Genomic DNA, 222,713 nt, shown 5'->3' on the forward strand with positions numbered 1-222,713 from the left:
TGTCGGCGTACCCGGACCACTACGCCCAGTGGGAGAAGCAGGCCGCTGACCTGGTCGCCGAGCACTGGAACAGCTGACCTCAGACGTTGTGGGCCGGCACCCCGAACCCGGGGTGCCGGCCCACACGTGTCTCCACCCGAGGTCAGCGTCGGGTTCGGCGGTGTCGGTGCACGTCGAGCAGGGCGGCGAGCAGGGCGAGGGAGATGACGCCGATGGCGAGCAGAAGCGAGTCCCGGAACGCCACCGACCAGTCTCCGTGGCTGTCGGTCAGGGAGGAGAAGAACACCGCGCCGACCGCGGCGATACCGGCCGCTGCGCCGATCCGCTGCCCGGTCTGGAGCATCCCGGCGGCGCTGCCGGCTTCCCGTACCGGCACCTCGGCGAGGGTCAGCGTCTGGTTCGGTGTGATCACCAGTCCGCTGCCGATCCCCGCGACCAGCAACGGCAGCGCCGTCACCAGGGGCGCCGGGACGTCCGGCAGGAACCGCAGGGCGAGCACCACCGCACCCAGCCCGAGGACGACGGTGAGCAGGCCGACCGTGACCAGCGGGCGTCCGTACCGGTTGACGACCCGGCCGCCGAACGCGGACGCCGCGGCCGACCCCAACGCGAACGGCGTGATCGCCAGACCGGCCAGCAACGCCGAGTAGCCGAGCCCGTTCTGCAGGAAGAGCGTGAAGATGAAGAACAACGCCGTGAAACCGCCGAAGTAGACAAGCGCGATCACCGACCCGAGGGTGTACGAGCGCAGCCGGAACAACTCCAGGTCGAACAGGGGTTCACCGCGTCGGGCGTACCAGCGTTCCCAGAACCCGAACGCGCCCAGGGTGGCGAGCCCGGCGACCACCAGCAGCCACCGGCTCAGGCCCTGCCACTGTTCCCGCTGCACCAGCGGCAGCAGCACCAGCACCACCCCGACGCCGAGCAGCAGAACGCCCACCGGGTCGAGCCGGCGTGCTCCGGTGCCCTCCCGGCGGACGGGTGCCGGCAGCAGCCGCCAGCCCAGCACCACCGCGGCGATCCCCACCGGCACGTTCACGAAGAACACCCACCGCCAGCCGTGCTCCTCACCGCCGACGGCGATGAGCAGTCCGCCCAGCAGCGGGCCGATCGCGGTGGAGATGCCGATCGTCGCGCCGAGCAGGCCGAACGGCCGGCCCCGCTCGGGACCGTGGAACAACTCCTGGATCAGCCCGGTCACCTGCGGGTTGACCAGACCGGCGGCGGCGCCCTGCAACAATCGGGCGGCGATCAGCCAGGTCGGCGAGGGGGCGAGCCCGGCCAGCGCGCTGGTCAGCGTGAACAGCGCGATGCCGACGACGAACGCGTTGCGTCGGCCCCGGGCGTCCCCGAGCCGTCCCGCCGGCACCAGGACCAGCCCGAACGTCAGCGCGTACCCGGAGAGGACCCACTGGAGGTCGCTGGGGCTCGCGCCGAGCGTCCGGTCGATCGACGGGACGGCGACGTTGACGATGCTCACGTCGAGCAGGGTCATGAACGCCGCGACCAACCCGACCGCGAGCGCCTGCCACCGGCGGCGTTCCTCACCGCGCTGCGGCGTGGTCGGCCGGTTCACACCGGACCCCGACGAGGGATGATCACGCACCCTCGACCGCTACCCGGCACGGTCCCGCGCAAACAGCGCTCGGACGGGTCACGCCATCTGCCGCGCGCACCAGCGGGGCCCGAAGTCGAGCCCGGCCATCGGCGAGTCCTCCCGGTGCAGCAGGTTCTTCTCCGACAGCATCCGCAACGGTACGACGATCTCCTCCTCGGTCAGCCCGGACTCCTCGGCGATGACCGCCGGGTACGGCACCTGTCCCCGCGCCTCCAGGGCGTAGACCGCCTGGTAGACCCGTTCCTCCTGCTCCGAGAGCGGGACCTGCTGCATGACGTCCTCCTTCGACCGCCGCCCCCGCACGGGGCGGTGTGCCCAGCGCCGGTTACCCGCCTCGCCGGCGACGATGCCCACCCGTCCGGGCGGTTCCTGCGCCGGCTCCGGGCCGGCCGTGCCCTAGGCTCCCTGGCGTGACCGTCTGGGACTGTGCTGTCATCGGAGCCGGCCCGGCCGGACTTTCCGCCGCGTACGCCGCCGCCCGCGCCGGCCTGCGGACCCTCGTCGTCGAGCGGGCTGCCCATCCGCGCTACAAGACCTGCGGTGGTGGCCTGATCGGCACCTCGCTCGCCACGGTCACCGACCGGATCGACGTGCCCGCCGACGACCGGGTCGACCGGGTCACCTTCACCCGCGACGGTCGGCGCGAGTTCACCCGCCGGCACACCGCGCCGCTGGTCACGATGGTCCGTCGGGAGGAGTTCGACCTGCGGCTGCGCCGGGCCGCGACCGACGCCGGCGCCGAGGTACGGGAACGCGCGCCGGTGCGCGCCGTGGAGCAGGACCCGGACGTGGTCCGTCTGCGGCTGGCCGACGGCGACACGGTCACCGTCCGGTACGCGGTCGGTGCGGACGGGTCCTCCGGCGTCACCGCCCGACACGTCGGCGTCGGGTACCGGCAGGTCGACCTGGGGTTGGAACTGGAGCTGCCGGTGTCGCCCGTGGAGCAGGAACGCTGGCGAGGCCGGGTCCTGCTCGACTGGGGGCCGATCCCCGGCTCGTACGCCTGGGTGTTCCCGAAGGGCGACCGCCTCACCGTCGGTGTCATCGCCGCGCGGGGCGAGGGGGAGCGGACCCGCGCCTACCTGCGGTCGTTCGTCGAGCGGCTCGGCCTGACCGGGGTGGAACCGGCCCACGACTCGGGCCACCTGACCCGCTGCCGCGCCGACGACGCCCCGCTGCGGCGGGGCCGGGTGCTGGTCGCCGGGGACGCCGCCGGTCTGCTGGAACCATGGAGCCGCGAGGGCATCAGCTACGCGCTGCGCTCCGGCGCGCTGGCCGGCGCGGCGGTGGCCGCCGGGGACCTCGACGGGTACGTCCGCGCGGTGCACGCCGACCTGGTGCCGTCGATGCGCGCCGGCCACCGGCTGCTGGACGTCTTCGCCCGCCGCCCGGAGGTGTTCCACGCGCTGCTGGCCACCCCGCCGGGCTGGGGGATGTTCGTCCGCTTCTGCCAGGGGCGGGCCAGCTTCGACGAGACCCTGTCCCGGGCACCGGTGCGGGCCGCGCTGGCCCTGCTGGACCGCCTCCCCGCCGCCCGGACCCCGATCCGAGCGGGCTGACCACCGCGCGGCGAGGGTAGGATCCGAGCCGACGGCCGATCGGCGAGCAGGCGCGGTGAGCAGCAGTGACGATGACCCTCACGTACTGTCCGGACACGACCGCCGCAGACTGGCTCGTCCGGTCCGGCACACCGGCCACCCAGTTGATGACCTTCGGCCCGGCGAGCTTCGAGGCGTTCGGCAGGCTCCGTTTCATCCCTGATCCCGTCGTGCCCGGTCAGGCCGAGACGGACGCCGATATTCCCGCCGGGCATCCGTTGGACCTCACCCAGGCACGTCGGGCGCTGCGCCTGCTCGCGCGGTTCACCTCCACCCCGCAGGACTGCTACTTCTGCGTGTGGGAGGGGTATTCGGACATCCCGCTGCCACCGGACGTGCGGCACGGCCCACTCGTCGAGATCCCACACCGCCGGTACGCGCTGCTCCGCGGCGCGCTGCACGACATCGACGCCTGGGAAGCCGACCTCGGTGGCGGTCAGCCGATCGCTCCGCCGGCCTTCGTCTGGCCGGCCGACCGCCGCTGGTGTTTCGCCAGCGACGTCGACCCGCACTGGGCCGGGATCGGTGCCGAACAGGCCGCGATCGACGCGCTCATCGGCGACCCGCGGCTCGACGTCGTCCCGGCCCGCCCGGCAGAAGAACAACCTGTGTACCGCTGAGGAGTGGAGTCCGACTCGCGATCCAGCCGGTGTTTGTAGCAGGGCTGTCGCGTCCTGGAGAAGGACGGCTATTTCTCGGACGCGAGTGGTGATCAGTGACGTGTCGATGCGGGTTCCGCAGGCGACGAGCTGAGTCCTGTCGATCAGGTCCGGCAAGGCGAGGTAGATCCAGAGGCGGTTACCGATCAGCCTCGGTTCAGGCTTCCTCCGCCGTCTCCTGAAGATGAAGGCGTTTGGCGGAGATCCACGCCTCCACGTCGTCCTTCAACCAGACGTTGCCCATCTTCAGCGTGGCAACAGGAGCGGGGAAATCTCTACGGGAGACCAGGATGTAGGTCCGCTGCCGCGAGATGCCCAGGCGTTCCTAAATCTCTGCCGCCCCCATCAACTGCAAGTCCGCGCGGAACCGGCCGCGAATCGCGCGCCGGGAGGTGGCACACGCCCGCTGTTTCCGGACGTCGGCGCCGGGTAGGGGCAGAGCAGGACCCGCCCGGTGAGCGCGAGGAGACACGGCAGTGAGCGAGAACCAGTACACCCAGCAGGACCCGACCCAGCAGTACGCGCAGGGCCAGCCCGAGCAGCAGCAGTCCCCGCCGGGCACGACGCGGCAGATGCGACCGAAGCCCGACCACGGGGAGGAGTCGTACCGGGGGAGTGGCCGGCTGGAGGGCAAGCGGGCCCTGATCACCGGTGGTGACTCGGGTATCGGGCGGGCGGTGGCCATCGCCTTCGCCCGGGAGGGCGCCGACGTGCTCATCTCCTACCTCGGCGAGGAGGAGGACGCGGACGCCCGGGACACGGTCCGGCTGGTCGAGGAGGCCGGACGGCGCGGTGTCGCCGTCCGGGGCGACATCACCGACGAGGCGGCCTGCCAGTCGCTGGTCGACAAGGCGCTGTCCGACCTCGGTGGCCTCGACATCCTGGTCAACAACGCCGCCTACCAGATGGCGCAGGACAAGGGCATCGCCGGCATCAGCAGCGAGCAGTTCGACCGGGTGCTCAAGACGAACCTGTACGCGATGTTCTGGCTCTGCAAGGCCGCCGTGCCGCACCTGCCGGAGGGCGGGGCGATCATCAACACGTCGTCGATCCAGGCGTACCAGCCGTCGCCGCAGTTGCTGGACTACGCGACGACCAAGGCGGGGATCGCGAACTTCACCAAGGCGCTCGCCGAGGACCTCGCCGACCAGGGGATTCGGGTGAACGCGGTGGCCCCCGGCCCGATCTGGACCCCGCTGATCCCGGCCACCATGCCGGAGAAGAAGGTCGAGTCCTTCGGCGAGGACACCCCGATGGGTCGGGCCGGGCAGCCGGCGGAGCTGGCCCCGGCGTTCGTCTTCTTCGCCTCGCAGGAGTCGAGCTTCATCACCGGCGAGGTGCTCGGTGTCACCGGTGGCAAGCCCATCAGCTGACGGTACGTCGCCGGGTGGCCGGGCGGGTTCAGCGCGGCCACCCGGCGAGGCGTTCCCGTAGTCGGCGGACCTGTTCGGCGTCCAGCCCGTACCGGGCGAACCGTCGCTCGGGCAGCCGGTCCAGGTACCGGCCGGCGGCGGCCACGTCCTCCGGGTCCAGCGCCGGGTCGAGTTGCCGGGCCAACTCCAGCAGTTCCGTCACCGGGTAGTGGTCCAGCGCGGCGGCGACGTCGATGTAGTCGCGTACCTCCCGGCGGTTGACCAGCGCCGCCGTCTTGCTGGCCACCAGGTCACGGACGTCCATCACCGGCCCCAGGTCCATGACCACGGGGCTGCGGTACCGGTCGAGGCGGGCCAGGGTCAGCCGGAGCTGCCGCCCGTCCCGGGTGACCACGAAGTCCTTCAGGTCCTGGTCGAACCCGGCGAACAGGTCGGCCAACTCGCTGTCCGGGTCGGCGTCGGCCACCCCGAAGCCGGCCCGCTCCAGCGCGGTACGCACCTCCACCGCCGCCGCGGCCGCCGCGCCTTCGACGTCGGCGAAGAGGTCGACGTCCTCGGTGGGGCGGGTCACCAGGCCGTGTGCCGCCCAGGCGACGCCGCCGCCGAGCACGAACCGGTGCGGACCGGCCGCGGAGAGGGCCACCCGGGCGACCTCGCGGTAGAACTCGTTGAGGTGGGTGGTGCTCACGCGGTACGCAGACAGCGGTGCCGGCTCTCCCACGCCTGCCGGACGCCCCGGGGGAGGTTGAGCCGGCGCCAGACCCGCCGCAGCGTCCGGCCGTCGATGAGCTGCCGCAGGTCCTCGCAGCGGGTGGTCTCGCGCAGGACGTTCTCGTACATCCAGAGCAGGTCGTCCGGGTCGCCGAGGTCGAAGGTGCGCTCGGTGTTCCACATCAACCGGAGCGGCAGCTCGACCAGGCCGTGACTCGGGCCGGTCAGCTCGGCGAGGGTGCGCGCGACCACGGCCGGACGCCCCGGGCGGGCCAGGAACGCCACGCCGGCCGAGGTGGGGGAGAGGCCCTGCATGCAGTCAGGGTAACCCCCGTTCCGGGCGAGACGTGCCAACCGCTGGCGGATCGGGCCGGTTACCTATCTTCCTAGGATGCCCTAGCGGTAGTGCGGTCGCCCACCCGAGGCAGACCAACGCGCACCGGCTCGCACCCGCCACCGCGGTGGCCTAGGGTCAGCAGAGAGACGCGGCGAGGGGAGGTGGCGGTCGGTGGGACTGCGGACCTTCCTCGCGGGCTGGCCGGTGTACCGGCAGCTCACCGGCACCGACCCACTCGGTCGGGGCGCTGCCGCGCAGTCCGCCCGTTCGCGGGCGCTCACGCCCCGCACCGAGACGGCCGACCGGGTGGCCCGGTCGGTGTGTCCGTACTGCGCGGTGGGGTGCGGTCAGCGGGTGTTCGTCACCGACGGGCAGGTGACCCAGATCGAGGGGGACCCGGACAGCCCGATCTCGCGGGGGCGGTTGTGCCCGAAGGGGTCGGCCAGCAAGTCCCTGGTGACCAGTCCGCTGCGGCAGACCAAGGTGCGGTACCGGCGTCCGTACGCCACCGAGTGGGAGGACCTGGAGCTCGACACCGCGTTGGACATGATCGCCGACCGGATCCTCGCCGCGCGCGAGGAGACCTGGGAGGACGCGGACGCCGAGGGGCGTCCGCTGAACCGGACGCTGGGCATCTCCAGCCTGGGCGGGGCGACGCTGGACAACGAGGAGAACTACCTCATCAAGAAGTTGTTCACCGCGATGGGGGCGCTCCAGATCGAGAACCAGGCGCGTATTTGACACTCCGCCACCGTCCCCGGTCTGGGGGCCAGCTTCGGTCGCGGTGGCGCGACGGACTTCCAGCAGGACGTCGCCAACGCTGACGTCATCGTCATCCAGGGCTCGAACATGGCCGAGGCCCACCCGGTGGGGTTCCAGTGGGTGATGGAGGCGAAGCGGCGCGGCGCCAGGGTGTTCCACGTCGATCCCCGGTTCACCCGGACGAGTGCGCTCGCGGACACGTACCTGCCGATTCGGGCGGGGACGGACATCGCGCTGCTCGGTGGGGTGGTCCGGTACATCCTGGAGAACGAGCTGGACTTCCGGGAGTACGTGTTGGCGTACACCAACGCGGCGACGATCGTGAGCGAGGACTTCGTCGACGCGGAGGACGGTGACGGGTTCTTCTCCGGGTTCGATGCGGAGACCGGCGCGTACGTGCAGGACAGTTGGCAGTACGCGGGGCACGAGCGTGACTCGGGCGCCGGGCACACCGCGCGGGAGCGGGACACCGCGGCGGGGTTGCAGCACGAGTCGCACGGCGCGCCGGTGCACGGTCAGGTGCGGCGGGACGAGACGTTGCGGCATCCGCGCTGCGTGTACCAGATCCTGAAGCGGCACTTCGCGCGGTACACCCCGGAGATGGTGGAGCGGGTCTGCGGGATTCCGCAGGAGAAGTTCCTGGAGCTGGCGCGGGCGTGGACGGAGAACTCGGGTCGGGAGCGGACCGGGTGTCTGATCTATTCGGTGGGGTGGACGCAGCACAGCGTGGGGGTGCAGTACATCCGGACCGGGGCGATCATCCAGTTGTTGTTGGGGAACGTGGGTCGTCCGGGTGGTGGGGTGCTGGCGTTGCGGGGGCACGCGAGCATCCAGGGGTCGACGGACATTCCGACGTTGTTCAATCTGTTGCCGGGTTATCTGCCGATGCCGCGGCATGACGCGCATGTGACGTTCGACGACTGGGTGGGGAGTATCGCGCATCCGGGGCAGAAGGGGTTCTGGGGCAACGCGCGGGCGTACGCGGCGAGTTTGTTGAAGGCGTACTGGGGGGACGCGGCGACGCCGGAGAACGACTTCTGTTACGGGTACCTGCCGCGTCTGACTGGTGATCATGGGACGTACCAGCAGGTGTTGAACATGATCGACGGGAAGGTGAGGGGTTACTTCCTGTTGGGTCAGAATCCGGCGGTGGGTTCGGCGCACGGTCGGGCGCAGCGGTTGGGGATGGCGAACCTGGACTGGTTGGTGGTCCGGGATCTTTTCCTGATCGAGAGTGCGACGTTCTGGCGGAATTCTCCGGAGGTGGAGACCGGGGAGATCGTGCCGGAGGAGTGCCGGACGGAGGTGTTCTTCCTGCCGGCGGCGTCGCATGTGGAGAAGGAGGGCACGTTCACCCAGACGCAGCGGTTGTTGCAGTGGCGGGAGAAGGCGGTGGACCCGCCGGGTGACTGTCGGTCGGAGTTGTGGTTCTTCTACCACCTGGGGCGGAAGCTGCGGGAGAAGCTGGCCGGTTCGACGTTGCGCCGGGATCGGGCGTTGTTGGATCTGACCTGGGACTATCCGACGCACGGGCCGGACGCGGAGCCGAGTGCGGAGGCGGTGCTGCGGGAGATCAACGGGTTCGAGGTGTCCTCGGGTCGGTTGTTGTCGTCGTTCGCGGAGGCGGCTGACGACGGGTCGACGGCGATCGGGTGCTGGATCTACAGCGGGGTGTTCGCGGACGGGGTGAACCAGGCGGCGCGGCGTCGGTCGCGGCTTGAGCAGGACTGGGTGGCGGCGGAGTGGGGTTGGGCGTGGCCGGCGAATCGGCGGACGTTGTACAACCGGGCTTCGGCGGATCCGGAGGGTCGGCCGTGGAGTGAGCGGAAGCGGTACGTGTGGTGGGATGCGGGGGCGGGGGAGTGGACGGGGTACGACGTGCCGGATTTCGAGCGGACGAAGCCGCCGTCGTACCGGCCGCCGGCGGGGGCGAGTGGGCCGGCGGGGATCGCGGGTGACGACGCGTTCGTGATGCAGGGGGACGGTAAGGGCTGGTTGTTCGCGCCGAGTGGAGTGGTGGACGGGCCGTTGCCGACGCATTTCGAGCCGGCGGAGTCGCCGGTGCGTAACGCGTTGTACGGGCCGCAGGCGAATCCGGCGCGGAAGGTGTACGGGCACTGGGTGAATTCGGTGAATCCGTCGCCGCCGCTGGGGCAGGCCGAGGTGTTTCCGTACGTGTTCACGGTGAGCCGGTTGACGGAGCATCACACGGCGGGTGGGATGAGCCGGACGGTGGGGCCGTTGGCGGAGTTGCAGCCGGAGATGTTCGTGGAGGTGTCGCCGGCGTTGGCGGCCGAGCGGGGGTTGGCGCATCTGGGGTGGGCGCACCTGGTGTCGGGGCGGGCGGTGGTCGAGGCGCGGGTGTTGGTGACGGACCGGTTGACGCCGTTGCGGGTGGAGGGCCGGGTGGTGCATCAGGTGTGGTTGCCGTACCACTTCGGGTCGGAGGGTCTGGTGACGGGTGATTCGGCGAACGATCTGTTCGGGATCACGTTGGATCCGAATGTGTTGATCCAGGAGAGCAAGGTCGGTACGTGTGACGTGCGGGCGGGGCGGCGGCCGAGGGGTGCGGCGTTGCGGGGCCTGGTGGCGGAGTACCGGCGGCGGGCGGGGTTGCCGGTGGAGGCGGCGGGCGCGGACGGGGAGTCGTGATGGTGGACGGGAACAGCCTGTTCGGGCCGGTGGATCCGGCGCCGGATGCGGGTTGGACGGATGCCCCGCCGCGGATGGGTTTCTTCACCGACACGAGCGTGTGTATCGGGTGCAAGGCGTGTGAGGTGGCCTGCAAGGAGTGGAACGGGGTGCCGGGGTCGGGTCTGGACCTGTTGGGCATGTCGTACGACAACACGGGGGCGTTGACGGCGAATTCGTGGCGGCATGTGGCGTTCGTGGAGCAGCCGGGGCGGGGGGCGTCGTCGGTGGGGCACGGGTCGGGGGGCGGGCCGCAGTTCCTGGGGATGCCGGGTTCGCAGCCGCCGGGGCGGGCCGGTGGTGGGGTTCGGTCGGATTTCCGTTGGTTGATGATGTCGGACGTGTGTAAGCACTGCACGCATGCGGCGTGTCTGGACGTGTGTCCGACGGGGTCGTTGTTCCGGACGGAGTTCGGGACGGTGGTGGTGCAGGAGGACATTTGCAACGGGTGTGGGTACTGCGTTCCGGCGTGTCCGTACGGGGTGATCGACCAGCGTCAGGGTGATGGTCGGGCGTGGAAGTGCACGTTGTGTTACGACCGGATCGGTGCGGGGTCGACGCCGGCGTGTGCGCAGGCGTGTCCGACGGAGTCGATCCAGTACGGGCCGTTGGAGGAGTTGCGGGAGCGGGCGGCGGCGCGGGTGGACGTGTTGCACGGGCGGGGGGTGCCCGAGGCGCGGTTGTACGGTCACGATCCGGATGACGGGGTGGGTGGGGACGGTGCGTTCTTCCTGTTGCTGGATGAGCCGGAGGTGTACGGGTTGCCACCGGATCCGGTGGTGACGACGCGGGATCTGCCCCGGATGTGGCGGCGGGCGGGGGTGGCGGCGTTGGCGATGGCGGCGGCGGTGGTGGCGGCGTTCGCGGGTGGTCGGTCGTGAGCGGGGGCGAACAGCCGGTCGGGGCCCTGTTCCGGCGGTTTCGGGAACGGCTGGCCGCTGCGCAGCAGGCCGACGGGGGGCGGTCGACGGTTGACCAGGACGTCGTCGGGAGGCGGTTGCCGGCTGCGGAGGTGGTTGACCGGAGGCCGAGGACGGGGCGTCGGGGGCGGCGGGGTGGTGAGGAGCTGGCGGTACCGCCGGTGGAGTTCACCTCGTACTACGGCCGGCCGATCGTCAAGGCGCCGGTGTGGCGGTGGGACATTCCGGCGTATCTGTTCACCGGGGGCTTGGCGGCGGGTTCGTCGTTGCTGGCGGTGGGGGGCCAGGTGACGGGTCGGCCGGTGTTGCGGCGGGCGGGCCGGCTGGCCGCGTTGGGCGCGGTGGGGGCGAGCACCGTGTTCCTGGTCCACGACCTGGGACGGCCGGCGCGGTTCCATCACATGCTGCGGGTGGCGAAGGTGACCTCGCCGATGTCGGTGGGGACGTGGATCCTGACGGTGTTCGGGCCGGCGGCGGGGGTGGCGGCGGTCGCGGAGGCTGCGCCCTGGCTGCCGGATCGGGGTGTGCCGGGGTTGGCGCGTCGGGTGTTGCCGCCGGTGGGGCGCGGTGCCGGGTGGGTGGCGGCGGTGACGGCGCCGGCGTTGGCGACGTACACGGGGGTGTTGTTGGCGGATACGGCGGTGCCGTCGTGGCACGAGGCGTGGCCGGAGTTGCCGGTGGTGTTCGCGGGGAGCGCGTTGGCCAGTGGCGCGGGCGTCGGGTTGCTGGCCGCGCCGGTGCGGCAGGCGGGACCGGCCCGGCGGCTGGCGGTGGCGGGGGCGGCGGTGGAGTTGGCCGCCGTGCACCGGGTGGAGACGCGCCTGGGGTTGCTGGGGGAGCCGTACCGGGTGGGGTTGGCGGGCCGGTTGTTGCGGGCGAGCCGGGTGTTGACGGCGGCCGGGGCGGTGGGCGCGCTGGTGGGTCGGCGGAGTCGGGTGGTGTCGGCGGTGTCGGGGGCGGCGTTGCTGGCGGGGTCGGTGGCGACGCGGTTCGGGATTTTCCATGGTGGGGTGGCGTCGGCGCGGGATCCGAAGTACACGGTGGTGCCGCAGCGGGAGCGGTTGGCTCGGCGGGCGGGGGGCCGGTAGGCGACCTTGGCCGCGTGGGCGGCGGGGTGTTGTGGTTTAGTGCCGGGTGGAGGCGTTCAGGTGGCTGGTGCCCCTCCCGGTCTTCAAAACCGGTGTGGCCCGGGATCCGGGTCAGGCGGGTTCGATTCCCGTCCGTCTCCGCCAGCTTTCACGGGGCGGGTGGTGGGTGTGGGGGCGGTTGATCCGCGGCGTCGGGTGCCGCGTACGGATGTGGTGCTGGCGGATCCTCGGGTGGCTGCGGCGGTCGACGTGTGGGGCCGGGAGCGGGTCAAGGCGGCGGTGGTCGGGGCGCAGCGGCGGGCGCGGGCCGGGGAGATCGGCCCGGAGGAGGTGCCGGCGGCGGCGGTGGCGTCGTTGCCGGCGGGGTTGCCGCAGCGGGTGGTGAACGCGACCGGGGTGGTGTTGCACACGAACCTGGGCCGGGCGGCGTTGGGTGCTGCGGCGGTCGGGGCGGTGGTGGCTGCGGCGGGGCACACGGACGTGGAGTTGGATCTGCGGTCGGGGCGGCGGGCGCGGCGGGGCCGGGACGCGTTGGAGGCGTTGGCGGCGGCGGTGCCGGCGGCCGGTGGGGTGCATGTGGTGAACAACGGTGCGGCGGCGCTGGTCCTGGCGGCGACGGCGTTGGCGGCGGGCCGGGAGATCGTGGTCAGTCGGGGTGAGCTGGTGGAGATCGGTGACGGGTTCCGGTTGCCGGATCTGCTGGTGAGTACGGGGGCGCGGCTGCGGGAGGTGGGCACCACCAACCGGACGTCGGTGGCGGACTACGCGGCGGCGGTGGGCCCGGAGACGGGTTTCGTGTTGAAGGTGCATCCGTCGAATTTCGTGGTGTCGGGGTTCACGGCGTCGGTGCCGGTGTCGGAGTTGGTGCCGTTGGGGGCGCCGGTGGTGGTGGACATCGGGTCGGGGTTGCTGGCGCCGGATCCGGTGTTGCCGGCGGAGCCGGACGCGGCGGGCGCGCTGCGGGCGGGGGCGGCGTTGGTGACGGCGAGTGGGGACAAGCTGCTCGGTGGTCCGCAGGCGGGGTTGTTGCTGGGTTCGGCCGAGGTGGTGGAGCGGCTGCGGCGGCATCCGTTGGCGCGGGCGTTGCGGGTGGACAAGTTGACGTTGGCGGCGTTGGCGGCGACGCTGCGGGATCCGGTGACGCCGACGTGGCAGGCGTTGCGGGCGGATCCGGCGGGGTTGCGGGCGCGGGCGGGCCGGTTGCGGGATCGGCTGGTGGCCGAGGGGTGCCCGGCCGAGGTGGCGGAGTGCGTGTCGGTGGTCGGCGGGGGAGGGGCGCCGGGGGTGGAGTTGCCGTCGTGGGCGGTGGCGCTGCCGGAGCGGTTCGCGGAGCCGTTGCGGTTGGGTGATCCGCCGGTGCTGGGTCGGGTGGTGCGGGGCCGGTTGCTGTTGGACCTGCGGTGTGTGCCGGAGTCGGCGGACGAGGCGTTGTGGGCTGCGGTGGCGCGGGTGGCCGGCTGACATGTGGGTGGTGGCGACCGCCGGGCACGTCGATCACGGCAAGTCGACGCTGGTGCGGGTGTTGACGGGGATGGAACCGGACCGGTGGGCCGAGGAGCGGCGCCGGGGCATGACCATCGACCTGGGGTTCGCGTGGACGTCGTTGCCGTCGGGGGCGACGGTGGCGTTCGTGGACGTGCCGGGGCACGAGCGGTTCGTGCCGAACATGCTGGCGGGGGTGGGGCCGGTGCCGGCGGCGCTGCTGGTGGTGGCGGCGGACGAGGGGTGGATGCCGCAGTCGGCGGAGCACCTGGCCGTGTTGGACGCCCTCGGGGTGTCGTTCGGGCTGGTGGCGGTGACCCGGGCGGATCTGGCGGATCCGGGGCCGGCGGCGGCGCGGGCCCGGGCGGAGGTGGCCGGTACGTCGTTGGGGGCGGTGGAGGTGGTGCCGGTCAGCGCGGTGACCGGGGCGGGCCTGCCGGAGTTGCGGGCGGCGTTGGACCGGTTGGGGGCGCGGTTGCCGGCGCCGGTGGTCGACGGGCCGGTGCGGTTGTGGGTGGATCGGTGTTTCACGGTGCGGGGTGCCGGCACGGTGGTGACGGGCACGTTGCGGGCGGGGCGGCTGCGGGTCGGTGACGAGGTGGCGGTGGCCGCCGACGGCACCCGGGTGCGGGTGCGGGGTCTGCACAGTCTGGGGACGGCCCGGGATGAGGTGTCGGCGGTGTCGCGGGTGGCGGTGAACCTGCGGGGGGTGGTGCGGGAACGGGTGGCCCGGGGCGACGTTCTGGTGACGCCGGAGGCGTTCGGCTGTACCGGGCTGGTGGACGTGCGGGTCTCCGGTGCGTCGGTGGCGGACCTGCCGGCGTCGGTGATGCTGCACGTCGGGTCGGCGGCGGTGCCGGTGCGGGTGCGGCCGTTGGGGCCGGACACGGCGCGGTTGCGGTTGGCGCGGCCGTTGCCGCTGCTGGTGGGGGACCGGGCGGTGCTGCGGGATCCGGGTCGGCGGCTGGTGGCCGGTGGGGTGACGTTGCTGGACGTGGCGCCGCCGCCGTTGGCGCGTCGGGGTGCGGCGGCGGTGCGGGCGGCGGTGTTGGCGGGTCTGGACGGTCGGGCCGACCCGGTGGGGGAGGTGCGGCGTCGGGGGCTGGTGCGGGGGTCGGATCTGGCGCGGATGGGGGTGCCGGTGACGGTCGCGCCGGTGGTGGGTGACTGGCTGGTCGACGACGAGCACTGGGCCGGGTTGGGTGTGCGGCTGGTGGCGGAGGTGTCCCGGTACGCGGTGGAGCATCCGTTGGAGTCGGGGGTGCCGGTGGAGGTGCTGCGGCAGCGGTTGGGGTTGCCGGAGCGGTCGTTGGTGGAGGCGTTGGTGCGGGTGCCGTTGCGGGTGTACGCGGGCCGGGTCGTGGCGGGGTCGGTGTCGGTGTTGCCGGAGCCGGTGGCGCGGGCGGTGGACCGGCTGGGGGTGGAGTTGCGGTCGCGGCCGTTCCGGGCGCCGGAGGCGGACCGACTCGTGGAGTTGGGGTTGGGGGCGCGGGAGGTCGGCGCGGCGGTGCGGGCGGGGGCGCTGCTGCGGTTGGCGGGCACGGTGGTGTTGCTGCCGGGGGCGGTGGAGCAGGCGGCGCGGGTGCTGGCCGGGTTGCCGCAGCCGTTCACGTTGAGCGCGGCCCGGCAGGCGTTGGACACGACCCGTCGGGTGGCGGTGCCGTTGCTGGAGTTGCTGGACAGTCGGGGGGTGACCCGCCGGTTGCCGGGGGATGTGCGGACGGTGGTGTCGCGTTGACCTGGGTGGATTCCCGGGGTGGGGTGGTCGGGCCGGTGGTTACGGTGGGCGTATGGACCCTTCGGCGGTCTGGCGGGACCGGTTGCACCGGTGGCGGATCGAGGCGTATCAGGTTCCTGATCTGCGGTTCGCGATCGTCGCGACGAACGGGCCGACGGAGTCGGCGCCGGTGTGGCTGTTCGGGATGCCGGCGTTGGCGCGCTGGTTGATGACCCATTCGATCGAGTTGGGTGATCTGGAGCGGGACTGACCGGTGGGGACGCCCGGACGGGTGACCCGCTCTGATATTTCCTTTTCGTGGTTTTCGTGTGGTTACTGTCGGTGGGGTGAAGGACCGAGGACTACGGACGTTCGTGACCGTGTTGACCGGCCTGGTGGTGCTCTACTTCGGCAGCGCGGGACGGGATCCGGGCGAGGACGGGCGGGTGTCCAACGGGGTGATCGCGCTGGCGTTGGTGGCCGCCCTGCTGGTGTGGAATTTGACCAAGCCGGGTGGTTCCGCGGCGAAGTAGGCCGGGCCGTGCCGGAGGGCGACGATCGCGACCCCCCTGGCACGGCGCTTTTCCCGCCACCACTCCGTCGGACCGGACGGCTGTCACCGGCGGCCGGTGGCGGCCCGGGTCACCTCGGCGGGGGACTCCTCACCCAGGGCCACCCGCACCAGCGCGGAGGTGAGCCGACCGACGTCGGCCGGGCCGACCAGCGCCGCCAGGTCCTGCGCGGAGCCGGGCAGGCCCAGCCGGTCCGCGCCCGCCAGGGCCCGCCGGTCGGCGAAGGGCCGTACGTCGGTCCACACCGTCTGCACCTCACGCAGGAAGATGTCCGCGCCGGTGGGGCCGATCCCCGGGAACGCGGTGAGCAGCCGCCGTAACGCGCCGGGGTTCCCGTCGGCGGCGGCGTGCAGCCGCCGCAGGTCCCCCCGCCAGCGGTCCAGGCACAGCCGCGCCCCGGTGCCGAGCATCGTCGCGGTCCGTTCGTCGTAGCGGCGGTAGTGGCCGCGTCCCAACGCGTCGACCCGTTCCTGCCAGGTGGCGGCCTCCATCCGCTGCGGGGTCCGCCAGCCGGCGGTGAACAGTTCCCGGGCGGCGGCGACGGCCACCTGCGCCCGGATCCGGGTGGAGAGCAGGGTGGCCAGCACCAGCAGCTGGTAGAGGGCGGCGGGTCGGTCGGCCAGCCGGATTCCGGCCTGTTCGGCGTAGGTGCGGGGTTGGCGGCGCAGCAGGGCCCGCGCCACCGCGCGTTCGTCGCTCACCGGCGGGGTGTACCCGGGGTACGGCGGATCAGCCCCGCCCGACGGGGCTGATCCGGGGACCGGGCACGGGTCCCCGCCGCAGGTGTCCGACCCGACCCGCCCCGGGCTGACCGCCGGCCGGGACGGGTCGGGACGCCGCATGGGCCCGCCGGGCCCGGGTAACCGGTGCGGGCGGCGTCGTGCCGCGCACCACGCGACCGGAAGGAGACCCCTGTGTCGAACCCACAGCAGCCGGAGTTGCGGCGCAACGCCCGCAACGACGCGGTGCAGGACGCCAAGGGACCTGGTGTGAGCGGGCATCCGCGTGGTGGTTCCCGCACCGGCGACCGGGGCCGGCCGGTGCCGCGTGGGCAGACCTCACCGTACGGGCCGGCCGGTGAGCAGGTCGCCGACGACGACAGCGACGGCCGGGGCTAACACCGGCGGGGCGGCCGCAGCCGGTACCAGGTGGCGGCGGCCGCCACCCCGTACGCCAGGTGCGGCACGACGTCGGCGACCCAGTCGGCGCGGCTCCACCGGCGCGGGTCGGTCACCCGCAGGGCGGTCATCGTCCCGTCGGACATCGCCATCACGCTCGCGCCGAGCAGTCCCACGGCCACCGGCGGGGCCAGTGGACGACGGTGGGCCGCCACGGCGAAGAGCGCGCCGACGCCGACGCCGAGGCCGTAGCCGAGCAGCGGTCCCAGCCCGGCGCGCCGGTTGGCGGCCGGTTGGCCGCCGCCCAGGTCGACGTGGGCGGCCCCGGCCAGCCGACCGGCGGTCTCGTCCGGGGTGCTGCTGGCCGGGCGGCCCCGCAGCACCATGTCCAGGTAGCTGACCATGTTGAGGGCGGCGCTGCCGACCGCTCCGGCGATCATTCCGTCGGCCGCCACCCGCCTCACCGTGGATCACCCGGTTCCCGTTCGGCTTTCGGGCCGAAGGTCCGCTCGCCGCGTACCACGCCCCGCTGTCCCCGATCCTCCTGGAGGATCCGGTTGGCGGTGTCGTTGGCCTCGTCGTCGGCGGCCCGCCCGGAGTCCTCGACGAGTTTGCGGAGTCGGGCCCGTTCCTTGTCGTACGCGTTGCTGCCCGGTCGTGGTCCCGGCATGCCCCCGCCTCCCTGTGCGTCGTCCTGGCCGTTGGCGTACGCCGTGTACCCGCCGCGCCCCCGGCCATGCCGTCCGGGTGGGCGGGCGACGTCAGTGCGGGGCGCGGACCACGACCACCGGGCAGTCGCTGTGGTGCAGCACCGACTGGCTCACCGACCCGAGCAGCAGACCGGTCAGCTCACCCCGGCCCCGTGCCCCCACCACCAGCAGTTGCGCCTGCCGGGATGCCTCCGTCAACGCCGGGCCGGTCCGGGCGTGGACCACCTGCGGGGTCACCGGCACCTGCGGGTGGCGGTCGGCCAGTCCGGCCAGGGAGTCGGCGAGCACCCGCTCCTCCTCGCCCCGCAGGGCTCCCTCGTCGTGCACCAGGGGTTGCATGTCGCCTGGCCGGGCGGCGACCGGATGCCGGTAGGCGTGCACGGCCAGCAGGCCGGTGCCCCGCCATGCCGCCTGCTCGGCGGCGACCTGCACGGCGAGCCGGGACAGGTCGGAGCCGTCCACGCCGACGGCCACCGGGCCGGTCGTCCGGTCGGCGCCCCGCACTACCAGGACGGGGCAGTCGGCGTACGCGGCGACCTGGATCGCCACGGATCCGACCAGCAGCGACGTGAACCCGCCCAGGCCCCGGTCGCCGACGACGACCATGGTGGCGGTGAGGGACTCACCGAGCAGCACCGCGGCGGCGGCGCCGTCGATGATCTCCCCGGTGGTGGGCAGGTCCGCCACGGTCGCCCGGGCCTCGTCGACGGCCTCGCTGACGATCCGGTGGGCCTGCTGCCGTAGTCCGCTGCCGGGTGGTCCGCCCGCCGGCGGGCCGCCGCTGACCCGCAGCAGCGGCCAGATGAACGCGTGCACCACGCGCAGCGGCTGGCGTCGCCGGTCGGCCTCGACGGCGGCCAGGCGTGCCGCGCGCAGTCCCTGCGGCGACCCGTCCACCCCGACCACCACCGCCGCGCCGTCCGCCGAGTTCACCGCCGTGTCCCCTTCCCGCGCGCCGTACGGCCCCGGCACGCCGTCGGGCGCGGCGGGGTCGACCACCTCGGTCAGTATCGCGGCCGGGCCCGGTGCGCCGTGGCGATACCGGTCAGGACGCCGGTCGGTACGCTGTCGGCCACCACTGTGGAGGGGGACGAGACGATGGCCGAGCCGACCGCACCGAGCACCGCCCGGATGATCGACTTCTGGCTCGGTGGGAGCGACCACTTCCCGGTCGACGTGGCCGCCGCGCACGCCTTCGAGCAGGCGTACGGGCCGTGCGCGCCGGTGTTCCGGTCCCTGCGGGCGTTCCTCGGCCGGGCGGTGCGGCACATCGCCGACGCCGGCGTGGACTCCTTCCTGGTGTTCGGGGCGGGCGTGCCGACCTGCGGCAACGTCCACGAGATCGTGCCGGAGGCGACGGTCCTCTACACCGACGTGGATCCGGTCGCCGTCGAGATCGGCCAGCGTATGCTCGCCGGCCACGACCGGGTGGGCTACGGCTTCGCCGACGCCACCGACACCGGCAGCATCGACCCGGCGTTGCGGCAGCGGTACCTGCCCGGCTGGGGTGACCGGCCGGTGGGGGTGGTGTTCCTCGGGCTGGCCGCGTTCCTCGACGACGACACCCTGGCCCGCACCCTCGACGACCTGTACGAGGCGGTGGCGCCGGGCAGCCGGCTCGCCGTCGACTTCGACACCGAGGAACTCGCCGACCACCCGGAGGCCCTGGCGATGATGGGTCCGGCGTTCCGGATGCGGCCGCCGGAGTCGTTCGCCGGGCTGCTGGGGCGGTGGCAGCCGACCGCCGACGGGATCGTGCCGGTGGCCCGGTGGCGGCCGGACGGCGACCCCGTGGCGGTGCCCGACGCGTTCTACGGGGCGGTGGCGGTCAAGCCTGCCGGGTGACCGCGGGCGAAGGGCCTGGGACGTCCTCCGTATGCTTGCTTGCCGTACGGCAACAGTTTCTCGGAGGAACCCATGCCGCAGACGCCCACACCGGTGTCGCGCGCGTTACGACAGGCCCCACCCGACCGGCTGGTGGAGGTCGCCGACCGGCTCGTCCGGTCGGCGACCGGCGCCCTGCGGACGGACGTCTTCATCGCCGACTACCGGATCACCGGCCTGTGGCCGGTGCTCGATCCGACGCTGTCCGGCGTCGGCCCGCTGCACGGCAAGGGCGGTGCTCCTCGCTGCTTCCGCAGCCAGCAGCCGGTCATCGACGACGCCGGGGAGGGACGCTGCCAGCTGTGGCTGCCGCTGACCGTGTGGGGGGAGCGGCTCGGGGTGCTGCTGGTGGAGCTGGCCGCGCCTCCCGGCCCGGACCTGCTCGCCTGGACCGGTGAGGTCGCCGGGGAACTGGCGGTGGCGTTGCGCGCCGCCGACCGGGAGACCGACCGGTACCGTCGGGTGCGGCGGCGGGAGCGGCTGACCCTGGCTGCCGAGATGCAGTGGGACCTGCTGCCCGGACGCAGCCTCGACCATCCCGCGTTCCTGCTGGCCGGGCAGCTCGAACCGGCGTACTCCGTCGGCGGGGACCACTTCGACTGGGCGTTGGACACCGACCGGCTGACCGTGACGGTGCTCAACGGCACGGGCAGTGGCCTGCCCGCCGCCCTGCTGACCTCGGTGACCGTCAACGCGATGCGGAACGCCCGCCGCTCCGGCGGGAGCCTCGTCGAGCAGGCCGAACTGGCGTCCGACACGATCTTCTACCAGCACCGGGGCAGCCGGCACGTGGCCACCCTGCTGCTGGAGGTGGACGTGCCCACCGGGCGGGTACGGGCCGTCGACGCCGGTTCGCCGCACCTGCTGCGGGCCCGCGCCGGAGTGGTGCAGCGGATCCCGCTGGAGCAGCAGCTGCCCCTGGGCATGTTCCCCGATACCCGCTACGACGTGCAGGAGTTCGACCTGGAGCCGGGGGACCGGCTGTTCGCGGTCAGCGACGGGGTCTACGCGGCGGACCCGGACGGCGCGGAGCCGTACGGGCGTCGGGCGATGACGCGCGCGATGCGGTCGACACGGCTGCAACCGGCGGCCGAGGCGGTTGGTACGGTGATGCGCGAACTGCACGCCTACCACGCTGACGCCGATCTGCGCGATGATGCGGTGGTCGTGTGCCTCGACTGGCGGGGAGATTCGCGCCGGGACGGGCGGGAGCAGTAGCCGAACGTGTGGGGGCGACCCGCACGGGACAATCGCAGGGGACATCGGGTGGAGCGACCTCCGAATCTGGCCGCGGCGGTCGAGGCTGCGGCCGGGGCTCTCGTCGGTGTGCTGGAGTCGGCCGCCTCCCGGCACAGCGTGTCGGTGCCGCCGACCCAGCTCCGGGTGCTGTCGATCATCACGGAGCGGCCGGGCACCAACGTCAACCGGTTGGCCGAGCTGCTGGACGTCGTGCCGTCGTCGGCGAGTCGGCTCTGTGACCGGCTGGAGGCGACCGGGCTGGTGCGTCGGGTGGCCGACCCCCGGGACCGCCGTGAGGTCCACCTGGTGCCGACCCCGGCGGCGGAGGACCTGCTGCGGGAGATCAAGGAACGGCGGCACCGGGCGGTGCAGGCGGTCCTGGACCGGATGCCGGGCCGGGCACAGCACGAGCTGCTGCTGGCCCTGCTGGCGTTCGGGCAGGCGGCGGCGCTCGGCGAGCCTGTTCCCGCGCAACGCGACCCGGCGGCCCGGACGGCCTGAGCGGGCCCGCCCCACCCGGTCATCCTAGGACGGGTTAGAGGAGGTGCCCCCGGACACCCACCCCTCAGGTGGACCGCACCGCACACCCGGCTCCAACGACCGGCACCACGGGCGGGAGACGGGGGCCGGATATAGTGGCACCGCGAATCAGCGGCCCATGATCACCACGGGCCCGGGTTCACGTCAGCGCCCCCGAGACGGGGCAGAGGGTGCCGGCGACCGCCGGCCCGGCAGCGGGCACGTCCCTCCGCAGCGTCCCGACCACCGGCCGGGCGTCGGACCGTGTCGCGGAGGGAGGTTCGGTGTCGCGTCGGCAGGATCGGGCGGGGCAGGACCAGGCCTCCGGGGACACCGTCGACCGGTCGACGGACGTCGGCTCGCGGGTGTGGACCCTGCCGAACCTGATCAGCTTCATCCGGCTGCTCGGGGTGCCGCTCTTCCTCTACCTGTTCCTCGCCGTCGAAGCCGACGTCGCCGCGATCGTGGTGCTGGCCATCGGCGGCACCACCGACTGGGTCGACGGATGGGTGGCCCGCCGGTTGCGTCAGGTGAGCCGGCTGGGTGAGCTGCTGGACCCGTTCGCCGACCGGCTCTACATCCTCGCCACCCTGCTCGCGTTCACCGCGCGGGAGGTGGTGCCGTGGCAGTTCACCGCCGCGCTGCTCGGTCGGGAGCTGCTGCTGCTCGGCGCCCTCGCGGTGCTGCGCCGCCACGGCTACGGCCCACCGCCGGTGCACTACGTCGGGAAGACGGCCACGTTCGTGCTGCTGGCCGCCTTCCCGATCCTGCTGCTGGCCGCGACCACCCCGGGCGCGGCGACGGCCGCCACGGCGATCGGTTGGGGACTGGCCTGGTGGGGGCTGGTGCTCTACTGGGTGGCCGGGGTGTTCTACGTGGTGCAGGCCGGTCAGCTGGTGCGGCGCAGTCGCGGAGCCGACGCATGACCGACACCCCACGCGACGGGGGCGAGCGCCACCCTCGCGACAGCGCCGGCCGTGGTGACCGGGTCTTCGCGCCGGACTTCCTCACCGAGCTGTTCCGCAACCCCCTCGACCACGGTTACGCCGACGCGGCGGCCCGACGGCGGGTGGACCCGCCGTCGCCGGCCCGGGTCCGCTCGGGGCGGGCGGTCAGCGCGGTGGTGCTGGTGGCGTTGGGGTTCCTGTTCGCGGTGGCCTACCGGCAGACCGTGGCGGAGGAACCCGACCGCAGTCAGGCCCGCTCGGGGCTGGTGAGCCAGATCCGGGAGCGGCAGGAGGAGACCGACCGGTTGACGCTGCGCGCCGAGCAGCTGCGCGAGGAGGTCACCCGGCAGCGGGACGCGGCGTTGACCCGCAGCGCCGCCGCCCGGCTGCGGGACCTGGAGGCGACGACCGGGCTGGGCCGGGTCCGGGGGGACGGCGTGGTGGTGCAGCTCGCCGACGCCCCCGGCAACCAGGACGCGGTCACCGGCGCCGGTGGTCCCGGCCCGGGCCGGGTGCTGTACCGGGACCTGCAACTGGTGGCGAACGCGTTGTGGGCGGCGGGCGCGGAGGCGATCGCGGTCAACGACCAGCGGCTGACCTCGACGTCGACGATCCGTTCGGCCGGTGAGGCGATCCTGGTGGACTTCCGGCCGGTGACGGGTCCGTACCGGGTGTCGGCCATCGGGCCGGACGACATGCGCCGCCGGTTCGAGGCGAGCACCGCCGCGGCGCTGCTGCGGCGGGTCGCCGACGAGACCGGGTTGTCGTTCGGGTCGCGGGAGGCCGAGGACCTGACGTTGCCGGAGGCGGCCACCGACTCGCAGTTGCGCTTCGCCAGCCCGCCGGAGTCGCCGTCGCCGTCCCCGTCGTCGCCGGCGGCGGGTTCTTCCAGTGTTCCCCGGCCGTCCGGGTCGGGAACGTCGTCTCCCAGCCCCTCCGGAGGTGGCCGATGATCGCGGTGTTGGCGTTGATCGCCGGGGTGGTGCTCGGGGTGTATCTGGACCCCACCGTTCCCGCCGGCCTGCAGCCGTATCTGCCGATCGCGGTGGTCGCGGCGTTGGACGCGGTCTTCGGCGGGGTGCGCGCGAAGCTGGACCGGATCTTCGACGACAAGCAGTTCGTCGTGTCGTTCATCTCCAACGTGCTGGTCGCCGGGTTGATCGTGTACCTGGGTGACCAGTTGGGTGTGGGCGGTCAGCTCTCCACCGGGGTGGTGGTCGTGCTGGGCGTGCGGATCTTCGGAAACGTGGCGGCGATCCGCCGGCACCTGTTCCGGGCGTAGGTTGGTGGGCGATGAGCGACGAGCAGAGCGACACCGGCACCGGGTGGCCCGAGCCGACCGGGCCGTCCCGGCCCACCGGTCCGGCGGCGGAGCCGGATCCGCGTCCCGACGCCCCCGACCCGGACGAGACCGCGCCGCTGCGGGGCGAACCGCGCCGTGCGGAGTCCGGCCCCGACGACGGCCGCCCGGACGGTGAGGCGACCGTAGACCTGACCCGGCCGGCCGCCGCCGGTGACGACGGGCCGCCGGACGACGCGCCGCCGGCCGCGCCGGCGAAGAAGCGGATGAGTTCCGCGTCGGTGATGATCGCGGTGCTGTTGGCGCTGCTGGGTTTCACCCTGGTGGTGCAGTTGAAGACCACGTCGACCGATCCGACCCTGTCGGCGGCCCGCCAGGAGGACCTGGTGCGGATCCTCTCCGACCTGGACGCCCGGGAGAACCGGCTGCGGCAGGACATCGCCGAGCTGGAGGAGAGCCAGCGGCAGCTGGCCTCGGGCGCGCAGGGGCGGGAGGCGGCGCTGGAGGAGGCCGCGCGGCGCGCCGACGAGCTGGGGATCCTGGCGGGGACGTTGCCGGCGACCGGGCCGGGGCTGACGGTCCGGATCAGCGGTGGCGGCAAGTCGATCCCGGCGAGTCGGATCCTCGACGCGGTGCAGGAGCTGCGGGGCGCGGGCGCGGAGGCGATGCAGATCTCCGGTGGGGTCGGATCGCCGGTCCGGATCATCGCGTCGACGTATTTCCTCGACGGTGAGGGCGGTGGCCTGGTCGTCGACGGCCGGCGGATGACCGGGCCGTATTCGATCACGGTGATCGGTGATCCGGCGACGATGCGAACCGCCTTGAACATTCCCGGCGGGGTGGCCGCATCGATCAGGGGTGACGGCGGTAACGTGAGCTTTGAGGATCGTGAGGTTGCCGAGGTTTCGGCGCTGCACGAACCGATCACGTTGGAACACGCCCGTCCGGTCTCCTGACCGGTGGGTGGCGCCGGGTTAACCCCGGCGCGCCGATTGGTCAGCACGAGGACGAAGGACGCGTCTGGTGATTCCTGAGGACCTGCGATACACCGCCGAGCACGAGTGGGTGGCGGGTGACGGCAGCGGCCCGGTGCGGGTCGGCATCACCCACTATGCCCAGGACGCGTTGGGTGACATCGTGTACGTCCAGTTGCCGGACGAGGGTGCGGTGGTGGCGGCCGGTGATCCGCTGGGCGAGATCGAGTCGACGAAGAGCGTGTCGGAGATCTACGCGCCGGTGAGCGGGACGGTGACGGCGCGCAACGAGGCGCTTGGCGACACCCCCGAGGTGATCAACACCGACCCGTACGGTGCGGGTTGGTTGTTGGAGATCCGGCCGGACGATCCGGGTGCGGTGGCGGGTCTGCTGGCCCCGGCCGCGTACCAGGATCTCATCGGGGGCTGAGTCCTCTGATCCGGATCGTGCGGTGTTCCCGCGCGTCCGGTTGCCCTGCATTTCGGCGCTGGCTAGGCTCGCCCAGTCGACCGAGAAACCAAATAGTTGAGCGTCGTGGAGAATTGCCTTCCCGGGCCCGGGGAGCCAGCCGCCGGGTGTTCCTGAGCCCGGCGGCCAACACCGGTCTCCACCCGACGCCGACCGAACAGATCCGTGAGGTGGTCCCATGACGCGCCCAGACGACGAGTTCCCCCCACTCGACGTCACGTCGACGCTCAATCTCGGTTCGCTCGACGAAGTTCTCGAGGGTCCGGACACCGACGTGGTGCCGAGCCGGATGTCCGGTTCACTGCCGCCGGGTATGGCGTTGCTGGTGGTCCGTCGCGGTCCGAACGCCGGCGCCCGGTTCCTGCTGGACCACGACGTGACGACCAGTGGCCGGCACCCGGACAGTGACATCTTCCTCGACGACGTGACGGTGTCCCGGCGGCACGCCGAGTTCCACCGCGACAGCGGCACGTTCACCGTGCGGGACGTGGGAAGCCTGAACGGCACGTACGTCAACCGGGAGCGGGTGGAGGCGGCGACGCTGAGCAACGGTGACGAGGTGCAGATCGGTAAGTTCCGGGTCGTGTTCATCGCCGGTCCGCGCCCGGAGGAGGAGGCCGGCCGGGGGTGAACGAGCCTGCGGCCTCCATGCCGCCCGGGGCGGCCCGGTCCCAACCGCTGATGAGCATCGGCGAGGTACTGGCCCAGTTGCGGGTGGAGTTTCCCGACACCACGATTTCGAAGCTGCGGTTCCTCGAGGCCGAGGGCCTGGTGGAGCCGCAGCGCACACCGGCGGGTTACCGGAAGTACAGCTGGGACGACGTGGCCCGGCTGCGGTTCGTGCTGACGGCGCAGCGGGATCAGTACCTGCCTCTGCGGGTGATCCGTGAGCAGTTGGCCGAGTGGGACTCCTCGCCGGATGGCGCGGGCCGGCCGCGACCGACGTTGGTCGCGGTGGGCCCGGACGGTGAGGTGCCCCATCGCGCGCCGGCGGAGCCGGAGCAGGTCGAGTCCGCGTCGGTGCGGTTGAGCCGCACCGACCTGGTGGCCCGCAGCGGGATCGAGGAATCCACCCTGGGCGAGCTGGAACGGCTCGGTGTGGTGGTGTCGAGTCCGCCCGGCTGGTACGACGGGGATGCTCTGATCATCGCGCGGGCGGTGGCGGGGCTGGCGGCGTACGGGCTGGAGCCCCGGCATCTGCGGGCCTTCCGGACGGCGGCGGACCGGGAGGCGGGGCTGTTCGCGCAGTTGCTGTTGCCGTTGGCGCGGCAGAGCGATCCGGCGGCGCGGGCCCGGGCGGCGGAGACCGCCCGGGAGTTGGTGGCGTTGTCGCAGCAGTTGCACGCGGCGTTGGTCCGGGTGGGGCTGCGGTCGACGTTGGGTCGCTGAGGGACGGCGGCAGAGATCTGCTCCAGGGAGCGTGCCGTAGGCTTCCTGGGGTAATCCCTTCCCGGTGCGGGTGCGGCGGGCGTGGTGCGCGCGGGACGCTCGTCTCGGGGTCCGTGTACCGTGCAGGGAAGGGTGCGGTGCGGCGTAGGTGACAACGACACGGAGGCGGCGGTGCGCGAGCTGAGCGTGGTCGGAGTTCGGGTGGAGCTGCCCACCAATCAGCCGATCGTCCTGCTCAGAGAGGTCGAGGGCGACCGCTACCTGCCGATCTGGATCGGCGCGGTCGAGGCGACGGCGATCGCCTACGAGCAGCAGGGCGTGAAGACGGCCCGGCCGTTGACGCACGACCTGCTGCGCGACGTGCTGGCGGCGTTGAAGGCGCCGTTGCGGGCGGTGGAGATCACCGAACTGAAGGAGAACGTCTTCTACGCCGATCTGCTGATCGGTGACGGGGTGCGGGTGTCGGCGCGGCCGAGCGACTCGATCGCGTTGGCGTTGCGGGTCGGCGCGCCGATTCGTTGTGCCGATCAGGTCCTCAGCGAGGCGGGGATCGTGATTCCCGACGAGCAGGAGGACGAGGTGGAGAAGTTCCGGGAGTTCCTGGAGCAGGTCCGTCCGGAGGACTTCGCCGGCTGAGCCGGACGGAACCGGGGGTGTTCCCGCCGGATGTCTGTGGAGTTGCCCGTCGTCACGTTCTGTGATATTCGGGTGATCGTTCGGCGTGTCGCGACGTGCGTGCCCGGTAACGTCTGAGCCCCGCTATATGGTTGCCGTGTCGAGGGGTGCACGTCCCGGAAACGACGTGTCACCGCACGGGCGGGGAGGTTGTCGGGATGCACGGGCCGCGAGATTCAGATCCGGGTACGGCGTCGCAGGGCCTCGGTGAGGTGTCGCCGCCGCTGGCGACGGAGGGTGACGACTCGGTGGGTTACCGGGGCGTGACCGCGTGCGCGGCGGTGGGCATCAGCTACCGGCAGTTGGACTACTGGGCCCGCACGATGCTGGTGGTGCCGAGCGTGCGGGACGCGTCGGGTTCGGGGACGCAGCGGCTCTACTCCTTCCGCGACCTGGTGGTGTTGAAGGTCGTGAAGCGGTTGCTGGACGCCGGGGTGTCCCTGCAGAACATTCGGAAGGCGATCGAGGCGTTGCGGTCGCGTGGGGTCGGTGACCTGGCGGGCATCACGTTGATCTCCGACGGGACGACGGTGTACGAGTGCCGTTCCCCGGAGGAGGTGGTCGACCTGTTGCAGGGCGGCCAGGGCGTGTTCGGCATCGCGATCGGTGGCGCCTTCAAGGAGATCCAGGGTTCGTTGTCGCACCTGCCGGCGGAGCCGGCGGTGCCCGGGCCGGCGGAGCCGACGGAACCGGCGGCGGGTGACGAACTGGCGGCGCGGCGGGCCCGGCGTCGAGCGGGTTGACGGGTCCGCAGGGCCCGGACCTCCCGGGACGGGAGAAGAGGGAACCCGACAGGGCGGGCGCGGGTCGTCCGGGCGGACACGCTATGGTCCGTCACACGGTCAGCCGGTGGGGTCCGAACGGGTCATACCAGCTGGCCGCCTGTTGGCCCGCGTTGTCCTTCGCGCGGATCCCCTCCCTTCTGGAAGGATTGACCGTGACGGTTACCGAGCAGTCCGTTCCCTCACACTACGACCGCATCGGCGGCGCGGCGGCCGTCAAGGCCGCCGTCGAGGTGTTCTACGACCGGGTCCTCGCCGACCCGGAGCTGGCCGGCTACTTCGCCGACATCGACATGGTGGGGCAGCGCCGGCACCTGGCGTTGATGCTGACCGTCGTCCTGGGTGGCCCGAACGAGTACGCCGGGCGGGGACTGGCCGAGGCGCACCAGCCGCTGGGCATCCCCCAGGCGCACTACGAGCTGGTCGGCGCGCACCTGCTGGCCACGCTGACGCAGTTGGGTGTGCCGGAGGACGTGCAGGACCACGTGCGGGCGGTGCTGGCTCAGGTGCAGGACCAGGTGGTGGCCAGCGGATCCCGTCCGGGCGTCTGAGCGTGGACGTCGCACGGCTCAAGCAGAGCTGGAACCTGGTCGCCGCGCACGGCGACCAGGTTCCGCTCTACTTCTACTCTGCACTGTTCCTGTCCCATCCCGAGACCCGGCAGATGTTCCCCACGAACATGGCCGGTCAGCGGGACCGGCTGGTGACCGCGCTGGGCCACATCGTGTCCAACGTGGACCAGGTGGACCGGTTGACCGGGTTCCTGCGGGAGCTCGGCGCGGACCACCGGAAGTTCGCGGTCCGTCCGGAGCACTATCCGGCGGTGGGTGAGGCGTTGCTGACCACCCTGCGGCACTTCCTCGGTGACCAGTGGACCGAGGAGCTGGCCCGGGACTGGGCGGGCGCGTACCAGCTGGTGTCCCAGGTGATGATCGAGGCGGCGCAGGAGGCGGAGCAGGTCAATCCGCCGTGGTGGGTGGCGGAGATCGTCGGGCACGAACGGCGCGCCTTCGACGTGGCGGTGCTGACGTTGCGTCCGCAGTATCTTCTGCCGTTCACGCCGGGCCAGTCGATCGGGGTGTCCCATCCGGCGGTGCGGGCCTGGCGGTACTACTCCCCGGCGAACGCGCCCCGCCCGGACGGCACCATCGAGTTGCACGTGCGGGCCGCCCCGGGCGGGGCGGTGAGTTCCCGACTGGTGTACGGGTGCGCGGTCGGGGACCAGATCCACCTGGCGGCGCCGGTGGGGGACCGGTTGACGCTCTGGGCGGCGGGTGGAGCTGACCTGCTGCTGCTGGCTTCCGGCACCGGCTGGGCGCCGGTCAAGGCCCTGGTGGAGCAGGTGGCGGCGGAGGGCTCCTCGCGGCGGGTGGACCTGTACCTGGGCGCACGGTCGCGGATGGAGTTCTACGACACCGACACCGTCGACAAGCTCACGGCGGCGTACCCGTGGTTGACGGTGACGCCGGTGGTGGGCGTGGACCCGCGCCGGCCGGGAGAGCTGGTCTACCCGGTGGACCGGGCGATGGCCGACGGTGACTGGCGGTCCCGGCACGTGTACGTGTGTGGTTCGGACGAGATGGTGGGCCGTACGGTGCAGACGCTGTCGCGGGCCGGCTACCACGCCGGTCAGGTGCACCACGAGGGACTGGGCCGGTACTGGTACGGCCCGGCATGGCGCACGGCGGTGGAGTCGTCGCCCCAGGACGATTCCGGAGGTGCCCGGTGAACGCGACCCCGATCGGCAGCTACGAGGGTGTGCCGGTGCCCGCGAGCGGACAGCAGGTGCGGTTGACCGCGGACCGGGTTCGGCGGTGGGAGTTCGGGACGGCGTCGTTCACCCGCCGCGGCTACGACCACCAGGACGTGGACCGGTTCCGGGTGCAGGTCGCCGACGAGTTGGACCTGTTGAGCGCGCAGCTCGCGCACCTGCGCGCGGAGAACGAGCGACTCAACGACCGGGTGGAGCTGCACCGGCACGGGGTGATCCCGAGCGCCGGGCCGTCGGCGCCGGCGGCCAAGGAGGTGAACCTGCTCTCGGCGGCGCAGCGCGAGGCGGAGCAGATCATCGCCCAGGCGCACGACTACGCCCGGCGGGTCGCCGAGTACGCGCGGATGCAGTACGAGAGCTACGTGCAGGCCGCCGCGGAGGAGGCCCGGCAGGAGGCGGAGCGGGCGGTGCAGGACTACCGCCGTACGGCCGGGCCGGAGTTCGACGACTCGGTGGCCACCCGGGAGGCCCTGCGGATCTACGGCGAGATGATGATCTCGCACATGCAGGCGGCGGCCCGGCAGCTCGACGACGGCAGCAGCCAGTTGGCCCGGACGATGGACCGGCTGGTGGGCGCGGCCGGGGCCGGGCCGGGGGTGACCGCCCCGGGAGGCGCGGCCGCGTTGCCGCGGCAGCAGCCGCCTCCGCCGCACCGGTGAGGCGCGGGGGCCGACCCGGACGCGGGTCGGCCCCGGCCGGTGCTCGGGTCGCCGCAGGCGGGCCGGCTGAGGCAGCATGGACGGGTGACGCAGCAGGTCGACGCGGTGGCGGAGCTGGTGGCCGCCGGTGGTGTGGTGGTGCTCAGCGGCGCGGGGCTGTCCACCGAGTCGGGGATCCCCGACTACCGGGGCCCCAGCGGGGTGGCGCGCCGGCACACCCCGATGACGTACCAGACGTTCACCGGCGACGCCGTCGCGCGGCGGCGCTACTGGGCGCGTAGCCACCTGGGGTGGCGGCTGATCGCCCGGGCCGCCCCGAACGACGGGCACCGGGCGGTGGCCCGGTTGCAGCAGGCGGGCCTGGTGGACGCGGTGATCACCCAGAACGTCGACGGCCTGCACACCGCGGCGGGCAGCGCCCGGGTGGTGGAGCTGCACGGCCGCCTCGACGAGGTGGTCTGCCTGGACTGCGGGAACCTCACCTCGCGGGAGGAACTGGACCGGCGGCTCCGCGAGGCGAACCCGGGCTTCGACGTGACGGTCACGGCGGTCAACCCGGACGGTGACGTGGACCTTCCCGACGCGGCAGAGTCCGCGTTCCGGGTGGTGGACTGCGCGTTCTGCCGTACCGGGATGCTCAAACCGGACGTGGTGTTCTTCGGCGAGACGGTGCCGGCGGCCCGGGTGGCCCGCTGCTTCGACCTGGTGGAACGGGCCCGGCTGCTGCTGGTGCTCGGGTCGTCGTTGACGGTGATGTCGGGCCGCCGGTTCGTGTTGCGGGCGGCGAAACGGGACGTTCCGGTGGTGATCGTCAACCAGGGGCCCACCCGGGGCGACGGGTACGCGGCGCTGACGGTCGACGCGCCGCTGGGCCGGTTCCTGCCCGCCCTGACCGGCCGGCTGGTCGCCGCGCCGCTGGACGTGGTGTCCTGATCCGTCGCGCGATGTCCGGTCCTCGCCTGGTGTCCTGATCACCGCGTGGGGTACGCCACCGCCGGGGAACGCCGACGCTGGTAGCGTGGACCATGCCGGTACCACCCACGGGGGAGAGACCGCACGGGCGACGTCCCGCGGCGGCGCCGAAGGGGCAACCCCTCCCCGGAACCTCTCAGGCAAAAGGACCTCGTGGGCAGGCACTGTGGAGCGCTGTGCGGGCGCGACAGAGGGGGAGGCCGATCCGTCGACCTGGCCCCCGGGGAGCACAGCCCATGACCGTAGAGCAGTTCGCCGCCCGTCACATCGGCCCCGACCCGGCCAGTGAGCGCCGGATGTTGGAGACGGTGGGGTACGGCTCCGTCGAGGAGTTGATGGACGCGGCGATCCCCGAGGTGATCCGCTGGCACGGCACCCTGGACCTGCCGGCCCCGGCCAGCGAGCGGGAGGCCATCGCCGAGCTGCGGGCCCTCGCCGCGCGGAACACCGTCGCGGTGTCGATGATCGGGCTGGGCTACCACGGCACGCACACCCCGGCGGTGATCCGCCGTAACGTGCTGGAGAACCCGGCCTGGTACACCGCCTACACCCCGTACCAGCCGGAGATCAGTCAGGGCCGGCTGGAGGCGCTGCTGAACTTCCAGACCATGGTGACCGACCTGACCGGCCTGGCCACCGCGAACGCCTCGATGCTCGACGAGGGCACCGCCGCGGCGGAGGCGATGACCCTCGCCCGCCGTGCCACGAAGACGAAGAGCAACGTGTACGTGGTCGACGCGGACACCCTGCCGCAGACCGTCGCGGTGATCGCCGGCCGGGCCGAGCCGCTCGGCATCGAGGTGCGCGTGGTCGACGTCGACGCCGAGGAGCTGCCGGCGGAGTTCTTCGGCCTGCACCTGCAGTACCCGGGGGCGTCCGGGACGGTACGCGACCACGCCCGGCTGGTGGCGGCGGCGCACGCCGCCGGTGCCCTCGTCACGGTCGCGGCGGACCTGCTGGCGTTGACGGTGCTGCGCGCGCCGGGGCAGATCGGCGCGGACATCGCCGCGGGCACCACCCAGCGGTTCGGGGTGCCGATGGGCTTCGGTGGCCCGCACGCCGGCTACCTGGCGGTCCGCTCCGGGCTGGAGCGGATGCTGCCGGGCCGCCTGGTCGGGGTGTCGAAGGACGCCGCCGGGAACCGGGCGTACCGGCTGGCGTTGCAGACCCGCGAGCAGCACATCCGCCGGGAGAAGGCGACCAGCAACATCTGCACCGCGCAGGTGCTGCTGGCGGTGATGGCCGGCATGTACGCCGTCTACCACGGTCCGGACGGGTTGCGGGAGATCGCGACGCGGACCCACGGCATGGCGGCGCGGCTGGCGGCCGGGTTGCGCGCCGGTGGGGTGGACGTCGCGGACGTGCCGTTCTTCGACACGGTGTGCGCGCGCGTGCCGGGCCGGGCGGTGGAGGTGGTCGACGCGGCCGCCGCGCGGGGCGTGAACCTGCGTCTGGTCGACGCCGACCGGGTGGGGATCGCCTGCGACGAGACGACCACCGTCGCGCACCTGGAGTCGGTGTGGGCGGCGTTCGGGGTGGCGCCGTTCACCGGTGCGGTGGACGCGGCGCTGCCGGCCGCGTTGGCGCGTACCGGCGACATCCTCACCCACCCGGTGTTCCACCGCCACCACTCGGAGACGGCGATGCTGCGCTACCTGCGCCGGCTGGCGGACTTCGACTACGCCCTGGACCGGGGCATGATCCCGCTGGGGTCGTGCACGATGAAGCTGAACGCGACCACCGAGATGGAGCCGGTGAGCTGGCCGGAGTTCGCCCACCTGCACCCGTTCGCGCCGCAGTCGCAGACCGCCGGGTACCGCGACCTGGTCGCCCAGCTGGAGGGGTGGCTGGCGGAGGTGACCGGCTACGACGCGGTCAGCGTGCAGCCCAACGCCGGCTCGCAGGGGGAACTGGCGGGGCTGCTGGCGATCCGCTCCTACCACCGCAGCCGGGGCGAGGGGCACCGGGACGTGTGTCTGATCCCGTCGTCGGCGCACGGCACGAACGCGGCGAGCGCGGTGATGGCCGGGATGCGCGTGGTGGTGGTCGGCTGCGACGCCGACGGCAACGTCGACCTGGTCGACCTCGACGCGAAGATCGACAAGCACCGGGACGCCCTCGCGGCGATCATGGTGACGTACCCGTCGACGCACGGGGTGTACGAGACGGGCATCGCGCAGCTCTGCGCGAAGGTCCACGACGCCGGCGGTCAGGTGTACGTCGACGGGGCGAACCTCAACGCCCTGGTCGGCTACGCCAAGCCGGGCCGGTTCGGGGCGGACGTGTCGCACCTGAACCTGCACAAGACGTTCTGCATTCCGCACGGCGGCGGCGGCCCGGGCGTCGGGCCGGTGGCGGTGCGGGCGCACCTGGCGCCGTTCCTGCCCGGTGACCCGGTCGGTGGGCACGACGCCGACCGGCCGGCGGTGTCGGCGGCCCGGTACGGGTCGGCGGGCATCCTGCCGATCCCGTGGGCCTACCTGCGGATGATGGGCGCCGAGGGGCTGACCCGGGCGACCGGGGTGGCGGTCCTGGCCGCGAACTACGTGGCGGTGCGGCTGCGCGGCCACTACCCGGTGCTGTACGCCGGCAACAAGGGCCTGGTGGCGCACGAGTGCATCCTGGACCTGCGGCCGTTGACGAAGACGACCGGGGTGAGCGTGGACGACGTGGCCAAGCGGCTCATCGACTACGGCTTCCACGCGCCGACGATGTCGTTCCCGGTGGCCGGGACGCTGATGGTGGAGCCCACCGAGAGCGAGGACCTGGCCGAGCTGGACCGGTTCTGCGACGCGATGATCGCCATCCGGGCGGAGATCGACCGGGTCGGGTCGGGGGAGTGGCCGGCGGGGGACAACCCGCTGTCGAACGCCCCGCACACCGCGGCGATGGTGTCGGCCGACGAGTGGCCGCACCCGTACCCGCGGTCGGTGGGCGCGTACCCGGCCGGGGTGGACCGGTTGGGCCGGTACTGGCCGCCGGTGCGGCGCATCGACGGCGCGTACGGCGACCGGAACCTGGTGTGCTCGTGTCCCGCGCCGGAGGCGTTCGCCGAGTGAGGCCACGCCCGGGGCGGTGGTGATGCCGCCGCCCCGGGCGGTGTGGCGCGTGTTCCGGGGACTAGCCTGGACCAGCGCGGACGCCGCCGGGCGGCGGACGCGGGGGTGTCGCCGTCAGGCGGCGAGCGCGTGGCGGGCGGGTCCGCGGTGCGGGGCGATCGTCCGGCCGTCGGGGAGCAGTTCGCCGGTGTCCTCGAAGACGATCACCCCGTTGCAGAGCAGGCTCCAGCCCTGCTCGGGGAAACAGGCGAGGATCCGGGCGGCTTCCCGGTCGGTCGCCTCAGCGGAGGGGCAGGTGGGTTGGTGCTGGCACATCGGGTTCTCCGCACTGTGGGGGCACTGTGTCATGGTTCACATGACCAGTGACGCACAGTACCAAGCGAAGGCGCGCGACATCGAGCAGCTATACGCAGAGTTGCCCGGAAATCCGCTGAACGGATGATCCCCCATGGACCGGACGGCGTGGAAACGCTCCCACGGCGGGTGGGCAACCCACCCGCCGCCCCACCCACCTGCCGCCACGCCCTCGTCGAACACGCCCGCCTCGAATGGCGCCCCACCGACGGCGGCGACCCCGCCACCATCGTCGAGGACTTCCTCACCGCCCACGGCCTACCCGGCACCGACCTGACCCGCCCCACCCGCCACGACCCCACCGGCATCTGCGGCGCCTCCCTCTACGTCTCCGCCACCGCCGGAGCCCTCATGACCGGCGCCCCACCCGGCCCACCCACCCCCGCACCCGCCCTGCCCGACATCGCCGTCGTCATCCACACCCACACCCACCGCCCAACCCCACCACCACCACCGCCACCCCGACCCTGGTGGCTCGGCCCCTGGCAACCCAGCTGGACCCCCGACCAACACGCCACCGCCGTCGACACCGTCCGCGCCGCCATCGCCCGCGGCGACGTCTACCAGGTCAACCTCGTCGGCCACGCCGCCGCCGACTACACCGGCGACCCCCTACCCGCCCTGGCCCGCCTCGGCGCCCTCCCCGGCGCCCGCTACGGCGGCACCCTCCACGGCGACGGCTGGGCCATCGGCTGCGCCTCCCCGGAAACCCTCGTCGAAGTCACCGCCGGCCGCGTCCTCACCCGCCCCATCAAAGGCACCCGCCCCGCCACCCCCCAGGGCCACCGCGACCTGCTCGCCTCCACCAAGGAACGCGCCGAACACATCATGATCGTCGACCTGGAACGCAACGACCTCGCCCGCGTCGCCCGCACCGGCAGCGTCCGCGTCGACGACCTCTTCGCCATCCGCCGCTGGTGCGACCTGTGGCAAGCCGAATCCACCGTCTCCGCCACCATCGCCGACGGCCTCGGCCTCGCCGACCTGCTCCGCGCCGTCTGCCCCGGCGGATCCGTCACCGGCGCCCCGAAACTCGCCGCCCTCACCCAGATCACCGCCACCGAACCCGTCGGCCGAGGCGCCAGCATGGGCGCACTCGGCTGGATCGGCCCCGACCACATCGACCTCGGCCTGACCATCCGCACCGCCGCCGCCGACCCCCACCGACTACACCTGTGGGCCGGGGGCGGAATCACCTGGGACAGCGACCCCCACGCCGAAGTCGCCGAAGCCGCCGCCAAAGCCGCCCCACTGCGCGCCGCCCTCGCCAACCCCTGACCCCCGGGCCCCACCCACTCAGGTCGACGCGAAACCGTCCAACGCGGCCGTCACCGTCTCCGCCATCCCCGGGCCCGACCCCCCGTGCCCCGCCGCGTCCACCAACACCAACCGCGCCTCCGGCCACACCTGCGCCAACCGCCACGGACCGTCCGCCGGGGTACTCACATCCAACCGGCCGTGCACCAACACCCCCGGAACACCCGCCAACCGGCCCGCGTCCCGCACTACCTCGTCCTCGGCGAGAAAACAACCATGCCGCCAGTAGTGCGTCACCAACCGCGCGAACACCATCCGGAACACCGGATCGGCGTACCGGGGATCCGGCCGGTGACCCGGCACCGTGCCCACATGCGTGTCCTCCCACGCACACCAGTCCCGCGCCGCCCGCTCCCGCACCACCGGATCCGGATCCGCCAACAACCGCGCGTACGCGTCCGCCAGACAACCCGCCCGATCCGCCACCGGCACCCCGTCCCGGAACCGCGCCCACTCCGCCGGAAACACCCGCCCCATGTCCCGACAGATCCAGTCGACGTCCCGACGCGTCCCCAACGTCACACTGAACACCACCACCTCCGACACCCGCTCCGGATGCCGCTGCGCGTACACCAACCCCAACACGCTGCCCCACGACGCCCCGAACACCAGCCACCGCGACACCCCCAGGTGCACCCGCAGCCGCTCCATGTCCGCCACCAGGTGATCCGTCGTGTTCGTCGACAGATCCACCGACACGTCACCCGCACTCGGCGTGCTCCGCCCACACCCCCGCTGATCGAGGAACACGATCCGGTACCGCTCCGGATCCAGGTACCGCGCCCACCCCGGCGTACACCCCGAACCCGGCCCCCCGTGCACCACCACCACCGGCTTCCCGCCCGGGTTCCCACCGACCTGCCAGAACACCCGATGCCCGTCACCGACATCGAGCATCCCCTCCGCATGAGCCCGCATCGGGGGATACACCATGAGCCGCCCTCCAACCGTCCGGCCGCGATCCGAACCGGCCATGCTGATCCATCCGGCCGCCACCCGCGACCGAATCACCCCACCCCCAACCGCCCGGACAGCACACCCCCCGCACCCGGACGCTAACCTTCCGCCATGAGCATGCGCCCCATCCGCATCATCGGCGACCCCGTCCTGCGAACCCCCTGCGAACCCGTCACCAGCTTCGACGCCGAGCTACGCGCCCTGGTCACCGACCTGATGGACACCCTCCTCGGCGCGCCCGGCCGCGCCGGCGTCGCCGCCCCCCAGATCGGCGTCAGCGCCCAGGTGTTCGTCTACGACGCCGACGGCCACCGCGGACACCTGATCAACCCCACCCTCGACCTGTCCACCGAACTCCAGGACGACGACGAAGGCTGCCTCTCCATCCCCGGCCTGTACTTCCCGACCCCCCGCGCCCTCCACGCCACCGCCCACGGCTTCGACCAACACGGCCAGCCACTCACCATCACCGGCAGCGGCTTCCTCGCCCGCGCCCTCCAACACGAAACCGACCACCTCGCCGGCACCCTCTACGTCGACACCCTCCGCGGCGACACCCGCCGCCGGGCACTACGCGAGATCCGCGCCGGCCGCTACGACTCCCCCCGCCGCCGCTGACCCCCACGCGGTCAACGTGAACTCCCCGTACCCGGCCACCGGCGTGAACCCCAACCGTTCGTAGAGCCGCAACGCGGACACGTTGTCCGCCCGTACGTTCAGCGCCACGTGGTCGGCACCACCCCGCAGGCGCACACACAACCCGGCCACCACCGCCGACGCGAGACCCCGACCCCGGAACCCCGGCCGGGTGGCGACGTTCCCCACCGCCGCCACCCGGTACACCGGCGACCACACGTGCACACCCGCCACCGCCACCAGCTCACCGGCCACCCGCGCCCCCACGTACTGGCCCGTCTCCAGCATCCGCGGATCGAACCAGTTGTCCGGATACGCCTCCGCGTACAGCTCCAGCAGGTCCGGCAGATCCGCCCCGGTCAGCACCGCACCGGCCACCGGCGTCCGGGCCAGCCGCCCGACGTCGGTCAACGCGAGCCGGCGATGCGCCACCGCGCCATCCACCCGGTACCGGCCCGCCAGGGCGTCCACCAGACCGGGGGAGAGGTGCGCGTACACCCGCTCCGGCAGCGACGGCGCCACCTCCGCCAGCAGCGCGCCCAGCGCCGCCACCCGCTCCGGCCGGCCGAACGCCAGCAGCGTCGGCGGACTCGTCGCCCCGTACAGCAGCACCACCTGGTCACCACGACGAATCCACGTCGTGTACGGCCAGAAGAAATCGTCCAGATCACCCAACTCGTAGACGTGCAACAACGGATCCCGCCCCAGCAGACCCGCCAACACCGCCCGGTCGCGCTCCACCCACATCCGCCGATGCTCACACACCACCGACGTCGACCGCCGCCCCCACCTGCCACTCCTCACCGAATGATGGTGGAGAGGCCACCCCCTCCACTGGATCGACCCACTACTCGGTGGTACCACGTAGCGGTACTCAGTGATACCGTATAGCGGTACTCGGCGGCACGAAGTACCGGGAGGAAGTGGAGCAGAGGTGGACGACCTGACGGAGATGCTGAAAGGCACACTCGAGGGCTGCGTGCTCGAAATCATCGGCACCGAGGAAACCTACGGGTACGCCATCACCCGCCGACTCAACGAACTCGGCTTCGCCGACGTCATCGAAGGGACGGTGTACACCATCCTGCTACGACTGGAGCGGAACAGACTCGTCGAGGTGACGAAACGCCCCTCCGAGATGGGCCCGCCGCGCAAGTTCTACACCCTCAACAACGCCGGACGCGAGGAACTCGCAAGGTTCTGGGCGAAATGGCAGTACGTCTCATCACGCATCGACAAGCTCAAGGAGAGCGGGAGATGAGCTTCTGGGAAACCGTCACAGGCAGCGATCTCACCAGAGACTGGAAGGCGTTCGAAACCCGGGCATCAGCACTGCCGGCCGACCACCAAGCGGCGTGGGAGCAGATCAAGAGCAACCTCCACCCCTACGCGGGCTTCACGGGCCGCAACCTGACACCGATCGCCGACAGCGCCCTGGAACTGCTCGAACAAGCCGCAGCCGACGGGCAGAGCGTCCACGAGGTACTCGGCGACGACATCCCCGGCTTCTGCACCGCACTGGCCGGTGGAGAAGGCGCCCGAACCTATCGCGACCGGTGGCGCGAACAGCTGAACAGGAACGTCGCACGAAAACTGGGCCGGCTGGGAGACTGACATGGGCATCCAGAACCTCATCGAGGGCAAAAAGCAGTGGCGGGCGCACATGGCCCGAGTCAAGGCGCTACCGCCCGACTACCAGATCGTCTACACAGAAATGCAGAAATACCTGTTCAAAGTCGGACCGGTCGACCTGGCCGACGGGAACCTGCTCCCCGGAATCATCGACTTCTTCGAGGAAGGCGTCACAGCCGGCAAGCAGGTCCTGGAACTCATCGGCGACGACGTCGCCGCCTTCTGCGACGACCTGGTCAAGGACCCGCGCACCCACGCCAACACACACCAGGAATCCAGAAGCACACAGGAAAACTAACCCCTGCCGTCATCAGACCAGCGGGCGCAACCCCACCCTCCCCACGCCCAACCGAAGGCTCACCCCGCCAACCACTGGTCGTAACCCAACCTCGCCACCAACGCCAACACCACCACCAGCAACACCACCCGCACGAACCCCGCACCACGCCGCAACGCCATCCGCGCACCCACCGCCGCCCCCACGACGTTGCACACCGCCATCGCCAACCCCAACCACCACCACACATGCCCGGCCAACCCGAACACCACCAACGCACCCAGATTCGTCCCCGCGTTCACGATCTTCGCCATCGCCGAACCGTGCACGAAGTCCGCCCCCACCAACAACGTGAACGCCACCACCAGAAACGTCCCCGTACCCGGACCGATCAACCCGTCGTACAACGCGATCCCACCACCGGCCACCACCACCGCCACGACCACCCGCCACGGAGTCCGCCGCTCCGGCAACGCCACCACCCCCAACCGGGGCCGCACCGCCACGAACACCGCCACCGCCACCAACACCACCAACACCACCGGCCGGTACGCCCCCGCCGGCACCGCCCCCGCCAACGCCGCACCCACCCCGGCACACACCACCGCCAGACCCGCCGACGGACCCGCCACCGACCAATCGATCTTCGTGTGCCGCGCATACGTCAACGCCGCCGTCGACGTCCCCGCGATCGCCGCCAACTTGTTCGTCCCCAACGCCGTCGCCACCGGCACCCCCGGCGCCGCCACCAACAACGCCGGCAACAACAACAACCCACCCCCACCCACCACGGCATCCACCCAACCCGCCAGGGCAGCCACCGTGAGCAGGGTCGTCAACGACAGAGCATCCACGGGCCGCCATTCTTCCCAGCCCACCCACCCCCACGAGACCACCTGTGGGCAGCCTCACCGGCCACGACGCCGCCGCAACCACACCCCCATCACACCAATCACCACGAACACCAGCACCGAACACACCAGCACTCTCACCACCCGACAACCCTCCCTCCACCACGTATCGTGCATAACGTGCGCCTGGCCACCTTCAACCTGCTCCACGGCCGGTCACCCGCCGACGGACTCGTCGACCCCGACCGCCTCACCGCCGCCGTCACCGCCCTCGACGCCGACATCCTCGCCCTCCAGGAAGTCGACCGCGACCAGACCCGCAGCGGCAACCTCGACCTCACCGCCATCGCCGCCCGCGCCCTCCACGCCCCCGAACACCGCTTCGCCGCCGCCGTCGTCGGCACCCCCGGCGAACAGTTCCGCCCCCTCAACCACGACGACGACGGCCACGGAGAACCCTGCTACGGCGTCGGCCTCATCAGCCGCTACCCCGTCCGCACCTGGCAGGTCACCCGCCTACGCCCCGCACCCGTACGATCCCCGGTCTACGTACCCGGCCCCGGCGGCGGACTACTCCTGCTCCACGACGAACCACGCGTCCTCCTCGCCGCCGTCCTCGACACCCCACACGGCCCCCTCACCGCCGCCGCCACCCACCTCTCCTTCGTCCCCGGCTGGAACGCCCACCAACTCCGCCAGGTCGTCCGCGCACTCCGCACCCTCCCCGCACCACGCGTCCTCCTCGGCGACCTGAACCTCCCCACCACCGCCACCCGACTCGTCTCCGGCTGGCAACCCCTCGGCCGCCTGCCCACCTACCCCGCCACCCAACCCCGCGTCCAACTCGACCACATCCTCGTCGACCGACACGACGCCCACCGACTCCCACCCGTCACCGCCGTCACCACCCCCACCTCCACCATCTCCGACCACCGCCCCCTCGTCGTCGACCTCGGCTGACCCCTCACCCCGCCGACACCAGACCCACCAACACCCGATGCGTACGGTTCGACCGCACCGCCGCCCGCTGCTGACCCGCCGTCACCTCGATGTACGTCTGCGACGACGCCAACGACGCATGACCCAGCAACCGCATGATCTCCGCCGCGCTCGCCCCGTCCTCGGCCAACCGCGTCGCGAACGTGTGCCGCAACGCGTGCAACCGCGCACCCGCCGGCACCCGATCCGTGATCCCCGCCCGCCGATAGCACGAGTCCACCAGGTACTGCAGACCACCCCGCCGCAACGGCTCACCCCGCCGGTCCACCAGCAACGCCGAGTCCGGCCGCACCGAACGCGCCCCGAACCGCCGCACCCGACTCTCCAGATACGCCACCAGCACCCCGTCCAGCTCCGGCTCGACCGGCACCACCCGCGGACGACCACCCTTGCCCGCCACGTCCACCCGACGCTCACCCGCACGCCCCGCCACCGACCCGACCCGCAGGGCCAGCAGCTCCGACAACCGCAGGCCCGTGCACAGCGCCAACGCCACCACCGCCAGGTCCCGCTCCGGCCACGGGTCGTGCTGCCGGCCGGTGGCCCGGGCGACCGCGTCGAGCAGTTGCTCGGGGGTGTCGTCGCCGCGCAGCGGCTTGGGCTGGGGGAGCGGGGCACGGGGGCGGTCGACCGCCGGCATCGGGTTGCCCGCCACCACGCCCTCGGCCACCAGGAACGTGAAGAAGTTGTTCCAGGTGGACCAGGCGCGGTGTACCGACGCCGCCGCCCGGGGAGCGGCGAACGCGGCGAAGGCCGCCCGCAGCGAACGGGGGGAGAGGGCGGTGACCGGCAGCGCGTCCAGGGCCAGGGGAGGGGTCGCCTGTCCGGCGGCCAGGCGGGCGACGCCCAGCAGATCCCGCCGGTACGCCTGGAGCGTGTGCGGGGAGGGCTTCCGCGTGGCCCGGGCGGTCAGGAACTCCTCCACGAGCACCAGAACCGAACTGTCCACTTTGTCATGCATAAGGGTAATTATGCATGATTTTCGGATCCGTGGCTATGGCCGGGGGAGCGCGGCCCACCGGCCGGTGAGAGGATCCGGGCATGCCGGAAGCCTTGACCGCAGACGACCTCGTCGCCCTGGCGCTGGAGGTGTCCGAGGAGGGTGTGCGAGCCGGGGAGTTGCCGGTCGGCGCGGTCGTCGTGATGGGCGAGGAGATCATCGGCCGGGCGTACACCCAGGAGCCGGCGCAGGGCCGGCGGCTGGTCCACGCCGATCTGCTGGCCATGGAGCAGGCCGACCGGCGACTCGGCTGGACGGCCCGCGCTCGTCCGCTGGTTCTCGCGGTCACGCTGGAGCCGTGTCTCATGTGCCTCGGCGCCGCGATGGCGCTCGGGGTGTCCCAGGTCTACTACGGCGTGGAGGCGCCCGACGACGGTGCCGCCGGCGTTCCCGCCGTGTGGCAGCCGGCCCGGTCGACCATGTCGTTCTCCCGGCCGCCCGCGGTGGCCGGCGGTTACCGCCGGCAGGAGTGCATCGAGCAGTTCCGGCGTTACGCCGCGACTGCTTCGACCGCGTCTCTGCGTCAGTACGCCGAGAGCATGGCAGCCCTCGGGTGAATCGCGTCGGTCGAGCCCCGCTCGCCCTCGGCGGCACTGATTCGATAATGTACATTATGTAAAGTTGAGTGGTGCGGGGCCTCCTCCGCCGCGTTCCGAGGTGGGCGTCAGAGTCCGCCGGCGACGCGCAGGACCGTACCGGTGGTGTAGGAGGCTTCCGGGCCGAGCAGCCAGGCGATGGCGGCGGCGACCTCGTCGGGTTCACCGGCGCGGCCGAGCGGGATCCGGTCCGCCGCCCGGTCGGGTCGGTCGGGTATGCCGGACAGGGTGTGGATCTCGGTGCGGACGATGCCGGGCGCGACGGCGTTGACCCGGATTCCTCGTGGGGCGAGTTCCTTGGCCAGGCCGACGGTGAGGGTGTCGGTGGCGGCCTTGCTGGCCGCGTAGTGGATGTACTCCCCCGGGCTGCCGAGAGTCGCGGCGACCGAGGAGACGTTGACGATGGCGGCTCCGGCGGTCATCCGGCGGGCGGCCTGTTGGGCGCAGAGGAGGTAGCCGACGACGTTGACGTCGACGACGCGGCGGATGTCGTCGACGGTGAGGTCGACGAAGGGGCCGATCGGGCTGGTGATGCCGGCGTTGTTGACCAGGCCGGTGACCGGGCCGAGGGTGTCGGCGGCGGTGTCGAAGAGGTGGGTTACCTGGTCGGGGTCGCGGGTGTCGGCGGGTACGGCGATGCCGTGGCGGCCGGCGGCGTGCACGTCGGCCAGGACGGCGGTGGCGGCGTCGTGGTCGCGGCGGTAGCAGAGGGCGATGTCGTGGCCGGCTCGGGCGAGGCGGCGGGCGGTGGCGGCGCCGATGCCGCGTCCGCCTCCGGTGATGACGGTGACCGGTGTCGTCACGGTGTCCCTCTCCCCCGTTGTGTGGTGTCGGGGCGAGGTTACCGTGGCGCGGGGCCGTCGGTTGTGGTCGGTCGTGGGGTGTCGGGTGGGTGGTGCCCCGGCGGGGTGGGTGTCGGTGGCGGCTGGTATCAAAGGCAGGAATTTCCGACAGTTGTCCGAAAAGAGGGTGGTTGGTGATGGGGGCCGCGGGTCAGGGGTTGTCCACTGACGAGGTGCAGGGCATCCGGGAGGCGTTGGCGGCGGGTCGTAAGCCGAAGGTGGTGTTCACGGCTGCGGCGGGTCAGATCGCCGGGCAGGTGGGTCAGGTGGTGGAGCTGACGGATCCGGCGGTGTCGGACGAGTTCGTGGTGGTGCGGTTCGGGCGGGACGAGTTGCCCTTCGCCCCTGCCGACGTGGCGGTGGCGCCGCGTGGTGCGGGGCGGCGGGTGGTGGAGCCGAAGCCGGAGGCGGAGGTCGTGGCGGAGCCGGTGGTGGCGGAGCCGGAGTTCGTGTTGGAGCGTGCGCCGGTGCCGGAGCAGTCGCGTGGGGACGAGTCGCGGGAGGAGTCGAAGGTGGATGTGGTGGAGACGAAGCCGGCGAAGCGGGCGGTGAAGGTGGCGAAGCCGAAGGCGCCGGCGGGGTTGACGGTGACGTTGCAGTATGCCGAGGGTGAGTGGACGGTGGCGGCGCAGCAGGGCAGCAAGTCGTTGGCGAAGCCGTATGTGGTGAAGCCGGCGGAGGCGTTGCGGATGGTGGCGTTGGTGGATGTGCCGGGTGTGCAGGAGGCGGTGGAGCAGATTCTGTCGGCGGAGCGGGCTGAGGCGGAGCAGCAGGCGGAGAAGCTGCGGGCGGAGTTGGCGGAGATCGAGGCGCGGTTGGCGGAGTTGCGCGAGGCGGGTTGATCGGTGTGGGCGGGGGCGCCGGTGGGTGTCGCTGTCCGTCGGGGGTGTGTGGCGTGGGGTTGCCCGGGGGGTGGCTCCGCGCCACGTTTCGTTTCCGGGGTGGTGCTGACGTCGGGGTGTTCGGTGCTGGAGTTTCTGTTATGCCAATTGACACAAGCGTTGTCTGGCTTCTACGGTTCCGGCATGGACGAGGTGAGGCGCCCGGGTCGGCCCCGTAAGACGCCCGGTCAGTTGGCTCGTTGGTCTCCTCCGGAGGGCTGGTCGCGGCTGGTCGCCTGGGTTTCGCCGGAGGAGAAGAAGGCGCTGAAGCACGTCGCCGTCGAGGCCGATGTGGCCGTGGCCGATCTGGTCCGCGCGTTGGCCAGTGGTCTGGCTGCGGGGCTCGTCACCGCCGAGGAACTGATCGGACAGGTCAGGAAGGGAACGCAGGTCATGGAGAAGATTCCCACGCTGTTCGAACGCGACGACCACTTCCGGGTCGTCGACCGTCCACGGTCCGAGTGCGCGTGGGTGTTCGACGGTGAGGGGACTCCGACGGAGAAGCTCGACGGCACGAACGTGCGGCTCACCCTCCGTTCCGGGCGTCTGGTGCGGGTGGAGAAGCGTCGTAATCCCAGCAGGCTGCAGAAGCAGCAGGGCATCGTGGACGGGTGGTATGTCGACGCCGACGAGCACGGCGCGGAGGACCGGTGGATCGTGGCGGCGGCTCGTAACACCGACGTGTCGGACTGGCCGGACGGTGAGCATCCGTGTGAGGCGTTGGGGCCTCGGGTTCAGGGCAATCCGCTGGGCCTGGAGGAGCACATGTGTGTGCCGTTCAACCTGCGTGTGCCTGTTCTGTCGGATGCGCCGCGCAGCTATGCGGGGCTGCGGGAGTATCTGGTGGAGTTGGAGAGCCGGTTTGCTCCCGGGCATCTGGCGGAGGGCATCGTGTTCCATCACCCGGACGGCCGTCGCGCCAAGATCAAGCGTAGGGACTTTCCGTGCGCTGCCGGTCGGGCGGCGGCCAGCTGAGGGTTTCACCGCTTCTTGTCGGCTGTGCCGGCTGCGGTGTCCCTGCGTTGTGGGGGTTCCACCGTCGTTCGACGGACGAAACGCGTAGCGCCGCCCTACGGGGCGGCGCTACGCGTTTGTGGCGACTTGCCGGTGAGTACGCCTGTGGAGGCGTAGCGGGCGGGGGTCAGTGGGTGGGGATGTGGGCGACGCCGATGCGTTTGCGGAAGACCCAGTAGGTCCAGCCCTGGTAGGCGAGGACGACGGGGGTGAAGATGGCGGCCACCCAGGTCATGATCCCGAGGGTGTAGGGGGTGCTGGCGGCGTTGGTGGCGGTGAGGGTGCCGGCGGGGTCCGTGGTGGAGGGCAGGACGTTCGGGAAGAGGGCGGTGAAGAGGGTGGCGACGGCGAGGGCGATGGCGGTTGCGGTGCCGGTGAAGGCCCAGCCTTCGCGGCGGGCGTGGGCGGCGGTGAGGCCGGCGAGCAGGGCGGCGGTGGCGGCGGTGGCGAGGATGACGGCGGTGGTGTTGCCGCGGATGGTGAGGGTCCAGGTCAGGAAGGCCACGGTGAGGACGGCGGCGACGGCGCCGAGGCGGGTGGCGAGGGTGCGGGCGCGGTGGCGGATGTCGCCGGTGGTCTTGAGGGCGGTGAAGACGGCGCCGTGGGTGAGGAAGAGAGCGGTGGTGGTGAGGCCGCCGAGGAGGGCGTAGGGGTTGAGGAGGTCGACCAGGCCGCCGGTGTATTCGTGGTCGGCGTCGAGGGGGACGCCGCGGAGGATGTTGGCGAAGGCGACGCCCCAGAGGAGGGCGGGGATGAGGCTGCCGAGGGTGATGGCGGTGTCCCAGCGGCGTTTCCAGGTGGCTTCGGGGCGCTTGTGGCGGTATTCGAAGGCGACGCCGCGGACGATGAGGGCGATGAGGATGAGCAGGAGGGGTAGGTAGAAGCCGGAGAAGAGGGTGGCGTACCACTCGGGGAAGGCGGCGAACATGGCGCCGCCGGCGGTGATGAGCCAGACCTCGTTGCCGTCCCAGACGGGTCCGATGGTGTTGATCATGACGCGGCGTTCGCGGTCGTTGCGGGCGAGGACGGGTAGGAGCGCACCGACGCCGAAGTCGAAGCCTTCGAGGATGAAGTAGCCGGTGAAGAGGACGGCGATGAGGACGAACCAGACGGTGGTGAGGTCCACGGTGGGGCTCCGGGGTCAGTAGGCGAAGGCGAGGGGGCGGTCGGCGTCGTCGGTGTCGTCGTCGGGTGGGGGGTTTTCGGTGACGTCGGGGAGTCCGTTGCGGGCGTAGCGGATGAGGAGGCGGACCTCGATGACGGCGAGGGTGGCGTAGACGATGGTGAAGGCGGTGAAGCTGGTGAGGACTTCGGTGAGGCTGACGCTGCGGGAGACGCCGTCGCGGGTGAGCATTTCGCCGAAGACGATCCAGGGTTGGCGGCCCATCTCGGTGAAGATCCAGCCGAAGCTGTTGGCGGCGAGTGGGAGCAGGGGCATGACGAGGCCGGCGCGCAGGAGCCATTTGCCGGTGGGGGTGCGGCCCTTGCGGTGGGCCCAGAGGACCCAGAGGGCGATGGCGGCGGCGGCGAGTCCGAAGCCGATCATCATGCGGAAGCTCCAGTAGGTGACCGGGATGATCGGGGTGTAGCTGCCGGGGCCGTACTGGGCGGTGTACTGGGCCTGGAGGTCGTTGATGCCCTGGACGGTGCCGTTGGGGTCACCGGTGCCGAGGAAGCTGAGCAGGTAGGGGATCTTCAGGGCGAAAATTTCGCGGCTGCCGTCGAGGCTGCCGACGGTGAGGACGCTGAACGCGGCGGGGCTTTCGGTGGTGTAGAGGCCTTCGGCGGCGGCCATCTTCATCGGCTGCACGTCGGTCATGATCTTGCCTTGGATGTCGCCGGTGATGAGGACGCCGGCGGTGGCGGCGAGGGTGACGAGCGCGCCGAAGCGGGCGGCGAAGCGGTAGGTGGGGGTGTCGGCGTGGTCGCGGTGGCGGATGAGGTGCCAGAGGGCGACGGCGACGATGAGGCTGCCGGCGACGAGGAAGCAGCCGGCGATGGTGTGGGGGAAGGTGATGAGGGCGACCTTGTTGGTGAGGACGGCGAGGAAGTCGGTGAGTTCGGCGCGTCCGGTGTCGGGGTTGATGCGGTAGCCGACGGGGTTCTGCATCCAGGAGTTGGCGGCGAGGATGAAGTAGGCGCTGAAGGTGGAGCCGATGGCGGCGGCCCAGATGGTGGCGAGGTGGATGCGTTTGGGGAGGCGGTCCCAGCCGAAGATCCAGAGTCCGAGGAAGGTGGATTCGAGGAAGAAGGCGACGAGGGCTTCGATGGCGAGGGGGGCGCCGAAGATGTCGCCGACGAAGCGGGAGTAGTCGCTCCAGTTCATGCCGAACTGGAATTCCTGGACGATGCCGGTGACGATGCCCATGGCGAAGTTGATGAGGAAGAGCTTGCCGTAGAACTTGGTGAGTTTGAGGTAGCGCTGGTCGCCGGTGCGGTGCCACATGGTCTGGAGGATGGCGACGAGGACGGAGAGTCCGATGGTGAGTGGTACGAAGAGAAAGTGGTAGACGGTGGTGACACCGAACTGCCAGCGGGCGACGTCCAACGCGTCCACCAGGAACCCCCCAGGTCGTACTACGAGACGTAGTAGATACTACCGCGCGTCGTAGACGGGATGGCAGGGCCGCCCGGCCCGAACCGTCCCGGGACCAATGACCCTGCTCACCCCGGCCGCTGGTCCCCCACCGTCGCCGCCCGGTCCCCCGCCGCTGGCGGGCACGTGCGACCATCGACCGCTGATGGAGACAGTCCACTCCCCCTGGCGGCCGCCGTGGCTGTGGCGTGCCGCGCAACTGCTCGCGTACCTCGTGGTCGGGGCGTTGGCCCGGCTGCGGGTCAGCGGTGACGTGCCCGACCGGCTACGCGCGGGGCCACTGGTCCTGGCCGCCAACCACATCAGCCCGTTCGACCCGATCGTGCTCGCCGCCGCCTGCCGGACCCGGGGCGTGGCGCCCCGGATCATGGCCACCGGGGGGTTGTTCCGGGCGCCCGTGGTGGGCGCGGCGATGCGCCACGCCGGGCACATCCGCGTCGACCGGGGCACCGCCGGGGTGGGGCGGGCGTTGCACGACGCCGCCGACGCGGTCGCCACCGGATCGGTGATCCTGGTCTACCCGGAGGGCCGCATCGGCCTGGACCCCGGCATGTGGCCGGAACGCGGCAAGACCGGCACCGCCCGACTGGCGTTCGCCAGCGGCGCGCCGGTGGTGCCGGTCGCCCAGTGGGGCTCGCACGAGGTGCTGCCCTACCGGGCGCCGAAGGGCATGGTGGGCGCGGTGTGGCGGTCGCTGTGGCGGCGGCCGGTGATCCGGGTGCACTTCGGCGCTCCGGTCGACCTGGCCGACGTGGATCCGGCGGCGTCCGGGGCGGCCCGGCGGGCCACCGACCGGATCATCGACGCGGTCACCGACGCGCTGGTGCCGTTGCGTCCGGACGAGCCCGACCGGCCCCGGCACGTGGATCCCGGTCGGCCGTCGGACACCAGCCGGCTGCACCGGCGGCCGGCGCGTCCCTGAACCGGGGACTACGGCGCCGGCAGCGGGGTTTGACCTGCCCCGCTCCGCTACGATCATGACCTGGGCAGCCGCCCGCCGCCCAGGTCGTGTCCCGCCCCGCCGGACGGTGAGCGGTTCCGGCTGCCGGTGGAGTACCCGGTGGCGGATCCGGTCCGCGCCGAACCGTGGAGGCACGCATGCGCGCACCGACCCGCTTTCCCCTGCTGGCGCCGGCGACGCTGGTGCCGCTGCTGGCCGTGGTGACGCTGGCCGTGGTCTGGGGTCGCGTCCTGCCGCCGGTGGTGGAGGTCGTCGTCGTGGTGCTGCTGGCGGGCGCGGTCCTGGCCGCGGTGCACCACGCCGAGGTGGTCGCGCACCGCGTCGGGGAGCCGTTCGGGTCGCTGATCCTCGCCGTCGCGGTGACCGTGATCGAGGTCGGCCTGATCATCACCCTGATGGTCTCCGGTGGCCCGGACACCGCCACGTTGGCCCGGGACACCGTCTTCGCCGCCGTGATGATCACCTGTAACGGGATCGTCGGGTTGTCGTTGCTGCTGGCGACGGTGCGTCGCCGGGTGGTGGTGTTCAACCCGGAGGGCACCGGCGCGGCCCTGGCGACGGTGCTCACCCTGGCGACCCTGAGTCTGGTCCTGCCGACGTTCACCATCGGCAGTCCCGGTTCGGCGTTCACCGGCCCGCAGTTGGCGTTCGCGGCGGTGTCGTCGCTGTTCCTGTACGCGACGTTCGTGTTCGTGCAGAACGTGCGGCACCGCGACTACTTCCTGCCGCCGCCGCGCGAGGTCCTCGCCTCGTCGCCCCCACGCCGCCCGGATGCCGCCGTGGGCGACGAGGAGCACGCCCCGGTGCCGCCGATGACCACCGCGCTGGGCAGCTTCGCGCTGCTGATCGTGGCGCTGGTCGCGGTGGTGGGACTGGCGAAGGTCGAGTCGCCGACCATCGAGGCGGTGGTGGCCGACGCGGGACTGCCCCGGCCGGTCGTCGGGGTGGTCATCGCGCTGCTCGTGCTGCTGCCGGAGACCCTCGCCGCGGCCCGGAACGCCCGCCGGGACCGTACCCAGATCAGCCTGAACCTGGCCCTCGGGTCGGCGATGGCCAGCATCGGGTTGACCATCCCGGCGATCGCGATCGCCTCGCTCTGGCTCGACGGGCCGCTGGTGCTCGGTCTCGGGGCCACCCAGATCGTGCTGCTCGGTCTGACCGCCGCGGTGGGGATCCTCACCGTGATGCCCGGCCGGGCGACGCTGCTGCAGGCCTGGGTGCACCTGTCGTTGTGCGCGAGCTACCTGTTCCTCGCCGCGAACCCGTGACCGTCGCCCCCGGCGGGGACGTCAGGTCGGGTGGACGACCTTCAGCAGTTCGGTGACGGCGGTGGTGATCGGGGCCGCCGGCGCGGCCAGGACGGCCGGGCACCCGGACAGTGTCGGCCCGCCGGCCGCGCGGCGGCACGCAGTGTCCGATGTCCGGCACCGACCGCAGTGGCCGCCGGCCGGTCACCTGCCGGCCACCGGCGGGGAGCATACTGCCGGCGTGTCCCACCCCTACCTCGACGCGGCCGCCCCGCTGGCCTTCGCCCACCGGGGCGGTGCCGCGCAGGGCGACGAGAACACCGTCGCGGCGTTCGCCCGGGCCGTCGCGCTCGGCTACCGGTACGTCGAGACCGACGTGCACGCCACCAGCGACGGCGTGCCGGTGGTCTTCCACGACGCGACCCTGGACCGGGTCACCGGTGAACCGGGGCGGATCGCCGCGCTGCGCTGGGCGGACCTGGCCACCGTCCGGGTCGGTGGGGCCGCCGTGGTGCCCCGCCTCGACGAGGTCCTCGCCGCCTGGCCGGAGATCCGGTTCAACGTCGACGTGAAGGCCGACGGCGGGGTGCGGCCGACCGTGGCGACGGTGGAGCGTGTCGGCGCCGGCGAGCGGGTGCTGCTCGCCTCGTTCAGTGACGCCCGGCTGGCCCGGCTGCGGGTCCTCGCCGGCCCGAAGGTCGCCACCTCGCTGGGCATGCGTGGGGTGGCCCGGCTGCGGTGGGCGTCGCTGACCGGGCAGCGGCTGCGGCTGCCGCCGTCGGTGGTCGCCGCGCAGGTGCCGGTCCGGTTCGGGCGGGTGCCGGTGGTCGACCGGCGGCTGGTGCGGTACGCCCACCGACTCGGTCTGCACGTGCATGTCTGGACGATCGACGAACCTGACGAGATGCACGAGTTACTGGACCTGGGTGTGGATGGCATCATGACCGATCACGTCGGCGTGCTGCGCGACGTCTACCGCAGCCGCGGCCACTGGGCCGCCTGAACCATCCGAGGACCTGATGGCCGAGACCCTCGCCGCCCCGGCGGAGCGCACCCCACCGTCGAGCACCCGCCGGGAACGCACCGGTTGGTACTTCTACGACTGGGCGATGTCGGCGTTCTCCACCACCGTCATCACCGTGTTCCTGGGGCCGTTCCTGACCAGCGTCACGGAGGTCGCCGCCGGCTGTGAGCTGGGCGCGGACACCTGCTCCGGGTACGTGTACCCGCTGGGCGTGAAGGTGGCCGCCGGGTCGTACTTCCCGTACCTGGTGTCGCTGTCGGTGTTCCTGACGGTGTTCGTGCTGCCGGTCACCGGGGCGGTCGCCGACCGGTCCCGGCACAAGAAGCGGCTGCTGGCCGGGTTCGCGTTCCTCGGCGCGGGGGCGACCACCGCGATGCTCTTCGTCACCGGGGACCGCTACCTGCTGGGTGGGGCGCTGTTCGTGGTCGCGAACATCGCGTTCGGCGCCGGTGTGGTGGTGTACAACTCGTTCCTGCCGCAGCTGGGCGGCCCGGACGACCGGGACGCGATCTCCAGCCGGGGCTGGGCGCTGGGCTACCTCGGTGGTGGGTTGCTGCTGGCGGTGAACCTGGTGGTGGTGAACTCGTTCGGTGACGGCACCGCCCAGCGCACCCTGGACCTGGCCCGCTGGTCGATTGTGTCGGCGGGGTTGTGGTGGGCGCTGTTCACCCTGGTGCCGCTGCGGTGGCTGCGGGAACACCCGTCGGTGGAGGCGCCCGTCGCCGGCGGGAACGTGCTGGTCGACGGGTTCCGGCAGTTGGGGCGGACCCTGCGGGAGGTCAAGGCGTACCCGCTGACGTTGTTCTTCCTGCTGGCGTTCCTGGTCTACAACGACGGCATCCAGACGGTGATCGCCCTGGCCAGCCAGTACGGCACCGAGGAGCTGCGGCTGGGTCAGACCACCCTGATCGTGACGATCCTGCTGGTGCAGTTCCTCGCCTTCGGCGGGGCGTTGCTGCTCGGCGCGCTGGCCCGCCGGATCGGCGCGTGGAAGACGGTGCTGCTGTCGCTGGTGCTGTGGACGGCGGTGATCCTGGCGGCGTTCCGGCTGCCGGCCGAGGCGCCGGTGCCGTTCATGATCCTCGGCGCCGGCATCGGTCTGGTCCTGGGCGGCAGTCAGGCGTTGAGCCGGTCGCTGTTCAGCCAGCTGATCCCCGCCGGCCGGGAGGGCGAGTACTACGGCTTCTACGAGATCAGCGACAAGGGCACCAGTTGGCTGGGACCGCTCGCCTTCGGGCTGGTGTTCCAGCTGACCAACTCGTACCGGGTCGGGCTGGTCTCCCTGTTGATCTTCTTCGTGGTCGGGTTCCTGCTCCTGGCGGCGGTGCCGGTGCGTCGGGCCATCATCGCCGCCGGGAACACCCCGCCGCGCGTCCTCTGACCAGCCCTATCGGTTCCGGTCGATGGGCTAGGCTGCCCGACCGTGACCGACGTCGACTCCGCCGCCCCCACCTGCCTGGCCCGACCCCTGCCGGGTGAGCCGGACACCCCCGTCTGCGCCGCCACGCGCGGGGCCGACGGGCGTCCGCTGCACGCCGCGGCGCTGAAGTTCTTCTGGGGGCCGATGGACTGCGGCAAGTCCACGATGGCCCTCCAGATGAACTACAACCACGCCCGGCAGGGCCGTCGGGGGCTGGTCACCACCCGCATCGACCGGTCCCTGGGCCCACGGGTCACCACCCGCATCGGCCTGGCCCACGACGCCATCGAGGTCACCGACGACCTGGACCTGCGGGCGCTGGTGCGCGACCGTTGGGCCGACGGGGAACGCATCGACTACCTCATCTGCGACGAGGCGTCCTTCTACAGCGTCGCCCACGTCGAGCAGATGGCCGAACTGGTCGACCACGACGACGTCGACGTGTTCGCGTTCGGGCTGGCCACCGACTTCCGGTCGTGTTTCTTCCCCGCCGCGCAGCGGCTGTTCGAACTGGCCGACTCCGTCGCCCGCATCCAGGTCGAGGTGCTCTGCTGGTGCGGCCGGGAGGGCCTGCTCAACGCCCGCGTCGTCGGCGGCCGGGTGGTCCGCGAGGGCGAACAGGTCGTCATCGGCGACACCGTCCCCGACGCGCAGGTGCGCTACCAGGTGCTCTGCCGCCGCCACCACCGCACCGGCGACCTCGGCCCCCGCGACTGACCCCGACGAGGTGGTCCCGTGACCAGACCGTGATCAAGGGATCCGACCGCCGCGCCAACCTTTCCCCGCGCCCGACCGCTCTCAACCGGCACGCGGGACGGCACCGGGCCGACCCGCCACGGCGACCCGGGGGACACGACACATGCGGCTGGCGCTTCGACGGGCCCGTGGAGCGAAGGGCCTGCTCCTGGCGGCGGTGGGCGCCACCCTCGTGGCGACGGTCGCCCTCACCGGCCTGGCCGGCTACCACCGCGACGTCGTCAGCTCCGGGGTACGCGGGGTCCTCGCCGCCGCCACCGCCGAGGAACGCTCCATCCTGGTTCGCGGCGCGGCCGGCCGCACCCCCGACGTCCTCACCCAACACGACACCGCGCTGCGCGCCGGCGCCGCCGACGTCCTCGACGGCTGGCCGGGCACCGTCGAGGCGGCCGGCTACGCCGCCGGCCGGCAACTGCGCGGTGACGTCGGCGCGGCCGTCCCCGACGACGACGGCACCGTCTATGCCAGCGTGCTGTTCCTCGACGACCTCGCCGCACACGCCGACCTGACCACCGGCGCCTGGCCGGCCGCCGGCGCCAACCCCGTGCAGACCACCCTCGCCGAACCGGTCGCCGCAACCCTCGGCGTCACCGTCGGTGACCGCGTCCCGGTCACCGACGGGTTCACCGGCCGGGTCACCGACCTCACCGTCGTCGGCCTCTGGCGGCCCCGCGCCGCAAACGACCCGTACTGGCGCCTCGCCCCGGAAACCCTCACCGGCGTGCAACCCGGCACGGCCACGTACGGGCCGCTGACCGTGGACCGCGCCGACTTCCTGCGGCACTTCCTCACCAACGCCTCCGCCGGCTGGCTGATCACCCCCGACGTCGGCGCGGCCACCGGCACCGCCGACCTCGACCGCCTCGCCGACGCCGCCGACGCCGCGACCGGCGGACTCGCCGCCAGCGCCGGACTCGGCGACTCCGCCACGACCACCACCGCCCTCGACGACCTGGTCGAACGGATCCAACGTGCCGCCCTGGTCGGCCGGTCCGCCCTGGTCACCCCGATGCTGCTGGTGGCCGTTCTCGGCGGGTACACGCTGCTGCTGGTGGCCGCCCTGCTCACCGAGCAACGCCGCGCCGAGACCGCGCTGCTGCGTGCCCGGGGCGCGGCCCGCTGGCAGATCGCCGGCCTGGCCGGCCGGGAAGCGGCACTGGTCGTCGCCCCGGCCGTCCTGCTGGCCCCACCGCTGGCCACCGAACTGCTACGGCACGCCGGCCGGATACCGGCGCTCGCCGAGGCGTCCCTGCGTCTGCAACCACGACTGGACACCCTCACCTGGACCGTCGCGCTGCTCGTCGCCGCCGGCTGCGCCCTCGCCATGCTCGGCCCCAACCTGCGTCGGGGCGACAGCTACGTCGCCGACCTGGCCGCCCGGTCCCGGCCCGGCCGCCGGGGCGCGGTGCAACGCGCCGGCGTCGACGTCGTCCTCGTCGTGGTCGCCCTGCTCGGCTGGTACCAGCTGCGGTCGTACTCGTCGCCGCTGTCCGGCGTCGGCGGTGACCTGGCCATCGACCCGCTGCTCGCCGCCGCGCCCACCATCGCGGTGCTCGCCGGCGCGGTCCTGGCCCTGCGGATCCTGCCGCCCCTGACCCGCCTCGCCGAACGGTACGTCGACCGCACCCGCGCGACCGCGGCGATGCTCGGCATGTGGCAGGCCGGCCGTCGCGCCCACGCCGGCCCGGTGCTGCTGGTCGCCCTCGCCGTCGCGGTCAGCGCCCTCGCCTGGTCCCTGGCCGGCACCACCGGGCGGTCCCTCACCGACCAGGCCGACCACCGCGTCGGCGCCGACCTGCGGCTGACCGAGACCGGCGCCGCACCCGACGACCGGGCCGCGCAACTCGCCCGGCTGCCCGGCGTGACCGCCGCGCTGCCCGCCTGGCGGTCCACCCTCAGCCTCGGCGCGACCGGGCAGGCGGCGTCGCTGGTCGCCGCCGACGCCGACACCGCGGCCCACGTCGTACGACTGCGGCCCGACCTGGCCGGCGGCTCCCCCGCCGACGTGTTCGCGCAGGTCACCCGCGCCCGCGTCGACGCGCCCCACACCGTCCTGCCGGCCGGGGCCCGACACCTGACCGGCCAGTTCGCGGGGTCGGTCGACACCGCCGACGTCACCGGTGTGGTCCGCGCGTTCGCGGTGTTCGCCGAACCCGCCGGCACGCACCGCCGGGTGCCGCTGGGCGACAGCCGGGACGGACGGCCGGTCGACTTCACCGTCGATCTGCGCGGCGAACCGGCCCGGCTGGCCGGGTTCACCGTCGAGACCACCGGCCCCGCCTCCCTGGTCGTCGACTGGCGGCTACGCGACCTGCGCGCCGACGGCCGACCCGTCGACCTGGCCGGCGACGGGCCGTGGCACACCGTCGACCGCGGCGGCGCGACCCGCGACGGCACCACCGCCACCGCGACCGGCGGCACCCTCACCGCCCGGTGGGTACGTGACGACGACACCCGCCGGGGCCGCGGCAACTCCCCCGTGCACCTGGCCGTCACCCGGCCGGCCGCCGGCCCGGTGCCGCTGCTGGTCACCCCGCCGGCCCTGGCCGCGCTGCGGTTGGCCGTCGGTGACGACACCCGGCTGTTCCTCGGCGCCGCCGACGTCGACGTGCGGGTCGTCGGCACCGTCGAGGCGTTCCCCGGCGACACCGCCGCCGCCACCGTCTTCGCGGACCTGCCGTCGCTGCGCGACCGGATCTTCCACGACCGGGGCCTCACCCGTGACGTGCAGGAATGGTGGCTGTCGGTGCCCGCCGACCGGCACGACGAGACGGCCACCGCCGCCGCCGCGCTGACCGGCGTGGACGTGCTCGACCGGAAGGCGGTGACCCGGGACCTGGCCGGCGACCCGTTCGGCGTCGGCGCGCGCGGCGCCCTGTTCGCCGCGGCTCTCGGCGCGGCGCTGCTCGCCGCGGTCGGCATCGCCGTCGACGTCAGCGCCACCGCCCGCCGCCGCGCCACCGAACTCGCCGTGCTGCGTACCCTCGGCGCTACCCACCGCACCGTCACCCGGTCCCTGGTGACCGAACAGGCGTTCCTCGCCGGCACCGGCGTGCTGGCCGGCCTGGCCGTCGGCGTCGCGGTGGCCGCCACCATGGCGCCCCTGATCATCCTGACCCCGTCGGCGGACCGGCCGACACCCCCACCCACCCTGCTCATCGACTGGCCGCCTCTGCTGGCCACCGCCGCCTGCGTGCTGCTCGTCGCCGTCGCCGCCACCACCGTCGCGGCGTCCCGGCAACGCGGGCGTTCCGAAGCCGGCCACCTGCGCGGCGGGGAGGACCGGTGACCACCACCGTGACCGAACGACCCACCCGGCACACCACCGGCCGGCGGCGACGCACCGGCGGCCCCGGCGCCCGGCTGCGGACCTTCGCCGGCCCCGCCGTCCTGCTCGCGCTGCTCGGCCTGGTCGCCGCGGCGCTGGTCACCGGCGCGCCGAGGCTGACCAACGACCTCGCCGACCGGAGCCTGCACGCCGACCTGGCCCCCCTGCCGCACCAGGTGCGCGACCTGACCGTCGAGGTGTCCGGCGGCGCCGACGGGGCTGCCCCGGCCGGGGCAGCCGGCGCTCTGGACCGGTTCCACGCCGCCCTGCCGCCACCCCTGCCCGACCTGGTCGACCAGCGGTGGCAGGCGGGCACGGTCGCCGCCGACGGCGTGCGGGCCTCCGGTGACGTCGGTCCGCTCGGCGAGGGCGGCCTCGTCCAACTCGGCCTGCGCACCCAGACCGGCCTGCCGGAGGCGACCCGGCTGACCGCCGGGACCTGGCCGCGCAGCAGCCCCGGCCAGCCCGTACAGGTCGCCGTGTCGCAGGCCGTCGCCGACACCCTCGCCCTGCGTCCCGGGGTCCGCCTCGGACTCGCCGCCCCCGGCCAGGCTCCCGCCGCGCTGCTCGTGACCGGGGTGTTCCAGCCGGCCCGCCCCGCCGACCCGCTGTGGGCGCCCATGCCGCAGGCGGTGGAACCGCTGCTGCCGGTCAACGACGGCGATCCGTTCGTGGCCGTCGCGGTCACCGACCCCGCCGGCCTGGCCGCCGCCGGCCGGGCCGGGCTGCCCGTCACCCACTCCTGGCGGTACCGGTTCGACCACCACCGCGTCGACTCCTCGACGATCGAACCGGTCGCCGCCGCGGTCGGTGCGGCCCGACGCACCCAGTGGCTGCCCGGCGCGCGGGTGCAGACCTCCCTGGACACCCAACTCGTGCGTTTCGGCGAGCAGCTCACCTCGGTGCGTAACCTGCTGGCCGTCGTGCAGGCCGGACTGCTCGCCAGCCTGCTCGGGCTGATCCTGCTCGCCGCCCGGGTGGCCGTGCAGGCCCGCCGCGACGAGCTGACCCTGCTGCGGTCCCGGGGCGCGTCGCTGACCGCCATCGGCCGGCACACCCTCGCCGAGGCGGCCCTGCTGCAACCGGCCGCGGTGGCCGCCGGGGCGCTGCTCGCACTGCTGACCCCCGGACGCGACGGCGGCACCTGGTGGGTGCTGCCGCTCATCGCCGCCGTCACCACCGCCGCGGTGCCGGCGTTCGCCATCGGCGGGCAGCGGCACGTCGCCGTGGTCGCCGGGCGGCCGGACCTGACCCGGGCCCGCCCGTCGGCGCGCCGACTCACCGTCGAGGTCACCGTCCTGCTGGTGGCCGTGCTCGGGCTGGTGCTGCTGCGTCGCCGGGGCCTGGACCCCGGCGGCGTCGACGGGTACCTCGCGGCGGTGCCGGTGCTGCTGGCCGTCGCGGTGGCCCTGCTCACCCTGCGGGCCCTGCCCTGGCCGCTGCGGCTGCTCGACCGGGCCGCCGCCCGCGCCCGAGGCGCGCTGCTGTTCCTCGGCGTGGCCCGCGCCGGTCGGGGCGCACCGGTGACCACCGCGCCCCTCGCGGTGCTGGTCGTCGCGGTCGCCACCGGCGTGTTCGGCGCGGTCGTCACCGACACCGTCGCCCGGGCCCGCGACGCCGCCGCCGATGTGAGCGTGCCTGCCGACGCCTGGCTCACCGGCTACGCGTTCACCCCCGACACCACCGACCGGCTCGCCGACCTGCCCGGGGTACGGGCGGTCGCCCCGGTGCGGATCGACTCGAACCGGCCGCTGCGTTCCGGCACCGACCCGCAGGCCCGTACGCTCGGCACCGCCCGGATCATGGTGGTCGACGCGCCCGCGTTCGCCCGGGTCGCCGCCGCCAGCGGCGTCGACGTGGACGTGCCGGAAGCGCTGCGCGCCGCCGTGCGGGGCGACGGCCCGGTGCCGGCGGTGGTGTCCCCGAGCGTCGCCGAGACCGTCACCGGCACCGCCTCCGCCGACGTGCAGAGCCGCCTGTACCCGTTCCGGGTGGCCGGGGTCGTGGACGTCTTCCCCGGCGTCGACCTGGGCACCGACCGGTTCGTGGTGCTGCCGTGGCAGGCGTTGACGGAGTACGCGCACACCCCGGTCATCCCCAACCGGTTCCTGCTCGCCACCGGCGACCACGACCCGGCGGTGGTGCGTTCGACCGCCGACGACGGGCAACGGCGGTGGCAGTCGGCGGTGCTGGGCAGCGACGTCGACGCCCCCGAGGTGCCGGCGGAGCTGCTGACCCGGCGCGCGTACCGGGACGGCCTGGACCGCACCGGCGCCAACGACGTGCTCACCCTGGCGTTCACCGTCGGCGCGGTCGGCGGCAGCGCCCTGGCCGTCCTCGCGGTCGGGTTCGCGGTGCTCGCCGACTCGCGGGCCCGCGCCCGGATGCTGGCCCGGCTGCGCGCCCTCGGCTTCTCCGAGGGGCAGGGGCGGCGGCTGCTGCTGTACGAGCTCGTGCCGCTGGTGGGGGTCGCCGCGCTGGTCGGCGCGGCCGTCGGGGTGGCCCTGCCGGGACTGCTCGGCCCGACGCTCGGGCTGTCCGCCTTCACCCCCGGCGTCACCGCCGGCTGGCACCTGGACCCGTTCGTCGTCGGCGCGGTGCTCGGGCTGGTCGCGGTGGGCCTGGCCGTCGGGCTGGGCGTGGAGATTCTGGTGAACCGACGGAGGCGTACCGCCGACGCGCTCCGGCTGGGAGAGGAGAACCCGTGACCGCCGTCCACACCGTCCCGGACCTGGTGTCGTTGCAGCAGCGGGCCGCCGACCGGGCCGCCGCCCGCGCCGGCGGGACCGACCGGCTGCGCGGCCACATCGTCTGCGACGGCCTGGTCCGCATCTTCAAGACCGACGGGGTGGAGGTCGTCGCGTTGCAGGGCCTCGACCTGGTCGTCGACCAGGGCGAGCTGCTCGCCATCGTCGGCGCGTCCGGCTCCGGCAAGTCGACCGTGCTGAACATCCTCTCCGGGCTGGACGTGCCCACCGCCGGGATCGCCCGGGTCGCCGGGTACGACCTGCTGACCATGTCGGCGCGCAACCGGCTGGCCTACCGCCGGCGGACCGTCGGGTTCGTGTGGCAGCAGACCGCCCGGAACCTGCTGCCGTACCTGAGCGCGGTGGAGAACGTCGCGTTGCCGATGCGGCTGGCCGGCCGACGCGGCCGGGCCGCCCGACACCGGGCGGCGGAACTGCTGGACATGGTCGGGGTGGGCCACTGCGCCGACCGGCGGCCGGCCGGGATGAGCGGCGGTGAGCAGCAGCGCTGCGCGGTCGCCGTGGCGGTCGCCAACGACCCGGAGGTGCTCTTCGCCGACGAACCGACCGGCGAACTCGACGAGAACACCGCCGCGGAGGTGTTCGGGGCGCTGCGCACGATCAACGCCGAGCTGGGCGTCACCGTCGTGGTGGTCACCCACGACCATGCCGTCGCCACCCAGGTCCGCCGCACCGTGGCGATCCGTGACGGCCGCACCGCCAGCGAGGTACGCCGCTCCGCGCGGCGGGGCGCCGACGGCGTCGAGGAACTGGTCACCGAGGAGTACGCGGTGCTCGACCGCACCGGCCGGATGCAGCTGCCCGCCGCGTTCGTCGACGCCCTCGACCTGCGCGACCGGGTCCGGCTCACCCTGGAACCCGACCACGTGCAGGTGCACCCGGGCAGCGGACAGAAGGAGCAGCCGTGAGCGGGGACCTGGTCACCGTCGAAGGCGTCGGACGGGAGTTCCCCGCCGCCGGGCAGGTGGTGCACGCCCTGCGGGACGTGTCGTTCACCGCCGGCCGGGGCGAGCTGGTGGCCGTCCGGGGCCGCTCGGGCGCCGGCAAGACGACCCTGCTGAACCTGGTGGGCGGCCTGGACCGGCCCACCACCGGGCGGATCCGGGTGGCCGGGCGGGACGTGAGCGCCGCGAACCACCGGGAACTGCTGGCGTTGCGCCGCGACACCATCGGGTTCGTGTTCCAGTCGTTCGGGCTGATCCCGATCCTGTCGGCGGCGGAGAACGTGGGCCTGCCGCTGCGGCTGGCGAAGGTGCCCGCCGCCGAACGGGAACAGCGGGTGGCGGTGCTGCTGGAACTGGTCGGCCTCGGCGGACACGCCCGGCAACGCCCGTACGAGCTGTCCGGCGGCCAGCAGCAGCGGGTGGCCCTGGCGCGGGCCCTGGCCAACGACCCGGCGCTGCTCGTCGCCGACGAGCCCACCGGGCAGCTGGACTCGGAGACCGGGCAGGCGGTGATGGGGCTGCTGCGGGCGCTGGTGCGGGCCCGGGGCATGACCGCGTTGGTGGCCACGCACGACCCGGCGCTGGTGGAGGTCGCCGACCGGGTGGTGACGTTACGCGACGGCCGGCGGGTCGACGACCTGGTGCCGGCCTGACCCGGCGGGGTGTCCTCGGCCCCACCGGGTCAGAACGGGTCGCCGCAGATCCGCCAGCCGTCGTCCTCCCGCACCACCCGCAGGTCCCGCTGCTCGGTGCGCCCGCCGTCGCGGATCAACCGCACCGTCACCGTGCCGGTGGGCTGCCCGTCACGGGTGCTCACCGACACGTCGGTGACCTGGTGTCCGGTCACCACCGGCGGGGTGCGCACCCAGGCCGCGAACCCGACCGGGCTCCACCGGGTCCGGGCGTTCGCGCAGAGCCGCCGGTAGGCCCCTTCGGCGTTCCCGGCGGCCATCTCGGTGAGGAACGCCTCGGCGGTCTGGCGGACCGGGGCGTCGGCCTGCCGTACCGCCTGGACGTTCCACGCCCCCAACCCGGCAACCCCGACGCAGCACATGCCCAGCGCCGCACCGGCCACCACCAGCCCGACCCGCACCGGCCGGTGGGGCCGGTGCGGACGGGACCACGACGCCGACGACATGATGACCAACGGTAGAGAATCCGACACCCACCGCGCAGGAACTCGCGTCTGTCGCGGCACGCGGGGATCGTCTACCGTCGACGCGGACCCCTGTCCCCCCTTGCCAGGAGTGACGCATGGCCCGTTTCGTGCAGCCGGTGCCGGCCCCCGCCGACCCGTACACCGGTGACCCGCTGCTGCGGTCGTGGCTGGAACGGCAGCTCGGTCCGGCCGGGCACGCCGCCGCCGAGGGCCGCCTGACGGACCTGGCCGCCGACGTGACCGGGCCGCTGCGCGCCGCGCATGCCGACGCCGAGGCCCACCCGCCCACCCTGGTCCGCTACGACCCGTGGGGCGCCCGGATCGACCGGGTCGACACCTCCGCCGGCTGGCAGGCGCAGCGGGCCGCCGCCGCCCGGCACGCCGTGGTCGCCCTGCCCTACCTGGCCTCGGCGCGCGGCGAGTGGGGCGCGGCGGCCCGCGTCGTGCAGCACGCCCTGCTGCATCTGTACGGGGCCGAGTCGGCCACGTTCTCCTGCCCGGTGGCGATGGCCGACGGCGCGGCGGCGCTGCTGTCCCGCCCCGAGGTCGACCGGGCCGTGCGGGACGCGTGGCTGCCCCGGCTCACCGCCACCGACCCGGACGTGGCGGTCACCAGCGGCCAGTGGATGACCGAGGCACAGGGCGGGTCGGACCTGTCCCGCTCCGACACGGTGGCCCGGCCCGCCGGGGACGGGTCGTGGCGGCTGACCGGCGAGAAGTGGTTCTGCTCGGCGGTGGACTCGGCGATGGCGGTGGCCCTGGCCCGGCCCGAGGGCGCCGGTGCGGGCAGCCGGGTCCTCGCCCCGTTCCTGGTGCCCCGCTACGCCGCCGACTCACCCCTCGCCGACGGCGGCGACCCGACCGGATGCGCGCCGGGGGTGCGGGTCCACCGGCTCAAGGACAAACTCGGCACCCGGGCGCTGCCCACCGCCGAGGTGGGCCTGCGGGACGCGTACGCGCTACCGCTGGGTGACCCGGCGCAGCCCGGCCTGGTCCGGGCGATGACCCTGGTGGTGGTCACCCGGCTGCACAACGCCGCCGCCGCCGTGTCGGGGATGCGGCGGGGCCTGGCGTACGCGCGGGCCTACGCCGAGGCCCGGCAGGTCGCCGGGGGTCGGCTGGTCGACTCGCCGCTGCACAAGGCCACCCTCGGCACCCTCGGGGTGGACACGGCTGGCGCGTTCGTCCTGGCCGGGCACGCGTTCGCGCTGTTCGGGCGGGTGGAGGTCGGCTCGGACCCGGACGCCGCCGCCGAGCTGCGGGTCGTCGCGCCGCTGGCGAAGCTGGCCACCGGGCGGCTCGCAGTCGCCTGCGCCAGCGAGTACGTGGAGGCGTTCGGCGGGGCCGGCTACGTGGAGGACACCGGCGTGCCCCGGCTGCTGCGCGACGCGCAGGTCCTGCCGATCTGGGAGGGCACCACCAACGTGCTCGCCCTCGACGTGCTGCGCGCGGTGACCCGGGAGGACGCCGCCCGGCCGCTGCTGCGTCGCCTCGCCGCCGCCGCCGACACCGCCCGCAGCCTGTCGCCCGCCCTGGCGCACACCCTGACGGCGGTCACCGAGGAACTGCGGGACACCTTCGTCACGGTCACCGCCGACCCGGGCGGGGTGGAGGCGGTCGCCGGGGCCCGCGCGGTGGCGTTGCGGGCCGCGTACGCCCTGACGGCGGCGCTGCTGGTCGAGCACGCCGCCTGGGGCGACGAGGCCGCCGACGTGGCGGCCCGACTGTGGGCCCGGCGCTGGCTGCGGCACGAGGAGATCGCCCTGGACGCCCACCAGCACCTGGATCTGCTCTGCTGACCGTCGGCGGGCGCCCGCCGAGCCGCGCCGGTCAGCCGGGGGACCGCCGGGACCGGGCCGCCCAGATCACGTACGCCGGGTCCCGGTCGAGGTTGTGCCGGTCGCGGTCGTAGCGGCGGGTGGTGCGTGGGTCGGCGTGACCCATCGCGTCCTGCACGTCCTCCAGGGGGACGCCCTCGGCGCGGGCGGTGGTGGCGAACGAGTGCCGCAACGAGTGCGGCGACAGCCTCGCCCAGGCGGCGATGCCGGCGTCCCGGGCCAGCCGCCGTACGAGGCGGAACACCGCGTGTCGGTCGAGGCGGCCACCGGTGGTGGTCACCAGCAGCGGTCCGGTCAGCTCGTGCACCGACACGCCCTGCGCGTCCGCCCGTGCCGCCAGGTACGCGTCCAGCGCGTACGCGGTGCCCGGGGTCAGCGCCCGCCGCCGGGACCGGCCGCCCTTGCCGACGAACCGCACACTGCGGTGCCCCCGTTCCACGCCGAGGTCGTCGAGGTTCAGCGACACCAGTTCCCCGACCCGTAGCCCGAGGTCGGCCAGGAGCGTCACCACGGCCCGGTTACGGACGGCGGTCGGGCCGGTGCCGGCCTCGGCGGCGGCGAGCAGCGCGTCGACCTCCCGGGGAGTGAGGCCGACGGTGGCCGAGTGGTCCCGGTCGACCTGGGGACGGTCGGCGCCGGCGACCGGGTTGGCGTCGACGGCGCGCAGCTTGACCAGGAAGTCGTACCAACTGGACAGCGCGGAGAGCTTCCGGGCGACCGTGGCCGGGGTCAGCGGACGGCCGGTCCGCGCGGCGAGCGTCGACTCCAGGTCCCGGCCGTAGGCGTTGACGTGCAGGAAGGTGGCTCGCAGCGGGTCGAGGTCGTGGCCGGCGCACCAGGTGAGCCAGCCGGCGACGTCGCGCCGGTAGGCGTCCCGGGTGTGCCCGGACAACCGTCGGTTGGCGAGCCACGCCTCGGTGAAGTCGACCGGGCCGCCGGGCAGGGCGGGCGTCGGCGTGGTACCCGAGCGCACCGGAAGGTCGGAGGGCGGCATGGGGAAAGGTTCTCAGGTCCGGACGGGAAGCGCGACGAGGCGCGCCCGGCCCTCTGGTGCCCTGACCCCCGCGTCCCGCGGGCACGGCACCCGCGGGACGCGTACCGGCACTGTGGTCAGGAGTTGATCTCCTTACGGCCGTTGCCGTTGGTCAGGATGGCGACCCGACGCGGCTTGGCCCGCTCGGCCACCGGGATCCGCAGGGTCAGGACCCCGTTGTCGTAGCCGGCCTCCAGCTTGTCGGTGTCGAGGGTGTCGCCGAGGAAGAGCCGCCGGGTGAAGGTGCCCATCGGTCGCTCGGCGGCCACGAGTTCCACCCGGTCGCCGACGGGGCGACGACGCTCGGCCCTGACGGTGAGCACGTTGCGTTCCACCGTGCAGTCGATGCTGTCGGGGTCGACGCCGGGCAGGTCGAACGCGGCGTAGAAGTAGTCGCCGTCGCGGTAGGCGTCCAGGTGCATCACCGCCGGACGGGCGGCGGTGCCGAAGACCTGGTCGGCGAGGCGGTCGATCTCCCGGAACGGGTCGGTGCGCATGAGCATGGTGTGCCTCCTCGGTTCTCCTGGGCCGAAGGTTTCGAGTTGAGCCGGGTCGACTCAACTTCCTCCTCCTTGATAGCGCGCCCTCCCCGGAGTCGTCAAGTCGACCCGGCCACCACGCCGTCCGCCGTGGACACCCGCCGAGGCGTTGACCCTCCCCCTCGGTCAGACCCCAGGCTGGTCCGTGCCGGTCACCCGGACCGGCCCGAGGAGGACGGTGACGTGGAGCTGCTGACCATCGGGGCGTTCGCCCGGGCGGCACGGCTGACGCAGAAGGCGTTACGCCTCTACGACGAACTGGGCCTGCTGCCACCGGCGGCGGTGCACGCCGAATCCGGCTACCGGCTCTACCACCCGGCGCAACTCGACCGGGCCCGGCTGATCGCCCGGCTGCGGCGCATCGGCATGCCGCTGGCCGACATCCGCACCGTGTGCGGACTGGACGGCAGCGCGGCGGCCGAGGCCGTCACCGCGTACTGGCGGCAGGTCACCGCCGACACCACGGCCCGTGCCCGACTGGCCGCCCTCCTCGTCCAGGACCTCTCCGGAAGGGCCACCACCATGTCCGACCCAACTCCCGCCATCACGCTCCGCCGCGCCGCCGGCTGCGACACCGGCGCCGTACGGGACAGCAACGAGGACGCCGCCTACGCCGGTGACCGGCTGCTCGCCGTCGCCGACGGCATGCGCGGACCCGGTGGCGCCGCGGCCAGCGCCGCCGCCATCGACGCCCTGAAACCGCTGGAACTGACCGACGCGCCCGCCGCCGACCTGCTGACCATGCTGGCCGGAGCGGTCGCCGACGCGCACCGCGTCGTGCGGGACGCGCGAACCGCCGACCACCAGCCGGTCACCACCCTGACCGCGCTGCTGCGCCACGGATCCCGGCTGGCCCTGGTGCACGTCGGCGACACCCGGGCGTACCTGCTGCGCGGCGGCGACCTGTTCCGCCTCACCCAGGACCACACCTGGGTGCAGACCCAGGTCGAACAGGGCCGAATCGACCCGGACACGGCCGCCACGCACCCTCGGCGGGCGCTGCTGGTGCGCGCCCTCGGCGCCGGCGACGACGTCGAGGCGGACCTGGCGCTGCGGACCGCCCTACCCGGCGACCGCTACCTGCTCTGCTCCGACGGCCTGTCCGCCGTGGTGGACCAGGCGGCGCTGCGCACGACGCTGGCCGGCCCGGACACCCCGGAGCGGACCGTGCGGCGGCTGGTCGACCTCGCCCACCGCCACGGCGCGCCGGACAACATCGCCTGCGTCGTCGCCGACGTCGTCGCGGTCTGAACCGTCCGCGCTCAGGTCAGCGGGAAGTCGGCCAGTTCGCGGACCGCCGTGTCCAGCCCCGCGTCGGCGCCCTGCGCGACCAGCTCCTGGAAGGCGGGGTCGCCGGCTGCCGCGTTGCGCCGGATCCCGTCCGCCGAGGCGGCGACCCGGTCCCGGACCACCGCCAGGAACCCCTCCAGCGGGCCGTCCCAGCCGTACGCGTCGAGGAAGAGCCGCAGCCGGGCCGGCGGTCCGCGAACGCGGTGAACCCCTCCGCCGCCGCCACGTGCCGGGCGTGCAGCGGCACCCAGGCGAACGCGGTGAACGCCACGTCCCACCCGACCGGCACGGGCGCCGCGAAGTCCCAGTCGAAGAATCCGACCAGCCGTCCACCCGACCATGCCGCGTTGTACGGCGCGGCGTCGTTGTGCCCGACGATCAGCCCCGGCCGCCACCGGGCACCCTCCCGCCAGACGGCGTCCGGTGGCGGCACGAAACCGGCGACCGCCGTGTGGAAGTCCCGCAGCCAACCGGCGACCTGACGCAGCGCGTCGGCCCCGTGCACCCAGGACGGCCACGGCCGGCGGTCACCGACCACCTCGCCGGGCAGGTACGTCAGCACCTCCCGCCCCTGCTCGTCGACGCCGCGCGCCCGGGGAGCCCCGGCGAATCCGACCGCCTCCAGATGCTGGAGCAGGGCGTGCACCGCCGGCGTCCACGGCCCGGCGGTACGCCGCACCGTGTCCCCGATCCGCACCGCCCCGCCGGTGTTCCCACCGGACAGACGCTCCTCCATGGTCAGAGCTCCCTCCTGCGGACGCACCGCCGTACGGCTTCGCCGGCAGCTCGGGACACACGGACGCCCCACCGGGACCGGGCGGTCGGTGCCAGCCCCGTAGCGTGGGACGTATGCTCTCCCGCGTCAACGGTCTGTCCCGTCACTTCACTCCGGACAGTCTGCGCGAGCACCTCCTCGCCCGCTCCGTCCGGGCCGGCAACGGCTGCCTCATCGTCCACGGCTACGGCACCCGACGCGGCGTCCACCAGAAGGTCGCCGGCCGGGCGTGGGCGCACATCGCCGCGTACGCCGTGTTCGTCGGCGACTACGACCCGGACCTGGAGGTCGACCACACCTGCGGCGTCGCCGACTGCATCGAGCCGGCCCACCTGCGGCAGGTCACGCACGCGGAGAACTGCCGCGACCGGATCCGCCCACCGCGCTGCCGCAACGGGCACGAACGGGAGGTCGACCCGGGCACCGGCACGTACCGGCGGGTGTGCCGGGCCTGCAACCGGGAGGCCCAACGCCGCTGGAGGCAACGGCAGTCGGTCGAGGTCGCCCAGGCCCGCGTCGCGCACGGACGCGGGTAGCGGCTGGGCGGACGAAGCCGGCGCGGGCCGTCGGTTCCTACCCGCGGTCGTACACGGTCACGGCGATGCCTCGCGCGCACAGGGTCCGCAGGATGATCGGCTCCATCCGCGCCCAGGTGCCACCGGCAAGCCCGCAGCCGATCCGAGGCATGTGCACCGACGCCCCCAACGAGTGCACGTGGTCGGCGAGCGACGCGAGACAACGCTCGACCGCGTCGTAGCGGATCGGCGGGCCGGCGCTGCCCGTCCTCATTCCCCGCTGGCCGATCATGTTCGCCACCCAGATGTCCGGCGCGACCCGCACCAGGCGGGTGGCGCCGAGCGCGAAGTCGTTGCCCGCGCGGCCACGATGCCACTGCCGGTAGTCCCGCTCCGGCTCCGGCCAACGGCGGGAGACCGCCACCACGAAGCCCTTGCCCCAGCCGCCGAGGTCGTTGCAGACGTGGGCGATCACCTTCCGCCCCTTGGCCTGAGGGCTCGTCGCGTCGCCCTTGATGATCGTCAGCGGGTTCACGTCCGCCAGCATGCCCCTCAGGTACGACGACCTGAGCCCACGTCCACCCCGCTGAGCTGCCCGCACCGGGGCCTCAGCTCGGTTCGGTTACACCAGCGTAAGTGCTTACGCACCTTAACTGACATTATGGTGCGCTGATGATATGCACCGTTTGTCCAAGTGGTTTACTGGATTACCGTTACTGGTAATACGGCAATTGACGCCGGGGCCTGTGGCGTGGAACCGAGGAGGTTCGGTGCCACGCTCGCGCGCTGCACGGTGTGGTGAGGGCTTCGCCTGTTTCACGACCGCGATCCGGCGTGATGCGAGGATCTGGGGGTGACGCTAGAAGCGCAGCGGCAGAACATCCTCTCGGGCCGGATGTACAACGACCTCACCGATGAGCTCGTACGGGCCCGGCAGCAGGCCGTGCTGCTGACCACCGAGTACAACGAGAGCTTCGGGCAGCCGCAGGAGCACCGCGAAGCGATCCTGCGTCGCCTGCTGCACTCGGTCGGTAGCGGATGTCATTTCGAGCCGACCTTCCGCTGCGAGTTCGGCTTCAACATCAGTGTCGGCGACCACTTCTACGCCAACTTCGACTGCGTGATGCTGGACGGGGGTGGCATCACCATCGGTGACCACGTCCTGTTCGGCCCGCGCGTGGGCATCTACACCTCGAACCACGCCGTCGACGCCGCCGAACGCGCGGCCGGAGCGTGCTACGCCAAGCCGGTCACGATCGGCGATCACGTCTGGATCGGTGGTGACGTCACCATCAACCCGGGCGTGACCATCGGTGCGAACACGATCATCGGCTCGGGCAGCGTGGTCACACGCGCGATTCCGGCGAACGTGGTCGCCGTCGGGTCGCCGGCTCGGGTGGTGCGCGAGATCACCGACGCCGACAAGACGGGCTACCAGCCCTAGCGTCGCCGGATACGTCTTCCTCGGGTCGGACGACTGACTCGAGGGGCGGAGTCACCGACCGGGCCCGGCCATACTCGCCGGTGGCCGAAACCGGTTGCCACCCGGAACCCGGAACCGATCAGGTGGTCGGTGACCACCAAAGTGGAACGAGCCGGCCAGCGTGAACATCCCCGAGCTGCGGCCGGTCTACCGGTCGGCCTTTCTGAGCGGTCCTCAAGTCAGGACGGGGCCAGCGGCCACTGCCACAAACAGGAGCGTCGGTGAGGCGGCGGCGGTGCCGAGCACGATCGTCGAGTTGATCCGGCTTTCTGCCAGGAGTTCCCGGAGCAGGGTCAGGCCAACCAGCAGGGTGACGAGAAGCGCCAGTGCACCGTAGAACCCGAAGATCAGCATGTCTTCCCGCGGTGAGTTGCCGTAATTCACCCTCATTCCAGATTGCCGGTCGAGGAGGACGAAGTAGGCGATGATCACCAGGACGTGCCAGCCGAGCATGACCAGGTACGCGAGAACGCGGGTCGCGGCCGACCGGCTCCTGGGCATCGTCACCCGGTCCCGGTCACTGGTGTCACCCTCGCCGACGTTCCGCACGTAGCCCCCTCGAGAGACGCGGACGAGTCGCGAGCCTTCTGTCTCCCAAGAAGCAGAGCACGGGGAAAGCTCATGGTCGACCGGATCGAGGACGGGTGGAACAGAAGCGCTGTCTGTTCCCCGAGCGCAGACGAAACGGCAGCCGACATGGCGGAATCCGGAGACACCACAATCAGCGCTCGCCCCACGCCGACCGAGCGGACTTCCCGCCACACGCGGGTCAGTCGGGGCGACGCTCGCCGCCCGCGTCGTTCAGGCCGTCGACGAGCATCTCCGCCTCGTCTGCCGAGATGGTCATCATGGTGCTGAGCAGCTCCACCGCCTGCTCGCGCTGCCCAGCTTCCACGAGTGCCGCGATCCGGAGCCAGGCGAACGCGTCGGCCATCGCGTCGTTCTTGCCGCCGGGCGCCGACGGCCACCCGTCCGGCGGAGCAGTGGTGTCCTGAGCCGGCTGGTCCCTCGCCGCGACATTCGGAGATTCCGCGTCGAGTGACGCCGTATCCGCAGCAGACGCATCGAAAGTCAGCGCGTCGGAAGTGGCTTCAGCAGGGGCGGCCTGAGGGGCGGAAGCACGGGAGGCGGCTTCATGATTGCGGGCGTTGGCGATCTGGGTGGCCCTGTCCCGCAGGCGGGTGTCCGCGTCTGGGGAAGCAGCGGCGGCGGCCCGCGCCTCCATCTCGCGTACCTGGGTGCCCAGCAGGTCCTGGCGGTCGCTGCGGCGGCGGCGCAGGATCACCGTGATCACCGCGAGGAGCGAGGCCGCGGCGAAGAAACCCACCACCAGCTCCAGCAGACTCGCGTCGGTGCCACCGGGACTCATGAAATCAGGCGGCCTCGTTCTCGGCGGCCGCGCGTTTGCCGAGGCCGGCGTTCAGGGCAAGTCGCGCGGCGGCGTACCGCTCGATCGCGTCGGAGCGCTCGGCGACCACGACAGCCGTGGCCGCGCGGCGCAGCAGGCGCTGGTCGGGGGCATGAGCGGCGGAGGCGGCCCGGAGGTGGACGCGTCCGACGTGGTGCGCGGTCCAGACGAGGCACACGGCAGCCGACCACGCCACTGCCGCGATCGTTCCGGTCTCCCACCACATGCGGGGCATCGTAGTGCTGCATCGCGCCGGAGAGTCACCTGCCTGGCCGTGGTCCGGCCCACTCCTCGTCCAGGACCCGCCCGTCGGTGGCCTCGACGGCGGTCGCGTACACCTCCAGCACCCGACCGGCCGCAGTCAGGCATTGCGTGCCGCCCCACTCGCCAGCGCCGACACAGCCGGGTCATAGCGGACGCAGGGGTGATCCATGTCGGGCTCCCGCCCGGGTGGGGGCGGCTTTGATTCAGGTCGTGTGGCGGATGATCGAGCCTGCGATCCGCCCGGTGAGTCCCGGCGAGAAGAACGGGTGGTGGCCCATTCCAGGCACCATCTCCAGCTGCGCCGCTGGGATCTGCGCCGCAAGGGCTTCACCGTGGGCTCGCGGGAACAGCGGGTCATCGCTGCCGTGCAGCACCAGGGTCGCGGCGGTGATGCGGGACAAGGAGGCCCGCCGGTTGGCCCGCCATCGCCCGCGCCCATGCCGGGCCAGGATCGTTCCCCATGGGAGAGGAGGCCATAGCCGTCAGCGTGCGGACACGGACCGCCTGATGCACGGCGAGCCACTGCCCGATCGCCGCGCCCAGCGACGTGCCGACGATGTGCGCGGCCGTGACACCGTGACCGTCCAGAACAGCGGCCGTGTCGGCTGCCATGTCGGCGAGCGTGTACGGATGCGTTGTGAAATCGACGGAGTCGGAACGGCCGGTGTCACGGTGGTCGAACCGGATCACCTGCCGGCCGCTGTTCACGAGTGCTTCCACGAGCTCATCGGGCCAGCCGATGGCCTGCGTAGCGGTGCCCATGACCAACAGAACGGTGGGGTCATCGGGGTGTCCGAAACGCTCGGTCCACAGCCGAACATGCCCGGAACGAACGAACTTCTCCTCGCCAGTAAGCATGCCGGGCACCGTAGCGGTCACCAGGGAGACAGAAAGCCACTACCCGTTGTAGCCAAAAGAGGTGCTCGTGAGATAATGGAGAAGTGGGCGGAAGCGCGTTGAGTCTTCTGCGCACCGTGGCGGCACCAGTCCCTCCTCCTCCCGTGGCACCCGGTGACCGCTACACCCCCGGCCGGGCCGGGTAGCCGATCTCAGTGAGATCCTCGGCAAGATCGGCCACCACGACATCAGCATTCAAGCGGCGGACCAGGTCGTCGGTCAGCGGGCGCAGAGCGAGAACGTCACCGACTGCCTCCAGGTCGACGGCCGTCTCGTAGTAGTCCTCGGCGAAGCGCTGGTACGCCACCGGGCTGCTGTCGACGAGGACCCGGAACAGCCCGTTCGCGCCGTCCGGGTCCGCACCGGCCGGAAAGGTGAGCTCTCCGGCGTGCCACCGGTCATCGCCCTGCTGCCGCCACAGGCACACCGTCGCCTCCAACGTGCCGGCGTAGCTGAACGCCGGCTCGGCGACACAGCCCGAGAAGACCTCAGGCACCCTGTCGACCAGTCCGGGCCACAGCTCGTCACCGTTGTTGGCGGGACTCATCGGCGACTCGTGGTCGAAGCCCCGGATGAACGCGCCAGCCGACGAGAACACGATCGACCATGCGTCACCCGATCCGTTCCGCATCGACGCCATCTGCTCACCCGGCGCCCACCGCGAATCGAACGAGTAGTACCGCGACTCCCACTCCGGACTCATGATCGCGTCCAGCATCGCCAACGCCCGACACCGCTCGCGCAGCACCGCGGCGTCCGGCAGGGCACTCGCTACGTCGTGAACCGTCACCGGGACATCCAACCTCGGCCCACGTTCCGCGCTGCCCCACCCCCCGGCAACCTCGCCAGGGGGCGTCTCAGGCACGCAACAGCAGACAGTCTGGTCACCCGAGCCTGCCCGGTGGCCTACCGGGCCTCGATCTCCAGACGTGGCCAGTCGGCGAGATCGCGGAGCAGTTGCCGGTCGTGGGTGGCGACCACCACGGCGGCGCTCGTCGCGCGGATCGTGTCGGTCAGCTCGTCGACCAGAGCCGACGAGAGATGGTTGGTGGGCTCGTCGAGCAGGAGCAGCCCAGGCCGGCCGGCCAGCGCCAACGCCAGGTCGAGACGCCGTTGCTGCCCCTGGGACAGCCGCCCGACCGGCGTGCGCGACGCCTCGGAGTCCAGCAGCCCGAGCGACCCGAGCGGCACGGCGTCGCCGTCACGCAGCGACCCGCTCGCCACGAGCCGCCCCACGTGCCGCGCATACACCTCGCGGGCGGTGGTGAGGTCGTGCCCCTGCTCGCTCGTCTCCTGACCGATCAGGGCGACCCGTGCCTCCCCCGCCGTCCAGACCTGCCCGGCCGTCGGCGGGAGCAGGCCGGCAAGGACCGCGAGCAGCGTCGACTTGCCGGCACCGTTGACGCCGGTGACCAGCAGCCGGTCACCGCCGTCGAGGGCGAGGTCGACCGGGCCGGCCAGCCGGCCGGAGACGGCGACACCGTACGCCCGTACCTGCGGCGCTCCCGGCCGGACGCGCAGGTCGGGCCAGCGCAGCGTCGGCGGCGGCTCCGGCACGTCGATCCGGTGCGCTGCCAGGGCCTCCTGCTGACGGTGCAGCGCCTGCACGACACCCGGCGCACGGGACTGGCGCTGGTGCTTGCCGGTCCCCTTGTCCGGCCGCCAACCGGTGGAGAGCCGGTCCCGGGCCCGGGACACCGCGTCCTGGAGCCGCCGCTGTTCGGTCTGCTGCTCCTCGTACTCCTGCTGCCAGCGCTCACGCTCGCGGCGCCGGGCGTCCTGCCAGGCGTCGTAGCCTCCGGCGTACAGGCGTGCTCTGCCGTCACGGGTCGGGTCGAGGTCCAGGAACCGGTCGGTGACGTCACGCAGCAACGCCCGGTCGTGACTGACGACGGCGAGACCACCGTCGTGCTCACGTAACCGTCGGGTCAGGAAGTCCAGCCCGCTGGCGTCGAGGTGGTTGGTCGGCTCGTCGAGCAGCAGCACGTCGTGCCGCGCGCCGAGCAGGCACGCCAGCCGCACCCGGTAGCGCTGCCCGACCGACAGCGTCGACAACGGCCGCTCCCGGTCCGGGCAGGCGTCGAGGGCCTCCAGGGCGACGTCGACCCGACGTTCGGCGTCCCACGCGTCGAGGCGGGTGGCGACGTCGAGCGCGGCGGCGTAGCGGTCGTCGGCAGCGGGGTCACCGGCGGCCACGGCGTCGACCGCCTCGTCGAGCGCGGCGAGGGCCGCGAGGGACGCGGCCAGAGCCTCGGAGGTCAGAGCGCCGACGGTCTGACCGTCGCCGACGGTCAGCTCCTGGCGGGCCAGTCCGAGCGTGCCGGCCCGGTGCACGGTGCCCTCGTCGGGCGGGACGAGGCCGGCGAGGACGTGCAGAAGCGTGGTCTTGCCCCGGCCGTTCTCGCCGACGACGGCGACCCGTGACCGGGCGGAGACGGTGACCGAGACGTCGTTCAGGACACGTCGGGATCCGCGGACGACAGTGACGCCGACGGCGCGCAGGTGGGCGCTGCCACCCGCGTCGAGGGACAGGGTTTCGGGATTCGGGGTGAGGTTCAACGGTGCTCCGCAGCTCGCAGGGGAGCCGGGCAGCGTCAGGTGGCCGCCCGGCGGGAACCGGGACGGCGAGCGCGTTCGACCGAGAGGGTGCGCCGCCGTCAGCGGGCGGAGCGGACCTTCTGCGACCAGATACCTCGTGCCACGACGGTGACGTTAGCAGCGCCGACGCGTCACGGCATCGTCGTTTCCCGTCCGGCCCGAGCCACCACCAGCGGGCCTGCGCTACTACCGGCCGGCGGGTTCCGGCGGAGGTGCCAGCAGCGCCTCGATCCGTTCGGCGGCCCGGGTGGCGGTGGTCGTCGAATCCACGGTGGCGCCGAAACGTCGGCTGCGTTCGGTGTAACGGGCGTCGGTGAGCACCTCGGTGAGCAGCTCGGCGGCCGTCTCGGGAGCCCACCGGGTGGACGGGAGGAAGCGGGCCACCCCGCAGCGCTGCAACCGGGCCCCGGTGTCCGGCTGGTCGAAGCTGTGCGCCAGCACCACCTGCGGCACCCCGGCGGCGAGACAGCGGCCGAGCGTGCCGATGCCGCCGTGGTGGATGACCGCCGCGACCCGGGGCACCAGGTCACGGTAGGGCAGCCGGGGAAACCAGCTCACCCCGGCGGGCAGCGGGTCGGGCAGCGCGTCGAGGTGCGGGCTGACCAGGATGACCGGCCTGCCGACGCGCCGGCAGGCGTACAGCGCGGCGGCGTAGAACGGTTCCCAGAGCATCTGCCCGGAGCTGGCGGCGACCAGCACCGGCGGTCCGCTCGGATCGGCCAGGATCCGCTCCACCTCCGGCGGCAGGTCGCCCGACTCGGCGGCGTCGTTGAGCAGGAAGCCGACCGGCTCGACGGCCTCGACCGTCGGCGGGCCGGCCTTGTCGAACCAGCGCGGCCAGAGCCCGAGCTGCCGGTCCGCGCCGCTCATCCAGGCCGCCCAGTGGTCGACCGGAGGCAACCCGAAGTCCGCGCGGACCGCGTCGATGCCGGCGGCCAGCGTGGACCGGTGCAGGTGCACCTGCACCGGCAGCAGCAACTGCTGCGCCGGCGTCATCGCCACCCACACGCTCGGTGCGCCGAGCAGCTCGGCGGCGATCAGCGTGGCCAGCCCCGAGGTGTGCCGTCCGACCAGCACCGTCGCGCCGGCCCGGTGGCGGGCCACCGCGGCCTCGACCTCGCGGCGGAGCTGCCCGAAGAGATCGTTGCGCTGGTAGTGGCCGAGCAGGTCCGGCAGGCGCGCCGAGCCGACCCGGGCGTCGAGCATGTCCCGGGCGTCGGCCAGGTAGCGGACGTACTCGTCCTCGGTGTCGATCGGTACCAGCTCGATGTTGGCCGCCCGGACGGTCGGCGCGTACCTGGCGTGGGTGGCGATCGTGACGTCGTGGCCGCGCTCGGCCAGCGCCGCGCCGAGGCGCACGAACGACAGCACGTCGCCGTTCGTGCCATGGGTGCTGAGCAGCATTGTCGCCATGGCGCCGGGCTATGCCTCCTCGGCGGCGAGCAGCGCCGCGACCTCGTCGTCGGAGAGCGCCTCCACCTGCGCGATCAGCAGGTCGATGTCGGCGCCGGACCCGGGACGGACGTCGTCGATCGCGTGCGCGGCCTGGGCGACGGTGAAGCCCGTGGTGAACAGCAGGTCCACCGGCAGCTCGACGCCGTAGCCGGCGCGTACCCGGGCCATGAACTGGACCACCTGCAACGACTGGCCGCCGAGGGCGAAGAAGCTGTCCCAGACCGAGACCGGTGCCACGCCCAGCACCTCGGCCCAGAGCCGGGCAACGGCCAGCTCGGTGGGCGTCCGCGCGTCGGTCGGCCCGGCGGTCGGTCCGGCATCGGGGGGCGGGGGGAGGATCGCCCGGTGCAGTGCCGCGCCGGTGGCCAGCTCACGGGCGATCCGGTCCAGCCGGTCGGCGTGCCCCGCCGCATCCACCGCCCGGTCCGGTGCGGCCGGCTCGGCCGGCACGTTCGTCGGGGGTGGGCCGGCCGGCACCGGCTGCTCCGGGGTGTACCGGACCGCCGCGGCGTCGGCCGCACCCATCCGGTGTACGCCCGTGGCCGGATCGGGTGGGCCGGCCACCCGGGTCACGAAATCCCGGGCCGGCTGGTTGCGCGCGGTCCGGCGGACCGGGACCTCGACCGTGTCGAGCCCCCGCTCCAGGGCCGCCGCACCGATCGCGGCGAACACCTGGTGCTCCACGCCACGGCCCAGCACCCGACAGCTCAGCAGCAGGTCGTCGACCCGCAGGGCGGTGCCGTCGACGGCCAGCGACACCAGGCCGACCAGGCCGTACGCGCCGAACCGGTCGGAGACGTCGACCGCCCAGCGCAGCTCGTCGGCGGTGGCGAAGTCGGCGGCGGTGCGCCGTACCGTGCTGGTGTTGAACTGGTTGGTGCGCTGCGTGAGCTGGGCGAGCCGGTCGGCCTGCCCGGACGTCGCCGGGGTCAGGCGCACCTCCAACCGCAGCCCGGCGACGAACTCGGCCAGCCCGGCGGAGCTGGCCCGCAGCTCGCGACGGCGGCTCTCCCGCTGGTACAGCTCGGTACGCCGCCGGTCCTCGCCGGTGACCACCGGTCGGTCCAGCGCCCAGACGTGGCGCAGGTAGGACAGTGCCGGGGCGGCCCCGGCCGGCAGGTTGAGCACCAGCACCTCGGGACAGGCCGCGCGCAGCTCGGCGCACTCGGCCGGGCTGTCGTCGAGGAAGAGGAAGCTGTCCAGCCCGAGGTCGAGTTCGGCGGCCAGCTCGCGCAGCGTCTCGTGCTTGGGCCGCCAGTCCGCCCGCAGGGCGGTGAGCTGGCTCAGCTCCAGCCCCAGCTCGGGACGGCGACGGAAGACCTCGCGTACCTCGGCCTCGCTGTTCTTGCTGCTCAGGCAGAGCAGGGCGCCGGCCTCCTGCTGCCGCACCAGCAGCCGGTGCAGCTCCTGGCGGTGCGGGCCGATCCGGAGGCCGTCCACCCCGTCCTCGCCGACCACGCCGTCCCAGAGGGTGTTGTCGGCGTCGACCACTATCACCTTCGGGCGAGGCGTGCGCAGCGCGTGCAACCGGCGGACGACGGCGGTGCCGAGCACCGCGAAGCCGGCCGGGGTGTACGGCACCCGAGCCAGCTCGTCGGCGTAGTCGTCGGCGTGGTGCGGCAGGTCGTACGCCTCGACGGTGTCGGCTGTGGTCAGCACGCCCACACCGGGGATCCGGCGCAGCTCTGCGGCGATCCGCTCCTCGACGGCGGTGAGGAACCCGCCGTCGGCCGGGTCGGCCAGCAGCGCGGGGCTGGCCGGGCAGAGCACCACCAGCAACGGCGCGCTCCGCTGGCCCGCGGTGTCGGCGACCGCCTCGACCAGCTCGTCGGCGGCGCGTCGGATTGCTGCCCGTCCGTCGGCGCCGAGTGTCGCCCGGGGGTGCCCGGAGTGCGTCGGGTCGGGGCGCGGCGGGGTGTCGGTGGCCGGGGGCGGTGCCGGTGCGGCCGGCTGGTCGCGGGCCCAGTCCTGCGGCCGGACCAGCACGACATTGGCCCCGGGGCCGGTCCGCACCAGCGGGCCGTGCGGATCGAGCAGGTGTTGCAGCACCTGACCGTACGGTGCGACGAACAGGTCGTGCGGCAGGCCCAGCTCGGCGGTCCAGTAGCCGAAGGTGGGGGCGAGCGGATCCGCGACGAAGGTGGCGGTGACCACCACCGGATAGTCGGCGCTGTGGTTTGCCATCGCTGCCCCGTACCCCACGTCGCGGTAAGTCGATCTTCGTGTTGGTGCGGATCCACCGTAGAAACGCCCCGAGCGCACTGTCAATACTCTTAACAGTTGCCCTGTCGGGTTGGTCCGGTGGCGGTCGACGGTCTTTCGTCGCGCGCCGTCGCCACACAGTGGACATTGCCGCGCCCGGCCCGGCCGGATGAAGTCGATCTCGGGGGATCACCCGACCCCGACCCTGACTGTTAGGACAGTCCACTTAACTGTAAGGACTACTTACTTATTATCGTGCCGCTCACTAGCGTGACCGTCAGCGCGCACGGACAGTGTCGCCCGTCGGCGGCTACCGGACCACCCAGGGCGCGTACGCAGACGAGGGGCCCAGATGCTGACCCACCCGGCGCACGCCCGCCACACCCTGATCGAGGTCGCGGACCTGCACCAGGACCCGCTGGCCCCGCCGGTACGCGCACACGTCCGGCCGCTGCGCGCGGTCCTCGACTGGGCCCGCGACTACCTGTGCCGCCCGCACCCCGAACTCGGCCGGACCGGCAACGTCTGCCCGTACGCCCAGGGGTCGCTGGACCGCAACGCGTTCTATCTCACCGTGGCGCCGGGCCGGACACACCCGGCGGACGAGCTGGACCGACTGCTGATCCACCACCGGGACTGGCTGCTCGACCTCAGCCGGCACCGTGGCGGTGCCGCCCAGTTCACCACGATCCTGATCGTCTTCCCGGACCTGGCCGCCGCCGACGTGCCCGAGGTCGTCGACCTCACCCAGGAGCGGCTCAAGGCACGCTTCGTCGGGCACGGTCTGATGCTCGGCGAGTTCCACGCCGGCCCGCCGGCCAAGGGCGGGCTGTGGAATCCGGACTTCGCCGCGCTGCGCTGCCCGGTACCGCTGCTGGCGATCCGACACATGGTGCCGACGGACTTCCCCTTCCTGCGCGACGACCCGGACCACGTCCGGGCCTACCTCGCCCGCTTCGCCGACCAGATCCCGCCGCACCTGCGCGAGACGGTGCGCCGCACCGTCGACCAGCTCGGGCTGGCACCGGAACCCGTCGGCGGTGCCGGTGCGCACTGACCCCCCGACGACGGTGCCGCAGCTGCTCGCCGCGCGGGCCGACGACGATCCGGACCAGGCCGCGATGATCCTCGCCGGGGTCGGCACGCTGACCTTCGGGCAGTGGCGGGCCGGGGCCGAGGCGGGCGCGCACGACCTGCGGAGCCGGGGCGTACGCCGGGGCGACCGGATCGGGCTGGTCTTCGGCGGGGCGGACTGGCTCGACTACGCGGTCGCCTACGCGGCGGTCACCACGGCCGGCGCGGTCGCCGTACCGATCTCGGACCGGACCGGACCCGTGGCGGCCGACCTGCTCGCCAGGTGCGGCGCGACCGGGGTGCTGCACGGCCGGGCCGGGCCGCCGCCCGGCACCGGACCCGCGTCCACCACCGGCCGGACGCCGGCCGGCACGTGGTGGACGGCGGCGGCCGGTGACCTCGGGCGCGGCGGCGCGCGTGGCCCGGTCGACGTCGAGGTGCGCCCCGGCGACCTCGCCCAGATCGTGCACACCTCGGGCACCACCGGCGCCCCCAGAGGGGTGGCCGCCAGCCATGCGAACCTGACCTTCGGCACGGCACCGCGACCACGCCGCCGGGCACTGGCCCACTCCCGCCACTTCGTGCACGCCTTCCCGATCGGCACCAACGCCGCCCAGACCATGCTGCTGCAGTCGCTTGCCGCCCGCCCGGCCGCCGTCGTCGCCGCCCGCTTCGACGCCGAGGAGTTCGCCGCGCTGATCGCCCGACACCGGGCCGGCACGGTCTTCGTGGTGCCCTCGATGGCGATCGAGCTGCTACGCGCCGGGGCACACCGGCGACACGACCTCGGCGACGTGCTGCTGGTCGCCTCGACCGGCGCGGCGCTGCCGCCGGCCGTCGCCCGCGATCTCACGGCCGCGCTGCCCGGGGCCACGGTGGTCAACAACTACACGTCGACGGAGGCCGCCCCGGCGCACACCACGGTGGTCTACGACCCGGACCGGCCCACCGCGCTCGGCCGACCGGCCGCCGGCGCCCAGCTGAGGATCACCGACGCGGACGGGGCGCCGCTGCCGCCGGGCGTGACCGGTGAGGTGTGGCTACGGGCGGAGACCGAGTCCCGCACGTACTTCGGCGACCCGGCCGCCAGCGCCACGGTCTTCCGGGACGGCTGGGTACGGATGGGCGACCTCGGCCACCTCGACGCCGACGGCTACCTGCACCTGGTGGACCGGGAGGGGGACACCGTCAAGACCGGCGCCTTCAAGGTCTCCACCCTGCACGTCGAGTCGGTCCTGTTCGACCACCCGGACGTCGCCGACGCCGCCGTGGTCGGTCTGCCGCACGCCACGCTCGGTGCGATGGTGGCGGCTGCCGTGGTGCCCCGCCGACCGGTCCCGCTCGACGCGCTGCGGGCCCACCTGACCGACCGGCTCGCCCCGTACGAGCGCCCGCTGCGCCTGGTCCTGGTCGACGCGCTGCCCCGCAACGACGGCGGGAAGGTGGTCCGGGCCGCGCTGCGCGAGCTCTTCACCGACCAGCCGGACACCGTGGCCGGCCCGCCGGCGACAACGGCCGAGATCCGGCTCGCCGCGCTCTGGAACCGGGTGCTCGGCGGACCGGCGGTCGGCCGGCACGACGACTTCTTCGCCCTCGGCGGGGACTCGCTCCGGGCCGCCCAGATCGCCACGCTGGCCGCCGCCGAGTTCGGCGTGGACGTGCCCGCCTCGGTGGTCTTCGACCGTCCGGTGCTGGCCGCCCAGGCCGACTGGCTCGCCAGCGCCGCCCGCCCCGCCTCCACCGCCTCCGCCACGTCCGTCTCCACCGCCAGTGCCACGGCCACGGCCGCCCCGACCGCAGCCGTGACCGTGGCGACACCGGAGCCGGCGACCACTGCGGTCGGACCGGACGGCGGCGTCGGGACGGACGCCCACGACGTGACGGTGGCCCTCACCGCCCAGCAGGAGAACTTCCTGGCCTGGATGTACGCCACCGACGAGCCCCGCGACCCGGGGCCGATCAGCGTCGCGATCCGGATCACCGACCGGTTCGACCCGGCCCTGCTCCGCGCGGCGCTCGGCGTCCTGGTGGCCCGGCACGAGGCGCTGCGGACGGTCTTCCGGCTCGTCGACGGCTCGCCCCGGGCGTACCTGCTGCCGGACTGCCCGCCGGCGGTGACAGTCAGCACCGCGACCGAGGCCCGGGAGGCCGCCGACCTGGTCCGCGCCGACCGGGAGCTGCGGTTCGGGCTGGCGCACGGGCCACTGGTCCGGGCGATCGTGGTCCGGCTCGGCGTGGACGACCACGTCCTCGGGCTCGCCGTGCACCACCTGGTCTTCGACGGCTGGTCGATGGGGGTGCTGCTGCGCGAACTCGGCCTGGTCTACTCGGCGCTGCGTACCCACCGGCCGGCCACCCTGCCGGCGCTGCCGGTGTCGCATTCCGAGGCGGTGCGCTGGACCCGGGCCCAGTGGCCCCGGACCCGCCGCTACTGGCGGGACCGGCTGGCCGGAGCACCGACCGTCGTCGAGCCGTTTCCCGGCCGTCGGCACGCGGTACGGCTGCGCAGCGACTCGCGGGAGTTCCGGATCGACCCGGCGCCGGCCGGCCGGCTGCGCGCCCTCGCGACGCAGTGGGGCGCGAGCACGTTCATGCTGGTCGCGGCGGCCTGGGCGGCCGTCCTCAGCGGCTGGAGCGGGGCGCGTGACCTCGTCGTCATGTCCCCGGTCCCGGGGCGCAGCCGGCCGGAGTTCGAGGCGCTGGTCGGCTGCCTGGTGCAGTCGCTGCCGCTGCGGATCGACACCGGCGGCGATCCGCCCTTCACCGACCTGCTCGACCGGGTACGCGGCACCGCACTCGACGCGGTGGACCACCAGTACTACCCGTTCGCCGAGTTCTACGCCCGCTTCCCGGCCGCCGCCTGGCTCCGGTTCGAGAGCTGGGGCGGCGACCCGCACTTCCCCGGCCTGATCTCCGAGGGCTTCCCGTTGCCCCGGGCACTGGACGCCGACTGGCCCACCCCGGACGGCCGGCCCGATCTCGGCGTACCGGAACTGGCCATGGTGGAACAGCCGGACGGATCGCTGAGCGGCTGGCTGCTCTGGAACTCCTACGCCTTCGACCCGACCACCCCGCGCCGGCTCGCCGACGCCCTGCTGCACCTGCTGCACGCGCTGCCCGACGGCGCCGGCGCCCCGATCTCCGAGCTGGTCGACCCGGACCGGGCGACCCGAACCCCGCAGCGTCCCGGTGCCGGCCACCCGGTGCCCGAAACGGAGGCAGTGTGACCACGGTGGAGTCGCCCCGGCTCGGGCCGGCCTCGACCGCCCAGCACGGCCTGTGGTTCACCGAGCGGATCGGCCACGCCCGGTCCGCCTACCACATGCCACTGCCGGTACGCCTGCTCGGCGCACTCGACGTCGCCGCGCTGGCCGACGCCTGTGCCGCCGTCGTCGCCCGGCATCCGGCCCTCGGGTACGCCTTCGACGACACCGACGGGGAACTGTCGCTGGTCGCCGCCCCGCCACCCCGGCTGACCCGACGGTCGGTGACCCCCGGGGAACTGCCCGCCGCCGTCCGCGCCGAGACGCTGCTCCCGTTCGACCCCCGACACGGCCCACTGGTCAGGTTCACCCTGTTCACCGTGGCACCGACCGAGCACCTGCTGCTGATCGTCGCCCACCACCTGGTCTTCGACGGCGGCTCCAAGGACCTGCTGCTGCGCGACCTGGGTGCGCAGTACGGCGCCCGGGTCGCCGGGAGCGCCCCGCCCGGCGGGGCACCGGTGCCGTACGCCGCGCACGTCGCCGAGGACGAGGCCCGGATCGCCGCCGGCGTGACGGCCGCCCGGGCCTTCTGGGCCACCCGGTGGCGGGAGCCCGATCCGGTGGTGCTGCCCGGACTGCGCCGGCCCCAGGACGGCGTACGGGCCGGCGAGGTGTTCGGGTTCGACCTGCCCGAACCGCACCGGCTGGCCCTGGCCCGGTACGCCGACGCCAGTGGACACACCCGGTTCGAGGTGCTGCTCGCCGCCGTGTACGCCCTGCTGTGCCGCTACGGCAACAGCACTCCGACGGTGGCGGTGGACCTCGGTACGCGCACCGGGGCGACCCGCGACACCGTCGGGCTGTTCGTCAACGAACTGCCGGTGGCCGTGCGCCCGGATCCGGACCGTCCCTTCGCCGCCCTGGCCGCCGCCACCCGCGCCGAGTTGCGGGCCACGTACCCGGTCCGGGCGGTGCCGCTGGCCCGGGCCGTGTCGGGGCTGCGCCCCCGGGCCGCGCTGGCGCCGGTGTCGGTCAGCTACCGACGTCGCACCGGGCCCGAGCCGGTCTTCGCCGGGCTGCGCGCCGAGGTCGACTGGGCCGGCTTCCACCACGCCGCCCGCAACGACCTGCACGTGCAGGTGGTCGACGGTCCGGACCGCACCACGGTGCGCCTGCAGTACGGCGTCGACACGATCGACAGCGACAGCGTCGGCCGGATCGCCGGGCACCTGGTCACGCTGCTGGGCGCGGCGACCGCCGAACCGGGCACGCCGGTCGGCGCGCTGGCGCTGCTCGGCGAGGAGGAACGTCGGCTGGTGCGGACCGGCTGGGCGTCACCGGTCGGCGTCGCAGCGCCGCCACCGGCCGGTACGGTCCCGGAGCTGGTCAGCGCGTGGGCTGCCGCCACGCCGGACGCGCCGGCCGTCGTAGCCGGTGACCGGGTGACGACGTACGCCGAGTTGGACCGGGCCGCCGCCACCCTCGCCGACCGGCTACGGGCCGCCGGTGCCCGACCCGGGGTGCGGGTGGCGGTCCGGCTGCGCCGGTCGCCGGCCCTGCTGGTCGGCCTGCTGGCGGTGCTGCGCACCGGGGCCGCGTACGTGCCGCTCGACGTGGACCATCCACCGGCCCGACGGGCGTTCGTGCTCGACGACACCACCCCCGCGGTGCTGCTGGTCGAGGCCGGCACCCCGGACGAGGCGTCCACCCACCGCCCGAGGATGCTCTCCGTCGACGACCCGGCCACCGGGGGGTCAGGCACCACCGGCCCGGTCGCCACGGAGTCGGGCCCGCCGGCCCGGGAACCGGTGCCGGCCGGGCCGGCACCGGACGACGTGGCGTACGTGGTGCACACCTCCGGCTCCACCGGCCGGCCGAAGGGCGTCGAGGTCACCCACCGGTCCCTGCGGTACCTGCTGGACGCCCTGGGTGCCACTCTCGACAGCGGCCCGACCCACGGCTGGCTGGCGCTGGCGTCGGTGTCGTTCGACATGTCCGTACCGGAGCTGTTCCTGCCCCTGGTCACCGGCGGCCGGGTCGTGCTCGCCGCCGAGGACGACACCCGCGACGGCTCCGCCCTGCTCGGGCTGGTCCGCCGGCACCGGGTCAGCCACGTGCACGCCACCCCGTCGACGTGGCGGCTGCTGCTCGACGCCGGCTTCGCCGACCGTACCGTGGTCGGTCTCTGCGGCGCGGAACCACTGCCGCTCGCCCTGGCCGGTGACCTGCGGCCCCGGGTGCGCCGACTGTGGAACCTCTACGGCCCGACCGAGGCCACCGTCTGGGCCAGCGCGGCGGACCTGCCCGAGCCGGTCGACGCGGTCACCATCGGCCGGCCGCTGCCCGGCACCCGCATCCACCTCCTGGACTCCCGGGGGCGGCCGGTGCCGGTCGGCGTACCGGGCGAGATCCACATCGGCGGACCCGGGGTGGCTCGCGGTTACCTCGACCGCCCCGCGCTGACCGCGCGCAGCTTCCTGCCCGACCCGTACGGCCCACCCGGCTCGCGTCTCTACCGCACCGGCGACCAGGGGCGGCTCGGGCCGGACGGCCAGCTGGAGTGCCTCGGGCGGCTCGACCGGCAGGTGAAGATCCGGGGGCACCGGGTCGAGCCCGGCGAGATCGAGGCGGCGCTGGACGGGCACCCGGACGTCCGCCGCTGCGCGGTCGAGCTGCGCGACGACGGCACGGGGCCGCGCCTGGTCGCCTACGTCGAGTTCCGGACCGGCCGGCAGCCCTCCGCCGCCGACCTCCGGCGCCACCTGCGGGCGACGCTGCCCGGGTGGATGGTGCCGGAGCTGGTGGTGCCGCTGGCCGTGCTGCCGACCACGCCGAACGGCAAGCTCGACCGGTCCGCGCTGCCCGCCCCGGACTCCGCCACCGCCACCGCCGACGATGTCACCACCACCGACGCCGACGGGGCGGACGACATCGTCGCCGGCATCGTCGGGATCTGGCGACAGGTGCTGCGGGTCGACCGGTTCGGCCCGCACGACGACCTCTTCGACGACCTGGGCGGCCACTCGCTGAGCGTCACCCAGATCGCCGCCCGGATGCGCCGCCAGCTCGGCATCGACCTGCCGCTGCACGTCTTCTTCGACACCCCGACGATCGCCGGCGTCCTCGCCGCCGTCGTCGGCGGTGCCGGCGTCGGCGACCCGGCGAGCGCGGGAGCGGGCGGCGCCGATGACTGACCACGACGATCTTCGAGGAGTCCGTCCCATGCCGACCACCACCAGCCCGGCGGGCGCGGACCGGCCCGGCCACGGCGGCGTGGCCGCCCTGTCACCGCAGCACCAGGAACTGCTGGCCCGGCGGCTGGCCCAGCTCGGCCTGGCGCCCACCGCCGCGCCGGCCGTCCCCCGGGTGCCGCGCACCGGCGGCGAGCAGCGCTTCGCGTGCTCCTCCGGCCAGCAACGGATGTGGCTGGCCACCCAGTTCGACCCGGCCGACCCGTCGTTCCACGTCGCCATGTCCCAACGGCTCACCGGCGCGCTCGACGTCGGCGCGCTCCGCGCCGCCCTGGCCGACCTGGTCGCCCGGCACGAGATCCTGCGCACCGGCTACGTCGGCGTCGACGGCGAGCCCCGACAGGTCCTCCGGCCGACCGGCGAGGTGCCGGTGACCGAGGTCGACCTGCGGCACCTGCCGGCGGCCGACCGCGAGGACCGGGCCCGGGACCTCGCCCGCGAGGCGTTCGCGGTGCCGTTCGACCTGGCCGCTGGTCCGGTGCTGCGGGCGTCGCTGTTCCGGCTCGCCGACGACGAGCACGTGCTGCTGGCGACCAGCCACCACATCGCCATCGACGGCTGGTCGATCGGCAACGCGCTGCGGGAACTCGCCGCGCTCTACGCGTGGCGCCTCGCCGGTGGCACCGGGGCACCGCCGCTGCCCGACCTGCCCGTGCAGTACGCCGACTACGCCGAATGGCAGCACCGGGGCATCGCCGACGGCGCGCTGGAGTCGGGCCTGGCGTACTGGCGCAGCCACCTGGCGGCACCCCGGGCCGACGCGCACCTGCCGATCGCCCGCCGGCACGCCGGCCCGGCCCGCGCCGGTGGCGCCAAGCGGCACCTGCGGATCGGCCCGGACCTCGTCGAGGGGCTACGGGCGGCGGCCGGCGGCACCCGGGGCACCACCCCGTTCGTCACCCTGCTCACCGCGTTCACGGCACTGCTGGCCCGCTACACCGGGCAGCGCGACGTCACCGTCGGCACCCTGGTGGCCGCCCGCACCCACGTGGAGCTGGAGCCCCTGATCGGCTACTTCGCCAACCCGATCGCGCTGCGCACCGACCTCGATCCGGACCTGACCTTCGCCGAGGCGGCCGGCCGGGTACGGCGCACCGTCATCGACGGCTTCGCCCACCAGAACGTGCCGTTCGACCTGGTCGTGCAGGAGGTCGCGCCGCGCCGCGACGCCGACCGGCACCCGTTCTTCCAGAGCGCGGTGATCCTGCACAACTTCACCGAGGGCGGCCCGTCGGCCTGGCCGGGGCTGTCGGTGAGCTGGTGGGACAGCCAGCTCGACGACATGCTCTTCGACCTGACCCTGGTCGGGGTGCCGCAGGCCGACGGCGGACTGGAGCTGACGTTCTCGTACCGCACCGAGGTCTTCGACGACGCCGACATCGGCCGGTTCGCCGGGCACTTCCGGCAGTTGCTGACCGCGGTGGTCGCCGCGCCCGGACAGCGCCTCGGCGACGTGGCACTGCTCACCCCGGACGAGCGGCACCGGGCCCTGGTCGACTGGCAGGGGCCGACCGCCACGCCGCCGGCCGGGAGTTTCCCCGAACTGTTCGCGCGCGCCTGCGCGACCACGCCGGACGCGATCGCGGTCAGTGACGACGCCGACCGGCTGACGTACCGGGAGCTGGCCGCCCGCGCCGACCGGCTCGCCGCGCTGCTGCGCGGGCGCGGGGTCCGGCCGGAGACACCTGTCGGGATCTGCCTGGACCGGTCGGTGTCGATGCTGGTCGCGGTGCTCGGTGTGTGGCGGGCCGGCGGGGCGTACGTGCCGCTGGACCCGGCGTTCCCCCCGGATCGGCTGCGGCTGATGGTCGACGACGCGGGCGTCACGGTGCTGGTGACGCAGCGGTCGGTGCGGAACCGGCTGCCGCAGCTCTGCGCCGGTCCGGACGTGGTGTGCCTGGACGACGAGCGGCAGCGGCTGCGGGCACCCGCCCCGGCGGCCGGCGACCCCGGGGCGCCGCCACCGGTCCGGCCACCGCACGCCGGTCAGCTCGCGTACGTCATCTACACCTCCGGCTCGACGGGGCGACCCAAGGGGGTCGAGGTCACCCACGGCGCGGTCGCCAACCTGCTGCTGTCGTTCCGCCGCTCGCTCGGGCTCACCGACGCCGACCGGCTGCTCGCGGTCACCACCCTGTCGTTCGACATCTCCGTGCTGGAGCTGCTGCTGCCGCTGATCTGCGGGGCCCGGGTGCTGGTCGCCACCGCCGCCGAGGTCGCCGACGGTACGGCGCTGCGCGGGCGGGCCGAGGCGGACCGGGCGACAGTGCTCCAGGCCACCCCGGCGACCTGGCGGCTGCTGCTCTCCGCCGGTGGCGTACCGGCCGGGATCCGGCACCGGCTCTGCGGCGGTGAGGCGTTCTCCCGCGACCTGGTGCGGGAGCTGGCCGGGGGGCGGCTCTGGAACGTCTACGGCCCGACCGAGACGACGGTGTGGTCGGCGGCCGGCACCGTCGACCCCGGCGACGGGCCGGTGGCGATCGGACCGCCGATCGACAACACCCGGATCCTGCTGCTCGACGGCCGGGGTCAGCCGGTACCGGTCGGCGTCGCCGGCGAGGTCCACATCGGCGGGCTCGGGCTGGCCCGGGGCTACCACCGGCGACCCGCACTGACCGCGCAGCGGTTCGTGCCCGACCCGTTCGGCGACACCCCGGGCAGCCGGCTCTACGCCACCGGCGACCTGGCCCGCTACCTGCCGGACGGGCGGCTGGAGTTCCTCGGCCGGGGCGACCAGCAGGTCAAGGTACGCGGCTTCCGGGTCGAACTCGGTGAGATCGAGGAAGCACTGCGGGCCGAGGAGCAGGTCCGGGACGCCGCCGTCACCGCCTGGCACGGTGCCGGCGACGGCGACGCCCGACTCGTCGCCTACGTGGTCGGCACGGAGCCCGGCACCGACCCCGCCGGACTCTGGGCGGCGATCCAACCCGGGCTGGCCCGGCGGCTGCCCGGCTACATGGTGCCGGCGACCCTTGTGGTGCTCGACGCGCTGCCACTCACCCCGAACGGCAAGGTGAACCGGCAGGCGTTGCCGGCACCGGACTGGGGCGCGACCGACGCCACCGCGTACGTCGCGCCCCGGGACCCGGTCGAGGAGGCGATCGTCGGGATCTGGGAGGAGGTGCTCGACGTACGCCCGATCGGGGTGGACGCCGACTTCTTCGCCCTCGGTGGGCACTCGCTGCTCGCCGAACGGGTGCTGGCCCGCATCCGGGCGTACTTCCAGCTGGAGGCGCCGACCCGGGCGCTGTTCGAGGCGCCCACGGTCGCCGGGCTGGCCGCCGCGCTGACCGCACTGGAACCGGTACCCGGGCAGGTCGCCGCGGTGGCCGAACTGCGGGCGCAGATCGCGTCGATGTCGCCCGAGGCGGTCGAGACGATGCTGGCCCAGGAGGGTGCCCGGTGAGCGCCTCGGCCGACCAGCTTCTCGCCGTCCTGCTGGCCCGGCGCGGCATCGAGGTCACCGGCACGCAGACGATCCGACCCGGCGACCGCGCCGGTGACCTGCCGCTCTCCCCCGCCCAGCAGCGGATCTGGTTCCTCGACCGGCTCGGGGTCGGCGACTCGGCGTACGTGATGGGTGGCGCCCACCGCCTCACCGGCGCGCTCGACACGACCGCCCTCGCCGCCGCGCTGCGACTGCTCGTACGCCGGCACGAACCGTTGCGGACGTCGTTCGCCGAGCGGGCCGGCCACCCGGTGCAGGTGATCCTGCCGGCCGACGATCCCGGGATGGCCGTGCCGCTGCCCCTGGTCGACCTGGCGGAGACGCCCGCCGCGACCCGGCAGACCCGGCTGGAACGGCTGGCCCGGTACGAGCTGACCCGTCCCTTCGACCTCGGCCGGGCGCCGCTGGTCCGGGCCACCCTGGTCCGGCTCGCCGCCGACGACCACGTCCTGCTGCTCGCCTTCCACCACATCGTCTGCGACGACGTCTCGGCCCGGCTGCTGTTCGCCGAGCTGATCAGCGGGTACGCCACACTCGTCGCCGGCCGGCAGCCGGCGTCCGAGCCGCCGCCGGTGCAGTACGCCGACTACGTACGCTGGCTCGGCGAGCGCGATCCGGCGGCACTGGCGGCGCAGGAGGCGTACTGGCGCGACCATCTGGCCGACGCGCCGGGTCAGCTCGACCTGCCCACCGACCGGCCCCGACCGGCGCTGCCCCGGTCCCCGGCCGGCACCCGGCCGTTCCGGCTCTCCGGTCGACTGACCTCGGCGATCGAGGAGCTGCGCCGCCGCGAGGACTGCACCACGTTCACCGTGCTGCTGGCCGCGTTCACGATCCTGCTGGCCCGGCACAGTGGCCAGGAGGACGTGGTCGTCGGCGTACCGGCGAGCACCAGGTCGCTGCCCGAACTCGAGTCGATGGTCGGCATGTTCGTCAACACCCTGGCGCTGCGCACCGACCTGAGCGGCGATCCGAGCCTGCGCGACGTGCTGCGCCGGGTCCGGCGGACCAGCCTCGGTGGGCTCGGGCACCGGGACGTACCGCTCGAGCGGGTCACCGAACTGGTCCGGCCGGCCCGGGGAGCCAACCGGCAGCCGCTGTTCCAGGTGATGTTCGTGCTCAACGGCACCGACTCCGGCCCCGACCCGACGGCCGGCCCGCCGGACGCGACCGGCGGGCTGACCGTGACGGCGGCCGGACCCGACCGCGGGACGGCCCGGTTCGACCTGACCCTGGTGGTGGTCGAGCACGCCGGACAGCTCACCGGCCAGCTGGACTACGACGCCGAGCTGTTCGACCCGGCGACCGCCGCACGGCTGGTGGCACACCTGGAGCTGGCGGTGGCCGCGCTGGCGTACACCCCGGAGCTGCCGCTTCGCGACCTCGCCCTGCACACCCCCGCCGACCGGGCCCGGTTGCACGCCGGCCTGCGGCCGGTGACCGGCGTGGCCTCCGCCGGGGTCGACGACCCCGGCCGCGTCGATGCCCCCGGCTACGTCGACGACCTGGTGGCGGCGCAGGCCGCCCGGACACCACGGGCGCCCGCCGTCCTCGCCGACGGGCAGGTGCTGACCTACGGCGACCTCGACCGGCGGGTCGACCGGCTGGCCCGGCGACTGCGCACGGCCGGCGTCGGCCGCGAGGCGCCGGTCGGGATGGCCCTGCGGGCCGGCCCGGACGGGATCGTCGCGCTGCTGGCCGTCATCCGGGCCGGCGGCGCCTACCTGCCGCTCGACCCCGGCCACCCGGTCGACCGGGTCGGCGCGCTGCTCGCCGACGCGGGCGCGACGATCCTGGTCACCGACGCGACCGGGCGCGACCTGCTCGCCGGCCTACCGGTCACCGTCGTCGACGTCGCCGACCCGGCCGACACCGCCGTCCCGACCTCACCGGTCACCGTCGTCGACACCGCCGACCCGACCCCGGCCGACGCCACCGTGTCGCGGGCCCGCCGGCCGGACCAGCTCGCGTACGTCGTCTACACCTCCGGCTCGACCGGCCGACCCAAGGGCGTCATGGTGACCCACCGGACGCTGACCGCCCTGGCCACCTCCTTCCGTGACCGGCACGGTTTCGGCCCCGGGCAGCGGATCCTGATGATCCCGCCGCTGACCTTCGACGCGTCGGTCGGCGACGTGTTCCCCGCCCTGATCAGCGGCGCGGCGCTGGTGGTGCACCCCGACCCGGCCGCCCTGACCGGACCGGCGCTGGTCGACCTCTGCCGGGTCGAGGGCATCACCGCCGTGGACGCACCGGCGGCCCTCTGGCAGCGCTGGGTCGACGACCTCGACGGCCACCGGCTCCCCGCCGACCTGCCGCTGACCGTGATGATGGTCGGTGGTGAGCGGGTGTCCGCCGACAAGCTCGCCGCCTGGCACCGGCTGACCGGTGGCCGGACCGCCTTCTACAACCACTACGGCCCGACCGAGGCGACGGTCTGCGCGACCGTGTTCCGGTCCGCGCCCGCCGACGAGGCCGAGTCCGCCACCGCCACCGACGCCGCCGGGCCGGACTCCGGCGACGCCCCCGCCGACGGGTACGGGGCCGGCGGGCACCTGCCGATCGGCCGGCCGCTGCCGCACGTGCGGGCGTACGTGCTGGACCGGTGGATGCGGCCGGTGCCGTACGGCGCCGCCGGTGAGCTCTACCTCGGCGACGACTGCCTGGCCCGTGGCTACCTCGGTCGCCCGGACCTGACCGCCGCCGCGTTCGTGCCCGACCCGTTCTCGGCGACGCCCGGAGCCCGGCTCTACCGCACCGGAGACCTGGCCCGGGTCGGCCCGGACGGGCAGCTGGAGTTCCTCGGCCGGGTCGACCGGCAACTGAAGATCCGGGGGCACCGCATCGAGCCGGCCGAGATCGAAGCGGTGCTCGACGGGCACCCCGGCGTCGCCCGGTCGGTGGTGGTGGCCCGGGGACAGCGGCTCGCCGCGTTCGTCGTGCCCCGTCAGGTGGCGCCGACCGCCGACGAGCTGCGCGCCCACCTCCGCTCCCGGCTGCCCGAGTACCTGGTGCCGGCCACCGTCGTGGCGCTTGCGGAACTGCCGCTGACCGCGCACGGCAAGGTCGACCCGGATCGGCTGCCCGCCGACACCCCGGACGAGCAGCGCCCCTTCACCGCCCCCGCCACGGCGACCGAGGTCGCGGTGGCGCGGATCTGGTCCCGGGCGCTGGACCGCGAGCGGGTCGGCGTCAACGACGGGTTCTTCGACCTGGGCGGCCATTCACTGCTGGCCGCGCCGGTGCTCAGCGAGGTCAACCGGCACTTCGGCACCCGGCTGCCGCTGCGTTCGCTGTTCGACGCCCCCACGCTGGCCGCCTTCGCCGCGCTCGTCGACGCCGCCCTGTCCGACGCCGCTGCGCCCGATCCGGTGCCCGCCGCTGCCGTCAGCGCCCGTCGCGGGCCGGACCTGCGCGCCGAGGCCGTACCCCCCGACGACGTGGCACCGCCCGGGACGTACGTGCCGGTGGCCGACCCGGCCGGGGTGCTGCTGACCGGAGCGACCGGCTTCCTCGGCGCGTACCTGCTCGACGACGTCCTGCGGCACACCACCGCCGAGGTGTACTGCCTGGTCCGGGCCGGCTCGGAGGGCACGGCGACGGCCCGGATCGAGGAGAACCTGCGCCGGTACGGGCGCTGGCGGCCGGGGTACCCGGCCCGGATCGTGCCGGTCGTCGGTGATCTCGCCGAGCCTCGACTGGGACTCGGCCAGCGGGCGTTCGACGCGCTCGCCGACCGGGTCGACGTGGTGCTGCACAACGGGGGCAGCGTCCACTTCGTCCAGCCGTACGAGCGGCTGCGGCCGGCCAACGTGTCCGGGACCGTCGAGGTGCTCCGGCTGGCGTCGCGCGGCCGGCCCAAGGCGGTGCACCACGTGTCGACGCTCGGCGTCTACCTGTGCCCGGCGTACGCCTCGCGGACCGTCACCGAGGCGCTGCCGCCGGACGAGCCCGAGGGCCTGCACGGCGGCTACAACGAGAGCAAGTGGGTCGCCGACCGGTTGGTGCGGACCGCCCGGGAACGCGGCCTGCCGGTGTCGGTGCACCGGCCGGCCCGGGTGACCGGCGACAGCCGCACCGGCACCGGCAACGCCGACGACTACTTCAGCCGCCTGCTGCGTACCTTCGCCGAGACCGGCGCGGTACCGGCACTGCAGCACGTCGAGGACATGGCACCTGTCGACGTGGTGGCCGCCGCCATCGGCCGGCTGTCGCGGCGCCCCGACGCGCTCGCCGCCGACCGGCACTACTTCCGGCCGGGGCTGTCCTACCCGCAGATGGCCGAGGTGCTGGGCGGGCTCGGCATCCCGGCCCGGCTGCTGCCGTACCGGGACTGGCGGGCCGGTGTGCTGCGTGCCGGCCCCTCGGTCGCCCTCGGGCCGTTCGTGCCGACGCTGGCCGAGGAGGACGGGCCCCGCGAGCATCCGTACTTCGACTGCGCCCACACCGAACGGGCGACCGACGCGGCCGGGGTTCCCACCCCGCCGCCCGCGGCGACCCTGCTGCGGCGCTACCTGAGCGCCCTGCGTCTGGGCGGGGAGGTGACCGGTAGCGCGTGACCGGGTGGGCGTCGCCCGGCGTGGTGGCTGGGCCGCGACCCTGCTCAACCGCGGGCAGCGCCGAACCACCCGGGCAGCTGACCGAGCAGATCCTGCTGGTCGTCACCGACCCACGCCACGTGGCCGTCCGGGCGCAGCAGCGCGGCGGGCACGTCCGGTTCGTCGCCGGTGTCGACGACGTGGTCGACCCGGTCCGCCCAGCCGGCCGGCGAGAGCCGACCGGTACGGTCGAGCAGCAGTCCACGGCCGCCGCGCATCAGCTCGTAGAGGCGTCCCCGCCCCAGCCGGACGTCCCGCATCCGCCGGCCGAGCAGTTCGTGGCCGGCGCCGACGTCGTAGCGGATCCCGATCGCGGTGATCTTCTCGACCAGGTGCCGGTTCACGTCCTCGAAGTCCATCAGCTCCGACAGCAGCCGGCGCACCGCCTGGGCGCCCGGCGCGGTGGACGTCAGCTCCATCTGCGCGCGGGTGTTCACCAGCACGTCGGCGGCGACCGGATGCCGTTCGGTGTGGTAGCTGTCCAGCAGTCCCTCCGGCGCCCAGCCGTCGACCGCGGCGGCCAGCTTCCAGCCGAGGTTGAACGCGTCCTGGATGCCGAGGTTGAGGCCCTGCCCGCCGGTCGGCGGGTGGACGTGCGCCGCGTCGCCGGCCAGCAGCACCCGGCCGACCCGGTAGCGCTCGGCCTGTCGGGTGGCGTCGCCGAAGCGGGACAGCCAGCGCGGTGAGTGCACACCGAAGTCGGTGCCGGCGAACACCCGTAGCTGCCGTTTGAACTCGTCGAGGGTCGGTGGGACCGACCGGTCCTCGGCCACCCCTTCGGCAGGCACGACGACGCGGTTCATCCCGTTACCGACGGGCCCGACGCCGAACCGCAGCTGGGTCTTGCGGACCTCCGCGACGACGGCGGCGACCGTCGCCGGGTCCTCGGCCACCTCCATCTCACCGAGCAGCGTGTCGGCCGTGGAGGGCTCGCCGGGGAAGCCGACACCGAGCAGCTTGCGCACGGTGCTGCGACCGCCGTCGCAGCCCACGAGCCAGCGCGAGCGCAACCGGGTGCCGTCGGCCAGCTCGGCGGTCACCCCGTCGTCGTCCTGGGTCAGCCCCACCAGTGCGCGGCCCCGTCGGATCTCGACGCCGACGTCGACGGCGTGTTCGGTCAGCAGGCGGTCGGTGGTGGGCTGCGGAATGCCGAGGACATACGGGTGCGCGGTGTCCAGCCCGTCGGGTGCGGGTTTGGCGATGCCGGCGAAGAATCCACCGACGGGGTGCTGCCGGCCGTGCGCGAGGAACCGCTCCAGCAGACCACGCTGGTCCAGGATCTCGATGCTGCGTACGTGCAGACCGAGCGCGCGGACAACCGGGGTCGGCGCCGTCTCCTTCTCCAGCACGAGCACGTGCACGCCGTGCAGCCGCAACTCGCTCGCCAGCATCAGTCCGGTCGGTCCACCGCCGGCCACGATCACGTCAATCACGAGGGTCCCCCATTTTCCGGCCAGCTGTTTCGTGCGGTACGCCGACAGTGCGCACGTACGTCGAGAATCCGTGGTCTCTCGTCAGGGCTGGCCTCGGCCGACGATTCTGGGCCACGACCCGGGTCTTGCCGCAAGACCCCCGGTGCGCTATATGTTGAAAGTGGCCAGGAGTGGGGGGATCTCCTCACACTTCGTCGTCGGACGTGAACGATTCCTCTCCCCGAAGATCCGGGTTCTTCCGGTCCGAGTCAGGGAGTGGACAGGACGATCGCCGCGACCGGGCACCGGTCGACAGCCTCCAGGACGGAGTCCCGTGTGTCGGCGGGTGGCACCGGTCGCAGGACGACCGCCTTCCCGTCCTGCGGACGCTGGTCGAACACCTCGCCGGCCGTCAACACGCACATCCCGGAGCCGACGCAGCGCTCGACGTCCACGGAGACCCGCACCGCCTCACACGTCCCAGGTGACGGGGAGACTCTTCACCCCGTAGATGTCCGCGGTCTCCGGGCGCAGGTCGACCTCTTCCGGTGGGACGGCCAGACGCAGCGTGGGGAAACGGTCGACCAGCGCGGGGAACGCGACCCGAAGCTCGACGCGCGCCAACTGCTGCCCCAGGCACTGGTGGATGCCGTGGCCGAAGGCGAGGTGCCCGCCGTCCTGCCGGCGGAGGTCGAGCACGTGCGGGTCGGCGAAGCGCTCGGGGTCCCGGTTGGCGGTGTGGTACGACAGGATCACCGGCGAGCCGGCCCGGATGGTCTGGCCGCCCACCTCGACGTCCTCCAGTGCCGTCCGCATGAACGTCTTGGCGACGCTGAGGTAGCGCAGCAGTTCCTCCACGGCCCCGTCGGCGAGCCCGGGGTCGGCGCGCAACGCGGCCAGTTGTTCCGGGTTGCGCAGCAGCGCGAACGTGCCGAGGGCCAGCATGTTCGCGGTGGTGTCGAGTCCGGCCGCCAGCAGGATCAGGGCCATCCCCTTCAGTTCCTCGTCGGTGAGGTCGCTGTCGGTGAGGTCGCTGAGCACGTCGTCGGTGGGGTTCGCGCGTTTGGCGGCCACCAGTTCCGCCAGGTAGTCCTGGGTCGCCGTGTAGGCGGCGAACAGGTCCTCGTCGCTGGTCTCGCCGTTCATGAACGAGTCGACCTGGTCCTGGAACGCCCCCCGGTCCTGGTACGGCACGCCCAGCAGCTCACAGATCACGATGGCGGGGATGGGCCGGGCGAACGCGGTCACCAGGTCCGTCGGCGGGCCGGCTGCCGCCATGGCGTCCAGGTGGTCGGCGGTGATCTGCTCGACGCGTTCGGTGAGCAGCCGCATCCGCCGTACGGTGAACCTGCCCATCAGCGGTTTCCGGTAGCGGCTGTGCCGGGGTTCGTCCATGAGGAGGAACTCGCCGGGTGGCGCCGGAGGGACCTCGATGTCTCCGTAGTCGATGGTCGGGTGACGCATGAGCTCCTTGCGGGAGCTGAACCGTGGGTCGGCCAGGACCGACCTGACCAGGTCGTATCCGGTGACCAGCCAGCCGGGTACGCCGCCGGGGAACGGGTAGCGGCTGATGGGGCCGTGCCGGCGGGCGTCGACCAGTTCCGCCGGCGGGTCGAAGGGGCAGCCGGGGCGACGTGCCGTCGGCAGGGCCGTGACGGTGTGCAGGGGTTCACCCATCGCCATTCCTCATCTCCTGGCATTTGACGATGCCCGAAAGCTACGGCGCATTCGAATTGGATGTCAATCAGCCGAAAGCCATTCACCCAGCTGGGCGGCGGGAAATTGGTGCAATGACGTTGACGGCTAATGCAATGCGGCGTTGCAATGAATGACGACGAAGGCAATGCTGGCGGAATGCCAGGAGGACGATTGACCCAGCAGGACCGTCAGCGCATCGCCGCCGGACTCGCCGGTGGGCTCTCCTACGCCGAGATCGCGCGGCGGCTCGACCGGCCGACCTCGACGATCAGCCGGGAGGTCGGACGCAACGGCGGCCCCGGCGGCTACCAGCCCCAGCGGGCGCACCGGGTGACGGCCCAGCGGGCGCGACGTGGCACACCCGCTCCCCCATCGGCGGCCGGGCCGCCCGGTGACACGGCGGGAGAGGAGATCATCGAGTTGGCGGTCCGCAGCGGGCTGCCCCGGATGACGGCACGCGTGCACGTCGACCTGCTGCTGTCCGAGGACGGCACACGCACCGCCGCCCAACTGGCCCACAGGTTGCAGGTCAGCCCGGCGTCCGTCTCGGTGGCGGTCAACTATCTGGTCCGGCACGGGTACGTCCGGCGTGAGCGCGATCCGCAGCGGCGTCACGACGTCTACGTCGTCGACGACGAGGCGTGGTACCACTCGGTCGTGATCGGTGCCCGGCAGACGCTCGAGGCGGCACGGGCCGCGCTGGCCGCGGCGGCGACGTCCGGCCCCGACAATCCCGTGGGGCAGCGACTGGCCAGGGCGGGGGCGTTCCTGGAGCGGGTCAGCCTGGACGGGATGGAGTCCGCCGACCGCTGGCGCGTCCTCCTGGGGTGACCGGGGCGTCCGGCGCGCCGAACCCACCGCGCGTCCGAGCGCGGCGGCGAGGGTTGGTCCCGGTCGGAGGCTGGCCGGCCGGGATCCGACGCTACGGCCGGGGCGTGCGACGCCACCAGCGGCGTCGCCGGGCGCGCCGCTCGGACCCGTCCCCGACAGCAGGGACGTCGGGGGCCGGCGCCGGCCGGGCACGGGCCGCGCGCCACTGCCCGACGACCGCGTCAACGTCGACCGGCCGGACCACCACCCGGGGCCCGGTCGGAGTGCGCAGCCACGCCACGATCTGCGTGTTCAGCTCCTTCGCGCACGCCCGCACCGCCGCCTCGGTGGGCAGGTCCCGCACCTCCTCGGGCAGCCGCTCGGCACGTTTACGCAGCAGCAGCGGGGTGGGCAGCAGCGCCTCGGCGGGGATCTTCTCCCGCTCCAGGAGCCCCTTGATCCACCACTGCTCGTCGTACGGCAGGTCCCGGCCGGGGATGGGGCGGCCCGCGCCGGGCAGGTTGTCGAACTCACCGCGTTCCACGGCGGCGCGGATCTGCGCCTCGACCGCCGCCTCCCACGCGTAGGTCATGCCGGAACCTCCCCCGTGTCGTCGGCCGCCCTGCCACCAGGATGCCCCACCGGCGGGCCGTGTTCCCACCCCGCCGGCCCGGACGGCGGCCGGGCGCCGCCCGACGGTGGCCTAGACTTCGCCCTCGATGGACGAGCAGGCCACCCCCGTCGACACCCGTCCCTGCGCGCACTGCGGACGTGACGTGCCGCAACGCGCCGGCGCGGGCCGCCCGTTCCGGTACTGCCGTGACAACGACGGCGCCTGCCAGCGGGCGTCCCGCAACAGCCGGATGCGGCACCGCAACGCCCCCGGTCTGGCCGGGCAGGTGGCCCGGACCTGGGAGGCGGTGGACCGGCTCGACCAGCTCGTGGAGTCCCTGAGCGAGTCCCTGCACGCCGAGCTGTCCCCGGTCGGGGTGGAACGGCAGCTCGCCCAGGTCCGCGCGGAGGCCGCCGGTCAGGTGGCGCAGGCCCACACCGAACGGGACGAGGCCCGCCGGGCCGCCGAGGACGCGCGGGCCGCCGCGGTGGCCGCCCGCCGGGCCGCCCAGGACGCCGTCGCCGAGCGGGACACCGCCCGCGCCGACGCGGCCCGGCACGCCGAGGACACCGCGCGGGCCGTCGCCCGGGCGGCGGACGCGGAGACGGCCCGCGACACCGCGCAGCGGACGGCCAGCGCCGCCGAGGCGCTGCGGGTGCAGGCCGAACGGGACCGGGACGCGGCCCGCCACGACCTGCGGACCGTCCGCGCGGAACGGGACACCGAACGGCGTCGGGTCGCCGAGCTGACCGCCGAACGGGACACCGCCCGCGCCGACGCCGACCGGGCCACCGGGGATGCCGCCGAAGCGGCCGCCCGCGCCGACCGGGCACAGGCCGACGCGGCGGCCGCCCGCCATGACGCCGACACGCACCGCGCGGCCGCCGACCGGGCCCGCGCCGAGGCGGAACAGGCCCGCCGGGACGCCGTCGATGCGACCCGGTCGGCCGAGGCGGCCCGGGCCGACGCCGACGCCGCCCGCGCGGAGAGCGCCGCCACGGCCGGGCGGGCCCGGGAGGAGACCGCCGCCCTGTCCGCCCACCGGGACCGGCTCACCACCAAGGCCGCGGACGCCCGGGCGGCGGCGGCCACCGCCGAGGCCCGCCTGGCGGAGCTGGCCGTACGGCTCCGCGCGGCCGAAACCGACCGGGACGCGGCGGTGACCCGCGCCGCCCAGCTGGCCGACCAGGTCAGCGACCTGGCCACGGCGCTGGCCCGGCTGGGGTCGGCGACGCCGCGCTGACGGGCCCGGCCGGCACGCGCACCGGTCGCCGTCAGGGCACACCGGTGGCGGCCGGGTACCATACAGGTGACAGCCAGCACACTCCACCGTCTCCCACCCGGCCGGGGCGTCCCGCCGGGCGACCGGCGTGGTCCGGCCAGGCCCACCCGACAGGCGTGGCCGCGTCACCCGCCGTAACCGGGGAATGCTCCGGCGACGGCGGGCCGTTACACCGAGAAGACCAGCACCACCAACGAGGGGAAGTCGAACATGGGCGAGCGTATGCTGCGCGGCAGCCGTCTGGGCGCGGTCAGCTACGAGTCCGACCGCAACACGGAGCTCGCGCCGCGTCAGACCCGCGAGTACCTCTGCGCCAAGGGTCACCAGTTCGAGGTGCCGTTCGCCGTCGACGCCGAGGTCCCGACGACCTGGGAGTGCAAGTTCGACGGCAGCGTCGCCCGGCTGGTCGACGGCAGCGAGCCCGAGCAGAAGAAGGCCAAGCCGCCGCGCACCCACTGGGACATGCTGCTGGAGCGGCGGTCCATCGCCGAGCTGGAGGACATCCTCGCCGAGCGGCTCCAGGAGGTCCGCACCCGCCGCGGTCGCGCCTGACCCACCGACCACGACGAGCCCCCGGGACGACATCCGTCCCGGGGGCTCGTCGTATGCCACGGGGCCTCACCGGCCCGGTTCGACGATCTCCCCCTCGATCGCGGCGGCCGGGTCGGCCGGCCGGGGCTGCTGAGGCGGCGGACCCGGTTCGGTGGTCGGCTGCGTCGCCCCCCGGTACACCCGCACCCGGCGGGGACCGAACAGGTCACCGGCGACCATCGACGACACCCGCCGCTCCGTGGCCCGCTGCACGCCCGCCCCGGCGAGCCGACGCAGCGGCGGCGCCAGCAACGCCAGCCCCACCGCGCCACTGACCAGGCCCGGCACGGCCAGCAGCAACGCGCCGACCAGACCGACGAGCCCGTCGGTCAGCTGCCGGCCCGGCGGCTGCTGCGACTCGACACTGACCCGGAAACCCCGCCACGCGCGCATGCCCTCCCGGCGCAGCAGCAGCAGACCCGCCAGGGACGCGGCGAACACCACCAGCACCGCCCAGGCGAACCCGATCGCCTGGCCGACCAGCACGAACACCGCCACCTCGGCGACCAACCCGGCCAGCAACCCCAGCGGTACGAACCTCCACGTCCGGCGCATCACACCTCATCCGGCCTCGGCGACGCTGTCCTGGTCAAGGATGCCACGGGCCCCGGTCACGGCCACCGGCCGGCGACCGGCCGGCGTCGTCCCCACCGCCGGTCCTGCAACCCCCACAGGGTGATCCGCCACAGCGCCTCCAGCACGATCCACGGGCTCATCTTGCTGGACCCGCGTTCCCGCTCGGCGAACGTGATCGGCACCTCCACCATCCGCGCCCCGGCCCGGTGCAGCAGCCGGGACAGCTCCACCTGGAACGAGTAGCCCCGCGAGGACACCCCGTCCAGGTCGACGGCGTCCAGGGCCCGCAGCCGGTACACCCGGTACCCGCCGGTGGCGTCGGACACCGGAACGCCGAGGGCCCACCGGGCGTACCAGTTGCCGCCCCGGGACAGCAGCAGCCGCCGCCACGGCCAGTTCAGCACCCGCGCGCCGCGCTGCCACCGGGACCCGATGACCACGTCGGCGTCCCGGGCGGCGTGCAGCAGCGCCGGCAGGTCCTCCGGGGCGTGCGACCCGTCGGCGTCCATCTCCACCACCGCGTCGTAGCCGCGCCGCCGCGCCCACGCGAACCCCGCCAGGTACGCCGCGCCGAGCCCGTCCTTGCCGTCGCGGTGCAGCACGTGCACCCGGTCGTCGACGCGGGCCAGACCGTCGGCGACCGCCCCGGTGCCGTCGGGGCTGTTGTCGTCGGCGACCAGCACGTCCACGGCGGGCGCGTGCCGGTGGACCCGGTCGACGATCCCGGCGAGGTTGTCGGCTTCGTTGTAGGTGGGCACCACCACCAGCACCCGCCCCACCACATCCGGACCTCCGGCCGTCCGGCCGGTCTGCTCGCCCACCTGGACCTCCCCCGGTCGCGTCGGCCCCGGGCGGGGCCGACCGTCGTGCCTGCTACCCGGGTGCCGTCACCGGTCGGCGACGCCGCACCGTCGCGCCGGCCAGGACGAGGCCGGCGGCCACCAGCAGCAGCACCTCCGGCCACACCCCCAGCCGGGTGGCGGGGGTCAGCCCGTCACCGAGCCGCATCTGCCGGACCACCACCGCGCCGGTGTTGAACCCGGTCGCCCCGTCTACCCGCCCGTCGGGGGAGACGAACCCGGACACCCCGACCGTGGAGGCCATCAACGCGTCGCGGCCGTGCTCGACGGCCCGCAACCGGACCATCGCCATCTGCTGCAACGCCTCCGACTCGTCGAACGTGGCGTTGTTGGTCTGCACCACCAGCAGTTGCGCGCCACCGGTGACGGTGTCGCGGACCAGCCCGTCGTAGGCGACCTCGAAGCAGATCACGTCGCCGAGGACCGCGTCGCCGGTGTCCAGCACCCCCGGCGTGTCACCGGGCACGAAGTCCGCCCGGACCCGGTCGACCTGCTTGCTGACCATCCGCGCCAGGTCCCGCATGGGCACGTACTCGGCGAACGGCACCGGATGCCGTTTGGTGTACAGCTGTCCGGTGTCGGGGCCGCTGCCGGGCCGCCACAGCAGCCCCGCGTTGCGCACCTGCCCCTCGCCGGGGCCCCGCAGCACCGCGCCGACGAGGATCGGCGCGCCGATCGCGTCGGCGGCCCGGGAGATCCGCGCCCCGGCGGTGGTGTCCCGCAGCGGGTCGATGTCGCTGGAGTTCTCCGGCCACACCACCAGGTCGGGTCGGCGGGCCTGCCCGGCGGTGACCTGACGGGCCAGGTCCAGGGTCGCCTCGACGTGGTTGTTCAGCACCGCCTGCCGTTGGGCGTTGAAGTCCAGACCGAGACGCGGCACGTTGCCCTGCACGATCGCCACGGTGATCCGCTCGTCGCCGCCGCGCAGCCCCACCGGCGCGGCCAGCGCGACGGCGAGCACGGCGACCAGCCCGACGGCCGGCAGCAGGGCCGACGGACGGGGCCGCTGCCACGGCCGCCGCCACAGCCACGTCAGCAGCAGCCCACCGGAGAGCGCCACGGCGAAGGTGACCAGCGGGGCGCCGCCGAGCACGGCCAGCCGCAGCAGCGGCGAGTCGCCCTGACTGAACGCCAACCGCCCCCACGGGAACCCACCGAACGGGGTCCGGTCGCGCAGCGCCTCCTGCCCCACCCACAGCAGCCCGGTCACCGCCGGCCACACCGCCCGGTGCCGGTCGACCAGCGGCGACACGTACGCGCCTGCCGCGCCGAGCAACGCCAGGTAGGCGGCCTGGGATAGGCTCAGCAGCACCCACGGCAGGTAGCCGGTGTGCAGGTTCGTCCAGGCCAGCAGCGGCGCGAACAGCGTCACCCCGGTGACGAACCCCAGGGCGGCGCCGGCGCGGACCCGACGGCGGTGCGTCGCCGCGGCGAGCGCCGCCACGCCGACCACGGCGAGGAGCCACCACCCGTACGGGGGGAACGCCAGCAGCAGCGCCAGCCCGGCCACCACCGCCAGTCCGGCCGCGACCGGCAGGGGCAGCGGACGGGGCGGCGGCGTGCCGGCGTCGGCGGGGCGTACCTCGTCAAGCGTCTTCACCGGCACCTCACCTCGGATCACAGCGTTGAAGGCTACCCGTCCGCCGGCGGGACGCCTCAGGGCAGCCGACGGGCGACCAGGACGGCGTCGTGGACGGTGACGTCCCGGCCGTCGGGGTCGACGGCGGCGCGGGGCCGGGTCTGCGCGACACGGACCTGCCAGCGGGCCGTGTCGAGCAGGTCGGCGGCCTGCTCGGCGGTGAACATCAGGTCGGGGAAGTGCATCCGCCGGGCCGTGGTGCGCAGGTCGAGGGGGTGGTGGCCGACCAGCAGCAGGGTGCCGCCGGGGGCCACCGCGTCGGCCAGCCGGGCCACGAGGTCCCGCCACTGCCCGGACGGCAGGTGCATGAACTGCGCCGACACCAGGTCGTAGGCGCCCGGCTCGGGCGCGTCGACCCGCACGTCGGCCTGCCGGGTGGTGACCCGGTCGGCGACCCCGGCGTCGGCGGCGTGCGCGGCGGCGCGTTCCACCGCGGTGGGGGCGATGTCCACGCCCGTGACCCGCCAGCCGCGCCGGGCCAGCCACACCGTGTCGGCGCCCTCCCCGCAGCCGACGTCGAGGGCCCGCCCGGCCGGCAGGTCAGCGGCCTCGGCGACCAACTGCGGGTTGGGGTTGCCGCTCCACACCGCCGACCGGGACCGGTAGCGGTCCTCCCAGGCGTCCTGCTCGAACATGGTCGCCAGGTCGTGCCGGTACGCGGCGACCGCGTGGGCGGTGTCCTCGGCGACCAGGTCGGCGTTGATCGCCCCGGCGGCGGTCACGCCCTGCGCGGCGGACACGACGACCGTCGCGGCCACGGCGGTGGCGTTACCGGCCACCCACACGCCGGGCACGTCGGTGGCGCCGAACGCGTCGGCGGGGATCCGGGTGCCGACGAGCTGCCCCTCGTGCTCGACGTCGACCGGCCGCAGACCGAGCGGGGCGAGCATGTCGGCGCGGGCGGCCAGCCGGGACGCCACCACGAGCGCGTCGACCCGCACCAGGCTCCCGTCGGCGAGACGGACCCCGGTGAGCTGGTCGTCGTCGACGACCAGGCCGGTGACCGGCCCGTCGACGACGGTGACGGCCCGCGCGGCGAGCTGCTCGGCCTGCGTCGGGTCGGGCGCGTCACCGTGGTGCCGCAGCAGCAGCACCTGGTCGCTCCACTGCCGCCACAGCAGGGCCTGCCGCACCCCCAGCGGCCCGTCGGCGAGGACCCCGACGCGCCGGTCACGGACCTCCCAGCCGTGGCAGTACGGGCAGTGCAGCACGTCCCGTCCCCACCGCTGCGCCAGGCCGGGCACGTCGGGCAGCGCGTCCACGCCGCCGGTGGCCACCAGCAGCCGCCGTGCCCGCACGTCCCGCCCGTCGGCCAGGTCGACCCGGAATCCGTCGTCGTCGCGGCCGACGGTGGTGACCGTCGCGTCGACGAGGTGCCCGCCGTAGCCGGTGACGTCGGCGCGGGCCGACGCGAGCAGCTCCGCCGGGGGGCTGCCCTCGCGGCCCAGGTGGTTGTGCACCCCGCCGGCGGAGGCGTTGCGGGGCTCGCCCGCGTCGATGACCAGCACCGACCGGCGGGCCCGGGCCAGGGCCACCGCGCCGGCGAGTCCGGCCGCGCCGCCACCGATGACCACCACGTCGTACCTGTCGTCCATCACACGCCCCTGTCTCGTCGTCCGTCGACCCCCACGGTGCGCCACCCGCCCGCCGACGGCAACTATCCTTGCTGTTATGGCAAACGACGACGAGGCGACGGTCCTGGCCGGCGTCGGCGCCCGACTCCGGGCCCTGCGCACCCGACGCGGCACCACCCTCACCCAACTGGCGCAGACCACCGGCATCTCCGTCAGCACCCTGTCCCGCCTGGAATCCGGACAGCGCCGCCCCACCCTGGAACTGCTGCTCCCCCTGGCCCGCGCCCACCAGGTGCCCCTCGACGACCTCGTCGGCGCCGCCCCCACCGCCGACCCGCGCGTGCACCCCCGCCCGATCGTGCGCAACGGCATGACGTTCCTGCCCCTGACCCGCCGCCCCGGCGGCCTCCAGGCGTTCAAACAGATCATCCCGCCGCACACCCCCGCCGACCCGCAACCCAACACCCACGAGGGCTACGAGTGGCTTTACGTGCTCTCCGGGCGGGTCCGACTGATCCTCGGCGACCACGACCTCATCCTCACCCCCGGAGAGGTCGCCGAGTTCGACACCCGGGTGCCGCACGCCGTCGCCAACCCCGACCCGCACCCGGCGGAGATCCTGAACCTGTACGGACCCCAGGGCGAACGGCTCCACGTCCGCGCCCGCCCGTCGCCACGCTGACCCCGGGGACACACGAAAATCGGGGCGCGGCTACTGCCGCGCCCCGATGCTCCCAGGCCCTCCCCGGCCGGTGGGGCGAGAGCCAGGCACGCCGACCTTCGGACCGACCGGGCGGTGGACTGGCTGCCCCCGCCGGGCCGTTGTCTACTGGCCGTGCACCTCACCCTGCCCGTACACCGGTAACCGCGGCCGGTTCGCGCCGCCCCGCCGACCCCCGCCCGCTGGACCTGGCCGCCGCAACCCATCTGGTCGCTCGGCCAGCGGACGAAGGGACGAAGCGAACAACAGCCGCTTCCCCGTAGTAGGACTCAAAGACGGTACGTGCCACCCCCCGGGCACTGTCAACCCGCCCCGGCCAGTCGTGTGCCCCGGCACGGCGTGTCGCCCCCGGCGCGTCGCCCGACCGGCCGGTGGCCGGCACCGCGCACCCACGCCCGACGTTCCGACAAGATTCACGTCCCGTCCGATGAAAGCCCAGCTCACCGCGGCCTACCGTCAGCGGCGCACCGCCCCCCTCAACCCAGGAGGTAGCCGTGATGGCAACCCAACCGACCCGCCGTGGCGTCCTGCGTGGCTCCGTGACCGCCGCCGCGTTGGCCGCGCTCGGCCCGCTCGACGCCCTCGGCGCCCGCACCGCCGGCGCCGCCCCACTGGCCAAGCTCCCCGCCAGCCCCGACTACGGACCGCTGCACCCCACCCGCGACCAGAGCACCGGCCTGGAACTGCTGCGCCTGCCCCGCGGCTTCGAATACCTCAGCTACGGCTGGACCGGCGACCTGATGACCGACGGGCTGCGCACCCCCGGCTCCCACGACGGCATGGCCGCGTTCCGCCGCGCCGACGGCACCGTCGCCCTCGTCCGCAACCACGAACGCGGCGGCTACGGCAGCGCGTTCACCACCCCCGCCTACAACCCGGCCGCCACCGGCGGCACCACCACCCTCGTGTTCGACCCCGACGCCGGACAGTTCACCGGCTCCTGGGCCAGCCTCGGCGGCACCATCCGCAACTGCGCCGGCGGACCCACCCCCTGGGGCACCTGGCTGACCTGCGAGGAAACCACCGAACTCGGCCCCGACGGCACCCGCCACGGCTACGTGTTCGAAGTCCCCCACACCGGCAAGGGCGACCCGCGGCCCCTGACGGACATGGGCCGCTTCAGCCACGAAGCCGTCGCCGTCGACCCCCGCACCGGCATCGTCTACCTCACCGAGGACGCCACCCCCTCCGGCCTCTACCGGTACCTGCCCACCACCCGGGGGAACCTGGCCGCCGGCGGCACCCTGCAGATGCTCGTCATCCCCACCCCCGACGGCTCGTCGTACTCCACCTACGGCGACGGCACCGACACCCGCTACGACAACCTCACCTGGGTCACCATCGGCAACCCCGACCCCGGCCCCGGCGAGACCAGCTGCGTACGGCAGGGCATCGCCCTCGGCGGCGCCGCGTTCCGCCGCCTCGAAGGCGCCTGGTACGGCAACGACCGCGTCTACATCGTCTCCACCAGCGGTGGCCCCGCCGGCCAGGGCCAGGTCTTCGAGTACGACCCGACCACCGAGCGGATGCGGGTGCTGTTCGCCTCCCCCGACGCGGCCATCCTCAACAACCCCGACAACATCTGCGTCAGCCCCCGCGGCGGCATCGTCCTCTGCGAGGACGGCAGCTCCGGCGAATACCTGCACGGCCTCACCACCGACGGGGAGATCTTCCCGTTCGCCCTCAACCAGGTCGTCGTCCCCACCGGCGGCGTCCCCGGCAAGACCGTCGCCCCCGGCGACTACTCCGGCTCCGAATGGTGCGGATCCACCTTCGAACCGAAGAACGGCAACTGGCTGTTCGTCAACGCGCAGAGCCCCGGCATCACCTTCGCCATCACCGGCCCGTGGCGGCGCGGTTCGCTCTGACCCGCGACGTCGCCCCCGGTGCGGAGCTGTCACCGGGGGCGACCCGGTCACCCCAGATGCGCCCCCAGCACCGCCCGCGCCACCTGCGGATGATCAGCCGCCAGCAACCCCGCCGCGGCCAGCACGTACGAGGCGTCCACCACGGCCCGCGCCGCCCTCGGCACCGCCCACCCGCCCGCGTGGTCACCCAACACCGCCGCCAACACCCCGGCCGCCTCCGCCGCCGACGCATGCCGCAACACCCCACCCGAACCGACCAGCAGCCGCACGCCCCGCAGATCCCGCCCCGACCGTTCCCCCGTCGCCGCGCCCCGCGCGTGCCGACGCACCGCCACCGTCGCCGCCAGCGCCGCGATCCGCCCCTCCACCGCCCGCTCCCCGGGCGAGGACGGCACGAACCCCGGATCGGCGGCCCGCAACGCGGCCACCGCCGTCAACTCCTCCTGCCCCGCCGCGTCGAGCAGCCGCTCCTCCACCGCCGCCCGCACCACCCCCGGAGCGCTCCACCGCATCCCCAGGTCCCCCTCGACGGTCCGCGCCCGCCACAGCGACCCCGCCACCTCCCGACCCGGCCCGTCGGCCCGCTCGTCCGGCGTCAACACCGAGTACACGTCCGTGGTGGCCCCACCGACGTCCACCACCACCAGGTCACCGCCGACCGTGTCAGCGAGGACCTCCACCCCCGTCAACACCGCGTCCGGAGTGGCCGCCCGCACCAGCCGCGCGAACCGCGGCCCCCGCGACAGACGTTTCCCGCCGATCACGTGCCGCAGGAACACCTCCCGGATCGCCGCCCGCGCCGACGACGGCGCCAGCACCCCGATGCGCGGCAGCACGTTCTCCGCCGCCGTCACCGGCACCCCCGCCCCGGCCAGCAGCGCACACACCTCGTCGCGCACATCGACGTTCCCGGCCACCACCACCGGCACCCGCCACCGCGCCCGCGCCAACCGCGTCGCGTTGTGGGTCACCGTGTCCGCGTCCCCACCGTCGGTGCCACCCACCAGCAGCACCACGTCCGGGCGGGCCGCCCGCAACGCCGACACGTCCGCCCCGCCGAGCCGCCCCGCCGCCACGTGCACCACGTGCGCGCCCGCCGACAACCCCACCCGCCGGCCCGCCTGCGCCGTCACGAGAGGCTCGTAGCCCACCACCGCCAGCCGCAACCCACCACCGGCCGACGAACACACATACCACGGCGCACGCCCCGCACCGTCCAGCCCGGCGGTGGCCGCCGCCACCGCCGCGTCCAGACCGTGCAGCACATCCGTGCCCACCGTCGTCGGCGCCGCCGCCGACCCCACCAGCAGCCCGCCGTCGAGGTCCACCACCCCGACCTTCGTCCACGTGGAACCGACGTCGGCGCAGACCGCCAGACTCACGCCGCCGCCGGCACGACCACCGTGCCCGTCGCCGTCACCGCCACCACCGGCTCCGCCAGGACCTCCGCCGCCGACTCACCCCGCTCCGGGCGCCCCCGACACACCACCCGCGCCTCGAAGTCGATCGTCCGGCTCCGCGTCCCCACCCGGGTCACCGTCGCCGACACCTCCAGCACGTCCCCCGCCCGCATCGGCGCCCGGAACTGCACATCCGAATACGACGCGAACAACCCCTCGTCGCCGTCCGTGCGGATACACACCTCCGTCGCCACGTCCCCGAACAACCCCAACGCGTACGCCCCGTCCACCAGGTTCCCCGCGTAGTGGGCATGCGCGTACGGCACATACCGGCGGTGCGTGACCGTCAACCCGACCCGCGAATCACTCATGCTCCCGCCCCCCTGCTCGTCACCAACGCGTGCACCAGATAACTCGCCACCTCACCCGGCGTGGTGCCCCGCCCGAAGATCCGATCCACACCCAACTCGGCGGCCATCGTCTCGTCGAACCGCGGCCCACCCACCACCAGCAGCGGACGCCGCCCCGCCGGCATCGCCTCCCGGAACGCCGCCGTCATCTCCCGCGTGTTGTGCAGATGCGCGTCCCGCTGCGTCACCACCTGCGACACCAGCACCGCATCCGCCCGCTCCACCCGCGCCGCCTCCACCAGCTCCGGCACACTCACCTGCGCACCCAGATTGGTGACCTTCAACTCCCGGTAGTACTCCAGGCCCTTCTCCCCCGCGATGCCCTTCACGTTCAGGATCGCGTCGATGCCCACCGTGTGCGCGTCCGTGCCGATACACGCCCCCACCACCGACAACTTCCGCCGCAACCGCCGCTTCACCACCGCGTTCACCTCCCGCGCCGACAACAACGGAAAGTCCCGCTCCACCACCTGCACCGCCGACACGTCCACCAGATGGTTCACCCGCCCGTACACCACGAAGAACGTGAACCCGTCACCCATCTGCTTCGCGTGCACCAGCATCGCCGGATCGATGCCCATCTTGTTCGCCAACTGCACCGCCGCGCCCTCGCCGCGCTTGTCGTGCGGCACCGGCAACGTGAACGACACCTGCACCATCCCGTCACCGGTGGTGTCCCCGTACGGCCGCACGACCGTCTTCCCGCTCATGCCGGCTGCTCCAGGATGTCCGTCGCCGGGTTGTAGTAGTCCGCCTCGTGCGCCGCCACCCCGTCCAGACCCTTACCCCGGTCCGCCGGACGCCGCATGATCCCGAACGTGCCCTCGGCGATCGCCGTCAACAACGACTGCTCCCCGATCCGCTCCAGCAGATCCACCGCCTCACCGAGCACCCGGTTGGCCCGCTGCTGAATGAACCCACCCGACGCCGGCACGAAATCCTCGTGCAGCCCACCGGCCGCCCCGAGGACGTACCGGACGTTCTGCAGGGCGATGTCCCGGTCCGACAACCACGGCGTCACCACCGCCTCGGTCATCATCCCCACCAGCAGGATCCCCTGCCCCGTCATCGCACCCACCAGATTGAAGAACCCGTCCAACAGGTTCCCCCGGAACACGTCACCGGTCATGTGCTTCGTCGGCGGCATCCACTTCAACGGCGCGTCCGGAAACAACTCCCGCGCCAACAACGCGTGCGCCAACTCCAACCGGAACGACTCCGGCACATCCGGATTGATCTCGAACGCGTGCCCCAACCCCAACTGCCAGTCCGCCAACCCCGCCTCGTGCGCGAAGAACTCGTTCAGCAGCTGCGACACCGTCACCGTGTGCGCCTCGTCCACCGCGTCCGCCGTGGTCAGGTAGTTGTCCTCACCGGTGTTGATGATGATCCCCGCCCGCGCGTGCACCTGCCGCGAGAACCGCTGATCCACGAACGTCCGAATCGGATTGATGTCCCGGAACAGAATCCCGTACATCGAATCGTTCAACATCATGTCCAGCCGCTCCAGGCCGGCAAGAGTCGCCATCTCCGGCATGCACAACCCCGACGCGTAATTCGTCAACCGCACATACCGGCCCAACTCCCGCGACGACTCATCCAACGCCGCCCGCATCAACCGGAAATTCTCCTGCGTCGCGTACGTCCCCGCGAACCCCTCCCGCGTCGCCCCCTCCGGCACATAGTCCAACAACGACTGCCCCGTCGACCGGATCACCGCGATCACGTCCGCACCCGCCCGCGCCGCCGCCTGCGCCTGCGGAATGTCCTCGTAGATGTCCCCCGTCGCCACGATCAGATACACCCACGGCCGCCGCGGCGCATCCCCGAACCGCTTGACCAACCGGTCCCGCTCGGCGCGCCGCCGGTCGACGACCCGGATTCCCGCAGCGACCGCCTTCCGCGCCGACCGCCGCGCCGCACCCGCCGCCCTACCCGACGGCACCACGAACCGCACCGACCCCGCCGCCGCCTTCTGCGCCAGCAACGTCACATCCGCGATCTGCTCCCGCGCCATCGCCTCGAACACCGGCACCGCCACCCCGTGCCCCAGCCCCACGTCCGCGACCACCGCGTCCACCAGCCGGTTCACCCACGGAATACCGTCCGGATCCGCGCCCGACACCCCCGCCAGCCGCAACACCGCCCGCTCCACCGACACCGTCGTGTGGCCACGCGCCAACTCCACCACCGGCTGCCCCGCCCGACGCGCCAACTCCCGCGCCCGCGCCACCAACCGAGGATCGAGGTCAAGCTTTCCCGTCACGACGACCCTTCCTCATAGATCACCTCGCCGCGCAGCACCGTGCGCCGACACACCGGCAACGGCGTCGGATCCCCCGGCCCCCGCACCTCCGGATCCGCCGCCACCAGCACCGGCAACCCCCGGTCCACCCCCGCCGGCGTCGACCACACCGCGAACGTCGCCGGCGCACCCAACGCCAACACACCCTCACTGTCCAGATGCACCGCCCGCCAACCACCCCGCGAGTGCGCCGCGAACGCCGCCCGCACACTCATCCGCTGCGCCGGATTGTGATGCGCCACCGCCGCCCGCACCGACCCCCACGGATCCAACGGCGTCACCGGCGAATCCGACCCGAACGCCAACGCCACCCCCACCGAATGCATCGCCCCCATCGGATTCGACGCCAACGACCGGTCCAACCCCAGCCGCGACTCGTACATCCGCCCCGCGCCACCCCACAACCGGTCGAACGCCGGCTGCATCGACGCCACGATCCCGAACTCCACGAACCCCGCGATCAACCGCCGACTCATGATCTCCGCGTGCTCCACCCGGTGCCGCGCCGCCCGCAACCGGTCCACGCCCAACCGCTCCGCAGCCCCCGCGAACCCCGCCAACACCGTGCCGATCGCCGCGTCACCGATCGCGTGGAACCCACCCTGCAACCCGTGCGCCGCACAGTCCAACAAATGGTCACGCACCTGCTCCACCGTCAGATACCCGTGCCCACACGACCCCGACCGCGAATCCCGGTACGGCTCCGACACGAACGCCGTCCGCGACCCCAACGCCCCGTCCGCGAACAGGTCACCCCCGGCACCCACCGCCCCCAACTCCCGGGCCCGCGCCGCACCACCCAACTCACCCCAGTACCCGTACACCTCCGGCACACCGGCACCCGACAACGCCAACAGACCCGTGAAATCCTCCTCGTCGGAGATCTCCGGACCACCACACTCGTGCACCGCCGCGATCCCCAACGACGCCGCATGCGCCAACGCCGCCCGCTGCGCCGCCACCCGCTGCGCCCGCGACACCGACGCGAACGCCGCCGCCCGCACCACATGATGCGCATCCCGACGCACCCAACCCGACGCGTCGAACCCCGCCGCCGACACCACCTCCGGACACGCCGCCAGCATCGCCTGCGACACCAACGCCGAATGGATCGACGCCTGCGACAGATACACCCGACGACCACCCGCCGCCCGGTCCAACGCCACCGCGTCCGGCAACACCGCATCCGACCAGGCCGACTCGTCCCAGCCGTGCCCCAACACCACCGCGTCACCCGGCAGACCCGCGGCGAAGGACGCCACCGCGTCCAACACCCCACCCGCCGACCGCGCCCCCGACAGATCCAACCCCGACAACACCAGACCCGTGTCCGTCGCGTGCACATGCGCGTCCACGAACGCCGGCGTCACCAACGCCCCGTCCAGGTCCACCACCCGGTCCGCCGACGGCGCCTCCGCCGCCGACCCCAACCAGGCGATCCGCCCGTCCCGCACCAGCAGCGCCGACGCGCCAGGATCCGCCGGACAGTGCAGCACACCACCGCGGTACAACGTCGAGGGGTTCGTCATGGCCCTATCCTGCCGCCAACCGCGCCGCGAACAGCCCCCGCACCCCCGGCTCCGACCGCACCAGATCCAACGCCAACTCCGCGTGACCCGGCACGTACCCGTTCCCCACCAGCATCGTCACGTCCGCGGCCAGACCCTCCGCCCCCAACGCCGCCGCCGCGAAACTCGTCGCCATCGAGAAGAACACCACCGTGCCACCGTCCGCCGTCGCCAGCACCGCCCCGTGCTCACACCCCGGCACGTCCACGCACACCACCGTCACGTCCGCCGGCACCCCCAACGCCGTGGTCACCGCCGACGACAACGCCACCGGATCCCGCGCGTCGGCCAACGCCACCTCCGTGGCCAACCCCGACGCCACCAACGCGTCCCGCTCCGCCACCACCGGCACCACCCCGACCGTACGGCCGGCACCCGCCCGCCGCGCCGCCGCCAGCGACAACGAACCGCTCTTCCCCGCGCCCCCCACCACCGCCACCGTCACCGGCCGCGGATCACCGTCCCGCTCCCGCCGCGCCACCTGCTCGGCCACCACCCGCGCCGTCAACGCCGGCGCACCACACACGTCCAGCACCGCGAGGGACAACTCCGGATCCAGATCCGCCGGCAACACCGCCGCGATCGACCGCGCGAACAGGATCGCCCACCCGTCACACGGCACCTGCTCACTACGCCCGTCCCAGCGGGCCAACCCGTCGGTCACCACCAACGGCGTCAACGTCAACGACACCAACGTCGCCACCCGGTCCCCCGACCGCAACCCCAACGGCGACCGCCGCCCCGCCTCCTCGACCGTGCCGATCAACATCCCACCCGACCCGGTCACCGGATTCTGCATCTTCCCCCGCTGGGAAATGATCTCCAGAACCTCGGCGCGGACCTTCTCCCCGTCACCACCGTGCTTCTCCGACAACTGTCGGAAACTCGCCGCGTCCAGATTCAACCGCTCCACCCGGATCCGCACCTCGTTCGGCGCGATCTCCCGCGCGGCGTCCAACCGCCACGCCGCCTGCGGCAGCACCCCCGCCGGCTCCACGACGCGATGCAGACCAACCGGTGACGTCACGGCACCCCTCCCCCTGTGCAACCGCCCGAACCCCCGGCCAGGGGCTCGCGTAGCGGGAAAACTTACGGCAGACTAATTTCTCGACCGCAGATTTTCCAGTAGCCTTCGGGGCCGCTGGCAGCACCGACCGCACCGAGGAGGGTTCGTGACACCGACACAACCGCTGGCGACGGCCACCCGTCCCACCCCGGTCGCGCCACCAGCCGCCGGCCAGCCCTACGAATACCGCCGCGCCCCACTCGTCGAACCCGACTGGACCCGCTTCCCCGGCTGGCGCCACGTCACCCGCGACCAGTGGGAATCCGCCCAGTGGCAACGCGTCAACTGCGTCAAGAACATCAAGCAGCTCCGCACCGTCCTCGGCGACACCGTCGACGAAAGCTTCTACGCCGACCTCACCGCCGACCAGCACGCCCTGGCCACCATGTCCATGCTGGTGCCGCCCCAGATGCTCAACACCATGGTCCCGTTCGCCCCGATGACCACCGAGGCGTTCCTCGCCGACCCCATCCGGCGCTACATGATCCCCGTCGCCTCCGACCGACGCACCGACTGGCCCTCCCACCCCTACGCCAGCCGCGACTCACTCCACGAACACGACATGTGGGTCGCCGAGGGCCTCACCCACCGCTACCCCACCAAGGTCCTCGCCGAGCTGCTCTCCACCTGCCCGCAGTACTGCGGCCACTGCACCCGGATGGACCTCGTCGGCAACTCCACCCCCGCCGTCGACAAGCTCAAGCTCACCCTCAAGCCCGTCGACCGGTACGACGCCCACATCACCTACCTCAAGGCCCACCCCGGGGTCCGGGACGTCGTCGTCTCCGGCGGCGACGTCGCCAACGTCCCCTGGCGCAACCTCGAGTCCTACCTGATGCGCCTGCTGGAGATCGAGACCATCCGCGACATCCGGCTCGCCACCAAGGCCCTCATGGGCCTACCCCAGCACTGGCTCCAGCCCGACGTCGTCGAGGGCCTCGAACGGGTCGCCCGCACCGCCGCCCGACGCGGCGTCAACCTCGCCATCCACACCCACGTCAACCACGCCCAGTCGCTGACCCCACTGGTCGCCCGGGCCGCCCAGACCGCCCTCGACGTCGGCGTCCGCGACGTCCGCAACCAGGGCGTCCTCATGCGCGGCGTCAACGCCACCGCACCCGACCTGCTCGACCTCTGCTTCGCGCTCCAGGGCGAGGCCGGAATCCTGCCGTACTACTTCTACATGTGCGACATGATCCCCAACGCCGAACACTGGCGGGTCCCGGTCTGGCACGCCCAGCAGCTCCAGCACGACATCATGGGCTACCTGCCCGGCTACGCCACCCCACGGATCGTCTGCGACGTCCCCTTCGTCGGCAAGCGCTGGGTGCACATGCTCACCGAGTACGACCGCGAACGCGGCATCTCGTACTGGACGAAGAACTACCGCACCTCCATCGAGCAGACCGACCTGGAGGCGCTGGACAAGCGGTACGCCTACTACGACCCGATCGACACCCTGCCCGAGGCCGGGCAGGCGTGGTGGACCACCCACCGCGTCGACGACTGACGCACCTCCCGCACCCCGCTCGTCGATCATGCAGTTGCGGCTCTCGACTCGACGACAGTGGTGGGGTTCGGGCGGCACCCGAAAGTTCATGACCGAGGGGGTCCCGGCAACTGCCGGGACCCCCTCGGTCCGTTCGAGCTACCGGGCGACGGTCACTTCGTGAACGCGTCCCGCACGTCCCGACCGGCGTCCTTGGCGTGCTCGCCCGCCTGACGGGCCCGCGCCTCGGTCTGCTGCGTGCTTCCCTCGGCCCGTAGGCGCTCGTTGTTCGTCGCGTCGCCGATGCGCTCCTTGGCGGCACCGGTCAGCTCGTCGGCCTTGTTCTTCGCCTTGTCGGTGAAGCTCACGTCCACCACTCCCTCCGGCTGCTCCGGCCCCCTCGTCGGGCCTGTCCATGGATTTGCCCCGTGGTTGTCGGCGGAAACATCCGGTTGTGTGCGGGTGCACACCCCGTAAGGCATCCTAGGAAGATAGGTTGAGGGCGGAAGGGCTCCGACTGACCGCCGGTGGTTGACTGGCCCGATGGGAGAGCTCGTGCTGATCCGCCACGGCGAGACCGCCTGGAGTGCCGCCCGTCGGCACACCTCGTACACCGACCTGGAGCTGACGCCCGACGGCGAACGCCAGGCCGCCGCGCTGCGCGACCGGCTCGCCGGCCGCGGGTTCGCCACCGTGCTGGCCAGCCCCCGCCGACGCGCGCTGCGCACCGCCGACCTCGCCGGTCTCGACGTCGACGACGTCGAGGAGGACCTGACCGAGTGGCACTACGGCACCTACGAGGGCCGCACCACCGCCGAGGTCCGCGTCGAGCGCCCGGACTGGGTCATCTGGCAGGACGGCTGCCCGGACGGCGAATCGCCGGCGCAGGTCGGCGCACGCCTCGACCGGGTGCTGGCCCGGGTCACTCCCCTGCTCGACACCGGCGACGTGGCCCTGGTCGCCCACGCGCACGCGCTACGGGTGCTCGGTGCCCGGTGGATCGGGCTGCCACCCGCCGGCGGCGGCCGGCTGCGGCTCGACACCGCCAGCGTCAGCGTCCTCGGTCACGAGCACGGGCGGCAGGTCGTCCTGAGCTGGAACGCCCGCTGAGGCGAATCCACGGCGCAAGCCCGACCGGCGGCCCCCTACAGGCCGATGCGCGGCGTCCGCTTCTCGTACGGGGTGGACAGCACCACCGTCGTGCGGGTGGTGACGTTCGCCGCCGTGCGGATCTCCTGCAACAGGCGCTCCAGGTCGGCCGGACCGGCCACCCGCACCAGGAGCAGGTAGAAGTCCTCCCCCGCCACCGAGTAGCACGAGTCGATCTCCGGCAGGTGGGCCAGCCGTTCCGGGGCGTCGTCCGGCTGCGACGGGTCGAACGGGCGGATCGCCACGAAGGCGGTCAACGGCAGGTCCAGCGCCTCGAACGACACCTGCGCGGCGTACCCCTTGATCACACCGCGTTGCTCCAGCCGCCGCACCCGCTGGTGCACGGCGGACACCGACAGCCCGACCCGTTCGGCCAGGTCGGTGTACGACAGCCGGCCGTCGACGGTCAGGGCGGCGACGATGGCGCGATCGGTCTCCTCCACGCTCGCAACCTACCGGGAAAACCCTCTCCCGGCGACGACGTCCCACCGTGGCGTCCCGCGCGTCACACCCGGGCCCGGGAACGCCACAGTGGACGGCGCGTCAGCCCTTGGCCAGGGCGCGGGAGATCACCAGCCGCTGGATCTGGTTGGTGCCCTCCACGATCTGGAGCACCTTGGCCTCCCGCATGAACCGCTCCACCGGGTGGTCGGCGACGTACCCCGCGCCGCCGAGCACCTGGACCGCGTCGGTGGTGACCCGCATCGCCACGTCGGTGGCGAACAGCTTCGCCTTGGCCGCCTCGATCGAGTACGGCCGGCCGGCGTCGCGCAGCCGGGCCGCCGCCAGGGTCAGCGCCCGGGCCGCCGAGACCTGGGTGGCCAGGTCCGCCAGGAGGAAACCGAGCCCCTGGAAGTCGACGATCGCCCGGCCGAACTGCTGACGCTCGCGGGCGTAGCCGACCGCGTAGTCCAGTGCCCCCTGGGCGAGCCCCACCGCACAGGCGGCGATGCCCAGCCGGCCCGAGTCCAGGGCGGACATCGCGATGGTGAAGCCGGTGCCCTCCCCGCCGACGAGACGGTCCGCCGGCACCCGGGCGTCGTCGAAGGCGATCTGCGCGACCGGCGAGGAGCGCAGCCCCATGGTCCGTTCGACGGCCTGCGGCGTGATCCCCGGGGTTCCGGCGTCGGCCAGCAGGCAGGAGATGCCCTTCGGGCCCGGTCCCCCGGTGCGGCAGAAGACGTTGTAGAAGTCGGCGCTGTGCGCGTGGGTGATCCACGCCTTGGTCCCGGAGAGGACGTAGTCGTCGCCGTCACGGGTCGCCCGGGTGGCCAGCGACGCCGCGTCCGACCCGCCCTGCGGCTCGGAGAGGCAGTACGCGCCGAGCAGTTCCCCGCCGAGCATGTCGGGCAGCCGCTTGCGCAGCTCGTCGCTGCCGTACTGGGCGACCGGGAAGCAGGCCAGGGTGTGCACGCTGACCGCCTCGGCCACGGCGAGCCAGCGGCTGGCCAGGATCTCCAGCACCTGGAGGTAGACCTCGTACGGCTGGGCGGCCCCACCGTGCTCCTCGGGGTAGGGCAGGCCGAGCAGACCGGCCCGGCCGAGGGTGCGCAGCACCTCCCGGGGGAACTCGGCGCGCGCCTCGAAGTCGGCGGCCCGGGGCGCGAGTTCCCGGTCGGCGAGTTCGGTGGCGAGCGCCAGAAGGTCGTGGGCCTCGTCGGTGGGCAGGATCCGGTCGACAGTCATCGTGCGGTGCGCTCCGTGGGGTGGGGGTGAACCGGCGCGCGCCGGCCGCCGTGCGGCCGGCGCGCGGGTCGCGGGCCAACGTGAGCGCCGAGCGCGCCCGACCCGTGCGGGGCCGGGACGCGGCGCGCGGTGGACCACCGGTTCGGCGGATCTCCCTCGCGCGCACCCACCCCGTCAGCTTAACGGTCGTTCGGGCCACTCGGGTCGTGCGGTCGGCCGACCGACTCCGGCGCGGTGGTCGCCGGACCGCCGTCCTTCGGCGCCACGGGGACCGGGGGTTCGGCGTACGCCCGGGCGACGGTATCCCGGTCGAAGACCCGCCATGTCGACGCGGTGACCAGCACCGCCACCACGAACCCGACCCAGTACGGTGCGGTCAGCCCGAACCGCGCGGCCAGCGCCCCGCCGAGCAGCGCGCCGACACAGTTGCCCCCGGCCGCGACGAACAGGTTGGCGCTGCCGACCCGACCCAGCAGCTCCGGCGGGGTCAGCCGTTGGCGCAGCGAACTGGCGACGATCCCCCACAGCGCCCCGTGCACCCCGAACAACGCCAGCGCCCCGCCGACGACGTACGCGTCGGAGGAGACGGCGAGCGTCAGGTGCAGCGCGACCTCGGTGAGCAGGCCGACCCGGATGGTCCAGGTCGCGCCGACCGCCGCGATGAGCCGGTCACCGACCAACGCGCCGGCCAGGCTGCCGACGGCCATGCAGGTGAGCAGCACGCCGTAGCCGACCGAGCCGAGGCCGAGCCGGTCCCGCGCGAGCAGGACCAGCAGCGCGAACGCGGCGGTGAGCGTGACGTTGAGCAGCCCGATCAGCACCGCCATGGTGCGCAGCAGCCGGTGCCCGGCCAGCCAGCGGAGCCCCTCGAGGAGGTCCGCCCGGACCGACCGGGCGCCGGTGGTGGCCGGCTGTGGGCGGTACGACCCGGCGATCCCGGCCAGCAGCACCGCGCTGACCGCGTACGTGGCGGCGTTGGCCAGGAACGGCACGCCTGCGGCCAGCACGAACAGCAGCCCGCCGAGCGGGCCGGCGATCATTCCCTGGGCTACCGTCGTGCCGCCGGAGAGCCAGCCGTTGGCCCGTTCGAGGAGGTCCCGGGGCACCACCGTCGGCACCATCGCCTGGCTCGCCGACCGGACCACGATCTCGCCGGTGTTCAGCAGGAACAGCACGGTGTAGAGCAGGGTCACGGTCACCAGGCCGGTGACGACGCAGAGGCCGAGCAGCACCAGCGCGCCCACCCGCAGCCAGTCGACGACGATCATCAGCCGACGCCGGTCGACCCGGTCGACGAGGACCCCGCCGGGCAGGGCGAACAGCAGCCAGGGCAGCCACGCGACCGCGAACGCCCCGGACACCACCACCGGGTCGTCGGTGAGCGAGGCGACCAGCAGCGGCGCGGCGACCGTGCTCAGTCCACTGCCGAGCGCCGAGGCGGTCGCCGCCGCCCACAGCCGCCCGAACCGTCCGTCGAGTCGCTCCCCCGCCCCGCGCGTCACCGCGGGACGCTAGCAACGGACGGTGGGTGCCGGCCACGGCTTTTCCGCCGTCGACGCTGGCCTGTCACGGTGCGGTGCTGGTTGCGGCTCCTCCCGTCCACCGGCTGTGTTCCGGCTCCGAGCCCGGGTGCGGCGCGGGCCGTCCCCTTCGGAGACCGCCCGCGCCGGCACGACGGTCAGGAGGCGTCGGGGTGCGTGGGTGCCGGCTGTGCGGCTCTCGCCAGGGCGAGGATCTCGGGGTCCATCGTCGCGGTGGGCGGTTCGCGGCGCAGCTCACGGAGCAGCCCGGCGACCATGCCGACCATGACGAACAGGAACGGCAGCGCGGCGAGGATGGTCAGCGACTGGAGGGCGGACAGCCCGCCGGCGAGCAGCAGCACCGCGGCCACCAGGCCGGTCAGTACGCCCCACATGGCGACCAGCCAACTCTTCGGCTCGATGGTGCCACGTGCGGAGAGCGTGCCCATCACCACCGACGCGGCATCGGCTCCACTGACGAAGAAGAGCGCCACCAGCACCATCACCAGGATCGCCGTGACGGTGAAGAAGGGGAACTCCCGCAGGACCGCGAAGAGCGCGGCCTCCGGGCTTTCCGCCACGGCCTGGGACAGGTCGGTGCCGCCCAGTTGCAGGTCGATGGCGGTGCCGCCGAACACCGAGAACCAGACGAAGCTGACGAGGCTCGGAATGGCCACCACCCCGAGGACGAACTGACGGATCGTCCGCCCCCGGGAGATGCGGGCGATGAAGGAACCGACGAACGGGGTCCAGGAGATCCACCAGGCCCAGTAGAAGATGGTCCAGCCCGCCATCCACTCCTCGCCGCCGAAGGCGCCGGTGCGGAAGCTCATCGGAATGAGGTCGTAGAGGTAGCCGCCGGTCGACGCGGTGAGCGTGTTGAGGATGAAGACGGTAGGGCCCACCACGAGCAGGAAGAACAGCAGCGCCACCGCGAGCACCATGTTGGTGTTCGACAGGAACTGGATTCCGCGCTTGACGCCGGTGATGGCGGACACCACGAACGCCGCGGTGAGGACGGCGATGATGCCGATCGCCAACGGCGTCGACTTCGGTACGTCCCAGAGGTTGGTCAGGCCGCTGTTGATCTGGAGGGCACCCAGACCGAGGGAGACGGCCGATCCGAACAGCGTCGCGAAGATCGCGAAAATGTCGATGGCCTTCCCGGGACCACGGTGCGCGCGCTCTCCGATGAGCGGGAAGAACGCGCTGCTGATCAAGCCACGCCGCCCCTTGCGGAAGGTGAAGTACGCCAGCGCCAGACCGACCACGGCGTAGATCGCCCACGGGTGCAGCGCCCAGTGGAAGAACGAGTACTCCATGGCCACCCGGGCGGCCTGCGGGGAGTTCGGTTCGTTCAGACCGCGGGGCGGGGTGCCCAGGTGGGACAGTGGCTCGGCCGCACCCCAGAACATCAGGCCGATACCCATGCCGGCGCTGAACATCATCGCGACCCACGAGACGGTGGAGAACTCCGGGTTCTCGTCGTCGCGGCCGAGCTTGATCCGGCCGTACCGGCTCAGCGCCAGCCAGACCGACAGCACCACGAAGGCGGCACTGGCCAGCACGAAGACCCAGCCGAAGGCGCCGACCACCCAGTCCAGCGCCGCGTCGGTGACCGACGTCAGGTTGTCGGTGGCCGCGATGCCCCACCCGACGAAGAGCACGGACACCGCGGCGGCGACGCCGAGCACCGTCCAGTCGATGCCCTGCGGACGACCGTCTGGCGGGACCGGCACGTCGCCCGGCGGTTCGGTGTCGTCACTCGGCGCACTGGTGGCAGGCACGGTCATACTCTGTGGACCTCCGGGATTTCGCGGGACGCAGACCACCCTGCCGGCGCTTCGCGCGTCGGATGGCCCACGGCTTCGTGTTCACTCACGTCAGCGACTCACGAACTCGGAAGAGTCGCTCCCCAGGGATGCGGAACAGGCGGCAGGCGCGCAGATTCCGCCAAGGGCTCGATTCCTCCGACGTGGCTGACGATGCCGCACCACTCTGGGGGTGGAACGTGGCGATAGTCCTGCGATTCGGTGACAGTCGTGTGACACCACCGATGGGCGAGGTGATCGGAACGGGTGGACCGGCGGTCAGGAGGCGATCCGGCTGACGGGAAGTAAGCCGGACTCGCCGGGAAGGACGGAACGGTCGTCACATCCGAGCGCTGGCCCGGCACCCCGCTGCGCAAAGGATACGAGAAGAGCGAGGTGACCGACCACGGTTCCGTGGTTCGTCGACACCGCGTCCGGGCGCCCCGGTGGGTCAGTGCCGTTGCCAGGCAAGGACGCCGGCCGCCGTCCCGAGTACACCCGCGACAGCCGCCACCCGGTGCCGGGAGAGCCAGGCCTGCGGGCTGCGGCTGTGCGCCCGGGAGGAGAAGCCGCCCCGTGCGCCGTGGTCGTGCCCGCCGGGCCCGTCCAGCGGCTGCCAGAGATTGTGCGGTCGGTCGTGGTCGACGGGACCGCCGGTCTGCTGGGACCGGTAGCCGGTTCGGGCCAGGTAGCGGTCGAGTAGTCCTGGTGCGACACGGTTGCCGAGGATGGTCAGGACGGTGGGGGCGCCGACCCAGTATGCGCGCCGGCCCGGGCGGTCTGCGGCCCCGACGATCGCGCGGGCGGCGACCTCCGGCTCGTAGATCGGCGGCACCGGCTCGGCGTGCCGGGGCAGCCGGGACAGCAGCCAGTCGAACTGCGGGGTGTTCAACGCCGGCAGGTGCACCATTGTCAACTTGACATTGCTGCGCTCGTGCAGCAGCTCACAGCGCAGTGCCTCGGTGAAGCCGACGATGGCGTGCTTCGCCCCGCAGTAGGCTGCCTGCAGCGGAATGCCCCGGTAGGCCAACGCGGAGCTGACCTGCACGATCGTGCCCCGGTCGCGGGGAGTCATGTGGGACAGCGCCGCACGGGTGCCGTGGACGTAGCCGAGGTAGGTGACGTCCACGGCCCGACGGAACTCCTCCGGCCGGGTCTGCTGGAACGGCGCGAAGACGGAGCTGAAAGCGTTGTTGATCCACAGGTCGATCGGGCCGAGCTCCGTCTCGACCCGCCGGCCGGCGTCGACGACCTGGTCGTGGTCGGCCATGTCGACCTCGATCGGGAGGGCCCGGCTGCCGGCGGCGCGGACCTCCCCGGCGGCGGCGTCGAGTCCGACGCGCCCCCGGGCCAGCAGCGCGACAGCGATCCCGCGCCGGGCCAGGAGGCGTACCGTGGCCCGGCCGACGCCTGCGCTCGCCCCGGTCACCACCGCCACCCGGATGTCCTGGTGTCGCATGCCCGTTCCGCCTCCCGCCGTCGGCTTCCTGCCAGCACTACCCGTCCACGGGCGTCCCAGTCACCCCACCGCGCCCGGGCTGCGCGACATGGTTGCCGGCAGGGGGCGCGCCGGCCGGGCGGGCCGCCCTGCCCACCTGCGCGCGTACGGCCCGCACCTCCTCGCGGACCACGTCGGCCACGTCCTCGGCCAGCCGCTCGGTCGGGCTGGTACGCCGCCCGTCCGGTCGTGCGGTCCCCTCGCTCATCGCACCTCCGCTGCGCCGCCGTGTGCCCCCGGCGTACCCGGCTGGCGCGACCGCACACGCGACGCCGCCCCCTTCCGCCCGCGCCGCGGCCGGGGCCGTGCACCCGCCCTGCTCAGGTGTGGGTGCTTGGGGTCGACCTCTCGGTGAGCTCCCACCGGTCGCCGTGACCCGTGGCGATCGCGACCGCCTCGATCACCCGCCGGGCCGCCGCCGGATCACCGACGAACACGACGGCAGATTCGAGGCTGACCGGCGGCCCACCGTCGAGGCTCGCGGCCACGGCGATCATCTGCCGGTCACGGTCCGGCACGCCGGCGGCCGCCGCAAAGTCGATCACCGCCGCCCAGTCGGTCACCCACCCCATCAGGACGTCGTCGCCCCAGTCCCACTCCACCTGCACGACCCGGACGAGGTCACCGAAGCCCGGCTGGTCCGGCACCGAGGTGAAGGTCAGCAGATGCACGGCGGCCCGCCGGCCGTTCGGCGCGCCGGTGACGATGTCGGTGTTCAGGAGGCCCCGGATCCCGTCACCGGTGGATCTGGCCTCGACCTCCGGCCAGATGCTGTGATGCAGCGGTGGCGCCGTGTCGGGGTCGGTCAGTAACTCCGCCACCCGCAGGCACTCCCCGCACGGCGGCAACGTGGCGATGTCGATGTACGTGTCACTGAGAAACATCTCGTAGGCATCGTCGATCGCCCCCTGGTCCTGGCCCCAGACCGGACTCTCCGGAGTCGAACACAGCGTGTAACCGACCATCCCGTCCGCCCGGCCGCCCGCGGTGTGGAGATCCACGGAAGCGAAGTTTATCCATGCCCCGCAACCGGCCCCGCGTCACGCCGTCCTGAGGTCGTCGGCGACCGGTGGAACCCGCTCGTCCGGCGGTGGCGTCGGGCCCTCGTAGACTGCGTCCATGCCCGACCCGCAGCCCGCCCCGAGGTTTCGCCAGCGCGCCGCGAAGATGAGCGAACTGGTGGCCCGGCAGGTCGTGGAGGACATCGTGGAGCAGGGGCTGCCCACGGGTGCCGCCCTGCCCACCGAGGCGCAGATGCTTCAGGCGTACGGGGTCAGCCGCGGAACACTGCGCGAGGCCCTACGAATCCTGGAGAACAACGGCCTGGTGCAGGTCCGGCCCGGCCGTGGCGGTGGCCCGGTCGTCGGGGCCGCCAAGCCGCACACCTTCGGCCGGACCCTGGCGCTGTTCCTGCAGATGGACCGGACCCCCTTCGGTGAGCTGGTCGAGGCCCGGCTGATCATGGAGCCGATGATGGCCCGGTTGGCCGCCGAGCGTCGTGACCCTGCCCGCCTGCGGGAGCTGGCCGAGTCGATGCGCGAGCATCAGAGCCTGGAGGGCCGCGACGAGCGCGACTACCTGCCCGTCCTGCAGCGCTTCCACGGTGTGCTGGCCGGCGTGTCCGGCAACGGCGTGCTGGATCTGTTCGGTCGGGCACTGACGGAGATCTACACCGAGCGGATCGTCGCCGCCGAGCGTCGCCCGGAGCGCTGGGTGGAGGTGCGGCAGGAGCACCAGGCGGTCGCCGAGGCCATCGTCGCCGGGGACGGGGCGCTGGCCGAGGAGCTCATGCGGGCGCACATGGTGGCGCTGGTCGCGCATCTGGACCGCGACTACGCCGGCCTGCGCGACGAGATCGTCGGCTGGTGACGGCGCGGACCGCCGACCACCCCACGGCCGGCCCCGGTCAGGACAGGGCGCTGGAGAGAACCGCCTGGACCGGCGTGCGGTCGTTGTCCACCCGCCAGGACGTGTCCTGGGTACGCCAGTCGGCGCCCAGACCGGTCACCGCCGGCATGACCTCCCGGGCGAACAGCGTGAGGTGGTCGCGCACCTCGTTGCTCGTCATGTCGCCGGCATGGTTCATCAGGATCAGGTGCCCGACCCCGGTCCGCGCGTAGAGCTCGTGGATCTGCGCGGCGACCCGGTCAGGTGTGCCCACCAGGAGGATGCCGGCGTCGATCAGGTCCTCGAAGCTCATCCGGCGGACGGCCCCGAGCCGGCCCTGGAGCGCGGCCACCGCCGCCGAGGGTGGGAAGTAGCCGGGCGGGCTGGCCGCGCCCAGGCGTAACCGGCCGGACCTGAGGTAGTACATCAGCTTGCGGCCGGTCTGCCGGGCCTTCTCCTCGGTCGGCGCGACGTGGCACAGCGCCATGTAGGCGAACCGGTCCGGGCCCGGCTCGGGCTGGCCGGCCGCCACGGCGGTGCGCCGGTAGAGCCGGAAGGACGTCGCGGTGTCGTCGTAGGTGCCGAGCAGGTTGCAGAGGGTGTAGCCGTGCCGGGCGGTCCACTCCACCAGCCGGGTGGAGGTGCCGCTGACCCAGATCGGCGGGTGGGGCTGCTGGTAGGGCCGGGGCCACACGCTCACGTACCGGTAGTGGTAGTGCCGGCCTTCCCAGGAGAAGACGTCTCCGCGGGTCCACGCCTCCCTGATGAGGTCGTGTGCCTCGACGAACATCTCCATGTTGTGTACGGGGTTCTGGTTCGAGGGGAACGTCTCGCCCTGCACGCCACGGACGAAGCCGCAGTCGATGCGTCCGCCGCTGACCGCGTCCAGGTACGCGATCTCCTCGGCGACCCGCACCGGGCTCTCCCGGTGCGGCAGGGGTGTGCCGAGCACGAGCACCCGGCCACGCCGGGTGCGGTGCAGCACGGAGGCGGCGCTGAGCGTGGCCGACACCTGGAGGGTCGACGCCGACTGGTGGTGCTCGTTGACCATGAGGTCGAAGCCCAGTTCGTCGGCGAGTTCGTACTCGTCGAGGTAGCGCTGGTAGAGCTCGTGGCCGCGGACCGGGTCGTAGTACCGGTTGGGCATGAAGTACTTGAGCCCCCGGTTGGCCTCCTCCGCCTCGGGTGGAACGAACGGGTACGGCATTTCGGTGAAGTGGTAGAGCCTCACGGGCGTACTCCCCTCAGGAAGGACCGGACCAGCCGGTGGAACTCGTCGGGACGCTCCAGGTACGGGTAGTGACCGGCGTCCGGCACCTCGACGAACCGCGCCACGGGGAGCAGGCCGGCCAGTTCGGCGCTGTGCGTCGGCGGCACCAGCCGGTCGCGGGCGCCCGCCAGCACGAGCGTGGGCACGGTGACGACGTGCAGCCACCGGCGCAGCCTCGGGTCGTGCAGGAACGGCTTCCAGGCGTACCGCGCGAGGGCGGCCCGGTCGGCGAAGGCGCGCGCGTACTCGCTGTCGGCCAGACCCGTGGGGAAGCCGGGCATGCGCAGGTCCTGACAGGCCGCCGGGTCGGCCCAGCCCAGCTCCACCACCTCGTCCGGGTCGAGCAGCATGATGTCGGCGAAGTCGCGCTCCCGCGGACCGGACAGCTTCACCCCGTACGGCGAGGTCAGGATGAGGGAGGCGAACAGGTGCGGCGCGCGGACCGCCATCTCCAACGCGATCCAGCCGCCGAACCCGGCTCCCGCCAGGTGCAGGGGCCCGGCCGTCGGGTCGCTCACCAGGCCGGGCACCGCGTCGGACAGGTAGTGCTGCGCCAGGTCGGCGACGCTGTCCCACTGCCCGGCGACGTCGTCGACCGGGGTGCCGAACCCGGGGTGACGCGGCACGACGACGTCGGTGTCCTCCGCGAGCAGGCGTAACGCGCCGACCGGCCCGGGCAGGACATCCACGTCGTGCAGGAAGAGCAGCCGGCTCACCGCGTGCTCTCCTCGAAGAACGCCAGCAGCAGCGCGGCGACCTCCTCCGGCTGGTCCAGGTTCGGCGCGTGCCGGGCGTCCATCCGGTGCGTCCGCACCAGCGGCGAGAGTCCTTCGAAGTGCCGACTCCAGCCGGATTCGAGCAGGTCGTCGCGGGTGCCCTCGACCACGAGCGTCGGCACCGGGCAGTCCCGCAGCGCCGCCGGCCAGGTCCCGGAGCCGTCGGCGTTCGGCAGGGTGGGGTGGCGCAGGCGGGCGGCCAGGCACGCCTGGACGTGTCCGGGCTTGCGGGTGTTGGCGTACCGCACGCGGACCGCCTCGTCGAATCCGGGGTACTCGTCCACGGTCAGGGCGACGAGGCGGCGGACGTCCTGCTCGGTGCCGTCGAACCGGCCGAGTTCGCTGATGCCTTTCGCCGACCGCCACGGGCCGCCGGTGCCGCAGATGCTTGTTCCGGACAGTGCGGGCAGCGCCGGTGACGGCGTGGCCAGGGACCGCAGCACCAGCGACCCGCCGAAGGACTGGCCCACGAAGTGGGCGGTGTCCACGCCCACGGCGGCGCAGAACGCGGCCAGGTGGGCGGCGCGGAAGGCGTACGGCGGCCGGTCGAGGTAGACGACCTTGTCGGTGTCGCCGTAGCCGAGCAGGTCCGGCGCCAGCACCCGGTGGCTCTCGGCCAGCAGGGGCATCACGTCGGACCAGCTACCGATGGCGTCGCCGCCGAATGCCCCGTCGTGGACGAGAACGACCGTCCCTCGTGGCCGTCCGGGCGGCTCGCATTCCCAGTAACGGGTGGTGAAGCCGCCGGCCTCGACGGTGCGCGTACGTGGTGGGCCCATGTCTTCTGCCTCCGGGGGTGATGCCTGCGGTCGTCGCGGTCGGACCGGTCCGGTCCGGGTCGGGTCGCGGGTCCGGGTGCGGACCGGGGTCACGGGTCGGCTGCCTGGAAGGTGCCGTAGCGCCCGCCGAGGTAGAGCAGCGGTTCGGCGTCGGTCTGGGCGCGGGCGTGCCGTACCTCGCCGCAGAGGATCCAGTGGTCGCCGCCCCGGTAGACCTGGGCGGTGCGGCATTCGAGGACCGCGGTGGTGCCGGTGGCCAGGGTGGGCACCCCGGTGCGGCCGGCGACCACGACCGCGGCCAACTCGTCGAGATCCCGGCCGCGTGAGGCGAACGCACGGGCCCAGGGGGCCCGGTCCGTGGCCAGGTAGTTGACGCTGAACCGGCCGGCCTGCTCGGCCAGCGGCGCGAGGCGGGTCTTCTCGTCGACGGCCAGCATCACCATCGGCGGTTCGCCGGACAGTGACGTGGCGGACGTGCAGGTGATCCCGGTGACGCCGAGCGGGCCGCCCGGGACGAGCACGATCGCCACCGGCGCGGGCACCTGCCGGAAGGCGGCCCGGAACCGGGCCGGCTCGACCAGTCGTCGCCCGGTGGGCCGGGCGGCGGCGGTGTGGTCGTCGCGGTTCACCGGGCCGCTCCCCGCTCCGGCTCGCGCGGTGACCGGCTCAGCCACACCTGGTGCACGTCGCGGCGGCCGGTCAGCCGGTCGGCGGCGGGGCTGCCGCCGATCACCAACGCCGAGGCCACCCAGTCGGCGCAGGCGCCGGTCTCGGCGAGGACCGTGGCCCGGACGACGTCCGAGGTGGCGGGCACACCGGTGCGGGGATCGATCAGGTGGTGGCCGTCGGCGCCCCAGCGCCGCCTGGCCGTACCGCTGGTGGCCACGCCGCCGTCGCGGACCAGCAGTACCTCGCCGTCCGGAAGCGCGACGGGCCAGCCGTCGCCGTCCGGACCCGCCCCACGGCACGCCACGTCGCCGCCGATCCCGGCCGCCGAGTTGGGGCCCAGCCAGGTCACCACGTCGTCGGCCCACCGGCCCTTCGCGAGCGCCCCGACGTCGATGCCGTACCCGGGCGCGAGTCGGGCCGTACGACCGCGCAGTTCCAGTACCGACGCCAGCGGTGGCACCGGCGCCACGGGCGGTGCCGGTACGGCGTCGGGGACGCCCTCGGCCCACGACCGTACGTAGCCGGCGGCGAGCAGGCGCGGCAGGACCGCCGCGTTGACCAGGTCGGTGCTGGCGGCGGCGACCGCCAGTGCGTGTTCCAGCATCGCGCGCAGGTCGCCGGAGACGTCGTGCCACCTTCCGGCGGCGGCGTTCAGCCGGGACAGTTCGCTGTCGGCGCGGAAGCGGGAGTACCGCCGGTCCAGCGCCCGCAGGCGACGCTCCGCCTCGGCGAACGGGACGGTCGGTGGTCCGTGGCTGGCCATCGTCACCGTGCAGGTGAACACCGGGCAGGTGTGTTGTCGGATGGCGGGATCGGTCGGTGGGTCGCGGTGCGCGGTCGGCGCGACGTGGGCGACGGTCATGGGGAGCCCCCTTCATCACCTTCTTAAAGATGATAAACATGATGATGTTTTTGGGGCAAGGCTCCGCCCGTACGACCCGGGACGCGGGCAGGCCCGCAGGCCGCCCCGTCCGCCCGGGGCCGCCGGCCTTACCGGCCGGCGGTCGCCCGGTCCAGCACCTCCCGCGCGCTGCGCGCGACCGCCGCGTCGATCATCCGCCCGTCGGCGGTGACCGCCACTCCCGAACCGTTCCGCCCGGCGGCGGCCAGGCGGTCCACGACGTCCCGGGCGGCGTCCACCTCCCCCGGCGTCGGCGAGAACACCCGGTTGACGACCGGGACCTGCGCGGGGTGGATGGCGGTCCGGCCCCGGAAGCCCTGCCGCAGCAGGAGCCGGCTGGTCGCCTCCAGGCGGTCCGGATCACGCAGGGCGGTCTCCGTCGGGCCGACCGGTGGAGCGATGCCCGCTGCCGCGGCGGCGAGGACGGCACGCGAGCGCAGCGGCCACAACTCCACCCGGTCCGGGCCGGGCTGCAGGCACAGTTCGGCCGCGAGGTCGGCCTCACCCAGGCCGAGCCGCACGACCCGGGGGGCGGCGGCCACGGCCTCGGCGCGCAGCACGCCGCCGGCCGTCTCCAGGAGCGCGAACACCGACAGCGAGCCGGGCGGCAGCCCGCCGGCCCGCTCCGCGTCGCCGAGCAGCCGGTGCACCTCGGCCAGCAGGTCGACGTCCGCCTTCGGCACCACCACGCCGGTCAGCCGGGGACCGGCCACCGCGGCGATGTCCGCCGCGGCGTCGTCCGCGTTGACGCGTACCCACCACTGTGGGCCGGCCGGCTCCCCCGGGCCGCCGGCGAGGAACGCGCCGACGGCCGACCGGGCGGCGGCCTTGTTCGCCGGTGCGACCGCGTCCTCGAGGTCGAGGATGCAGGCGTCGGCACCGCGGTCCGCGGCGCGTGCCACCTTGTCCGGCTGGTCCGCCGGCACGTACAGGTAGCTGCGGGCGGCCACCACGGCCCGTCCGACGGCGGTCACGGGCGGGTGGGGCGGGTCAGGTAGCGGCCGCGCGGCTGCCCGACCACGTTGCCGTCGCGCAGGATCTGCTCCCCGCGCAGGAAGGTGTCGGTGACCCGGGCGGTCAGCTCCATGCCCTCGAACGGCGTGTAGTCCTGGGCGGACAGCGACTCGTCCGCCCGCACCGTCCAGGTGTGGTCCGGGTCGACCAGGCAGAAGTCGGCGTCCAGCCCCTCCGCGATGGCGCCCTTGGTCGCCAACCCGAAGCGGCGGGCCGGTGCCCACGAGGTCAGCTCGGCGACGCGGGCGTACGACAGGCCGCGCTTGGCGCCCTCGCTGACCAGGCCGGGCAGCAGGTACTCGGCGCCACCGAAGCCGGACTTGGCGACGAAGACGTCGTCGGCCGGCTGCCCGAACTTGACCTCCGCGCGGCAGCAGGCGTGGTCGCTGACCACCCAGTCGAGCTTCCCGTCGAGCAGGTGGCCCCAGAGCGCCTCGACGTCCTCCCGGGGACGCAGCGGAGGGTTGACCTTGCCGCCCAGGCCGTAGGCCGTGTCGATGTCGGCCAGCAGGTGACCGACGGTCACCTCGCGGCGGAAGTCGACGTGCGGGAAGGCCTGCGCCATGCGCAGCGCCGCGTCGACCGCCTTGGCCGACGACAGGTGGAGCAGATTGATGGTGGGCAGGCCGGTCTCGTGGGCGAGATAGGCGGCGATGCTGACCGCGAGCCCTTCGGAGTGCGGCGGCCGGGAGGCGCTGTACGCGGCCAGTCCGGTCAGTGCGCCCTCCTGCTCGACCAGTCGCGTGTACGCCCGCATGATCTCCGCCGTCTCGCAGTGCAGGGAGAGCGATATCGCGTCGGCGAGGTCGGGGAACCGCTCGCGGGTGGCCTGGACGCCGCGCATCACGAACTCGAAGTGGGCGTAGTCGTACCGGGCGTCCGGTGGGATCATCAGGAACGAGCTCTGGTCGGCGGACCTGCCGTGCAGTCCGTGTCCGCCGTAGAACATGAAGACCTTGAACGACGTGACGCCGTGGTCGCGGACCAGCTCGGGAATCTCCTCGATGTGCTCAGCGGTCATCGGCGCGAGGTGGAACGCGTAGTCCACGTAGGACCTGCGGTCGGTGGCGGCGAGCACCTCGGGGAAGAACTCCCGGTACGGTCCGCCCCGGTTCAGGTAGTACTGCCCGGTCCGGATGTAGTTGAGGGCGGACGTGACGCCGCCCTGCGCGCAGGCGCGGCTCTCCGTTTCGGTGTCCTCGCTGAGCGGGTGGTAGATGCCCCAGTGCTGGTGCGCGTCGACGACGCCGGGAAAGGCGAGCTTGCCGCCGCCGTCGACCACGGCGCGTACGCCCTCGGTGTCGACGGCCGGCGCGAGGTGGGCCACCCGGCCGTCCCGGACGCCGATGTCCAGCGCTGCCGGTTCCGCCTGGTCGTGCCGCACCACACGGACGTTCTTCACGACGAGATCAAAAGGTTCCACGATGTGCTCCTGGGGTTTGCGGAGACGGAGTCGGACACGTCAGTCGGAGCCGGCCCGGAGTCGGGTCAGGGGGCGCAGGACGTCGCCGACGTCGGCGACCCCGGCGAGGTCGAGCACCCCGGCCACCACCTGGTCGGCGGTCGCCGGGTCGACCCACCCGGCGACGTTGTCCCGGAACTTCATGGCCAGCTCGGCGTCGGAGAGTGGCCGCTGCGGGCCGCCGCGGTTGGTCAGCACGTCCTCGCGCCACGTCCGCCCGTCACCGGTGCGCACCGTCACGACGGCCGGGAACTGGTACGGGAAGATCCGGTCGCACTCGTCGTCCGGGACCACGTCGACGCGGGCCATGAGCGACCGGCGTCGCGGGTCGCGCGCCAGGTCGTCGGTGAAGTCGCCCAACGCGACCCCCAGGCCGCCACCGCCGCAGAGCCCGGCGACGACCGCGTACGGGCCGCTGAACTGGGCCTGGTAGCCGGTGTCCGGGGCGCGTTTGGTGGCGAGCGGCTCGCCGATGGTACGGATCACCGCGGCGGGCACCCGCAACTCGATGTGCTCGATCCGGTCCACCGGCACGCCCCGGGCGCGCAGCGCCAGGCCCGCGTCGATGGCCGCGTGGGTGAAGTGGTTGGCGGGGTACGGCTTGAAGAAGATGTCCGGCACCGCCCACCGCTCGCCGAGCCCGTCGGTGACCTGGTCGTGGTCGGCCTGCCCGCGCAGGAACGCGGTGAAGAAGCCGAACCGGCCCTCCAGCACCGTGGGCGGTCCGGTGAAGCCACGCCGGACCAGGTCCGCGGCGGTGACGGCGCTGTGCGCGGCCCAGCCGCAGTGCAGCCGCTTCACCGTGCCACCGGTGCGGTTGGCCTCGATCACACCGGCGGCCATCGACGCCGTCACCCCGAGCACGTCCCGCAGCCCACGCTCGTCGAGGCCGAGCAGCATGCCGGCGGCGACGGCGCCGCCCATCGCGCCGCAGATGGAGGTGGCGTGCTGGCCGTGCTCGAAGAACACCGAGTTGTTCAACGCCGGGTCGTAGCCGGCCATGCCGAGTCGTACGGTCACCTCCAGGCCGACCGCCACCGCGGCCGTCAGGGCGGCACCGTCGGCGCCGCCGGCCTCCGCGGCGGCCAGCGCGGCGGGGACCACGGCGGCGCTGGGGTGCAGCACCGAGGGCAGATGGGTGTCGTCGTAGTCCAGCGAGTGCGCCAGGACGCCGTTGGCGAACGCGGCCTGCGCCGCCGGCACCGGCTCGGGCAGCCCGACGACGTGTGCCTGACCGCGCCCGCCCTGTTCGGCCACGAGATCCAGGGCGGCGCGGCTCGTCGGCAACGGCACGGCGGCCACGCAGAGGCCGAGGATGTCCAGCACCCGTTGGCGCACACTGGCGGCGACCGGCTCGGGCAGTGGGGTGCGGCCGGTGCGGGCCGCGAAGGCGGCGAGCTGCTCGGCGAGGGTCGGCTCAGGCACCGGCCACCACCGCCAGCGGTCGGACCGGAGAGCCGGTGGCGCCGAAGATGGCCAGCGGCGACAGTACGAACAGGAACTCGTGGACGCCGTCGGCGGCCAGTTCCTCCAGCGCCATCGTCTCGATGATGTAGACGCCGCGTTCGACCAGCAGCACGCGGTGGGCCGGCAGGCTGCTGTGCCCCGCGCCGGGCCGCAGGCACTCGAAGGCGATCGTGTCGGCGCCGACGGCGTGCGCCCCCTGGTCGGCCAGCCAGGTCGCGCCCGCCGCTCCGACGCCGGGTACGCCGGAGGCGTGGCCCACGAACCGGGTGCGGTCCTCGTGGTCGAAGAGCCGTCCCCAGCCGCTGCGCACCAGCACCACGTCGCCGGGCTGGACCGGGGTGCCCTGCCGCTTCACCGCTGCCGTCAGGTCCTCCGGCGTGATCTCGTATCCGGGAGCGCAGCCGTCGGGCCGGCCCAGCGCGGCCGGGACGTCGAGCAGCACGCCGCGGCGGACCATCGGGGCGATGGTGTGCGCGCCCAACTCCGCGAAACGTCCGCCGCGTCCGGCCGCCCCGGCGTCGGAGCCGTCGAGCAGCTGTCCGTCCTGCGATACGTGCGCGAAGGCGTCGATGTGCGTGCCGACGTGCGTGCCCATCGTGATGATGTCGTTGGCGGCGGATCCGCCGTCGGGACGCACCATGTCGCCGTGCCGGCGGGGAAGGGCGTGCCAGAACGGCGGGTGGTTCGGTGACTGCGGCATGCCGATCGTCAGGCGGCGGCCCAGGTCGTACGCCCGGACTCCGGCGCGGACGGCGGCCAGCAGCGACGCGGTCCCGGTCGACGGGCTGGTCCCGGTGGTGGTGCTCGTTGTGGTCACGGCAATCCTTAGGTTCGTGGGTCGGCCGTCAGGCCACGATCTCCCGGGTACGCAGTTCGGCGATGGCCTCGGGCGAGCAGCCGAGCTCGTCGATGAGAAGATCGTCGGTGTCGGCCCCCGGGGGCCGACCGGTGAAGCGGATCCGGCCGGGCGTGTCCGACATGCGCCACAGCACGTTGTGCATCAGCATGTCGCCGAGGTCCGGGTCGGGGACCTCGACCACCATGCCGGTGGCCCGGACGTGTTCGTCGGCGACGATGTCGCGGGCGCTGTAGACGGGCGCTACCGCCGCGCCGGCCTCCTCGAAGGCCCGCATGACCTCGTCGCGGGTGCGCTCGGCGATCCAGCCGCCGACGAGGTCGTCGAGCAGGTCGGCGTGCTGGGCCCGCTCCCGTCCGGACGCGAACCAGGGCTCGTCGACGACCTCGGGGTGGCCGACGAGGCGCAGCACCCGCTCGGCGATGGTCTGGGCGCTGGTGGACACCGCCACCCAGTCGCCGTCCCGGGTGCGGTACGTGTTGCGCGGGGCGTTGTTCGAGGAGCGGTTCCCGTGCCGTTGCTGGACCACGCCGAGCTGGTCGTACACCGTGGGGCCGGGCCCGACCGCCATCATGATCGGTTCGAGCAGGCTCAGGTCGACTACCTGGCCCTTTCCGCCGTTGCGCTCGCGGGCCCACAGCGCCACCATGGCCGCCGAGGACGCCGCGATGCCGCAGATGCTGTCCGCCAGGCCGAACGCCGGCAGCGTCGGCGGGCCGTCCGGTTCGCCGGTGAGGTGCGCGAAGCCGCTCATCGCCTCGGCGAGGGTGCCGAAGCCGGGCCGGTGCGCGTACGGGCCCTGCTGTCCGAAGCCGGAGATGCGCACCAGCACCAGGCCGGGGTTGACCTCGTGCAGTTGCTCCGGACCGATCCCCCACCGCTCCAGCGTGCCGGGGCGGAAGTTCTCCACCAGCACGTCGGCCGTGGCCGCCAGGCGCAGCAACAGGTCGGCACCCTCCGGTACGGACAACTTCAGCCCGACGGTCCGCTTGTTGCGGGAGATCTCCTTCCACCACAGTGGCACGCCGTCCTTGGCGTGGCCGTGCCCCCGCATGCTGTCGCCGGCGACCGGGTGTTCGATCTTGATGACGTCGGCGCCGAAGTCGCCGAGGATCTGGCAGCACAGCGGCCCGGCCAGGATCGTCGAGGCGTCGATGACGCGGAGTCCGGTCAGTGGTCCGTCGCGCACTGGCCCTCCATTCCAAATCGTTCGCGTCAAGCGAACGGCGTTTCGCTCAGCAGCGTAGTCTGGGATCAAAGACAAGGTCAACGCGCTGGTGGCCCCGTCATTCCGCGTCGGGACCGGCCGGCTGCCGGCGCGACCTCGACCGGCCGGGCACCGCCAGCCGGCCGGTCAGGGTCACGGCGGCGGCCACCGCGGCGACCGCCGCGACGAACGCCGCGACGCGGGCGGAGAAGGTGTCGCCCAGCCAGCCGTGCAGCATCGCGGCAAACGGTCGGATGCCGAGGAAACACATCGACCACAACGCCATCACCCGGCCACGCACCGCGTCGGCCAGTCCCTGCTGCATCGTGGCGTTGACGTCGCTGACGGCGAGCAGGTAGCCGGCACCCGCCACGGCGATACCGGCGACGGCCGTCACCGGCCCGGGGCTCACCGCCAGCACCGTCATCCCGGCACCCAGCGCGAGCACGCCGAGCGCGCCCGTCCGGCCGCTGCCCACCACCCGCCGCAGCCGGCCGACCCAGCCGGCGATCAGCGCCGAGCCGACCCCGAAGCAGGTGATGAAGATGCCGACCAGGACGTCCCCGCCGCCGAAGCTCTCGGCGAACAGCGGCGAGAGCGTGTTGATCGGTTCCATCGCCAGCCCGATCAGAGCCACGGCGATCAGGCAGCGCACCAGGTCGGGGCGGTCACGCACGTAGGCGAGGCCACCGAAGACCCCCAGCCGGCCCCGCGCCCGTGTGCCGTCCCCGGGCCGGGGCAGGCGCACTCGGGCCAGCGCCAGGGCGAACACCAGGAAGCTGCCGGCGTTCACCGCGAACGCCGTACCGGCGCCGGCCAGCGTGTAGGTGGCCGCCCCGGCCACCGGTCCGATCGCGCGGGACAGGTTGAAGGTGAGCGAGTGCAGGGCGATCGCCTGGGCGACGTCGGCGCGACCGACGATGTTCGGCACCAGCGCCTGCGCGGCCGGTCCGGTGATCGCCTGTCCCACCCCGGACAGTCCCACGAAGGCCAGGATGAGCCACGGGTCCAGCCGGTCCAGGAACGCCAGCAGGGCGAGGACTGCCGCGGCCACGCCGCCCAGCGTCTGCCCGACGACGATCAGCAGCCGCCGGTCGGCGCGGTCGGCGACCGCCCCGATCACCGGGGCGAGCACCAGTTGCATCCCGAACTGCAGCGCGGTGACCAGCCCGACCATGAAGGCGGAGCGGGTCAGCGTGAAGATCGTCAGGATCGCCGCGACGTTCTGGAACCACGTGCCCGTGTTCGACGCCAGCGACCCGAAGAAGTACGGGCCGAAACGGCGGTCGCGCAGCAGCGCGGTCGCGCTGCGCCCGACCTCGACGGTGGCCGCGTCCGCCGGCGTGGCCGGGGGTGGACCGGCCGGACGGTCAGCCTGCGGCACCCGCGCCTCCCAGCCCGTACCCCTGCGGCAGTCCGGTCGTCAACGAGGTCCAGACCGACTTCGGACGCAGGTAGAGGCGGGCGGCCTCGGTCCCGTTCTCCCGGCCGTACCCGGACAGGCCGACGCCGCCGAACGGCACGAGGTCGGACAGCACCCGGTACGTGTTGATCCACACCGTGCCCACCCGGACCTGCCCGGCGAAGCGGTGCGCCCGTGCGATGTCGGCGGTCCAGACGCCGGCGGCCAGGCCGAACTGCGTGTCGTTGGCCAGCCGGAGCGCGTCGGCGTCGTCCCGGAACGGGGACACCGCCAACACCGGTCCGAAGACCTCCTCGCGCAGGAGACGCGCGCCGTCGGCCAGCCGGTCGACCACCGTCGGCGGTACGTAGAAGCCGCCGCGCAACCGCTCGTCGTCCGGGATCGCGGACTGCGCCACCACCCGGCCGGTCGAGTGGGACTCGGCGATGAACTCCAACGTCTTGTCCCGCTGCGCCGCGGTGATCTGCGGACCCAGGTCCGTTGCCTCGTCGAACGGGTCGCCCACCCGCAGCGCCCGCACGCGCTCGGCCACCCGGTCGAGCACGTCGTCGTAGATCGACTCGTGCAGGAGCAGCCGGGAGCCGGCGATGCACATCTGGCCGCAGGAGGCGAAGACACCCAGCACCACCGCGTCGACCACCCGGTCCAGGTCGGCGTCGGGGAAGACCACCTGGGGCGACTTGCCGCCGAGTTCCAGCGCGACCGGCGTGAGGTTGGCCGCCGCCGTACGGGCGATCGCCTTGCCGGTCTCGTGGTGCCCGGTGAACACGACCAGGTCGACGTCCGGGTGCGACACCAGCGCCGCGCCGGTCTCCCGGCCGCCCGGCAGCACCTGGACCAGGCCCTCCGGAACACCCCCCTCGGCGAGCAGTCCGGCCAGCCGCAGGGCGGTCAGCGGCGTCTCCTCGGCGGGCTTGAGCACGCAGGCGTTGCCGAAGGCGAGCGCCGGCGCGATCTTCTTGGCGGCGAAGAAGAACGGCACATTCCACGGGATGACCCCGGCGACGACGCCGTACGGCTCGGGCACGGTGTAGGTGTGGTACTCCGTACCGACCGGGATCGTCTCGCCCCGGACCTGGTCGGCGCAGCCGGCGTAGTAGCGGAACGTGCCCGCTGCCCGGCGCACCTCCCGCCGGGTGTCGCCGAGGATCTTGCCGGTGTTGCGGGTCTCGGTCTCGGCCAGCTCCTCCAGGTTGGCCTCGATGAGATCGGCGACCGCGTGCAGGATCCGGCCACGTTCACCGCCGGTGCGGCGGGCCCAGCCCGGCTGGGCGGCGCGTGCCGCGCGGACGGCGCTGTCCACGTCGGACGGTGTCGCGGGTGTGAGACGGGTCAGCACCCGGGCGTCGATGGGTGAGAGGACGTCAACCATCGCTGTTCCCTTCGGTCGTCGCTCGGGCACGCTCCCGGCGGCGGGGTTCCATGGACCCGGTGAGGTGTTCGGGCACCCAGACGTCCAGCACGGCGGGGACGCGGTCGCGCTCGACCGCGGTCCGGGCCCGGTCCAGGGCGGCGGCGAGGTCCGCCGCCCGGACCACCCGCTCCCCGTAGCAGTCCTGCGAACGCGCGTGCGCCGCGAAGTCCGGCGAGGGGGTGAGGTGACCGCCGACCACCGTGGGTTCGGCGGCGGCCAGTCCACCCGGGTAGTGGGCGGCGAGCGTGGTCGTGCCGGTCCGGTATCCGCCGTTGTTGACCACCACGGTGACCACCGGGGCGTCGTGCTGCTGCTGCAACCACAGGCAGGAGTCCGGTGAGCCGAAGAGGTACGAGCCGTCGCCGGTCACCGCCACCGCGTGGGCGCCGCCGGAGGCGATGCGCGCGCCGGTCGCCGCGGCGACCGACCAGCCCAGGCTGGAGCCGCCCTTCTCGAACAGCGTGCCCGGCTTCGTGCGGGTGACCGCCGCCGTGTCGAACACCTCCCAGGTGAGCAGGTCGTCGGGGCGCAGGTGCCGGTCCAGGGCCGCGGCGATCAGCGCGGGGGTGGGTGCGCCGGCGGCCGGGCCGCCCCCGGCCGCCGGCCGGGCGGCGCTGTCGACCGGGGGTCGCTGCCGGCGCTGGCGGACGTGGTCGGCGGCGCCCGTCCCGGCCGCCCCCACCTCGCCCAGCACGGCGGCGAGGAACGCCGCCGGGTCGGCCACGGTACGGGCGTCGGCGCGCAGCTCGTGCAGCGGCACCCGGCTCTCGATCGGGTCGGGTCCCACCCAGCCGATCCACGCGTCGTCGCTCGGCTGCTCCAGCGCGGGCATCCAGGGCACCGGGTGGTCCAGGACGACGACGACGTCGAACTGGTCCAGCGGTGTGGTCGACCGCCACGGACTGTCGTCGGGCAGGTTCATCCGGTACCGGGTCGCGCGGACCTCGACGCCGAGGCTGTCGGCCAGTTCGGCGAGCAGCGCCACGGCGCGGGGGTCCTCGCCGACCCGGTCGGTGACGATGACCGGTCGCCGGGCGGTCGTCAGGCGGCGGGCCACCTCGCTGACCACCCCGGCGTCGCCGGGGCCGAGGACCGGGACACCGAGCGCCTGGGCGCTGGGGACCCGTCCGGTGACGGGGACGGTGTGCCGGCCCACCTCCTCCGGCACCGCCAGGTAGACGGGGCCGCGCCGGGGCGCGAGCGCGACCTGCAGGCCGCGGGCCACGATCAGGCCGGGGTCGTCGAGGGCGGAGAGCTTGTAGTCCCACTTCACGTACTGCCGGACGATCGAGCCCTGGTCCCAGCGCTGCTGCTTCCAGAACACCGGCGAGGTGCGCGACTCCGCGCGGGTCGGCGGGTAGCCCGACATGATCAGGACAGGGTGGTCGCCCCACATGGCGTTGTGGATGGCACCGCCGTGGTGCAGGAGACCGAGGTCGGCGTGGGCGGCGGTCATGGCGGGGCGACCGGAGACCATGGTGTCGCCCATCGCCGCGGTGAGCGCGACGTGCTCGTGCGGGCAGGTGACGATCTCCGGGGTCGGCTCGCCCGCGTGCCGGGCCCGCGCGCCGGCCTCCTGGAACGAGGTCAGCTCGGAGCCGCTGGTGAACCAGAGCCGCCGGACGCCGCTGGCCGAGGCCGACGCCAGTACGGCGGCGGCGGCGCTGGCGCCGGGTTCCGGTGTGGCTGCGGCGGTCACAGCGTCCTCGCGCGTTCGAGGTAGTCCGGGTGGATGAGCTTGTCGATCGGTGCCGCGGACTTGACCAGCCCGGCCTTGATCAGGCTCTCCTGGCCCGTGCGCCAGATCTGCTCGTTCATCTGCAGGGTCTTGTCCGGGCCGGCCGCCAGCCAGCTCTCGACCAGCAGCGGCAGTTCGGCGCGCGCCTGCTCCGGGTCGGCCTCCGGGTTGTACTTGCGCAGGTCGTTGATGACCTGGTCCCAGTTCTCCTCCTTGCTGGCGTAGTCCATGGCCTTGAGCACGCCGGCGAGGAACTTCACCGGCATGTCGCTGCCCGACTCCACCATCTTCAGACTGGTGTTGTACGAGTCGGAGGGCATCGGCGCGAAGTCGTCGGTGCTGAAGAAGTTGACCGGGCCGACCTCCTTCTGGATGGTGGCCCGGTCGGTGTTGACGCAGACCCAGGCGTCGATCTGGCCCTTGCGGGCCAACTCGTACGCGGCGGTGCCGACGCCGGTGACCGGACGCTTCACCGACTTGGGGTCGACGCCCGCGTTGATCAGCATGACGTCGAGCAGGTTCTCGGTGGCGCCACCGGTCGACACGATGCCGCAGGTGCGGCCGGCCAACTGGGCCGGATCGCGGATCGGGTCGTCCGGCAGGGAGACCACCTCGAACTGCGACTTCTGTCGCACGCTGGCGATGCTGACGAACGGCGCCTGCTCGTTGGCCACCGCGATGATCGCGTTGATGCCGTTCGCCCGGGTCAGGTCGGCCGAGCCACCGAGCACGGCCTGGATGGCCGTGGCGGTGCCCTGGCCACCCTTGATGTCCAGGTTGAGTCCGTACTCGGAGAAGAAGCCGCGCTCCTTGGCGACCATCGTCTCCACGAAGCTCAGGGTCATGCCGGAGGCGGTCATGTACGAGCCGGAGACACTGCCGTCGGCGTTGGTCTGCTCGTCGTCACCGCAGCCGGTGAGCAGGGTCAGGCCGCCGACACCGGGCAGCAGGAGCCCGGCGGTGGCGCCGAGCCGGAGGAACGAGCGCCGTGAGACCGGCGCACCGGTGTAACGGTTCTCTGTCACGAGAGTCTCCCGGAGGGCTGGGGAAAGTTGGGGGGTGCGGACGGGCGGCGGCACGGGGAGGTCCGCCGACGCCGGGGGGCGGCATCCGGCCAGGGGATGGGGATGTGGGAATGTGGCGGCGCGGTACCCGTCAGGGGGTACGCCGCGGCTGCACGGACTCGTGCCAGGGGATCAGCAGCCGACGGGCGCTGGTCACGATGCTGTAGAGGGTGAAGCCGAACAGGGCCATGATCAGGATCGCGCCGAACAGCTTGTCGACCTGCAGGTTGTTCTGGAGGTTGACCGCGTACCGGCCGAGTCCCTTGTCGCCGCCCAGGTACTCACCGACGATCGCGCCGATGGTCGCCTGCACGACCGCCAGCTCCATGCCGGCGAGGATGAACGGCGCGGTGTACGGCAGGTCGGCCCGCCAGAACCGTTCCCAGCGCGAGGCCTTCAGGGTCGTCATCAGGTCGTGCATGGAGCGCGGCACCGAGCGGACGCCGAACGAGGTGTTGATCAGCAGGGGGAAGAAGGCCAGCAGCGCGGCGATGACCACCTTCGACGACGGGCCGAAGCCCAGCCAGAGGATGAACAGCGGCACCAGCGCGACCTTCGGCACCACCTGGGTGCCGACGATGAACGGCCGGGTGATGCGGTCGAACAGCGGTGACTTGCCGATCATCAGGCCGAGTCCGACGCCCAGCACGATCGCCAGGGCCAGGCCCATCATGACCTCGTAGAAGGTCGTCCAGATGTGCTGCTGCCACACGAACGGGTCGGTGATCTGCTCGACGAACGACCGGAACACCGCCTCCGGTGGCGGTAGCACGAATCGCGACAGGTCGGTGGCCTCCACGTAGATCTTCCACGCCACGATGAACAGCGCGATCAGCAGTGGACTGGTGTAGAAGGACAGCCAGCGGTTCTCGCGCAGCCGCTGCGACCAGCTCGGTCGCGGCGGCTTCAGCAGTTGCCCGGGAGGCGACGTCGGCGCTCGGTGGCGCTGGTCGGTGTTGGTCACGTGCGGCACCTCGAATGCTGGTCAGGCCGAGAGGGCAGGTCGGGCTTCGGTGTCCTGGACCTCGCCGATCTGGCGGCGCAACTCGGCGGCCAGGTGGCGGAACTCGGCGGACTCGGTCATGTCCACGGTGCGCGGCCGGGGCAGCGTCACCTCGGTGATGGAGTGGATGTGGCCGGGCTTGGTCCCGAGCATGACGATGCGGTCGGCCAGGAACACCGCCTCGGAGACGGAGTGCGTCACGAAGACGACCGTCTTGCGGGTCTCCAGCCAGATCCGCTGGAGTTCGGCGTTCATCGTGTCGCGGGTCTGCGCGTCGAGCGCACCGAACGGCTCGTCCATCAGCAGGATCCTGGGGTCGTGTGCCAACGCCCGGGCGATGGAGACCCGCTGCCGCATACCGCCCGAGAGCTGGTGCGGATACTTCTCCTCCGCCTCGGCGAGCCCGACCAGGGCCAGCATCTCGCGGACCCTGGCCATCCGCTCCCGCCGCCCGACACCGGCCATCTCCAGTGGCAGGGCGACGTTCGCGGCGGTCGACCGCCAGGGCATGAGGGTGGCCTCCTGGAAGACGAAGCCCAACGGCTTCTCGGCTCCGGCGGCCCGCCCGCCGTGGTCGCGGAGCACCCGTCCCGTGGTCGGGCTCTCCAGTTCGCCGATGATGCGCAGCAGCGTGGTCTTGCCGCAGCCCGAGGGACCGAGCAGCACGACGAACTCACCGTCGGCGATGTCGAGCGAGACGTCGCTCAGGGCGAGCATCGACTGTCCACTCGCGCCCGCGAAGACCTTGCTGACGCCCTCCACCGTGATCGCACTCATGGCTTCCCCTGTCGCCGACCGACTGGCAGCACCCGCGAGATTGTTCGCGTGTGCAGTACGCCGTTCTGTTCATGCGAACGTAAGCTATGGTCAGCGCCAAGGTCAATGGCTGACCAGGCCAGACTCGACGCGCCGGTCGCGCCATTTCCCCCGATCGAGGAGGAAGAGAATGGAACACTCGCCCCTGCGCACCGCCGTGCTGGTCATCGACATGCAGCAGGACTTCTGCTCCCCCACCGGCGCGATGGCGGCGCTCGGGGCCGACGTACGCGTCAACGCCGAGCTCGCCCGCCGGCTGCCCGACTTCCTCGACCGGGCCCGGACCGCCGGCTGCGTGGTCGTCTGGGTGCGGCAGGCCGCCCACGAACAGCTGGTGTCACCGGCCCGGCAGGCGCGCGCAGAGGCGATGGGCCGCAGCCCGCTCGACGTCTGCGCGGCCGGCTCCTGGGGCGCGCAGCTCGCCGACGGCCTGGTGCCCGAACCGGGCGACTGCCACCTGGAGAAGACGCGCTACAGCGCCTTCGTCGGGACTCCCCTGCACAACCTGCTGCGCGCACACGGGCGCGACCACGTGGTGGTGGTCGGCACTGCGGCCAACGTCTGCGTCGACTCCACCATCCGCGACGCCTACATGGCCGACCTGGCCGTCACGATGCCGACCGATCTGGTCGGCTGGACCCGCGCGGATCTCGCCGACGCGGCGATCCGCAACCTCGGGTTCTACTTCTGTGAGGCCACGACCTCGACCAGGCTGGTCGCGGACTGGTCCCGGGAAGCCCGGGAGCCCTGACGCCGGGCCGTCCGGCCGCGGCTCGCCGGCTCCGGCTCCGTCGCCTCCTGCTCCTGGGCGGGCAGGTAGCCCAGTTCGGCGCTGACCTGCCGGGCCGCGTCCGACACCAGCTCGCCGTACTCGGCCAGCAGCCGGGACGAGAAGCGGTCCGCCGGGCCGCACAGCGACAGCGACCCGTAGACCTCCCCGGAGGCGAGGCGGATGGCCGCCGCCACGCTCGCCGCGCCGGCCTGACGCTCGCCCCGGCTCACCGCGTAACCCTGCTGGCGCACGGCCCGCAGGTCGTCCCGGAGTTGCTCGACCGACGTGATGGTGGCCGGAGTCATCGAGGTGAGCTCGTGGGTCGCCAGGTACTCGTCCACCTCGGCGTCGGGTAGCGCCGCCAGGATCGCCTTGGACGAGGAGCCCGCGGAGAGCGAATGCCGGGAGCCGAGCGTGACGGACATCCGGATCTCGTGCGGCGAGAGCACCTGATCGGTGTAGACCCGTATCCAGCCCTGACGCATCGACAACGTCGCGGTCTCACCGGTGGCCTCCACCAGCCGCCGCATGTGCCGGTTCGTGATCGCCTGGACGTCGATGGCACGGAGCGCGGCCAGACCGACCGCCAGGGCGCCCGGCCCGAGCCGGTACCGCCGGGTGCCCTCGTCGAAGGTGACGAACTGGTTCGCGGTCAACTCCTTGAGGATGCGGTGCGCCACGGCCTTGGGCAGGTTCAGCTCCCGGGCCACGGTGGACACCCCGATCATCTCCGGGCTGCCTTCGGCGAGCAGGTCGATCACGGCCAACGCGCGGCCCAGGCCGCTCGTCGTGTAGCGGTTACCGTCCGCTGGCTCACTCACCGGCACCGCCGATCCCCCATCTTCGACACGACCTCTCGTCGATGCGTCGTCCGCACGTCGGCAGGCGCGGAAGCCCGCGGCCCCCGGCGCCTAGTGCTGGACCCCGAGCATACTGACACGCCGCAGATACTTTGTGGCTTCCGTACGGTCCTCGGCAAGAGTCCGCAGACCGACCAGCCGCTCCCGGCGCGCGGCCAGGTCGACCGCGTCCGCCGACGTACGGTTCTCCGTCGTCGCCGGCTGGACGAAACGATCGGCCACCATCCGGCGACGCTCGGCGTACTCCGCGGTGGCGGTCTCCTGGTCGGGTGCGGCCAACGCGGCGGAGACCGCCACCGCGTCGTGGATGCCGGAGTTCAGGCCCATGCCACCGGTCGTACTGGTCAGGTGGGCGGCATCGCCGGCGAGCAGCACCCGGCCGAACCGGAACGACGAGGCGAGCCGTTGGTGGCTCCGGTACGTCTGGTGCTGACTCAACGGCAGCTCGCGCGGATCGAGGTGCCCCTTGAGCAGCAGGTCGACGGCGGCGAGGAAGTCCGGATGCGTGCCCGGCGGCGGATCGTCGTCCACGCCGGTGGACGTCGACAGCGCGGCCCGCCAGACGTCCGGCGTCTTGATCAGGGAGAACCGGCCGCGCGGCCCGGACCAGTACCCCACCGCCCCGAGATCGGCCACGACGTCCTCGAACCGGAACGGCGTGGCCACCACCAGACTGAGGAGCGGGTACGTGAAGCCGGGAAACGGGACGTCGAGCAGCTTGCGGGCGGTGCTGTGCGCACCGTCGGCGGCCACCGTCCACCGGCCGGCCACCACGACCCGCTCACCGCCGGCCGCCACCTCCAGCTCGACGCCCGTGTCGTCCTGGCGCAGCCCGACCACGTCGTGTCCGAACCGCATGTCCACGTTGGGCGCCTCGGCGACCGCCCGGCGCAACTGCCGGACCAGCTTGTACTGCTCGTACTGCAGCCGGAAGGGATACCGGGTCTCCCCCTCCAGCAGCTCGTAGGAGAAGCTGGCGGACTCGGTCAGTTCGAGGTCGCGGTAGTCCAGGCGGTCCACGCGGACCCCCTGCCGGACCATCGGCGCGGCGAGGTCGAGCTCGTCCAGCAGTTCGAGTGTCGCCGGGTGGACGGTCGAGCCCCGCCACTCCGACCGCACCTCGTCGTCGCCACGCTCGAGGACGATCACCGGGATGTCGCGTCGGGCCAGCGCGAGGGCGGTGACCATGCCCACCGGTCCGCCCCCGAGGACGACGACCGGCGCTTCCACGGGGCGGCCAGACAGCGCCACGTTCACTCCTTCCCGCCGGCGGCGTCGCCGACGATCTCCGTCGTGGCGGGCCCGGCCAGGATCGTGGCCAGGTGCCGCAGCGCCTCGCTCTGCGACCCGCTCGCCAGATGGGCCGCCCCGGCGGTCTCCAACAACAGCCAGGCGCCGGCCAGATTCGACGAGAGCACCGGCACGGGTGCCTCCGGCACGACCTGGTCGAGTGCGTCCAGACTGGGCGCGCCGGTGCCGGTGACCAGCACCGCGTGTCCGGACGGGGATCCGCCGGCCAGCGACCGCAGCACCTGGTGCACGGCGTCCCGCACGGTGGTGGAGGCAAGGTCGTAGATGGCGCCCGTGCCGGGCACGGACACGACCTCGACGACCGTGCGACCGGTGGCCCGCCAGAACGTCGCGGCCTGCTCGGTGAGCCAGTCCGGATACGGTGAGACCAGGGTCAGTGACCGCACCGCGAGGCGGTCGAGCACCCGCCGCACGGCGGTCGCGGCGCCGAACACCGGCGCGCCGAGCCGGTCGGTCGCCGCCCGGTCGAGCTGCTGGCCCGCCTGTCCCGGCCGGTAGGAGCAGCCGGTGCACGCGACGTACGCGCTTCGCAGGTTCAGGCCACGCAAGCCGACGACGGCCGACGGCAGATGCTCGGCGTACCGGTCCAGCCGGTGCGCCAGCGACCCGTCCACCACCGGCAGCCGGGCGACGTGGTAGCGGACGGTCGGGGGCAGCAGGCGGCGCAGCTCGGGTTCCACGGTCGGGTTGGCCGGCGGAACGATGACACCCAGAGCGGTCTCGGTCATCACACCCCTCAAGTCGTTCGACTCAGCCGTACGCCGTTCTACGTGCTGGAACGATAGGGCTTGCGAAGAACCCGGTCAACCCGAGCGTCCGTGCCATGACAAGGGGTGTGCAGCGCCCGACTCCGGCCGGTGACTTGCCGCATCCACGGCGCGCTCGCCCTCCACCGGGCCGGCCGCCGCCTCTCGCCCACAGTCCGGCGAGACAGAAGGCGCAGGGGGTGCGAACCTCGCGTCAGCTCCACCGGGCTTCGAGTCAACAGCAGGAGCCGATCCAGAAAATCCGCCGCCACGGGACCCATAAGCGAACGGCTCGGAAGAATCGCGCCATCCCGCATCAAGCGCCACGGAGCAATGTCCAGCCGGTGTCCCGTACCCATAGACGCTGAGGTCAGCGTAAAACACCGCCAGAACCGCTCCTCGCGACAGATGTCCACGTGGAAGCGGTTCGCTGCGTTCGAGGGTTCGCTGTCACCCTTCCCCCGCGACCGGGCGATGCGTCGGACACGCCTGACGATCGGTTGAGGCTAGAACGGGCGGCAGGGCCGGGCAACCCCTGCCGTCGAAGTTTGTCGACATACGCGAAGATCGATTGATCGGTGACGGTTCGCCGCTTTTCGTCAATCGGATCTCGTTAGTCTCGCAGCAGAAGGGAGGTAACGACGATGGCGCTCAAGAAAACCAAGATCCGACCGCAGACGTCCATGCACGCCCTGATCCTTCCGCCCCCGAACCGCATCGCGGCGGGTGGCAAGCGTTCCACTCCCAAGGATTCGCCCAGCTGACGCTCGCCGGGGTTGCCGGCCGGGCGGCCGGCAACCCCGCGCGGCGTGGAAGGAGTAGCCGTGCGGGTGTGCCTGGTGGCGATGCCCTGGCAGTCCATATCCAGCCCCTCTCTGCCGGTCGGTTTGTTGCACAGCCGGCTGCGCCAGGCCCGGCCAACAGACCAGATCGACGAATACCACGGCTACCTGCACTGGGCGGAGCATCTGCTGACCGCGTCGGCCGGCGAGATCACCGCCGACGACTACATCGCCGTCGCCGACAAAGGGCTTTTCCACGGCACCGGCGACTGGGTCTTCGCCGGGGCATTGCACGACGATGCGCAATGGCGCCTGGCAGAGTTCCGCACGCATGCGGAAAGCGTCGACGGGGCCGAGATCGACCTACCGAAGATTGAATGGATGCGCCAGCTCGCGGCACCGTTCGTCGAGGACGCGGCGAAACGGATCGTCGCTGGCGAACCCGATGTGGTCGGGTTCACCTCGACCTTCATGCAGACCATTCCCAGCCTGGCCCTCGCCCGGGCGATCAAGAGGAGGCGACCGCAGGTCCGGGTGGTGTTCGGCGGCGCCAACTGCGACGGTCCGATGGGGGCCGCGCTGCACCGCAACCACCGGTTCGTCGACTACGTCGTACGAGGCGAGGGCGAACTGGCGTTTCCTCTCCTGCTCGACCGGATCGACGCCGGCCGGACGCCCGCCGACGTCCCCGGCGTGTGCTGGTGGGACGGGGATCGGTCCGTCGCCGTCGCACCGGCCCGGACCACCGTACCGCCGACGCTCATCCCGATCCCGACCTTCGACCGTTGGCAGGCGGACTTCGACGCGTCGGTGCTGCGCGACCGGGTCAACCCCAGTCTCGTCGTCGAGGCGGCCCGGGGCTGCTGGTGGGGCGACAAACACCAGTGCACCTTCTGCGGACTCAACGGCTCGGTGATCGCGTTCCGGAGCAAGCCGGCCGACCAGTTCTGGACCGAGCTGTCGACGCTGGTGGAACGCCACCAGATCCTCGACGTCATCCCGGTGGACAACATCCTGGACATGGACTACTTCCGCACGTTGCTGCCACGGCTCGCCGCCGCCGACTGGGACCTGCGGATGCACTACGAGGTCAAGTCCAACCTTCGCGCCGACCAGGTGCGGCAGCTCGCCGAGGCGGGCATCGTCCACGTGCAGCCGGGCATCGAGAGTCTGTCCGCCCGCGTCCTCAAGATCATGGACAAGGGGGTGGACGGCGTCACCAACGTCCGCCTGCTGCGCGACAGCGAGGACCACCGGCTGACCGTGCAGTGGAACTACCTCTACGGGTTTCCCGGCGAGACCGACCACGACTACACCGAGGTCGTCGCGCAGTTCCCCGCGCTGGTGCACCTGCAACCGCCGCGTGGCGCGGCACGCATCACCGTGGAACGCTTCAGCCCGTACTTCGAGCGGCCCGAACTCGGCTTCGGCCGCCGCGAGCCCGCGCCCTTCTACCGGTACCTCTACCCCTTCGGACACGACGAGCTGATGGACCTGGCGTACTTCTTCCAGTGCGACGACCGGGGCATCGGAGCGGAGACGGCCCGGGCCCTCGACGACGCGGTGGCCCGGTGGCAGGACGACCACCACGAGTCGTACCTGCTGCTCGACGAACGCTCGGACGGCACCCTCGGCATCCGGGACCGCCGGAGCGGCTGGCCCCACCGTGACCACACCCTGCGCGGTTGGCACGCCGCGGCCTACCGTGACCTGAACCGACCGCGTACGGTCACCGCGCTGCACAGCCAGCTCACCACTGCCGGTCACCGGGTCGACACCGCAGAACTTGCCCGGTGGCTCGACCAGCAGCGGGCCGACGGGCTGGTGTTCGCGGACGCGGACAGGTGGGTGGCGCTGGCCACCACGGTCGCGCCACTGCGCATCCGCACGGACGAGCAGGCGTACGCCGTCCTGGAGGCGGCCCCGTGACCGCGACGGTTCCCGGCCGCCCCGCACCCGACCCGGCCTGGCCGGAGGCCACCCGCCTGCTCGACCCCGTCGTCCTGACCCCGGATGAGCCGCCGTCCGTGCTCGCTCTGGTCGCGCTCCTGCGCGACTGTCTGAGCCGGGGAAGCCGGGTCACCTGGCGGTGCCGGGCGACCGGCGGCCTCGACCTCGCCCCGTTGCGGCACCTGCCCCCACCGGAGTGGTCGGCGGGTGAGGACCCCGCCGTGACCGAGTGGCGGGACACCTTCCGCCTCGGCCTGTGCTACTACCGGCAGGGTCCCGGATTCGTCGGAGTCCGTGACGTACGGGACCCGGCCGAATCCGCCGTCTACGTGCTCGACGAACCGCCGCTACGGGAGGCGTTCCTGCGCTGTCTCACGCCGCAGCGGCTCGACGACTGGACGGCTCAGGGGCGGGCCGCCGCCGAGGAACTCGTCGCCGAGGGGCTCCTGCTTCGTCTCGGTGGGCTGGCCGTGAGCCTGCCGTACCGGATGCGGGTGTGGCCGGTGCCCGCGACCGCGGTATGAAGGGCTGCGCGTCGGGCAACGGACCGGGGGCGATCGCCCCGGACGGCTCCTCGGTCGACCTGTACGCCCGGCTGCCCACCTGGGGCGAACCGGAGCTGGTACACCGGGCACTTCCGCAGGCGGCGTCCATCCTCGAACTCGGCTGCGGAGCCGGTCGGATGACCGGCCCGCTGGTCCGCCTCGGCCACCCGGTCACCGCCGTCGACGAGTCACCGGAGATGCTCGCCCGCATCCCGTACACCGTCACGGTCCGATCGACGATCGAGGAGCTGCGGCTGCCCGGCCGCTTCGACGCCGTGCTGCTCGCCTCGCACCTGATCAACGACCCGGACCGCCAGCTCTGCGTCCGGTGGCTCGCCACCGCCCGCCGGCACCTGACCGTCGGCGGAAGCCTCCTGCTGCAACGGCTGGACCCGTCCTGGTTCGACACGCCCCGACCCGCCTACGTCTACCAGGACGGACTGGAGATCGTGCTCGTCGAGGTGCGCCGACCCACGTCGCGTCAGGTGGCGGCGACCATCCGGTACCGACTGGAGGGCCTCGTCTGGTACCACCGGTTCACCGTCGAACGGGTGGACGACGCCGACCTCGACGAGTTGCTGGCGCTGGCGGGCCTACGCCGGACCGGGTTCGTCAGCGCCGACCGGACCTGGGTCCGGGCGGACCCGGCCGACCACATCGGCGCCGCCGTCCCGGACGCCGGTGCCGCGGTCGTGGCCCACATGCCGGACAAGCTGGGTGATGCGGCACCCCGGTAGCCGGATGGCGGCCGCCATGACGCCGCCGGCACCGGCCCCGACCCAGGATGATGGTGCTCGGCGCGTGCCGGCGGGCGGGTCTGACCACCGGCACGAATTTCTCCTGGTGGGCTTCACCGATCCCACGGAAGTGGCGTAGGACACAGTCAAGAGTCCTATGTGGTGTGGTGGATGCCCTTGCTAGGGTCGGCCCCGCGATGTGTGAGGGAAGCCGGTGTGAGCCCGGCACGGTCCTCGCCACTGTGACCGGGTAGTGATCCCCATATGGGCCACTGGGCGCAAGCCTGGGAAGGCCGGGGTGAGCGTTGATCCGGGAGTCAGGATACCTCCACTCGCACATCATCGATGTTGATCTACGAAGGATGGATCAGATGCACATGGCCTCGTCCGGTGCCCGCGCGTCGACCGCCGCCTGCTGGTCGCGCCCCGAACGACGCTCCCGTAGAAGCTGGCACCGAAGCCGCTGACCTGTCTTCGTCATGGTCTGCCACGACCGCTGTGGGACGTGCGCCGCGCGCAGTCGTGCTCGCCGGCGTGGTGACCCGCTCTGGTCCACGACTCTTCCCGGCCGGTCCCTGCCGGGACGCCGTGGGCTCCGTCTTCCACCCGAGCAAGGAGCTTGTCCCGTGAACAGACGTAGCGATCGCGTGGCCGGGGTCGCCGACCGGCGCGCGGTGCTCAAGGGTGTGATGTCCGGCGCCGTGCTGCTCGGCGTGCCCGGATGGGCCGGATGCGGGACACGGGAGCCGACGGCGGCGCAGGGCGGGTTGCCGCGCCGGGGCGGGAGTCTGCGGGTCGTCACCTCGGGGGCAAGCACCACCGACGACGTGCTCGACCCGCATCTGGCCGGCTCGTGGGGCGGTGGAGCGGTGGCGAAGAACATCTTCGACAAGCTCGTCGCCTACGACAACGACCTGACTCTGCGTCCACGGTTGGCCGAGCGCCTGGAGCCGAACGCCGACGGCACGGTCTGGCGGATCGTGCTGCGTAAGGGCGTGGTCTGGCACGACGGCAAGCCGCTGACCGCCGATGACGTCCTGTGGAGCGTCAAGCGGATCATCGATCCGGCGAACAAGCTGCCGGCCGCCGCCGACCTCGCCATGGTCGACCTCGCCGGATCGCGACGGGTCGACGACCTGACGGTGGAGTTGCGCATGAAGCAACCGATGGCCGATCTGGGGGCGCTGCTGGCCGGCTGGTACGTCTACGTGGTCCAGAACGGCACCACCAGCTTCGACAAGGCCCACCCGCCCGTCGGCACCGGCCCGTTCCGGTTCGACAGTTGGACGCCGGGGGAACGTACCCGACTGGTACGCAACGACCGCTACTGGGAGCCGGGAAAGCCCTACGTCGACAGCGTGGAGATCCTCCTCGCGGCGGAAGCTGACGCCCGGCTCAACGTGTTCCTCTCCGGGCGGGCCGACATCGTGCACCAGTTGTCCCATGTGCAGGCCAAGGCCCACCAGGGCAACCGACAGATCGGTATCCGCCAGTCCCCGGTCGGGACCATCCACGCGTTCAACATGCTCATCGACCGCGAACCGTTCGACGATCCCAGGGTGCGTGAGGCGTTGAAGCTGGCGGTGGATCGCCAGGCCATCGTCGACGCGGTGTTCTTCGGCTACGGCGAGGTCGGCAACGACCTGTACGGCAAGGGCGCGCCGAACTACGCCGACTCGATCCCGCAGCGGCCCCACGACCCGCAACGGGCGCGGGCGCTGCTGCGCGAGGCCGGCAGGGAGAACCTGAAGGTCACCCTGCACACCGCCGACGTCACTCCCGGGTACGTGCAGGCGGCGCTGCTCTACGCCGAGCAGGCCAAGCAGGCGGGCATCACCATCGAGGTGGTGAAGTCGGAGCGCTCGTCGTACTGGAGCGACGTGTATCTCAAGCAGCCCTTCACCCAGACCAGCTGGGGTAGCTACGCGCTGGAGTGGTTCTACGGTCAGGCGGTCGTGTCCGACGCGCTCAGCAACGAGACCGCCTGGAAGCGCCCCGCCTGGGACGCGAGATTCGCCGTCGCCCGTGGCACCATCGACCCGGCGGTGCGCAGGGAGCGGTACCGGGAACTGCAACAGGAACTCTGGGCCGACGGCGGATACATCATCCACTCCTACGCCAGGTGGCTCGACGGGGTGAGCCCTCGGGTGCGGGGTTTCACGGAGGCCACCGTCGCCAGCGACGACTGGTGCAACTACGCCGGCGTGTGGTTGTGACGTCCGGCCCCGGGCCCTGGTTGCCGTGGTGGGACCGCTTTCCGTTGGGCCGCCATCTCGCCGGACGACTGTTGAGCGCCGTCGTCGTGATCGTCGCCGCCTCGGTGGTGATCTTCGGGGCGATGCAGTTGCTGCCCGGCGACGCCGTCGACGTCCTCCTCGCCAAGGGTGCCGGCTCCGGCGGTGGCACCGCCGCGCAGAAGACGGCCCTGCGCGCCGAGCTCGGTCTCGACCGGCCCCTGCCCGAGCGGTACCTGGACTGGATCGGCGATGTCCTGCGAGGTGACCTCGGCCGGTCCGTGTTCTCCGGCCGGCCGGTCACCGAGATCGTCGCCGACCGGCTCCGCAACACCCTGACACTGGCAGCGGTGGCGACCGCGGTGCTCGTCCCGGTCGCGGTCGGCCTCGGCGCCTGGGCCGGTGCCCGTGCCGGTCACGCCCGCGACCGGGCCGTCACCGTCACCGCCGTCGTCGTCGGCGCGCTACCCGAGTTCGTCACCGCCACGCTGCTGATCGCGATCTTCGCCTACGCCTGGCCGGTACTGCCGGCCGTGTCCATGCTCGACCCCGGCGCCAACCCGTTGTCCGCTCCCGAGGCCCTCGTGCTGCCGGTCCTCACGCTGGTCGCGGTGATGGCCCCACAGACGATCCGGATGGTCCGGGCGCAGGTGGCCGAGGCGATGGCCTCGGACTACGTGAGGATGGCGCGGCTGCACGGCGTGGCCGAACGGCGCATCGTCACCCACCACGCCCTACGGAACGCCCTCGCCCCGGCGGCACCGCTCCTCGCGGGCAGCATCACCTGGCTGGTGGGCGGCATCGTCGTGGTCGAGACCGTCTTCAACTATCCCGGCATCTCGGCCGACCTGATCCACGCGATCGGACACCGCGACCTGCCCTACGTACAGTCCGTGACCCTGCTCTTCGCCGCCACCACCGTCGTCGGCTACCTGCTGGCCGACCTGACCGTCATGGCGCTGGTGCCGAAACTGCGCACCCAGCCCCGGCAGGGCCGATGACCACCCGTCCTCCCCGCATCCGACGACGGACCGGGGGCGGCGTCATCGCGGGAACGGCCGTGGGCCTCCTCGTGGTCGCGCTGGCCGGGCCGTGGTTCGCGCCGCACACGGCCACCGAGGTCGTCGGCCTGCCGTTCGCTCCGCCCCGATCCGGACACCCGCTCGGCACCGACTACCTGGGCAGCGACGTGCTCAGTCGTCTCCTGCACGGCGGGCGCACGGTCGTCGCGCTGTCGGCTGCCGCCACCGTCACGGCCTACCTCGCCGGCACCGCTGCGGGAATCCTCGCCGGGCTCCGCCACCGGGTGGACAGCGTCATCCTCCGGCCGGTCGACGTGCTGCTGGCCGTCCCGCCGTTCCTCGTCCTGGCCGTTCTCGCCACCGCCACCGGACGTGGCACCCTCGTCGTCGTGGCCGCCTCGGCCCTGGCCAGCCTGCCCGGCATCATCCGGGTCGTGCGGGCGGCCACGCTGCAGGTCGCCGTCCGCGGCTACGTCGAGGTGGCGCTCGCCCGCGGCGAGTCCTGGCGAGGCGTCGCCGTCCGCGACGTGCTGCCCAACATCGCCGCCCCCGTCCTCGCCGACGTGGGTTCCCGCATCGCCGGCACCATCGCCATGGTCGCCGGCGCCAACTTCCTCGGACTCGGCCTGCAGCCCCCCGCCGCCGACTGGGCGCTGATGGTCGCCGAGAACCGCGCCGGCCTGGTGCTCCAACCGTGGGCGGTCGTCGCCCCGGCCATTCTCATCGCCGCCCTCACCATCACCGTCAACCTGGGCGGCGACGAGATCGCCGCCCGGCTGCGCCGCCGGTCCGGTGCCGGCGCCGCCAGACCTGATCCCGCCCCGACGCTTCGCCCCGCGGACACGGCCATCGAAACCGACTCCGGCCGTGGACCGGTCAACGACGAGGTCGACCAACCATGACACTGGACGCCGCCGGACCATCGGCCGACACTCCGACGACCGGTGGCACCGGTCCGCCCACCCGGCGGCAGTTCGCCGTCGCGGTGGACGGCCTGCACGTGCACACCGACTCCGGTCGACCGATCGTCGACGGCGTCACGTTCGATCTGGCGGCCGGACACCTGCTGGCGCTCATCGGGGCCTCCGGATCGGGCAAGACCACCACCGCGCTGGCCCTGCTGGGCTGGGCCAATCCCGGCACCACCATCACCGCCGGCAGCATCCGGATCGCCGGTGAGCCGATCCTCGGCCGCGCCGACACCGACCTCCGCCGGTTACGTTCCCGGTTGGTCAGCTACGTTCCCCAGGATCCGCTCCAGGCGCTCAATCCGGCCCGGCGCGTCGGTCGGCAACTGTTCGAGATCCTGCACGCCCACCAGCGCACCCGCGACGCCGACGTGGTGATCGGCCGTGCCCTGGACCGGGCCCGGCTTCCCACCGACCGGCGGTTCCTGCGCCGCTACCCGCACCAACTCTCCGGCGGCCAGCGCCAACGTGTCGTCATCGCCCAGGCCCTGCTCCTCGAACCGGCGGTCGTCGTCCTCGACGAACCCACCACCGGCCTCGACGCCGTCACCCAACACGAGTTCCTCAACCACCTGGACCGCCTCCGCGCCGAGACCGGTGCCGCCATGGTCTACGTGACCCACGACGTGGCGGCCATCGCCCCACACGCCGATCGGATCGCGGTGCTCCGGGCCGGCACCATCGTCGAGCACGGCGGCACCCGTACCCTCCTTCGTCAGCCGCGGCACCCGTACACCCGCCACCTGCTCGACGTCGTTCCCGACCCGCACCGTCGGGCGTCGGTCACGACCCGGTCGACCAGCGCCACCGGCTCCCCCACCACCCCGGCCGTCCCGGTGCTCCAGGTACGTGGACTGAGTGTCACCCACCGCGACGGTCACCAGCGGCTCGTCGCAGCCGACCGGGTCGACCTCCACCTCGAAGCCGGTAGCTGCCGGGCGCTCGTCGGCGCCTCCGGCTCCGGCAAGACCACCATCGGCCGCTGTGTCGCCGGGCTGCTCCGCCCCGATGCCGGCGGCATCGCCCTGCGCGGCGCGGTCCTCGCCCCGACCGCCCGCAGGCGCACCCCGGCCCAACGCCGCGCCATCCAGATCGTCTTCCAGAACCCCGCCGAGTCACTCAACCCGCGCCGCACCGTCGGGGCCGAACTCGCCCGGGTCGTCCGGTACTTCGACGCCACCGCAGGTGCTCCTGTGGCGCAACGCGTCGGGGAGCTGCTGGACAGCGTCCGACTGCCCCACGGCCTGGTTCACCGGTATCCGGGACAGCTCTCCGGCGGCGAACAGCAGCGCGTCGCCATCGCCCGTGCCCTGGCCGCCGACCCCGACGTCCTGGTGTGCGACGAGATCACCTCCGCCCTCGACGTCTCCGTCCAGGCCACGATCCTGGAACTGCTCGCCGCGCTGCGCCAGGATCTCGGGCTCACCCTGTTGTTCATCACCCACGACCTGGGTGTCGTCTCCGCGATCGCCGACCAGGTGACGTTGATCGACCACGGTCGGGTGCAGGTCACCGGCTCCACCCGCCACCTGCTCGACGAGTCCGACCATCCGCTCGCCCGACGCCTGCTCGCGGCGGCACCCAGCCTGAGCCGTGCCCTCGCCGCGACCGGGCGTCCCGGACCTCGATGACCTGGTGGTCGAGGGGATCCGGGGTCGAAGCCGATCGACTCGAAGCCACCGTTGTCGTGGTCGTACGAGGTGCTCCGTCCGAACAGGTCTGACGTGGTGTGCCGGCTGACCGTCACCGGTCCCGGCACGTCCGTGCCGGGACCGGTGACCGTGGGCGTGTGCGGCGGCGTGGCCGTCGGGTGCTGGCCGTCTGCGGCGCCGCCGGCGTTCCGCTTCGTTACGGCGTGACCACCCGGCCGCCGAAGGTCACGACGAGACGACCATCGGACGCGAAGGACCAGCCCAGAGCGCCGGAGTACTGGGAGCACCGGGATCCGTTGGTGCCGGACCAGAACTGGTTCGAACTGTCGGAGTTGCCGATGATCTTGTCGTTCGATCCGCCGTCGCACGAGGTGTTGTTCCGGAACACCGAGGAGCCGCCGTCGAAGGTGAAGTTGCGTTCGGTGTTGCCGATGCTGGCGTTGTTCGACACCTGCATCGTGCCCAGGTTGCGGTTGTAGGTGAATCCGTGCTTGCCGTTGTCGTAGGCGATGTTGCCCCGGACGATGTGGTTCACCCCGATGTCCTCGCCACCGAGCTTGTAGCCGTTGCGGTCACCGTTGCCGGCCTGGCCGCCGTTGCTGAGGGTGCCGTTGTGGTAGGCGAGGGAGTGCTCGATGGTCACCGCGCCGATGGCCCCGGTGTCGCTCTTGGTGTAGAGGTCGTAGCCGTCGTCGATGTTGTTGTGGGCCACCGTGTAGCGGAAGATGTTGCCGGGCCCGACGGTGAGCTTCGGGGCGAAACCGTCCGCGTCCTCGCCGTCGGAGTCGACGTTGTCGTGCGACACGGTGCTCACCACGAGGTTGTTGGAGGGCCACTGGTCGCGGGGCGCGTTGGCGATCAGCCGCGAGAGCTGGAGACCGGAGTCCCGGTTGTGGCGGGTCACCGTACGCTCGATGATGTTGTTGTTGCCGGCGAGCAGGATGCCGTTGTCCCCGGCCCGCTCGACGATGATGCCGCGGATGTGCCAGTACGATCCACCCACCGCGAGGCCGCGGTTCGCCGGGTCCTCGCTCTGGGCGGAGAAGTTCAGGATCGGGGTCTCGCCCGGGTAGGCGAAGATGTTCTTGCGCGCGCTCGACGTGCCGTTGTTGCCCTGACCGATGGTGATGGTCTGCGAGTAGCGGTAGGTGCCGCCGCGCAGGTAGATCGTGCCGCCGGCGGTGATCCGGGTGATCGCGGAGGTGAGCGTCGTCGGGTTCGCCTCCGTGCCGGCCGCGCTGTCGGTGCCGGTCGGCGCCACGTACAGCGTGCCGCTCGACGGCGGAGGCGTGGTCGGCGGAGGCGTGGTCGGTGGCGGGGTGGTGGGCGGCGGGGTGGTCGGCCCGGTCGTCGGCGGCGGCGTGGTCGGCGGGGTGGTCGTGCCCGAGGCGTACGTCTCGAACTCGGCGATCCTCGGTGTGCCGGTCGCGCCGGTGATCTCAAAGTTGATCTTGCGCAACGAGGTGGCGGTGAAGTTGATGGCCCCGGCCCCGCTGCCGGTGGCCAGGGTGGCACCGGTGTCGTTGTTGACGACCCGCCAGGAGCCGATGGCCCCGACCGCGCCGGCCGCCTCCCGGATGTTGATCGAGCCCACCGTGGTGGCGGAACCCCACTTGATCGAGATGCGGCCGGTCGATCCGGCCGGCGACCAGTAGGTGCTCATGTTGCCGTCGAGCACGTTGCCGTAGCTGGTGCCGCTGGCCTTGCTGGAGCCGTCGGAGCCGGCCCCGAGGCTCAGGTTGGTCGCGCTGACGCCGACCGATGCGGGACCGGGTCCGGACGCCCCTGACGCCTGGGTCACCGGCAGCGCCGCGACGACCGCGGCCGCGGCGGCCACAGCTGTGCCGCCAGCAAAAATCTTGTGTCGCACTGCGATCCTCACTTTGGACTCCTCAGGAGTGAGCGCGGTGCGGGCACCGCCTTGGTCACCCGACACCGCCGTGGTGTTCTGTCCGCACTCTCGGCCCGGCCATAGATCGAAACATCGATGAAACATCAGGCTAGGAAAGCGCTTGCCGCAGAAGCAAGGGTGAAAACGTGCAGGTTTGTTGCAGAAGCCGACGCGGCAGATGCCGTACGGCGCCGATCCGTCACACGCGCGGTTCGAGGTGAGGTGCACACCCGTAAGGTGTCCGGGGCCCGACGTGGCCCAACACCTCGGTCAACCGGTCGGCCGCCGTCCGGACGGGCAACACCACCGTCGCGGTCTGCGAGGAAACCCGCCCGGTCGTCGACAGCTCGGGTCGATATGGCGGCTCCCGAACGTGACGGCTCCGTTACCCCCGCTCGTCGCCGATCTCCTCGACGAGGCGGTCGAGGAGATCGGCGACGGGACCGACGGTGAGCATGCCGCTGCCGGCCCCGGCCAGCTCGTTCACGGCCGGGGCGAGTTCGGTCCGGGCACGTCTCATCGTCGCCCGGTCGTCCAGCGCGATCGCGGCGTGACCGGCGAGACACCACAGCGCCTCGAACAGCAGGTCATGCGGCGGGTCCGGGATCCGGCGCAGCGCTGCGGCGGCGTCGGCGGGGCGGTCGCGGGCCAGCAGGACGAGCGGACGCGCCCAGGGCGTGTAGGGGCCCCAGTCGGTGTCGTCGTCGAACCGGGCCGGCTGGCCGTGCCACGTGCGCAGGCACAGCAGGGCCAGCGGAAGGAGGCCCCGCTCGACCCCGGGCATGCCGGCGCCGGACAACCGCGCCGCCGCGTCACGGTAGGCGCCCTCCGCAGCCTGCGGCGAGGAACCGGTCGCGGCCAGGCGCAGTGCGCGGTACCACCGGGTGAACACGCCGACGAGCGGCAGCTCGTGCCGCTCGGCGAGCTGGTCCGCGACGGCGGCGTGCTCGTCCGCGCCGGCGAAGTCCCCGAGCGCGCTGCGGGCCTGGATGCGGATGAGGCGGCCGAGGATCTCGTATGTCGTCAGGCCGTGACGGGTGGAGAGCGCGACGAGCTCGGCGCCGACCCCGTCCCGGTCGGGGGCGAGGCCCGCACGCTGGAACGTCTGCATGAACACGCCGTTGAGGGTGAACGCCAGCAGGGCCGGGTCGCCGAGACGCCGCGCGATCCGCTCCGCCTCCCGGGCGGCTTCCGGTCCACGCGCCGCGCGTGTACCCCGTGACTCGGTCGCGATGGTGGCCAGCAGGCGGGCCCGGGTGGCGTCGGGCGAGTCCGGATCCAGGGAGGCCAGGGCCCGTTCGGCCGCCGCCACGATCCGCCCCGCCTGCTCCGGATCGTCCGAGCGGGTCCAGATCGCGGGTACGTCGTAGCTGCCGATCACCCGCGCGGTGAGGTCGGGGTTGCCCAGCTGCTCGGCTGCGTCGATGGCGGCGATCCGCTGGTCCCGCGCCACTTCGAGCCCACCTGCGCCGGTGACCGCGAGACTGCGCAGCAGCCCGACCGTCGACTCGAGCCGCGCCCGGGCGTCGGACGCCACGGTCCGGTCGTACGCCGCCGCGGTCTGCGCCCAGACCCGTTCCGGGCCTGGTGCGGCGGGGCCGCCGCCCACCTGGTCGGCCTGACGGAGGATGTCGGACTCCAGACGCCGCAGCCGTGGGCCCGGATCGACGCCGAGCTGGTCGAGGAGCAGGCCGCGAGCTCGGCGCAGTACCGCCAGCGCGTCCCCCTGCCGTTCGGTCCGGTACAGCGCCAGCGCCAGCAGCCGCCACGCCTCCTCCCGCCACGGATGCTCGGCCACGTGGGCGTCGAGATCCGGGACGACGTCGGCCGCGCGCCCGAGAGCCAGTCGGACCTCGGCCCGACTCTCGATCGCGTTCAGGCGTAGCTGTTCGAGTCGGGAGCGTTCGACCCGGGCCCACGGCTCGTCCTCGAAGTCGGCGTACGCCGGCCCGCGCCACCAGCTCAGCGCCAGGTCGAGACGTTCGAGTGCCTCGTGGGGTGGTGCGGCGGACGCGGCGGTCACGTCCTCGAAGCGCCAGGCGTCGACCGCGTCCGGCGCGGCCCGAAGCGCGTAGCCGGGCCCCTCGGTGACCAGCAGCCGGGCCGGCTCCCGCGGTTGGCGGTGCGGCTCCAGCGCGCGCCGTAACGCCGCCACGAAGGTACGCACCGCGCTCGTCGCGCCCGGCGGGGGATCCGCCCACAGGTCGTCTGTCAGACGGTTGACCGGGACGACCCGGCCGCGCGCGACGACGAGCCGCGCCAGTACGGCGCGGTGTTTCGGCCCTTTCACGTCGATCGGTGTGCCGTCGCCGGCCCAGGCGACAACCGGCCCGAGGACACCGAACCCGACCTGCACCGGACCACCTTCCGTTCCTGGAGGTCGACGTATCACGCTCATCGGTTGCTCATCCGCCGGCGGCACGCTGAAGGGGCCTGCCCGACGAGAGAGGAACAACGATGACTTCTGCCATTCCCGGGTTCGACTACCAGCACGTCACGGTCGACGACGACGTGACACTGAACGTGGCCGTCGGGGGCGCCGGCAGCCCGGTCGTACTGTTGCACGGCTTCCCGCAGACCCACCTCATGTGGCGGCACGTCGCCGTCGACCTGGCGGCCGACCACACGGTGATCTGTCCCGACCTGCGCGGTTACGGCGCCAGCGACAAGCCCGAGGCGCGCACCGTCGACACGTACTCGAAGCGGACCATGGCCGCCGACATCGTCGCCCTCGCCGACGCGCTCGGCCACGAGCGTTTCGCCCTGGCCGGACACGACCGCGGCGCCCTCGTCGCCCTCCGCGCCGGTCTCGACCATCCCGCTACGATCACCCACCTCGCCATTCTCGACGTCCTGCCGACTCTGGACATGTGGGACGTCCTGCACGGGTCTTCCGCTGCGGTCGCCTTCCACCTGTACCTGATGGCCCAGCCGTCCGGGCTGCCCGAACAGATGATCGAGGCCAGCGCGGACGCCTTCTTCGGCTACTTCCTCGACGTGTGGGCCCGGAGCCCCCGGGCCATTCCCACCGAGGTGCGGGCGGAGTACCTGAGAGCCTCCCGCGAGGCGGTCCCCTCGATCGTCGCCGACTACCGCGCTTCGGCCGGTGTCGACGTCGAGCACGACCAGGCCGACCGGGCCGCCGGGAATCGGCTGGCCATGCCGGTCACCGTCGTCCAGCAGGACTGGGGATCCGCACTCGGCTACGACGCCGCCGGGCTGTGGCGCGCCTGGGCCGCCGACCTGGAGCACCGCACCACGTCCGCCGGGCACTTCATGGCCGAGGAGGCACCCGACGAGATCAGCGAGGTGCTGCGTTCGCTGCTCGCCCGGTAGCGCCACTGCGGCTCTCCTCCGTGCGATCGGACGCGTGGTCTCACCGATCCTCTCCCCCCGGTCGAGCCGATGACCGGACGCCCGGCAGGATCACTCCTGCCGGGCGTCCTGCCTGTCTCCCGGCATCGGACGTTGCTTGACTCAGCGCCATGACACGAATTCGGAAAGCGATCACCCGTACGGTGGTCGTCGGGGCGCTGGTCGGTGCGACGGCGCTCGCCGGTCCCGCCTCCGCGTACCCGGAGTCCGGCCAGCAGGGGGCGACCGGGGCCGCCCGGTCCATCCTCGACGTCATTCCGGCACCGACCCTGGACCGGATGACCGCCCAGGCCCCGCTGGTCGACGCGGCCAATGTCATCCGCACCGCGGTGGAACGCGCGCCGGCACGCGGCTACGCCGGCATCGGTCTGGTCGACGACCACGTCACCCTCTGGTGGAAGGGTGCGCCCCCCGCCGACATCGCCACAGCCGTCACCGCTGCCCGCCGCACCGCGCCGGTCGAGGTGGCCGACGCCACCTACTCCCGGGCCGAACTGCGCAGGGCGGCCGCCAGACTCACCCCGCTGGTGGAGGCCGACCCGGCGGACGCCGTCCACGCGGTCCGGCTGCGCACCGACGGCAGTGGCATCGACATCGCCGTCGACGGCACCCCGGGTGCCAGGCTGCCGAAGCTGCCGGCCACCGGCGTCCGGACCAGTTTCGTCGCACGCGAGCGGATGGTCGAACGGTCCCGGGCCAACGACTCCGCGCCGTTCGACGGAGGGGCGGGCATCGGGTTCACCACGCCCGGGTGCACCGCCGGCTTCGGCGTACGCGACGCGGACACCGGCGCCGGTTACGTCCTCACCGCCGAGCACTGCGGAGCCATCGGCTCGCCCTGGCACGTCGGCTGGGACACGACCACCGGCACCGGCACGCTGGTCGGCTACGCGGTCGACAGCAACGACGACCACGACACGATGATCATTTCGACGTCGGCGCCCGGTGACCACCTCTACGTCGGCGGTCAGCACGACGAGGTCCGCGCCCAGGTGGTCGGCTGGACCGAGGTCTTCCCCGGCCAGTTGCTGTGCCAGTCCGGGTACACCTCCGCGGGTGAGATCGGCGGTCCCGTCTGCAACCTGCGGGTCGACTTCCACTACGACGACATCGAGGACCTCGTCGAGGCCACCCAGCTCGACGGCGAGGAATCCGCCCGGGGCGGCGACAGTGGCGGACCGGTGTACGCCGTCAACGCCGACGGCACCGTGCTCGCCGCCGGCACCACCACCCGATCGGCCGGGCCGGGCTTCGGGTTCCAGGACTTCGCCACCGCCCGCGACGACTACGGCAACCTCGTGCCGGCGACGGCGGTCGCCAGCACCTGCCGGGTCTCCTTCGTCGTCACCAACTCGTGGGGCACCGGCTACACCGCCAGCGTCACCGTCTACAACGACGGCCCGGCCGTCAACGGCTGGACGCTGGGCTGGGCCTTCCCCGGCGGGCAACTCGTCCAGGGCCACTGGAACGGCGTCTTCCAGCAGACCGGCCCGGCGGTGACCGTCACCAACGAGAACCACAACGCCGCCATCCCCACCGGTGGCGCCGTCAACGTCGGCTTCACCGCGAGCGGCTCCCCCGCCACCCCGGTGCCGTTCACTCTCAACGGCACCACCTGCAACTGATCCCGTCTGTCGGGCCCCGCCGCGTCGTCGGCGGGGCCCGACGCGGTTCGGGTCAGGATTCGGGTCAGGATGCGGCCAGTTCGCGTCGCAGGGTGTCGCGCAGGGTCCGCACCTCCGGGGCGTCCAGTTCGCCGCACCGGTCGAGCGCCCGCTGGCGCAGCCGGCGGGCGTCGGCGGCCCGGTCCGGGGCCGCGTCGACCAGCGCCGCGAGCGCGGACAGGGTCTGTGCCTCCCACCACGGGCAGGACAGCGCGGCATACAGGTCCAGCGCCGCCCGCAGCGCCTCGGCCGCTGCGTCGACCTCGCCCAACGCCTGGAGCGCGAGCCCGTACCGGTGGACGGCGTTGGCCTCGCTGAACGTCGCGCCGCACCGGTGGAACACGCGCCGGGCGCGGGCGTACTCGTCCGCGGCGTCCCGCCAACGGCCCATCCCGGCCAGGTCCGCCCCGAGACTCATCATCGCTCCGGCCCGGGCCACCGCCGCGCCGGTACGGCTGAGACCGTTGCCCCGGCCGTGGAACGCCAGCACCTCGCGGTGGCGCTCGGCTGCTTCGGCGAACCGGCCGAGCGCGGCCAGCGCCGCGCCCTGCGCGCTGGCCGCGCTGTGCTCGCCGAGGGCGTACCCGATCTCGCGGAACAGGGCCACGGCCCGGCGGCAGTGGTCGATGGCCGACCCGGCGCGGCCGGTCCGGATGTGGATCGCGGCGGTGTACGTCAGCGCCCACGCCTCCTCGCGGCGGTCGCCGATCCGCCGGGCCAGTTCCAGCGCCCGGGCCAGGGTGGCCAGTCCGTCGGTGTTGCGGTCCCGGCAGAAGTACCGGGCCCAGCCGAGGAAGTTCAGCAGTGCGGCCTGGTCGCGCGGGCTGCCGGCGGCCCGGGCTGCGGCCACACCGAGCGAGAAGATCTCCTCCCAGGGGTGCCGGTGACTGGTGGCGTCGGAGTACCAGTGCAGCGCCTTGGCGACCGCGACCACGTCGGTGTGCCGACCGCTCCGGGCCGCGTCGCGCAGCGCCGGCAGCCAGTTGCCGGCCTCCCGGTCCAGCCAGTACGCCGCCGCCCGGTCGTCGTCGAACGGGGAGTCGGCCCGGCAGGCGACCGGTTCGAACATCGCACCGGCCTGCCGGGTGCGCCGTAGCAACCAGTCGACCATCTGATCGTGTGCCCTCGTCCGGCAGGACTGTTGTTCCTCGGCGTCGAGGCGTTCCTGCGCGTAGAGCCGGACCAGGTCGTGGAACTGGTACCGGTCCCCCACGGTCAGCAGGACGCCGGCCTCGACCAGCTCCTCCAGGGCCGTCGTGGCGGCCTCCTCGTCGGTGCCGGCCACGGCGGCGACCAGCGCGGGTCCGAAGTCGGTGCCGGGGATCAGCGAGGCCCGCCGGAACACCCGCGCGGCCGTCGGGTCCAGTTGCCGGTACGAGACCTCGAACGCGGACCGGAGGCCCAGGTCGCCGGCGGTCAGCACGGTCAGCCGTCGACGCTGGTCGCGGAGCAGGTCCACCAGCCATCCGACCGACCACTGCGGTCGACTGGCGAGCCGGTTGCCGGCGATCCGCAGCGCCAGCGGCAGCCGGCCGCAGAGCGTGACGAGCTGGTCGGCGGCGGCCGGCTCGGCGGCGATCCGGTCGGTGCCGACGATCGCCGCGAGCAGCAGTCGACCGGCTTCCGGGGTGAGCAGGTCGAGTGGCTGGCGGAGGGCACCGGCGAGACCGGTGAGCGGACGCCGGCAGGTGACCAGCGCGAGGCATCCCCGTCCGGCCGGCAGCAGTGGGCGTACCTGTGCCTCGTTCGCGGCGTTGTCCAGGACCACCAGCACCGGTCGGTCGCGGGTGAGGGTGCGGAACAGACCACCCCGCTCGGCCGGTGACACCGGGACCCGGGTGTCCGGCACCCCGAGCGACCGCAGCAGTCCGGCCAGCGCCTCGGCCGGATCGACCGGTCCGCCGGGCGGAACGCCCTGCAGGTCGACGAAGAGCTGTCCACCGGCGAAGGCCGGGCTGAGTCGGTGTCCGGCCGTGACGGCGAGGCTGGTCTTGCCGATCCCGGGCGGTCCGTGCAGCACCACCACCGAGGCGGAGTCCGGCCGCCCGGCGGTGACGTCGGCGGCCAGCGTCGAGAGCCGTTCCAGGATCTCCGCCCGGCCGGCCAGGTCCGGGAGGGCGGCCGGCAGTTCTCCCGGTACGACCACCGCCGGGCCGTCGTACGGTGCCGCCGCGTGGTGGAGTGGCTGCCGCTGCGTCCGGGCCAGGGCGACGAAGCGGTCGCGGTCCGGCCCGGCCAGCCGTAGGGCGTCGGCGAGCAGCACCACCGTCCGTCGTTGTGGGCTGCGCACCCGGCCGCGTTCCATCTCCCGGATGCCGCGGACGCTGGAGCCGGCCGCCTCGGCAAGCTCCTCCTGGGTCAGCCCCCGCTCCAGGCGGAGGGTCCTGAGCAGACCTCCGAACTGGTCACGCTGCACCTGACTCGTGGGCATGCTCCCCCAACCACCCGACGCCCCCCGTACGTAACGCACGTTGATGCTCACACATACGTGCCGTACAACAGACGCGCACCGAGTGTGAGCATCGCCATGGTGAGTCCGGGACGCGCCATCGGAGTCCCGTGGGCTGAGACGAGTAGCTTGTGGGTGGAGTCTCACCTCCGCTGACCGGCTGGCTCCCTGCCGTCGGTGGCTCGGGCCGCCCATGCCGTCCACAGGCGGGCATAGGTTCCGTCCGCCTCGATCAGCTCGGCGTGCGGACCGCTCTCCACGATCTCGCCGTGTTCCATGACGATGATGTGGTCCGCGGACACGGCCTGGGTGAGGCGGTGGGCGACGACCAGCGCGGTTCGTCCTTCCAGTGCCGAGGCGGCCGCCTGTTCGAGGTCGCGCGCACCCGCGCTGCCGGCTTCGGCGGTCGCCTCGTCCAGCACCACGACCGCCGGGTCGAGCAGCACCACCCGGGCGAGCGCCAGCTGCTGCGCCTGCGCCGGGGTCAGGGGGTGGCCGCCATCGCCGACCACGGTGTCCAGGCCGTCGGGGAGGTTGAGCGCCCACTCCAGGGCGCCGACGCGGGCCAGGGCGGCGCTGAGTTCGTCCGGCGAGGCTTGTGGCCTGGCCATCCGCAGGTCTTCGCGGAGCGGACCGGCGAACACGTGGGTCTCCTGACTGACCATGGCGATCGTGCGGGCGGGCAGCTCGGTGACGGGAACACCGCCGAGAGTGGCGTGGCCGTGTCCGGGCCGTAGGACGCCGGCGGCGAGCGATGCGACGGTGGTCTTCCCGGCGCCGGTGGAGCCGACCAGCGCGACATGGTGCCCCGGCTCGACTCGTAGGGAGACGTCACGCAGGACGGGTGTGACTCCGTCGTAGCTGAAGCTGACGCCGGCCAGGACGAGGTCGTGCGCGGACGCCGTGGTGACGTCTGCGGGGCGTTCGGTGTCCATGCGGAGCACACCGACGAGGCGGGCGAGGCTGGCCCCCGCGTCCTGGGCCTTGTCGAAGGTGACCATCAGCAGGAGGACCGGGCCGAACAGGCGGTGCAACAGCAACGCGGCCGCGGAGACCTCACCGAGGGTGACAGCTTCCTGGCGGACGAGGAGGAATCCCACCGTCAGCACCGAGCCGAGCGCGGCCAGCTCCGCCCCGTTGATGCGTCCCACGAACCGGGTGTAGAGGGCGAAGACGCTCGTCGAGATGTCCCGGGCGCGTGCGGAGGCGCTCGCGATGCCGGCGAGGTGACGATCCTCCAACCGGTAGGCGTGCACCGTACGGATGCCCTGCGCGCTCTCGACGAACTGCTGGGACCGGTGCGCGATGGCGACCCGTTCGGCCGCGTAGGCCGGAGCGGCCCGTGGGAGGTACCACCGTGCCCCCAGCACGTAGAGCGGGACGGCGACCGCGCCGGCCAGCCCGAGCCGCCAGTCGATGCCGAGGATCGCGGTGAGGCTGATCGCCGCGAGGAGCAGTGCGGAGATCATGGTGGGTAGTACGTCGGAGACGGCCCTGTCGATGGCGCTGATGTCCGCGCCGACCCGCGCGATCAGGTCGCCCCGGCCCGCCCGGTCGAGCACCGCCACGGGCAGGCGCAGCGCGGTGTCCACGGCGCGTTCGCGCAGGTTGGCGAGGATCCGTGCGCCCAGCCGGCGCACGAGGTGGGCACCGGCGCCGGTGGCCAGGCCGCCGACGACTGCGGCGATCACGATGGTCACGGCGATCAGCACGAGGGCTGTGGTGCCGGCGCCGGCCCGGATCCGGTCGACCAGCAGGCCGAGGGCGTAGGCGGGGACGATCGAGGTGCCGGCGGCGAGCAGCCCGACGAGCAGCGTGATGCCGGTGGACCCCTTGCGGGCTCGCAGTTGGGCGCCGAGCCATGCTCTGCTCTCGCGCGGGCTGGCCACGGGCAGGATCGGGTTCGTCATCGCAGCACCGCCCGACGGTAGCTGTCGTCGTGTGTGACGAGTTCGGCGTGTGAACCCTCGGCGGTGACACTGCCGTCCCCGATGAACACGACCCGGTCGGCGGCGGCGAGCAACGCTGGGCTGCTGGTGATGATGAGGGTGCCGTAGGACGCGTCCGGTCCGTGCCGCAGCGCTCGGATGCCGTCGGCCATGGCCTGCTCGGTAACCGCGTCGACGGCGGTGGTCGGGTCGTGCAGGACCAGCAGCGGCGGCCCGGCGAGCAACGCGCGGGCGAGAGCGATGCGCTGGCGCTGGCCGCCGGACAGGTTCGCGCCGCGTTCGGTGACCGGCATGTGCAGACCCTCCGGATGCAGGTGGGCCACCTCGTCGGCGGCAGCGGCGCGTAGGGCTTCGGTGAGCCGTCCGCCGTGGTCGTCGTGGATGGCGATGTTCGAGGTGAGGGTGCCGGTGAACAGGTCGGTCCGGTGCGGTTCGGTGTGCAGCAGGCGGCGCGCCCGGCCACGGTCCACGGTCTCCAGCCGTTCTCCGCCGAGCAGGATGTCGCCCTCGTAGGAGTCGGGGACCGCCAGTACGCGCGCCAGCGCCTCGGCGTCCGCCGGCCGGTCGGCCACGACGCCGACGAACTCGCCAGGGCGGACGTGCAGGTCGAGACCGGCCAGCGGGCCGTACGTCACGTCGGTCAGGCGCAGATCGCAGTCGATGCCGCCGGGTGCGGTGGCGGGCGGCGGCAGCGTCACCCCGGCCTGGGTGACGGCGGCCACCCGGTCCGCTGCGGCGCGCGCCGCGGCGGTCCAGCTGGGTACGACCGAGAGGACGCCGAACGGTTCGATGAGGAACTGCGCGGAGCCGATCACCGTGATGAACTGGCCGACCGTGATGCGACCGGTCAGCGCGAACCAGCCCGCCATGATCGCGATGCCGCCGGTCAGCAGGGCGCTGAGCGTCGTGGCCGCGCTCAGGTACCCGTTCTGGGTCCGGGAGGCGCGCAGTGTGGCCGCCAGGGAGTGGCGGCTCACCTGGCGGTAGCGTTCGGCGCCGGTGTCCTGGGCGCCGATGCCGCGCAAGGGGCGCAGCCCGGTCACCAGGTCCGTGGCGAGCGCGGTGGCCCTGCCGGCCTGGTCCTGCTGCTCCTTGACGCGCCTCGCGATCAGCGGCGCGGTGAGGTTGAGGACGGCCAGCACGATCGGGATCGCGACCAGCACGGTCAGCCCGAGCGGCGCCGAGATCAGCAGCAGCGTGACCGCGCTGACCGTGACCGCCACCAGCGCGCTGGTGATCCGGGGGATGTGGTCGAGCAGGTAGGAGGTGTAGTCGGCATCCGTGTTGGAGATCGCGAGCAGGTCACCGGTGGGCCGGTCGGTCCGGAGCACGCGTGGGTCCAGGATCTTCGCCGCCACCTCCACCCGTAGCCGGTGGCCCTCCTCGGCGATGGCGCGTTGCAGTTGCCGAGCGCCGTAACGGTACGTCACCACCAGGACGAGATAGACCAGCGCCAGCACCGTGATCCAGATGATCAGGGCGCTCACGTCGCCGGTGGCGACGGCCCGGTCCACCACGACACCGATGAGGACCGGCACCAGAGCCGCGCAGAGCTGGTACACGCTGGCCAACGCCGTTCCGGTCCAGAGGCGTCGCCCGTTGCGGGCGACCGCCCGGCGCAGGACGGCGGTTCCGGGACTGGACTTGCTCACTTCCTCGTACCCCCTTGTGACCAGCACCGGAACGTGAAGCACCTTACGGGCCTGTTTAGGAAAGGCTTACCTTACGACGCGGAGTGGAGTACTTCACCAGGCGCCTCTCCCGGTTACTCACCGGAATCGTCGCGGGCACCAGCACGCTCGTGCTCACCGCGTGCGGCGGATCACCCGACACCGACGAGACGCGCCAAGGCCAACTTTGGCGACGAGAACGGCGACAGCCTGCTGCCCTGGGACGCCGCCAAGGTCAAGAACTCGGCGCGTCGACACCCGTGCCGTTCGACGAGAGCGACGGCATCGACTTCGAGGCGGTGGCGACCACCTGGCCGCCTACTCCGGTCTGCCTCAGCAGGACTACGACACCCCGACGAAGGTCGCGCCGGTCGTCGCGTGTCCGCAGGCGCCCTGGGCCACGTCGTCGGGCGGCTGACCGGCGGCGGTGGCTGGGTCGGCTCGTCGGGGCGTGGCCATGGCCGTCATCATCGGTGATCCGCACCCGCGCCGACCATGCCGCCCGTCTCCGCACTGTGGACAGGAGTGTCACCGTCGCTTGTTATCTTCGCACCTCCCCGACGCGGAAAGGGTTGCCGCAGTGGAACGCACCACGGCCTACACCGACTCCTGGTACCGACAGCCCGACCCGGTCGAGCGCGAGGACGGCCGCGGGCTGACGAACCAGCATTGGGTACGCGTGGCGGCGGTGTGGCTGCTGGCGACGTGGTCGCCGGAGCAGGCTGTCGCCTGGTCGGCGACGGTGGTGTCCGGACGGACCAGGTCCCGCCGGGACCAGCAGTGGCCGGAGCCGCCGCCGTTGACGGAGATCGCGGACGCCGCCGGCCTTCCGGAGGTCACCGGCGCGACGGTGTTGACCAGTCGGGTGTCGGTCGGGCCGGGACGGTCGTACGAGCCGGTGCGCACCGACGAGGAGGTGGCGACCGAACTCGTCAGCCTGATCTCGGCCGTGGTGGGGACACCCGACCGGCGCGCGGAAGCGCTGGTGCGGTTCCTCGCCGACGAGCTGGCCGGCCCGTACGCCGATCTGCTCCGGCTGACCACCGACAGCCAGCGGCCGGACGAGCCGGACCGGCCGGAGCCCCTGCACCTGCTGCACCGCGACTTCGACGGCAGCACCCTGCGGGTCTCGCTGCAACCCGCTCCGGAGACCCGACAGCCGCCGGTCACCGGCTCCGATGGCGCCGACGCCGCCCTGCGGACCCGGCTGGCCTGCATCATGACGTTGCTGAGCGATCTGCTCTGGGTCAACAACAACAGCCCGGTCACCTTCCGGTTCCGGATCGGCCGGCTCGACCCCGGGGACGGCGATCCGGTGGCCGCCGCAGCCCGCTGGTGGGTCGAGAACCGCGAGGACGCGGACGAACACGACGAGGAGGCGTTCCGGCCCGTGCCGGCCGCCGACCTGCGTGCCGGTCTCCGCAATCTGGTACGCCTGCACCTGAACGAGCTGTTCGACGGAAGCTGGGACGGCATCGACGAGTTCCCGGAGCTTCCGGCCGACCACCTCGCGACGTTCCTGGGCGACGATCTGATCGATCTCGTCCTGGCCCGGATGGGTGCCGACGCGCACATCGGATACGCCGGCCTGTTGCCGACGACCTGGCCACCCGACGACGAGGACTTCGAGGAGGAACCACAGACCACCGTGCTGCTGGTCGGCCGGCACGAGGTGGCGGTCCTGGAGATCGACATGACCTGCTGAACCGGTCACGCGAGCGAGCCGGAGGACGGACGGTCGCCGAGCGGGACGCGGCACCTGGGCGGCGCGATCCGGCGTGGCGGGAACGCCACGGCCCGACTGTGCGGCAGCCGCGACCGGAGTACGGTGTCCGGTCGCGGCTGCCGGGCGACAGCGTCAGCGCTGCGGGAGTGGCCTGACCAGGGTCGGCGCCCCCGGCGCCGGGACGACGGCCGGCACCCGGGCGGCGGTGGCGGTCCGCGCCGCGACGGCGCTCTCACCGACCAGCGCCGTGTTCAGGAACCTGCCGACCGCCTCGCCGATCGGGTCCGGCGTGCCGGGCAGCGCGTAGTGCGTGACGTTCTGGGCGAGACTCACCTGCCGTCGACCGTCCGGGGTGTGCAGCGAGATGGCGCTGTGCCCGAAGACCAGGCCGTCGTGCCCCCAGACGTCGCCGGTGGGCCAGGTCATCCGGTAGAGGCCGAGCCCGTAGCCGGCGGCCTCCGGCTGGGCCGGGTCGAACGGCACGGTGGTCTTCATCGCGGCCAGTTGGGCCGGGCGGAGCAGCCGACCACCGAGCAGCGCCCGGAAGAAGGTGTTCAGGTCGGCCATGGTCGAGACGAGCGCCCCGGCCGTCCAGGCCCAGGACATGTTGCTGACGCTGAAGTCGCGCAGCTCGCCCTCGTACCACGGGACGTAGCCCCTGCTGTGCGGGCCGGCGATCCGGGGCCGCAGGCCGGGGAAGTACGTCTGCCGCAGCCCGAGCGGCCGGAGGATCCGCCGGTGCACCTCGTCGGTGGCGGACCGGCGGGTGACCCGCTCGATGATGAGCCCGGCCAGGATGTAGTTGGTGTTCGAGTAGGAGAAGGCCGCGCCCGGTGCCCCGGTCGGCGGCTGCCCGAGGCCGGCCCGGACGAGTTGGCCCGGCGTGAAGGTGGTGGACCGGTGCCGCTCGATGTCCTCCGGGGTGGCGAAGATGACGTGGTCGTAGTCGCTGATCCCGCTGGTGTGGTTGAGCAGCATCCGGACGGTCACCCCGGCGACCGCGAACTCCGGAAGGTACCGGCCGATCGGGGCGTCCAGCGCGATCCGGCGCTCACCGACGAGTTGCAGCAGCGTGGCGGCCACAAAGGTCTTGGTGATGCTGCCGACCCGGTGCTGGAACCCGGGCAGCACCGGTCGACCGGTCGTCACGTCGGCCACTCCGCTGGCGCCCCGCCACCGGTCCCGTCCGTCCCGCGCCTCGGCGAACGCACCGGGCATGCCGGCCTCGGTGATCGCGCGCAGGTCGGCGGTGAGCGCCGCGTCCGGCAACGACCCGGCGGGCGGACGGACGGCCGCGAGTGCCGGGTCGGCACCGGCCAGCAGGGGCGTCGCGAGTGCCGTACCGGTGGTGGCCAGCAGGAAACCGCGGCGTGACAGGTGCATGTCGCCTCCCGTGTGACGTAACTGCTGCTCATGGTGCCCCGGGCCGGCAACCGGAAACGTCGGTCTGTGGACCCATATCGGTCTCCCCACCGGGGATGACCCGGGCTCCGTCCCAGTCGGGAGAATCCGTCCGACCAGCGACGGAAGCAGCGACTCCGAGGTCCGATGTGGTGCCGGTTCATGCGGCCGCCGACTCGGCCCGACCGGGGGCCGCCGGGCGGATCCCCGAGCCGGCCGTCACGGCGCGATCAAGGGATTCTGAGTACGGGTACGGTTGGCAGATCCGGCCGCCCACGACCAGACTGCTGGTCATGCGTGTACGGATGACGATCGTCCTCGCCGTGGTCGGGCTGAGCGGGTTGCTGACCAGTGGCTGTTCCTATCGGGAGAACATCTGCGGCGACGGTGAGTACCCGGTGATCGCGGTCGGCGGCCAGGGCGGCAGCGCCTGCATCCCGGACGGCGAGGAGCCGACCGCCCCGTACACCCGCTATCCGGAGGGCAAGGTCCCGAAGCACGTCGACGACGAGTGGGACGTCTACTGGCGCACCCACGGCATCGACGCGAACGGCGCCATCGTCGAGACCCCGTAGCCGGTCAGCTGGCGCGGCCGAGCCCACGCCGGGCCGTAGAGACACCGCAGGCGAGGGCGAAGTTTGACGCCCCATGACCCCGACGGTGGTCGCCTCCCAGCGACAACTCCACCAACGACCGGCCCGGCCCGTCCTCGTGGCAGCGCCCTGCCAGCAGTTCCGCATCCCGACGTAGGCGCCGTCTCCCGCCCAGCTGTCGCGGATTTCCAGGCACGTGCTGTTCAGGCGGCCACGCACTTTCTTGACCATTCGGCACGGGTAGGAAGTTCCCGATGAACCACCGCTGGTTGACGCTGTACCAGCAGTTCCATTCCCCGACGTAGCTCAGGAGTTTTTCGGTAGCCGGGCCTTGGATCTTCTCCGCTGAAAATTTGCTACGCGCTCCGCTCCTGAGCACCTGTGGGTCGCGGGAACCGGTGTCGGTTCGTCGCGTCGGCCCAAAATAGTCGGGGCACATCCACGTCATCGGGTCGCGAGTAGTCGACTACTCGTTCGTGGCCGGCGAGGGCACGCACGTGCTGTCACGAGTCCCGTGACATGGCGGCGAAGCCGGTGCGGCCGCAGTGGGCAGGGAAGCGGTAGGCGGCCTACCGGATCGCCGGGGTGTGGGCGCACTGGGAGCAGGTCCCTGCGCCAACGGAACGGTTCAGCGTGCAGGCCGGAAGTCAGCGGGCACGCGCGCGTCACGCGGGAGCACCTTCATCGCCGACCGATCAGCGATCCGGCCGTGCTTGTTCGACGTGAACAGCCCGTGGACAGCCAGGCCACTGCGAGTGGCGGCGAGGGTCGAAAGCGGTAGCGGCCGGGGGTGGATCCGGAGTGAGTGTCCGATGGGCGACGCATTCAGGGAACAACCTGCGGGATTTCCTACTACGTGACGGTGGCCGGAGCACGAAGAATGACACCGTCCACGCACGACTTCAGGCTTCTCGCCTGATTCAGGAGGCAGTTCATCGTGACATCCACCCCCACCCGTGAACGGCCCGCCGGCCGTGGCAGTCTGGGCGACCCGGCCAGTGCCGTCCTCACCCGTCCGGGCAGCACCAAAGTCTCCAGTCTCCTGATGCAGGACACCGTCTCGGCGATGGCCCTCTCGGTCGCTCACGGGGCCTCGGCGGGCACGCTCACCGGCAAGGTCGCCCTCTTCGCGAATCCGTTCCTGGACAGCAAGGAGGAGGCGCTCGTCATCAACGAGGTAGGCGAGTTGACCTATCTCCGGCGTGCGGCGACCGGCACCGGCTGGCTCCAGGAGCCGGTCACCCAGGGTGGGCAGGACATCAAGGCCGCCGAGGTCGTGATCGTCGTTCACCCGCGTGATCTTGCGGTGTACGCGATCTACACACCCGGGACGACAGGCGTGCCTGCGGTCCTCGAACTCGTTGCGACGGTCACCGGCGAGGTGACCGCCTACACCTGGGAGGCGCGGCCCAAGGCCCTCTGGATCGATCCCGCCACCCCGATCGGCGGGCTCACCCGACTCTCGGTCTTCTACGACGGCCGGACTCCGGGCGTCACCGGCGTCGACCCGACGACGGGCCGGATCGTCGGGATCACGGCGGAGACCGCCGAGGTCGTCCAGTTCAACGTCGCGGTCTTCCCGACGTCGTTCACCGCCGAGGGTCCCGTCGACGAGCTGGCCGCCGGTCAGCTCGCGGGACGGACCAACGTACTCGGGGCCGAGTTCCTGCCCGTCTGCTACCTACGTTTCGGCGCACGGCTGATCCGGTACGACACGATCAACAACAAGATCGAGAGGGTCGCGAACAACGTCTCCAAGGTGGTCGGCGTCTACCGCGCATGGGGACGGCCCGATGTCGGATGCGTCTACCTCGACACGGAGGGGAACCTCGTCACGTGGAACCTGACAGCCCCGCTGGGGCCCGTGCCCAGCGTGGTGAAGACGCCCGGCCTGGGACTTGTCACCGGACGCCTCTGGAACGACGTCAACAACATGGCGCACGTGTACGGCCTGGACGACACGAACACGCTCAAGGTGCTGCACCAGGTCTCCTGGGACATCAACGGCGCACCGATCTGGTCGACCGCGTTGGCGAAACCACCGAAGCGGCACCGGGCTGAGGTTCGGACGCCCACCTGCGTCGGCCTGGTGCCGGACGTCGTCGCGTTCGCCATCGACCCGTACCCGGACTACCAGCCCAACGAGTTCGTCAAGTTCCAGGGGACAGCGACACCGGACGAGCAGTTCTCCTTCTTCACGCAGGACATCACCTCGGCGCGTTGGTCGCGTGACAAGGTCCGGTTGGTGCCGTCCTCCGACGACCCGCTCTCCCAGAAGCCGCACATCGTGACCAACTACGTCAGTTCCGTGACGGTCCTGGACCAGCGCGGCGGCCTCATGCCGGGGCTGACGGTCAAGATCTCGGCCGAATCGCTTGTCGAGATCCAGGTCGATGGCGCTTCCTACCTGGTGGGGCCGGGCCACAGCGCGCAACTGCCCACCAACATGCTGGGAAAGATCGTGATCTCGGTGCCCGCCGACAGCCTGATCCCGGCGACGCTCCACGTCGACGCGGTCGGGTTGGCGAACGGGGCGGTGATCCAGCCGGCGGCGTCGGTCCACGACTACCTGGCCGGGAACGGCACGCTCGGCTCACAGAAGGGCCTGTTCGACGCGGACGCGCTGACGAAGGCGAACATCGTCGGCGAAGGTCACAGGTCGTCGATCGCGGACACCGTGGAAAGCACGAAGCAGGTCTTCAAGGCGGCGTCCGGCGCACCGCTCACCTCGCGGCTGCTGCGAGGTGACGGGACCGTCCAGCCGATCCACGGCTTTTCGTTCGGCAGGGCGCCGGCCGGACATCCCGACGGTCCCAGCCGGTCGGTCTACCGCGAGTTCCACACTCGTGAGCAGTTGCAACACTATCTGGACACGATTCGGTCCCAGCCGAACTACGGCGGCAAGTGGGAGGATTTCGCCAACTGGGCCGGAGATGTCTGGGAAGGCATCAAGAACGGGGTCATCGAGGTCGTCGACGTCCTGGTGAGCACGGTCACCACGGTGCTGATCAAGATCGGCGAAATGACCATCGAGCTGATCGGGTTCATCCTCGACACCGTCGAGTCCGCGGTCCGCGCCGTCGAGGCAGTGTTCGCCAAGATCGCCGTGGCGGCGAGCAAGGTCGTGGACTGGCTCAAGGCGCTGTTCGCCTTCGGCGACATCTGGGACACGAAGACGGCGCTCCAGTCCTATCTCGGCACCGTCCTGTCGTACGGCTCCGGAGCGGCCGACCACTTCAGCGACGTCACGAAGAAATGGTTCGAAGATCAGGAGGCCAATGTCACGACCTATTTCGAGGGCCTCAAGAAGGACTACACCGGACGGCCGCTGGGCGATTCGACGAACCAGGTCCCGATGATGACCGACGCCTCCGGCCACGGCACGACCCCGCAGAACATCCTGGACGACCCGCAGGCAGGCTGGTTGCTCAACCAGAGCGTCAACGGGCCGGCGCTGGCCGCCTTCCGGGCCGCCGAGGGGCTCCCGACCGATCCGGCCCACCCGTCCGCCGTGGCGGGCCTGGCACTCGCCGACGCGTTCGCCGAGTTGATGCGGACCTTCGAGGGCAGCGGCATCCAGTCGGCGGTCTCCACGCACATGGGCGACTTCGACACCGCCGTCGCCTCGGTCGCCGACCCCCGGGACCCGGACGCCGGGTCCAAGGCGTCCATGGTCGCCCTGATCAGCCTCGTCGAGGATCTGATCCGGAACTTCCTGCACGCGATCGGCTCCGTGGTCGCCCAGGCCCTCGCCATGGTGAAGGCTCTCGCCGAGAACCTGCTCGTCGCGATGTCCGAGCCCCTGACCGACGGACCGCTCAAGACGCTCTACCTGTGGATCCAGGAACAGGCGAACGTCGAGGAGCCCGAGGAGGCGACCATCGGCGGCCTCATCCTCCTGATGGTGGCGTTCCTCGGCACGATCGCCTACAAGCTTGTCAACGGGGTCGACCAGGCGCCGTTCCCGCGCAAGGCCGTCCCGACCGTCGGCCCGCCGCCGTGGCACCCCGACTACGATCCGTCGCTGCACGGCGAGCCGAACAAGGAGGTGAACCGGGGACTGAAGATCACCCAGTTCATCCTGAGCATCGGCGGGGTGATGGGCAGCTTCTTCGACACCGTCTCGGACATCATCCCGGTCACGACAGGTCCGGGGGATCTGGGATGGAGCCCGAAGGCGCAGGAGTTCTTCGCCTGGGGCTCACTCGTCTGCAGCGCAGGTCTCTACGGCGCGGGGACGTCCTTCCCCCTCCTCACCGGCACCCAGTTCGAAGACCAGGACTGGTTGTGGACAGGCGCGTTCGTGGTCTCGCTGGCGAACCTGGGGCTGTCGGCCGCCACCATCTGGTGGAACAAGAAGAAGGGCGGTGACTCGCCCATCCTGAGGAACGCCTATGACGTCTGGCTCGGTCCGCTCGCCGTGTCGGTGGTCTCGTGGTGTTATCTGGGGACCGCAGGAGCTGCCGTCGACAGGGCCGGAACCAATTCGTACACCGCCGCCTCGACCCTGCTGTCCGCGGTCCCGGGCGGGATCCAGTTCCTCCGGTGCGGCATCGCCAAGGACTCGCCACTGCCGTACAAGACGGAGCGGGCCGGCTTCGTGGCGGTCGTCGACGCAGCGGCCAGCCTGTCCTCGAGCGTCATGCTCATGGCCGCCTCCTTCGTGACAGACGCACCGGTGATCAGGAAGACGCCGCTGCGCAACGGCGCTGCCTGGCAGCCCTACACCGCGCAACTCTCGACCGTGTCCGGCGGCACCTGGGTCTTCAACCAACCGATCAAGAACTGGACGGTGAGCGAGGGCAAGCTTCCGGCCGGGCTGACCCTCGACCCCGTGAGCGGGACCATCAGCGGCACCCCGACAGTGGGCGGTGTCACGAGTGCGTTCTCGGTGACCTGCACTGACTCGTACGGACCGCCGCAGGTCTCCAGCCCGCAACCGATGACGATCACCATCGACTGACGCCCGCGACGTGGCGAGGAGGCCGGCCGGTGTCGGCCCCTCGCCACGTCGCCCGGCTACTGAACCCTCGCGCCGATTCGGCTCCGCTCGTCGTCAGCAGCGCAGCGCTGCCGAACTCAGCCAGTCACGCGGAAGGTCGCGTCCGCGCGGAAAGTGGCGCTGTTGTCGTTGGCCGCCAGGACGAAGTCGTAGTTGCTGTGCCGCAGGAAGTAGCCGGGGAAGTTCACCGACTCGAACGACACGTACCCGCTGCTGTTGGCCAGACCGGGAACGACCCGGAACTGTGCGTCCTGAGCCGGACTGACGTCGAGGTCGATGCGCACGTCGTAGTTGACGTGCCGGACGTAGCGGTCCGGGAAGTTGCGGGTACCGCCCATGTCGTACGATCCCGACGCCGTGATCTGGTAGGTGCTCGGCGTTGCCGGGGCGTCGTCACTGGCATGTAGCCCCGCCCGGACGAGTACTGGTCCAGGCACAGCGCCCACTGGTTGCGGTCGTTGAACTTCATCCACATCGGGCCCTCGACCTGCCTTCCGGTCAGCCCGATGCCCGACAGGTTGCCCACCGTCGTCCAGGTCCCCGTGATCGTGTTACTGCCTTCGAGGGTGATCTGGCCGTCGCCGGAGGCACGCACGTAGCGGTAGCTGCCGACGCCCGCGGGAACCTCGACGATCTGCGTACTGGTGGAGACCGGCACGCCGAGGTTCGGGGTGCCGTCGGCGTTCCAGCGATCCGCTGGATGCATCGGGGTGGGCTTCTTCGCCCACGATGAGGCCGACAGCGCTAAGGCCAAGACCAAGACGAGAGCGCGCCGGATCCGGACGCCGCGATCTCCTACAGCACCGCGCGATGATCGCATCGCGCTCAGCCAGTGGACGCTCGCCAATGGAGCGGGACGGTTGCCGTAGCCGGAGTATCAAGCGTGGCGAGGTGACCTTCGCCGATCGCGTGCGTCAACCCGTTGTCTCCGGGAACCAGCCGGTCAACCCGCGCCGACAGCCGTATCTGGCCGAGGACGTGGCCGGCGCGGTCGATGGTAGCCAGCGAACCGTCCGCGAAGGCGAACAGCACACCGCCGGGCACCGGGGCCGCGGCGCGGACACCGCCGTACGGTAGTCGACGCACGGCGGTGACCGCGCCATGCACCAGGTCGATGACCGCGACGCCGACTTCATCGACGAGCCACAGCGTGTCCTCGTGAAGGATCGGCGTGTGGGGGCGGAGATCACGCTCGTGGCGCCACAGCACCTGCACACCGTTCACCGGATGGAAAGTCATGACCGTCCGCCGACCGCTGAGGAAGGTGACACGGCCACCGTCGCTGACTCCATAGCTGCCGCCAGCATCGGAAACGACCACCGGCTCCGGCAGCGACCACTCCCTCAGAACGGCCCCGGAGGCGGCCATCACCACCAGTTCCGGCGAACCGCTGCCCGCGATGAGCACCGCATCGACGGCCCGGTCGCCCTCGAGCCTCCACCGGACCGGCTGCGGCCAGGCAAGTGGACCGGCTCCGGCAGCCGCGCCGTCATCGAACGGCAGGCCTCTGCCGTCGGCGAGGGCCACCCGCGTCAACGGGTGGTAACCGCGCCATCCTCCCAGCAGAGCAACAGCGCCGCAGACGCTGACGTAGTACCGCAGGCCCAGGCCGGGCGTCGACCACAACCGTTGCCCGTTGTCCAGGTCGAAGCAGCGCAGAACACCTGCCTGGCTCAGGTAGAGGCAGCGCTGACCTGCGATGACGGCGGTGCCCTGGCAATCCTCGACACGCTGTTCCCACAACCGCGCCCCGGTGCGTGGGTCCAGCCGGACCAGACGCGAGTGCCGCTCCGCCACGACGAGGGAACCGGCCGCCACCGCCAGCGCCTGCGGACCCGACCTCAGATGCAACGGCCGCGACCACAACACCCTGACCGACTGACCCACCACGGCGGCATGATCGCACGTATCGGCACGGTGACACGTACTTCCTCGGGCCGGGAGGCCAGTTCGATCTATGTCTCGTACGGATCCCAGTCAGCGGGGCCCTGGGTCGATGCCGGCGGGCGACGGGGCGTAGCCGGGCAGCCAGGCGTATCGCTCCAGCGCCGGGCCGATGTCCTCGTCTCCGGGGGCGACGAGGACCCGCAACAGCTGGGCGTCATGCGGCCAGCGGCGGGTGCCGGGGTGGTCGACGCCGCGCAGATGGGCGGCGAGGTCCGGCAGGGTCAGGCCAGCTCGACCCGGCTACCGCCGCCGAAAAGATTTCCGTTCAGAAAAGTTTCCTAACTATTGACTCGCGCAAGTAGTTTTAGAGAGAGTGCCGTCTATGCTCACCCGTAGAGCCCTGCTTGCTCTGGCCGGTGCCGCCGGCGGCGCCCTTGCCCTGCCCGTTCCCGCATTCACCCTGGACGTGAGTCTGGCCGCGGACCCGGTCGCGGACGAGTATCACCGCCTGCTGCTCGTGCACACCCGGTGGGTGCAGCAGCAGTGGGATCCGGCCGTCGGCGCGTACCGGGCCGCGGATTTCCGGTTCGCTGCCGTCCTCGGCAACGCCGTGCTGCTCACCACCGACGGCTACGACGCCGGTCTGGCCGGTGTCGACGCGGCCGTCCTGCGCGAGCAGACGCTCGCCACGATCACCCGGTTCGCCGCGACGAACCGGCTCGCCGGTGGAACCGAATGGGGCCGACGGCTGTTCTGGGATTCGACGTTCGAGTTGTACTTCGTGCTCGCCGCCCGGCTGCTGTGGGCGGAGCTAGACGCCGCCACCCGGTCGAACGTCGACGCGATCGCACGCGGACAGGCCGCCTACGCGTACGGGCTGGGCACCGGCAACGACCCGCTCAGCGGCTCCTGGACCCCGAACGGCAGCGCCGGCGGGTACCGCGGCGACACCAAACTCGAGGAGATGGGCGTCTACGCGCAGGCCATCGCGCCCGGCCTGGCATGGGCTCCGGCCGGTGACGCCGAGGCGAGCCGCTGGCAGGAGCGGTTCGTGTTCTGGGCGGCCAACGCCAGCGGGCTGCCCGCCGCCGACCGCGCCAACCCGGCCGTGATCGACGGCCGCCCGGTCAGCGCCTGGAACGTCGCGCACAACCTGCACGACACGTTCGTGGTGGAGAACCACGAGTCGGTGAACCCGCACTACCAGGCCGAACTGTGGCGCACCGCCGGGCGGGCCGCCGCGCACTTCCTCGCCGCCGGCCGGCCGTTGCCCCAGGTGCTGACCCGCCAGCCCAACGGGCGGGAACTGTGGGCAACCCTACGGCTGCTGGCCAGCGACGCCGGCGAGCCGGTCATGCCGATGATCGCCGACCGCTACCACCTGTACGGCCGTGATGTGCTACCTCTGGCGTTCCTCGCCCAGGTCCAGGGCGACCGGCACGCCGCCCGCGCCGAGGCGGACCTGGCAACGCGGCTGATGCCCTACCTGCGGTACGCGCCGGAGAACCGGCTCACGAAGTTCAGCGGCGAGGAGAAGTACGAGCCGGAGGCCCGCGCCGAGCTTGCCATCGCGTACCTGTTCCACCGCTGGCGGGCAACGCCGGTACAGCCGGTGACCAGCGTCGAGTTCTTCACCGCCGCCGCCGGAACCCGGTTCTTCGGCACAGCCGTGGGCCTGACCGCGCACCAGAGCACCACCGGCTTCGCTGCCGCCGTCACCAAACCCGGGCAGGTCCGGTTCCTGTGGCAGCCCGGCCACGACAACTGGCTGATCGACACCCGGGCACCCGCGTTCCTGCCCGCACAGACCGCGCCGCCGATGCGGCAGTGGACGGCCGCCTACACCGCCGCCCGTGACGGCGTCGACTCCACCGCCACCGTGCTGCAGACCGCCGCCGGGTGGGCCGGATACGCCACCCTCCCGACCGGCACCGTCGTCTACGCCGGCCCCGGCCCGTCGTCACTGACCCTGTTCAACCTGACCATGCCCGGCGTGCCCGGCCTCGACGGCTCCCGGACCTTCACCGGCCCGGCAGGCACCGTGACACCCCCTGCCGGGCTCGGTGACGGCGGCACCGACAGGATCACCTTCACCGCCCGCAGCGCCAGACACGTCCGGTTCCTCGGCCAGTCCGCGTCCGGGCAGTACGGCTACTCCCTGTTCGCCTTCGAGGCGTTCGACGCCACCGGCACCGACCGGGCTCGCGGCCGTACCGTCACCGCGTCGTCGGCCGACCCGGCCTATCCGGCCACGAACGCCGTCGACGGCAACGCCACCACTCGCTGGGCGGTCTCCCGCGACGAACGCAGCCGCACCGACAGCTGGCTCGCCGTCGACCTCGGCGCTACCGTCCAGCTCACCGGCGTCACTCTCACCTGGGAGGCCGCGTACGCCACCTCGTACCTCGTGCAGACCTCGACCAACGGCACCACCTGGACCACTGCGGTCGCCGCGCCCTCGACCGCGACACTGGGCGCCTGGGCCGGCGTCGACGGCCGCGCCGGCCTTGTCACGCACGGCGCCACCGGCCCGATCACTGCGTCACCGACGCGGATCACCATCCCGCCCGCCACCCTCATCGAGGGCTACAGCGGTGCCGGAACGGACCTGGCCGCCGCGGCGGCCAGGCGGCTACCCACCGGCGGGCCGGCCACCCTGCGCGTCAGCGACGCCGACGGATACCTCACCCTGCTCAACCTCTCCCCCACTGCCGTCAACGGCGCGGTCCTGACCCTGCCGCGCGGCGACCGGCTCTACCGCGGGGTGTCCATCGCCCGCGCCGACGGCGGCCTGGACCTGACCGCTTCGGTACCCGCCGGTGGCGGCGCCGTACGACCCACCCGGTTCACCGTGACCGGCCGCGCACCGACCGGCGCCCGATTCTCGGTCGCCGACTCGCACAACGTCACGGTCACCGCACCGGCAGGCGCCGCCATCGACGTTCGCCTGACCGCCGGGTCCTGGTCGACACAGGCGCAGGTACCCGCAGGCGCGACCCGGAGTTTCACCAAGCCGGTCGACGGGCCGGTCACCCCCACCACCGACCTGGCTCGCGGCCGCACCACCTTCCCCACCTCGCCGCTACCCGCAGGCATGGGCGAACCGTCGCACGCCGTCGACGGCAACCCTGGTACCTCCTGGCGCCCCGGCCCGAACGGGCGGATGGTCGTGGATCTGGGCGCCTCACGCACCGTCACGGCCGTGTCGCTGGCCTGGACCAGCGGCACCCGCCGTGCCGTGCGCGTCGAGACTTCGACCGACGGCGGCACCTACAGCATCTTCAGCGGGCCGTTGTCCGCGCGGTACATCGCGGTGGCTGTGCCCGGCTGGACCACCGGCGACGCGGAGATCGTCGAGTTGTCCGTCACCGCGTAGCCCGCGTCCCCCGGGCCTTGATGACGGCACGAGCACCCGTCGCGCACGAAAGGAACCCATGAGAACGCGTCTCCTGGCGGCCGACGGGGCACGAGCGTCGCCACGGCCGCCATGATCGCCCAGTGACGACCGGCGGCGCGCCCGCCGCCGCATGCCAGCCGGCGTACGTTGCCAGCGCAATCTATGCCGCCGGCGTCAAGGCCCTATGCCCTTCGGTGAGCGGTTGCCGGCTTGGGCGCTTGGCGTCGACCGCGCGTGCCGTTTCGTCGCCTCCCTGCCGTAATAGGCTTCCCCGCGCCACCCGCGAAATGCCGGATGGGATCCTCCGTGTCCTCGACCTCGACAACGTCCGCGCCACGGGTGGTGGTGTTCGGCCTCGGTGGCACCATCGGCATGTGCCGCACGGACGGCGGTGCCGTTGCTCCGGCCCTGTCCGCCCAGCAGCTCGTCGACGCCGTACCCGGGCTGGCCGCGACCGGGATCGAGATCGAGGTGACGGATTTCGCCGCCGCCCCCGGCGCGTCGCTCACCTTCGCCGACCTCACCGAACTCGCTGCCGCCGCCAAACCAGGTGCTGGCGGCCGGCGTCGTGGTCACCCAGGGAACCGGCACGATCGAAGAGACCGCCTACGACTCGCCGACGCATGAAACGACAGCCCTGCCGATACCCCCTCCCCCGGCAACGCGCCGGCTCCGGCCTACCGGAGCCGGCGCGTTGCCGGGGTCAGCCGTCCAGCCGACGGACCATGTTCATGATCGTTTCGATCTGGGCTCCGCCTTTGATCGGGTAGTTGGTGGCTCCGAGGTAGCCCCACCAGTCCCAGCAGCCGTTCGGGTTCACCGCCGTCGGGATCGCCTGCGGGTAGAGGACGATGAGTCGGTTGGTGTCGGCGTACTGGTTGAGGTTGGCCCGGTCGACGAAGGCGGTGCCGACCTTGCTGTGGCCCTGGGCGCAGCCGTGCAGGGCGACCAGCAGGCGGCAGGTCTGGCCGGCGGCGCAGGAGCTCGGCACGTACGCGAAGCCGTTGGCGTCCATGCTGAGCCCACTGGCCCAGCCGTTGACCGCGAACGAGTCCTGGCCGAACCGGATCAGGGTGCCGCCGAGCGGGCCGGTGTTCGGCGGGGACACCGAGCCGAGCAGCTTGCCGAGGAAGGTGCGCTGTGGGTCGGTGCCGCAGTCGTTGAGGAACGGGGCAGCGGTCTGCGTGCAGCCGACCGTGCCGTACGGGGTCACCCAGGCGTGGCCGGCGGCGCTGCCGGAGTCGTACTGGACGCTGGCGCCGAAGTCCCGGTAGTAGCGGGCCAGGTCGTTGGTCACCGAGGTCTTCACCACCTGGTCGTTGGCACCGTGGTAGACGTAGGACGGCTGGCCGGCGAGGTTGCCGGTGCCGTCCACCCAGCCGTACGACGCCCAGGTGCGGGTGTAGGTCTCCAACGCGGGCACGTTGGTGGGGTAGATGTTGTCGCCGCAGCCGTAGAGCGCCTGCGCAACGTTGTTCTGGGCGCAGTAGTACGGGCCGGCCGCGAAGACCGCAGCTCCCCGGATCCGCGACGAGTAGGCGACCTGGAGCTGGGTGGCCATGTACCCGCCGGAGGAGACCCCGGCGACGTAGACGGCGGAGACCGGGTAGCTACGCAGCGAGCCGGAGATCGGGGTCTTGGTGTACGGCGCACCGGCGGCCCGGGCGGCGACACCACCGCTGGGCAGAACCAACAGGACGGCGGCGACGAGGGCGGTGAGGGCTTTCCACGGTGTTCTCATGACGTTCTCCCGTCAAAGCGCCGGTGGGACGGCCAGCGTGCGGAGACGCTAACGTGACATCGAACACAGGCCATATCCGTACGATCGACATCTCGGCGTCGGCCACGGTGTGGGCAGCCCACCGGCCGCGTCTCGCGGCACCCGACTCTCGTAGACCAGCGTGAACCCGACCACGGCTTGATTTGCCTGTCCTCGCCCCCAGTCAGGACCAGCATCAGTTTCGTCAACACGAACTCCACACCGATCGCGCCGGTCTTCGCCGACCACTCCGGTGAGCCGTGTTTCAGCACGGTGTCGCCGACGGCGTCGCGGTGTCAGCAGGCTTGGCGGTGGATGCTCGACTACAGGTGTGTTCGCCCGCGGGAGGTACTCGTGAACGGACACGATGTTCTTCGGGGCTGCGCTGCTCGTGGCCGAGGAGTTCTCTGTCGTCCCACGCCATCTGTTCGCTCCTGGCGAGCCATCGGAGATGGTGTACGACTCGGATACAGAGCTGGTGGCGAAGTCACGGCGGGGGCAGGTACATGGCCCGGACGGTGACGCGCGGGCTGGGCGCCGACTCGTTACCGCTCGCGTCGACGGCGACGACGACGTACTCGTGGGTGGTGCCCGCACCGACGGCTAGTGTCAGCGAGTTGCCGGCGGTCTCGCCGACCACCGTGGCCCCCTCGTACAACCGGTAGCCGGTCGGTGGCTCCCCTCCGGTCGAGGGGGACCAGGTCAGGGTCACCTGCGCCGAGGAGGGCCACACGGCCGGGACGTTGCCGGAGACGACGAGGGACGCGGGCGCCGCCGGGCGGGCGGGCGGCCCGTCCGGGGTGGTCACCTCGACCCGGCGGCTGCGCGGGCTCTCACCGCAGCCCTGTGCGAGGCTCGCGACCACCCGGTACGCGTGCGCCGACGCAGAGGGCAGTCCGGTGAGGACGACCTCCGGGTAGCGGGTGGTGGCGACCGGGGTGTCCCCGTCGAGCACAGTGTACGAGGCGGCGGTGGAGTCGAAGGTCCAGGCGAGGCGCACCGAGGACGGCGACGTCCCGGTGACCCGCAGGTCCACCGGCCGGGGCGGCTCGGTCAGGCAGGTCTCGGTGGCGACCGTGGCGGCGGCACTGTGGGTGGACTCGTTGCCCACCGCGTCCAGGGCGGCGACCGTGAACCGGTGCCAGGTGGCATGGTAGAGCCGGTCCACCGTGACCGTCGTCCCGGTGGTGGCGGCGACCAGCGTCGCGCCGTCGTAGATCGCGTACCGGGTCGGCGGGGTGCCGGGCGGAGCGGCCCAGGACAGGCCGACGGTGGAGTCGGTCCGACCGGTCACGGTGAGTCCGGTGGGCGCCGCCGGCCGGGCCGGGTCACCCGGTGCGGTGGTGGCGGTGATGGAGCCGGTCAGGCGGGGACCGCCGCTGCCGGGGCACTGGCTGTAGCGGTAGAGGGCGAACTGGTGGGACACGCCCGGTGCCAGGCCGCCGACGCGGACGCTGGTCCCCGGGACCGGGCCGAGGCTACGGCCGTCGACGCGGAGTTCCAGGTCACCGCCGAGCGGGTGCCGCGTCCAGGCGATGGCGACCGCCGAGGCGGTGACCTCCCGGATCGAGACCGGCACCCCGGGATCGGGCATGCACTCCGGGTTGTAGCCGTACTGCCAGGACCGCCCGGTGACCGGGATGGCGTGGACCGACTCCCGGCCCCGGCGGTCGACCGCCGTGACGGTGTAGGTGTGCGTGGAGCCGAACGGGACCTCCAGCATGGTGGCGGTGGTGGTGGTCCGTGCCACCACCTGGTCGTTCTCGTACACCCGGAAGGCGGTGGCCCGGGAACCGGTGCGCGGCTGCTCCCAGGTGAGCGAGATGCTGCTGCCGGTCGTGCTCGCCCAGAGGGCGGTGGGCGTGGCGGGGCCGGCGGAGCCGGCCGAGGCGGCGGGTGCGGTGGTGGCGAGGGTGCCGAGCACGGTGGCGAGCAGGACGGTGCCACGGCGACGGAGCGGTGGGCTCACAGAGATCCTCTCGAATCCGCGAAAGTCGATGAACTCATCGAAGCCGCGCCGTGACAGCCTGTCAATTGGCCGTTGGGAGCGCTCGGCTCCGCACCTGGTCAGGGGTAGCCGCGCCGTGATCGCCGCGGCGCCGGACGTGCCGGTCCCAGACGACATCAACATCCTGGAGGCCCTCAGCACCGGGGTCCGCCGCCTGCCGCAGGTCACCATCGGCAGGATCGCCGGCTTCGCCCGGGGCGCGGGCAACGAGTTCCTGATGTATCTCGACATGCGGTTCGCGGCGATCGGCCGGTCCGGCCAGGTCCAGCCCGAGGCCCGGATGGCGATCCTTCCCGCCGGCGGCGGAACGGTCCAGATGGCCCGCCTGCTCGGCCGGGAGCGCGCCCTGGAACTGCTCCTCGGCGGCGAACTCGTCGGTGCCGAGCTGGCCGAACGCTACGGCCTGGTCAACCGCGCGCTCCCGGCGGACGAGATCGACGCCTTCGTCGACCGGCTGGCACGCCGGGTCGCCCGCCTGCGGCCGGAGGTCGTCGCGATCAGAGCGACCACCGAGAACATCACCCCGACGACTCCCCGTGAGGCGTACGCGGCGGAGAACGCCGCCCTGTTCCCGATGTTCACCGAGGACATGGTGGAGTCGGCTCGCCGGCAGCTCGCCGCGGGCGTGCCGACGTGCGAGAGCGAACGCGACCTGGAAGGTCTCCTCGACAGTCCTACCTGACCGGCCCGGGCGATCAGCCCTGACGGAGGGGACGCAGGTGGCGGTCGGCCCACTCGGCGAACGGGGTCAGGGGGATGTCGAGGGCGCGCGCGAACTCCGGCCGGGCCGGCTGCCCGGCGACGTTCAGGAACTCGTGGGAGGTGGTGGCCCAGGGCGGCATGCCGGCGGCGAGCGCCTCTGCCTCGGTTATGTCGGGAGCGGTACCGTCGATGCCGAGCGACTCACCGATGATCCTCGCGATCTCGGTCATCGGCAGGTGGTCGCCGGCCAGTTCGAGTTCGACGCGGTGGAAGCGGTCGGGCTCGGCGAAGGCCGCCGCGGCCGCCCGGCCGATGTCGTCGACGGCGACCAGCGACAGGTGGGTCTGCGGCCGGAGGACCGTCGCGAGCCCGCCCGCGATGCCCCGTGGTAGCAGGTAGGCCAGGTCGGGCAGGAAGTTCTCCATGAAGAAGCCCGGCTTGATCAGCGTCCACCGGTCGAAGCCGGCGGCCCGGACGCGTTCCTGCATCCCGGCCTTGGGCAGATAGACGCGCTCCATCGCGGCCCAGCGCCCGTCAGCCCAGCCGGGGGCGTGCTCGTGCTGCCCGGCGCCGGAGACCGAGGTGTGCACGAACTGCGGGACCTCCGCGGCCAGCGCGGCCTCGATCAGGTTGACGCCCTGGGCGAGTTCGCTCTCGAAGTCCCAGGTGTCGCCGCGCAGCTCCGGCATCTGCATGGAGAAGACGGCACGGGCGCCCCGGGCCGCCGGGACCAGCGATGCGGGGTCGCGGAGATCGCCGGCGACCAGCTCGGCGCCGAGAGCGGCGACCGCGGCGGCCCTGTCGGTAGCGGGGTCACGGACCAGGGCACGCACCGGGACGCCGGCGGCGAGCAGGGCGCGGGCGGTTGCCCCGCCCTGCCGACCGGTGGCGCCGGTGACCAGGACTGGTGCTCGATCTGACATGGACACACTCCTCGACACAGGAAACGGCGGGGGCCGCCGTTTGCGCTTGCTAAGATACGGCGGACCCCGCCGCTTAGCAACGCCGAGGTGAGACATGCGAGCGGACGCCCGCCGGAACTACGAACTACTGCTCGCGGTGGCAGCGGAGGCGGTGGCCGAACACGGGGCCGACGCGTCGCTGGAGCAGATCGCCCGGACCGCCGGGGTGGGCTCCGGCACGGTCCGCCGCCACTTCCCGACCCGGCACGCCCTGCTCGAAGCCGTCTTCCGGGAGCGCATCGACGCCCTCTGCGCCCACGCCGGCGAACTGGCGACCAAGCCGGATCCCCGCGCCGCGCTCGTCGATTTCCTGATCGCGATCACCCGGGCCGCCGCGACGATCCGGGGCCTGGCCGAGGCGCTGAACCGCGGCCGCACCGAAGGCGTCTACTGCGCGTCCGACCAACTGTCCGAGGCGGGTGAGCCACTGGTTCGCCGGGCCGCCGAGGCCGGAGTGCTGGTGTCCGGCGTCACCTTCGCCGACCTGTCGACGCTGGTCACCGGAATCGCCCTGGCGACCGAGAACGACCGCGACCCCGGTGCCACGGCGATCCGCCTGCTCTCGCTGGCCATGACGGGGTTCACGGTGACACCGCAGGAGACCACAGAGCACGGACCACTTGCGGGACCAGGGCCTGACCACGCCTCGGGGTAAGGGCCCGATCGTAAGCCGTAGCTCAGGCGGCAGTTGATCGACGGGATCCGGTGACGATTCGTCAATGCGTCCGCGGGGCAACTCCAGCCGGTGGGGTGGAAAGGCGGCCGACAGCGGGCAGGAACCGGCCGACTCTGGTGGCGTAGGAGCTGTAGGTCGCGCCGTGCGCCTGCAGCAGGTACGGCTCCTCGACCGCACGGACTTGTAGCTGGATCGAGGCCACGAGGACCACGGTGGCGGCCAGCGCGATCGCGTTGGGTGCCACCAGGGTGATGCCGAGGCTGGTGGCGGTCATCGCGGTGAAAATCGGGTTCCGGGCCACGGCGAACACGCCGGTGGTGACCAGGGCGGTGCGCTCACCGGGGTCGACGCCAACGCGCCATGAGGTACCCATGTGCAGTTGCGAGACCAGGGTGGCCAGCACTCCGGCCACGGCGAGGAGCAGCCCCGCCACCCGGATCGCGGGATGGTCGAGCACACCGGCCGGGGGCAGGCCGGCGAGGCCGGCGACCGGTCCGGCCGCGCCGAGCAGCAGCGCGGCGACGAACAGCAGCTTCGCCCACCACCTGACGGTGCCCGCCGGTCCGGCGTCGAGGCGCAGGCCCGTGTCGCCGGTGCGGCGCCACTGCACGACGCTGCGCCACCCGACGGCCAGCGCCAGGCCGAGCAGGTAGATCACCAGGGCGGTCGCGGCCATCAGCGCGGTCCGTCCGTCGTCGTGTCGCAGCAGCCGTCGTTGCAACCGTCGGCGGGCGTGCCGCCGGCCGGGGCGATCAGGGCGGCATTCGGGGCGCAGCAGGTGTCGCCCCGCCACGCCTCTCGGCCTTCCTTGACGGCGACGGCGGCGATGACCAGTGCGGCGACCGGGTCGGCCCAGGACCAGCCGAACAGGCTGTTGACCGCCAGCCCCACCAGGAGCACGGCGGACAGGTAGGTGCAGAGCAGGGTCTGCTTGGAGTCCGCCACCGCCGAGCGGGACCCGAGTTCCCGGCCGGCGCGGCGCTGCGCGTACGACAGTCCCGGCATGATCGCCAGGGACAGGGCGGCCAGTACCAGACCGACGCTGGAGTGTTCCGCCTCGGCGCCGTCGACCAGGGCGCGCACCGACTCGACGGTGACGTAGGCGGCGAGGGCGAAGAACGAGACCGCGATGACGCGTAGCGCCACCTTCTCCCGAGCTTCCGGGTCGCGGCCGGCGAACTGCCACGCCACCGCCGCCGCTGAGGACACCTCGATGATCGAGTCCAGGCCGAAGCCGATCAGCGCGGTCGAGGACGCGATCGTGCCGGCGGTGATCGCCACGATTGCCTCGATGACGTTGTAGGTGATCGTCGCGGCAACCAGCAGCCGCACCCGGCGGGCGAGCACCTGGCGTCGTGCCGGTGACGGCCCGGTCGGTGTCAGGTCGATCAGGGGCAGGTTCATCAGCAGCAGCCCTTCTCGTCGGAGTCCGGGCACGCGACCGGGTCGACCGCCAGCACGAGGCCGAGGAGGTCCCCGAGGGCGTGGGCCAGCCGCGCGTCGGCCAGTCCGTACCGGGTGCGGCGGCCCTCCGGTACGGCGACGACCAGGCCGAAGCGGGCCAGCACCTGCCCGTACGTCAACGTCTCCACGCCGTCCGATAGTACATCCCATGATGTACTAATCGACGCCCCGCCCGTAGCGCAAACGCGAAACCCGCGCCGACAGTAGAGCGCGCACGGTGTCCTCGCCGTCGGATCAGGCACGGAGCGGAGCCCCGGGTGGTGCGAACGCGGCCCGTCCCCGGCCGGCGGTGACCAGCGCCAAGGCGAAGGCGAACGCGGGCAAGCCGGCTCGCCAGATTCGCCCGCTCGCCTGCGCCGGGCAGACTCGGACCGTCACGTGGCGGGGCTGACGGCGCAGTTGCACGTCGGCCCAGGCGACAGCGGCGGCACCCGTTCGGGCGACGCCGCCCCTGCCTGGTTCGACCGGCGGAAGATGGGCGCTCTCACAGCCGTCCGTTGCTCTGCGTAAGACCTCGACCTCGCCTTGACCTTCGAGCCGGGTCGAGGGTCTACCGTTCCGGTGTGAGCACAATGCGGATCTCCCGGCTCGTCGAGCTTTCCGGTGTTCCGGCCACTACCCTGCGGTTCTACGAGACCGTGGGGCTGCTGTCGCCGCAGCGCAGCAATACCGGGTACCGCCTCTACGGTGAGGAGACGGTGCAGCGGTTGGCGTTCATCGGTGCGGCCAAGGGCCTGGGGCTGCCACTGGACGAGATCGCCGAGCTGCTCGGGGTGTGGCAGTCGGGTGCCTGCCGGGAGGTGAAGGCCGACCTGCGGCCCCGGATCGCCGTCCGGCTGGGGGACGCCGAACGACGCACGGCGGAGCTGGCCGCCTTCATCGCCACGTTGCACCGGGCGCTGGAACACCTGGACGCACTGCCGGATCGTGACAGCCGCTGCGATCCGGGCTGCGCCTTCCTTGCTTCCGACCGCATCGTCCCGGCACCACTGGCTGCTCCCGGTCCGGTCGCGGCCGGGGCTGGCGCCGAGCGGTGGCGTGCCGTGCCGGTGGCCTGTTCCCTCACCGGTGAGGACGGCGCTGACCGTACGGAGCAGTGGCACGGCCTGCTGGCCGGGGCCGACCGCGAGACGATCGACGGCGGCGTGCGCCTGGCACTGCCCGCCGAGCGGACCGGAGCTGTCGCCGCGCTGGCTGCCGCCGAGCAGCAGTGCTGCCCGTTCTTCGACTTCCGCCTCCACCTCGACGGTCCGGTGCTGCGGCTGGAGGTCCGGGCCCCGGCCGACGGCGCGGGGTTGCTCGCCGGGCTGTTCGGGCCGGTAGCCGCCTGACCGCCTGACCGGCGCGCCGGTCTGTCACCACCTTCGCAAGGGAGCACCGTTGTCGCATTCGTCTGGCCTGGTCGCATGGATGGAACGCCGCCAGGTCCCGGTCTACGTGGGAGCGCTGGCCGCCGGGGCCCTGGTGGGCTGGGCTGCTCCTGCTGCGGGGCCGGTGCTGGAGCACGCCATCAATCCGGTGCTCGCCGCCCTGCTGTACGTGACGTTCCTCCAGGTGCCCGCCGCCGAGCTGGTCCGCTCGCTGCGCGCAGGCCGTTTCCTGGTCGCGGCACTGGTGGTCAACTTCGTCGTCGTGCCGGTGGTGGTCGCGGCGATGTTCGGCTTCCTCCCGGACGACCGAGCGGTACGGCTGGGCGTGCTGCTCGTACTGCTGGCCCCGTGCGTGGACTATGTCATCGTCTTCAGTGGACTGGCCGGCGGTAGCAGCCAGCGACTCCTCGCCGCGACACCGCTGCTGCTGCTCGCACAGATGGCGCTGCTGCCCGGTCTCCTGTTTCTGTTCCTGGGACCTGATCTGGCCGACGTGGTCGAGGCTGGCCCGTTCGTCGAGGCGTTCGTCGTGCTGATCGTCATTCCGCTGGCCCTGGCCTGGCTCACTCAGGCGTGGGCGGCCCGCCGCCCGGTTGGGCGGAGAACAGCCGACACGGTGGGGACCGCGATGGTGCCGCTGATGGCGGCGACGCTGCTCACCGTGGTGGCGTCCCAGGTTCCCAAGCTGGGCGACGGCCTCGCCGACGTGGTCCGCGTCGTGCCGTTCTACGTCCTCTTCCTGATCGTGATGGCCTTCGCCGGGCTCGGTGTCGCCCGGCTGTTCCGCCTGCGGGTCCCCGAGGGCAGAGCGATCGTGTTCACCGGCGCGACCCGCAACTCCCTGGTCGTCCTGCCCCTGGCCCTCGCGCTACCCGACACCCTGGCCATCGCCGCAGTGGTGATCGTCACCCAGACACTCATCGAGGTCGTCGGCATGGTGATCTACGTCCGAGCGGTACCTCGGCTGCTACCCGCCCGCTGACGACGCCCCACGTCGACTCCACCGCGGGTCCTCGGCCACGACGCCGTAACGACGACGAGCCGCATGACGCGTTGGTGCAGCTCCTCGTTGTCCCTAAATGCCGAGTCGGGACGCGAGTGATCGAGACGCCTCTCCACTCTCCTGCGTCCTGGCGTACCGAAGCCCGAGTTTCGCGTAGATCTTTTGTGGCGGATTTCGGGAGGCCCGGTGCGCGAGGTCTTCCAGGTAGACGCCGGTCATGACGTCTCGCGTCCTGCGCTCTTCGTAGATGAACGGGGCGACGCATTTCCAGACTTTGCGGATGCCAGGTCCGTTGGCTCCGATGATCAGCTCCTCGTCCACGACTCCGTGAGCCACGAGCTTGCCGAGATCATCGTACCGGCCGGCCACGATCCGCACCTTGGCCAGAACGTCGGAAGGCAGTTCGGAATAGGCGACAGGCTGCTCGAAATCCTTGTTCAGGTCATCATAGACATATCGCCGGGCCTCGTAGAACTCCGGCGTACGAAACTGGCTGAAGATCTCTAGGACGACCGGCAGAGAATACCCGGCAGACGCCGTCCTGTTCTGCCGGATGGCGAGAACCCCAGAAACAGCCAGCGACGTGGCCGAGATGGCGATTGCCGCTATGTTGACAACGACTTCCGAGTCCACGCCGTCCACACTACGGGGTCCGGGCAACGTCGCACACCGCGAAGATCGCGGTCGATGGATGCCGACTCCCCGCTTGCCGATCTTCGGGCTGGCCGGCGTCGCCGCTACCGCACCATCAACGGCATGCGCTGAAGGAGCCACGTCGGGTGGGGCCGGCGAGCCGGCCGACCCTTCGGCGCTCCCCCGTGACAAGCTGCGGGACATCCACGCGGTTACGACCGTCCCCGGCCGGCCCGGCACCGGGAGCGTCCACCGTGCCAGACGAACGATCAATACGATGGGAGCACGGTTCATGTCGCATGTACGACGCTTCGACCACGTCGGCATCACGGTCGCAGATCTCGATGCGGTGACCGCCTTCTTCGTGGCGCTCGGCCTGGAGGTCGAGGGCAGGACGTTCGTCGAGGGCGAGTTCCTGGATACGGTCTGCGGCATTCCCGACTCCCGCACCGAGATCGTCATGCTGAAGTCGCCCGGGGATGGCGCCCGCCTGGAGCTCGCGAGATTCGTGCGGCCGGATTCCGTGCCGGGCTCGCCGGCCGCCATGGCGAACGAGCTGGGATTGCGCAACGTGTCCTTCGAGGTCAACGACTTGCAGTCCGCTGTCGACTGGGCAGCTGGCGAGGGCTACGGACTGGTCGGTGGCGTCGGCGAGTACGAGGGTGCCTGGCGGATGGCTTACGTCCGGGGGCCGGAAGGGATCATCGTCTCGCTGGCCGAGCGCATCGGCTGAGCCTCACGAGCAATCCGGTGTTCAGCCCGGAGGTTCCGGTGTCAAAGCCGCATACTCGGTAGTCGCGGTCAGAGCCTCCTCGGAATTCCTTCTCCGAGGAGGCTCTGACCATTGCTGACGGACCGGTTCGGCTATCTCACCGGCGCGGGTCCTCCTGGACCTTCAGCGCGTTGAGGATCGGGCCGCGCTCGCCGATCTCGCTACGGAACTCGATTTTCAGATCGCCACCGGCGTGTTCGACGGTGACGGTGTTGACGTCCGCGGTCAGCGCACCCGCCCTCGCCTGCACGTCGTGGTCGTGGAGCACGGCCTTGCCGTCGACCACGACATCGAAGGTACGCATGCCGGCCTTGACCTTCTCGATCTCCGCGAAGTCGAGGCCGATCCGGTACGTGCCGGCGGGCGCGTCCTTGAACACGTAGGCGAACGTCTTCCCGGTCCGCTGGGCGCGGAACAACGCGTCGTCCTCGGTGCCGGCGATGTCCGCCCTGGTGGCGCGCACGACGCCTCCGACGTACCCCCATGCTCCCGAGCCCAGCGCCTGGTCGGGCGACCAGACGAAGCCGTCGGCACCGACGTGCCCGGACCCGCCCACGTCGACGCCCTTCCAGTAGGCCGAGGTCGCCAGACGGACCGGCGTGTACTGGGCCCCGCCCTTGGCAGCGTTCGACGCCACGAGCACATCACCGACGAGTACGCCGGGTTGGACCCCGGTGTTGTCGACGGTCGCCGTGACCGTGGTGGACTCACCGACCGCGAGCTCGACCGTGCCGGTCGCGGCCTCACCCGCCAGCTTCAGCCACGGAAGGTCGGCAGCCTCGTGTCCGCCGTTGGTGCGGCGTTGCTCGCTGAGTTGGACCTGTAGTGGCGCGGAGCCGGTGTTGGTCACGGTCACGTCGGCGCTCGCCGTCCGGTCGGGGCTGAGGAACCAGTCGAAGGCGGCTCCGGTGATGGTCGCGATGCCCGTGGTGAGCGCGGAGTCGACCACCTCGGCCTGGTCCTTCTTGGCGATGGTGACCGGGCGGCTGGCCGTGACGTAGTTCGGCGCCCAGACCTCCACGGTGTTCTCGCCGACCAACGCCTGCGCCTTCCAGCGGCCTGCGGCGTCGGCCGTGATGACCCGGTCGCCGGCCGGCGACTTCAGCGTGACGATCGCACCCGCGATCGGCTTGCTGTCGTTCGCGTCGGTGACCGTGCCCTCGATCGTGCCCGCCGCCGGGAGGACGTACTCCAGCCCCAGGCCGGCCGTGAGGACGGGCTGGTTGAAGGAGTGCTGGCTCGCGGGGTTGCGCGTGAGGCTCTCCACGCCGACCGTGGCCGACGACCCGCGGGTCACGGGCTTCTCGCCACCGATCCCGTCGCCGTACCCGATCTGGATCCGTCCGTCCGCGACCAGGGTGACCGAGAAGCTCACGCGGGCTGTCTGGTCACTGTAGAAGGTGACGTTGCGCCACTCGACGACCTGCGCCTTCAGCCCGTCCACCTCGGTCGTGCCCAGGTAGATGCCTCCCTCTGCGTCGACGATGAGGTCGTCCCAGAGCGGGCGGATCGCGTCGATCGGACTCCGCGACGGCAGTTCCGTGTTGTTCCCCAGCGTGCTGGCACGGTCGAAGACCAACGAGCCGTTGGTTCCCACGCACACGCCGTCCCAGGACGTGTCGTAGAACGGGAAGCGGAAGCTGGAGTCGAACCACAGCACGCCGCAGAAGTCGTCGCCGACCCACCCGGAGTTCTCGGTGCCCTGGCGGTAGAGCCCGCTGGTCACCTTCGACGAGTACGAGCGACCGGCGGGAGCCACCGGCACCTCGCCCGGATCCGGCGGCTCGGGCACGGGCTCCTGCTCAACCTGGTCTGCGCGCGGGTCGAGCGTCACGCGCAGCGCGGCGATGCTCGGGGCGCGCAGGCCCCTCGAACCCCGCAGCTCCACGGTCAGCGGACCGCCCTCGTGCTTCACGACGGCGGCGCGCCAGTCGGCGGCGTTCGGCCCCCTGGCCGCGACCGCGTCGTACGCGTACTCCGTCAGCGAGCCGTTCACGAGGACGTCGAACACCCGCTTCCCCTTGGCCACCTTCTCGATCTCGGCGAACCCGAGATCGATCATGTAGGTGCCCTTGGGCGCGTCGGGGAACGTGTAGGTCAGGTCCTTGGCCGGCGTGGTGCGCTGCGACTGGAACAGCTTGTCGTCCGTGGTGCCGTCGATTCCGGCCTGCGTGGAGGTGACCTTCGTCTTCCCCTCGTAGCCCCACGCCCCGTCGCCGGAGGCCTGGTCGGCGGACCAGGTGTAGCCGGAGCCGTCGGTGAACGAAGGGCCGCCGGCGTTGACGCCGACCTGGTACTTCGTGGTCGTGAGCGTCACCGGAACGTAGGTCTTGGACTGGCGGCCGGAGTCGGACCGCACCACGATGTTCGCGGCGAGAACGCCCGACTTGGCGTCCTTCGAGGAGACCGAGACCTTGACGGTCGTCGACTCCCCCGGCGCAAGGGTGCCGCCGGTCGAGGAGAGCGACAGCCACGGCAGGTCGGTGAGCAGGTCGTCCTCGACGTCGACGAGCACGACGTCGTCGGCGATCTGGTCCACGGCCCAGAGCGCGCCGGTCACGTCGGTCGCGAGGCCGCCGCCCTGGCGCGACTGCATGCCCGGGAACCACCACGCGTTGACGAGCTGACAGGTGCTGGGGTTGACCTGGATCAGCCGGGTCGGCCCGCTGCTGGCGAGGTCGCTGTACCAGAGAGTGTTCGACGCGGGGTTGTACGCCAGCCCCATCACCTCGGGCTTGGGCGCGGCGCAGTAGGAGAGGAACTCACCCGGGTTCTGCCACGAGGTGCCGGCGACGGTCCCGATGGAGCCGTTCTGGCGGCCGCCCACGTAGAAGACGTCGAGCGTCGGGTTGTAGGCGAGCCCGGTCAGCTGCACCGTGGACCATGTGCCCTTGATGACCCTCGTCGCCTTGCCGGTCTCCCGGTCGAAGCAGTGGATCACCGAGCGCGGGCTGTCCTCGATCTGGCACATGTCGCCGGTCCGGGTGTCGAGCTCCAGGTCGAAGGCGCGGTAGGCGGGGTTCCACGAGGCGTCGAAGACCTTGCCGGTCGGCTTGCCGGTCACCGTGTAGGCGGTGTTGGTCCTGGCGTCGTAGTCGTGGACCCAGACGTCGCCGTCGTATCCGACGCCGGCGGGCTCCTTCTCGTCGAGCTTGCCCGGAATGGCGATCCGGGTGATGACGTCCCCGCCGGAGGTCGTGCCGATCTTGTCGGCGGCTCGCGCCGCAGCGGCATCGACCTTGGTGCTCTTGCCGTCGATAGCTGACGGCTTCATGCCCGTCGACGTCTTGTTCCAGGCGGTGAGGTCGATGGTGCTGTCGGCTCCCGTCCCGGTCCGCTCGGTGGGCCCGGTCGCGTCCAGCTCCGGGTGGCGCCCCGCCTCGCCCAGGTCGTACTGCAGCGGCGCCGAGCCGGTGTTGGTCAGCGTCAACGTGCCGACGCCCTTCTGGTCGGTGCCCAGCACCGCGTCGAGGCCGTCGGCCTTCAGGCCGGCGACACCGGTGGTCAGACGCGCGTCGATCGTGGCCTTCGCGTAGAGCTTGTCGAGGGAGAAGGGGTATGCCGCGCTCGTGTAGTTCGGCGCGTCGACCGTCATCGTGTAGTCGCCGACCGGAAGCTGGCGATGCACGATGCCCGTCCCACCGGTCGTGACGGCCTCGACGAGCCCGTTCCTGTTCGTGAACGAGACCTTGGCCCCGGCCACCGGCAGCCCGTCGTTCTGGTCGACGACGGTCGCGTCGAGGTACCCGAAGTCAGGCAGGTCGTAGGTGACGATCATCCCGTCGCGCAGCACCGGCGCGTGTTCGGAGAACCGGATGCCGTCGACGCCGGCCCAGCCCTGGATGCCGGTGATGGCGCGGGCGCCGGCGGTCACCGGGTCGTCGGTGCCGATGCCGTCGCCGTACCCGAAGATCACGGTGCCGGAGCGGGTGAAGGTGGCCGAGAAGCTGACCGGCTCCGTGTACTCCGACCGGATCGGGTAGGCCCAGACCCGGACGTCGCGGAACTCGACGACGAAGGCGTCCTCGCCGTTGACCTTGGTCGCCGCCGTGTAGACGCCACCACCGTCCGTGGTCTGGACGGGGGTCTGGACGTAGAACGGGAAGGCGCCGGCACCGCCGGTGCCGGGACCGGTGGAGTCGTCCGGGGAGATCACGCCGCGTCGGCTGATACTCAGCGTGTCGTGGCTCCCGTTGTAGAGCGCGACCGGGAACGGCAGCTTCACCGTGGCCCAGACGCCGCTCGGGAACGCCACCGGGTCCGTGCCGCGCAGGTACTCGCCCTCGGAGACGGAGCAGGTGTAGCCGCCCTCGTCGCGGACGAGCGCGACCGGGATCTCGGGCGACTCGTTCTGCGCGCCGACGGTCAGCGGGACGGTGGTGGGCGAGAAGCAGGCGTTCGGCTTGACGTTCAGCGCGTACCCGCCCTCGGGGACGGCGGCGATCCGGAACGCGCCGTTGGCATCCGTGCGTACCGCGGCCAGCGGCGTGTCCTTGACGGAGACGTCGGCGTTCGGGACGGGCTTCTTCTTGTCGTCGACGACCCTGCCGCTGATGTCGTGGCGCGTCGCGGCGGTGAGGGGAACCGTGAGCGAGGTGTTCCGGCCCTGGGTGATCGTGGCGCTCGCGGTCGCGGTCAGGTAGCCGAAGACCCTGGTGCTGATCTGGTAGTCGCCGACCGGGAGGTTCATCGAGAACCGGCCGTCCTTGTCCGTCCCGATCGACCGGCTGAACGGGCCGCTGATCGTCACCTCGGCAGCGGGGACCGGGGCGCCGTTGGCAGTCACGACACCGGTCAGGGTGCCGCCCTGGCGCGGCGCGAGGTCGAGCAGGCGGACGAGGTCGAGCCGACCCTCGCCGAACTTGTTGTTGAAGGCGGCCGTGCCGCCGCACTCGGTGTCGTCGACGTCGACGGCCGACTCGGCGAGCAGGCGGCGGGTCTGCTCGACCTGCCCGACCAGGGTCGGGTCGTAGCTCCACAGCGCCGCCACGGCGCCGGCGACGTGGGGAGCCGCCATCGACGTGCCGGACATCTCGGTGTAGCTGTTGTTCGGGTAGGACGATCGGACGCCCACGCCCGGGGCGGAGATCTCGGGCTTGATCCGGCCGCCCTCACCCTCGCCCTTGCGGGAGAACGACCCGAGCGTGCCGTTCGAGGCGTAGGCGCCGACGGAGTACGCACTCTCGGCGGAGCCGGGCGAGGAGACGGTGTCGCAGGCCGCGTACGGCGTGGTGTTGCCCGCCGACCAGACGCTGAAGATGCCCGCGGCGCTCCAGGCCTCGTCGATGGCCCGGAAGAAGTCGTTGAAGTTGTGCTCCGCGCCCTGTCCCCAGGAGTTGTTGATGACGTGGGGGCGCTTCGAGACGTCCGGGTTGTTCCCGTGGACGTCGGTCGGGGCGAGCAGCCACCAGCCGGACTCGAGCAGCGACTCGGGGCCGTCGTCCGCGCAGCACCCGTCCGTCGCGATCCACCGCGCGTCCGGGGCGACGCCGACGTGGTTGGTGCCGTCGTCGCCGACCATGGTGCCCATGGTGTGCGTGCCGTGCCCGTCGTCGTCGCACGGCACGGCCACGCACGCGCCCCGGGTGGCCATCCAGTTGTAGTCGTGGGCGAACGTGCCGTCGCCCCTGTTGCCGCGGTAGGAGCCGACCAGCGCCGGATGGTCGAACTGGACGCCGGAGTCGATGTTGGACACGGTGATGCCCGCACCCGTGGCGCCCCTGGCCCAGGCCGCCGGAGCGTGAATGGCGTCCAGACCCCACGAGGTGGTGCCCGCCTCGGCGGCGGGGCGGACGGCCTGGTCAGCCGGCTTCTTCTCGTCCACGGGCTCGACCAGCGCGACCTGCGGCGTCGCGTGGATCTCGGCGACCTGCACCACCGAGGCCACGTCGAGGGCGAGGTTCTGGGTACCGCCCTTGACGAGCACGGCGTTGGCGATCGGGTAGGAGGTGTACTTGACGCCTGCTCCGTCGAGTTCGGTGGAGACGGACGCCAGGGAGTCCTTCGCCGCTGCGGTCAGCGCGTCGTAGACGAACTGACCGCGAGCGGTCCAGTCGGCGATCTTCTTGGCCGGCGCGAGGTCGGCCCTGGTGTCGAACGTGATCCAGAAGTCGGAGACCGGCTCCGTACGGAAGCGGTCCTTGAGGTCCGACGCGATCTTGCTGACGGGCTCACCTGGTTCCGGCGCAGCAGCCGACGCCGGAGGTGGCGGGATCATGCTCAGGCCGACCGTCACGGCCAGCGAAGCTAGGAGGGCTTTGAGTCTCATGTGGGAGTCCTCCGCCTACAGGGGTTGGTAGGGGTCGTGGCTCTTGTGGTCGTCGCCGTCGCGGTCGTCGCGGTGGGCACGGGTGTCGCGGGCACTGACGCGCGGCTCGCGCGACAGCTCGGATGGTGGCTGGTGCTCGATGTCGGAGGCGTCACGTGCGACAGGTCGCTCAGGCATGAGCTGTCCCAGGGCCATGGATCATGGAGTCATGTTCGGGGTGGCCGAACGGCCTTCGCTATCCAGCGGATACGTCAATCTTCACGACGGGTCGTCGGGGGAATCCTCTTCTGCGAACACCCCGGCCTCCACGGCCTTGACCGCGAGCACGGTCCGGGAGTTCACCTTCAACTTGCGCATCGCCGCACGCAGCTGTTGATCCACCGTGGCCGGCGACTTGGCCAGAATCCGGCTGATCTCCCGGTTCGTCTTGCCGGCGACGACCAGTCGGACCACGTCGAGCTCACGAGGTGAGAGCCGGTCGCCGTACCCCCGTCGACCGCCGCGCCACAAGCGCGGAACCTCGGCGCCGTGTTCGCGCAGCCGCTGTGCGACCCGGTCCGCGTCGCTGCGGGCTCCGAGCCTGAACAGATGCTCGTACTGTGCGGCCAGCAGCTCCCGGCCCGGTTCGATCCGGCCTTGCGCCACGAGCGCCTCGGCTTGACGCTCGCGGGCGAGCATGGCGTCGTAGGGGCGCGGCAGCGCGCTCCAGGCGCGCGCCGCCCGGTCGTAGGCCGTCGCCGCGCGGGCGTGGTCGCCGGCTGCGGCGGCCAACAGGGCACGGCATACGGTGAGCGCCGCGCGAGGCGCAGGCGCCGTACGGCCACGCAGTCCTCTGGCGAACTGGTCGCCCAGACGTGTCGCGGCCCCGAGGTCGCCCGCGGCGAGGTGCGCCTCGATCCGGGCGGGGACGAGGTCCGTCGCCCAGACCCAGATGCCCTTTCTCCGGACCGTGTCCATCGGCTCGTTCGTGACCTGCAGCGCCCGGCCGCTGTTTCCGTCCGTCAGCCACAGTCTGGCCAGCGCAGCGGCGGCCTCCATCGTGTCGTCGGCTGCGCCGAGACGGGCAGACTCCTCGAGGACCAGCCGGAACTGCTCCTCCGCGGCACGCCGCCGTCCGGCCGCGGCTGCCAGCCGCGCCGCGAGCCGAATGCTGCCGAGGTAGAGCGCCGGCCGGTCCCGGTCGACATCGGCGAGCGCCGCGCTTCGCTCCGCGAGACCCTCCCACCGGCCGGTGAGCCACGCCAGGTTGGCCTGTTCGAGTCGGACGTTGTACTGCAACCGGTACGCCTGCTCGGCCTCGGCAAGGCGCATGGCCACGACGAGATGTTCCTCCGCCTCGGCGTACCGGCCCCAGATCAGTGCGCCGGTCCCGACATTCGCGTGGATGCGGGCCACGTCGAGACGCTCCGCCGAGGTCACACCGTCGACGGGCAGGTCGGCGACGACGTCCCAGGCCTCCTCGTCGCCGAGCATGAGCAACGCGGCGGCACGGTTGCCGGCCAGGTTCAGCCGCTCCGCGGGAGAATCGAACTCGGCGGTGAGCTCAGCGGCGCGATCCAGCCAACGCCGGTGGGTCGACGCCGGCCACGGTCCCGCATAGGCCCAGCCGAGATAGGTCATCGCCCGGGCCGCCTCGACCGGGTCATGGTCGAGGTTCGCCACCGCCTGCTCGAGCTCGCTGAGTGCGGCCTGCGCCTCTCCCCCGGTGATCAGGAGTCGACCCAGGGGGTTGCGGATCTCGGCCTGCTGGCGTGCGGAGAGACCGGGGGTCTCCAGCACCGAGCGCATGGTGCGGATCACGCGGTGGTAGACCTCGTCGACCGGTTCACGACGGCCCAGTGCGGCCACTCCGGCGATGCGCGCGACTCGTGCCCGATCCGACGGCGGCAGCTCGGACCACGACAACAGATCGGTCAGCAGGACGACCGCCTTGGTGTGGTCACCCGAAGCGATGGCCAGCTCGGCGCCCTGCTCGGCGTACCGCGCCCAGGACTCCGTCTCGCCCGCCTCACGGAAGTGGCGGGCAAGGCGGGCCACCGGCGGCGGCTGGACGTCCTCCAACGCCCGGCCGGCCCGCAGGTGGAAGTGTCGGCGATCGGTCAACGGGATCGCCTCGTAGACAGCCGTGGCGGCCAGCACGTGCCGGAACCGCCACTGGCCGTGGTCGTCTCCGTCCAGAACGCCGGCATCGGCCGCCTCCGCGACAGCGCCTCGACACGCCTCTGGTGACAGACCGGCACTCACCGCGATCGTGGCCACCGACGACCGCTCACCCAGCGTCGCCGCGGCTCGCAACACCTGCTGCGCCGTCGGCGACAGACGGCCCACCCGCTCCCGGGTGGAGTCGCGCACCGTCGGCGGCACCTGTAGCTCGCTCAGCTTCAGCCGGACCCACTGCCCGTCGCGGAAGACGAGGTCGGCACGGTCGCACATGAGGCGAACCGACTCCTCCAGCGCCAGCGGCACGCCACCGGTCCGCTCGTGCATGAACGTCGTGAACTCCTGCGATATCGGGTTGCCGTCCAGCATCGAGGAGACCAGCGCTGCCGTGTCGTCGGGTCCCAACGGCGCCAGGGCGATCCTCAGCTGGGTCACGCCAGCAGGCAGCCGGGACGTCAGCCGCAGCAACAGCGATCCGGCGTCCACCTCCTCCGGCCGGTAGGAGACCACGAGGCTCGGCCCGTGCGACTGCTGTCGGGAGGTGACGAACAGCAGGAACTCCAGGGTCACCTCGTCGGCCCAGTGAGCGTCCTCGAGCACGAGAACGTCGACACACAGCGCCCGGATCAGCTCGTCCAGGGCGCGGAACAGGCGATGCCGTGCCGCCTTCGCATCGTCCAAGGGCTCCAACGCGGGCGGCAGGTCCGCGGACCATTCCGGGAACAGCGGCCGTAACGCACCCGCGAGATCGGTGAGCCGCAATCGCGACGCCGGCCGGTCGATCCCACGGAACGCGTCGACGATCGGCCCCAACGTCAGCGACTCCCGAAGCGGTGGGCACACGGAGACCAGGGCACTGCGCTGGTGCGGCGCGGCCAACCACTCCCGCAGCAGTCGGCTCTTCCCGATCCCCGCCTCGCCCTCCACCAGCACGATCGCCGGTGGCCGGGCCAGGGCGCCCCGGAGCGCCCCCAGCTCCCGATCGCGACCCACGAAACCCGGCGTGGAAACCGTCGGTGAGGTCCCGTCGTCCTCGGGCGAGGGGTCGAGCATGCGTGATGATCTCGCTTTTCGCTGCTCGGGCGCAAGTACCTGCGACCGTTGCCCGGCCAGGCTTCGGTCGATGCGCCCGGGTGTTCGCTCTCCTCTCGGCTGCCCACGCGGCTCGTGTGGCTCTCACCTGGTCTACACAGCCCGGGCGTCGCCCCACTACGAGCCGCGACCGCATGGGCCACCTGGGGAAGAACGGTCAGGGGACCATCTCGGTATGCAGATGCCGGCGCACGGGTCGGGACAGCCGGCGCAGGCGGGTCGGCGACAGCAGCCGGAGCGAGCCGACGGCAGACTGGGCCGATGGACGACGAGTCGTGGACGCGGGACGGGATTCGGGTACACGGTGGTGGGCCGGCCATCGGCGACGGGGCCGGGCAGCCGGTCCTTCTGCTGCTGCACGGGCTGGCCGCCAACGGCGCGGTGTGGGACGGGTGGCGTCCGGTGCTCCGGCGGCACTGGCCGGGCCGGTGGCTCGCGCCCGACCTGCCCGGTCACGGCGGCTCGGACCCCCTGGACGACTACAGGTTCCACACGCTGGCCAGCGCGGTCGCCCGCATCCTCGACCCGGGACAGCGGCTGGTCGTCCTCGGCCACTCCCTGGGCGGCGTACTCGGGTTGACCCTGGCCGGTGACAGGTTCGCCCTGCCGATCGAGGCCGTCGTCGGCCTCGGCGTCAAGGTCGCGTGGAGCGAGGAGGAACTGACCCGGTTCGCGGCACTGGCCCAGCGTCCGGTCGCCTGGTTCGACTCCCGGGGCGAAGCCGCCGCCCGCTACCTGCGGATCTCGGGCCTGGACGGGCTGCTCGACCCGGACTCCCCCACCGTCGACGCCGGCCTCCGTTCCGACGACGGCCGATGGCGGCTGGCGCTGGATCCCTCGGCGTTCGCCGTGGGCGCGCCGGACATGGTGGAGCTGCTGGCCGGGTCGCGGGCCGAGGTGACGCTGGCCCGGGGAGAACGCGACCAGATGGTCAGCCGCGAGCAGTTGACCCGGCTGGTCCCGGCACCGGTCACCCTGCCCGGGCTCGGCCACAACGCCCACGTCGAGGACCCGGCCGCCGTGTTCGAGCTGCTCCGCCCGTGTCTGGACGCGGAACGGCTACCAGATGCACGACCACTGCGGACCGGTGGAGCGACCCCGTCGGACTGATCCTGGCCTTCGGGGCCGGCAACCCTGACCGCGCGCACCTGCTCGTGCTCGACGTTCCGGCGGACGTGCGTGCCATCGACCCGGTCGGCGTCGATCGGGTCTGGGCGGCACTCACCCGGTGCCGGCCAGGAGACGACACCTCTGTTTGCGACCTTCTTCGCGGCTGCCACCGTTCCATCTCCGCGCTATGGGCAGGGATGGGCGTGGAGTGGTCAGCGCAGCCCGATCCGGGCGATCGGCTCGACGAGCTCGCGCTCCTCGTAGGCGAGGTGGGAGAGCAGCGTGTCGCTGAGCAGGTCGACGGCGGCGCGTAGCTCGGCCATGCCGTCCGGGGTGGCGACGAAGGCGACGAGCGCGCGGTCGACACCTTCGAGGACGTCGTGGATGGCGTGGTGCTCCTGCTCAAGTCGGTCGATCACCGGGGCCAGCCGAGGGTCGGCGCGCCGTAGGTGCGGAAACAGCGAGCGGTCCTCGAGGGTGTGGTGGGTGGTGACGATCCGGCAGTAGGCCTCGCAGTAGGTGCCCAGGGTCCACTTGTTCTGCCGCATGGTCATGGTGTTGATGTGCGAGCGGGCCGTGCCGACGTCCATCGCTCCGGCCGCGACCTGGTCGATGAGGTCGTGGATCTGGGCCAGCTCGGCGCGCAGCCCGTCGTGCACGTCGATCAGGTGCTGCCCGCTGGCCTCCTCGTGGGGAGTGTAGGTGCGCTGTGGGTCGGGCGCGGGCCCGACGGGGCGGGTCGACTCGTCCCACACCTGCCGGCTGGTGCGGCGGGTGCCGTCGTCGGGGGTGGGGACGACGGCGAAGGACGCGCGGGCCACGGCCGGCTGCGGCGCCGGCGGCTCTGTGGTCGTTCCCCGCACCGGAGCCACGGCAACCCTCGATGCCGGTGCCGGGGTGGCGGACCGTTCGGCGGCCACCAGCTCGCGGACGGCCGGGGCTACCTCGCCGGCGAAGCGGCGCAGGTCGTCGGGGTCGTCGCTGCCCAGGATGAAGGTGCCGATTCCGTCGCTCAGAGCAAGGTCGGCGAGCTCTTCGGCCCACTGCTCGGCTGGCCCGTGCAGCGGTCCACGGCCGACGGTGGTGAACCGGCCGTTGACGTTGAGCAGTCGGCGGATCTCCGCCGGCGACCGCCCGGCCTCCTGCGCCGCTTCGTCGATGAGCGCATTGCCGGCGGCCAGATCGCCGGGCTTCAGGTAGCTCAGCGACGGTAGCCAGCCGTCCGCCCGGCGCCCGGTGAGCGCGAGCATGCGCGGCTTGTAGGCGCCCAGCCAGATGCCGACGTCGTGGGCCGGCGCCGGGCCGCGCTTGGCACCGACCACCCGGTGGAACTCGCCGTCGATGCGGACGCCGCCGCGCGCCTCGGCGTCCCAGATCTGTCGGATGACGTCGATGGCCTCCTCCAGCGCCCGTACTCCCTGCCCGCCGGTGAGCCGCCGCCCGCCCATCGCCTCGATGGCGTCCCAGAACGCTCCGGCACCCAAACCGAGCTCCACTCGGCCACCGCTGAGCAGGTCCAGGCTGGCGACGCTACGGGCCAGCACCGCTGGCGGGCGCAGCGGCAGGTTGGTGACGTTGGCCGACAGGTGCACCGTGCTGGTGCGCGCCGCGACGAAACTCAGCAACGTCCAGGTGTCGAGGAAGCCCGGCTGGTACGGGTGATCCTGGAACGTCACCAGGTCCAGCCCCACCTGCTCGGACAGCACGGCCAGGCCTACCGTGCGCGCCGGGTCGGAGTTGGTCGGCGTAACGAACGACCCGAACCGCAGTGGGTGGCCGTACGCGCTCGTTGCCTGCTGCCCGCCGGTCCTGATCATGCTCATCCGTGTCTCCTCCTCCGGGCCTTCATCCACGCCAAGTACCGCCGGGCAGATGTTATTCCCCCGAGAAGGTTTGTATCACAGAACATCTGCGATCCGACGGTATGATGCAGGCATGACGAAGCGGCAGCGCGACTCCACGCACCTGGACAGCGACCTGGGCTGGATGCTCGGCGTCCTCTTCCGCGCCTACGTCAAGGCCTCCGAGCGCGCCCTCCACGACCTGCCCGGCGGCGCACGCGGCTACCAGGTACTCACTGCCGCGGTTGGCGACCCACCCCGCAACCAGGGCGCGATCGCCGAGGACATCGGTGTCGACCGCACTGTTCTCACCTACCTGATCGATGACCTGGAACGCCTCGACTTGGTTGTCCGCCACCCGGACCCGGCCGATCGTCGCAGCCGGCTCGTCATCGCCACCGATGCCGGCCGGGTGGCCTGGCAGCAACGCCGGGAAGCGCTCACCCGTGTCGAGGCGCACATCCTCAGCCCGCTCCCGTCCGCAGACGTCCCCGCGTTCCGGGCGATGCTGCAGCAGCTCGCCTGTAACGCGCAGACCCTCGATCCCCTCGAGGACTTGTGCGAGGTGGCGCTGCAGGTGCAGCCGACCGATGAGTGACCGGCCGATATCCGACCCTGTCCGATGATGATCGGCGGCGACGGTGGCACCGTCTCGTTGTTTCATGAGACGGCGTTCGCGCCGGCCTGCCGACGATGCATGGCGGTGGTCGACCGCCAGTTCCCGAAGCTGCTGTCGTTGCCCGCTTCGCACACGTGGCTCGGCTGGCAGCTGACAAGGTCCTCGAAAGCGCCCGCCAGGAGTAGCTGATGATCACGGATGAGACCCTCGCCCGCATCAATCAAGGGGTGCAGTTGCACCATCATCAAGGCCAGCCTGAGGCCGCTCGCGACCTGTTTGCGCAGATCTGGGATGAGATCGGCGGTGAGCGCGGCGATCCGTTGCACGTTTGCGTTCTGGCGCACTCGATGGCCGACGTGCAGGACGACGTGCACCAGGAGTTGCTCTGGGACGAGCGGGCGCTGGCAGCGGCCAGCTTGCTCACCGATGACCGGGTTGCGCAGGCTGGGGTGCCGATGTCGGTGGCTGCTCTGTATCCGTCGTTGCATCTCAACCTGGGTGAGTGTTACCGGAAGCTCGGTGATCTCGACCGTGCACGCGAGTGCCTCCAGCGTGCGCAGGCGGGGATCGACGCGCTTGGCGATGACGAGTACGCGCAGCTGATCAAGGGCGGCCTGGATCGGTTGGCGCAGGAGCTGACCGTCAGGTAGGCGTACGCCGCCGAAGAGAACCTCTGGTAGCCGGCGGCCTCGCCGGGCGGCATGACCATCCGCCCGACCGGCGGACCACCCTCCGACGACCGACCGGAGCCACATGCCGTTGCCAGTGCGCGTGAGCGACGAGCAGGACTCGATCCTGCGTACGCTGCCGCAGTGCAGATCGACCTGGTTGCCCTGATCGTCGACGAGTACGACCCTGCGATCAGGTTCTTCACCGACGTACTCGGCTTCGACCTCGTCGAGGACTCCCCGTCGCTGACCGATGACGGGCGACCCAAGCGGTGGGTCGTCGTCCGACCGCCGGGTGCTCAGACCGGGATCCTCCTCGCCCGCGCGGACGGAGAGCACCAGCGCGCCGCTGTCGGTCACCAGGCGGCCGGCCGGGTCGGGTTCTTCCTCCGCGTCGACGACTTCGACGCCACCTACCGGCGCATGACGCAGGCCGGTGTCACCTTCGTCCGGGAACCGCGGACCGAACCCTATGGTCGGGTCGCGGTCTTCCTCGACATCGCCGGCAACCGGTGGGACCTCCTCGGCGCCACCTGACGTCGCCGCACCTGACAGCCGGAGCGTCGGACCCACCGTCGGCTTCGCCACGAACCTGCGTAGGGACGGCGGTGGCCGGTGGTGGCACCCTCGACGGGTGTCACCACCGGCCGTCTCCGGCGGTCGGGGCAACCGGTCAGCCGGCGTTCACCGCCGCGCTCACCGAGGCGTTGTACAGGCTGTCGCCCTGGTAGCGGGCGGTCACCGGCTGGCCGAGGTCGCCGCTGACCGTGCCCTTGAACTGGGCGACCCCGTCGCGGACCGGTGCGGAGCCGAGGTACTTGTCGCCGGTGTAGAAGTCGACCTTGCCGGTTGCGGCGCGGTCGCTGGTGGTCACCGGGTCCACCTCGGCGGTCGCGGTGACGCGGGTACGGTGCGAGTTGCCGGCCGAGGTCGTGTCGACCTCCAGGCTGGTGGTGGTGGTACGGAACGCCACGGTGCGGAGGTAGTCGTTGAGCATCTGCCGCCAGATGTCCCAGACGTGCACACCGTCGACGTTGTGCTCGGTGACGTCGATGCCGGCGGCCCGCCAGTTCTCGGTCCGGGCGAGCGAGTTCGGGGCGATGTTGGCCAGCCAGTCCTGGAGTCCGGTGCCGACGTGGATGCCACCGGTCACGGCCTTCATCCGGTCAATCTGCTCCTGCGTCGGCGTCACCGAGCCGCCGGCCGCGCCCCAGGCGGCGTGGTAACCGACCAGGTCGGTGTTGTCGTAGAGCAGTGTGATGGCGCGGGCGCCGCCTGCGGACAGCCCACCGAAGGCGCGGTCGGTGGCGCGGGTGGAGACGTGGTAGTTCTGCTCGACGAAGGGGATGACGTTGTCCCGCAGTTCGTCGACGTAGCCCTGGTTGCCGTTCGGCAGGCCGTTGAAGTCGGTGGAGACGATGACCATCGGCTGTGCCGCGCGGTCCCGGACGGCGTTCTCCAGGATCTGGTGGGCCACGCCCTCCACGGTCCAGTCGGTGGCGTTTCCACCTCCGCCGTGGCTGAGGTACAGGGTCGGGTACGGGGTGGAGCGGTTCGGGTCGTAACCGTGTGGCAGGTAGACGACGATGTCGTGCTTGCCCACCGGGCTGGTGGACAGCGGGGAGTCGTACCACCGCTGCTCCAGCTTGCCCGCCCGGTTGGCGGCGACCGGCGCCTGGTAGTCGTTGTCGTAGGTGGGGAAACGCCTGCTGTTCGGGACGTAGACGCGACTGAGCCGCGCGCCGGTGGCCTCGGCGTGGGGCAGCACCTCCAGGGGGTTGGCCGGGTCGGGGTGCAGGGTGCAGCCGCTGGCGGTGGGGCTGGTGCAGTCGTGCGTGAACGCGTACCGGAAGGTGCCGGAGGGCAGCGGCGTGGTGAACGTCCACACGCCGTCCGTTCCCTTCTCCATCGGCAGTGCGCGCCACGGGTCGGCCAGGATGTCGTCCGGCTGCCACTGACCGCCGGGTCGGGCGTCGCCGCAACCCTGGCAGGTGACGCTCTCCGCCTTCGAGAACCACCACTCGCCGTAGATCTGGACCGACTCGACGCCGGCGGGTGCCTGGTACCTGAAGGTGACCGAATTGCCGGTCGGCGCCTGGTTGGTGTGGACGACCTTCGGTCCGAGATCCGGGGCCGGTGCCGCGGTCGCGGCGGGGGCGGTGACGGCACCGGCGGTGACCGCCAGTCCGGCGGCGAGCGACACGGTCAGTCCCTGGCGGAGCCGGCGTGTCGGCGTTGTTCGCGGGGGTGTAGGGGGCATGTGCTTTCCCTTCATCGGCTGGTCGACGAAGCGTTCGGAGGACACCGCTCCGGTGACCGGCGGTGGACGTGGCGAGGTGACGGTTCGCCCCCGGCCGTGAGTGGACCGGTCCACATCGTCCGTGTGGGGGTGGGCTGGCCGTTGCCGTCGGACTCGTCACGGTGCGCGGCCGTGTCGGGTCGTCGTGCGTCGTCCACCTGGTGGTTGACGTGATCGTCACACAAAGGTGATATCTTTGTAAATAGAAATGGTCACACCTTTGAGGGAGGTCGGAGCCGGTCGCCGACCGGGGCGCGGCGGGTGCCCGCTAACCTCTCAACAGGACGAAGTGATCGGGGATCCCTTGATGGCCGAGGCGAGTCGCGACGCGGCGCGGGCCGCGGCGCCCGTGCTGCACGACGCTGTACTCGACGCCCTCGGGCTGGAAATCACCGGCGGGCAGCACGCCCCCGGTACCGCACTCACCCTGGAGCAGCTGCAACAGCGCTTCGGCGTCTCGCGCACCGTGATGCGGGAGGCGATGCGCATCCTCGAATCGCTCAACCTCGTCGCCTCCCGCCGCCGCGTCGGCCTGGTGGTCCAGCCGATGCACCGCTGGCGGGTGCTCGACCCACGGGTCATCCGCTGGCGTCTCGACGGCCCCGGCCGCGCCGACCAGCTACGCACCCTCACCGACCTGCGGGTGGCCGTCGAGCCACTCGCCACCGCGGGCGCCGCCCGGTACGCCACCGCCGACGAGCGCGAGCGGCTGCGTACGCTGGCCACGCGGATGCGACACCTCGGCGAGGCGGGCGAACTCGATGCGTTCCTGGCTGCCGATGTCGAGTTCCACTCGCTGCTACTGCAGGCGTGCCTCAACGAGATGTTCACCGCGCTGACCGGCGTGATCGCCGAGGTGCTCGCCGGACGGACCGAGCACGGCCTGATGCCGAAATGTCCCCGGCCGGTGGCGCTCGACCTGCACGACCAGGTCGCGAACTGCGTGGCGGCCGGCGACGCCCGGGGCGCCGAGACCGCCATGCGTGAACTGGTCGAAGAGGTACGCGACGCGATCAGCACCACGCCGCCGCTGTAGCGGGCGACGCCGATCCCGGACAACGTCAGCAGGGCTACCCCGGCAGCGACCCCACTTGCCGCCGCCGCCCTGGTAGAACCGCCAGATGGATGAACTGGCTGACCCGCTGGCCGGGCTCGACGAGGTCCCGTGGGAGTCGCTGCACCACGCGTACGGGCCGGCAACCGACGTACCAGACCAGTTGCGGGCGTTGCGTTCGACGCAGGTGCCGGTTCGGCACCGTGCGTTGTCCGAGCTGTTCGGCAACGTCTACCACCAGGGCACGCGATGGGGCGCGAGCTGTCACGTGGTGCCGTTCCTGGTGGCGCTCGCCGACAATCCGGACACCCCCGGACCGGGCAGCGGTGGCCGGTCTGCTCCGTGCGGTGGCGCTCGGCGACCGACGCGACGACCAGCTGCCGTTCGACCCGCGGCGGGCCTTCGCCGCCGCCGAGGGGATCACCGACGAACAGGTGGCACTGGTGCAGCGGCACCTGGAGGCCGAGGACCTGTTCGAGCACGAGGAGGCGGCGGAGCTCGCCGACAACGTGGCGGTCCGCTGGGAGGCCGACGCGTTCCACGCCGGAGCCCGACACACCGACCGGTACGTCCGCTGGCTCGCCGAACCGGATCCACAGCTGTCCGGGTACTCCGCCGAACTACTCGCCTGGTTCGCACCCGACGACGCCACGCTGGCCGGGCTCATCGCGGTCCCGAGCGACGAGGCCCACACCGCGACCCGGGCCAGCGCCAACCTGACCCTCGGCCACCGTCCGGTCGACTCGGAGCGGACCGACGCCCGCCTTCACGGGCTACTGACCGCCAGCACCACGCTCGTCCGGGTCACGGCGGCGGTGGCGTTGGCTTACCGGCTCGGCGACCAGCTACCCGACTTGGCCCTTGACGTCCTCGCCGACGCCCGAAGTTCGGACTTCGACGCCGACGTGCCCGGCTGGGACCGCTCGATGCGCGGATTCGTGGCGCTCGCGTTGCACCGGCTCGGACTCGGCTGACTACGACGGACCTGGCCAGGCGACCATCGCATGACGAACGGTTCGCGCTCTGGTGTCGTTGTCGCCCGACCAGGAATCTTGACCTGCCATGCTGCCGCACGGTGGGAAGCCACTCCCCCACCGCGCCGCCCGGGACGGGTCAGCTTCCGCCACAGGTGGCCTACGCGGGCTGCCGGTCGGCCGGGACGCCCAGGCGCAGCAGCGGCAGGCAGGAGAGGAGCATGCCGACCGCACCCACCCACAGGGCCGCCCGGGCACCGGCGGCGGCCCCCAGCACGGTGCCCAGCAGCGCGCCCAGCGGCATCGCCCCGCCGAGCAGGAACCGCATGGTGGCGTTCATCCGGCCGAGCAGTTCGGGCGGGCACAGTTGCTGGCGCAGACTGACCTGGGCCACGTTGGAGGCCGTCGCACCCGCCCACAGCAGCAGGTAGCCGCCAGCCGCCAGCCAGATCCGGCCAACGCTGTCGATCAGGGGTGTGAGCAGCGCGAACGGCGCGGTGACAAGGAGACAGAGCCAGGCCGAGCGATACTGCCCGAGCCACTGGGCCAGTCGCCAGGCCACCACCGCGCCGAGGATCCCGCCGGTGCCGCCCGCGCTGAAGTACACGCTGGCCGTCGCCGGGGACGCGCCCAGCTCGCTGACCAGGCGTACCGGCACCATTGTGTGCAACACCAGGGCGAACATGTTGTACGCGCCGCCGGCCAGCGCCAGCACGCGCAGCACCGGATGGCGCAGCACGTAGGCCACGCCGTCCCGGATCTGCCCGGCGAGCCGGGACCGGCCGGTGGTGGCGGGCCGCACGTCGGCCGCACGGATCCGGGCCAGGTACGCGGCGGACCCGGCGAACCCCGTCGCGATCAGCAGGACGGCGGGTCCGGCGCCGGCCAGCTCGACGGCCAGCCCGGCCAGCGCGGGACCCGCGACCTGCGCCACCGCGAGGGTGGTGCTCAGGCGGGCGTTGCCCTCGACCAGTTCCTCGGGCCGCACCAGCCGCGGGAGGTAGCTCTGGTGCGCGACGTCGAAGAACACCGTGAGCACCCCGACGCCGAGGACGACGACGTACAACTGGCCGAGCGCCACGCCGCCCGACGCGGCCGGCACGGCCAGCGAGGCGATGAGCGCGGCCCGCCCCAGGTCGGTGCCGATGAGCAGCCGCCGCTGCCGCACCCGGTCGACGACCGCGCCGGCGGGCAGACCGACGACCAGGAACGCGACCGTGCCCAGCGTGCCGACCAGACCCACCTGCCACGCGGAGGCGTGCATCGGGCCGGCCGCCACCAACGGCAGCGCCACCAGGGCCATCCGGGCCCCGAACTGGCTCGCGACCGCCCCGAGCCACAGGGACCGGAAGTCGTGCTGCCGGAGCAGCCCGGAGCGGCGGTACGCCATGTCAGGTCGGCGCGGCCGTGGTCGGGACGTCGGCCGCCCGCAGCCAGGTCGCGCGCAGCAGCTCGGCGGCCCGGTCCGCCTCGATGTCGGGCCGCTCCGCGAGCAGTTCGAAGAACCGGACCAGAGCGGCACCCACCGGCTCGGCGGCCGGCAGCACCTCGGGGTCGTGGTGGACGGTCAGCTCGGGCTGCTCAGCCGACCACGTGACCGCCAGATGCACCGCGTTGTGGGCGGGGAACCCGCGCCGGCCGGCGGGCGGGCGAACGGCGCCGCGCAGCACCCGGCCCACCGGGCCGATCGTGGCGGAGCCGAGCGTGAAGGTGCGCTCCGCCGCCACCACGTTGAGCACGAGGCGACGCCGTTTGCGCAGGGCCTCGACCCCACCGAAGTCGGTCAGCCACTGGCCGAGCAGGGGCGGCGCGGCGGCGTTGGCGGCGGCGAGGCCGCGGACCCAGCCGGCGAGCGAGGGGAACGGGATGTCGTCCGGCGGCACGCTCACGACCGCCTCGTGCAGCGCGCCGGGGACCTCGAGGCTCTCCCGCGTCCACCGGCCGCCCCGCGCGTACAGCACCGGGACGTCCGCCTCGGTCCAGAGCCTGAGCAGGAACGACAGGGCTGCCAGGAGCAGGCCGGAACCGGTCGCACCGGTGAGCTCCCGGCCACGCCGGATGGCCCCCGCGGTGTCGCCACCCAGCCGCAGCGGCCAGGCGGCGGTCGCGGTGGTGTCCCGCCACGGTTTCCAGCGCCCACCGGGGAAGGCGACGGCGGGGACCTCCCGGCTCATCGCCTCCGCCCAGAACTCCCGGGAGGCGGACCGCCGCGAGTCCGCAGCGACCTCGGCCACGTGCGCGAAGAACGAGGGCACCGGCGGCGGCCTGCGCTCGGGATGCTCGTACGCCGCAGCCGCGTGGCGCACGAACCGGGTGTGCGTCGCGTGATCGGCGAAGCCGTGGTCCACCACGAGAGCGAGCGCGTGCTCGTCCGGCGCCAGCCGCACCAGGCAGGCACCGGCCAGCGGGTCGTGGCGCAGGTCGATCGGCGCGTACACCGCGACGCCGAGCGCCGCCCCGGCCGCCTCCAGCCGCCGGTCCGCCGGCATGTGGGCACAGTCCACCGTGGTCACCGGAAACGGCTGCTCGGCCCCGCACACCAGCTCGGGGCCCGGGGCGAACCGGGCTCGCCACACGTCGTTGCCGGCGGCGACGGCCCGCATGGCGGCGGCCAGGCGGGGCACGTCCACCTCGCCGCGGACGTGCCACAGCGTCCAGGCCCGGGGCATCGGGTTGTGCCGGGGCAGGCCGGCCTCGTCGGTGTCGCTCAGCAGCAGCAGTTCACGCTGCGCTCCGTAGGGCGGCACCCCCACCCGGCTCACCCCTCGAAGGCGGGCAGCCGTGACCACGCCGACTGGCTCGCGGCCCAGGCTGCCAGCACTCCCCGGTCATCGGGCAGCTGGCCGCGCAGGTGCAGGTCGCGCAGCCGGCGCAGCGGCGTCACGCCGGTCGGCCAGTGCGCGAGCGACCGGCGGTAGCACTCGACGGCCAGGTCGGCCCGGCCCAGCTGCTCATGCACCTGGCCGGCGTTGAACCAGGAGATGCGGCCGTACGGGAACTGCAGGTGCGCGGCCCGCAGGTACGCGTCGAGCGCGCCGCTGACGTCGCCGGCCTGGTATCGCAGCTCCCCCGCGGTAAGCCAGGTCTTCGGGTCGATCGGGTCGATCCGCTCCGCCAACTCGTCCACCAGGGCCAGCGCGGTGTCGCGTTCGCCGAGGTACGTGTAGGTGCGGACGGCGGTCTCCACGGCCGGGAAGTAGTTGTCCGCGGCGATGACCCGGGTGTGCTCGTCGTGCCCGGTCAGCTCCCGGGCGATGCCGAGCCACCGGTCCATGTCGGCGCGCAGCAGGTCGCGGTCGCCGGTGAGGAACGGCAGGAACCCCATGGCCCGGAACCATCTGCTGGTCATGATCGCGGCGTCGAACTCCGACACCTCGGCCAGTGCGGTGTACCGGGCCAGGTCCTCCTCGCCGAGCTTGCGCCAGCGGGCAATGGTTTCGGGCTCCCGGCGCCGGGCCGCGTTGACCGTGGCGTTGATGGTGGTAACCACCCTCGTACGGGCGTACCGGACGTCGTCGCCGAGCTGGTCGTACAGCGTGCGGAAGTGCGGCTCCAGCTCGGCCGCGTGCCCCGTGGTGAGCATCTGCTCGGCGAAGATCCAACTGGCCAGCGCGTACGCGCCCACGGGGTCGCGCACCGGCACGTCCGGCCCGGGAAGGATCTGCTGCGCCTCGGCGTGGAAACCCACGGCGGACAGCAGCCGGCCCAGCAGCGCCCGGTCCAGCAGCGGCAGGTCCGACGCGTTGGCCAGCCGGTCCCGCACCTCGGGCGGGCAGCCGTCGGGCGCCGCCAGCCAGGTCCGGTAGTCGGCCGAGGCGCCACCGGAGGCGTACCCGTACACCGCAGCTGTCGCCTGCATCTCGTCGCGGAACATGGCGGCCGTCGCCCGCTGCGGGTGGATCTCCCGGAACCACGGCTCGCGACGCTCCAGCACGGCGGCGTACGACATCAACGGCGTGTGTATCGCGACCGGCGGAGAGTCGACCGGGTCGAGGATCTCGCTCGGGCTCAGGTCGAGGAACGGCCGGTAGCGTTCGAGCGGAAGCGGACGCGCCCCGGCCGCCGACTCTCGCACCGCGACCGCCCAACGCACCGCGTCGGCGCAGACCGTGCCACCCAACGCCGGACGCCGCGCCACGAGCACCTCCAACCGGTCCCGCTCCTCGCGGCGATCCGAGGCGAGCAGGTCGGCCAGCGCCCCCACCAGCTCGCCGGTGTCGGCTGTCGCCGCCGGCCCGCCGGTGTTGTCGGCTGTCGCGGCCGTTCCGCCGGTGCCGGCTGTCTCCGCAGGCCCGGCGCCCTCGACGGCCGCAGTGGGGGTCGCCAGGTCGAGCAGTCCGGCCACCGCTGCGGTCCGCTCCGCCAGCCCGGTCCGAGCGGCCACCCGGTAGTGGGTGCGGGCCGCCTCCTGGTCGCCCGCCGCCCGGGCCGCGTCCGCCGCGAGGAGCCAGGTCGCCGCGCCGGTCGGATCGAGGGCGAGGGCGACGCCGGCGAACTCGCGCGCCGGCCCGGTGCCGGTCGCGCCGGTCCCGCTCAGGGCGGCGCGGGCGGCGGCCCGCAGCAGCGCCAGCGCGGCGTCGCGCGCGAGGAAGTCGTCCCGGTCCGTCCCCAGATCGCGGACGACGGCGCGGACCGTGTCGGCCTCGGGCCCCGGCTCGCCCGGGCAGCGCAGCCGCACGGCGAGGATCCGGGCCTGGGCGACCATGCCGAGCCGGTCGCCGGCCAGGCCGGCGGCCAGGGACTCCGCCGCAGCGAGGGCCTCTCCGGCCGGCTGCCCGCTCGTCGCGGCATGCCCGGCCCGGGCCAGTGCGGTGGCGAGGCGGACCGGCAGGCCCGCCGCCTCGGGCGGCACCGGGGGAAGTGGTTGCCGGCCGTCCTCGGCGAGCAGGAGGTCCCGCCAGGCGCGCACCGGGGACGGTGCGTCCGCACCGAGGCGCCACAGCAGTTTCGCGGCGTCTTGCCGGCGTCCCAGCGCGCGCATCAGTCGGGCTGCCCACAGGAGGCCGGCGTGCTCCTCGGTCTCGAGCCGCTCACGCACCTCGGGTGGCGCGACGAGTGGGTCCTCGGCGTCGAGCAGGCCGGAGCGGTGCATCGCGCGGCGCAGGCCGGCGGGCGGCGCATGTGCGGGCAACCAGCCGCACGGGTCTGGCTGGCCGGCACAGAACAGTGCCGTTTCGGCGACCAGGGCCGGCGGGACCGAGGGGTCGGCGGTCAGGTCGATGAGCGGGCGTAGCGGCAACGCCGCCGGATCCTCCCAGGTGGTGTCGGCCATCCCTTTCCTCCCGCCCGGTCGGTTGGTTCGGTGCCGAGGGGCGGACACGCGGCGACGGGACAGCCCGCGTCCGCCCGGTTGGTGACCGGCGGGTCAGTTGATGACGGCGTTGATCAGACCCACGGCGGTTCCTTCGAGGTCCTCGTAGCGCTCCATAATCGACACCTCCTCCCGCTCGGGCGAGGAAGACGGGCGATGACGGCCCCTGATCCCGCCATTTTCACCCAGCCAACAACCATCGTCAATCCATTGAGGACACTCAACGGCGACCCCGGGACGCGGTGCGCGCCCCGGGGCATCCGGCCCTAATGCCGGACAACCGAGGGGCCGATGATCCGCGCGACCAACTCCGGCACCCACTCGACGTACTCGACCTCTGCCCCACCAGCATGCCGGGCGTACAGGTAGCGGCCGGTCGGGCTCGTCGCCTCCGGCGTGGTGATCTCGCCGCCCACAGCGGAGAGCCCGGCGACGACGGCGTCCAGATCATCCACGATCACGGTCGCGGAGGCGTGCCCGTAACGGGCCCGTTCCTCCGGTGGGCCAGCGATCACCAGAAAGTCGCCGATCGCGGCCAACTCGATCGCGTCGAATGCGAACCGCAGATCCGGCTCCGCGCCGACCAGGGTCCGCAGCGACGGCAGCGAGACGTCGAGGTCATCCACCCAGAGCCGGGCGTACGTCTTCAGGACGGCCATATCCACTCCTGTACGTTGAGATTGCCGACCAGACCGTACGGCGATTGCTACTGATGGGGTAAGTACGCACTTTTTGGTAAGTGGCGATGCGAAGGAGGGACGGCGAATGGACGAGCCGTTCCCCGGCACGCCGACGGCAGCACAGATGGCGCAGGTGCACCAGGTGGCTCGCGAGGTGTTCGACGTGGTCGGCACCAAGTGGGCGGTGCCGGTCATCGAAGCCATCGGCACCGACACACGCCGCTTCGGCGAACTGCACCGGCAGGTCGCCGGCATCAGCCACCGACTGCTCACCGCGACCCTGCGGCAGCTGGAGCGACACGGAGTAGTCGATCGAACCCTTCATCCCACCGTGCCACCACGCACCGAATACCGGCTCACACCTGCCGGCCGGGAGCTGCACGTCACGATCAATGGCTTCTGCCGGTGGAGCCGCCGGCACCTGGACGAGATCCTGGCCTCACGACGCCGCTTCGAGCAGGATTGACATCCTCCCCGCCTTAAAGGGCGGGGATTCCCTTGGTCGCCCTTGGGTTTTCCTGCTTCGCAGACGACCGCCCCGTCCGAGAGGACTCTCGTTGAGGTCTTACACCGCCTCCACAGGCAATCACGGAGAGCCCCTCCGCGAGAATGTTGCGGGCCGCGTTGACATCCCGGTCATGGGTCTGCCCGCATCGGCAGGTCCACGACCGGACGTTCAGCGGCATCCGCTCCGCGAGCCCACCGCACGCCGAGCACAGCTTGGACGACGGAAACCAGCGGTCCACCACCACGAGGTCGCGGCCATACCAGTCCGCCTTGTATTCGAGCAGGGTGCGGAACTGCCACCAGGCCGCGTCGCTGACGGCGCGGGCCAGGCTGTGGTTCTTGACCATGTTGCGCACGGTCAGGTCCTCGATCACGATCGTTTGGTTCTCACGAACGAGTCGAGTAGTCAGCTTGTGCAGGTGATCCCTGCGCCGGTCGGTAATCCGGGCGTACACGCGGGCGACCGTGCGTCGGGCCTTGGCCCGGTTCGCCGACCCCTTCCCCTTCTTCGCCAAGGCGCGCTGAGCGCGAGCCAACCGCGCCCGGTCTCGGCGCTCGTGCTTCGGGTTTACGATCTTCTCTCCGGTGGAGAGGGTCAGCAGGCTGTCGATCCCCGCGTCAACGCCGACCATGCCCGAGGCTGGAGCCTGCTCGATCACGTCGTCGCAGAGCAGGGACACAAACCAGCGTCCGGCCGGGTCCTGCGACACGGTGACCGTGGACGGCGACGCGCCCTCGGGAAGCGGCCGCGACCACACGATGTCCAGCGGCTCGGTCATCTTCGCCAGGGTGAGCCGGCCATCTCGCCAGCGGAACGCGCTGGTGGTGTATTCCGCCGAGCGGCGCGACTTCTTCTTGCTCTTGAAGCTGGGGTATCGGGCGCGTTTGGCGAAGAAGTTGGTGAACGCGACCTGCAGATGCCGCAGCGCCTGCTGCAACGGCACCGACGACACCTCATTGAGGAATGCCAGTTCGTCGGTCTTCTTCCAGGTGGTCAGCAGCGCCGAGGTGGTGTGGTAGTTGATTCGCTCCTGGCGCAGCGTCCACGCTTCGGTGCGGGCGGCCAACGCGAGGTTGTAGACCTTTCGGACGCACCCGAACGTGCGGGCAAGCTCGGCGGCCTGCGCATCGGTCGGGTAGAAGCGGTACTTGAATGCCCGCTTCACGGCCCTGGACATGCCTCACAAACTAGCACAATAATTAATGAGACTTCCGGTTGGGGTGGGCTGGACGCCTATCCGCCTTGACGGCGAATTGGCTATTCCTGCCCTGCTCCGCAGGGGTCCCGTTTCCTCCCCCGCGTGAAGGCGAGGGTATCCACGAAAGAAGAACCGATGACTCCCAGGTCTCGCACCGGTAGGTGACAGGACCGCGACCACTCCCCCACGGCCTCACCGATCTTCCGCGGGTGGCGCATGCGGACACTGCCACCTGACGCGCTGTCTCCGGCCCGCGCGGTCAGTCGTCGATCGCCTGGTAGACGGCGGTCCAGAGGTCGCGCCACATGGGCAGTGTCTGGTCGCCCGCGTGGGCCCGCTGCATGAGGAAGATCGCCGTCAGGTCCTCGGCGGGATCGTTGTACCAGGCCGTGCCGTAGTAACCGGGCCATCCGTAGCTGCCGACCGACGGGCCGAGGTGCGTACGGCGGGTGCGGACCGACATCCCGAAACCCCAGCCCATGGTGTCGAAGTACCCGGGCCAGAACCCGGAGACCGCCTTCTGCGCCGGAGTCAGATGGTCGCTGGTCATCAGCGTCACCGACGGCCGCGAGAGCACCCGCTCGCCGAGGTGGGCACCACCGGCGAGCAGCGCCGAGGCGAAGGCGAGGTAGTCGTCGGCGGTGGAGACGAGCCCGCCGCCACCTGACTCGAACACCGGCGGCCGACTCCACCGCCCGTCGGGGGCGTCCTCGACGACCGGCTCACCGGTGGCGGCGTTGTCGCGCTCGTACGCCGTCGCCAACCGGCCGAGACTCTCGCCGCCCACGCTGAACGCGGTGTCGGTCATGCCGAGCGGCCCACAGATCCGCCCGCGCAGGGCGTCCCCGAAGGACATGCCGGTGGCCCGGGCGATGAGCACACCGGTCACGTTGGCGGCGGTGTCGTACATCCAGCGCTCTCCGGGCTGGTGGACGAGCGGCAGCGCGCCGAGCTGGCGGATCCACCCGTCCGGTGACGACCGGACGAGCCCGTCCAACGCGTCGGCGATCGGGACCGTTCCGGGCTCGGCAGGGACCATGCCGGTGCCGAGGGTGGAGGTCAGCAGATCCCGCAGCGTGATCGGGCGTTCCGCCGCGACGGTGTCCTCCAGCGGCCCGTCCGGGTCGGCGAGCACGGTCATGTCCGCCAGCTCCGGAAGGAGGTCGTCGACCGGGTCGTCGAGACGGAGGGTGCAGTCCTCGACGAGTGTCATCGCACACGCGGCGACGATGGTTTTCGTCATCGAGCCCAGGCGGCAGATCGTGTCGCCCGCCATCGGCGTCCGCGCCCCCGGGCCCTCGAAGGCGAGATTGCCCGTTGCCTCGACATGCACCTCGCCCCTGCGGGCGAGGACGGCCACCACGCCCGGGACGAAGCCGGAGTCGACGTGACGGTGGAGCAGCTGCCGCACCTGAGTCAGCCTCTTCGACGAGAAGCCACCAGCAGTCACCTGTCTCCTCCTCATTCCGTCCGTTGGAAGCTACCCGGTGCGCGACGACCGCACGCACCGCGAGAACGTCAGGAAGAGGCCCCGTCCGATGTGGGGAAGACCGCCCCGTCCGCCGTGGGACGCGGCGCTGGTTGCAGCTTCGTACCCAGCGCGAGGCACACCGCGTGGGCGGCCGCGACCGTGACGTCTCCGTCAGCGGTGTCCACCGGAAAATCCACGATCTTCGTCACGGTGACCTGAGACCACCGGGTCTTCCCACGCGCGTGAGCGCATACCGCACACCCTCGACCGCTTCCGCCACCAACCGATCGTTGACTGGCCGTTCGATCACCGCTCGCGGTCCGTAGACATCCCGCAACCAGGTGAAGGCATCCGGTGCGACACTCACCTCGTCACGGTCGGCCGGCTCAATCGCGACAGCCACATCCGCCGCATGTTCCATCCGACCGACCATCTGCCGAAGGCGGAACTCTCCCTGCACGGGCAGAGGGTACCGGTGCCCGTTTGTTCGCCCGAGGGATTACCCGCCCGCCTGACGCGCCGTCGTTCACCCCAGTAGCCACCCCTACCAGGGTCACTCCTACACCAGTTCGGTCTCCCAATCTTCGAATGGCGGATCGACGACGTAGTCAGGGTCACAGTACCGACGCACGTACTGGGCTGCCCGGTACATGGCATCTCCAGTGTTCGTCACGGTGCCATTGTCGGTTCCGCCTGAAAACTGACCACGTGGTTCCGGCTGAATCGGGACCACCTCCTGAAGCATCGGGAGGTGCTGAGCGTGGAGGACTGGGCGGAGATCCGGCGGCTGCGGCGGTCGGAGGGTATG

188 protein-coding genes, 1 tRNA gene, 2 pseudogenes and 2 riboswitches are annotated in these 222,713 nt (G+C 72.5%); of the genes and pseudogenes, 91 read left to right on the forward strand and 100 right to left on the reverse strand.

What is annotated here, in order from left to right:
• Positions 1–142 precede the first annotated feature (142 nt).
• Together QSK20_RS18805 and QSK20_RS18810 are read right to left on the reverse strand one after the other, a co-directional pair.
• Complete coding sequence (locus QSK20_RS18805; protein WP_502888934.1) at positions 143–1,606, reverse strand: MFS transporter; 1,464 nt, start codon at positions 1,604–1,606, stop codon at positions 143–145.
• Between the two features lie 48 nt (positions 1,607–1,654).
• Positions 1,655–1,891, reverse strand: coding sequence for a hypothetical protein (locus tag QSK20_RS18810; RefSeq protein ID WP_285789902.1), 237 nt, complete (start codon positions 1,889–1,891; stop codon positions 1,655–1,657).
• Positions 1,892–2,028: 137 nt separating this feature from the next.
• Between QSK20_RS18810 and QSK20_RS18815 the strand changes: the two genes are divergently transcribed.
• The 3 genes from QSK20_RS18815 to QSK20_RS18830 all read left to right on the forward strand — a co-directional run bounded on the left by QSK20_RS18815 (position 2,029) and on the right by QSK20_RS18830 (position 5,248).
• Positions 2,029–3,177, forward strand: a complete 1,149-nt coding sequence (locus QSK20_RS18815) for a geranylgeranyl reductase family protein (RefSeq protein WP_285789903.1) — start codon at positions 2,029–2,031, stop codon at positions 3,175–3,177.
• A gap of 71 nt (positions 3,178–3,248) precedes the next feature.
• Positions 3,249–3,836, forward strand: coding sequence for a hypothetical protein (locus QSK20_RS18820; RefSeq protein WP_285789904.1), 588 nt, complete (start codon positions 3,249–3,251; stop codon positions 3,834–3,836).
• Positions 3,837–4,351: 515 nt separating this feature from the next.
• Positions 4,352–5,248, forward strand: a complete 897-nt coding sequence (locus QSK20_RS18830; RefSeq protein ID WP_285789905.1) for an SDR family oxidoreductase — start codon at positions 4,352–4,354, stop codon at positions 5,246–5,248.
• Positions 5,249–5,276: 28 nt separating this feature from the next.
• Here the strand turns inward: QSK20_RS18830 and QSK20_RS18835 are convergent, their stop codons facing one another.
• Both QSK20_RS18835 and QSK20_RS18840 read right to left on the reverse strand, forming a co-directional pair.
• Positions 5,277–5,936 carry a nucleotidyl transferase AbiEii/AbiGii toxin family protein gene (locus QSK20_RS18835; protein WP_285789906.1) on the reverse strand — a complete coding sequence of 220 codons (660 nt, stop codon included), beginning with the start codon at positions 5,934–5,936 and terminating at the stop codon, positions 5,277–5,279.
• On the reverse strand, positions 5,933–6,274 hold the full coding sequence (locus tag QSK20_RS18840) for a hypothetical protein (protein WP_285789907.1): 342 nt from the start codon (positions 6,272–6,274) through the stop codon (positions 5,933–5,935). Before QSK20_RS18840 ends, QSK20_RS18835 begins: the two co-directional genes overlap by 4 nt.
• Positions 6,275–6,467: 193 nt before the next feature.
• Here QSK20_RS18840 and fdh point away from each other — a divergent pair.
• The 8 genes and pseudogenes from fdh to QSK20_RS18880 all read left to right on the forward strand — a co-directional run.
• A pseudogene (gene fdh / locus QSK20_RS18845) lies at positions 6,468–9,698 on the forward strand (formate dehydrogenase); the annotation flags it as partial.
• 11 nt (positions 9,699–9,709) lie between these two features.
• The gene (locus QSK20_RS18850) at positions 9,710–10,630 is read left to right on the forward strand and encodes a 4Fe-4S dicluster domain-containing protein (RefSeq protein ID WP_285789909.1); all 921 of its coding nucleotides are present in this window, start codon (positions 9,710–9,712) and stop codon (positions 10,628–10,630) included.
• A gap of 131 nt (positions 10,631–10,761) precedes the next feature.
• A complete protein-coding gene (gene nrfD, locus QSK20_RS18855; protein ID WP_285789910.1) occupies positions 10,762–11,757 on the forward strand; it encodes an NrfD/PsrC family molybdoenzyme membrane anchor subunit in 996 nt (331 codons plus the stop codon).
• A 48-nt stretch (positions 11,758–11,805) separates the two neighbouring features.
• Positions 11,806–11,901 (forward strand) — tRNA-Sec (locus tag QSK20_RS18860).
• 24 nt (positions 11,902–11,925) lie between these two features.
• A complete protein-coding gene (gene selA, locus QSK20_RS18865; RefSeq protein ID WP_285789911.1) occupies positions 11,926–13,218 on the forward strand; it encodes an L-seryl-tRNA(Sec) selenium transferase in 1,293 nt (430 codons plus the stop codon).
• A gap of 1 nt (position 13,219) precedes the next feature.
• Positions 13,220–14,977, forward strand: coding sequence for a selenocysteine-specific translation elongation factor (selB, locus tag QSK20_RS18870; RefSeq protein ID WP_285789912.1), 1,758 nt, complete (start codon positions 13,220–13,222; stop codon positions 14,975–14,977).
• Between the two features lie 52 nt (positions 14,978–15,029).
• Entirely contained in the window at positions 15,030–15,227 is a 198-nt protein-coding gene (locus QSK20_RS18875; protein ID WP_285789913.1) for a hypothetical protein, read from the forward strand.
• Positions 15,228–15,303: 76 nt separating this feature from the next.
• Positions 15,304–15,489, forward strand: a complete 186-nt coding sequence (locus tag QSK20_RS18880) for a hypothetical protein (protein ID WP_377661995.1) — start codon at positions 15,304–15,306, stop codon at positions 15,487–15,489.
• A gap of 83 nt (positions 15,490–15,572) precedes the next feature.
• Here the strand turns inward: QSK20_RS18880 and QSK20_RS18885 are convergent, their stop codons facing one another.
• Positions 15,573–16,229, reverse strand: coding sequence for a hypothetical protein (locus tag QSK20_RS18885; RefSeq protein ID WP_285789914.1), 657 nt, complete (start codon positions 16,227–16,229; stop codon positions 15,573–15,575).
• A 213-nt stretch (positions 16,230–16,442) separates the two neighbouring features.
• Here QSK20_RS18885 and QSK20_RS18890 point away from each other — a divergent pair, with 213 nt between their 5' ends.
• Positions 16,443–16,646, forward strand: coding sequence for a hypothetical protein (locus tag QSK20_RS18890; RefSeq protein WP_285789915.1), 204 nt, complete (start codon positions 16,443–16,445; stop codon positions 16,644–16,646).
• On the opposite strand, the gene QSK20_RS18895 is transcribed toward QSK20_RS18890, so the two are convergent.
• The 3 genes from QSK20_RS18895 to QSK20_RS18905 all read right to left on the reverse strand — a co-directional run bounded on the left by QSK20_RS18895 (position 16,643) and on the right by QSK20_RS18905 (position 18,289).
• Positions 16,643–17,086 carry a hypothetical protein gene (locus QSK20_RS18895; protein WP_502888943.1) on the reverse strand — a complete coding sequence of 148 codons (444 nt, stop codon included), beginning with the start codon at positions 17,084–17,086 and terminating at the stop codon, positions 16,643–16,645. The genes QSK20_RS18890 and QSK20_RS18895 overlap by 4 nt on opposite strands.
• A 20-nt stretch (positions 17,087–17,106) precedes the next feature.
• Entirely contained in the window at positions 17,107–17,316 is a 210-nt protein-coding gene (locus QSK20_RS18900; RefSeq protein WP_088983902.1) for a phosphatidylethanolamine-binding protein, read from the reverse strand.
• 91 nt (positions 17,317–17,407) lie between these two features.
• Complete coding sequence (locus QSK20_RS18905) at positions 17,408–18,289, reverse strand: universal stress protein (RefSeq protein ID WP_285790075.1); 882 nt, start codon at positions 18,287–18,289, stop codon at positions 17,408–17,410.
• A 165-nt stretch (positions 18,290–18,454) separates the two neighbouring features.
• On the opposite strand from QSK20_RS18905, the gene QSK20_RS18910 reads away from it, so the two are divergent.
• From QSK20_RS18910 to gcvP, 17 genes are all read left to right on the forward strand, one after another.
• The gene (locus QSK20_RS18910; RefSeq protein WP_285789917.1) at positions 18,455–19,201 is read left to right on the forward strand and encodes an SAM-dependent methyltransferase; all 747 of its coding nucleotides are present in this window, start codon (positions 18,455–18,457) and stop codon (positions 19,199–19,201) included.
• A gap of 72 nt (positions 19,202–19,273) precedes the next feature.
• Positions 19,274–20,458: a PP2C family protein-serine/threonine phosphatase gene (locus QSK20_RS18915; RefSeq protein WP_285789918.1), complete on the forward strand. Its 1,185-nt coding sequence runs from the start codon at positions 19,274–19,276 to the stop codon at positions 20,456–20,458.
• Between the two features lie 48 nt (positions 20,459–20,506).
• A complete protein-coding gene (locus tag QSK20_RS18920; RefSeq protein ID WP_285789919.1) occupies positions 20,507–20,980 on the forward strand; it encodes a MarR family transcriptional regulator in 474 nt (157 codons plus the stop codon).
• Positions 20,981–21,282: 302 nt separating this feature from the next.
• Positions 21,283–21,924 carry a cardiolipin synthase ClsA gene (gene clsA / locus QSK20_RS18925; protein WP_285789920.1) on the forward strand — a complete coding sequence of 214 codons (642 nt, stop codon included), beginning with the start codon at positions 21,283–21,285 and terminating at the stop codon, positions 21,922–21,924.
• Entirely contained in the window at positions 21,921–22,898 is a 978-nt protein-coding gene (locus QSK20_RS18930; RefSeq protein ID WP_285789921.1) for a DUF881 domain-containing protein, read from the forward strand. Before clsA ends, QSK20_RS18930 begins: the two co-directional genes overlap by 4 nt.
• Positions 22,895–23,227: a small basic family protein gene (locus QSK20_RS18935; protein ID WP_088983906.1), complete on the forward strand. Its 333-nt coding sequence runs from the start codon at positions 22,895–22,897 to the stop codon at positions 23,225–23,227. Before QSK20_RS18930 ends, QSK20_RS18935 begins: the two co-directional genes overlap by 4 nt.
• A gap of 11 nt (positions 23,228–23,238) precedes the next feature.
• Positions 23,239–24,201, forward strand: coding sequence for a DUF881 domain-containing protein (locus tag QSK20_RS18940; protein WP_285789922.1), 963 nt, complete (start codon positions 23,239–23,241; stop codon positions 24,199–24,201).
• Between the two features lie 67 nt (positions 24,202–24,268).
• The gene (gcvH, locus tag QSK20_RS18945; RefSeq protein ID WP_088983908.1) at positions 24,269–24,649 is read left to right on the forward strand and encodes a glycine cleavage system protein GcvH; all 381 of its coding nucleotides are present in this window, start codon (positions 24,269–24,271) and stop codon (positions 24,647–24,649) included.
• A 217-nt stretch (positions 24,650–24,866) separates the two neighbouring features.
• The gene (gene odhI, locus QSK20_RS18950) at positions 24,867–25,319 is read left to right on the forward strand and encodes an oxoglutarate dehydrogenase inhibitor Odhl (RefSeq protein ID WP_088983909.1); all 453 of its coding nucleotides are present in this window, start codon (positions 24,867–24,869) and stop codon (positions 25,317–25,319) included.
• Positions 25,320–25,369: 50 nt separating this feature from the next.
• Positions 25,370–26,077: a transcriptional regulator FtsR gene (ftsR, locus tag QSK20_RS18955; protein WP_285790076.1), complete on the forward strand. Its 708-nt coding sequence runs from the start codon at positions 25,370–25,372 to the stop codon at positions 26,075–26,077.
• 171 nt (positions 26,078–26,248) lie between these two features.
• On the forward strand, positions 26,249–26,713 hold the full coding sequence (locus QSK20_RS18960) for a bifunctional nuclease family protein (protein ID WP_285789923.1): 465 nt from the start codon (positions 26,249–26,251) through the stop codon (positions 26,711–26,713).
• A 197-nt stretch (positions 26,714–26,910) separates the two neighbouring features.
• Complete coding sequence (locus QSK20_RS18965; RefSeq protein WP_172900331.1) at positions 26,911–27,495, forward strand: MerR family transcriptional regulator; 585 nt, start codon at positions 26,911–26,913, stop codon at positions 27,493–27,495.
• A 194-nt stretch (positions 27,496–27,689) separates the two neighbouring features.
• Positions 27,690–28,085, forward strand: a complete 396-nt coding sequence (locus QSK20_RS18970) for a group I truncated hemoglobin (RefSeq protein WP_285789924.1) — start codon at positions 27,690–27,692, stop codon at positions 28,083–28,085.
• Positions 28,086–28,087: 2 nt separating this feature from the next.
• Positions 28,088–29,263: a globin domain-containing protein gene (locus QSK20_RS18975; protein ID WP_285789925.1), complete on the forward strand. Its 1,176-nt coding sequence runs from the start codon at positions 28,088–28,090 to the stop codon at positions 29,261–29,263.
• Positions 29,260–29,964, forward strand: a complete 705-nt coding sequence (locus QSK20_RS18980) for a DivIVA domain-containing protein (RefSeq protein ID WP_285789926.1) — start codon at positions 29,260–29,262, stop codon at positions 29,962–29,964. The genes QSK20_RS18975 and QSK20_RS18980 overlap by 4 nt, the downstream gene beginning before the upstream one ends.
• Positions 29,965–30,048: 84 nt before the next feature.
• Positions 30,049–30,897 carry an NAD-dependent protein deacetylase gene (locus QSK20_RS18985; RefSeq protein ID WP_285789927.1) on the forward strand — a complete coding sequence of 283 codons (849 nt, stop codon included), beginning with the start codon at positions 30,049–30,051 and terminating at the stop codon, positions 30,895–30,897.
• A gap of 100 nt (positions 30,898–30,997) precedes the next feature.
• Positions 30,998–31,098: riboswitch (glycine riboswitch) on the forward strand.
• A gap of 74 nt (positions 31,099–31,172) precedes the next feature.
• Positions 31,173–33,995 carry an aminomethyl-transferring glycine dehydrogenase gene (gene gcvP / locus QSK20_RS18990; protein ID WP_285789928.1) on the forward strand — a complete coding sequence of 941 codons (2,823 nt, stop codon included), beginning with the start codon at positions 31,173–31,175 and terminating at the stop codon, positions 33,993–33,995.
• Positions 33,996–34,109: 114 nt separating this feature from the next.
• Here the strand turns inward: gcvP and QSK20_RS18995 are convergent, their stop codons facing one another.
• Positions 34,110–34,310 (reverse strand): DUF5999 family protein, encoded by a 201-nt coding sequence (locus QSK20_RS18995; protein ID WP_088983917.1) that lies wholly within the window; start codon positions 34,308–34,310, stop codon positions 34,110–34,112.
• A 123-nt stretch (positions 34,311–34,433) separates the two neighbouring features.
• On the opposite strand from QSK20_RS18995, the gene QSK20_RS19000 reads away from it, so the two are divergent.
• Positions 34,434–35,627, forward strand: coding sequence for a chorismate-binding protein (locus tag QSK20_RS19000; RefSeq protein WP_285789929.1), 1,194 nt, complete (start codon positions 34,434–34,436; stop codon positions 35,625–35,627).
• A gap of 18 nt (positions 35,628–35,645) precedes the next feature.
• Here the strand turns inward: QSK20_RS19000 and pip are convergent, their stop codons facing one another.
• Positions 35,646–36,599, reverse strand: coding sequence for a prolyl aminopeptidase (pip, locus tag QSK20_RS19005; RefSeq protein ID WP_285789930.1), 954 nt, complete (start codon positions 36,597–36,599; stop codon positions 35,646–35,648).
• Positions 36,600–36,734: 135 nt separating this feature from the next.
• Here pip and def point away from each other — a divergent pair, with 135 nt between their 5' ends.
• Positions 36,735–37,241 carry a peptide deformylase gene (def, locus tag QSK20_RS19010; protein ID WP_285789931.1) on the forward strand — a complete coding sequence of 169 codons (507 nt, stop codon included), beginning with the start codon at positions 36,735–36,737 and terminating at the stop codon, positions 37,239–37,241.
• Here def and QSK20_RS19015 read toward each other — a convergent pair.
• Positions 37,194–38,006: a GNAT family N-acetyltransferase gene (locus tag QSK20_RS19015; protein ID WP_285789932.1), complete on the reverse strand. Its 813-nt coding sequence runs from the start codon at positions 38,004–38,006 to the stop codon at positions 37,194–37,196. The genes def and QSK20_RS19015 overlap by 48 nt on opposite strands.
• A 187-nt stretch (positions 38,007–38,193) precedes the next feature.
• On the opposite strand from QSK20_RS19015, the gene QSK20_RS19020 reads away from it, so the two are divergent.
• Genes QSK20_RS19020 through QSK20_RS19030 form a run of 3 tightly spaced genes read left to right on the forward strand, consistent with a single transcriptional unit; the run spans position 38,194 to position 39,189 of the window.
• Positions 38,194–38,520, forward strand: a complete 327-nt coding sequence (locus QSK20_RS19020) for a PadR family transcriptional regulator (RefSeq protein WP_285789933.1) — start codon at positions 38,194–38,196, stop codon at positions 38,518–38,520.
• A complete protein-coding gene (locus QSK20_RS19025) occupies positions 38,517–38,873 on the forward strand; it encodes a DUF1048 domain-containing protein (protein WP_285789934.1) in 357 nt (118 codons plus the stop codon). The genes QSK20_RS19020 and QSK20_RS19025 overlap by 4 nt, the downstream gene beginning before the upstream one ends.
• A gap of 1 nt (position 38,874) precedes the next feature.
• Positions 38,875–39,189 (forward strand): DUF1048 domain-containing protein, encoded by a 315-nt coding sequence (locus QSK20_RS19030; RefSeq protein ID WP_285789935.1) that lies wholly within the window; start codon positions 38,875–38,877, stop codon positions 39,187–39,189.
• Positions 39,190–39,248: 59 nt separating this feature from the next.
• Here the strand turns inward: QSK20_RS19030 and QSK20_RS19035 are convergent, their stop codons facing one another.
• Complete coding sequence (locus QSK20_RS19035; RefSeq protein WP_285789936.1) at positions 39,249–40,007, reverse strand: sulfite exporter TauE/SafE family protein; 759 nt, start codon at positions 40,005–40,007, stop codon at positions 39,249–39,251.
• 192 nt (positions 40,008–40,199) lie between these two features.
• Between QSK20_RS19035 and QSK20_RS19040 the strand changes: the two genes are divergently transcribed.
• Entirely contained in the window at positions 40,200–40,979 is a 780-nt protein-coding gene (locus tag QSK20_RS19040) for an endonuclease/exonuclease/phosphatase family protein (RefSeq protein ID WP_285789937.1), read from the forward strand.
• A 4-nt stretch (positions 40,980–40,983) separates the two neighbouring features.
• Here the strand turns inward: QSK20_RS19040 and QSK20_RS19045 are convergent, their stop codons facing one another.
• Complete coding sequence (locus QSK20_RS19045) at positions 40,984–41,979, reverse strand: tyrosine-type recombinase/integrase (protein WP_285789938.1); 996 nt, start codon at positions 41,977–41,979, stop codon at positions 40,984–40,986.
• Positions 41,980–42,059: 80 nt separating this feature from the next.
• Between QSK20_RS19045 and QSK20_RS19050 the strand changes: the two genes are divergently transcribed.
• Complete coding sequence (locus QSK20_RS19050; RefSeq protein ID WP_285789939.1) at positions 42,060–42,575, forward strand: nucleoside deaminase; 516 nt, start codon at positions 42,060–42,062, stop codon at positions 42,573–42,575.
• A 107-nt stretch (positions 42,576–42,682) separates the two neighbouring features.
• Here QSK20_RS19050 and QSK20_RS19055 read toward each other — a convergent pair whose 3' ends face one another.
• Positions 42,683–43,417: an SDR family oxidoreductase gene (locus QSK20_RS19055; protein ID WP_285789940.1), complete on the reverse strand. Its 735-nt coding sequence runs from the start codon at positions 43,415–43,417 to the stop codon at positions 42,683–42,685.
• Between the two features lie 176 nt (positions 43,418–43,593).
• Here QSK20_RS19055 and QSK20_RS19060 point away from each other — a divergent pair, with 176 nt between their 5' ends.
• Together QSK20_RS19060 and QSK20_RS19065 are read left to right on the forward strand one after the other, a co-directional pair.
• A complete protein-coding gene (locus tag QSK20_RS19060; RefSeq protein ID WP_285789941.1) occupies positions 43,594–44,298 on the forward strand; it encodes a hypothetical protein in 705 nt (234 codons plus the stop codon).
• Positions 44,299–44,481: 183 nt separating this feature from the next.
• Positions 44,482–45,312 (forward strand): hypothetical protein, encoded by an 831-nt coding sequence (locus QSK20_RS19065; RefSeq protein WP_285789942.1) that lies wholly within the window; start codon positions 44,482–44,484, stop codon positions 45,310–45,312.
• Between the two features lie 166 nt (positions 45,313–45,478).
• Here QSK20_RS19065 and cydB read toward each other — a convergent pair whose 3' ends face one another.
• Together cydB and QSK20_RS19075 are read right to left on the reverse strand one after the other, a co-directional pair.
• On the reverse strand, positions 45,479–46,477 hold the full coding sequence (cydB, locus tag QSK20_RS19070; RefSeq protein ID WP_285789943.1) for a cytochrome d ubiquinol oxidase subunit II: 999 nt from the start codon (positions 46,475–46,477) through the stop codon (positions 45,479–45,481).
• 15 nt (positions 46,478–46,492) lie between these two features.
• The gene (locus tag QSK20_RS19075) at positions 46,493–47,908 is read right to left on the reverse strand and encodes a cytochrome ubiquinol oxidase subunit I (RefSeq protein WP_285789944.1); all 1,416 of its coding nucleotides are present in this window, start codon (positions 47,906–47,908) and stop codon (positions 46,493–46,495) included.
• A gap of 184 nt (positions 47,909–48,092) precedes the next feature.
• Here QSK20_RS19075 and QSK20_RS19080 point away from each other — a divergent pair, with 184 nt between their 5' ends.
• The 9 genes from QSK20_RS19080 to QSK20_RS19120 all read left to right on the forward strand — a co-directional run bounded on the left by QSK20_RS19080 (position 48,093) and on the right by QSK20_RS19120 (position 61,048).
• The gene (locus tag QSK20_RS19080; RefSeq protein WP_285789945.1) at positions 48,093–48,869 is read left to right on the forward strand and encodes a lysophospholipid acyltransferase family protein; all 777 of its coding nucleotides are present in this window, start codon (positions 48,093–48,095) and stop codon (positions 48,867–48,869) included.
• Between the two features lie 176 nt (positions 48,870–49,045).
• Positions 49,046–50,176: a calcium:cation antiporter gene (locus QSK20_RS19085; protein WP_285789946.1), complete on the forward strand. Its 1,131-nt coding sequence runs from the start codon at positions 49,046–49,048 to the stop codon at positions 50,174–50,176.
• Positions 50,177–50,396: 220 nt separating this feature from the next.
• Complete coding sequence (locus tag QSK20_RS19090; RefSeq protein ID WP_285789947.1) at positions 50,397–51,158, forward strand: glycerophosphodiester phosphodiesterase family protein; 762 nt, start codon at positions 50,397–50,399, stop codon at positions 51,156–51,158.
• A gap of 16 nt (positions 51,159–51,174) precedes the next feature.
• Positions 51,175–52,560, forward strand: a complete 1,386-nt coding sequence (locus tag QSK20_RS19095; protein WP_285789948.1) for an MFS transporter — start codon at positions 51,175–51,177, stop codon at positions 52,558–52,560.
• A 75-nt stretch (positions 52,561–52,635) separates the two neighbouring features.
• On the forward strand, positions 52,636–53,316 hold the full coding sequence (locus tag QSK20_RS19100; protein WP_502888945.1) for a thymidine kinase: 681 nt from the start codon (positions 52,636–52,638) through the stop codon (positions 53,314–53,316).
• Between the two features lie 142 nt (positions 53,317–53,458).
• On the forward strand, positions 53,459–56,644 hold the full coding sequence (locus QSK20_RS19105) for an FtsX-like permease family protein (protein WP_285789949.1): 3,186 nt from the start codon (positions 53,459–53,461) through the stop codon (positions 56,642–56,644).
• Positions 56,641–59,391: an FtsX-like permease family protein gene (locus QSK20_RS19110; RefSeq protein WP_285789950.1), complete on the forward strand. Its 2,751-nt coding sequence runs from the start codon at positions 56,641–56,643 to the stop codon at positions 59,389–59,391. The genes QSK20_RS19105 and QSK20_RS19110 overlap by 4 nt, the downstream gene beginning before the upstream one ends.
• Positions 59,388–60,359: an ABC transporter ATP-binding protein gene (locus QSK20_RS19115; protein WP_285789951.1), complete on the forward strand. Its 972-nt coding sequence runs from the start codon at positions 59,388–59,390 to the stop codon at positions 60,357–60,359. Before QSK20_RS19110 ends, QSK20_RS19115 begins: the two co-directional genes overlap by 4 nt.
• A complete protein-coding gene (locus QSK20_RS19120) occupies positions 60,356–61,048 on the forward strand; it encodes an ABC transporter ATP-binding protein (protein ID WP_285789952.1) in 693 nt (230 codons plus the stop codon). Before QSK20_RS19115 ends, QSK20_RS19120 begins: the two co-directional genes overlap by 4 nt.
• A gap of 29 nt (positions 61,049–61,077) precedes the next feature.
• Here the strand turns inward: QSK20_RS19120 and QSK20_RS19125 are convergent, their stop codons facing one another.
• Positions 61,078–61,533: an Rv0361 family membrane protein gene (locus QSK20_RS19125; RefSeq protein ID WP_285789953.1), complete on the reverse strand. Its 456-nt coding sequence runs from the start codon at positions 61,531–61,533 to the stop codon at positions 61,078–61,080.
• Between the two features lie 116 nt (positions 61,534–61,649).
• Here QSK20_RS19125 and QSK20_RS19130 point away from each other — a divergent pair, with 116 nt between their 5' ends.
• Positions 61,650–63,353 (forward strand): acyl-CoA dehydrogenase family protein, encoded by a 1,704-nt coding sequence (locus tag QSK20_RS19130; protein ID WP_285789954.1) that lies wholly within the window; start codon positions 61,650–61,652, stop codon positions 63,351–63,353.
• A gap of 31 nt (positions 63,354–63,384) precedes the next feature.
• On the opposite strand, the gene QSK20_RS19135 is transcribed toward QSK20_RS19130, so the two are convergent.
• Both QSK20_RS19135 and QSK20_RS19140 read right to left on the reverse strand, forming a co-directional pair.
• Positions 63,385–64,386 carry a tyrosine-type recombinase/integrase gene (locus QSK20_RS19135; RefSeq protein WP_285789955.1) on the reverse strand — a complete coding sequence of 334 codons (1,002 nt, stop codon included), beginning with the start codon at positions 64,384–64,386 and terminating at the stop codon, positions 63,385–63,387.
• 116 nt (positions 64,387–64,502) lie between these two features.
• A complete protein-coding gene (locus QSK20_RS19140) occupies positions 64,503–64,928 on the reverse strand; it encodes an Hsp20/alpha crystallin family protein (protein ID WP_285789956.1) in 426 nt (141 codons plus the stop codon).
• Between the two features lie 219 nt (positions 64,929–65,147).
• Between QSK20_RS19140 and QSK20_RS19145 the strand changes: the two genes are divergently transcribed.
• The gene (locus QSK20_RS19145; protein WP_285789957.1) at positions 65,148–66,215 is read left to right on the forward strand and encodes a MerR family transcriptional regulator; all 1,068 of its coding nucleotides are present in this window, start codon (positions 65,148–65,150) and stop codon (positions 66,213–66,215) included.
• Between the two features lie 16 nt (positions 66,216–66,231).
• Here the strand turns inward: QSK20_RS19145 and QSK20_RS19150 are convergent, their stop codons facing one another.
• On the reverse strand, positions 66,232–66,990 hold the full coding sequence (locus tag QSK20_RS19150) for a phosphotransferase (RefSeq protein ID WP_285789958.1): 759 nt from the start codon (positions 66,988–66,990) through the stop codon (positions 66,232–66,234).
• A gap of 113 nt (positions 66,991–67,103) precedes the next feature.
• On the opposite strand from QSK20_RS19150, the gene QSK20_RS19155 reads away from it, so the two are divergent.
• Positions 67,104–67,565 (forward strand): HNH endonuclease, encoded by a 462-nt coding sequence (locus QSK20_RS19155; RefSeq protein ID WP_285789959.1) that lies wholly within the window; start codon positions 67,104–67,106, stop codon positions 67,563–67,565.
• Between the two features lie 37 nt (positions 67,566–67,602).
• Here the strand turns inward: QSK20_RS19155 and QSK20_RS19160 are convergent, their stop codons facing one another.
• Positions 67,603–68,079: a macro domain-containing protein gene (locus tag QSK20_RS19160; RefSeq protein WP_285789960.1), complete on the reverse strand. Its 477-nt coding sequence runs from the start codon at positions 68,077–68,079 to the stop codon at positions 67,603–67,605.
• A gap of 318 nt (positions 68,080–68,397) precedes the next feature.
• On the opposite strand from QSK20_RS19160, the gene QSK20_RS19165 reads away from it, so the two are divergent.
• Positions 68,398–68,988, forward strand: coding sequence for a sugar O-acetyltransferase (locus QSK20_RS19165; protein ID WP_285789961.1), 591 nt, complete (start codon positions 68,398–68,400; stop codon positions 68,986–68,988).
• 213 nt (positions 68,989–69,201) lie between these two features.
• Here QSK20_RS19165 and QSK20_RS19170 read toward each other — a convergent pair whose 3' ends face one another.
• From QSK20_RS19170 to QSK20_RS19205, 9 genes are all read right to left on the reverse strand, one after another.
• Positions 69,202–69,576: a hypothetical protein gene (locus QSK20_RS19170; protein WP_285789962.1), complete on the reverse strand. Its 375-nt coding sequence runs from the start codon at positions 69,574–69,576 to the stop codon at positions 69,202–69,204.
• A 220-nt stretch (positions 69,577–69,796) separates the two neighbouring features.
• Positions 69,797–70,396, reverse strand: a complete 600-nt coding sequence (locus tag QSK20_RS19175) for a hypothetical protein (RefSeq protein ID WP_285789963.1) — start codon at positions 70,394–70,396, stop codon at positions 69,797–69,799.
• Between the two features lie 4 nt (positions 70,397–70,400).
• Positions 70,401–70,661 carry a hypothetical protein gene (locus QSK20_RS19180; protein WP_285789964.1) on the reverse strand — a complete coding sequence of 87 codons (261 nt, stop codon included), beginning with the start codon at positions 70,659–70,661 and terminating at the stop codon, positions 70,401–70,403.
• A 241-nt stretch (positions 70,662–70,902) separates the two neighbouring features.
• Positions 70,903–71,073 (reverse strand): alpha/beta fold hydrolase, encoded by a 171-nt coding sequence (locus QSK20_RS32145; protein WP_352232300.1) that lies wholly within the window; start codon positions 71,071–71,073, stop codon positions 70,903–70,905.
• Positions 71,054–71,557 (reverse strand): alpha/beta fold hydrolase, encoded by a 504-nt coding sequence (locus QSK20_RS32150; protein ID WP_352232301.1) that lies wholly within the window; start codon positions 71,555–71,557, stop codon positions 71,054–71,056. Before QSK20_RS32150 ends, QSK20_RS32145 begins: the two co-directional genes overlap by 20 nt.
• A gap of 160 nt (positions 71,558–71,717) precedes the next feature.
• Complete coding sequence (locus QSK20_RS19190) at positions 71,718–72,314, reverse strand: hypothetical protein (protein WP_502888946.1); 597 nt, start codon at positions 72,312–72,314, stop codon at positions 71,718–71,720.
• Positions 72,315–72,502: 188 nt separating this feature from the next.
• Positions 72,503–74,155: an ATP-binding cassette domain-containing protein gene (locus tag QSK20_RS19195; protein WP_285789966.1), complete on the reverse strand. Its 1,653-nt coding sequence runs from the start codon at positions 74,153–74,155 to the stop codon at positions 72,503–72,505.
• A 225-nt stretch (positions 74,156–74,380) separates the two neighbouring features.
• Positions 74,381–75,607 carry a glycosyltransferase gene (locus QSK20_RS19200; protein ID WP_285789967.1) on the reverse strand — a complete coding sequence of 409 codons (1,227 nt, stop codon included), beginning with the start codon at positions 75,605–75,607 and terminating at the stop codon, positions 74,381–74,383.
• A 9-nt stretch (positions 75,608–75,616) separates the two neighbouring features.
• Entirely contained in the window at positions 75,617–77,833 is a 2,217-nt protein-coding gene (locus QSK20_RS19205; protein ID WP_285789968.1) for an HAD-IIIC family phosphatase, read from the reverse strand.
• Positions 77,834–78,203: 370 nt separating this feature from the next.
• Between QSK20_RS19205 and QSK20_RS19210 the strand changes: the two genes are divergently transcribed.
• Genes QSK20_RS19210 through QSK20_RS19230 form a run of 5 tightly spaced genes read left to right on the forward strand, consistent with a single transcriptional unit; the run spans position 78,204 to position 93,389 of the window.
• Positions 78,204–78,908 carry a DUF6875 domain-containing protein gene (locus QSK20_RS19210; RefSeq protein ID WP_285789969.1) on the forward strand — a complete coding sequence of 235 codons (705 nt, stop codon included), beginning with the start codon at positions 78,204–78,206 and terminating at the stop codon, positions 78,906–78,908.
• Entirely contained in the window at positions 78,898–82,152 is a 3,255-nt protein-coding gene (locus tag QSK20_RS19215; protein ID WP_285789970.1) for a condensation domain-containing protein, read from the forward strand. Before QSK20_RS19210 ends, QSK20_RS19215 begins: the two co-directional genes overlap by 11 nt.
• Entirely contained in the window at positions 82,149–85,325 is a 3,177-nt protein-coding gene (locus QSK20_RS19220) for a non-ribosomal peptide synthetase (protein ID WP_285789971.1), read from the forward strand. Before QSK20_RS19215 ends, QSK20_RS19220 begins: the two co-directional genes overlap by 4 nt.
• Before the next feature lie 28 nt (positions 85,326–85,353).
• Entirely contained in the window at positions 85,354–88,788 is a 3,435-nt protein-coding gene (locus QSK20_RS19225) for a non-ribosomal peptide synthetase (RefSeq protein ID WP_285789972.1), read from the forward strand.
• Positions 88,785–93,389 (forward strand): non-ribosomal peptide synthetase, encoded by a 4,605-nt coding sequence (locus tag QSK20_RS19230; RefSeq protein ID WP_285789973.1) that lies wholly within the window; start codon positions 88,785–88,787, stop codon positions 93,387–93,389. The genes QSK20_RS19225 and QSK20_RS19230 overlap by 4 nt, the downstream gene beginning before the upstream one ends.
• Positions 93,390–93,433: 44 nt before the next feature.
• Here QSK20_RS19230 and rox read toward each other — a convergent pair whose 3' ends face one another.
• From rox to QSK20_RS19245, 3 genes are all read right to left on the reverse strand, one after another.
• Positions 93,434–94,861 carry a rifampin monooxygenase gene (gene rox, locus QSK20_RS19235; RefSeq protein WP_285789974.1) on the reverse strand — a complete coding sequence of 476 codons (1,428 nt, stop codon included), beginning with the start codon at positions 94,859–94,861 and terminating at the stop codon, positions 93,434–93,436.
• Between the two features lie 248 nt (positions 94,862–95,109).
• Complete coding sequence (locus QSK20_RS19240) at positions 95,110–95,307, reverse strand: ferredoxin (protein WP_285789975.1); 198 nt, start codon at positions 95,305–95,307, stop codon at positions 95,110–95,112.
• Between the two features lie 4 nt (positions 95,308–95,311).
• Positions 95,312–96,517, reverse strand: a complete 1,206-nt coding sequence (locus QSK20_RS19245; RefSeq protein ID WP_285789976.1) for a cytochrome P450 — start codon at positions 96,515–96,517, stop codon at positions 95,312–95,314.
• Positions 96,518–96,709: 192 nt separating this feature from the next.
• Between QSK20_RS19245 and QSK20_RS19250 the strand changes: the two genes are divergently transcribed.
• Entirely contained in the window at positions 96,710–97,369 is a 660-nt protein-coding gene (locus QSK20_RS19250) for a GbsR/MarR family transcriptional regulator (protein WP_285789977.1), read from the forward strand.
• 91 nt (positions 97,370–97,460) lie between these two features.
• Here the strand turns inward: QSK20_RS19250 and QSK20_RS19255 are convergent, their stop codons facing one another.
• Entirely contained in the window at positions 97,461–97,940 is a 480-nt protein-coding gene (locus QSK20_RS19255) for a DnaJ family domain-containing protein (RefSeq protein WP_285789978.1), read from the reverse strand.
• Positions 97,941–98,067: 127 nt separating this feature from the next.
• On the opposite strand from QSK20_RS19255, the gene QSK20_RS19260 reads away from it, so the two are divergent.
• A complete protein-coding gene (locus QSK20_RS19260) occupies positions 98,068–99,204 on the forward strand; it encodes a coiled-coil domain-containing protein (RefSeq protein WP_285789979.1) in 1,137 nt (378 codons plus the stop codon).
• A 249-nt stretch (positions 99,205–99,453) separates the two neighbouring features.
• Positions 99,454–99,795 carry an RNA polymerase-binding protein RbpA gene (locus tag QSK20_RS19265; RefSeq protein ID WP_046564157.1) on the forward strand — a complete coding sequence of 114 codons (342 nt, stop codon included), beginning with the start codon at positions 99,454–99,456 and terminating at the stop codon, positions 99,793–99,795.
• Positions 99,796–99,861: 66 nt separating this feature from the next.
• Here the strand turns inward: QSK20_RS19265 and QSK20_RS19270 are convergent, their stop codons facing one another.
• From QSK20_RS19270 to QSK20_RS19285, 4 genes are read right to left on the reverse strand one after another with little or no spacing between them, the layout of a single operon-like run.
• A complete protein-coding gene (locus QSK20_RS19270; protein WP_285789980.1) occupies positions 99,862–100,389 on the reverse strand; it encodes an FxsA family protein in 528 nt (175 codons plus the stop codon).
• A gap of 56 nt (positions 100,390–100,445) precedes the next feature.
• Entirely contained in the window at positions 100,446–101,231 is a 786-nt protein-coding gene (locus tag QSK20_RS19275) for a polyprenol monophosphomannose synthase (RefSeq protein ID WP_285789981.1), read from the reverse strand.
• Between the two features lie 52 nt (positions 101,232–101,283).
• A complete protein-coding gene (lnt, locus tag QSK20_RS19280) occupies positions 101,284–102,876 on the reverse strand; it encodes an apolipoprotein N-acyltransferase (protein WP_502888947.1) in 1,593 nt (530 codons plus the stop codon).
• A gap of 50 nt (positions 102,877–102,926) precedes the next feature.
• A complete protein-coding gene (locus tag QSK20_RS19285; RefSeq protein WP_285789983.1) occupies positions 102,927–104,504 on the reverse strand; it encodes an FAD-dependent oxidoreductase in 1,578 nt (525 codons plus the stop codon).
• Between the two features lie 76 nt (positions 104,505–104,580).
• Between QSK20_RS19285 and QSK20_RS19290 the strand changes: the two genes are divergently transcribed.
• Positions 104,581–105,165, forward strand: coding sequence for a helix-turn-helix domain-containing protein (locus QSK20_RS19290; RefSeq protein WP_285789984.1), 585 nt, complete (start codon positions 104,581–104,583; stop codon positions 105,163–105,165).
• A gap of 536 nt (positions 105,166–105,701) precedes the next feature.
• Positions 105,702–107,072 carry a PhoX family protein gene (locus QSK20_RS19295; protein WP_285789985.1) on the forward strand — a complete coding sequence of 457 codons (1,371 nt, stop codon included), beginning with the start codon at positions 105,702–105,704 and terminating at the stop codon, positions 107,070–107,072.
• Positions 107,073–107,119: 47 nt separating this feature from the next.
• Here QSK20_RS19295 and QSK20_RS19300 read toward each other — a convergent pair whose 3' ends face one another.
• The 6 genes from QSK20_RS19300 to kdd are packed head-to-tail and all read right to left on the reverse strand — an operon-like array spanning position 107,120 to position 113,782.
• The gene (locus QSK20_RS19300; protein WP_285789986.1) at positions 107,120–108,454 is read right to left on the reverse strand and encodes a glutamate mutase L; all 1,335 of its coding nucleotides are present in this window, start codon (positions 108,452–108,454) and stop codon (positions 107,120–107,122) included.
• Positions 108,451–108,843, reverse strand: coding sequence for a 3-aminobutyryl-CoA ammonia lyase (gene kal / locus QSK20_RS19305; protein ID WP_285789987.1), 393 nt, complete (start codon positions 108,841–108,843; stop codon positions 108,451–108,453). Before kal ends, QSK20_RS19300 begins: the two co-directional genes overlap by 4 nt.
• The gene (gene kamE, locus QSK20_RS19310) at positions 108,840–109,592 is read right to left on the reverse strand and encodes a lysine 5,6-aminomutase subunit beta (RefSeq protein ID WP_285789988.1); all 753 of its coding nucleotides are present in this window, start codon (positions 109,590–109,592) and stop codon (positions 108,840–108,842) included. The genes kal and kamE overlap by 4 nt, the downstream gene beginning before the upstream one ends.
• A complete protein-coding gene (kamD, locus tag QSK20_RS19315) occupies positions 109,589–111,148 on the reverse strand; it encodes a lysine 5,6-aminomutase subunit alpha (protein ID WP_285789989.1) in 1,560 nt (519 codons plus the stop codon). The genes kamE and kamD overlap by 4 nt, the downstream gene beginning before the upstream one ends.
• The gene (locus QSK20_RS19320) at positions 111,145–112,716 is read right to left on the reverse strand and encodes an amidohydrolase (protein WP_285789990.1); all 1,572 of its coding nucleotides are present in this window, start codon (positions 112,714–112,716) and stop codon (positions 111,145–111,147) included. Before QSK20_RS19320 ends, kamD begins: the two co-directional genes overlap by 4 nt.
• A 4-nt stretch (positions 112,717–112,720) precedes the next feature.
• Positions 112,721–113,782 carry an L-erythro-3,5-diaminohexanoate dehydrogenase gene (kdd, locus tag QSK20_RS19325; protein WP_285789991.1) on the reverse strand — a complete coding sequence of 354 codons (1,062 nt, stop codon included), beginning with the start codon at positions 113,780–113,782 and terminating at the stop codon, positions 112,721–112,723.
• A 145-nt stretch (positions 113,783–113,927) separates the two neighbouring features.
• On the opposite strand from kdd, the gene QSK20_RS19330 reads away from it, so the two are divergent.
• On the forward strand, positions 113,928–115,331 hold the full coding sequence (locus tag QSK20_RS19330; protein ID WP_502888936.1) for a KamA family radical SAM protein: 1,404 nt from the start codon (positions 113,928–113,930) through the stop codon (positions 115,329–115,331).
• Positions 115,332–115,483: 152 nt separating this feature from the next.
• On the opposite strand, the gene QSK20_RS19335 is transcribed toward QSK20_RS19330, so the two are convergent.
• On the reverse strand, positions 115,484–115,678 hold the full coding sequence (locus QSK20_RS19335) for a CsbD family protein (RefSeq protein WP_088985851.1): 195 nt from the start codon (positions 115,676–115,678) through the stop codon (positions 115,484–115,486).
• Between the two features lie 175 nt (positions 115,679–115,853).
• On the opposite strand from QSK20_RS19335, the gene QSK20_RS19340 reads away from it, so the two are divergent.
• Entirely contained in the window at positions 115,854–116,420 is a 567-nt protein-coding gene (locus QSK20_RS19340; protein ID WP_285789992.1) for a histidine phosphatase family protein, read from the forward strand.
• Positions 116,421–116,455: 35 nt separating this feature from the next.
• On the opposite strand, the gene QSK20_RS19345 is transcribed toward QSK20_RS19340, so the two are convergent.
• From QSK20_RS19345 to QSK20_RS19375, 7 genes are all read right to left on the reverse strand, one after another.
• Positions 116,456–116,902: an Lrp/AsnC family transcriptional regulator gene (locus tag QSK20_RS19345; RefSeq protein WP_285789993.1), complete on the reverse strand. Its 447-nt coding sequence runs from the start codon at positions 116,900–116,902 to the stop codon at positions 116,456–116,458.
• A gap of 100 nt (positions 116,903–117,002) precedes the next feature.
• Positions 117,003–118,145, reverse strand: a complete 1,143-nt coding sequence (locus QSK20_RS19350) for an acyl-CoA dehydrogenase family protein (RefSeq protein WP_285789994.1) — start codon at positions 118,143–118,145, stop codon at positions 117,003–117,005.
• A gap of 179 nt (positions 118,146–118,324) precedes the next feature.
• Positions 118,325–119,647: an MFS transporter gene (locus QSK20_RS19355; protein WP_285789995.1), complete on the reverse strand. Its 1,323-nt coding sequence runs from the start codon at positions 119,645–119,647 to the stop codon at positions 118,325–118,327.
• 176 nt (positions 119,648–119,823) lie between these two features.
• A complete protein-coding gene (locus QSK20_RS19360; protein ID WP_502888948.1) occupies positions 119,824–121,404 on the reverse strand; it encodes a BCCT family transporter in 1,581 nt (526 codons plus the stop codon).
• 523 nt (positions 121,405–121,927) lie between these two features.
• Entirely contained in the window at positions 121,928–122,935 is a 1,008-nt protein-coding gene (locus QSK20_RS19365) for an SDR family oxidoreductase (RefSeq protein ID WP_285789997.1), read from the reverse strand.
• 37 nt (positions 122,936–122,972) lie between these two features.
• Entirely contained in the window at positions 122,973–123,182 is a 210-nt protein-coding gene (locus QSK20_RS19370) for a hypothetical protein (RefSeq protein WP_285789998.1), read from the reverse strand.
• 112 nt (positions 123,183–123,294) lie between these two features.
• A complete protein-coding gene (locus tag QSK20_RS19375) occupies positions 123,295–123,975 on the reverse strand; it encodes a hypothetical protein (RefSeq protein WP_285789999.1) in 681 nt (226 codons plus the stop codon).
• Between the two features lie 118 nt (positions 123,976–124,093).
• Between QSK20_RS19375 and QSK20_RS19380 the strand changes: the two genes are divergently transcribed.
• Positions 124,094–124,843, forward strand: a complete 750-nt coding sequence (locus QSK20_RS19380; protein WP_285790000.1) for a FadR/GntR family transcriptional regulator — start codon at positions 124,094–124,096, stop codon at positions 124,841–124,843.
• A 37-nt stretch (positions 124,844–124,880) separates the two neighbouring features.
• Here QSK20_RS19380 and QSK20_RS19385 read toward each other — a convergent pair whose 3' ends face one another.
• The 16 genes from QSK20_RS19385 to QSK20_RS19460 form a co-directional block, all read right to left on the reverse strand.
• Positions 124,881–126,092 carry an LLM class flavin-dependent oxidoreductase gene (locus QSK20_RS19385; RefSeq protein ID WP_285790001.1) on the reverse strand — a complete coding sequence of 404 codons (1,212 nt, stop codon included), beginning with the start codon at positions 126,090–126,092 and terminating at the stop codon, positions 124,881–124,883.
• Positions 126,089–126,847 carry an alpha/beta fold hydrolase gene (locus QSK20_RS19390; RefSeq protein WP_285790002.1) on the reverse strand — a complete coding sequence of 253 codons (759 nt, stop codon included), beginning with the start codon at positions 126,845–126,847 and terminating at the stop codon, positions 126,089–126,091. Before QSK20_RS19390 ends, QSK20_RS19385 begins: the two co-directional genes overlap by 4 nt.
• Positions 126,844–127,686: an alpha/beta fold hydrolase gene (locus tag QSK20_RS19395; RefSeq protein WP_285790003.1), complete on the reverse strand. Its 843-nt coding sequence runs from the start codon at positions 127,684–127,686 to the stop codon at positions 126,844–126,846. The genes QSK20_RS19390 and QSK20_RS19395 overlap by 4 nt, the downstream gene beginning before the upstream one ends.
• An 89-nt stretch (positions 127,687–127,775) precedes the next feature.
• Positions 127,776–128,315 (reverse strand): flavin reductase family protein, encoded by a 540-nt coding sequence (locus QSK20_RS19400; protein ID WP_285790004.1) that lies wholly within the window; start codon positions 128,313–128,315, stop codon positions 127,776–127,778.
• Positions 128,312–129,217, reverse strand: coding sequence for an FAD:protein FMN transferase (locus tag QSK20_RS19405; RefSeq protein ID WP_285790005.1), 906 nt, complete (start codon positions 129,215–129,217; stop codon positions 128,312–128,314). The genes QSK20_RS19400 and QSK20_RS19405 overlap by 4 nt, the downstream gene beginning before the upstream one ends.
• Positions 129,218–129,345: 128 nt before the next feature.
• Positions 129,346–130,230 (reverse strand): HpcH/HpaI aldolase/citrate lyase family protein, encoded by an 885-nt coding sequence (locus tag QSK20_RS19410; RefSeq protein WP_285790006.1) that lies wholly within the window; start codon positions 130,228–130,230, stop codon positions 129,346–129,348.
• A complete protein-coding gene (locus QSK20_RS19415; RefSeq protein ID WP_285790007.1) occupies positions 130,227–131,672 on the reverse strand; it encodes a dihydroorotase in 1,446 nt (481 codons plus the stop codon). Before QSK20_RS19415 ends, QSK20_RS19410 begins: the two co-directional genes overlap by 4 nt.
• Positions 131,673–131,732: 60 nt before the next feature.
• Positions 131,733–133,157, reverse strand: a complete 1,425-nt coding sequence (locus QSK20_RS19420) for an MmgE/PrpD family protein (protein ID WP_285790008.1) — start codon at positions 133,155–133,157, stop codon at positions 131,733–131,735.
• Positions 133,150–134,016, reverse strand: coding sequence for a cyclase family protein (locus tag QSK20_RS19425; RefSeq protein WP_285790009.1), 867 nt, complete (start codon positions 134,014–134,016; stop codon positions 133,150–133,152). Before QSK20_RS19425 ends, QSK20_RS19420 begins: the two co-directional genes overlap by 8 nt.
• Positions 134,017–134,044: 28 nt before the next feature.
• A complete protein-coding gene (locus QSK20_RS19430) occupies positions 134,045–135,244 on the reverse strand; it encodes a CaiB/BaiF CoA transferase family protein (RefSeq protein ID WP_285790010.1) in 1,200 nt (399 codons plus the stop codon).
• 97 nt (positions 135,245–135,341) lie between these two features.
• The gene (locus QSK20_RS19435) at positions 135,342–136,646 is read right to left on the reverse strand and encodes an MFS transporter (protein WP_285790011.1); all 1,305 of its coding nucleotides are present in this window, start codon (positions 136,644–136,646) and stop codon (positions 135,342–135,344) included.
• On the reverse strand, positions 136,633–138,057 hold the full coding sequence (locus QSK20_RS19440; RefSeq protein WP_285790012.1) for an aldehyde dehydrogenase family protein: 1,425 nt from the start codon (positions 138,055–138,057) through the stop codon (positions 136,633–136,635). Before QSK20_RS19440 ends, QSK20_RS19435 begins: the two co-directional genes overlap by 14 nt.
• Positions 138,050–139,798 carry a thiamine pyrophosphate-dependent enzyme gene (locus tag QSK20_RS19445; protein ID WP_285790013.1) on the reverse strand — a complete coding sequence of 583 codons (1,749 nt, stop codon included), beginning with the start codon at positions 139,796–139,798 and terminating at the stop codon, positions 138,050–138,052. The genes QSK20_RS19440 and QSK20_RS19445 overlap by 8 nt, the downstream gene beginning before the upstream one ends.
• Positions 139,795–140,862: an ABC transporter substrate-binding protein gene (locus QSK20_RS19450; protein WP_285790014.1), complete on the reverse strand. Its 1,068-nt coding sequence runs from the start codon at positions 140,860–140,862 to the stop codon at positions 139,795–139,797. Before QSK20_RS19450 ends, QSK20_RS19445 begins: the two co-directional genes overlap by 4 nt.
• 130 nt (positions 140,863–140,992) lie before the next feature.
• Positions 140,993–141,865 (reverse strand): ABC transporter permease, encoded by an 873-nt coding sequence (locus tag QSK20_RS19455; protein WP_285790015.1) that lies wholly within the window; start codon positions 141,863–141,865, stop codon positions 140,993–140,995.
• Between the two features lie 21 nt (positions 141,866–141,886).
• Complete coding sequence (locus tag QSK20_RS19460; protein WP_285790016.1) at positions 141,887–142,681, reverse strand: ABC transporter ATP-binding protein; 795 nt, start codon at positions 142,679–142,681, stop codon at positions 141,887–141,889.
• Positions 142,682–142,850: 169 nt separating this feature from the next.
• On the opposite strand from QSK20_RS19460, the gene QSK20_RS19465 reads away from it, so the two are divergent.
• A complete protein-coding gene (locus QSK20_RS19465; RefSeq protein ID WP_285790017.1) occupies positions 142,851–143,471 on the forward strand; it encodes a cysteine hydrolase family protein in 621 nt (206 codons plus the stop codon).
• Here QSK20_RS19465 and QSK20_RS19470 read toward each other — a convergent pair.
• The 3 genes from QSK20_RS19470 to QSK20_RS19480 all read right to left on the reverse strand — a co-directional run bounded on the left by QSK20_RS19470 (position 143,402) and on the right by QSK20_RS19480 (position 146,391).
• Positions 143,402–144,313: an IclR family transcriptional regulator gene (locus QSK20_RS19470; protein ID WP_285790018.1), complete on the reverse strand. Its 912-nt coding sequence runs from the start codon at positions 144,311–144,313 to the stop codon at positions 143,402–143,404. The genes QSK20_RS19465 and QSK20_RS19470 overlap by 70 nt on opposite strands.
• Before the next feature lie 90 nt (positions 144,314–144,403).
• A complete protein-coding gene (locus QSK20_RS19475; protein WP_285790019.1) occupies positions 144,404–145,603 on the reverse strand; it encodes an FAD-dependent oxidoreductase in 1,200 nt (399 codons plus the stop codon).
• A gap of 2 nt (positions 145,604–145,605) precedes the next feature.
• Entirely contained in the window at positions 145,606–146,391 is a 786-nt protein-coding gene (locus QSK20_RS19480) for a maleate cis-trans isomerase family protein (RefSeq protein ID WP_285790020.1), read from the reverse strand.
• Between the two features lie 842 nt (positions 146,392–147,233).
• Here QSK20_RS19480 and QSK20_RS19485 point away from each other — a divergent pair.
• From QSK20_RS19485 to QSK20_RS19515, 7 genes are all read left to right on the forward strand, one after another.
• A complete protein-coding gene (locus tag QSK20_RS19485) occupies positions 147,234–149,120 on the forward strand; it encodes a RiPP maturation radical SAM C-methyltransferase (RefSeq protein ID WP_285790021.1) in 1,887 nt (628 codons plus the stop codon).
• Positions 149,117–149,665 carry a DUF5825 family protein gene (locus tag QSK20_RS19490; protein WP_285790022.1) on the forward strand — a complete coding sequence of 183 codons (549 nt, stop codon included), beginning with the start codon at positions 149,117–149,119 and terminating at the stop codon, positions 149,663–149,665. Before QSK20_RS19485 ends, QSK20_RS19490 begins: the two co-directional genes overlap by 4 nt.
• Positions 149,662–150,423 (forward strand): class I SAM-dependent methyltransferase, encoded by a 762-nt coding sequence (locus QSK20_RS19495; RefSeq protein WP_285790023.1) that lies wholly within the window; start codon positions 149,662–149,664, stop codon positions 150,421–150,423. The genes QSK20_RS19490 and QSK20_RS19495 overlap by 4 nt, the downstream gene beginning before the upstream one ends.
• 151 nt (positions 150,424–150,574) lie before the next feature.
• A riboswitch (cobalamin riboswitch) is annotated at positions 150,575–150,770 on the forward strand.
• Positions 150,771–151,049: 279 nt separating this feature from the next.
• Entirely contained in the window at positions 151,050–152,639 is a 1,590-nt protein-coding gene (locus QSK20_RS19500) for an ABC transporter substrate-binding protein (protein ID WP_285790024.1), read from the forward strand.
• Complete coding sequence (locus QSK20_RS19505; protein WP_285790025.1) at positions 152,636–153,658, forward strand: ABC transporter permease; 1,023 nt, start codon at positions 152,636–152,638, stop codon at positions 153,656–153,658. Before QSK20_RS19500 ends, QSK20_RS19505 begins: the two co-directional genes overlap by 4 nt.
• A gap of 59 nt (positions 153,659–153,717) precedes the next feature.
• Positions 153,718–154,581, forward strand: coding sequence for an ABC transporter permease (locus QSK20_RS19510; RefSeq protein ID WP_285790026.1), 864 nt, complete (start codon positions 153,718–153,720; stop codon positions 154,579–154,581).
• Complete coding sequence (locus QSK20_RS19515; RefSeq protein ID WP_285790027.1) at positions 154,578–156,278, forward strand: ABC transporter ATP-binding protein; 1,701 nt, start codon at positions 154,578–154,580, stop codon at positions 156,276–156,278. Before QSK20_RS19510 ends, QSK20_RS19515 begins: the two co-directional genes overlap by 4 nt.
• A 217-nt stretch (positions 156,279–156,495) precedes the next feature.
• Here QSK20_RS19515 and QSK20_RS19520 read toward each other — a convergent pair whose 3' ends face one another.
• Entirely contained in the window at positions 156,496–158,181 is a 1,686-nt protein-coding gene (locus tag QSK20_RS19520) for a right-handed parallel beta-helix repeat-containing protein (protein WP_285790028.1), read from the reverse strand.
• Between the two features lie 394 nt (positions 158,182–158,575).
• Positions 158,576–160,546, reverse strand: coding sequence for an AfsR/SARP family transcriptional regulator (locus QSK20_RS19525; RefSeq protein WP_285790029.1), 1,971 nt, complete (start codon positions 160,544–160,546; stop codon positions 158,576–158,578).
• Positions 160,547–160,647: 101 nt separating this feature from the next.
• On the opposite strand from QSK20_RS19525, the gene QSK20_RS19530 reads away from it, so the two are divergent.
• Positions 160,648–161,526, forward strand: a complete 879-nt coding sequence (locus QSK20_RS19530; RefSeq protein WP_285790030.1) for an alpha/beta fold hydrolase — start codon at positions 160,648–160,650, stop codon at positions 161,524–161,526.
• A 149-nt stretch (positions 161,527–161,675) separates the two neighbouring features.
• Positions 161,676–163,190, forward strand: coding sequence for a cellulose binding domain-containing protein (locus QSK20_RS19535; RefSeq protein ID WP_285790031.1), 1,515 nt, complete (start codon positions 161,676–161,678; stop codon positions 163,188–163,190).
• Between the two features lie 64 nt (positions 163,191–163,254).
• On the opposite strand, the gene QSK20_RS19540 is transcribed toward QSK20_RS19535, so the two are convergent.
• The 3 genes from QSK20_RS19540 to QSK20_RS19550 form a co-directional block, all read right to left on the reverse strand.
• Complete coding sequence (locus QSK20_RS19540; protein ID WP_285790032.1) at positions 163,255–165,660, reverse strand: ATP-binding protein; 2,406 nt, start codon at positions 165,658–165,660, stop codon at positions 163,255–163,257.
• Between the two features lie 161 nt (positions 165,661–165,821).
• The gene (locus tag QSK20_RS19545; RefSeq protein WP_285790033.1) at positions 165,822–167,588 is read right to left on the reverse strand and encodes an ABC transporter ATP-binding protein; all 1,767 of its coding nucleotides are present in this window, start codon (positions 167,586–167,588) and stop codon (positions 165,822–165,824) included.
• Positions 167,585–169,279: an ABC transporter ATP-binding protein gene (locus tag QSK20_RS19550; RefSeq protein WP_285790034.1), complete on the reverse strand. Its 1,695-nt coding sequence runs from the start codon at positions 169,277–169,279 to the stop codon at positions 167,585–167,587. The genes QSK20_RS19545 and QSK20_RS19550 overlap by 4 nt, the downstream gene beginning before the upstream one ends.
• Before the next feature lie 598 nt (positions 169,280–169,877).
• Between QSK20_RS19550 and QSK20_RS19555 the strand changes: the two genes are divergently transcribed.
• On the forward strand, positions 169,878–171,002 hold the full coding sequence (locus QSK20_RS19555; RefSeq protein ID WP_285790035.1) for a hypothetical protein: 1,125 nt from the start codon (positions 169,878–169,880) through the stop codon (positions 171,000–171,002).
• Positions 171,003–171,155: 153 nt separating this feature from the next.
• Here QSK20_RS19555 and QSK20_RS19560 read toward each other — a convergent pair whose 3' ends face one another.
• The gene (locus tag QSK20_RS19560) at positions 171,156–172,379 is read right to left on the reverse strand and encodes a serine hydrolase domain-containing protein (RefSeq protein WP_502888949.1); all 1,224 of its coding nucleotides are present in this window, start codon (positions 172,377–172,379) and stop codon (positions 171,156–171,158) included.
• Between the two features lie 338 nt (positions 172,380–172,717).
• Between QSK20_RS19560 and QSK20_RS19565 the strand changes: the two genes are divergently transcribed.
• Together QSK20_RS19565 and QSK20_RS19570 are read left to right on the forward strand one after the other, a co-directional pair.
• Positions 172,718–172,999, forward strand: coding sequence for an SCO0607 family lipoprotein (locus QSK20_RS19565; RefSeq protein WP_285790037.1), 282 nt, complete (start codon positions 172,718–172,720; stop codon positions 172,997–172,999).
• A gap of 955 nt (positions 173,000–173,954) precedes the next feature.
• Positions 173,955–177,980 (forward strand): Ig domain-containing protein, encoded by a 4,026-nt coding sequence (locus tag QSK20_RS19570; RefSeq protein ID WP_285790038.1) that lies wholly within the window; start codon positions 173,955–173,957, stop codon positions 177,978–177,980.
• A gap of 116 nt (positions 177,981–178,096) precedes the next feature.
• On the opposite strand, the gene QSK20_RS19575 is transcribed toward QSK20_RS19570, so the two are convergent.
• The 3 genes and pseudogenes from QSK20_RS19575 to QSK20_RS19580 all read right to left on the reverse strand — a co-directional run bounded on the left by QSK20_RS19575 (position 178,097) and on the right by QSK20_RS19580 (position 179,909).
• A complete protein-coding gene (locus QSK20_RS19575; RefSeq protein ID WP_285790039.1) occupies positions 178,097–178,357 on the reverse strand; it encodes an AbfB domain-containing protein in 261 nt (86 codons plus the stop codon).
• A gap of 107 nt (positions 178,358–178,464) precedes the next feature.
• Positions 178,465–178,839 (reverse strand): annotated as a pseudogene (locus QSK20_RS32275) (hypothetical protein); the annotation flags it as partial.
• 5 nt (positions 178,840–178,844) lie between these two features.
• Positions 178,845–179,909 (reverse strand): outer membrane protein assembly factor BamB family protein, encoded by a 1,065-nt coding sequence (locus QSK20_RS19580; RefSeq protein ID WP_285790040.1) that lies wholly within the window; start codon positions 179,907–179,909, stop codon positions 178,845–178,847.
• Positions 179,910–180,288: 379 nt separating this feature from the next.
• On the opposite strand from QSK20_RS19580, the gene QSK20_RS19585 reads away from it, so the two are divergent.
• Positions 180,289–183,282 carry a discoidin domain-containing protein gene (locus tag QSK20_RS19585; protein WP_285790041.1) on the forward strand — a complete coding sequence of 998 codons (2,994 nt, stop codon included), beginning with the start codon at positions 180,289–180,291 and terminating at the stop codon, positions 183,280–183,282.
• A gap of 327 nt (positions 183,283–183,609) precedes the next feature.
• Positions 183,610–183,930 carry an asparaginase domain-containing protein gene (locus tag QSK20_RS19590; RefSeq protein WP_285790042.1) on the forward strand — a complete coding sequence of 107 codons (321 nt, stop codon included), beginning with the start codon at positions 183,610–183,612 and terminating at the stop codon, positions 183,928–183,930.
• A gap of 76 nt (positions 183,931–184,006) precedes the next feature.
• On the opposite strand, the gene QSK20_RS19595 is transcribed toward QSK20_RS19590, so the two are convergent.
• Together QSK20_RS19595 and QSK20_RS19600 are read right to left on the reverse strand one after the other, a co-directional pair.
• Complete coding sequence (locus QSK20_RS19595; RefSeq protein WP_285790043.1) at positions 184,007–185,044, reverse strand: extracellular catalytic domain type 2 short-chain-length polyhydroxyalkanoate depolymerase; 1,038 nt, start codon at positions 185,042–185,044, stop codon at positions 184,007–184,009.
• Between the two features lie 505 nt (positions 185,045–185,549).
• Positions 185,550–187,031, reverse strand: coding sequence for a fibronectin type III domain-containing protein (locus tag QSK20_RS19600; protein WP_285790044.1), 1,482 nt, complete (start codon positions 187,029–187,031; stop codon positions 185,550–185,552).
• A gap of 136 nt (positions 187,032–187,167) precedes the next feature.
• Here QSK20_RS19600 and QSK20_RS19605 point away from each other — a divergent pair, with 136 nt between their 5' ends.
• Complete coding sequence (locus QSK20_RS19605) at positions 187,168–187,752, forward strand: enoyl-CoA hydratase/isomerase family protein (RefSeq protein ID WP_285790045.1); 585 nt, start codon at positions 187,168–187,170, stop codon at positions 187,750–187,752.
• Between the two features lie 13 nt (positions 187,753–187,765).
• On the opposite strand, the gene QSK20_RS19610 is transcribed toward QSK20_RS19605, so the two are convergent.
• Positions 187,766–188,695: an NmrA family NAD(P)-binding protein gene (locus tag QSK20_RS19610; protein ID WP_285790046.1), complete on the reverse strand. Its 930-nt coding sequence runs from the start codon at positions 188,693–188,695 to the stop codon at positions 187,766–187,768.
• Between the two features lie 94 nt (positions 188,696–188,789).
• On the opposite strand from QSK20_RS19610, the gene QSK20_RS19615 reads away from it, so the two are divergent.
• Positions 188,790–189,389 (forward strand): TetR/AcrR family transcriptional regulator, encoded by a 600-nt coding sequence (locus QSK20_RS19615; protein WP_285790047.1) that lies wholly within the window; start codon positions 188,790–188,792, stop codon positions 189,387–189,389.
• Positions 189,390–189,450: 61 nt separating this feature from the next.
• Here QSK20_RS19615 and QSK20_RS19620 read toward each other — a convergent pair whose 3' ends face one another.
• Genes QSK20_RS19620 through QSK20_RS19630 form a run of 3 tightly spaced genes read right to left on the reverse strand, consistent with a single transcriptional unit; the run spans position 189,451 to position 191,002 of the window.
• Positions 189,451–190,086: a methyltransferase family protein gene (locus QSK20_RS19620; RefSeq protein ID WP_285790048.1), complete on the reverse strand. Its 636-nt coding sequence runs from the start codon at positions 190,084–190,086 to the stop codon at positions 189,451–189,453.
• Positions 190,086–190,814, reverse strand: a complete 729-nt coding sequence (locus QSK20_RS19625) for a cation efflux transmembrane domain-containing protein (protein ID WP_285790049.1) — start codon at positions 190,812–190,814, stop codon at positions 190,086–190,088. The genes QSK20_RS19620 and QSK20_RS19625 overlap by 1 nt, the downstream gene beginning before the upstream one ends.
• The gene (locus tag QSK20_RS19630) at positions 190,814–191,002 is read right to left on the reverse strand and encodes a hypothetical protein (RefSeq protein WP_285790050.1); all 189 of its coding nucleotides are present in this window, start codon (positions 191,000–191,002) and stop codon (positions 190,814–190,816) included. Before QSK20_RS19630 ends, QSK20_RS19625 begins: the two co-directional genes overlap by 1 nt.
• A 444-nt stretch (positions 191,003–191,446) precedes the next feature.
• On the opposite strand from QSK20_RS19630, the gene QSK20_RS19635 reads away from it, so the two are divergent.
• Positions 191,447–192,205, forward strand: a complete 759-nt coding sequence (locus tag QSK20_RS19635; RefSeq protein WP_285790079.1) for a MerR family transcriptional regulator — start codon at positions 191,447–191,449, stop codon at positions 192,203–192,205.
• Positions 192,206–192,254: 49 nt separating this feature from the next.
• Complete coding sequence (locus QSK20_RS19640) at positions 192,255–193,226, forward strand: arsenic resistance protein (protein ID WP_285790051.1); 972 nt, start codon at positions 192,255–192,257, stop codon at positions 193,224–193,226.
• 93 nt (positions 193,227–193,319) lie between these two features.
• Here QSK20_RS19640 and QSK20_RS19645 read toward each other — a convergent pair whose 3' ends face one another.
• Positions 193,320–193,880: a DUF4760 domain-containing protein gene (locus QSK20_RS19645; protein ID WP_285790052.1), complete on the reverse strand. Its 561-nt coding sequence runs from the start codon at positions 193,878–193,880 to the stop codon at positions 193,320–193,322.
• Between the two features lie 277 nt (positions 193,881–194,157).
• Here QSK20_RS19645 and QSK20_RS19650 point away from each other — a divergent pair, with 277 nt between their 5' ends.
• Complete coding sequence (locus QSK20_RS19650; protein ID WP_285790053.1) at positions 194,158–194,613, forward strand: VOC family protein; 456 nt, start codon at positions 194,158–194,160, stop codon at positions 194,611–194,613.
• A 136-nt stretch (positions 194,614–194,749) separates the two neighbouring features.
• Here the strand turns inward: QSK20_RS19650 and QSK20_RS19655 are convergent, their stop codons facing one another.
• From QSK20_RS19655 to QSK20_RS19665, 3 genes are all read right to left on the reverse strand, one after another.
• A complete protein-coding gene (locus tag QSK20_RS19655; protein ID WP_285790054.1) occupies positions 194,750–200,920 on the reverse strand; it encodes a S8 family serine peptidase in 6,171 nt (2,056 codons plus the stop codon).
• Between the two features lie 15 nt (positions 200,921–200,935).
• Positions 200,936–201,097 carry a hypothetical protein gene (locus QSK20_RS19660; RefSeq protein ID WP_285790055.1) on the reverse strand — a complete coding sequence of 54 codons (162 nt, stop codon included), beginning with the start codon at positions 201,095–201,097 and terminating at the stop codon, positions 200,936–200,938.
• A gap of 81 nt (positions 201,098–201,178) precedes the next feature.
• Positions 201,179–204,133, reverse strand: coding sequence for an ATP-binding protein (locus tag QSK20_RS19665; RefSeq protein WP_285790056.1), 2,955 nt, complete (start codon positions 204,131–204,133; stop codon positions 201,179–201,181).
• A gap of 300 nt (positions 204,134–204,433) precedes the next feature.
• Between QSK20_RS19665 and QSK20_RS19670 the strand changes: the two genes are divergently transcribed.
• On the forward strand, positions 204,434–205,282 hold the full coding sequence (locus QSK20_RS19670; RefSeq protein ID WP_285790057.1) for an alpha/beta fold hydrolase: 849 nt from the start codon (positions 204,434–204,436) through the stop codon (positions 205,280–205,282).
• Positions 205,283–205,494: 212 nt separating this feature from the next.
• On the opposite strand, the gene QSK20_RS19675 is transcribed toward QSK20_RS19670, so the two are convergent.
• A complete protein-coding gene (locus tag QSK20_RS19675) occupies positions 205,495–207,105 on the reverse strand; it encodes an LLM class flavin-dependent oxidoreductase (RefSeq protein ID WP_285790058.1) in 1,611 nt (536 codons plus the stop codon).
• A 112-nt stretch (positions 207,106–207,217) separates the two neighbouring features.
• Between QSK20_RS19675 and QSK20_RS19680 the strand changes: the two genes are divergently transcribed.
• The 3 genes from QSK20_RS19680 to QSK20_RS19690 all read left to right on the forward strand — a co-directional run bounded on the left by QSK20_RS19680 (position 207,218) and on the right by QSK20_RS19690 (position 208,947).
• Positions 207,218–207,721: a MarR family winged helix-turn-helix transcriptional regulator gene (locus QSK20_RS19680; RefSeq protein ID WP_285790059.1), complete on the forward strand. Its 504-nt coding sequence runs from the start codon at positions 207,218–207,220 to the stop codon at positions 207,719–207,721.
• Positions 207,722–207,930: 209 nt separating this feature from the next.
• The gene (locus tag QSK20_RS19685; protein WP_285790060.1) at positions 207,931–208,392 is read left to right on the forward strand and encodes a tetratricopeptide repeat protein; all 462 of its coding nucleotides are present in this window, start codon (positions 207,931–207,933) and stop codon (positions 208,390–208,392) included.
• A gap of 162 nt (positions 208,393–208,554) precedes the next feature.
• Entirely contained in the window at positions 208,555–208,947 is a 393-nt protein-coding gene (locus tag QSK20_RS19690) for a VOC family protein (RefSeq protein ID WP_285790061.1), read from the forward strand.
• A 136-nt stretch (positions 208,948–209,083) separates the two neighbouring features.
• Here QSK20_RS19690 and QSK20_RS19695 read toward each other — a convergent pair whose 3' ends face one another.
• Positions 209,084–210,670, reverse strand: coding sequence for an alpha/beta hydrolase-fold protein (locus tag QSK20_RS19695; protein ID WP_285790062.1), 1,587 nt, complete (start codon positions 210,668–210,670; stop codon positions 209,084–209,086).
• A 346-nt stretch (positions 210,671–211,016) separates the two neighbouring features.
• Between QSK20_RS19695 and QSK20_RS19700 the strand changes: the two genes are divergently transcribed.
• Both QSK20_RS19700 and QSK20_RS19705 read left to right on the forward strand, forming a co-directional pair.
• Positions 211,017–211,745: a FadR/GntR family transcriptional regulator gene (locus QSK20_RS19700; RefSeq protein WP_285790063.1), complete on the forward strand. Its 729-nt coding sequence runs from the start codon at positions 211,017–211,019 to the stop codon at positions 211,743–211,745.
• Positions 211,746–212,089: 344 nt separating this feature from the next.
• Positions 212,090–212,737: a hypothetical protein gene (locus QSK20_RS19705; protein WP_285790064.1), complete on the forward strand. Its 648-nt coding sequence runs from the start codon at positions 212,090–212,092 to the stop codon at positions 212,735–212,737.
• Between the two features lie 160 nt (positions 212,738–212,897).
• On the opposite strand, the gene QSK20_RS19710 is transcribed toward QSK20_RS19705, so the two are convergent.
• The 4 genes from QSK20_RS19710 to QSK20_RS19725 all read right to left on the reverse strand — a co-directional run bounded on the left by QSK20_RS19710 (position 212,898) and on the right by QSK20_RS19725 (position 218,707).
• The gene (locus QSK20_RS19710; protein WP_285790065.1) at positions 212,898–214,127 is read right to left on the reverse strand and encodes an MFS transporter; all 1,230 of its coding nucleotides are present in this window, start codon (positions 214,125–214,127) and stop codon (positions 212,898–212,900) included.
• A gap of 1 nt (position 214,128) precedes the next feature.
• Positions 214,129–215,490, reverse strand: coding sequence for a condensation domain-containing protein (locus QSK20_RS19715; RefSeq protein WP_285790066.1), 1,362 nt, complete (start codon positions 215,488–215,490; stop codon positions 214,129–214,131).
• Positions 215,491–215,495: 5 nt separating this feature from the next.
• Positions 215,496–218,009, reverse strand: a complete 2,514-nt coding sequence (locus QSK20_RS19720) for a tetratricopeptide repeat protein (protein ID WP_285790067.1) — start codon at positions 218,007–218,009, stop codon at positions 215,496–215,498.
• 305 nt (positions 218,010–218,314) lie between these two features.
• Positions 218,315–218,707 carry a VOC family protein gene (locus QSK20_RS19725; RefSeq protein WP_285790068.1) on the reverse strand — a complete coding sequence of 131 codons (393 nt, stop codon included), beginning with the start codon at positions 218,705–218,707 and terminating at the stop codon, positions 218,315–218,317.
• A gap of 106 nt (positions 218,708–218,813) precedes the next feature.
• Here QSK20_RS19725 and QSK20_RS19730 point away from each other — a divergent pair, with 106 nt between their 5' ends.
• Positions 218,814–219,194 (forward strand): winged helix-turn-helix transcriptional regulator, encoded by a 381-nt coding sequence (locus tag QSK20_RS19730; protein ID WP_285790069.1) that lies wholly within the window; start codon positions 218,814–218,816, stop codon positions 219,192–219,194.
• Positions 219,195–219,207: 13 nt separating this feature from the next.
• Here QSK20_RS19730 and QSK20_RS19735 read toward each other — a convergent pair whose 3' ends face one another.
• The 4 genes from QSK20_RS19735 to QSK20_RS32280 all read right to left on the reverse strand — a co-directional run bounded on the left by QSK20_RS19735 (position 219,208) and on the right by QSK20_RS32280 (position 222,650).
• Positions 219,208–220,413 carry an RNA-guided endonuclease InsQ/TnpB family protein gene (locus tag QSK20_RS19735; protein WP_285790070.1) on the reverse strand — a complete coding sequence of 402 codons (1,206 nt, stop codon included), beginning with the start codon at positions 220,411–220,413 and terminating at the stop codon, positions 219,208–219,210.
• A 280-nt stretch (positions 220,414–220,693) separates the two neighbouring features.
• On the reverse strand, positions 220,694–221,845 hold the full coding sequence (locus QSK20_RS19740) for a serine hydrolase domain-containing protein (protein ID WP_285790071.1): 1,152 nt from the start codon (positions 221,843–221,845) through the stop codon (positions 220,694–220,696).
• 265 nt (positions 221,846–222,110) lie between these two features.
• Positions 222,111–222,365 carry a hypothetical protein gene (locus QSK20_RS19745; protein ID WP_285790072.1) on the reverse strand — a complete coding sequence of 85 codons (255 nt, stop codon included), beginning with the start codon at positions 222,363–222,365 and terminating at the stop codon, positions 222,111–222,113.
• A 99-nt stretch (positions 222,366–222,464) separates the two neighbouring features.
• Positions 222,465–222,650 (reverse strand): DUF7677 family protein, encoded by a 186-nt coding sequence (locus QSK20_RS32280; protein ID WP_502888951.1) that lies wholly within the window; start codon positions 222,648–222,650, stop codon positions 222,465–222,467.
• Positions 222,651–222,713 lie beyond the last annotated feature (63 nt).

The organism is Micromonospora sp. NBRC 101691, assembly GCF_030269285.1.
Classification (GTDB): domain Bacteria; phylum Actinomycetota; class Actinomycetes; order Mycobacteriales; family Micromonosporaceae; genus Micromonospora; species Micromonospora echinospora.

Coding starts and splice junctions, on each gene's coding strand:
- QSK20_RS18810 (WP_285789902.1), bottom strand. CDS start 1,891: ATGCAGCAGGTCCCGCTCTCGGAGCAGGAGGAACGGGTCTACCAGGCG.
- QSK20_RS18820 (WP_285789904.1), top strand. CDS start 3,249: ATGACCCTCACGTACTGTCCGGACACGACCGCCGCAGACTGGCTCGTC.
- QSK20_RS18840 (WP_285789907.1), bottom strand. CDS start 6,274: ATGCAGGGCCTCTCCCCCACCTCGGCCGGCGTGGCGTTCCTGGCCCGC.
- QSK20_RS18850 (WP_285789909.1), top strand. CDS start 9,710: ATGGTGGACGGGAACAGCCTGTTCGGGCCGGTGGATCCGGCGCCGGAT.
- selB (WP_285789912.1), top strand. CDS start 13,220: ATGTGGGTGGTGGCGACCGCCGGGCACGTCGATCACGGCAAGTCGACG.
- QSK20_RS18875 (WP_285789913.1), top strand. CDS start 15,030: ATGGACCCTTCGGCGGTCTGGCGGGACCGGTTGCACCGGTGGCGGATC.
- QSK20_RS18895 (WP_502888943.1), bottom strand. CDS start 17,086: ATGATCGCCGGAGCGGTCGGCAGCGCCGCCCTCAACATGGTCAGCTAC.
- QSK20_RS18900 (WP_088983902.1), bottom strand. CDS start 17,316: ATGCCGGGACCACGACCGGGCAGCAACGCGTACGACAAGGAACGGGCC.
- QSK20_RS18910 (WP_285789917.1), top strand. CDS start 18,455: ATGGCCGAGCCGACCGCACCGAGCACCGCCCGGATGATCGACTTCTGG.
- QSK20_RS18915 (WP_285789918.1), top strand. CDS start 19,274: ATGCCGCAGACGCCCACACCGGTGTCGCGCGCGTTACGACAGGCCCCA.
- QSK20_RS18930 (WP_285789921.1), top strand. CDS start 21,921: ATGACCGACACCCCACGCGACGGGGGCGAGCGCCACCCTCGCGACAGC.
- QSK20_RS18935 (WP_088983906.1), top strand. CDS start 22,895: ATGATCGCGGTGTTGGCGTTGATCGCCGGGGTGGTGCTCGGGGTGTAT.
- QSK20_RS18940 (WP_285789922.1), top strand. CDS start 23,239: ATGAGCGACGAGCAGAGCGACACCGGCACCGGGTGGCCCGAGCCGACC.
- odhI (WP_088983909.1), top strand. CDS start 24,867: ATGACGCGCCCAGACGACGAGTTCCCCCCACTCGACGTCACGTCGACG.
- ftsR (WP_285790076.1), top strand. CDS start 25,370: ATGAGCATCGGCGAGGTACTGGCCCAGTTGCGGGTGGAGTTTCCCGAC.
- QSK20_RS18965 (WP_172900331.1), top strand. CDS start 26,911: ATGCACGGGCCGCGAGATTCAGATCCGGGTACGGCGTCGCAGGGCCTC.
- gcvP (WP_285789928.1), top strand. CDS start 31,173: ATGACCGTAGAGCAGTTCGCCGCCCGTCACATCGGCCCCGACCCGGCC.
- QSK20_RS18995 (WP_088983917.1), bottom strand. CDS start 34,310: ATGTGCCAGCACCAACCCACCTGCCCCTCCGCTGAGGCGACCGACCGG.
- QSK20_RS19000 (WP_285789929.1), top strand. CDS start 34,434: ATGATCCCCCATGGACCGGACGGCGTGGAAACGCTCCCACGGCGGGTG.
- pip (WP_285789930.1), bottom strand. CDS start 36,599: ATGGTGTATCCCCCGATGCGGGCTCATGCGGAGGGGATGCTCGATGTC.
- def (WP_285789931.1), top strand. CDS start 36,735: ATGAGCATGCGCCCCATCCGCATCATCGGCGACCCCGTCCTGCGAACC.
- QSK20_RS19015 (WP_285789932.1), bottom strand. CDS start 38,006: ATGTGGGTGGAGCGCGACCGGGCGGTGTTGGCGGGTCTGCTGGGGCGG.
- QSK20_RS19025 (WP_285789934.1), top strand. CDS start 38,517: ATGAGCTTCTGGGAAACCGTCACAGGCAGCGATCTCACCAGAGACTGG.
- QSK20_RS19030 (WP_285789935.1), top strand. CDS start 38,875: ATGGGCATCCAGAACCTCATCGAGGGCAAAAAGCAGTGGCGGGCGCAC.
- QSK20_RS19045 (WP_285789938.1), bottom strand. CDS start 41,979: ATGCATGACAAAGTGGACAGTTCGGTTCTGGTGCTCGTGGAGGAGTTC.
- QSK20_RS19050 (WP_285789939.1), top strand. CDS start 42,060: ATGCCGGAAGCCTTGACCGCAGACGACCTCGTCGCCCTGGCGCTGGAG.
- QSK20_RS19060 (WP_285789941.1), top strand. CDS start 43,594: ATGGGGGCCGCGGGTCAGGGGTTGTCCACTGACGAGGTGCAGGGCATC.
- QSK20_RS19065 (WP_285789942.1), top strand. CDS start 44,482: ATGGACGAGGTGAGGCGCCCGGGTCGGCCCCGTAAGACGCCCGGTCAG.
- QSK20_RS19080 (WP_285789945.1), top strand. CDS start 48,093: ATGGAGACAGTCCACTCCCCCTGGCGGCCGCCGTGGCTGTGGCGTGCC.
- QSK20_RS19085 (WP_285789946.1), top strand. CDS start 49,046: ATGCGCGCACCGACCCGCTTTCCCCTGCTGGCGCCGGCGACGCTGGTG.
- QSK20_RS19095 (WP_285789948.1), top strand. CDS start 51,175: ATGGCCGAGACCCTCGCCGCCCCGGCGGAGCGCACCCCACCGTCGAGC.
- QSK20_RS19105 (WP_285789949.1), top strand. CDS start 53,459: ATGCGGCTGGCGCTTCGACGGGCCCGTGGAGCGAAGGGCCTGCTCCTG.
- QSK20_RS19125 (WP_285789953.1), bottom strand. CDS start 61,533: ATGTCGTCGGCGTCGTGGTCCCGTCCGCACCGGCCCCACCGGCCGGTG.
- QSK20_RS19130 (WP_285789954.1), top strand. CDS start 61,650: ATGGCCCGTTTCGTGCAGCCGGTGCCGGCCCCCGCCGACCCGTACACC.
- QSK20_RS19135 (WP_285789955.1), bottom strand. CDS start 64,386: ATGCCGCCCTCCGACCTTCCGGTGCGCTCGGGTACCACGCCGACGCCC.
- QSK20_RS19140 (WP_285789956.1), bottom strand. CDS start 64,928: ATGCTCATGCGCACCGACCCGTTCCGGGAGATCGACCGCCTCGCCGAC.
- QSK20_RS19150 (WP_285789958.1), bottom strand. CDS start 66,990: ATGGAGGAGCGTCTGTCCGGTGGGAACACCGGCGGGGCGGTGCGGATC.
- QSK20_RS19155 (WP_285789959.1), top strand. CDS start 67,104: ATGCTCTCCCGCGTCAACGGTCTGTCCCGTCACTTCACTCCGGACAGT.
- QSK20_RS19175 (WP_285789963.1), bottom strand. CDS start 70,396: ATGAGTCCCGGTGGCACCGACGCGAGTCTGCTGGAGCTGGTGGTGGGT.
- QSK20_RS19180 (WP_285789964.1), bottom strand. CDS start 70,661: ATGTGGTGGGAGACCGGAACGATCGCGGCAGTGGCGTGGTCGGCTGCC.
- QSK20_RS32150 (WP_352232301.1), bottom strand. CDS start 71,557: ATGCTTACTGGCGAGGAGAAGTTCGTTCGTTCCGGGCATGTTCGGCTG.
- QSK20_RS19190 (WP_502888946.1), bottom strand. CDS start 72,314: ATGCTGGACGCGATCATGAGTCCGGAGTGGGAGTCGCGGTACTACTCG.
- QSK20_RS19200 (WP_285789967.1), bottom strand. CDS start 75,607: ATGGCGACAATGCTGCTCAGCACCCATGGCACGAACGGCGACGTGCTG.
- QSK20_RS19205 (WP_285789968.1), bottom strand. CDS start 77,833: ATGGCAAACCACAGCGCCGACTATCCGGTGGTGGTCACCGCCACCTTC.
- QSK20_RS19210 (WP_285789969.1), top strand. CDS start 78,204: ATGCTGACCCACCCGGCGCACGCCCGCCACACCCTGATCGAGGTCGCG.
- QSK20_RS19225 (WP_285789972.1), top strand. CDS start 85,354: ATGCCGACCACCACCAGCCCGGCGGGCGCGGACCGGCCCGGCCACGGC.
- QSK20_RS19245 (WP_285789976.1), bottom strand. CDS start 96,517: ATGGGTGAACCCCTGCACACCGTCACGGCCCTGCCGACGGCACGTCGC.
- QSK20_RS19255 (WP_285789978.1), bottom strand. CDS start 97,940: ATGACCTACGCGTGGGAGGCGGCGGTCGAGGCGCAGATCCGCGCCGCC.
- QSK20_RS19260 (WP_285789979.1), top strand. CDS start 98,068: ATGGACGAGCAGGCCACCCCCGTCGACACCCGTCCCTGCGCGCACTGC.
- QSK20_RS19265 (WP_046564157.1), top strand. CDS start 99,454: ATGGGCGAGCGTATGCTGCGCGGCAGCCGTCTGGGCGCGGTCAGCTAC.
- QSK20_RS19270 (WP_285789980.1), bottom strand. CDS start 100,389: ATGCGCCGGACGTGGAGGTTCGTACCGCTGGGGTTGCTGGCCGGGTTG.
- QSK20_RS19285 (WP_285789983.1), bottom strand. CDS start 104,504: ATGGACGACAGGTACGACGTGGTGGTCATCGGTGGCGGCGCGGCCGGA.
- QSK20_RS19290 (WP_285789984.1), top strand. CDS start 104,581: ATGGCAAACGACGACGAGGCGACGGTCCTGGCCGGCGTCGGCGCCCGA.
- QSK20_RS19295 (WP_285789985.1), top strand. CDS start 105,702: ATGGCAACCCAACCGACCCGCCGTGGCGTCCTGCGTGGCTCCGTGACC.
- kal (WP_285789987.1), bottom strand. CDS start 108,843: ATGAGTGATTCGCGGGTCGGGTTGACGGTCACGCACCGCCGGTATGTG.
- kamE (WP_285789988.1), bottom strand. CDS start 109,592: ATGAGCGGGAAGACGGTCGTGCGGCCGTACGGGGACACCACCGGTGAC.
- QSK20_RS19320 (WP_285789990.1), bottom strand. CDS start 112,716: ATGACGAACCCCTCGACGTTGTACCGCGGTGGTGTGCTGCACTGTCCG.
- QSK20_RS19340 (WP_285789992.1), top strand. CDS start 115,854: ATGGGAGAGCTCGTGCTGATCCGCCACGGCGAGACCGCCTGGAGTGCC.
- QSK20_RS19350 (WP_285789994.1), bottom strand. CDS start 118,145: ATGACTGTCGACCGGATCCTGCCCACCGACGAGGCCCACGACCTTCTG.
- QSK20_RS19365 (WP_285789997.1), bottom strand. CDS start 122,935: ATGCGACACCAGGACATCCGGGTGGCGGTGGTGACCGGGGCGAGCGCA.
- QSK20_RS19370 (WP_285789998.1), bottom strand. CDS start 123,182: ATGAGCGAGGGGACCGCACGACCGGACGGGCGGCGTACCAGCCCGACC.
- QSK20_RS19380 (WP_285790000.1), top strand. CDS start 124,094: ATGCCCGACCCGCAGCCCGCCCCGAGGTTTCGCCAGCGCGCCGCGAAG.
- QSK20_RS19395 (WP_285790003.1), bottom strand. CDS start 127,686: ATGGGCCCACCACGTACGCGCACCGTCGAGGCCGGCGGCTTCACCACC.
- QSK20_RS19405 (WP_285790005.1), bottom strand. CDS start 129,217: ATGACCGTCGCCCACGTCGCGCCGACCGCGCACCGCGACCCACCGACC.
- QSK20_RS19440 (WP_285790012.1), bottom strand. CDS start 138,057: ATGGTTGACGTCCTCTCACCCATCGACGCCCGGGTGCTGACCCGTCTC.
- QSK20_RS19460 (WP_285790016.1), bottom strand. CDS start 142,681: ATGAGTGCGATCACGGTGGAGGGCGTCAGCAAGGTCTTCGCGGGCGCG.
- QSK20_RS19465 (WP_285790017.1), top strand. CDS start 142,851: ATGGAACACTCGCCCCTGCGCACCGCCGTGCTGGTCATCGACATGCAG.
- QSK20_RS19480 (WP_285790020.1), bottom strand. CDS start 146,391: ATGACCGAGACCGCTCTGGGTGTCATCGTTCCGCCGGCCAACCCGACC.
- QSK20_RS19495 (WP_285790023.1), top strand. CDS start 149,662: ATGAAGGGCTGCGCGTCGGGCAACGGACCGGGGGCGATCGCCCCGGAC.
- QSK20_RS19515 (WP_285790027.1), top strand. CDS start 154,578: ATGACACTGGACGCCGCCGGACCATCGGCCGACACTCCGACGACCGGT.
- QSK20_RS19530 (WP_285790030.1), top strand. CDS start 160,648: ATGACTTCTGCCATTCCCGGGTTCGACTACCAGCACGTCACGGTCGAC.
- QSK20_RS19535 (WP_285790031.1), top strand. CDS start 161,676: ATGACACGAATTCGGAAAGCGATCACCCGTACGGTGGTCGTCGGGGCG.
- QSK20_RS19540 (WP_285790032.1), bottom strand. CDS start 165,660: ATGCCCACGAGTCAGGTGCAGCGTGACCAGTTCGGAGGTCTGCTCAGG.
- QSK20_RS19545 (WP_285790033.1), bottom strand. CDS start 167,588: ATGACGAACCCGATCCTGCCCGTGGCCAGCCCGCGCGAGAGCAGAGCA.
- QSK20_RS19565 (WP_285790037.1), top strand. CDS start 172,718: ATGCGTGTACGGATGACGATCGTCCTCGCCGTGGTCGGGCTGAGCGGG.
- QSK20_RS19575 (WP_285790039.1), bottom strand. CDS start 178,357: ATGGGCGGTACCCGCAACTTCCCGGACCGCTACGTCCGGCACGTCAAC.
- QSK20_RS19585 (WP_285790041.1), top strand. CDS start 180,289: ATGCTCACCCGTAGAGCCCTGCTTGCTCTGGCCGGTGCCGCCGGCGGC.
- QSK20_RS19595 (WP_285790043.1), bottom strand. CDS start 185,044: ATGAGAACACCGTGGAAAGCCCTCACCGCCCTCGTCGCCGCCGTCCTG.
- QSK20_RS19610 (WP_285790046.1), bottom strand. CDS start 188,695: ATGTCAGATCGAGCACCAGTCCTGGTCACCGGCGCCACCGGTCGGCAG.
- QSK20_RS19615 (WP_285790047.1), top strand. CDS start 188,790: ATGCGAGCGGACGCCCGCCGGAACTACGAACTACTGCTCGCGGTGGCA.
- QSK20_RS19620 (WP_285790048.1), bottom strand. CDS start 190,086: ATGGCCGCGACCGCCCTGGTGATCTACCTGCTCGGCCTGGCGCTGGCC.
- QSK20_RS19625 (WP_285790049.1), bottom strand. CDS start 190,814: ATGAACCTGCCCCTGATCGACCTGACACCGACCGGGCCGTCACCGGCA.
- QSK20_RS19635 (WP_285790079.1), top strand. CDS start 191,447: ATGCGGATCTCCCGGCTCGTCGAGCTTTCCGGTGTTCCGGCCACTACC.
- QSK20_RS19650 (WP_285790053.1), top strand. CDS start 194,158: ATGGGAGCACGGTTCATGTCGCATGTACGACGCTTCGACCACGTCGGC.
- QSK20_RS19655 (WP_285790054.1), bottom strand. CDS start 200,920: ATGAGACTCAAAGCCCTCCTAGCTTCGCTGGCCGTGACGGTCGGCCTG.
- QSK20_RS19660 (WP_285790055.1), bottom strand. CDS start 201,097: ATGCCTGAGCGACCTGTCGCACGTGACGCCTCCGACATCGAGCACCAG.
- QSK20_RS19665 (WP_285790056.1), bottom strand. CDS start 204,133: ATGCTCGACCCCTCGCCCGAGGACGACGGGACCTCACCGACGGTTTCC.
- QSK20_RS19670 (WP_285790057.1), top strand. CDS start 204,434: ATGGACGACGAGTCGTGGACGCGGGACGGGATTCGGGTACACGGTGGT.
- QSK20_RS19675 (WP_285790058.1), bottom strand. CDS start 207,105: ATGAGCATGATCAGGACCGGCGGGCAGCAGGCAACGAGCGCGTACGGC.
- QSK20_RS19680 (WP_285790059.1), top strand. CDS start 207,218: ATGACGAAGCGGCAGCGCGACTCCACGCACCTGGACAGCGACCTGGGC.
- QSK20_RS19685 (WP_285790060.1), top strand. CDS start 207,931: ATGATCACGGATGAGACCCTCGCCCGCATCAATCAAGGGGTGCAGTTG.
- QSK20_RS19695 (WP_285790062.1), bottom strand. CDS start 210,670: ATGCCCCCTACACCCCCGCGAACAACGCCGACACGCCGGCTCCGCCAG.
- QSK20_RS19700 (WP_285790063.1), top strand. CDS start 211,017: ATGGCCGAGGCGAGTCGCGACGCGGCGCGGGCCGCGGCGCCCGTGCTG.
- QSK20_RS19710 (WP_285790065.1), bottom strand. CDS start 214,127: ATGGCGTACCGCCGCTCCGGGCTGCTCCGGCAGCACGACTTCCGGTCC.
- QSK20_RS19720 (WP_285790067.1), bottom strand. CDS start 218,009: ATGGCCGACACCACCTGGGAGGATCCGGCGGCGTTGCCGCTACGCCCG.
- QSK20_RS19725 (WP_285790068.1), bottom strand. CDS start 218,707: ATGGCCGTCCTGAAGACGTACGCCCGGCTCTGGGTGGATGACCTCGAC.
- QSK20_RS19730 (WP_285790069.1), top strand. CDS start 218,814: ATGGACGAGCCGTTCCCCGGCACGCCGACGGCAGCACAGATGGCGCAG.
- QSK20_RS19735 (WP_285790070.1), bottom strand. CDS start 220,413: ATGTCCAGGGCCGTGAAGCGGGCATTCAAGTACCGCTTCTACCCGACC.
- QSK20_RS32280 (WP_502888951.1), bottom strand. CDS start 222,650: ATGCTTCAGGAGGTGGTCCCGATTCAGCCGGAACCACGTGGTCAGTTT.